This window comes from Rhodoferax potami (genome assembly GCF_032193805.1).
Taxonomy (GTDB): domain Bacteria; phylum Pseudomonadota; class Gammaproteobacteria; order Burkholderiales; family Burkholderiaceae_C; genus Allorhodoferax; species Allorhodoferax potami_A.
In genome coordinates, this window is sequence record NZ_JAVBIK010000001.1 from 2,962,435 (window position 1) to 3,190,410 (window position 227,976).

General features: G+C 59.1%; 214 protein-coding genes, 1 other RNA gene, 6 pseudogenes and 1 riboswitch (1 of these 222 only partly in view). Of the genes and pseudogenes, 128 read left to right on the forward strand and 93 right to left on the reverse strand.

From position 1 onward, the window contains the following. The first annotated feature begins 16 nt into the window (after window positions 1-16). Window positions 17-1,159 (forward strand): adenine-specific methyltransferase EcoRI family protein, encoded by a 1,143-nt coding sequence (locus tag RAE19_RS14275; RefSeq protein ID WP_313875515.1) that lies wholly within the window; start codon window positions 17-19, stop codon window positions 1,157-1,159. A 15-nt stretch (window positions 1,160-1,174) separates the two neighbouring features. Then, entirely contained in the window at window positions 1,175-2,341 is a 1,167-nt protein-coding gene (locus RAE19_RS14280) for a DUF262 domain-containing protein (protein WP_313875516.1), read from the forward strand. 128 nt (window positions 2,342-2,469) lie between these two features. Here RAE19_RS14280 and RAE19_RS14285 read toward each other — a convergent pair whose 3' ends face one another. The 3 genes and pseudogenes from RAE19_RS14285 to RAE19_RS14290 all read right to left on the reverse strand — a co-directional run bounded on the left by RAE19_RS14285 (window position 2,470) and on the right by RAE19_RS14290 (window position 3,593). Beyond that, the gene (locus RAE19_RS14285) at window positions 2,470-2,652 is read right to left on the reverse strand and encodes a hypothetical protein (RefSeq protein ID WP_313875517.1); all 183 of its coding nucleotides are present in this window, start codon (window positions 2,650-2,652) and stop codon (window positions 2,470-2,472) included. 66 nt (window positions 2,653-2,718) lie between these two features. Further along, window positions 2,719-2,892, reverse strand: a pseudogene (locus RAE19_RS19465) (HGGxSTG domain-containing protein); the annotation flags it as partial. A gap of 251 nt (window positions 2,893-3,143) precedes the next feature. Then, window positions 3,144-3,593, reverse strand: a complete 450-nt coding sequence (locus RAE19_RS14290) for a hypothetical protein (protein ID WP_313875518.1) — start codon at window positions 3,591-3,593, stop codon at window positions 3,144-3,146. Window positions 3,594-3,770: 177 nt separating this feature from the next. Here RAE19_RS14290 and RAE19_RS14295 point away from each other — a divergent pair, with 177 nt between their 5' ends. The 4 genes from RAE19_RS14295 (at window position 3,771) to tnpC (ending at window position 6,307) form a co-directional block, all read left to right on the forward strand. Further along, the gene (locus tag RAE19_RS14295; protein ID WP_313875519.1) at window positions 3,771-3,899 is read left to right on the forward strand and encodes a hypothetical protein; all 129 of its coding nucleotides are present in this window, start codon (window positions 3,771-3,773) and stop codon (window positions 3,897-3,899) included. Window positions 3,900-3,950: 51 nt separating this feature from the next. Beyond that, the gene (locus tag RAE19_RS14300) at window positions 3,951-4,289 is read left to right on the forward strand and encodes a hypothetical protein (RefSeq protein WP_313873005.1); all 339 of its coding nucleotides are present in this window, start codon (window positions 3,951-3,953) and stop codon (window positions 4,287-4,289) included. Continuing rightward, window positions 4,289-4,636 (forward strand): IS66 family insertion sequence element accessory protein TnpB, encoded by a 348-nt coding sequence (tnpB, locus tag RAE19_RS14305; RefSeq protein ID WP_313873004.1) that lies wholly within the window; start codon window positions 4,289-4,291, stop codon window positions 4,634-4,636. Before RAE19_RS14300 ends, tnpB begins: the two co-directional genes overlap by 1 nt. Window positions 4,637-4,705: 69 nt before the next feature. Then, on the forward strand, window positions 4,706-6,307 hold the full coding sequence (tnpC, locus tag RAE19_RS14310) for an IS66 family transposase (RefSeq protein WP_313872998.1): 1,602 nt from the start codon (window positions 4,706-4,708) through the stop codon (window positions 6,305-6,307). On the opposite strand, the gene RAE19_RS14315 is transcribed toward tnpC, so the two are convergent. After that, the gene (locus RAE19_RS14315; RefSeq protein WP_313875520.1) at window positions 6,244-7,743 is read right to left on the reverse strand and encodes a PriCT-2 domain-containing protein; all 1,500 of its coding nucleotides are present in this window, start codon (window positions 7,741-7,743) and stop codon (window positions 6,244-6,246) included. The genes tnpC and RAE19_RS14315 overlap by 64 nt on opposite strands. 309 nt (window positions 7,744-8,052) lie before the next feature. Between RAE19_RS14315 and istA the strand changes: the two genes are divergently transcribed. Both istA and istB read left to right on the forward strand, forming a co-directional pair. After that, window positions 8,053-9,597 (forward strand): IS21 family transposase, encoded by a 1,545-nt coding sequence (gene istA / locus RAE19_RS14320; protein ID WP_313876140.1) that lies wholly within the window; start codon window positions 8,053-8,055, stop codon window positions 9,595-9,597. Between the two features lie 21 nt (window positions 9,598-9,618). Beyond that, window positions 9,619-10,410: an IS21-like element helper ATPase IstB gene (gene istB, locus RAE19_RS14325; RefSeq protein WP_313873002.1), complete on the forward strand. Its 792-nt coding sequence runs from the start codon at window positions 9,619-9,621 to the stop codon at window positions 10,408-10,410. 216 nt (window positions 10,411-10,626) lie between these two features. Here istB and RAE19_RS14330 read toward each other — a convergent pair whose 3' ends face one another. The 4 genes from RAE19_RS14330 to RAE19_RS14345 all read right to left on the reverse strand — a co-directional run bounded on the left by RAE19_RS14330 (window position 10,627) and on the right by RAE19_RS14345 (window position 14,660). Beyond that, window positions 10,627-11,610, reverse strand: coding sequence for a tyrosine-type recombinase/integrase (locus RAE19_RS14330; RefSeq protein ID WP_313875521.1), 984 nt, complete (start codon window positions 11,608-11,610; stop codon window positions 10,627-10,629). A 74-nt stretch (window positions 11,611-11,684) separates the two neighbouring features. Then, entirely contained in the window at window positions 11,685-12,197 is a 513-nt protein-coding gene (gene moaC, locus RAE19_RS14335) for a cyclic pyranopterin monophosphate synthase MoaC (RefSeq protein WP_313875522.1), read from the reverse strand. 69 nt (window positions 12,198-12,266) lie between these two features. Beyond that, window positions 12,267-13,136: a MaoC family dehydratase gene (locus RAE19_RS14340; RefSeq protein ID WP_313875523.1), complete on the reverse strand. Its 870-nt coding sequence runs from the start codon at window positions 13,134-13,136 to the stop codon at window positions 12,267-12,269. A 147-nt stretch (window positions 13,137-13,283) separates the two neighbouring features. Beyond that, the gene (locus RAE19_RS14345; RefSeq protein WP_313875524.1) at window positions 13,284-14,660 is read right to left on the reverse strand and encodes an esterase-like activity of phytase family protein; all 1,377 of its coding nucleotides are present in this window, start codon (window positions 14,658-14,660) and stop codon (window positions 13,284-13,286) included. Between the two features lie 153 nt (window positions 14,661-14,813). Here RAE19_RS14345 and yaaA point away from each other — a divergent pair, with 153 nt between their 5' ends. From yaaA to queF, 3 genes are read left to right on the forward strand one after another with little or no spacing between them, the layout of a single operon-like run. Continuing rightward, entirely contained in the window at window positions 14,814-15,587 is a 774-nt protein-coding gene (gene yaaA, locus RAE19_RS14350; protein WP_313875525.1) for a peroxide stress protein YaaA, read from the forward strand. Window positions 15,588-15,614: 27 nt separating this feature from the next. Further along, window positions 15,615-16,514, forward strand: a complete 900-nt coding sequence (locus RAE19_RS14355) for an alpha/beta fold hydrolase (protein ID WP_313875526.1) — start codon at window positions 15,615-15,617, stop codon at window positions 16,512-16,514. Next, the gene (gene queF, locus RAE19_RS14360) at window positions 16,515-17,360 is read left to right on the forward strand and encodes an NADPH-dependent 7-cyano-7-deazaguanine reductase QueF (RefSeq protein WP_313875527.1); all 846 of its coding nucleotides are present in this window, start codon (window positions 16,515-16,517) and stop codon (window positions 17,358-17,360) included. Between the two features lie 44 nt (window positions 17,361-17,404). Here queF and RAE19_RS14365 read toward each other — a convergent pair whose 3' ends face one another. The 5 genes from RAE19_RS14365 to dinB form a co-directional block, all read right to left on the reverse strand. After that, complete coding sequence (locus RAE19_RS14365; RefSeq protein WP_313875528.1) at window positions 17,405-20,056, reverse strand: bifunctional diguanylate cyclase/phosphodiesterase; 2,652 nt, start codon at window positions 20,054-20,056, stop codon at window positions 17,405-17,407. Further along, window positions 20,056-21,150 carry a TRAP transporter substrate-binding protein gene (locus tag RAE19_RS14370; protein ID WP_313875529.1) on the reverse strand — a complete coding sequence of 365 codons (1,095 nt, stop codon included), beginning with the start codon at window positions 21,148-21,150 and terminating at the stop codon, window positions 20,056-20,058. Before RAE19_RS14370 ends, RAE19_RS14365 begins: the two co-directional genes overlap by 1 nt. Window positions 21,151-21,213: 63 nt before the next feature. Beyond that, window positions 21,214-23,820 (reverse strand): sensor domain-containing protein, encoded by a 2,607-nt coding sequence (locus tag RAE19_RS14375; protein ID WP_313875530.1) that lies wholly within the window; start codon window positions 23,818-23,820, stop codon window positions 21,214-21,216. Between the two features lie 28 nt (window positions 23,821-23,848). Continuing rightward, window positions 23,849-25,408 (reverse strand): methyl-accepting chemotaxis protein, encoded by a 1,560-nt coding sequence (locus RAE19_RS14380; RefSeq protein ID WP_313875531.1) that lies wholly within the window; start codon window positions 25,406-25,408, stop codon window positions 23,849-23,851. A 233-nt stretch (window positions 25,409-25,641) separates the two neighbouring features. Then, on the reverse strand, window positions 25,642-26,892 hold the full coding sequence (gene dinB / locus RAE19_RS14385) for a DNA polymerase IV (protein WP_313875532.1): 1,251 nt from the start codon (window positions 26,890-26,892) through the stop codon (window positions 25,642-25,644). A 105-nt stretch (window positions 26,893-26,997) separates the two neighbouring features. Between dinB and RAE19_RS14390 the strand changes: the two genes are divergently transcribed. Then, complete coding sequence (locus tag RAE19_RS14390; RefSeq protein ID WP_313875533.1) at window positions 26,998-28,350, forward strand: ABC transporter substrate-binding protein; 1,353 nt, start codon at window positions 26,998-27,000, stop codon at window positions 28,348-28,350. A gap of 16 nt (window positions 28,351-28,366) precedes the next feature. On the opposite strand, the gene RAE19_RS14395 is transcribed toward RAE19_RS14390, so the two are convergent. After that, window positions 28,367-29,512, reverse strand: a complete 1,146-nt coding sequence (locus RAE19_RS14395; protein WP_313875534.1) for an alpha-hydroxy acid oxidase — start codon at window positions 29,510-29,512, stop codon at window positions 28,367-28,369. On the opposite strand from RAE19_RS14395, the gene RAE19_RS14400 reads away from it, so the two are divergent. Then, a complete protein-coding gene (locus tag RAE19_RS14400; RefSeq protein WP_313875535.1) occupies window positions 29,511-30,890 on the forward strand; it encodes a DUF3999 family protein in 1,380 nt (459 codons plus the stop codon). The two genes, RAE19_RS14395 and RAE19_RS14400, sit on opposite strands and share 2 nt — an antisense overlap. Here RAE19_RS14400 and pbpC read toward each other — a convergent pair. Continuing rightward, a complete protein-coding gene (gene pbpC / locus RAE19_RS14405) occupies window positions 30,844-33,117 on the reverse strand; it encodes a penicillin-binding protein 1C (RefSeq protein ID WP_430962575.1) in 2,274 nt (757 codons plus the stop codon). The genes RAE19_RS14400 and pbpC overlap by 47 nt on opposite strands. Window positions 33,118-33,209: 92 nt before the next feature. Here pbpC and RAE19_RS14410 point away from each other — a divergent pair, with 92 nt between their 5' ends. Next, entirely contained in the window at window positions 33,210-34,310 is a 1,101-nt protein-coding gene (locus tag RAE19_RS14410; protein WP_313875536.1) for an NADH:flavin oxidoreductase, read from the forward strand. A gap of 35 nt (window positions 34,311-34,345) precedes the next feature. Here the strand turns inward: RAE19_RS14410 and RAE19_RS14415 are convergent, their stop codons facing one another. The 9 genes and pseudogenes from RAE19_RS14415 to RAE19_RS14455 all read right to left on the reverse strand — a co-directional run bounded on the left by RAE19_RS14415 (window position 34,346) and on the right by RAE19_RS14455 (window position 47,702). Next, window positions 34,346-34,705 (reverse strand): hypothetical protein, encoded by a 360-nt coding sequence (locus RAE19_RS14415; protein WP_313875537.1) that lies wholly within the window; start codon window positions 34,703-34,705, stop codon window positions 34,346-34,348. Window positions 34,706-34,806: 101 nt separating this feature from the next. Next, on the reverse strand, window positions 34,807-35,172 hold the full coding sequence (locus RAE19_RS14420; RefSeq protein WP_313875538.1) for a hypothetical protein: 366 nt from the start codon (window positions 35,170-35,172) through the stop codon (window positions 34,807-34,809). Then, entirely contained in the window at window positions 35,169-35,564 is a 396-nt protein-coding gene (locus RAE19_RS14425) for a roadblock/LC7 domain-containing protein (RefSeq protein ID WP_313875539.1), read from the reverse strand. Before RAE19_RS14425 ends, RAE19_RS14420 begins: the two co-directional genes overlap by 4 nt. Window positions 35,565-35,599: 35 nt before the next feature. Next, entirely contained in the window at window positions 35,600-36,127 is a 528-nt protein-coding gene (locus RAE19_RS14430) for a GTP-binding protein (protein WP_313875540.1), read from the reverse strand. Window positions 36,128-36,140: 13 nt separating this feature from the next. Continuing rightward, window positions 36,141-36,914 carry a hypothetical protein gene (locus RAE19_RS14435; protein WP_313875541.1) on the reverse strand — a complete coding sequence of 258 codons (774 nt, stop codon included), beginning with the start codon at window positions 36,912-36,914 and terminating at the stop codon, window positions 36,141-36,143. Between the two features lie 185 nt (window positions 36,915-37,099). After that, window positions 37,100-40,099, reverse strand: a complete 3,000-nt coding sequence (locus RAE19_RS14440) for an EAL domain-containing protein (protein WP_313875542.1) — start codon at window positions 40,097-40,099, stop codon at window positions 37,100-37,102. A 171-nt stretch (window positions 40,100-40,270) separates the two neighbouring features. Next, window positions 40,271-40,654 carry a DUF1304 domain-containing protein gene (locus RAE19_RS14445; RefSeq protein ID WP_430962542.1) on the reverse strand — a complete coding sequence of 128 codons (384 nt, stop codon included), beginning with the start codon at window positions 40,652-40,654 and terminating at the stop codon, window positions 40,271-40,273. 275 nt (window positions 40,655-40,929) lie between these two features. Then, on the reverse strand, window positions 40,930-41,520 hold the full coding sequence (locus tag RAE19_RS14450; RefSeq protein ID WP_313875544.1) for a PEP-CTERM sorting domain-containing protein: 591 nt from the start codon (window positions 41,518-41,520) through the stop codon (window positions 40,930-40,932). 129 nt (window positions 41,521-41,649) lie between these two features. After that, window positions 41,650-47,702, reverse strand: a pseudogene (locus RAE19_RS14455) (MG2 domain-containing protein). 209 nt (window positions 47,703-47,911) lie between these two features. Here RAE19_RS14455 and RAE19_RS14460 point away from each other — a divergent pair. Further along, a complete protein-coding gene (locus RAE19_RS14460; protein ID WP_313875545.1) occupies window positions 47,912-48,838 on the forward strand; it encodes a DUF3034 family protein in 927 nt (308 codons plus the stop codon). Between the two features lie 37 nt (window positions 48,839-48,875). After that, a complete protein-coding gene (locus tag RAE19_RS14465; RefSeq protein WP_313875546.1) occupies window positions 48,876-49,313 on the forward strand; it encodes a group I truncated hemoglobin in 438 nt (145 codons plus the stop codon). A gap of 68 nt (window positions 49,314-49,381) precedes the next feature. Here the strand turns inward: RAE19_RS14465 and RAE19_RS14470 are convergent, their stop codons facing one another. From RAE19_RS14470 to RAE19_RS14485, 4 genes are all read right to left on the reverse strand, one after another. Further along, complete coding sequence (locus RAE19_RS14470; RefSeq protein WP_313875547.1) at window positions 49,382-50,377, reverse strand: GGDEF domain-containing protein; 996 nt, start codon at window positions 50,375-50,377, stop codon at window positions 49,382-49,384. Window positions 50,378-50,551: 174 nt separating this feature from the next. Continuing rightward, a complete protein-coding gene (locus RAE19_RS14475; RefSeq protein WP_313875548.1) occupies window positions 50,552-51,604 on the reverse strand; it encodes a sensor domain-containing diguanylate cyclase in 1,053 nt (350 codons plus the stop codon). Between the two features lie 41 nt (window positions 51,605-51,645). Further along, window positions 51,646-52,446, reverse strand: coding sequence for an anti-sigma factor (locus RAE19_RS14480; protein WP_313875549.1), 801 nt, complete (start codon window positions 52,444-52,446; stop codon window positions 51,646-51,648). 9 nt (window positions 52,447-52,455) lie between these two features. After that, complete coding sequence (locus RAE19_RS14485) at window positions 52,456-53,031, reverse strand: RNA polymerase sigma factor (RefSeq protein WP_313875550.1); 576 nt, start codon at window positions 53,029-53,031, stop codon at window positions 52,456-52,458. A gap of 209 nt (window positions 53,032-53,240) precedes the next feature. On the opposite strand from RAE19_RS14485, the gene RAE19_RS14490 reads away from it, so the two are divergent. The 6 genes from RAE19_RS14490 to RAE19_RS14515 all read left to right on the forward strand — a co-directional run bounded on the left by RAE19_RS14490 (window position 53,241) and on the right by RAE19_RS14515 (window position 58,241). Continuing rightward, window positions 53,241-53,834: a ferritin-like domain-containing protein gene (locus tag RAE19_RS14490; RefSeq protein WP_313875551.1), complete on the forward strand. Its 594-nt coding sequence runs from the start codon at window positions 53,241-53,243 to the stop codon at window positions 53,832-53,834. A 130-nt stretch (window positions 53,835-53,964) separates the two neighbouring features. Continuing rightward, a complete protein-coding gene (locus RAE19_RS14495) occupies window positions 53,965-54,543 on the forward strand; it encodes a ferritin-like domain-containing protein (RefSeq protein WP_313875552.1) in 579 nt (192 codons plus the stop codon). Further along, window positions 54,544-54,939 (forward strand): c-type cytochrome, encoded by a 396-nt coding sequence (locus tag RAE19_RS14500; RefSeq protein ID WP_313875553.1) that lies wholly within the window; start codon window positions 54,544-54,546, stop codon window positions 54,937-54,939. It abuts the gene before it with no gap. A 35-nt stretch (window positions 54,940-54,974) separates the two neighbouring features. Further along, the gene (locus RAE19_RS14505) at window positions 54,975-55,517 is read left to right on the forward strand and encodes a DUF3455 domain-containing protein (protein ID WP_313875554.1); all 543 of its coding nucleotides are present in this window, start codon (window positions 54,975-54,977) and stop codon (window positions 55,515-55,517) included. Window positions 55,518-55,657: 140 nt separating this feature from the next. Further along, the gene (locus tag RAE19_RS14510) at window positions 55,658-57,529 is read left to right on the forward strand and encodes a PAS domain-containing sensor histidine kinase (RefSeq protein ID WP_313875555.1); all 1,872 of its coding nucleotides are present in this window, start codon (window positions 55,658-55,660) and stop codon (window positions 57,527-57,529) included. 52 nt (window positions 57,530-57,581) lie between these two features. Then, window positions 57,582-58,241: a DNA-3-methyladenine glycosylase I gene (locus tag RAE19_RS14515; RefSeq protein ID WP_313875556.1), complete on the forward strand. Its 660-nt coding sequence runs from the start codon at window positions 57,582-57,584 to the stop codon at window positions 58,239-58,241. Window positions 58,242-58,308: 67 nt separating this feature from the next. Here RAE19_RS14515 and RAE19_RS14520 read toward each other — a convergent pair whose 3' ends face one another. Then, window positions 58,309-58,905: a helix-turn-helix domain-containing protein gene (locus RAE19_RS14520; protein ID WP_313875557.1), complete on the reverse strand. Its 597-nt coding sequence runs from the start codon at window positions 58,903-58,905 to the stop codon at window positions 58,309-58,311. Window positions 58,906-58,978: 73 nt separating this feature from the next. On the opposite strand from RAE19_RS14520, the gene RAE19_RS14525 reads away from it, so the two are divergent. Both RAE19_RS14525 and nudK read left to right on the forward strand, forming a co-directional pair. After that, window positions 58,979-60,049 carry a threonine aldolase family protein gene (locus RAE19_RS14525; RefSeq protein WP_313875558.1) on the forward strand — a complete coding sequence of 357 codons (1,071 nt, stop codon included), beginning with the start codon at window positions 58,979-58,981 and terminating at the stop codon, window positions 60,047-60,049. 43 nt (window positions 60,050-60,092) lie between these two features. Continuing rightward, window positions 60,093-60,677 carry a GDP-mannose pyrophosphatase NudK gene (gene nudK, locus RAE19_RS14530; protein WP_313875559.1) on the forward strand — a complete coding sequence of 195 codons (585 nt, stop codon included), beginning with the start codon at window positions 60,093-60,095 and terminating at the stop codon, window positions 60,675-60,677. 111 nt (window positions 60,678-60,788) lie between these two features. On the opposite strand, the gene argH is transcribed toward nudK, so the two are convergent. Continuing rightward, window positions 60,789-62,222, reverse strand: coding sequence for an argininosuccinate lyase (gene argH, locus RAE19_RS14535; protein WP_313875560.1), 1,434 nt, complete (start codon window positions 62,220-62,222; stop codon window positions 60,789-60,791). 40 nt (window positions 62,223-62,262) lie between these two features. Between argH and RAE19_RS14540 the strand changes: the two genes are divergently transcribed. From RAE19_RS14540 to RAE19_RS14550, 3 genes are read left to right on the forward strand one after another with little or no spacing between them, the layout of a single operon-like run. Beyond that, window positions 62,263-63,300 (forward strand): sensor histidine kinase, encoded by a 1,038-nt coding sequence (locus tag RAE19_RS14540; RefSeq protein WP_430962576.1) that lies wholly within the window; start codon window positions 62,263-62,265, stop codon window positions 63,298-63,300. Beyond that, window positions 63,297-64,061: a LytR/AlgR family response regulator transcription factor gene (locus tag RAE19_RS14545; protein ID WP_313875562.1), complete on the forward strand. Its 765-nt coding sequence runs from the start codon at window positions 63,297-63,299 to the stop codon at window positions 64,059-64,061. Before RAE19_RS14540 ends, RAE19_RS14545 begins: the two co-directional genes overlap by 4 nt. Beyond that, window positions 64,058-64,807: a substrate-binding periplasmic protein gene (locus RAE19_RS14550; RefSeq protein ID WP_313875563.1), complete on the forward strand. Its 750-nt coding sequence runs from the start codon at window positions 64,058-64,060 to the stop codon at window positions 64,805-64,807. Before RAE19_RS14545 ends, RAE19_RS14550 begins: the two co-directional genes overlap by 4 nt. 62 nt (window positions 64,808-64,869) lie before the next feature. Here RAE19_RS14550 and ppc read toward each other — a convergent pair whose 3' ends face one another. Next, window positions 64,870-67,692, reverse strand: a complete 2,823-nt coding sequence (gene ppc, locus RAE19_RS14555; RefSeq protein WP_313875564.1) for a phosphoenolpyruvate carboxylase — start codon at window positions 67,690-67,692, stop codon at window positions 64,870-64,872. 97 nt (window positions 67,693-67,789) lie between these two features. Between ppc and hemC the strand changes: the two genes are divergently transcribed. The 6 genes from hemC to RAE19_RS14585 are packed head-to-tail and all read left to right on the forward strand — an operon-like array spanning window position 67,790 to window position 72,941. After that, the gene (hemC, locus tag RAE19_RS14560) at window positions 67,790-68,701 is read left to right on the forward strand and encodes a hydroxymethylbilane synthase (RefSeq protein WP_313875565.1); all 912 of its coding nucleotides are present in this window, start codon (window positions 67,790-67,792) and stop codon (window positions 68,699-68,701) included. 7 nt (window positions 68,702-68,708) lie between these two features. After that, the gene (locus tag RAE19_RS14565) at window positions 68,709-69,503 is read left to right on the forward strand and encodes a uroporphyrinogen-III synthase (RefSeq protein WP_313875566.1); all 795 of its coding nucleotides are present in this window, start codon (window positions 68,709-68,711) and stop codon (window positions 69,501-69,503) included. Further along, window positions 69,500-70,552 (forward strand): uroporphyrinogen-III C-methyltransferase, encoded by a 1,053-nt coding sequence (locus RAE19_RS14570; protein WP_313875567.1) that lies wholly within the window; start codon window positions 69,500-69,502, stop codon window positions 70,550-70,552. The genes RAE19_RS14565 and RAE19_RS14570 overlap by 4 nt, the downstream gene beginning before the upstream one ends. 2 nt (window positions 70,553-70,554) lie before the next feature. Then, a complete protein-coding gene (locus RAE19_RS14575) occupies window positions 70,555-71,823 on the forward strand; it encodes a heme biosynthesis HemY N-terminal domain-containing protein (protein ID WP_313875568.1) in 1,269 nt (422 codons plus the stop codon). 42 nt (window positions 71,824-71,865) lie between these two features. Further along, window positions 71,866-72,663, forward strand: a complete 798-nt coding sequence (locus RAE19_RS14580; protein WP_313875569.1) for a GGDEF domain-containing protein — start codon at window positions 71,866-71,868, stop codon at window positions 72,661-72,663. Continuing rightward, the gene (locus RAE19_RS14585; protein ID WP_313875570.1) at window positions 72,657-72,941 is read left to right on the forward strand and encodes a hypothetical protein; all 285 of its coding nucleotides are present in this window, start codon (window positions 72,657-72,659) and stop codon (window positions 72,939-72,941) included. The genes RAE19_RS14580 and RAE19_RS14585 overlap by 7 nt, the downstream gene beginning before the upstream one ends. A 94-nt stretch (window positions 72,942-73,035) precedes the next feature. On the opposite strand, the gene RAE19_RS14590 is transcribed toward RAE19_RS14585, so the two are convergent. After that, complete coding sequence (locus RAE19_RS14590) at window positions 73,036-76,008, reverse strand: Rne/Rng family ribonuclease (protein ID WP_313875571.1); 2,973 nt, start codon at window positions 76,006-76,008, stop codon at window positions 73,036-73,038. A gap of 495 nt (window positions 76,009-76,503) precedes the next feature. Between RAE19_RS14590 and RAE19_RS14595 the strand changes: the two are divergent. From RAE19_RS14595 to RAE19_RS14610, 4 genes and pseudogenes are all read left to right on the forward strand, one after another. Then, window positions 76,504-77,590 (forward strand): annotated as a pseudogene (locus RAE19_RS14595) (RluA family pseudouridine synthase). 8 nt (window positions 77,591-77,598) lie between these two features. Continuing rightward, on the forward strand, window positions 77,599-78,273 hold the full coding sequence (locus tag RAE19_RS14600) for an HAD family hydrolase (protein ID WP_313875572.1): 675 nt from the start codon (window positions 77,599-77,601) through the stop codon (window positions 78,271-78,273). 27 nt (window positions 78,274-78,300) lie between these two features. Then, complete coding sequence (locus RAE19_RS14605) at window positions 78,301-78,684, forward strand: Rieske (2Fe-2S) protein (protein ID WP_313875573.1); 384 nt, start codon at window positions 78,301-78,303, stop codon at window positions 78,682-78,684. Then, on the forward strand, window positions 78,685-79,725 hold the full coding sequence (locus RAE19_RS14610) for a S49 family peptidase (RefSeq protein ID WP_313875574.1): 1,041 nt from the start codon (window positions 78,685-78,687) through the stop codon (window positions 79,723-79,725). Between the two features lie 9 nt (window positions 79,726-79,734). Here RAE19_RS14610 and RAE19_RS14615 read toward each other — a convergent pair whose 3' ends face one another. Continuing rightward, window positions 79,735-80,490, reverse strand: coding sequence for an SAM-dependent methyltransferase (locus tag RAE19_RS14615; RefSeq protein ID WP_313875575.1), 756 nt, complete (start codon window positions 80,488-80,490; stop codon window positions 79,735-79,737). Then, on the reverse strand, window positions 80,487-81,092 hold the full coding sequence (locus RAE19_RS14620; RefSeq protein WP_313875576.1) for a Maf family nucleotide pyrophosphatase: 606 nt from the start codon (window positions 81,090-81,092) through the stop codon (window positions 80,487-80,489). Before RAE19_RS14620 ends, RAE19_RS14615 begins: the two co-directional genes overlap by 4 nt. A 25-nt stretch (window positions 81,093-81,117) precedes the next feature. Between RAE19_RS14620 and RAE19_RS14625 the strand changes: the two genes are divergently transcribed. The 23 genes from RAE19_RS14625 to RAE19_RS14735 all read left to right on the forward strand — a co-directional run bounded on the left by RAE19_RS14625 (window position 81,118) and on the right by RAE19_RS14735 (window position 100,956). Next, a complete protein-coding gene (locus RAE19_RS14625) occupies window positions 81,118-81,654 on the forward strand; it encodes a YceD family protein (protein WP_313875577.1) in 537 nt (178 codons plus the stop codon). A gap of 119 nt (window positions 81,655-81,773) precedes the next feature. Further along, on the forward strand, window positions 81,774-81,956 hold the full coding sequence (rpmF, locus tag RAE19_RS14630; RefSeq protein WP_293662562.1) for a 50S ribosomal protein L32: 183 nt from the start codon (window positions 81,774-81,776) through the stop codon (window positions 81,954-81,956). Window positions 81,957-82,064: 108 nt separating this feature from the next. Next, window positions 82,065-83,090 carry a phosphate acyltransferase PlsX gene (gene plsX / locus RAE19_RS14635; protein ID WP_313875578.1) on the forward strand — a complete coding sequence of 342 codons (1,026 nt, stop codon included), beginning with the start codon at window positions 82,065-82,067 and terminating at the stop codon, window positions 83,088-83,090. A gap of 27 nt (window positions 83,091-83,117) precedes the next feature. Next, window positions 83,118-84,095 (forward strand): beta-ketoacyl-ACP synthase III, encoded by a 978-nt coding sequence (locus RAE19_RS14640; protein WP_313875579.1) that lies wholly within the window; start codon window positions 83,118-83,120, stop codon window positions 84,093-84,095. 53 nt (window positions 84,096-84,148) lie between these two features. Then, window positions 84,149-85,099, forward strand: coding sequence for an ACP S-malonyltransferase (gene fabD, locus RAE19_RS14645; RefSeq protein ID WP_313875580.1), 951 nt, complete (start codon window positions 84,149-84,151; stop codon window positions 85,097-85,099). Further along, on the forward strand, window positions 85,096-85,842 hold the full coding sequence (gene fabG, locus RAE19_RS14650) for a 3-oxoacyl-ACP reductase FabG (RefSeq protein WP_313875581.1): 747 nt from the start codon (window positions 85,096-85,098) through the stop codon (window positions 85,840-85,842). Before fabD ends, fabG begins: the two co-directional genes overlap by 4 nt. 99 nt (window positions 85,843-85,941) lie before the next feature. Then, window positions 85,942-86,181, forward strand: a complete 240-nt coding sequence (acpP, locus tag RAE19_RS14655) for an acyl carrier protein (protein WP_296508934.1) — start codon at window positions 85,942-85,944, stop codon at window positions 86,179-86,181. A 148-nt stretch (window positions 86,182-86,329) separates the two neighbouring features. Next, a complete protein-coding gene (gene fabF, locus RAE19_RS14660; protein WP_313875582.1) occupies window positions 86,330-87,574 on the forward strand; it encodes a beta-ketoacyl-ACP synthase II in 1,245 nt (414 codons plus the stop codon). A gap of 223 nt (window positions 87,575-87,797) precedes the next feature. Then, on the forward strand, window positions 87,798-88,070 hold the full coding sequence (locus tag RAE19_RS14665; protein WP_313875583.1) for a hypothetical protein: 273 nt from the start codon (window positions 87,798-87,800) through the stop codon (window positions 88,068-88,070). Beyond that, on the forward strand, window positions 88,067-88,687 hold the full coding sequence (rpoE, locus tag RAE19_RS14670; protein WP_313875584.1) for an RNA polymerase sigma factor RpoE: 621 nt from the start codon (window positions 88,067-88,069) through the stop codon (window positions 88,685-88,687). The genes RAE19_RS14665 and rpoE overlap by 4 nt, the downstream gene beginning before the upstream one ends. A gap of 29 nt (window positions 88,688-88,716) precedes the next feature. Next, entirely contained in the window at window positions 88,717-89,292 is a 576-nt protein-coding gene (locus RAE19_RS14675) for a sigma-E factor negative regulatory protein (RefSeq protein WP_313875585.1), read from the forward strand. After that, entirely contained in the window at window positions 89,289-90,299 is a 1,011-nt protein-coding gene (locus tag RAE19_RS14680; RefSeq protein ID WP_313875586.1) for a MucB/RseB C-terminal domain-containing protein, read from the forward strand. Before RAE19_RS14675 ends, RAE19_RS14680 begins: the two co-directional genes overlap by 4 nt. Window positions 90,300-90,387: 88 nt before the next feature. Next, a complete protein-coding gene (locus RAE19_RS14685; RefSeq protein ID WP_313876246.1) occupies window positions 90,388-91,803 on the forward strand; it encodes a Do family serine endopeptidase in 1,416 nt (471 codons plus the stop codon). 474 nt (window positions 91,804-92,277) lie between these two features. After that, window positions 92,278-94,089, forward strand: coding sequence for a translation elongation factor 4 (gene lepA / locus RAE19_RS14690; protein WP_313875587.1), 1,812 nt, complete (start codon window positions 92,278-92,280; stop codon window positions 94,087-94,089). Next, on the forward strand, window positions 94,089-95,054 hold the full coding sequence (lepB, locus tag RAE19_RS14695) for a signal peptidase I (protein ID WP_313875588.1): 966 nt from the start codon (window positions 94,089-94,091) through the stop codon (window positions 95,052-95,054). Before lepA ends, lepB begins: the two co-directional genes overlap by 1 nt. Window positions 95,055-95,087: 33 nt before the next feature. Then, a complete protein-coding gene (locus RAE19_RS14700; RefSeq protein WP_313875589.1) occupies window positions 95,088-95,435 on the forward strand; it encodes a DUF4845 domain-containing protein in 348 nt (115 codons plus the stop codon). After that, entirely contained in the window at window positions 95,436-96,122 is a 687-nt protein-coding gene (gene rnc / locus RAE19_RS14705) for a ribonuclease III (RefSeq protein WP_313875590.1), read from the forward strand. 107 nt (window positions 96,123-96,229) lie between these two features. Next, window positions 96,230-97,189, forward strand: a complete 960-nt coding sequence (era, locus tag RAE19_RS14710) for a GTPase Era (protein ID WP_430962577.1) — start codon at window positions 96,230-96,232, stop codon at window positions 97,187-97,189. 127 nt (window positions 97,190-97,316) lie between these two features. Then, window positions 97,317-98,066, forward strand: a complete 750-nt coding sequence (gene recO / locus RAE19_RS14715) for a DNA repair protein RecO (protein ID WP_313875592.1) — start codon at window positions 97,317-97,319, stop codon at window positions 98,064-98,066. Beyond that, complete coding sequence (locus RAE19_RS14720; protein ID WP_313875593.1) at window positions 98,063-98,812, forward strand: pyridoxine 5'-phosphate synthase; 750 nt, start codon at window positions 98,063-98,065, stop codon at window positions 98,810-98,812. Before recO ends, RAE19_RS14720 begins: the two co-directional genes overlap by 4 nt. A gap of 9 nt (window positions 98,813-98,821) precedes the next feature. Next, complete coding sequence (gene acpS, locus RAE19_RS14725) at window positions 98,822-99,214, forward strand: holo-ACP synthase (RefSeq protein WP_313875594.1); 393 nt, start codon at window positions 98,822-98,824, stop codon at window positions 99,212-99,214. A gap of 75 nt (window positions 99,215-99,289) precedes the next feature. After that, complete coding sequence (nagZ, locus tag RAE19_RS14730) at window positions 99,290-100,393, forward strand: beta-N-acetylhexosaminidase (RefSeq protein ID WP_313875595.1); 1,104 nt, start codon at window positions 99,290-99,292, stop codon at window positions 100,391-100,393. A gap of 20 nt (window positions 100,394-100,413) precedes the next feature. Next, window positions 100,414-100,956, forward strand: coding sequence for a rhomboid family intramembrane serine protease (locus RAE19_RS14735; protein ID WP_313875596.1), 543 nt, complete (start codon window positions 100,414-100,416; stop codon window positions 100,954-100,956). Here the strand turns inward: RAE19_RS14735 and RAE19_RS14740 are convergent. From RAE19_RS14740 to RAE19_RS14750, 3 genes are all read right to left on the reverse strand, one after another. Further along, window positions 100,843-102,783, reverse strand: a complete 1,941-nt coding sequence (locus RAE19_RS14740; protein WP_313875597.1) for a S8 family serine peptidase — start codon at window positions 102,781-102,783, stop codon at window positions 100,843-100,845. The genes RAE19_RS14735 and RAE19_RS14740 overlap by 114 nt on opposite strands. Before the next feature lie 11 nt (window positions 102,784-102,794). Continuing rightward, the gene (locus RAE19_RS14745; protein WP_313875598.1) at window positions 102,795-103,082 is read right to left on the reverse strand and encodes a hypothetical protein; all 288 of its coding nucleotides are present in this window, start codon (window positions 103,080-103,082) and stop codon (window positions 102,795-102,797) included. 205 nt (window positions 103,083-103,287) lie between these two features. After that, a complete protein-coding gene (locus RAE19_RS14750; protein WP_296508917.1) occupies window positions 103,288-103,515 on the reverse strand; it encodes a hypothetical protein in 228 nt (75 codons plus the stop codon). A 165-nt stretch (window positions 103,516-103,680) separates the two neighbouring features. On the opposite strand from RAE19_RS14750, the gene RAE19_RS14755 reads away from it, so the two are divergent. From RAE19_RS14755 to RAE19_RS14770, 4 genes are read left to right on the forward strand one after another with little or no spacing between them, the layout of a single operon-like run. Continuing rightward, window positions 103,681-104,154, forward strand: a complete 474-nt coding sequence (locus RAE19_RS14755; RefSeq protein ID WP_313875599.1) for a FecR family protein — start codon at window positions 103,681-103,683, stop codon at window positions 104,152-104,154. Further along, window positions 104,151-104,738, forward strand: coding sequence for an OmpA family protein (locus RAE19_RS14760; protein WP_313875600.1), 588 nt, complete (start codon window positions 104,151-104,153; stop codon window positions 104,736-104,738). The genes RAE19_RS14755 and RAE19_RS14760 overlap by 4 nt, the downstream gene beginning before the upstream one ends. 20 nt (window positions 104,739-104,758) lie before the next feature. Beyond that, window positions 104,759-105,121, forward strand: a complete 363-nt coding sequence (locus tag RAE19_RS14765) for a translation initiation factor Sui1 (RefSeq protein ID WP_430962543.1) — start codon at window positions 104,759-104,761, stop codon at window positions 105,119-105,121. Continuing rightward, complete coding sequence (locus RAE19_RS14770) at window positions 105,121-105,333, forward strand: DUF3820 family protein (protein ID WP_313875602.1); 213 nt, start codon at window positions 105,121-105,123, stop codon at window positions 105,331-105,333. The genes RAE19_RS14765 and RAE19_RS14770 overlap by 1 nt, the downstream gene beginning before the upstream one ends. Before the next feature lie 3 nt (window positions 105,334-105,336). Here RAE19_RS14770 and RAE19_RS14775 read toward each other — a convergent pair whose 3' ends face one another. The 4 genes from RAE19_RS14775 to lysS all read right to left on the reverse strand — a co-directional run bounded on the left by RAE19_RS14775 (window position 105,337) and on the right by lysS (window position 108,724). Next, the gene (locus RAE19_RS14775; RefSeq protein ID WP_313875603.1) at window positions 105,337-105,939 is read right to left on the reverse strand and encodes a chalcone isomerase family protein; all 603 of its coding nucleotides are present in this window, start codon (window positions 105,937-105,939) and stop codon (window positions 105,337-105,339) included. 84 nt (window positions 105,940-106,023) lie between these two features. Beyond that, window positions 106,024-106,584, reverse strand: a complete 561-nt coding sequence (locus RAE19_RS14780) for an rRNA large subunit pseudouridine synthase E (RefSeq protein WP_313875604.1) — start codon at window positions 106,582-106,584, stop codon at window positions 106,024-106,026. A gap of 3 nt (window positions 106,585-106,587) precedes the next feature. Then, window positions 106,588-107,121, reverse strand: a complete 534-nt coding sequence (locus RAE19_RS14785; RefSeq protein ID WP_313875605.1) for a YgjP-like metallopeptidase domain-containing protein — start codon at window positions 107,119-107,121, stop codon at window positions 106,588-106,590. 55 nt (window positions 107,122-107,176) lie between these two features. Next, a complete protein-coding gene (gene lysS, locus RAE19_RS14790; protein WP_313875606.1) occupies window positions 107,177-108,724 on the reverse strand; it encodes a lysine--tRNA ligase in 1,548 nt (515 codons plus the stop codon). Window positions 108,725-108,844: 120 nt separating this feature from the next. On the opposite strand from lysS, the gene RAE19_RS14795 reads away from it, so the two are divergent. Continuing rightward, window positions 108,845-109,417: a YggT family protein gene (locus RAE19_RS14795; RefSeq protein WP_313875607.1), complete on the forward strand. Its 573-nt coding sequence runs from the start codon at window positions 108,845-108,847 to the stop codon at window positions 109,415-109,417. 46 nt (window positions 109,418-109,463) lie between these two features. On the opposite strand, the gene accD is transcribed toward RAE19_RS14795, so the two are convergent. The 19 genes from accD to RAE19_RS14890 all read right to left on the reverse strand — a co-directional run bounded on the left by accD (window position 109,464) and on the right by RAE19_RS14890 (window position 128,692). After that, on the reverse strand, window positions 109,464-110,336 hold the full coding sequence (accD, locus tag RAE19_RS14800; RefSeq protein ID WP_313875608.1) for an acetyl-CoA carboxylase, carboxyltransferase subunit beta: 873 nt from the start codon (window positions 110,334-110,336) through the stop codon (window positions 109,464-109,466). Window positions 110,337-110,421: 85 nt separating this feature from the next. Next, on the reverse strand, window positions 110,422-111,246 hold the full coding sequence (gene trpA, locus RAE19_RS14805) for a tryptophan synthase subunit alpha (RefSeq protein ID WP_313875609.1): 825 nt from the start codon (window positions 111,244-111,246) through the stop codon (window positions 110,422-110,424). Beyond that, entirely contained in the window at window positions 111,243-112,541 is a 1,299-nt protein-coding gene (gene trpB, locus RAE19_RS14810; RefSeq protein WP_313875610.1) for a tryptophan synthase subunit beta, read from the reverse strand. The genes trpA and trpB overlap by 4 nt, the downstream gene beginning before the upstream one ends. A 5-nt stretch (window positions 112,542-112,546) precedes the next feature. Further along, window positions 112,547-113,275, reverse strand: a complete 729-nt coding sequence (locus RAE19_RS14815) for a phosphoribosylanthranilate isomerase (protein ID WP_313875611.1) — start codon at window positions 113,273-113,275, stop codon at window positions 112,547-112,549. After that, window positions 113,272-114,054, reverse strand: a complete 783-nt coding sequence (truA, locus tag RAE19_RS14820) for a tRNA pseudouridine(38-40) synthase TruA (RefSeq protein WP_313875612.1) — start codon at window positions 114,052-114,054, stop codon at window positions 113,272-113,274. Before truA ends, RAE19_RS14815 begins: the two co-directional genes overlap by 4 nt. 43 nt (window positions 114,055-114,097) lie before the next feature. Further along, entirely contained in the window at window positions 114,098-116,572 is a 2,475-nt protein-coding gene (locus RAE19_RS14825) for a FimV/HubP family polar landmark protein (protein ID WP_313875613.1), read from the reverse strand. Between the two features lie 315 nt (window positions 116,573-116,887). Beyond that, window positions 116,888-118,018: an aspartate-semialdehyde dehydrogenase gene (gene asd / locus RAE19_RS14830; RefSeq protein ID WP_313875614.1), complete on the reverse strand. Its 1,131-nt coding sequence runs from the start codon at window positions 118,016-118,018 to the stop codon at window positions 116,888-116,890. 298 nt (window positions 118,019-118,316) lie between these two features. After that, window positions 118,317-119,387 (reverse strand): 3-isopropylmalate dehydrogenase, encoded by a 1,071-nt coding sequence (gene leuB, locus RAE19_RS14835; protein ID WP_313875615.1) that lies wholly within the window; start codon window positions 119,385-119,387, stop codon window positions 118,317-118,319. A 34-nt stretch (window positions 119,388-119,421) separates the two neighbouring features. After that, window positions 119,422-120,072, reverse strand: a complete 651-nt coding sequence (gene leuD / locus RAE19_RS14840) for a 3-isopropylmalate dehydratase small subunit (protein WP_313875616.1) — start codon at window positions 120,070-120,072, stop codon at window positions 119,422-119,424. After that, window positions 120,069-120,197: an entericidin A/B family lipoprotein gene (locus tag RAE19_RS14845; RefSeq protein WP_313875617.1), complete on the reverse strand. Its 129-nt coding sequence runs from the start codon at window positions 120,195-120,197 to the stop codon at window positions 120,069-120,071. The genes leuD and RAE19_RS14845 overlap by 4 nt, the downstream gene beginning before the upstream one ends. A 19-nt stretch (window positions 120,198-120,216) precedes the next feature. Further along, entirely contained in the window at window positions 120,217-121,665 is a 1,449-nt protein-coding gene (gene leuC, locus RAE19_RS14850) for a 3-isopropylmalate dehydratase large subunit (RefSeq protein ID WP_313875618.1), read from the reverse strand. A gap of 13 nt (window positions 121,666-121,678) precedes the next feature. Next, a complete protein-coding gene (locus RAE19_RS14855; RefSeq protein ID WP_313875619.1) occupies window positions 121,679-122,593 on the reverse strand; it encodes a LysR substrate-binding domain-containing protein in 915 nt (304 codons plus the stop codon). 258 nt (window positions 122,594-122,851) lie between these two features. Beyond that, window positions 122,852-124,162 carry a citrate synthase gene (locus tag RAE19_RS14860; RefSeq protein WP_313875620.1) on the reverse strand — a complete coding sequence of 437 codons (1,311 nt, stop codon included), beginning with the start codon at window positions 124,160-124,162 and terminating at the stop codon, window positions 122,852-122,854. 10 nt (window positions 124,163-124,172) lie between these two features. Continuing rightward, the gene (locus tag RAE19_RS14865; RefSeq protein ID WP_313875621.1) at window positions 124,173-124,451 is read right to left on the reverse strand and encodes a succinate dehydrogenase assembly factor 2; all 279 of its coding nucleotides are present in this window, start codon (window positions 124,449-124,451) and stop codon (window positions 124,173-124,175) included. Between the two features lie 21 nt (window positions 124,452-124,472). Next, a complete protein-coding gene (locus RAE19_RS14870; RefSeq protein WP_296508893.1) occupies window positions 124,473-125,177 on the reverse strand; it encodes a succinate dehydrogenase iron-sulfur subunit in 705 nt (234 codons plus the stop codon). A gap of 15 nt (window positions 125,178-125,192) precedes the next feature. Continuing rightward, entirely contained in the window at window positions 125,193-126,983 is a 1,791-nt protein-coding gene (gene sdhA, locus RAE19_RS14875; protein WP_313875622.1) for a succinate dehydrogenase flavoprotein subunit, read from the reverse strand. Window positions 126,984-127,006: 23 nt separating this feature from the next. Beyond that, entirely contained in the window at window positions 127,007-127,372 is a 366-nt protein-coding gene (gene sdhD / locus RAE19_RS14880) for a succinate dehydrogenase, hydrophobic membrane anchor protein (RefSeq protein ID WP_313875623.1), read from the reverse strand. 25 nt (window positions 127,373-127,397) lie between these two features. Beyond that, window positions 127,398-127,841 carry a succinate dehydrogenase, cytochrome b556 subunit gene (gene sdhC / locus RAE19_RS14885; RefSeq protein WP_313875624.1) on the reverse strand — a complete coding sequence of 148 codons (444 nt, stop codon included), beginning with the start codon at window positions 127,839-127,841 and terminating at the stop codon, window positions 127,398-127,400. Between the two features lie 104 nt (window positions 127,842-127,945). Then, window positions 127,946-128,692 (reverse strand): GntR family transcriptional regulator, encoded by a 747-nt coding sequence (locus tag RAE19_RS14890; protein WP_313876247.1) that lies wholly within the window; start codon window positions 128,690-128,692, stop codon window positions 127,946-127,948. A gap of 248 nt (window positions 128,693-128,940) precedes the next feature. Here RAE19_RS14890 and RAE19_RS14895 point away from each other — a divergent pair, with 248 nt between their 5' ends. From RAE19_RS14895 to RAE19_RS14920, 6 genes are all read left to right on the forward strand, one after another. Further along, window positions 128,941-129,927, forward strand: a complete 987-nt coding sequence (locus RAE19_RS14895) for a malate dehydrogenase (RefSeq protein WP_313875625.1) — start codon at window positions 128,941-128,943, stop codon at window positions 129,925-129,927. Between the two features lie 75 nt (window positions 129,928-130,002). Further along, window positions 130,003-131,013, forward strand: coding sequence for an HpcH/HpaI aldolase/citrate lyase family protein (locus RAE19_RS14900; protein WP_313876248.1), 1,011 nt, complete (start codon window positions 130,003-130,005; stop codon window positions 131,011-131,013). Further along, window positions 131,013-131,546: a hypothetical protein gene (locus RAE19_RS14905; RefSeq protein ID WP_313875626.1), complete on the forward strand. Its 534-nt coding sequence runs from the start codon at window positions 131,013-131,015 to the stop codon at window positions 131,544-131,546. The genes RAE19_RS14900 and RAE19_RS14905 overlap by 1 nt, the downstream gene beginning before the upstream one ends. Before the next feature lie 68 nt (window positions 131,547-131,614). Beyond that, window positions 131,615-134,197 (forward strand): bifunctional aconitate hydratase 2/2-methylisocitrate dehydratase, encoded by a 2,583-nt coding sequence (acnB, locus tag RAE19_RS14910; RefSeq protein ID WP_313875627.1) that lies wholly within the window; start codon window positions 131,615-131,617, stop codon window positions 134,195-134,197. A gap of 199 nt (window positions 134,198-134,396) precedes the next feature. Next, the gene (locus tag RAE19_RS14915) at window positions 134,397-135,044 is read left to right on the forward strand and encodes a DUF47 domain-containing protein (protein ID WP_313875628.1); all 648 of its coding nucleotides are present in this window, start codon (window positions 134,397-134,399) and stop codon (window positions 135,042-135,044) included. 22 nt (window positions 135,045-135,066) lie between these two features. After that, window positions 135,067-136,077, forward strand: a complete 1,011-nt coding sequence (locus RAE19_RS14920; protein ID WP_313875629.1) for an inorganic phosphate transporter — start codon at window positions 135,067-135,069, stop codon at window positions 136,075-136,077. Here the strand turns inward: RAE19_RS14920 and RAE19_RS14925 are convergent. Together RAE19_RS14925 and RAE19_RS14930 are read right to left on the reverse strand one after the other, a co-directional pair. Then, window positions 136,058-136,525, reverse strand: coding sequence for a hypothetical protein (locus RAE19_RS14925; protein ID WP_313875630.1), 468 nt, complete (start codon window positions 136,523-136,525; stop codon window positions 136,058-136,060). The genes RAE19_RS14920 and RAE19_RS14925 overlap by 20 nt on opposite strands. After that, window positions 136,522-137,055 carry a GNAT family N-acetyltransferase gene (locus RAE19_RS14930; protein WP_313875631.1) on the reverse strand — a complete coding sequence of 178 codons (534 nt, stop codon included), beginning with the start codon at window positions 137,053-137,055 and terminating at the stop codon, window positions 136,522-136,524. Before RAE19_RS14930 ends, RAE19_RS14925 begins: the two co-directional genes overlap by 4 nt. Before the next feature lie 117 nt (window positions 137,056-137,172). On the opposite strand from RAE19_RS14930, the gene rpsP reads away from it, so the two are divergent. From rpsP to RAE19_RS14960, 6 genes are all read left to right on the forward strand, one after another. Further along, window positions 137,173-137,424, forward strand: a complete 252-nt coding sequence (gene rpsP, locus RAE19_RS14935; protein WP_313875632.1) for a 30S ribosomal protein S16 — start codon at window positions 137,173-137,175, stop codon at window positions 137,422-137,424. A gap of 50 nt (window positions 137,425-137,474) precedes the next feature. Then, window positions 137,475-138,044 carry a ribosome maturation factor RimM gene (rimM, locus tag RAE19_RS14940; protein ID WP_313875633.1) on the forward strand — a complete coding sequence of 190 codons (570 nt, stop codon included), beginning with the start codon at window positions 137,475-137,477 and terminating at the stop codon, window positions 138,042-138,044. Window positions 138,045-138,054: 10 nt separating this feature from the next. Beyond that, window positions 138,055-138,801, forward strand: coding sequence for a tRNA (guanosine(37)-N1)-methyltransferase TrmD (gene trmD, locus RAE19_RS14945; RefSeq protein ID WP_313875634.1), 747 nt, complete (start codon window positions 138,055-138,057; stop codon window positions 138,799-138,801). 113 nt (window positions 138,802-138,914) lie between these two features. Further along, on the forward strand, window positions 138,915-139,289 hold the full coding sequence (rplS, locus tag RAE19_RS14950) for a 50S ribosomal protein L19 (RefSeq protein ID WP_296508876.1): 375 nt from the start codon (window positions 138,915-138,917) through the stop codon (window positions 139,287-139,289). A gap of 68 nt (window positions 139,290-139,357) precedes the next feature. Continuing rightward, window positions 139,358-140,044, forward strand: a complete 687-nt coding sequence (locus tag RAE19_RS14955) for a CoA pyrophosphatase (protein ID WP_313875635.1) — start codon at window positions 139,358-139,360, stop codon at window positions 140,042-140,044. 29 nt (window positions 140,045-140,073) lie between these two features. After that, window positions 140,074-140,991 (forward strand): CobD/CbiB family protein, encoded by a 918-nt coding sequence (locus RAE19_RS14960; protein ID WP_313875636.1) that lies wholly within the window; start codon window positions 140,074-140,076, stop codon window positions 140,989-140,991. 37 nt (window positions 140,992-141,028) lie between these two features. Here the strand turns inward: RAE19_RS14960 and rsgA are convergent, their stop codons facing one another. Genes rsgA through RAE19_RS14975 form a run of 3 tightly spaced genes read right to left on the reverse strand, consistent with a single transcriptional unit; the run spans window position 141,029 to window position 143,621 of the window. Beyond that, window positions 141,029-142,003, reverse strand: a complete 975-nt coding sequence (rsgA, locus tag RAE19_RS14965) for a ribosome small subunit-dependent GTPase A (protein WP_430962544.1) — start codon at window positions 142,001-142,003, stop codon at window positions 141,029-141,031. Then, on the reverse strand, window positions 141,969-142,298 hold the full coding sequence (locus tag RAE19_RS14970; protein WP_313875638.1) for a 4a-hydroxytetrahydrobiopterin dehydratase: 330 nt from the start codon (window positions 142,296-142,298) through the stop codon (window positions 141,969-141,971). The genes rsgA and RAE19_RS14970 overlap by 35 nt, the downstream gene beginning before the upstream one ends. Window positions 142,299-142,307: 9 nt before the next feature. Then, window positions 142,308-143,621, reverse strand: coding sequence for a M48 family metallopeptidase (locus RAE19_RS14975; protein ID WP_313875639.1), 1,314 nt, complete (start codon window positions 143,619-143,621; stop codon window positions 142,308-142,310). Between the two features lie 36 nt (window positions 143,622-143,657). On the opposite strand from RAE19_RS14975, the gene orn reads away from it, so the two are divergent. Continuing rightward, a complete protein-coding gene (orn, locus tag RAE19_RS14980) occupies window positions 143,658-144,239 on the forward strand; it encodes an oligoribonuclease (RefSeq protein WP_313875640.1) in 582 nt (193 codons plus the stop codon). Window positions 144,240-144,473: 234 nt separating this feature from the next. After that, window positions 144,474-146,342: a DEAD/DEAH box helicase gene (locus RAE19_RS14985; protein WP_313875641.1), complete on the forward strand. Its 1,869-nt coding sequence runs from the start codon at window positions 144,474-144,476 to the stop codon at window positions 146,340-146,342. Window positions 146,343-146,439: 97 nt separating this feature from the next. Here RAE19_RS14985 and RAE19_RS14990 read toward each other — a convergent pair whose 3' ends face one another. Both RAE19_RS14990 and RAE19_RS14995 read right to left on the reverse strand, forming a co-directional pair. After that, the gene (locus RAE19_RS14990) at window positions 146,440-147,309 is read right to left on the reverse strand and encodes an NAD(P)-dependent oxidoreductase (RefSeq protein ID WP_313875642.1); all 870 of its coding nucleotides are present in this window, start codon (window positions 147,307-147,309) and stop codon (window positions 146,440-146,442) included. A gap of 104 nt (window positions 147,310-147,413) precedes the next feature. Next, a complete protein-coding gene (locus RAE19_RS14995) occupies window positions 147,414-148,391 on the reverse strand; it encodes a GMP reductase (protein ID WP_087496927.1) in 978 nt (325 codons plus the stop codon). 220 nt (window positions 148,392-148,611) lie between these two features. Between RAE19_RS14995 and RAE19_RS15000 the strand changes: the two genes are divergently transcribed. Together RAE19_RS15000 and RAE19_RS15005 are read left to right on the forward strand one after the other, a co-directional pair. Beyond that, the gene (locus tag RAE19_RS15000) at window positions 148,612-151,059 is read left to right on the forward strand and encodes a UvrD-helicase domain-containing protein (protein WP_313875643.1); all 2,448 of its coding nucleotides are present in this window, start codon (window positions 148,612-148,614) and stop codon (window positions 151,057-151,059) included. A 22-nt stretch (window positions 151,060-151,081) separates the two neighbouring features. Then, a complete protein-coding gene (locus RAE19_RS15005; RefSeq protein ID WP_430962578.1) occupies window positions 151,082-151,396 on the forward strand; it encodes an antibiotic biosynthesis monooxygenase family protein in 315 nt (104 codons plus the stop codon). A 131-nt stretch (window positions 151,397-151,527) separates the two neighbouring features. On the opposite strand, the gene RAE19_RS15010 is transcribed toward RAE19_RS15005, so the two are convergent. After that, on the reverse strand, window positions 151,528-153,744 hold the full coding sequence (locus tag RAE19_RS15010; RefSeq protein ID WP_313875644.1) for a PhoX family protein: 2,217 nt from the start codon (window positions 153,742-153,744) through the stop codon (window positions 151,528-151,530). A 129-nt stretch (window positions 153,745-153,873) separates the two neighbouring features. Between RAE19_RS15010 and RAE19_RS15015 the strand changes: the two genes are divergently transcribed. Continuing rightward, window positions 153,874-154,329: a tetratricopeptide repeat protein gene (locus tag RAE19_RS15015; RefSeq protein ID WP_313875645.1), complete on the forward strand. Its 456-nt coding sequence runs from the start codon at window positions 153,874-153,876 to the stop codon at window positions 154,327-154,329. A gap of 77 nt (window positions 154,330-154,406) precedes the next feature. On the opposite strand, the gene RAE19_RS15020 is transcribed toward RAE19_RS15015, so the two are convergent. Together RAE19_RS15020 and RAE19_RS15025 are read right to left on the reverse strand one after the other, a co-directional pair. Next, window positions 154,407-155,198, reverse strand: a complete 792-nt coding sequence (locus tag RAE19_RS15020; RefSeq protein ID WP_313875646.1) for a BPSS1780 family membrane protein — start codon at window positions 155,196-155,198, stop codon at window positions 154,407-154,409. Further along, window positions 155,195-156,190, reverse strand: a complete 996-nt coding sequence (locus tag RAE19_RS15025) for a homoserine kinase (protein WP_313875647.1) — start codon at window positions 156,188-156,190, stop codon at window positions 155,195-155,197. The genes RAE19_RS15020 and RAE19_RS15025 overlap by 4 nt, the downstream gene beginning before the upstream one ends. 154 nt (window positions 156,191-156,344) lie before the next feature. Here RAE19_RS15025 and polA point away from each other — a divergent pair, with 154 nt between their 5' ends. The 10 genes from polA (at window position 156,345) to RAE19_RS15075 (ending at window position 170,691) form a co-directional block, all read left to right on the forward strand. Then, complete coding sequence (gene polA / locus RAE19_RS15030) at window positions 156,345-159,140, forward strand: DNA polymerase I (protein ID WP_313875648.1); 2,796 nt, start codon at window positions 156,345-156,347, stop codon at window positions 159,138-159,140. Window positions 159,141-159,235: 95 nt separating this feature from the next. Next, complete coding sequence (locus tag RAE19_RS15035; protein ID WP_313875649.1) at window positions 159,236-161,041, forward strand: methyl-accepting chemotaxis protein; 1,806 nt, start codon at window positions 159,236-159,238, stop codon at window positions 161,039-161,041. A gap of 99 nt (window positions 161,042-161,140) precedes the next feature. Then, window positions 161,141-162,049: a dienelactone hydrolase family protein gene (locus tag RAE19_RS15040; RefSeq protein ID WP_313875650.1), complete on the forward strand. Its 909-nt coding sequence runs from the start codon at window positions 161,141-161,143 to the stop codon at window positions 162,047-162,049. Beyond that, complete coding sequence (locus RAE19_RS15045) at window positions 162,046-162,870, forward strand: ZIP family metal transporter (protein ID WP_313875651.1); 825 nt, start codon at window positions 162,046-162,048, stop codon at window positions 162,868-162,870. The genes RAE19_RS15040 and RAE19_RS15045 overlap by 4 nt, the downstream gene beginning before the upstream one ends. Window positions 162,871-162,884: 14 nt before the next feature. Then, on the forward strand, window positions 162,885-163,283 hold the full coding sequence (locus RAE19_RS15050; protein WP_313875652.1) for a hypothetical protein: 399 nt from the start codon (window positions 162,885-162,887) through the stop codon (window positions 163,281-163,283). A gap of 67 nt (window positions 163,284-163,350) precedes the next feature. Beyond that, the gene (locus RAE19_RS15055; RefSeq protein WP_313875653.1) at window positions 163,351-164,076 is read left to right on the forward strand and encodes a CerR family C-terminal domain-containing protein; all 726 of its coding nucleotides are present in this window, start codon (window positions 163,351-163,353) and stop codon (window positions 164,074-164,076) included. A 5-nt stretch (window positions 164,077-164,081) separates the two neighbouring features. Then, window positions 164,082-165,512, forward strand: coding sequence for an efflux transporter outer membrane subunit (locus RAE19_RS15060; protein ID WP_313875654.1), 1,431 nt, complete (start codon window positions 164,082-164,084; stop codon window positions 165,510-165,512). 82 nt (window positions 165,513-165,594) lie between these two features. Continuing rightward, a complete protein-coding gene (locus RAE19_RS15065) occupies window positions 165,595-166,788 on the forward strand; it encodes an efflux RND transporter periplasmic adaptor subunit (RefSeq protein WP_313875655.1) in 1,194 nt (397 codons plus the stop codon). 12 nt (window positions 166,789-166,800) lie between these two features. Further along, window positions 166,801-169,932, forward strand: a complete 3,132-nt coding sequence (locus RAE19_RS15070; protein WP_313875656.1) for an efflux RND transporter permease subunit — start codon at window positions 166,801-166,803, stop codon at window positions 169,930-169,932. Between the two features lies 1 nt (window position 169,933). Beyond that, window positions 169,934-170,106: riboswitch (yybP-ykoY riboswitch) on the forward strand. 6 nt (window positions 170,107-170,112) lie between these two features. Next, window positions 170,113-170,691, forward strand: coding sequence for a TMEM165/GDT1 family protein (locus tag RAE19_RS15075; RefSeq protein WP_313875657.1), 579 nt, complete (start codon window positions 170,113-170,115; stop codon window positions 170,689-170,691). 17 nt (window positions 170,692-170,708) lie between these two features. Here RAE19_RS15075 and RAE19_RS15080 read toward each other — a convergent pair whose 3' ends face one another. Genes RAE19_RS15080 through RAE19_RS15090 form a run of 3 tightly spaced genes read right to left on the reverse strand, consistent with a single transcriptional unit; the run spans window position 170,709 to window position 173,774 of the window. After that, the gene (locus RAE19_RS15080; RefSeq protein ID WP_313875658.1) at window positions 170,709-172,208 is read right to left on the reverse strand and encodes a sensor histidine kinase; all 1,500 of its coding nucleotides are present in this window, start codon (window positions 172,206-172,208) and stop codon (window positions 170,709-170,711) included. After that, a complete protein-coding gene (locus tag RAE19_RS15085; RefSeq protein ID WP_313875659.1) occupies window positions 172,189-172,881 on the reverse strand; it encodes a hypothetical protein in 693 nt (230 codons plus the stop codon). The genes RAE19_RS15080 and RAE19_RS15085 overlap by 20 nt, the downstream gene beginning before the upstream one ends. Window positions 172,882-172,904: 23 nt before the next feature. Continuing rightward, window positions 172,905-173,774 (reverse strand): sulfurtransferase, encoded by an 870-nt coding sequence (locus RAE19_RS15090; protein ID WP_313875660.1) that lies wholly within the window; start codon window positions 173,772-173,774, stop codon window positions 172,905-172,907. A gap of 288 nt (window positions 173,775-174,062) precedes the next feature. Here RAE19_RS15090 and RAE19_RS19470 point away from each other — a divergent pair, with 288 nt between their 5' ends. Beyond that, the gene (locus tag RAE19_RS19470) at window positions 174,063-174,314 is read left to right on the forward strand and encodes an energy transducer TonB (protein ID WP_430962579.1); all 252 of its coding nucleotides are present in this window, start codon (window positions 174,063-174,065) and stop codon (window positions 174,312-174,314) included. Window positions 174,315-174,337: 23 nt separating this feature from the next. Here RAE19_RS19470 and RAE19_RS15095 read toward each other — a convergent pair whose 3' ends face one another. Both RAE19_RS15095 and RAE19_RS15100 read right to left on the reverse strand, forming a co-directional pair. Further along, window positions 174,338-175,225 carry a DMT family transporter gene (locus RAE19_RS15095; RefSeq protein WP_313875661.1) on the reverse strand — a complete coding sequence of 296 codons (888 nt, stop codon included), beginning with the start codon at window positions 175,223-175,225 and terminating at the stop codon, window positions 174,338-174,340. Between the two features lie 78 nt (window positions 175,226-175,303). Further along, window positions 175,304-176,476: an aromatic ring-hydroxylating oxygenase subunit alpha gene (locus RAE19_RS15100; protein ID WP_313875662.1), complete on the reverse strand. Its 1,173-nt coding sequence runs from the start codon at window positions 176,474-176,476 to the stop codon at window positions 175,304-175,306. A 198-nt stretch (window positions 176,477-176,674) separates the two neighbouring features. Here RAE19_RS15100 and xseB point away from each other — a divergent pair, with 198 nt between their 5' ends. The 5 genes and pseudogenes from xseB to RAE19_RS15125 all read left to right on the forward strand — a co-directional run bounded on the left by xseB (window position 176,675) and on the right by RAE19_RS15125 (window position 182,676). After that, entirely contained in the window at window positions 176,675-176,926 is a 252-nt protein-coding gene (xseB, locus tag RAE19_RS15105) for an exodeoxyribonuclease VII small subunit (protein ID WP_313876249.1), read from the forward strand. Then, window positions 176,923-177,870: a polyprenyl synthetase family protein gene (locus RAE19_RS15110; RefSeq protein WP_313875663.1), complete on the forward strand. Its 948-nt coding sequence runs from the start codon at window positions 176,923-176,925 to the stop codon at window positions 177,868-177,870. The genes xseB and RAE19_RS15110 overlap by 4 nt, the downstream gene beginning before the upstream one ends. Before the next feature lie 63 nt (window positions 177,871-177,933). Continuing rightward, window positions 177,934-179,828, forward strand: a pseudogene (dxs, locus tag RAE19_RS15115) (1-deoxy-D-xylulose-5-phosphate synthase). Between the two features lie 204 nt (window positions 179,829-180,032). Then, entirely contained in the window at window positions 180,033-181,112 is a 1,080-nt protein-coding gene (locus RAE19_RS15120) for a TRAP transporter substrate-binding protein (protein WP_313875664.1), read from the forward strand. Between the two features lie 304 nt (window positions 181,113-181,416). After that, entirely contained in the window at window positions 181,417-182,676 is a 1,260-nt protein-coding gene (locus tag RAE19_RS15125; RefSeq protein ID WP_313875665.1) for a putative Na+/H+ antiporter, read from the forward strand. Between the two features lie 46 nt (window positions 182,677-182,722). On the opposite strand, the gene RAE19_RS15130 is transcribed toward RAE19_RS15125, so the two are convergent. Together RAE19_RS15130 and RAE19_RS15135 are read right to left on the reverse strand one after the other, a co-directional pair. After that, complete coding sequence (locus tag RAE19_RS15130) at window positions 182,723-183,211, reverse strand: MarR family winged helix-turn-helix transcriptional regulator (protein ID WP_313875666.1); 489 nt, start codon at window positions 183,209-183,211, stop codon at window positions 182,723-182,725. A 57-nt stretch (window positions 183,212-183,268) separates the two neighbouring features. Continuing rightward, window positions 183,269-184,021, reverse strand: a complete 753-nt coding sequence (locus tag RAE19_RS15135) for a 4-hydroxy-tetrahydrodipicolinate reductase (protein ID WP_313875667.1) — start codon at window positions 184,019-184,021, stop codon at window positions 183,269-183,271. Between the two features lie 90 nt (window positions 184,022-184,111). Here RAE19_RS15135 and RAE19_RS15140 point away from each other — a divergent pair, with 90 nt between their 5' ends. The 3 genes from RAE19_RS15140 to RAE19_RS15150 are packed head-to-tail and all read left to right on the forward strand — an operon-like array spanning window position 184,112 to window position 185,998. Next, a complete protein-coding gene (locus tag RAE19_RS15140) occupies window positions 184,112-184,951 on the forward strand; it encodes a chloride channel protein (protein WP_313875668.1) in 840 nt (279 codons plus the stop codon). Further along, the gene (locus RAE19_RS15145) at window positions 184,941-185,444 is read left to right on the forward strand and encodes a chloride channel protein (protein ID WP_313875669.1); all 504 of its coding nucleotides are present in this window, start codon (window positions 184,941-184,943) and stop codon (window positions 185,442-185,444) included. Before RAE19_RS15140 ends, RAE19_RS15145 begins: the two co-directional genes overlap by 11 nt. Window positions 185,445-185,452: 8 nt before the next feature. Next, entirely contained in the window at window positions 185,453-185,998 is a 546-nt protein-coding gene (locus tag RAE19_RS15150; protein ID WP_313875670.1) for a universal stress protein, read from the forward strand. Between the two features lie 220 nt (window positions 185,999-186,218). Here the strand turns inward: RAE19_RS15150 and RAE19_RS15155 are convergent, their stop codons facing one another. The 15 genes and pseudogenes from RAE19_RS15155 to gyrA form a co-directional block, all read right to left on the reverse strand. Continuing rightward, a complete protein-coding gene (locus RAE19_RS15155) occupies window positions 186,219-188,039 on the reverse strand; it encodes a TRAP transporter large permease (protein ID WP_313875671.1) in 1,821 nt (606 codons plus the stop codon). Further along, on the reverse strand, window positions 188,040-188,642 hold the full coding sequence (locus RAE19_RS15160) for a TRAP transporter small permease subunit (protein ID WP_313875672.1): 603 nt from the start codon (window positions 188,640-188,642) through the stop codon (window positions 188,040-188,042). 230 nt (window positions 188,643-188,872) lie between these two features. Continuing rightward, window positions 188,873-189,268 carry a fluoride efflux transporter CrcB gene (gene crcB / locus RAE19_RS15165; protein WP_313875673.1) on the reverse strand — a complete coding sequence of 132 codons (396 nt, stop codon included), beginning with the start codon at window positions 189,266-189,268 and terminating at the stop codon, window positions 188,873-188,875. Then, on the reverse strand, window positions 189,268-189,576 hold the full coding sequence (locus tag RAE19_RS15170; RefSeq protein ID WP_313875674.1) for a ComEA family DNA-binding protein: 309 nt from the start codon (window positions 189,574-189,576) through the stop codon (window positions 189,268-189,270). Before RAE19_RS15170 ends, crcB begins: the two co-directional genes overlap by 1 nt. 20 nt (window positions 189,577-189,596) lie before the next feature. Beyond that, complete coding sequence (gene rfaD / locus RAE19_RS15175) at window positions 189,597-190,619, reverse strand: ADP-glyceromanno-heptose 6-epimerase (protein WP_313875675.1); 1,023 nt, start codon at window positions 190,617-190,619, stop codon at window positions 189,597-189,599. Next, complete coding sequence (gene rfaE1, locus RAE19_RS15180) at window positions 190,616-191,539, reverse strand: D-glycero-beta-D-manno-heptose-7-phosphate kinase (RefSeq protein WP_428984008.1); 924 nt, start codon at window positions 191,537-191,539, stop codon at window positions 190,616-190,618. Before rfaE1 ends, rfaD begins: the two co-directional genes overlap by 4 nt. Window positions 191,540-191,549: 10 nt before the next feature. Beyond that, window positions 191,550-192,707, reverse strand: a complete 1,158-nt coding sequence (lapB, locus tag RAE19_RS15185; protein ID WP_313875677.1) for a lipopolysaccharide assembly protein LapB — start codon at window positions 192,705-192,707, stop codon at window positions 191,550-191,552. After that, entirely contained in the window at window positions 192,697-193,011 is a 315-nt protein-coding gene (locus RAE19_RS15190) for a LapA family protein (RefSeq protein ID WP_313875678.1), read from the reverse strand. The genes lapB and RAE19_RS15190 overlap by 11 nt, the downstream gene beginning before the upstream one ends. 28 nt (window positions 193,012-193,039) lie before the next feature. Beyond that, on the reverse strand, window positions 193,040-193,351 hold the full coding sequence (locus tag RAE19_RS15195) for an integration host factor subunit beta (RefSeq protein ID WP_313875679.1): 312 nt from the start codon (window positions 193,349-193,351) through the stop codon (window positions 193,040-193,042). Window positions 193,352-193,433: 82 nt separating this feature from the next. Beyond that, window positions 193,434-195,134: pseudogene (rpsA, locus tag RAE19_RS15200) on the reverse strand (30S ribosomal protein S1); the annotation flags it as partial. A gap of 92 nt (window positions 195,135-195,226) precedes the next feature. Then, window positions 195,227-197,224: a bifunctional 3-phosphoshikimate 1-carboxyvinyltransferase/cytidylate kinase gene (locus tag RAE19_RS15205; protein ID WP_313875680.1), complete on the reverse strand. Its 1,998-nt coding sequence runs from the start codon at window positions 197,222-197,224 to the stop codon at window positions 195,227-195,229. After that, window positions 197,224-198,100: pseudogene (locus RAE19_RS15210) on the reverse strand (prephenate dehydrogenase). Before RAE19_RS15210 ends, RAE19_RS15205 begins: the two are co-directional and overlap by 1 nt. Window positions 198,101-198,121: 21 nt before the next feature. After that, a complete protein-coding gene (gene pheA, locus RAE19_RS15215; RefSeq protein ID WP_313875681.1) occupies window positions 198,122-199,204 on the reverse strand; it encodes a prephenate dehydratase in 1,083 nt (360 codons plus the stop codon). Window positions 199,205-199,212: 8 nt separating this feature from the next. Further along, on the reverse strand, window positions 199,213-200,337 hold the full coding sequence (serC, locus tag RAE19_RS15220) for a 3-phosphoserine/phosphohydroxythreonine transaminase (RefSeq protein ID WP_313875682.1): 1,125 nt from the start codon (window positions 200,335-200,337) through the stop codon (window positions 199,213-199,215). Between the two features lie 69 nt (window positions 200,338-200,406). Then, complete coding sequence (gene gyrA / locus RAE19_RS15225) at window positions 200,407-203,073, reverse strand: DNA gyrase subunit A (protein ID WP_313875683.1); 2,667 nt, start codon at window positions 203,071-203,073, stop codon at window positions 200,407-200,409. A gap of 237 nt (window positions 203,074-203,310) precedes the next feature. Here gyrA and ompA point away from each other — a divergent pair, with 237 nt between their 5' ends. The 5 genes from ompA (at window position 203,311) to RAE19_RS15250 (ending at window position 206,468) form a co-directional block, all read left to right on the forward strand. Further along, complete coding sequence (ompA, locus tag RAE19_RS15230) at window positions 203,311-203,961, forward strand: outer membrane protein OmpA (protein ID WP_313875684.1); 651 nt, start codon at window positions 203,311-203,313, stop codon at window positions 203,959-203,961. Window positions 203,962-204,030: 69 nt separating this feature from the next. After that, window positions 204,031-204,744 carry a bifunctional 2-polyprenyl-6-hydroxyphenol methylase/3-demethylubiquinol 3-O-methyltransferase UbiG gene (gene ubiG, locus RAE19_RS15235; protein ID WP_313875685.1) on the forward strand — a complete coding sequence of 238 codons (714 nt, stop codon included), beginning with the start codon at window positions 204,031-204,033 and terminating at the stop codon, window positions 204,742-204,744. Beyond that, window positions 204,741-205,421: a phosphoglycolate phosphatase gene (gene gph, locus RAE19_RS15240; RefSeq protein ID WP_313875686.1), complete on the forward strand. Its 681-nt coding sequence runs from the start codon at window positions 204,741-204,743 to the stop codon at window positions 205,419-205,421. The genes ubiG and gph overlap by 4 nt, the downstream gene beginning before the upstream one ends. A 12-nt stretch (window positions 205,422-205,433) precedes the next feature. Then, window positions 205,434-205,810: a transfer-messenger RNA gene (gene ssrA, locus RAE19_RS15245) on the forward strand. A gap of 283 nt (window positions 205,811-206,093) precedes the next feature. Then, window positions 206,094-206,468 (forward strand): MarR family EPS-associated transcriptional regulator, encoded by a 375-nt coding sequence (locus tag RAE19_RS15250; RefSeq protein WP_313875687.1) that lies wholly within the window; start codon window positions 206,094-206,096, stop codon window positions 206,466-206,468. Between the two features lie 25 nt (window positions 206,469-206,493). On the opposite strand, the gene RAE19_RS15255 is transcribed toward RAE19_RS15250, so the two are convergent. Continuing rightward, the gene (locus tag RAE19_RS15255) at window positions 206,494-206,700 is read right to left on the reverse strand and encodes a hypothetical protein (RefSeq protein WP_313875688.1); all 207 of its coding nucleotides are present in this window, start codon (window positions 206,698-206,700) and stop codon (window positions 206,494-206,496) included. 8 nt (window positions 206,701-206,708) lie between these two features. On the opposite strand from RAE19_RS15255, the gene RAE19_RS15260 reads away from it, so the two are divergent. The 22 genes from RAE19_RS15260 to RAE19_RS15365 all read left to right on the forward strand — a co-directional run. Continuing rightward, window positions 206,709-207,713 carry an FAD-binding oxidoreductase gene (locus RAE19_RS15260; RefSeq protein WP_313875689.1) on the forward strand — a complete coding sequence of 335 codons (1,005 nt, stop codon included), beginning with the start codon at window positions 206,709-206,711 and terminating at the stop codon, window positions 207,711-207,713. Between the two features lie 16 nt (window positions 207,714-207,729). Further along, entirely contained in the window at window positions 207,730-208,503 is a 774-nt protein-coding gene (gene rfbF / locus RAE19_RS15265; RefSeq protein ID WP_313875690.1) for a glucose-1-phosphate cytidylyltransferase, read from the forward strand. Beyond that, on the forward strand, window positions 208,485-209,570 hold the full coding sequence (gene rfbG, locus RAE19_RS15270) for a CDP-glucose 4,6-dehydratase (RefSeq protein ID WP_313875691.1): 1,086 nt from the start codon (window positions 208,485-208,487) through the stop codon (window positions 209,568-209,570). The genes rfbF and rfbG overlap by 19 nt, the downstream gene beginning before the upstream one ends. A gap of 2 nt (window positions 209,571-209,572) precedes the next feature. Then, a complete protein-coding gene (gene rfbH / locus RAE19_RS15275; protein WP_313875692.1) occupies window positions 209,573-210,925 on the forward strand; it encodes a lipopolysaccharide biosynthesis protein RfbH in 1,353 nt (450 codons plus the stop codon). After that, window positions 210,925-211,773 (forward strand): transketolase, encoded by an 849-nt coding sequence (locus RAE19_RS15280; protein WP_313875693.1) that lies wholly within the window; start codon window positions 210,925-210,927, stop codon window positions 211,771-211,773. Before rfbH ends, RAE19_RS15280 begins: the two co-directional genes overlap by 1 nt. A 1-nt stretch (window position 211,774) precedes the next feature. Continuing rightward, window positions 211,775-212,689, forward strand: a complete 915-nt coding sequence (locus RAE19_RS15285; protein WP_313875694.1) for a transketolase family protein — start codon at window positions 211,775-211,777, stop codon at window positions 212,687-212,689. Beyond that, window positions 212,637-213,677, forward strand: a complete 1,041-nt coding sequence (locus tag RAE19_RS15290) for an NAD-dependent epimerase/dehydratase family protein (protein ID WP_313875695.1) — start codon at window positions 212,637-212,639, stop codon at window positions 213,675-213,677. Before RAE19_RS15285 ends, RAE19_RS15290 begins: the two co-directional genes overlap by 53 nt. Before the next feature lie 31 nt (window positions 213,678-213,708). After that, complete coding sequence (locus RAE19_RS15295; protein WP_313875696.1) at window positions 213,709-214,701, forward strand: glycosyltransferase family 2 protein; 993 nt, start codon at window positions 213,709-213,711, stop codon at window positions 214,699-214,701. Then, window positions 214,698-215,909, forward strand: a complete 1,212-nt coding sequence (locus tag RAE19_RS15300) for a hypothetical protein (RefSeq protein ID WP_313875697.1) — start codon at window positions 214,698-214,700, stop codon at window positions 215,907-215,909. Before RAE19_RS15295 ends, RAE19_RS15300 begins: the two co-directional genes overlap by 4 nt. Window positions 215,910-215,972: 63 nt before the next feature. Further along, a complete protein-coding gene (locus tag RAE19_RS15305; protein WP_313875698.1) occupies window positions 215,973-217,190 on the forward strand; it encodes a hypothetical protein in 1,218 nt (405 codons plus the stop codon). 36 nt (window positions 217,191-217,226) lie between these two features. After that, window positions 217,227-218,213: an NAD-dependent 4,6-dehydratase LegB gene (locus RAE19_RS15310; protein WP_313875699.1), complete on the forward strand. Its 987-nt coding sequence runs from the start codon at window positions 217,227-217,229 to the stop codon at window positions 218,211-218,213. Between the two features lie 9 nt (window positions 218,214-218,222). Continuing rightward, window positions 218,223-219,377 carry a LegC family aminotransferase gene (locus tag RAE19_RS15315; protein WP_313875700.1) on the forward strand — a complete coding sequence of 385 codons (1,155 nt, stop codon included), beginning with the start codon at window positions 218,223-218,225 and terminating at the stop codon, window positions 219,375-219,377. A gap of 47 nt (window positions 219,378-219,424) precedes the next feature. Further along, a complete protein-coding gene (locus RAE19_RS15320; protein ID WP_313875701.1) occupies window positions 219,425-220,222 on the forward strand; it encodes a GNAT family N-acetyltransferase in 798 nt (265 codons plus the stop codon). Between the two features lie 8 nt (window positions 220,223-220,230). Then, a complete protein-coding gene (gene neuC, locus RAE19_RS15325; protein ID WP_313875702.1) occupies window positions 220,231-221,403 on the forward strand; it encodes a UDP-N-acetylglucosamine 2-epimerase in 1,173 nt (390 codons plus the stop codon). Next, a complete protein-coding gene (locus RAE19_RS15330) occupies window positions 221,390-222,073 on the forward strand; it encodes a PIG-L deacetylase family protein (protein ID WP_313875703.1) in 684 nt (227 codons plus the stop codon). The genes neuC and RAE19_RS15330 overlap by 14 nt, the downstream gene beginning before the upstream one ends. After that, on the forward strand, window positions 222,070-223,146 hold the full coding sequence (gene neuB / locus RAE19_RS15335) for an N-acetylneuraminate synthase (protein ID WP_313875704.1): 1,077 nt from the start codon (window positions 222,070-222,072) through the stop codon (window positions 223,144-223,146). Before RAE19_RS15330 ends, neuB begins: the two co-directional genes overlap by 4 nt. A gap of 9 nt (window positions 223,147-223,155) precedes the next feature. Further along, window positions 223,156-223,860 carry an acetyltransferase gene (locus RAE19_RS15340; protein WP_313875705.1) on the forward strand — a complete coding sequence of 235 codons (705 nt, stop codon included), beginning with the start codon at window positions 223,156-223,158 and terminating at the stop codon, window positions 223,858-223,860. Between the two features lie 21 nt (window positions 223,861-223,881). Next, a complete protein-coding gene (locus tag RAE19_RS15345; RefSeq protein ID WP_313875706.1) occupies window positions 223,882-224,925 on the forward strand; it encodes a nucleotidyltransferase family protein in 1,044 nt (347 codons plus the stop codon). Further along, window positions 224,922-225,935 (forward strand): Gfo/Idh/MocA family protein, encoded by a 1,014-nt coding sequence (locus RAE19_RS15350; protein ID WP_313875707.1) that lies wholly within the window; start codon window positions 224,922-224,924, stop codon window positions 225,933-225,935. The genes RAE19_RS15345 and RAE19_RS15350 overlap by 4 nt, the downstream gene beginning before the upstream one ends. After that, entirely contained in the window at window positions 225,932-226,612 is a 681-nt protein-coding gene (locus RAE19_RS15355; protein ID WP_313875708.1) for an acylneuraminate cytidylyltransferase family protein, read from the forward strand. The genes RAE19_RS15350 and RAE19_RS15355 overlap by 4 nt, the downstream gene beginning before the upstream one ends. Further along, window positions 226,609-227,391, forward strand: coding sequence for an oxidoreductase (locus RAE19_RS15360; protein ID WP_313875709.1), 783 nt, complete (start codon window positions 226,609-226,611; stop codon window positions 227,389-227,391). Before RAE19_RS15355 ends, RAE19_RS15360 begins: the two co-directional genes overlap by 4 nt. 437 nt (window positions 227,392-227,828) lie before the next feature. Continuing rightward, a protein-coding gene (locus RAE19_RS15365) for a hypothetical protein (protein ID WP_313875710.1) crosses the window boundary here: on the forward strand, window positions 227,829-227,976 show its beginning. 680 nt of this gene lie beyond the right edge of the window; the window shows 148 of its 828 coding nt (coding positions 1-148); the start codon lies at window positions 227,829-227,831; the stop codon falls past the right edge of the window.

A 227,976-nucleotide genomic window follows, 5' to 3' on the forward strand; every position in this document is an offset into this window, starting at 1 on the left:
AATTTAAGGTTAAATCATGAGTCGTACTTTAGATAGTGCAAGAGCCGGTAAAAAAGATGAGTTTTACACTCAATACGTTGATATTCAGAAAGAAGTCGAGGCTTATCTCGAGTTCGACGAAAACACTTTTCGCAATAAAGTTGTTTATTGCAACTGCGATGACCCTTTCGAAAGTAATTTCTTTAAATATTTCGCCGTGAACTTTAACAAGCTTGGTCTTAAAAAACTTATAAGTACAAGTTATGACGGCTCACCAATCGCCGGACAAGGTACGTTATTTCCTGAGTATGACGAAGGTAATGACAAACAGCAAAAACCAAAGGCGCTTGCAATCATCCTTACTCAAGTGAAGGACGAAGATGGTGATGGTGCAGCCAATCTTAGTGATGTGGAACTGTTTCTAAAACGTAACAAGGCGGCAAGAGTTAAATTAAAAAATAGTGGTGAGTATCGAGGGGGGGATTTTCGCAGTCAAAGTTGCATTGAATTTCTAAAAGAGGCGGATATTATTGTCACCAATCCTCCCTTCTCACTCTTTCGTGAATTTATTGCCCAACTCATAGAGAATGAAAAGAAATTTCTGGTAATTGGCAATACCAATGCTACAACTTACAAGGAAATTTTTCCTCTCATCAAAGATAATGAAATTTGGCTGGGATGCACAAACTTTAACGTTGGTATGTTTTTTGAAGTCCCTGACCATTGGGAACGGTATCATCATATAGACAAAGAGACTGGTAAAAAAATCGCACGCGTCTCATCTTCGTGCTGGTATACGAACTTAGACCACGGACGCCGTCATCAGCCATTGAGTCTTATGACAATGGCAGAAAATCTGAAGTTCAGCAAAAATCTGAAAGGCAAATCCTCTTACGATCGCTATGTAAATTATGATGCTATAGAAGTTGCAACTTATAAAGAGATACCTAGCGATTACACTGGTGCTATGGGGGTGCCTATTACTTTCCTCGACAAATACAACCCCGATCAATTCGAAATCCTTGGTTCCAACTTAACGGTTGGTATACCTATTTCTGAAGTGGCACCAAAAGGTAGTTATCCTCCAGGTGGCCCAAGTTTCTACATCAGTGATGGGAGCGGTAATTACGAACGAGTGTATACACGTATCGTTATCCGCCATCGTAAATCCAAGCCCTGAAGCAAGAAGAACAAAATGAAGACAACGCTTAAAACAGAAATCACCGTTGCTGAAATGTGCAACGGATTTGTATATAACCAATCAGAAGGAAAAGGCTTATTCGGCCTAAGCGGCACTCTTACTATTCAACCAGAGTATCAGCGCAACTACGTTTATGCTGACAAGGGGGGCAGCCGAGAGACGGCGGTAATCGAATCATTACTTAGTGGTTATCCTCTTGGGTTGATCTATTTCAACAAACTAGCTGATGATAAATTCGAGGTCTTAGATGGACAGCAGCGCATCACAAGCATCGGAAGATTTGTAACCAACAAATTTGCCATTACAGATAATGGCAATCCAAAATATTTTGACAGCTTACCAATCGATCAACAAGAAAAGATCAAAAAATCAAAATTACTTATATATGAATGCGAAGGTACCGAGACTGAAATAAAACAATGGTTTCAAACCATCAATATTGCAGGCGTCCCACTCAAGCCACAAGAACTATTGAATGCTATTTATTCTGGCCCATTTGTAACGGCAGCTAAAGCTGAGTTCAGCAATAGCCAGAACTCGAACAATCTTAAATGGAGCGCCTATATATCAGGCAGTGCAAACCGCCAAGAATATCTGGAGCGTGCCCTGGACTGGGTTAGCAAGGGAGACATCGGTGGCTACATGAGTAAACACCGGACAAAGAGCGACATTACAGAATTGAAGAACTATTTCAATTCCGTTATTGATTGGGTATCGACTACGTTCATTGACGTCGAAAAGGAAATGCAAGGATTAGAGTGGGGGCGTTTGTACGAAGAATATCACAAAGAGTCTTTCGATCCAGCCAAGGTTTCTCTAAAGGTTAAAGCTCTTTATGGAGATCCGTATGTTAAGAATCGAAGAGGTGTCTTTGAATATATTCTTGGAGGTTGCTCCGATTCAAAACTTCTTGATGTAAGAGTCTTTGACGAGGCAACCAGAAAAGCCGTCTACACGCGCCAAACTGCTGAGTCCGAGAGCAAGGGCGTATCAAACTGTTCACTTTGCGCAGTCGGCCACTCTGCCAACAAGAGCAAACTCTGGAAATTTTCTGAAATGGATGCAGACCATGTTTCTGCTTGGAGCAAAGGCGGTGATAGTTCAATCGGGAATTGCCAAATGCTTTGCATTACTCACAATCGCGCCAAAGGTAATAGGTAATAACGGAAAGCACTCGAGATTGTTTTCAGCTTACAAATGGCTGCTGCTACCGCTAGTTGGATGATTTTGGTTTGAACAGACGTTGCCGATAGGGCCACCCTCCCAATTTCCAATAAAGAGTCCCAGATTTAGGGTGAACCATGTTTTGCACGTTTGATGACCTGTTTCTGAAACAGGGCCTGAAGTTCGGGGTAAGCCTCTGCAATGCGATCCGGTCGGCGACCGGGGGTACGGGTGCCTGTCATCAATCCGAGGCCAAAGCCGACCGACTCCAGCACTGCCAGCCGGGCACTGGCTAGGCTACGCTCCATGCGTATGGCGGTCGTTTCTTGGCCGTGAACGGTCCGGGCTTGGGCGCAACGCTGTCGGCCTTCAGGGGTCTTAGGGCCAGTGGACTTGCCGCCATGCTGGGCACACTTGTACCGACCTTGTATTACAGGGGCACCGCATGCTTGGCCAGTACGGGCAATGACGGCGTTGCATGTGTCGTTTAACAAGTCATTGGACACGGTCTTACACCTTGATAAAGGCTCGTTCGAGCCAACAGACACAATTTCCCAAGGACTGTTTGTCGACCGGGGGGTCGTCTGTTCGAGTTAGTCCCGTCCGTGCGGGGACGTGTAACTCGTCCCGCTAGGGACGTTGATTGCTTCATCCCACGTAAGTTATTGATTTTATTGAAGAAAGTGTGGGGTTTTGTCTTTTGCAAATCACCCCACAGAAAAACTCTCGTAAGTCCTTGATTTACTTGAAGAAACTGTGGGGTGGTCAGAAAACCACCCCAGTTAACCCCACCAGTCGGTTAATCCCGCACGGCTGGCAAATCCAGTACCTCACGGCTATTGGCTGACAGTCGGTATTTGTCGCGCTCAGCCTTGGTGGGTGGGCGCAAGATCAAGGAGCCGTCCATAACCAGCCGGTGCAGGGCGTCCCTCACTTTTTGCTCAGAGACACCAAGGGGCCCATTGGTCCCAGAGTAACGGTCACGCAGTACCCTGCTGGTTAGCTGCCCCGGGCTGGCTTTCACAATGTCAATGATCTTGCGATTCAAAGCGGACTGCGTATTGGCCAGCCCTTTTGGTAGCAATAGCACGGGCATCAGTTCAATTGCATGCCAGCCGGGAATTACCTGCTTTTTAAACCACCAACTGCCCCCGGTGGGGCCGTAATTCGCTTTGACCACCTGCATGCAGACATGCTCCGTGCGTTCAGCGTCAGACAGCCCAAAATGCTTGGCTTCTTTTTCACGCATGGTGTGCAGAACAATCGCTGCCCGGGTATGGTCAACAAACGCGCCAGAGCCAAAGACTTCTGAAGGGTCGGCCCCCCCGTCTTTGCTGTAGGTGGATTTGGGACTGTGAGCCAAGAGCAAAACCGCTGCCCCGGTCTTGGTAGCAATCCAAGTCAGCGCCCGGAGAAGAGCAGTGACATGATCGGAAGCGATGGGGTCTCCAGCCATGACCAAGCGGGCATGGTCAATGACGATCAGTCCGACCCGGGTTCCACACGCCTGCTGGTGGTTCGTAACCGGTCACTGTCCGGCGTTCTTGCGAACTGATTGCAGGTACCAAAGAATGCGCCCTGATCAACAAACAGGACGGGGTCGGATATGGAAGAGACGCAGAGCGTGCTCAGGCGTGCAGTGTTGAGTGAACAGACTTGGGCTGAGGTACTGGATCGTTTTGACCGCGCTGGATTGACGATAGATGAATTTTGCAGCCGCGAAGGCATCAGTCGCAGCAGCCTTGCTCGCCGACGCACGCTTAGGAATAAACAGAGGGGAATCGCGTCCCCGCTGCGAACGAACAAGGTAGCCCCCACCACCGTGCCGAAGGCGGCGTTCGTTGATCTGGGCGACCTTGCTGGAGTGCACGGCAGCGGCAATGGAGCCATGGAGTTACGCATCGAACTCGGCTCGGGCATGAGTTTGCATCTGGTACGCCGGTAATGTTCTTTCCCGAGGGCCGCATTCGCGTGTTCCTGTATGGCCAAGCTGCCGATATGCGCCAGTCCTACGACGGCTTGTACGCTCTGGCACGCCAGGGGTTTGAAGTGGATGTGCTGGCCGGACACATGTTTGTTTTCATCAACCGGCGGCAAACACAGATGAAGGTGCTGTACTTTGACCGCAGCGGCTGGTGCCTGTGGTGCAAGCGTTTGGAGAGCGGCAAGTTCTCCCGTAAAGGCGTTCAAGGCGGCAGTGGCGAGATCGACTGCACGGCGCTCAAACTGATGCTCGAAGGCATCGAAGTGCGCCGACGCCACAAACGCTACCAACACCCTGCGCGGAGGTGACGATGTGCCCATTTTCAATCCGGAGAAGCACTCTTTTGCTTTGTCCCTAAAGGCCGCAAGATAAGGCCCATGTCGATGCCCAATACCAGCACTCCCACATTTACCGTCGAAACGGTCATGGGGCTGTCGCCGCAGAGCATCGCGCAGACACTGCAAGCACAGGCCGCCAGCATCAGCGCGCTGGAGCAGCAGCTCGAATGGTTCAAACGCCAACTCTTTGGCAAGAAGAGCGAGCGCTTTGCACCCTTGCCCGATGCGCAGCAAATGCACCTGGGGCAACTCCTGGGCGACCTCCCTGCCACTGATGCGCCCGAAGCCGACTCCGACTCCAACACCATCCCTGCACACCAGCGACGCAAACCCCGCAGCAACTTTGCCGACGAGGGCACGCCCGCATCGTTCTTTGACGAAACCAAGGTGCCCGTGCACACCATCGAGCTGGCCAACCCCGAGACCAAAGACCTCTCGCCCGATCAGTACGAGGTTGTCAGCCAGAAGGTCAGCCACCGCTTGGCACAGCGCCCCGGTGCCTATGTGGTGCTGAAGTATGTGCGCTCTGTCATCAAGCGCCACGACACGCAAACCCTGCACTGTGCGGGCGCGCCAACAGGCATCATTGAGGGCAGCCGCGCTGACGTGAGCTTGCTCGCAGGCGTTGTTGTTGACAAGTTTGCCTGGCACATTCCGCTGTACCGGCAGCACCAGCGCCTGAGCCAAGCGGGCTTCAAACTCAGCCGGGCGTGGCTGACGCAACTGGCGCAAAAGACCATTTCCCTGCTGGAGCCGATTTACGACACGCAGCTCGAGTCGATCCGCAACAGCCGGGTCAAGGCAATGGACGAGACCCCCATCAAGGCCGGGCGCAGTGGGCCCGGCAAGATGAAGGCGGCCTACTTCTGGCCTGTGTACGGCGAACTCGATGAGGTGTGCTTTGCCTATTTCGAGTCGCGCCGCCACGAGCACGTACAGCAGGCATTGGGGCTGCCAGGGGCCACAGATGCCGTGTTGCTCACTGACGGCTATGAGGCCTATGCACGTTACGCTGCCAAGACCGGCATTACGCATGCCCAATGCTGGGCGCACTGCAGGCGTGGCTTCTTTGAAGCTCTAGGGGCCGAGCCACAGGCCGCTGGCCAGGCGCTGCAGCAAATTGGCGAGATTTACGCCCAGGAAGAAGCCATTCGTGAACGTGACCTCTACGGGGATGCCAAACGAGAGCACCGTCTAAGCCACAGCAAACCGCTGGTGCAGAACTTCTTTGAATGGGTGGATTTGCAGTTCGAGCGGCAAGGCTTCCTGCCCAGCAATCCGTTGACCAAGGCATTGGCCTATGCACGCGAGCGCCGCGCGCAACTGCAGGTGTTTCTGGGCGATGCGGATGTGGCCATGGATACGAACCATCTGGAACGCGCCTTGCGCGCGATACCAATGGGCAGGCGCAATTGGTTATTCTGCTGGACGGAGGTGGGCGCCAAGCGCGCGGGCATCATGCAGAGCCTGATCGTGACATGCCGTTTACATGACATTGACCCCTACACCTACCTGGTTGATGTCTTGCAACGCGTAGGCCACCACCCCGCCTCCAGAGTTTCAGAACTGACGCCTCGTCAATGGAAGCAGCACTTCGCCGAGAATCCATTGCGTTCACCATTACACGGTTTGGTAACGTAGGCAATAACGCCGGACAGTGACCGGTTACGGTGGTTCAACACCGACTGGATGATCCGATCAACTTGCGCGGTCTCGTTGACATTACCGTCGTGCAGAACTGTCAGACGCAAGTCCTGTCCAGCCGCAGCCTCGCAGTAGACCAGTTTCTCTACCTCTGCACGTTCGCTGGCGGTGAGTTGGGAGCAAAGAGCGCCGAACCGTCGGTCACGTTCGTCATTGGACTCTTCGGCCAAAAACAACGCAGCGGCATAGTGACCAATCTCAAGGTTTCCCAGATTTTTACCCAACGCCCCGTTGATTGCGAACTGGATTACAGCGGTCGTCTTTGCTCCGCCGCCAACACTAGCCATAACGCCGACGGTACCGGCAACAAGGATTTTGCCGAGTATGTAATCACGGGGTGGAGGTGGAACAGTCGGGATGCACAGTTTTCCCGCCGACGCAATTGCAGTGGCAGATGCTGTTGAACTGGTTGATGCCGCAGGTGCACCAGCCTTTGTGGCCTGTTTGGCGTAGTGATACAGAGTCCCAATACTGATACCGCCGAATGGCTTGGCATGTTGCCAGACCTTGTCAAACGCAGTTTGGCTGTACCGTTGGGGAGCAGTCATGCTCCAGTTGCGACCCAATGTCTCGGCACACGTCCACCCAGTCGAGCGCAACGCGAACAGAATCGTGATCCACACGGGATAAGGACAGTCCGCTGACACTTGGGCCAAAGCTGCTTGCACCTTAGCTATTTCTGTTGGTGTTTCAGGCGGAGCAATCAACGCCAACACCAGTGGCGATAACCCTCCGGTCGGGAAATTCGCCCCACCAATACCAAGGCCAACGAGGCTCGTTGATGATGCAGGTGCAGGCCATGCCGACAAGATAGCACCAACATCCAGAGCAGGACCCACATACCGGAAGGATTGCGATCCGACTAGGGGCGTGAAGACTGGTTGCGTTGCACGGTATACGCTGGGATCAAGGGTGATGTTGGCAGCCCCCAACTTGGCTTCGAGCATGCGCTGTACGGCATCGCCAAGAGCAAACCCTTCGGCGTAGTTGACCTCTCGACTCAACTCAATGAGGGCGCGTGCGCGTGGTGACTGTGGCGTATGGCTGGCAGTTGTATAGACCAGAGAATTCCATTGTGAAACTTCTCTCTGGAAATCAGAGAACACCGTCGGCGATGTAAACGCATCGGCATCCAAAGCAAGGAACCGACGCGGCAGTGCCAAATTCCGAATTCGCCAGTGTGCAGTACCCGGGTACTTGACAGTATCAGGATGTTGGCCTGCTGCTAGAGGTGCACAAATGTAGGCCTGCCCCTTGCGGGTGCTGCCCGTATGGCTTATGCAGGTGACGAAATCGTCGAAGTCGGCAGCATCAAGCTGCGCAGGCTGGTTGTCGTAAGTGTCACGACCTTGGGAGAATTTCAGGTTGGCCATGTGGCGCTCCAAGTTTCTTGAAAAACGTTGGAGACTTCGTACAAAAAGCGCAGCCTCCAACTCAGTTGGAGACCATCTTTTTGTAATGGCCAGTCGGCTTAGAGCACCAGGTGTCACTTTTCACCACATACAGGCCAATTGGTTTTCGGCACATAGGAGCCAGAGCGTTTTCGGCACATATAGGCCATTTGGTTTTCGTCATATAGGAGCCAGCCGGGGGATTGGACGGGCATCTCGAACGCGACGTAACTGTCGTTACCTTCTGAATTTTTTGTTCAGGAGTAACGGATGGGTCGCAGAAAGATCGAGATGCATGAATACAGAAACGTTTTAATCAGACTACGCGCCGGTGACGGCGATCGCGAGATCGCGCGTCTGGGCCTTATGGGCCGGGTCAAGGTGGCGAGCTTTCGCGAACACGCCCGCAGCTTGGGCTGGTTGGAGGCTGAGCTGCCGCTGCCCGAACCCGAAGTTATTGCCCTGAGTCTGTGCGCAGCGGCCAAGCGCCCATCCAGCACGGTCTCCAAAGCCCACCCATGGCGCGAACAAGTGGCGCGCTGGATGGCTGCCGGGGTTGAGGGCGTAGCCATTCATGCCGCGTTGGTGCGCGAGCACCAGTTCTGCGGCAGCTACTCCTCTGTCTATCGCATCATGCGTGACATTGCCAAGGCACAGCCGCGTACCGATCTCACTGTGAGACTGAGCTTCAAGCCCGGCGAAGCCGCTCAGGTTGACTTTGGCGCGGGGCCATTTTTGGTGCATCCGGATGGACAGCGTAGGCGCACCTGGGCCTTTGTTATGACCTTGTGTCACAGCCGCCATCAGTATGTGGAATTCGTCTGGGACCAAACGGTGGCCACATGGCTGGGCTGCCACCGCCGTGCCTTTGAGTGGTTTGGCGGTGTGCCCGAGCGCGTGATCATCGACAACGCCAAGTGCGCCATCATCAAGGCTTGCCGATTTGACCCGCAGGTGCAGCGCTCCTATGCCGAGTGCGCTGAAGGTTATGAATTCAAGATTGACCCGTGCCCGCCGCACGATCCGCAGAAGAAGGGTATCGTGGAGTCGGGCGTCAAATACGTCAAGCGTAACTTCCTGTCTACCCGCGAATTCCGTGATCTGGCGGACCTTAATGCACAGGCGCAGGCGTGGGTATTGCAGGAAGCCGGTGTGCGCATTCACGGCACCACCCGCCAGCAGCCCATGGATTTGTTTGCGCTGGAGCGGGCCTTGCTCAAGCCGCTTCCACCGCAGGCGCCGGACTTGGGCGTTTGGCAGTGCGTGACGCTGCACCGCGACTGCCACGTCAAGTTTGACTACAAGCTGTATTCCGCCCCCTTTGCGCTGGTGGGCAAAGAGCTGTGGCTACGTGCCACCGATAACTGCGTGACTTTGTTTGATGACTACCGATTGGTGGCAACCCATGCGCGGGGACAGCGTCCCGGTGAACGCCTCACGACCAAAGACCACTTGCCACCCGAGGCACAACTCTTCTTTGCCCGTGACCGCGAGTGGCTGGGTACCCAAGCGCTGCAAATCGGACCGTACTGTCAGCAGGTTATTGACTGGCTACTGAGTGACCGGATTCTGGAGCGATTGCGCGCAGCTCAGGGTGTGATTGGTCTGGCAAAGACCTACAGCGCCCAGCGTGTTGAGCTCGCCTGCCGACGTGCCATGGCCCACAACAGTCCGTATTACCGCACTGTCAAGACCATCCTGAGCAGTAATTCCGACCGGCTACCGATGCCTGATCACAGCATCGTGCCTACCTATGCAAAGGCCCGGTTTGTCCGCGACGCCGCAAGCCTCTTCACCCCCGATACCCACAACCCGCAGCAGGATTTGCTGCATTAACTATCCAGGAGACCATCCCAAATGACACCCATCCCCGAACTCGTTCCACATCTCAAGCAGTTGCGCTTGTCCGGTATTCTGGATTCGCTGGACGCCAGAAACCGCCAGGCGATTGAATCGAAGTTGGCCTATACGGAGTTCCTGGCCATCCTGATGGGCGATGAAGTGGCCCGCCGGGAGCAGAACAGTTTCAGTACCCGCCTGCGCCGGGCCCAGTTCCGCTCCACCAAAACGCTGGAGCAGTTTGACTTCGAGCGGCTACCCCAACTCAACCGCGCGCTGGTGCATGACCTGGCCACCGGGCGCTACGTGCGGGAGTGTTCTCCGGTATTGATTGTTGGCCCTAGTGGAACCGGCAAGAGTCATCTTGCGCAGGCCTTGGGCCATTGTGCGATCCGTCAGGGCGTGGATGTGCTGTTTACCAACTGCTCGGCACTCACGCAGTCACTGCACGCCGCGCGCGCCACCAACGCCTACGAGCGCAAGCTGCAGACCTTGAGTCGCATTCCGGTACTCATCATTGATGACTTCGGACTCAAGCCTCTGCGTGCGCCGGCCGACGAAGACCTGCATGAACTCATTGCCGAGCGCTACGAGCGCACTGCCACCATCGTCACCAGCAATCTGGACTTTACTGAATGGGATCAGGCATTCCCAGTCAACCCGCTCTTGGCATCCGCAACCTTGGACCGCTTACGTCACAACGCATACTGCCTGGTGCTTGATGGCCAGTCGTATCGGGCGCCACGCCAGATGCCGACCACCATGCCGACAAAAACAAAGAATTCAACGCAACAAAAAGACGTCAAATAAAGGCAAAATCCATACCCGAGTGATGTCCGTCAGACACCCTCCGGCTGGTCTCTATATGCCGAAAATCACTGGCTCCTATATGCCGCAAAGTGACACCAGGCGAATACGGGCTTGTTCTATGCTAAGCATGTCGGGACAGCCACCCCTCACGACGGTCATGAGCAGTCACCTACCCATGGAGCGTATCTTAAAGAGCAGAAAAGAAATTCACAAGCCTTACCCCAGCTTTTGGGCCAGTTCCGACGCAGTTGGCCTGTAGTACCGTTTCAAGACCATCAGGCTTTTGTGTCCACTTACCATAGCCAACTCGATCACGTTGGGCAACTTTTCCGCCATACGGGTGATGGCCGTGCGCCTCAGGTCATGGAATCGAACTCGGTCCAGACCCGCTCGGCGAACCCCTCTTTTGAACGCCGCATCCAGCGTAAAAAATTTCACGGGCAACACCACCCCACTAATGTGTCGGGGGATCCCAGCTAACACTTTTACTGCCACCGTTGAAAGCGGCACGGTCCGAGCATCGCCGTTCTTGGTATCGGGTAAGAAAGCTGTCCTGCCCTGCAAGTCAATGTGCTCCCATCTCAACGAGAGCAACTCACCCCGTCGCATCGCAGTTGCAAGCGCAAGCTGCACCGCTGGCTTGATCCAATGACTTCTGCGTCCAGTCGGCTCCAACGCTTGTAGCAATTTGGAGACCTCTTCATCGGTCAGCACCCGTGATCGTGCTTGTGGACTTTGTGGCTTACGCACCATCTGGACAGGGTTGGGCACGTTGATCCCCCATTCCCGTCGAGCGTGATTGATGATGGCAGACAGGTATGCCAGTTCCCGGATGACAGTTCCCGCGCTGACTTCCTTTAGTCGCTCATCCCGGTAAGTTGCAATTCGGGCTGCACTCAGGTTCGTCATGCTCCACCGTGCGATTGATTTGCGCATGATGGCTTTGAGTCGGATCGTGTCTTCCGCCGCCCCCTTCATTGAAGGAGTCACCTCAGTCAGATACCGGGCGATCAGATCGCCCAAGGTAGTCCGCTGGGCCTCGTTGACGTTGACGAACTGCCCTTTGTCAATTTCGGACTCAAGCGACCGTGCCCATCTCTCGGCATCGGCCTTAGTTTCAAAAGTCTTGGTGATATCGGGGTAGCCTCGGCGTCGAATGCGGCCCTGCCAACCATTTCCGTGTTGTCTGAACGATGCCATCTCTGCTCCTGGGTGGGACAGAAATGGGACAAAGCCTCAATCTGAGTGCGGTTGCATCGTTGATTTGTTAGCACTTACTCTTGCGCCACCCAATGCCCGCTCTTGCCGCCTTTCTTCTCCAGCAGGCGCACATCTGAAATGGTCATGCCCCGGTCCACGGCTTTGCACATGTCGTAAATGGTGAGCAGGGTGACTTGCACGGCGGTCAGCGCTTCCATTTCCACGCCGGTACCGCCGGTGGTTTCGGCAATCGCCAGGCACTGGATGGCGGGCAGGGTGGTAGCAGTGGCGTGCACCACTTCAAATTCGATAGCCACGCGGGTCAGCATGATGGGGTGGCACAGGGGGATCAGGTCGCTGGTTTTCTTGGCGGCCATGATGCCGGCCACACGCGCCACGCCCAGCACATCGCCTTTGGCGGCTTGCGCGTTCTGGATCAGGTCCAGGGTGTGCTGCTGCATCTGGATGCGCCCGCCCGCTACTGCCTTGCGGTGCGTGAGCGCTTTGCCGGCGATATTGACCATGTGGGCATCGCCCTTGGTGTCAAAGTGGGTCAGGGCGGAGCCTGCGTCTGCGGGGTTGCTCATGGTGGTGTCCTCGTTCGCGATCAATCGTTCGGGTGGCGGGCAGCTGCCGGGTATTGCGCAAACCGTGCCTTACAGCCTGCGCAGCGCGCCTTCGATATGCGGCTCGCCGTGTGGCAGCACGTTCAGCACAAACCGTGTGCTGTCCGCCTCTTGCCGGGTATGTAAGGCCACTTCGCCGGGAATCAACAGGGGGCGCTTGAAGCGCAGGTCGATATGCAGCGGTGCGCAGGCCGGCAGGTCGCGGCAGAGCAGGTCCACACAGCGGGCTGCGCTGAACATGCCGTGCCCGATCGCCCGCGGGTAGCCGAAGAGGCGCGCAGTGATGGCACTCACGTGGATGGGGTTCCAGTCGCCCGAAGGGCCTGCAAAGCGGCGCCCGGCATTGCCCGCCACCGCCCAGCGGGCTACTGGGGCGCCCCAGTCGGGCTGCGCGTCGGGTGGCGCGCGTTTGCCACTGCGGGGCAAGGGGGCCATGAAGGTGCTGGTCTCGGTCCAGACGGTTTCACTACCCGTGTGCAGGCGGGTGTGCAGGGTGAAGGTCTGGCCGCGTTCAGTCGCCTCCATGCCGTGCAGCTGGCAGTCCATGTCCAGGGTCTCGAAGTCGCCGATGGGACGCAGGCACTGCATGCTGTTGGCCAGATGCACCAGGCCCAGCAGGCGCAGGGGAAACTGCGGGTGGCTCATGATCGCCATGTGCAAGGGCATGGCCATGGCGTGCAGGTACAGCGGGGGCAGAAAGCCGGCGTTTGTGAGGCCGCAGACCTCGCGGTACTGTCTGAGGCGTTTGGCGTCGGCCCGGGCACCATGCCAAGTGGCCTGGATGGCAATGCCGTGCTGTTCCGGCGCAGCCTGTGCAGGGCGGGCTGCCAACAGGCTGCGGAACAAGGCCCCGGCATTGCGGGGCCGGGAAGAAAACGCCAGAGAAATGGGGGGCGACACAGTCAGAGGCATGGTGCCGCCATTGTGCATGGCGGCACCCGCCTCAGCCCTCTGACGAGGGACAATTTTGCGCAGGGCCGACCCAAGCAAAATGCGCCCCCGTGGGGGGGCAGCGACCCGCGCAGCGGCGGAGCGTGGGGGCCTTGTTTACTTTGCGTCAATGAGCGCTTGGATGTTGAGCAGGGTCAGCTCGTTGTCATCCGGCTTGCCCAGTGTGCGGCCGCTGGAGTAGGGGAAATTGTTGTCGTTCACCACCACGATGTGCTTGGCGTCCACCACGGTCAGGCCTTCAGGTCCGAGGTGGGGTAGCACAAAGGTTTCTTCGTTCGGCCCAAGCTTGGCCAGGCGCTGAGGGTTGGCGATTTTGGTGAGGTCAATGAAGGCCACCTTCTTCACAAAGCCATCTGCGTCCGCTTGGGCGAAGTCGATCTTGTAGACGCGCTTGAACTTGGCCGGGCGGGTGAAGCAGTCGGTGCGCGGCTCGTCCCTGCACACGTTGCCGGAGCCTTCGGTCATGTCATCACGCTCAATAACAAGGCCGGTGGTAGCGCTCAGCATCTGGAAGTCGGCAGCCACATGGCCCGCTTCTTCAAACGCGTATTTCCACTGGCGGGTGCTGTAGGTTTTGCTGGCGGCATCCAGTTCCAGAATGCGGGTGTAGGGCTTGCCGTTGCGGCTTTCCTGGGCCTTGGTGGCAGCGTCCCACAAGGGCCACTCCAACATGGGGTACAGGGTTTTGCCGTCCAGGGACTTGGCCATGGGCTCAAAGCCACCGCTGCGGCGGGCTTCAAACGTAGCATCGCCCGGGTAGTTGGGCAGGCGGCCATTCATGTAGTGGTCGGGGCTGCGGTAGGCCTTTCCGCCCACCACGGTATCCACCACGCCCAGCACCTTGCCTTGTGGGGTGACGCGCAGCACATAGGGGCCGAATTCGTCGCCGATCCACCATTCATCGCCCACGACTTGGATGGACTCGGGGTCGAAATCGATGCCGGTCAAAAAGCGCTCAGCGGTGGCTTCGTTCTGGATGGCGAAGGGCACTTTACGGTCGGGGTCGTGCAAAAAGGTGGTTTTGAGGCGGGTGACTTCGCCCTTGGCCCAATCTGCCTTGACGTTGTGCACCATCAGCAGTGCGTCCTGCGAGTTGAGTTTGCTGCCGAAGCCGTTGTCGGTGAGGGCCAGAAACTCGGTATTGCCCAAAGAGACGATGCCCGAGAAGCCTTGCACTGATTGGCCCTTGATAGGCAGGGTACCGCCGGATTTGCGGGGGTACTTGGCATCACCCACGAAAGTAACGCCTTCGATGCTGTTCAGCACTTCGGTGCGCTGGCGGTTGGCGGCGTTGAACTTGCCAGCGGTCTCAAAGAAGGAGCCTGCAGCTTTGGGGGCTTCCACGGTGGTGAAGGTAGACAAGGCCGCGTGGCCGGCCAACACGGCGGTCACTTCAGTTTGCGCAGATGCGCTCATGGCAGTCGCTGCCATGGCGAGTGCAGCAGCGAGACGGGTGGGGGAAAAAGCGATCATGGTGGTCAAGACTCCCTGTTGAAGAAGGCGCCGAGACTAAGCCGCTCATATGAAGAAGCTGTGACGCTTCGGCAGGGCTTGCCACCCGTGCCCAGTGGGTAACCGGCCTTCGCGATAAACTGGCCGGCCCGCCTCGCGCAGCCCTGAATAGCCATGTTGTTTTTGATTTCTCCTGCCAAGTCCCTGGACTACGACACCCCCCTGAATGGCCAGCCACACACTGCGCCGATGTTCGTGAAGCAGTCGGCGGAGCTCATTGGCCTGCTGCGCGCGTACTCGCCGCAACAAATTGCCGAACTGATGGATCTGAGTGACAAACTCTCCACCCTCAACGTAGCGCGCTATGAAGCCTGGTCCCCTAAAGCCACCCAGAAGAACGCCCGCCAAGCCGTGCTGGCATTCAACGGCGATGTGTATGACGGGCTGGACGCCAAGACTTTGGGCACCGAAGACCTGGCCTGGGCGCAAGACCATTTGTGTATCTTGAGTGGCCTCTACGGCGTGTTGCGCCCGCTGGACCTGATGCAGCCTTACCGGCTCGAGATGGGCACTGGCCTCAAGGGTCCGCACGGCAACAACCTCTACCACTACTGGGGAAGCCAGCTCTCGGATTACCTGAACACCCGCCTGAAAGCCGACACCACCCCGGTGGTGGTGAACTTGGCGTCGAACGAGTACTTCAAGTCGGTGGACCTCAAAGCCCTGAAGGGCCGGGTGGTGGAGTGCGTGTTCCAGGAATACAAAGACGGCAAATACAAAATCATCAGCTTCTTTGCCAAAAAAGCGCGAGGCCTGATGGCCCGCTATGCCATCGAGAACCGCCTGAGCACGCCTGAACAGCTCAAAGGGTTTGATCTGGAGGGCTATGCATTTGCCGCCGAAGAGTCCACGCAGGAGCGGTTGGTTTTCAGAAGGAAACAGGGCTGAGCGCCCGTTAATATTGCGCGAGGAGCTATGAAAATAAGAGCAAACGGTATCAATATCGAAGTCGAAGACAGCGCCCAGCGCGACCCCGCTTTTGCCGGCAAACCGGCGGTGCTGCTCATCATGGGGCTGGGTCTGCAGTTGATTGCATGGCCCGCCGATCTGGTGCAGGGTTTGGAGGCCGCAGGCTACCGCGTGATCCGCTTCGACAATCGCGACGTAGGGCTGAGCAGCCGCATCGAAGAGGCGGGCAAGCCCAATATTTTTTGGGCCAGCTTGCAACACAAGTTCGGCTTTACCCCTGCGGCGCCCTACAGCTTGAGCGATATGGCGGCGGATGCGCTGGGTGTCCTCGATGCCTTGGGCGTACAAAAGGCCCATGTCGTGGGCATGAGCATGGGCGGAATGATTGCCCAACGCGTGACCCTTGCAGCGCCCGAACGCGTATTGAGCCTTACCAGCATCATGAGCAGCAGCAGTGCAAAAGGCCTGCCCGGCCCGGCACCTGAGGTCTTGCGCGCCATGCTGCGCCGCCCTTCGGGCACCAGCAAAGCCGAAATGGTGGAGCACTCTTTGCGCCTGTTTCAGGCGATCGGCAGCCCCGCTTTCCCCACGCCGGAAGACGATTTGCGGGCGCGGATTGCCCGGGGCGTGGACCGCGCCATGTACCCGGTGGGCACCTTGCGGCAAATGCTGGCCGTGGTGGCCGATGGTGCGCGCACTGCGCTATTGCCCCGGATCACGGCGCCCACCCTGGTTATCCACGGCACCGCCGACCCGCTGATACCTTTTGCCTGCGGTGAAGACACAGCCCGTCGCATCCCGGGCGCGACCCTCTTGCCCATTGAAGGCATGGGCCATGACCTGCCCACCGAGCCTGTGCGCCGCATTCTGGCCGCGCTGCTGGCCCACTTTGACCGGAAACATTGAATGAACACCCCTGAGCAATCCCAACTTGGCAAATCTTCGGCGTATGTCGATCAGTACGACGCTTCGCTGTTGTTTCCTATTCCCCGTGCGGGCAAACGCGCGGAGATCGGCATTTCCGGTGCCGCCCCGTTTTTCGGCGCTGACATGTGGACGGCGTTTGAGCTGAGCTGGCTCAACCTGCGCGGCAAGCCTCAGGTCGCGTTGGCGCACTTCACCATCCCCGCTGAAACGCCCAACATCATCGAAAGCAAGTCTTTCAAGCTGTATCTCAACAGCTTCAACAACACCCGTTTTGCCGATGCCTCCGAAGTGCTGGCCCGTTTGCGGACGGATATTGCGGAGGCGGCGTGGCGGGGAGGCCCGGTGCAATCGGTCGGGGTGCGCTTGATTGCGGCCGAGCAGTTCGACCGTGAGCCGGTGTACGAGCTGGATGGCCTGAGCCTAGATCGCCTGGATGTGGAGTGCACCCACTACCAGCCCGCGCCTGAACTGCTGGTCACGGTGCCGGCGGCAGAAGGCATGGTGACCGAGGTGCTGGTAAGCAACCTGCTCAAAAGCAACTGCCTGGTGACCGGCCAGCCCGATTGGGGCAGTGTGCAGATCAGCTACACCGGGTTGCAGATCCAGCAGGAAGGCTTGTTGCAGTATCTGGTGAGTTTTCGCAACCACAACGAGTTCCACGAACAATGCGTGGAGCGCATCTTTATGGACATCTGGGCCCGCTGCAAACCCGCCAAGTTGACCGTGTATGCGCGCTACACCCGCCGTGGCGGGCTGGATATCAACCCCCTGCGCACCAGCCACCCGCAAGCTTTGCCGGGCAATACCCGCACCGCCCGACAATAAATTTGCTATAAAAAATATAACTACCTGCGCAGTATTTACGAAGGTTAGAGGCTGATTTCTTCAGCATGTAGCGCTTTGATGAATTCAGGAGCTGGCAGCGGAGGTCCGAACAAAAAGCCCTGTTTCAGGTGGCAGCCATGAGCGGAGAGGAAGTCGCGCTGGGCTTCGGTTTCCACCCCCTCGGCCAGCACTTCGAGCCCGAGGTTGTTGCCCATGCCGATGATGGTCTGGATGATGATCGAGTCAGTCGACTGTGAGCCGATATTCCGCACAAAAGACTGGTCGATCTTGAGCTGGTCCAGCGGCAGGCGTGTCAGGTAAGAAAGCGAGGAGTGGCCGGTCCCGAAGTCATCCATCGAGAACCGCACCCCTAAGGTTTTGAGCGCGTTCATTTTCTGGATCGTGTCTTCCACGTTGTCCAGCACCAGGCTTTCTGTCAGCTCCAGCTTCAAAAGGTCGGCCCGTGCGCCGGTCGAGCGCAAGATCCTGGCCACCCGGTCTACAAAATCCGCTTGCCGGAACTGGCGGGCGCTGACGTTGACCGAGAGCTGCAGGTCACGGCTCCGGGGCTGGCGCTGCCACATGGCCAGTTGTGTACAGGCTTGCTCCAGCACCCATTGACCCATGGGCAGGATGAGGCCGGTTTCTTCCGCGAGCCCGATAAACTGCCCGGGCAGCACCAAGCCGTTATCCAGATGGTGCCAGCGGACGAGGGCCTCGGCACCCACGACCTGGCCCTCTTCATTCACCTGCTGCTGGTAATACAGCTCGAAATGTTGATCGTCCAGGCTCTTGCGCAGATCGACTTCCAGGCGGGCACGGGCCTCGATGGCGGTCAGCATGCCGGGGTCAAAGAAACAGAACGCGTTGCGCCCGTTGTTTTTGACCTGGTACATCGCAATATCCGCCTGTTTGAGCAGCTCTGCAGCGTCTTGCTCGGTGTCCCCGAACAATGTGGCCCCCAAGCTGCAGGAGCTCCGGTGTTGCTTGTCCCCCAGCTCAAAAGGCTCGGCCATCGCCCGCAAAATATTGTCACCCACTAGGCGGGCTTGGCGCGCGGCTTCCAGGGTTTCAGGGCTCAAGTCCAGCAGCATGACAACAAACTCGTCGCCGCCCAGCCGGGCGACGGTGTCTCCCTCCCGCACACAGGCTTTGATGCGCGCGGCAACCTGTTGCAAGAGCATGTCACCCACGTCGTGCCCGGAGGTGTCGTTCAGGGTTTTGAAGTGGTCCAGGTCCATGAACAACAAGGCGCCACGCCGGCCGCTGCGCACGCTGGTCGTCAGCGCTTGCTGCAACCGGTCAGACAGCAAGCGGCGGTTGGGCAGACTCGTGAGAGGATCAAAAAACGCGAGTTGCTCAATTTCCGCGCTCGCGCGGCGCAAGCGGGTCACATCCTGGTAAGTGATGACAACGCCGCCACCGGGGGTCGGCCGTTCGGTGATTTCAATGATCCGGCCGTTGGGGAACTCCCGTTCATGGTTATGCACCCCGTGTTGCAGCAACTCCATGCGCGTGGTGACCCATTGCTGCAAGGTCTCGCGGGGCACATCGCCCAGGGTTTCGACGGCGGTGACCATCAGCAGCGCTTCAAAAGAGTGCCCCACCCGGATGTGCGGCGCTTGCCAAGGGTAGATTTCCAGGTAGCGCCGGTTCCAGGTGATGACCTTGCGCTCGGCATCCAGCAGCAAAAAGCCACTTTCCATCGATTCCAGCGCCTGGTCTGTGGTGGCTTTGGCATGGCTGATTGAGCGCTGGGCGCGACCCATGCTCTGCACATAACGCAGGCCCGCATAGCCGGCCGCTGCAATCATCAGGCTGAAAAGCAGGCTCAGCATGCCGATCAGCCTTGCCTGAAAGGTCCACTCTTCCAGTGCCGTGTCCATCGGGATGCTGGCCGTGATCAGCAGGTCGTTGTAGAGCATGGGTCGTGAAGCGACCAGGGCGGGCCGGTTCTGGATGCGGGATGGCATGGTCTGCACTGCAAACTGCGACTGAGGGCTCATCACCGGGCTCAAGGCAAGGCCGCTCAAGGACTCCTGAGGCGGCACACTGGCGAGCAGGTAGCCGTTGCTGCGTTCGATTGTGGCTTCGAGCTGGCTGATGTCCGCCCCTTGCACCAGCACCGTCGTTAACAAGTTGACTGGAACCTCGGCAATCGCCAACAGCTTGCTGCCATCGGCCAAGGACAGATGGCGGGCAAACAGCAACACCATTTCTGCACTGCTGGGGCTCAAGAATGGTCGGCTGATCGCCAACATAGATACGGGGGGGCTGAGTGCTTCGTTGAGAAAGCCCTCCGGTATCTCCAGTGGCGCATCCGGCGCCGGGCTGCTGGAGCTCGCCAGAACCGTGCCTTGTGCATCGACGAGCCACACATGGCGCACCAGCAGATTCTGGCGGGTCGCACCTTGAATCAATTTACCCGCCAACGGGCCTTCCAGCCAATCGGCCTGCATGTTCTCCAGACCCAGCAAACTGCCCATGCTCGCCAGCAGTACATCAATGCCCAGCAGGCTCCGGTTCACCGCAGCTTGGGCACCGGTCACAAAGCGGGTCGCCTGGGCTTGGGCTTCGGTGACCGCATTCTTGTGCAAATCACGGATCAGGACTGTGCTGGCCGCCAGAATCGCAAATATCAGCAGAGCGGTGACGGCCACCAAGGCATGGTGGACCTTGAACGTGAATTTGGCCATCAGCGGCTGTTCGGTAAAGGTATGTCGCTGGGGACCGACCCGATGGTGCTCTCCCACATTTCGCGGCAGTGCTGATTGCAGCGTTGTTGCCAACGCGGCAAGACCGTGGTTTTGACGAGCTCCCTGACAAGTTTGATGTCGTCAGAGCTGGGCTCGATCTGGATCATTTTCCCGGGGCGGCCACGCTCGCAGCTGGGGTCGCCGCGGTTGCAGGCGAGGCCGTCTGCTGTCTCGCGTTCACTGGCATTCCAGATGTTGGTTTCCACCCTTGTGAGCTCTTTTCTCAGCAGTGCTTTCAGGTCAGAGGGCAGCGCATTCCAGGCCGTGGTATTCGCACCGAAAACAGCCAGTCCCCAAGTAAACGGCAGGTTGTACATGTGGCTGGTGATGTCAGGCAGGCCGATGGTGTTGCCCGACATCGTGCCGGTGATGGCGCATTCGGTGTTGCCGGATTGCAGGTGCGTCAGCATTTGCCCGAAGCCCACCAAAACCGGCACGCCCCCCAAGCCTTGAATCAGATCTGCTTGGCTGGGCGATGAGACGCGGATACGCCGTTTTTCCAACTCTCGAAGGCTGGCCAATGGCTTTTTGCAGAACAAGATTTGGGCCGGATAGGTGTAAACCGCCAGGACTTCGATACCGTGTTTTTCGCGCAATGTTTTTTGCAGCAAGGGGCGGAAACTTGCTACATGCCGTTTCAGACTGGTCATGTCCGGATTCAAGCCCGACAGATCCATGGCGCCCAGCATGGGATGCTGTGCGGAGGCGGCACTGAGCAGCGCGGTGCCGAAGGGAATGACACCTAGCGACATCAAACGTAACATTTCCTCTGCCGGAATGCCTGAGCGGTCGAAGGGTGCTATTTCCGCGCTGTACTTGCCGCCGCTCAGGCGCGCCAGCTCTTGCGACCAAAACGGCTCTTCATGTTGAACGTATTGGTTCACACCAGCCAGCCCGCCGACGATCCTGAGCTTGAGCGGGGCAGATGCGTGACCAGTCACTGGCAACCAGGCCAATGCCAGCCCGAGGCAGATCAAGACCGCTTGACTCAGCATCCGTGCGGCGCGGCGGCACAACTCAGCGTGTAGTGTCAAGGGTGTACTCCTTCAATCCAGCCGAGCCAAGGTGACATCGAAGCGGCTTTGCATAGGTTTTCATTATGGGCTAGGGAGTTGTATCGCCCTGTCTGCCATGAGTGCCTCTGGTGGTACCGGCCTGCCGAAAAAATACCCCTGAAAGGCATCGCACTGCATGGCCGCCAATGCGTCTCTTTGTTCCGGGGTTTCCACGCCCTCGGCAATGACGGTCAGGCCCAGGCTATGACCGAGTGCCACCACGGTGCGGGCGATCACCGCGTCGCTCGGGTCGGTGAGCACATCCCGCACAAACGATTTGTCGATCTTGAGTTGGGACAGCGGTAAGCGCTTCAGGTAAGAGAGTGACGAGTAGCCGGTGCCGAAATCATCCAGCGAAAAGTTCACACCCAGTGCCTTGATATCCATCATCTTGGTAATGATGCTCTCCATATCATTGGCCAGCATACTTTCTGTCAACTCCAGTTTCAGTTGGGTGGCGGGCGCTTGGCTGTGCAGCAAAGCCTTCTTCACGCTGTCTACAAAACCCGATTGGGCCAGTTGCGCGGCACTGACGTTGACCGCCAACGTCCAGTGGGCGGTGGCGGGGTTGCGGCTCCATGCCGCCAACTGCTGGCACGCAGAGTCCAACACCCAGTAACCCAGGGGCAAGATCGTGCCGGTTTCTTCGGCCAGGGGAATGAATTGTTCCGGCGACACCAACCCCCTGACCCTGTGGTTCCAGCGCACCAAGGCCTCTGCCCCGGTGCAGTGGCCGCGGGCGTCGATTTGGACCTGGTAATGCAGCACAAATTCATTCCGTTCGATACCCGCCTTGATTTCTTGCGCCATCGCCGCATGGGTCGCGGCGGCGGCTTGCATCACCGGGTCGAAAAAGCGGGCCGTATTTCGTCCGGCCGACTTCGCCTGGTACATGGCAACGTCAGCTTTTTTGAGCAGCTCATCAATCGTTTCATGGTCTTCGAAAAACACCACGATCCCGATGCTCGGCGTGCTGTTGTGCAGGTGTCCGCGCATGCGGTAGGGTTGCGCCAGCATATCCAGGATCTTGTGGGCCACAAACTCGGCATGGCTCGCCGCTTCGTTGGGGTTGGGGCTCAGGTCTTCCAGCAACACCACAAATTCATCGCCGCCCAAGCGTGCCACGCTGTCGCCCTCGCGGACACACATGCGCAAACGGGTCGCCACCTGTTGCAAGAGCTCATCGCCCACATCATGGCCCAAGGTGTCGTTGAGCAGCTTGAAATGGTCGAGGTCCAGAAACATCAGCGCGCCATGGCGCCCGTGGCGTGCACTGTTGATCATCGCTTGCCGAACCCGGTCCATCAGCAAGCGGCGGTTGGGCAGGTTGGTCAAAGGGTCATAAAAAGCCAGTCGCCGGATTTCTTCCTCGTCGTGGCGTTGTTGGGTAATGTCCCGCAGCGTCACCACAAAGGTTTCGGGTTCTGAAAACGGTATTTTGGAGGCCGACAGGCTGATAGGCCGCAACTCGCCCTCCTTGTCGAGCCCGCCCACCTCAAAGTTGCCGCCTTGCGCGCTTTCTGCCGCATGCAGCAGTTCGAGGTGCCCTTGCCCATCTGCCGGCAGCGTTGTGCCCAAAAGATCGTTCAGGTGCTGCGGTTGCTCGGTCACCGCATCCAACCCCATCATGCGGCACGCAGCGTTGTTAAAGGTGTGAACCTTTCCCGTGCGGTCCACGGTGACCAGTCCGTCCACCATGCTGTCCAGAATGGCTTGCCGGTACAGGCCTGCAGCCACCAGCGCACGCTGATCCCGCTGGATTTTTCGTTCGTTTTTATCGCTCTCAATCGCCAGGCTCAACAAATAAGCACTGCGTCGCGTCGCTTGCAGCTCACTGACCGTCGGAACGCGGGGCTCCCGGTAATAGTTCGCAAAAGTGCCGAGCACTCGGCCCTTGGTCGAGCGAATCGGCATGGACCAGCAGGCCCTCAGCTGATGCTTTGTGGCCAGTTCCCGGTAGTCGGTCCAGAGCGGGTCACTGGTGATGTCCGAGACCACCACTTCTTCACCCAAAAACGCGGCAGTGCCACAAGAGCCCGCCCGTGGGCCGATGGGCGCGCCATGGATAGCTTGGTTGTATTCGGCCGGCAGGCTGGGCGCTGCGCCATGCAGCAGATGCCGCTCTTCCTCATCCATCAGCAACACTGAGCCGATAGCGCCCGGGAAAATGTGCTCGAACCGCGCAATAAATTCCGACATGATGTCCACCAGCGGCACGCTGGAGGCCAGCATCTCCAGCAGGCTTCTCTCGGCCGCGTTTTGCTGCTGCAACTGGTGCTGCTCGGTGACGTCGATGCTGGTGCCCACCACAAAGGCGGGCTTGCCGGAGGGGTCAAATACCGGCGTCAGCGTTGTTTGAATGTGCCGCGCAGAGAGCTCGCTTTCCAGCTTGAACAAGTCCTCTTGGGTGATGGTTCGCCCTTGTTGAAAGGCCTGCTGGTCTTGCTCGGTAAAGAACCGGATTTGCTCCGCGTTAAACCCGGTTTGCGGATTCCCGTTACCCGCCGGGGCGCCCAGCTGGGTCTGCCACGCCTTGTTGACGTAAATCAGTTCTCCAACGGCGTTCTTGATGAACACCGGCTGTGGGATGGCATGCAGCAGAGCTAACAGCGCATCGTGATCCAGCGTCGCGAGTTTGGAGAAGGGCATATCTTCCAAATCATGGTGGTTTGCATCCCTATGGTAGCTGGAATACCTGGATGGCCCGGGCAACCGAGGCGGTGCTGTCTGTGAGTCCGTCCGCGGAGGCGGCAGACTCTTCGGCCAAGGCGGCATTTTGTTGGGTCACGGTGTCCAGCTGGGTCACCGCCTCGTTGACTTGGGCGATCCCGATAGCCTGCTCCTTGGCGGCATTGGTGATCATGTTGATGAGGTTGCCCACTTCCTGGACCTGGGCCACCACATGGTCGATGGTTTCGCCGGCACTGCGCATTTGGTTGGAGCCTTCAGAAATCTGCTCGGACGACTGGGCAATCAGCTCCCGGATTTCTTTGGCGGCTGTCGCGCTGCGCTGGGCCAATGCCCGCACTTCGCCGGCCACCACCGCAAAGCCCCGGCCTTGCTCACCCGCACGGGCCGCTTCAACCGCAGCGTTCAGCGCAAGGATGTTGGTCTGGAAGGCAATCCCCTCGATCACGCCGATGATGTCGCGCATTTTGCTGGAGGAGCGGTCTATCTCTTCCATGGACTGAATCACCTTGTGGACTACCTCGCCGCCATTGGATGCTGCTTGGGTGCTGCGCGCGCTTTGCTCGGCGACTCGGCTGGCGGTGTCTGCGGTTTGTTTGACGGTGCTGGAGAGCTCTTCCATCGAGGCTGCTGTTTCTTCCAAGCTGCTGGCCTGGGATTCGGTGCGGCCTGACAAATCCATGCTGCCCGATGCAATTTCATTGGCGGATTTGGTCAGGATGTCCACCTCTTCGCGCACATCCCCCACCACCGCGCGCAGGTTGATCTGGATCTGGCGCAGCGCACCAATCATGTCGCCCAAGGGCGGCGGATAGTCGCTGTTAACGGAGCTGCGCAGGTTGCAACCGGCAAGGTCATAAGCGAACTGTTGAGCCGCTCCCATTCCTGCGGATAAGCGGACCCTGAACCATGTGATGACCCCTGCAGCCCCAACAATCAAAGAGGCCAACTGCGCCCAGAACAGCGTGCTGCCCTGCAAACCTAAAATATCTGGAACCATGCCGAGGCACACCATCCCGACAAGCGCCAGACCCAGGCGGGTGGTCAGATTCATGCGGCCCAAGGCACCGGCCCAGCCCCTGATTCCGCGGTAGCGCACATGTCCGCCCCGCAAATAGACGGTGGACTTTCCTGACTTTTCTTCATCCCGCAACTGCGCGTAAAGAGCCTCGGCCGCAGCGATTTCCTGGCGGCTTGGTTTGACCCGCACCGACATATAGCCCTTGGGTTTGCCGTTTTCCAGAACCGGTGTGACGTTGGCTTGCACCCAATAGTGGTCACCGTCTTTGCGTCGGTTTTTCACCAGGGCGGTCCATGGGTGGCCGTGGCCAATGGTGTTCCACATATCCCGGTAGGCAGCGGGCGGCATATCCGGATGGCGCACCAGATTGTGGTTCTGGCCAATGAGCTCCTCGTAGGTGAATCCGCTGGTCTCCACAAAAGCGTGGTTGCAATGGGTGATGACGCCTTTGCTGTCGGTCATCGACACCAGCATTCGATCGGCGGGATAGTCGTACTCGCGCTGAGTCACCGGTAAGTTCACACGCATTGATCATTCCTCCTGGAGCTAGTGGTTTGGCTTCTGTCAATACGGCTTTATTTAGCCTCGGTTGACCCTTTGAAGTCAATGCCGATAAACGTGCGATTCACTCGGTTTATGCGTTGACTTGATCTTGGTCAATTTCAAAGGCGAGGCACACAAAATCCATGCAGCCAAAAACCAAAATGTGTGCTACTCGCAGCAGACCTCGTTCATGAGGTCGGCCGAAGAGTGCTGCGCACTCAGTCGAAAAGCCAACCAGTCTCTGGGGTAGCTTCACGCTTCTTTGAAGCAGCGTGCAACGGGTCTAATGCAGCCAGCGCGCCCACTTTCACTCCAAGCAACCTGAGCCGACGTTGCAGCGGAGCGCGTTTGAGGCATTGGCCGGCAATACGGCGAATTTCTGCCGCGTCGGCGGTGTAGTGAGCGATGGTCATGTCGCGGGTGACGCTCTTGAAGTCGTCAAAGCGCAATTTGATGCCGATGGTTTTACCCACGTAGCCTTTGCGTTGCAGGTCCTCGGCAACCTGCTCGCACAAGCGGGTGAAGATGGCTCCCAGTTCGGCCTTGTCGCGCACCGCATGCAAATCACGGTCAAAGGTCGTCTCGCGGCTCATGCTGACCGGCTCGCTCTCGGTTTCTACCGGCCGGTCGTCTTGCCCGTGGGCAGCAGCGTGCAGCCAGGCGCCGGTGCGGGGGCCAAAGGTGTCCATCAGCCATTGCAAATCTTTGGCGGCCAGTTGGCCAATGGTTTCCACGCCGTGTTTTTTGAGCTTTTCGTCGGCTTTGGGGCCTATGCCATTGATCTTGCGGCAGGCCAAGGGCCAGATCATGGTCTCCAGGTCGCTCTCCTGGACGATGGCAATGCCATTGGGCTTGTTGAATTCGCTGGCCATTTTGGCCAGTAGCTTGTTGGGTGCCACGCCTACCGAGCAGGTGAGGCCGGTGTCATCAAAGATTGCCTTTTGGATCAGCTTTGCCAAGCTCCTGCCCCCTTGGCGCTGGCCGCCGGGCACCCCGGTAAAGTCGATATACACCTCATCGACCCCGCGGTTTTCCATCACCGGGGCTATTTCGGTGATGATGGCCTTGAATCGTTGTGAGTAGTGCCGGTACTGTGCAAAGTCCACCGGCAACAAAATGGCCTGCGGGCATAGCTTGGCGGCCTTCATCAGGCCCATGGCCGAGCCTACGCCGAACTGGCGCGCGGCATAGGTGGCGGTGGTAATGACGCCGCGCCCGGTATAGCCCTCTAGAAGGGGGAACTCTGCGACCGGAATTTCGTGCAGCGGCGTGTCGGCGTGCTTGACCAACAGCGCGTCATCCGCATGCCGCCGCCCGCCGCCAATCACCACGGGCAGCCCTTTGAGTTGCGGGTAGCGCAGCAACTCGACCGAGGCATAAAACGCATCCATGTCCAGGTGCGCAACACGCCGCACAGCTGCTGCAGGCGGGGCAGGGGGGGGCAGATCGTTCGGCATTTCGGCGAGCATAGCAAGCGATTGCGGGGTGCAAACCGCTCAGTGGTCTAATAGAGGGCAGGGTGATCCGGGGCCACTAAAACACAAAAACGCCCCAAGCACTGAAAAAGCGGTGTCGTGATTTCACAGTCTTTTTTGAGTACGCGACGCAGGCGTTTGATCGGCAGCGGTGCGCTTGCCGTGTTCGGCAGCGCTTTTGCCCGGGCCAGCAACGCAGCAGACGACCGCTTTGCCCGGTTCAGCGGGCAAACCGTGTCATTTTGTGTGCCTGATCACCCGCATTACGACGCCATGCTGCGTTTGTTGCCCCAGTTCACAGCAGAGACTGGCATCAAGGTGAACGTGGCCCGCGAAAACATCTTGCGCATGAAGCATGTGCAATTGGCGGGAATGGCCAAGCCTCAGTCAGAGTTCGACTTGGTGACCTACATCGTCACCTGGAAGAGCGAGTTCGTGAAAAAGAACCTGCTGTTGCCGCTGGAGTCCTTCTTCAAAGACAAGCAGCTGGCAGACCCCGACTACGCTTTTGGCGACCTGGTGCCGCGCTATGTGCAAAACATCGGTCTGGTGGGTGGCCCCAAGGGTTATTTGCCGGGTCCGGGGGCCCGCCTCTACGGCTTGCCGTATGGCGCCGAAACCTCGGTGCTGGCCTACCGCCGGGATGTCTTTGAAAAGCATGGCTTTGCGCCCCCACGCACCTATGCCGAGCTCTCAGCGCTGCTTGCCCCTTTGCGTGAGCGGACCGGCATGGCGGCACTCACCTCACGCGGGCAGTCCGGCCACAACTGTGTGCACGCGTGGTTGCTGCACCTCAATGCACTGGGTGGCCAGGTGTTCGATGAGCGCTGGATGCCCCTGTTTCACAAAGCGCCGGGTGTGCAAGCGCTGCAATTGCTCAAACACATTGCAGACACCGGCCCCAAGGGCATGGCTAACTTTTCGTACAACGACATGCTGTCGAGTTTTCTGCAGGGCGAGAGCGCGATGTACCTCGACTCGACGGCCGTGTTCGGCGCGGTGCGCAACTCTCCGGTGTCCAAAATTGAAGGCAAAGTCAGCTATGTCTTGCACCCCAAGGGGGTGCAATACGCCTCGCAATCCGGCGGGCTGGGCCTGGCGATTCCCCGCACCTCCGCCCGAGCGGAGGCCTCGTTTTTGCTGATGCAGTGGCTGACCTCCAAGGCCCAGGACAAGGCAGTGGTCCGGCTCGGCGGCGGGCCCACCCGGGTGTCGACGATGGAAGACGTGTCGCTGGTGCGCATGTTCCCTGAGTTCGTGACCCTGAAAGAGCAGCTCCGCTACGCAAGCCCTGATTGGCGCCCCATCATCCCCGAGTGGGACGAGATCAACACCGGCCCCTTGGGCGCTGCGGTGCACCAAGGCCTGACCGGCGCCAAGCCAGCCATCCTTGCGCTGGGTGACATTGTGCGGCGCGTCAACGAAATCATGACCGCAGCGGGCTACCGCTGAGCCGCACGCACCAGTTTCAGTAGGTGCCCGGCACCAGAATGTTGCGGTCCACGTTCTGGATGTTGGTGTGGCCGCAGAAAGCCATGGTCACATCCAGCTCTTTGTGGATGATTTGCAGCGCCTTGGTCACTCCGGCTTCGCCCATGGCCCCCAGGCCATACACCATGGCGCGGCCGATCATGGTGCCCTTGGCGCCTAGGGCCCAGGCTTTGAGCACGTCTTGGCCGCTGCGAATGCCGCCATCCATCCAGACTTCCAGTTGGTCGCCCACCGCCGCCACGATGGCCGGCAGTGCGCTGATGCTGCTGGGTGCACCATCGAGCTGGCGGCCGCCGTGGTTGCTCACCACAATCGCGTCGGCACCGCTCTGGGCGGCCAATACGGCGTCTTCCACGTCCTGAATGCCTTTGAGGATGAGCTTGCCACCCCATTTCTCTTTGACCCATTTCACGTCGTCCCACGAGAGGCGGGGGTCGAACTGCTCGTTGGTCCAGGCGGCCAGGGACTTCATGTCGCTCACCGACTCCACATGCCCCACCAGGTTGCGGAAGGTGTGGCGCTTGGTGCCCAACATGCCCAGGCACCAGCGCGGCTTGGTGGCCAGGTTGATGATGTTGCCAATGGAGGGGCGGGGTGGCGCGCTGAGGCCGTTTTTCAGGTCTTTGTGGCGCTGGCCGATGACTTGCAGGTCCAGCGTCAGCACCAGGGCGCTGCAGCGCGCAGCACGGGCTCGCTCGATCATCTTGGCCATGGCGTTGCGGTCCCGCATCATGTAGAGCTGGAACCAGAAGGGTGCCGTGGTGTTTTCAGCAATGTCCTCAATGGAGCAAATGCTCATGGTGGACAGCGTGAAGGGAATACCGAACTTCTCGGCAGCCCGCGCCGCGTGGATCTCGCCATCGGCGTGTTGCATGCCTGTCAGGCCCACGGGCGCAATCGCCACTGGCATTTTGGCCACGGTGCCCACCATGGTGGTGGCAGTGGTGCGGTTTTCCATGTTCACGGCGACCCGCTGGCGCAGCTTGATCTTCTGGAAATCTTCTTCATTGGCACGGTATGTGCCTTCGGTCCAGGAGCCGGAGTCGGCGTAGTCGTAAAACATGCGGGGCACCCGCTTTTGGGCCAGAACGCGCAAGTCTTCAATATTCGTGATCACAGGCATGCAAAGTCTCCTTCATCGTTGCGGCATCGTAGTCCGCAGGCGGTGGTTTGCCCGTGAAATCCGCCCCGCGGCGCGTGAAATTATTGAAATCACCCGCTTCGCACTAGTCTCGGGTCTGCTGTGGGGCGCCGTGGCGGCGGATGCTGAGCCGCCTGCCGCGGCACCCCCACCTTCAACTTCACCCGGCGTGTCTGAGTTCGCCTGGGTCGGCACCGTGGCCGGGGTGTCGCCCGGCAGCCTGGTGCGTATCGCCCTGCCGGCTGATGCGCTGACCCGCTTGCAAAGCCGCGCCGGCCACGATGTGCGGGTGCTCAATGCCGCGGGCGAGGTAATTCCTTATACCGTCACCGGCAGCGACGCGCCCCAGCGCCCCTGCTACGCGGTGCAGACCCGGGCCTTCCCCCTGTCGTCCACGAGCACCCAAGCGATTGCCGACCTGCGCACCGAGGTGCAGCTATTGGCGGCGCTGGACCTGAAGGGCGTGTGGCCCCGCAACGCGCTGGTGCATCTGCAGCTAGCGGTCAGCCACAACCTGCAGGACTGGACCCCGGTGCCGGTGAAGGGGCCCGTGTACCGGTTTGATGGTGCCGACCCGCCGGTGAGCACCGTCCTCGAGTTGGAAGAGCCATTGGCTGCAGAGGGGCGCTACTTGCGGATTACCTGGCCGGGGCACACCGGCGTCAAGCTTGCGAGCCTGTCCGGGCGGGTGGCGGGCTTGCGCACAACAGCCAGCCTGGTGCGCGCCGAGTTAGGGGCTGGTGTTGCCGATGGCACCTCGGGGCTGGTGTGGACTTTCCCATTTGCCACGCCGGTGAGCGCGGTGCACCTGCACATGCCCCCGGGCGGCGAGCCGGTACCCCTGCGCATCTCGGCGCGCGTCGACCCCGCGCAGCCGTGGAAGCTGCTGGCCTCCACGGCGGTGTACCGCGATGCGCTGCCGGGCGGGCAGGGCATGAACCCACCGCAGCCTTTGCCGCAGACGCCGATCGCACAGCTGCGCATAGAGGCGGGTAACGGCGTGTCTTTCCCGGCAGGTGGCCTGCGGCTGACAGCCGAGCTGGCGCCCTTGCAGGTGCTGTTTCTGGCCAAAGGCCAAGGGCCTTACACCGTGGTGGCGGGCAGAGCCGGCACCGCGCAGGCTGCGGTGGAGCTGGCGAGTCTGATTCCCGGGCCGGCCATGGTGCCTGACATCGTGCCGCTGCGGCCCGTCAAGCAGCTGCGGGCGGTGCTGCCGGGTGCCCCCCAGTTGTGGGCCGCATCGCTCATGCCTGCGCAGTGGGTGTTGCGCGGGCCGGTGCTGTGGGCGGCACTTTTGGCGGCATTGGCAGCAGTTATGGCCGCCGTGGTGGGGCTGTTGCGGCTGGTGCGCCGCCCTTGACGCCAGCGCCCCGCACCTCCAGGCGCACCTGGTCGAGCACCTTGCCTTTGGCGTCCACGATCTGAATCACATGCCGCCCCGGCCAGGGCAGCCAGAGGGCGGTGTTGCCTTTTGCGACTTGTTTACCGTCGATCAGCCAGCGCAGATTGCTGCCATCGGCCTCCAGGCTCAGGCGCTGGGCCTGGGGCGGAATGTCGGGGTCCAGCGCGAGGATGGTGCCGCTGGTGGGCGCGGTGATGCGGGCGGTGTTTGTAGTGTTGTTGCCGGGATTTTTTGAATCATTTTGGCCTATGGCCCTCGTGGAATATGCGCGAGTAGCTTCTTTTTCCATATCGAAACTACTTTGCTCGGTGCCGCTGATGAACCACTCGGTTCGCGGTGCTTCGCCCTCTACGGTCACCGTTTTTTGCACCAGACCTGCGGGTGGCTGGGGCGCGCGGCCGTTGCGTTGGCGGTGGAGCTGGTTCATCACCGCGGCCCAAATGGGCGCCGCGCCGGTGGTGCCGCTCACGTCCCACATGGGGGCGCCGCTGGCGTTGCCTACCCACACCCCCACGGTGTAGTGCTGGCTGTAGCCCACCGCCCAGTTGTCGCGCATGTCTTTGCTGGTGCCTGTTTTGACTGCCGCCCAAAAGCGGGTGGCTAACACGCTGTCGGTGCCGAAGGTGCGGGCACGCGCCATGGGGTCGCTGAGGATGTCGCCCACGATGAACGCGGCCCGCGCATCCAGCGCCGGGCTGAAGGGCGGGGGCGTGCGGCCCACCGTCAGGCGGATGGGGCTGGCGCGGCCGCCATTGGCCAGTGTGCGGTAGCTGTTGGTCAGGTCGAGCAGCGTGGTTTCTGCGCTGCCCAGGGCCAGGCTGTAGCCATAAAAGTCGCCGCTCTCTTTGAGCGGCATGCCCATGCGGGTCAGCTGTTTCTGAAAAGCGTCGGGCGACACCATGACCAGCGTGCGCACTGCCGGCACATTGAGCGAGGCGCCCAGTGCGGTGCGGGCCGATACCCAGCCTTTGAACTGGCGGTCGTAGTTCTGCGGGATGTACAGGCCACCACTCGTCTGGATCTGGGCAGCAGAGTCCTCGAGCAAGGAGGCGGCGGTGATGCGCCGCTCGGCCAGCGCCTGCCCATACAAAAACGGCTTGAGCGTGGATCCGGGCTGGCGCTGCGAGGTCACAAAGTCCACCTCAGGCGCAGCGCTCAGGGGGCCGCTGCTGTTGACCCAGGCCAGCACCTCGCCACTGGCGTTGTCCAGCACCAGGGCGGCCGCATCTTCCACATGGCGACCGGCCAGCTCGCGCAGCTGCGTTTGCAGGGTGAGTTGGGTAAAGCGCTGCAGGGGCGCGCTCAAGCTGCTGCGCACCGTGGGCGGGGCAGAAGCGCCCTCGGGGCCTGCTGCACTCGGAGGGCGAAGCAGTAGCCGCGCCACATGGGGGGCCAAGCCCTCGCTGGGGGCAAACTCACGGCGGCTCAGGGTGCCAGACACCATCAGCGCGATGGCGTCGCAGCCGCTGGCCGCTCTGGTTGTTGCTGCTGTCTTTGATGTGGGTGTTGATGTTTTGGCAGGGGCCTCCAGGCTGCTGAGCACACTGCAGGCGCGTTGTGCCACTTGGGCCTCTTTGGCATTGGGGGCGCGAATCAGGGCGGCCGTGATCGCCGCTTCACGGTTGTCCAGGCCATGTGGCGCTTTGCCAAACAGGCTGCGGCTCAGCGCATCAATGCCCACCATCTCACCGCGGAAGGGCACCAGGTTCAGGTAGGCCTCCAGAATCTGGTCTTTGCGACAGCTGCGCTCCAGGCTTTGGGCCGAGAGGGTTTGCCCCACTTTTTGCACCACGCTGCGGCCGCCGCCACCGCGCCGCAAGTCCTCATCCAGCAAACCCGCCAGCTGCATGGTCAGTGTGGATGCTCCGCGGGTGCGGGTGTTCCACAGATTGCCCCAGGCAGCGGCGGACACGGCCCGCCAGTCCACCCCGCTGTGCTCGTAAAAGCGCTTGTCCTCGCTAAGCACCAGCGCCGTGCGCAGGGCGGGCGACACATCGGCCAGCGCCACCCACTGCCCGCGGCGCACCGTGGCATCGGTGCGCAGGCGGTGCAGCACTTTGCCTTGGCGGTCGAGCAGCAAGGTGTCAGAGGGCCTGTAGCTGGTCTTTACTTGCTCAAAAGTGGCATTGGCCCAAGCGGATGCTGCGCTGGTAGCTATCAAAATAGTAGCAATAACCAGGCGCAGCTTGTCTGTAGCCTTGGTGACCTTGGGCACGCTGTGCCGGGGCCGGTCTGCGTAAACTGTGTTGATCTGCAACCCACCCACCTTTTGCTCTTATGTCTAACGCCGCACCCTTGTTCCAGCCCTTTGCCTTCAAAGGCTTGAAGCTGGCCAACCGCATTGTCATGGCACCCATGACCCGTTCTTTCTCGCCCGGCGGTGTGCCTACTCCGGCCGTCACCGAGTATTACCGCAAGCGCGCCGCTGCCGCGGTGGGCCTGATTGTTTCTGAGGGCACGGTGGTGCAGCGGCCGTCTGCCTCTAATGACCCGGATGTGCCGCACTTCTGGGGCGATGCCGCTTTGGGCGCTTGGCAAGACGTTATCAACTCAGTGCACCAGGCCGGTGGCGTGATGGCGCCGCAGCTCTGGCACGTGGGCGCTGCCCGCAACCCCCGCACCACCTGGACAGCGCCACCGCCCGTGGACTCGCCCTCCGGCCTGTCGCGTCCCGGCAAAGCCTTTGGCGAGCCGATGACCGACGAGGCCATTGCCGACACCATCGCTGCATTCGCCAAAGCCGCCGGTGCGGCCAAGCGCCTGGGCTTTGACACGATCGAGTTGCATGGAGCCCACGGCTATTTGATCGACCAGTTCTTTTGGGAAGGCACAAATGCGCGCACCGACAAATACGGTGGCGATTTGGTAGCCCGTGGCCGCTTTGCGGCTGAAATTTTGAAGGCCGTGCGCGCCGAAGTAGGGCCTGACTACCCGGTCATCATCCGCCTGTCGCAGTGGAAGCAGCAGGACTACAACGCCCGTATCGCTCAGACGCCTGACGAGATGGCCGCTTGGCTGCAGCCACTGGCGGATGCGGGTGCCGACATCTTCCATTGCTCGCAACGCCGCTTCTGGGAGCCGGAATTTGAAGGCTCCGACCTGAACTTTGCCGGCTGGGCCAAAAAGCTCACCGGCCGCCCCACCATCACTGTGGGCTCAGTGGGCCTGAGCGGCGAGTTCATCGCATCTTTTGGCGGCGAAAGCTCCAAGCCTGCGTCTTTGGATGAGTTGATGCGCCGTTTCGACCGTGGCGACTTTGATTTGGTGGCCGTGGGCCGCGCACTCATCAGCGACCCGGATTGGGCGCTGAAAGTGCGCGATGGCCGCATGTCCGAGCTGTCGGACTTTTCGCCCGCAGCGCTGGGGACCTTGGTCTAGGTTCTGCCGGCAGCGCTGTCGCTGAGCGTGGGCGATCAGAAGTTCAATTCTTTGTCCACGTCGGCGGTCTTGCGGCGGGCCATGGCCAAGTTGGACTTGTTTTTGTCCAGCACAAAATAAATGAACACGCCTTCTTTGCGGGAAGAGGGGCGAATGATGTGGTACTGCTTGCCCAAGGTGATCAAGATGTCATCGATCACGTCATTCAGGCCCAGAGCGCGCATGACCTTCATTTTGGAGCGCACCACTTCTGTGTTACCTGCAGCAGCCACTTCGAGGTCCACACCGGAGCCTGCGCTGCCGAGGATCATGCCGCTGGTGGAGTCCACAATTGCTGCGCACATCGCGCCGTCAGTGGTCAACAGCTCTTCTAGGGTTTGGTTGATAGTTGCCATGTCAAAAGTCTTTCAGTTGTTCAAACATCAAACGCTGCGGTATCTTTTATTTTGACGAGTGCCCCGCAGCTACGCACAAGCTGGTGTGCCCGGTGGAGTTCCTATTGCGCCTCAAGAATGAGGCGTAATTGGTGAATCCTGTTTCTCCACTCCGGCAAATTCATTAGTTGATGGGTTTCGCAGACGGTGACAAACACCATGTCTGCGCCGCAATCGGTCAACATCACGCTGTCAGATTCGTGGGTCAGCGTGCAACTGTCCAAAGCTCCGAAGCCCTCAAACAACGGTTTCATGCGGAGGTGAAGCCGCCAGTAGTCGCTCGCGGCTTCTGCCATTGCAACAAAGTTGTCCAACGCTCCGGCGGCATGCCACACCATGCCCGCCGAAATCTCTACAACAGCGCACCCTTTGACTCCGGGGGTTTTGGCCATGCTGTCAATTTTTGCCCGGATGTATTTGGCATTCATGCCGTCAGCAGGGTTTGGGCCATGGTCCGCCCGCGATAGGCTACCTGGGCCAAAACTCCGGTGGAGTCGGAGACCACATTCACAATCAATTGCACGTCCTTGCGGTTCACAGTGAACACTTGCACAAAGCCCTGATCCGAATTGATGACCACGCTGTTGGCCGCACCTAATGAGGTTTCTTGGGCCACCACGGCGCCGATTGCTGATATTGAGCTCGCCATGGCGGCAATCCGGGAAGCGTCAATAGTTCCGGTGGTCGCAGAAGCAATGTCAAATCCATCGATCGTTGCAATCACCACCGCTTTAATGCCGGTGAGTTCGTTTAAAAAGGCTTGTGCTTCTCGCACCGCTAGGTTTTTGAGCAGGGGGCTCACAGCGTGGGATTGGGTCATGGGCGGGTTGCGGTGTATGCGGCGATGGTGTTTATTCAATCCATAGCCTCTACTTGCATCAGCAAGGAGTCGATCAGAAGTAGCACGTCGGAACGTCGGCGCACATCTACCGGGATGATCGGAATCAAGTGGTTGTGTTCAAACAGGAAATCGGCGTAGTCGTCGATTGACGGGGACAGATGGGTTTCAGTTCGGCCTACGCCAATCACGCAAGGGCTGTTCTGCAGCTCTTTATGAAAACCTTCGAGGTATTTGTTCAGGTCTTGCAGGGGGGTAGGACGTGAGTTGTCCACCAGAATAATGATTCCCAGCGCATTGGTGGCCAGTACGCCCCACAAGAAATCAAAGCGCTCTTGTCCGGGGGTGCCGAATATCCGCAGCCTTTCCCCGCTGTCGAGCTGCACCGTACCAAAATCCAGCCCTACCGTGGTTTTGGCTTTCGTATGCGTGGTGTCAGTATTAACCACATCCGTGGTGATAGGCGGGGTATCACTGATAGCCGCTATGGCGGTGGTTTTACCGGCGCCCATAGTGCCTGTGATCAGGATTTTGTGTTCTCTCATGGGTGGAGACCTCTCAGATCCCGAGCTTGCGCCGGATGGCAGAGAGAAAGCTGCGCTTTTGCTTCTGGCGCGGCGCTGCGCAAGTGGCGGTGCTCAGACGCGGCACACTGACAGACGGGGTAGCTAACGCCACGTTAACGATTCCAAAGCTTTGCAGCACTGTAATGAAGGCCTGCACTTCTGCCACGGCGATGCCTGAGCTTTGTGACAGCTGCTCTATTGAAAAGGGCTTGCGGCTGATCAGGTTGGCCAGCCGGATGCGATCTTTGCTGTCACGCAGAACCGCTTGCGGTGGCCAGCGCTTGAGTTTGTATTCTTCAGTGTTTTGCGTGCCCGCCAGAGGACCATAGATAGTGCTGGACGACAGCGCTGCTGCCGTGATCGGGCTTTGCAGGTGAGTCGGAGTCCGCTCTTCAACTGGTGCTAAAGGCGCAGCATGGGTCTCAGCGAAGGAGCCGAACACATCGAACGGTTCGGGCAACAGCTCTCCGAACACCGTCGGCTGCAATTGGTTTTGCAAGCCGAGCAGCAGCGCTTCGAGTTGGTCGGCTTCTATCGGGCGACTCAAAGCTCCGGCTGAAGCAGCTACGCCCTCCGGTAGCACATCGACGACCACCGCGCAGCGTGCTTTTGCAACTGCGTTCGCGCAGAGCAGGGCATCGAAAGGGCCCTCTACCGCATATTCCCACGCGAACTGGGCGTTGCCTTTGAGCAAGCGCAGCAAAATACGGACGCGGCTGACCTCGGCGCTTTCCAAGCCTTCAATTCCGAGTTTTAGCGCAGTCATGTCCTAGGGTCCTGTGGGGTGATTGGGGTGTGAGGGAAGTGTAGGCAGCTTGGCCCGACTTACAAAGTCTTGCTTATTTAGTAATGTGACTTTGTTCCGCTTGATTGCGGACTAATTGCGCGATTTTGCTGGTTATCGCAAAGCGGAGTGAGTTTGGGGGTAATTTCGCCCCCAAATCCACACATTTAACGGATCGGATTGGGCGCCAAGGCCAAAACGTCTGCAATGGGTTCGGGTTGATGTAGGTAGTAACCCTGTACGAAATCGATGCCAATAGCGCGAACCCGTTCAAGAACCTCCGCCCGGTCCACGAATTCGGCAACAGTTTTAACACCTACGACTTGGGCTACCGCTGCAAAACAGCGGACTGCTGCGTCGTCCAAGGGGTCGTCAATGACGTCGCGGACGAACTGTCCGTCAATCTTCAAAAAGTCAACGCTGAGGTTCTTCAGGTAGCCAAAGGATGACGCGCCGGCGCCGAAGTCGTCCAGCGCAATGCGCAAGCCGAGCTTTTTGGCCTGCTCGATAAATACGCTGGCATCGGCCATATTGGTGACCGCTGCGGTCTCAGTAATCTCTAGGCAAATTCTCTGGCAGATGGCCGGACCTGCGTTTTGCAGCTTCTCAAACGCCAGGCGGTGGAATGCCCTGTCGCCGATAGATTGCCCGGAGAGGTTGACGCACAAGGTGTCGATGCCTGACAGATGTGGCGTATCCCGCAGGCACTGGATGGCGTGCTTAAGCACCCAACGGTCGACGCGCGATGCCAGGTGAAACCGTTCTGCCGCGGGCAGGAATGCGCCGGGTTGCACCAGGCTTCCGTCGGTCTCGCGCAAGCGCACCAGCACCTCTGCATGGAGACCATGCACGCCATCGTCCAAGGCGGTGATCCGCTGTGCGTACAAGACAAACCGGTTTTCGTCCAAGGCTTGTTCAAGGCGGGCGGCCCACTGCATTTCGCCGTGGCGGGCGTGCATCGCAAGATCGGTGTCAAACCAGGCGTGCACCCGGTTGCGGCCTGCGTCTTTGGCGGCGTAGCAAGAGATGTCTGCAGCCTGCATTGCGGCGGCGACATTGGCCCACCGGTTGTCCACCGGCACCAGGCCAATGCTGGTTCCGATGCGGAATCGTTTGCCGTCATGGATGAAGCGGAAGTCGTCCATGCGCTCACAAATTTGCTGAGCCACGCGTTGCGCATGCTCGGCAGAGCAATGCTCCAAGATCACCCCAAACTCATCACCGCCCAAGCGTGCCAATGTGTCACGGGCGCGGACCACCTCGCTCAGCAGTTTGCTCACTTGCTGCAACAGCTGGTCGCCTACGGAGTGGCCGCAGGCATCGTTGACGAGCTTGAATTGGTCCAGGTCAATGAACAAAAGCGCGTGATTGCTTCGATCTTCGTGGGCGCGGTTGAGCACATTGCGCAGTCGCGTCTCAAACTCGGTCCGGTTGACCAGGCCGGTGAGTGCATCGTGGGTCGCACGGAAGCTCATTTCGCCGCTAAGACGGCGCTGTTCGGTGACATCGTGAAACACCAATACGACGCCCAGAATCTCGCCGCTATCGCTGCGGATGGGGGCGGCCGAGTCTTCGATGCCGTACTCCTGGCCTTCACGGGAGATCAAAACGGTTTGGTGTGCCAAGCCGGTGGTTTTTCCTTGGGCTAGGCAGGTGGTCACCGGGTTTTCTGTGGGGGCGCGGGTCTCTTCATTGACGATGTGGAACACATACCCGATGGGCTTGCCCTTGGCTTCCGTGTTCAGCCAGCCCGTCATGCGCTCAGCCACCGGGTTGAGCCAGGTGATCTCGCCCGCTGCGTCGGTGGTGATGACGGCGTCGCCAATGGACTGCAGCGTGACGCGCAACAGCTCGTGCTGGCGGGCAAGGTCTGCTCTGATGTTGTGCAGTCTGGTGATGTCTTGAAACGTGCCGACCAGGCGCACCGGAGCGCCGTTATCGAACTCAGCGGCGCCGACGGCGCGCACCCATATTTCAGTGCCATCTGCTTGGATGAAGGGGAGCTCCAAGTCCCAGCCCTCGCCAGTTGCCATCGCCGTCTCTACGGCGGCTTGTATTACGGGCCTGGCTTCTGGCGCGTAGAAGTTGATCGCTGTGGCAATTTCCGGCACAAAGTCAGGTGGGACCCCATGAATTTCATGGGTCTGGCCTGACCAGACCAGTGCGCCTGTGGCCAGGTCCAGCTCCCAGCCACCCACGCGCGCCACTTGACCTGTGCGCTGCAAGCGCTGCTCGCTTTGGCGCAGCGCGTCGTCCTGGCGTTTGCGTTCAGTAATGTCTTCCACCGAGCCCACATAGCCGGTGACATGGCCTGACTCGTCTTGGTTGGCTCTCGCTCGCGCCCGCACTGTGCGGACTTCTCCGTCGCCGCGCGAGATGCGGAATTCCGCGTCAAACTCGAGCCGCTGCAGGGCGGTTTGTTGCCACTCAGTGAACACTGCCATCCGGTCGTCAGGGTGCAGGGCCTGCATCCATCCGTCGCCCAGGCTCTGGTAGTAGTCCAAGCCGTAAATCTCTTGCCAGCGTGAGTTGGTATAGGTGCACGCGCCTTGCGCATCGGTTGCAAAAACACCGAGGGGGGACACCTCACTCAATGCCCGGAAGCGCAATTCGTTCTCGGCCAAGATTTGTGCCGTTCTTTGAGCTTCCAGATGCAGCTGCCGCTCATGTTCAATGGCACGGCGCCCTTCGAGTGCATGCACGGCGGCGGCAGCCAGGTGGGTCAGAATTTCGCGCTGTTGCTCCGTGAGTTGGCGGGGTACGCGGTCAATCACACAAAAGGTGCCCGCATGGGTGCCGTCACCCAGCCGCAGGGGGACGCCTGCATAAAACCGTATATCCGGGTTGCCAGTGACCAAGGCGTTGTCGGCAAAGCGCACATCTGCGGTGGCGTCAGGAACCTCCAAAATCTCATCGCCCAAAATGGCGTGCGCGCAAAACGCGAGTGCGCGCGGCGTCTCCGTGACACCGGGGAGCCCGACATTGGCTTTGAACCACTGGCGCTCTGTATCGACCAGGCTGATCAACGAGATCGGCACATTGCAGACCACCGCTGCTGCTTGCACCAAGGCGTCGAATGCCCGCTCGGGCGCAGTGTCAAGAATGCCGAGGTCGTGAAGGGCCGCGAGTCGTCGGGATTCGTTGTCCGGAAGGGAGGCTTGTGGCATGTCTGCAGTACTCCGAAAGCGACAACGCGAGGGGCTCGCGTTCGACTAAGTTTGCGAATTTAACAATTTTTCAGAGGCTTAGGGGGATTGAATACTGACATTACCCTGCAGTTTGCTCTTTTTGCTTTTCGGCAGAACCGCCGCTCCGCTGAAACACAGCAGCCAAACTGCTCACAGCCAATAGATGGCGGCTAAGCCCAGTACCGCGGGCACGGTCTGGATGTACAAAATCCGAACCATCACCGTCACAGCACCCCACACGCCTGCCACCGCCACACAGGCCAAACCAAATAGGGCAAAAGCCTTGGCAATCGCCGGGTCAGGGTAGACCAGGCCCAGCAACAGGGCAGCGGCCAAAAATCCGTTGTAGCAGCCCTGGTTGGACATGGCCACCTTGCGCGACTCCACCTCAGAGGGCGGAATGGCAAAGACCTTCACCCCCCGGCTCTTGTAGAGCACGGTTTCCAGCAGAAAGATGTACACGTGGATCAGGCAGACCAGCGCGATGAGAGCTTGGGCGACTATGGGCAAAGTAGTTTTCCTTTCATTGAACATTTACAACAGAGTAACTTCCTTTTCTCGCTCCTTGCTGTACCGGACACGGGTATTTCAAAGCTAGATGCTGTAGCGGCGTCAGTAAGGCTGCACACAGCGCAAAACGCGTAGCAGTAGTTGGTATGTTTATCCATCAATAGAAATCCTCGCAAGGCACTGTAAGTGAGCTTGTTTTGGATACATGAGCTCCAGAGAGCAAAGCCAAAGTAGTGCCGTCAATTTTCGCTGGGCGAAAAAAAAGGAACCTAGGTTCCTTTTTTGCTACGGACGGTGAATTAGACCGCGTTCTGCTTGCGTCGCTTAACAATCGACCCAATCAGTCCTATACCAGCCAACAGCATGGCGTAGGTCTCGGGCTCTGGTACGGCGGTTGTGAATGTGAAGTTGTCCATCACCCAATCGCTCCGACCACCGTAGGTTTTAACGTGGACACGATCCACCAGCCCAGAATATCCGCTACCAATCCATTGGGCAGCGTTGCCACTGGTGCCCATTGAACCTACCGGGCTGGACGCTACTAACTGGTTGTTCAGATAAAGGTCGAAGCTGGCAGTTGTATGGCCTCCGAAAAATGCGCCGTTGAACACCGATGCATTGGCAAAAGATACCCCTATTTCATTGGAGTGGGCGAAAGCTACGTTGTCGCCGCTTGCTGCTGGGTAGCTGTATTGAGCGGTATCCCAAACTTGCCAACCGATACTCCAGTTTGAACTGAAATCCCATGTCAGACCGCCATAGTGCTGGGGCATTTGCACTACGCCACCATTCGTTTGTAGATCATCGAAAGTAAGCACAGTTGTGTTAGCACTGGCCAAAGTTGCCGCAAACACCGATGCAGCAACCAAGATTTTTTTGACGTTTAACAAGAGCAGCCTCCTTGATTAATAAGTTGCGAATTTATCTCAGATGGGTGTCAATCCGAATAGTCTATTTAGACTATTCGGATTGGATAAATCGGGGAATTGCTGCATCGACTTGGGGCTGGAACAACCAACTCAGTATTTCACCCCCACCACCTTCACCCGCGCATTCGGCGCCTCCCCAAACATCTCCGGCGCGTACATCGCTTCCACGCGTGAGGGCGGCAGCGAAAACTCCCCTACGTTGTTCAGGCGGATGGTGTATTCCATCTTCACCACACCCTTGGGCAGGTACTCGTAGTAGCTGCGGAAGGATTCGAAGCTGCGTTCCTCAAATGCCGGCCAACCGTCGCCCTCGCGTTTCTCGCCCTGAGTGGCGATCTCGCTATCGCGGCCCAGGCCGCTGCCCAGAATCGTGGCGCCGCCGGGCACGGGGTCGGTGATGGCGACCCAAGTCATATCGGCGCTGGCGTTCACCTCGATGCTGATGCGCAGCACGTCTCCGCGCGTGTAGCTGCCAGCGGGCAGACTCTTGTTGGCTTGTTCCACGGGGGTGATGGTTTTCTTGATCTGATAGCCCGCAAAGAACGGTGCCTTCAACTGCACCGCCGCTACCGACTGCAACGTGAGCCACGGCTTGCCCGCACCCTGGTGGGTCACGTTCAAGGTGTCCTTGACCGCACCTTTCTCGGCAGTTTTGCTCCAGGGCAGGAACATGGTGTTGTTCTTCAGGTTACCCGGAGATGCGGGCGCGCCAAACATCGTGGTCTGGTGTGCAGCGCCGGATGCATCGGTGGTCTTGATGCGTTCCACCTTGCTCCAATCCACGCTCGCAGTGCCCACGCCGCCTGGGGCGTTTTCCAAGCTCTTCATGCTGGCCTTGGTGCTGCCTGCCACCGGCACCGCTTCAAACTTGGCGCTGAATTTTTCCAGGGCCGAGCCGCCCCACAGGTTGGCGGTGGTGGTGTGCCACGCTCCGTTTTGCTGGCGGCTGATGAAGCCGTTGGCCAGGCGGCCCATGTCGTCTTTCCAGGCCGGGTCGTCCAGCACGCTCAAGATCAGGCGCGCGGTGTTCACGTCGCCGTTTTGCATCAGCCACCACCAGTAATCGTCCTTCTCGGTGCTGAAGATCATCTTGGTGCCTTGGTAGCTAATGCGGCTACGCAGAATCTGGTTGGCCTCGGCCAGGCGCTTGTCGCGCTCGGGCACATCGGTCACTCGCTTCAAGATGTTGAGCCAGTCGATCACCGCATGCGTGGGCCACTGGTTGGGCGCAATGGTGATGCTGTTCACCATACGGCCTTGGGCTTTGCCGTAGCGCGACAGGGCTTCGATGGCGGCCAGCTTGCGCATGTCCAGGTCTTTGCGGGGGCTCCAGAACTCGCGCTGGATACGGCCTTCCACAAAGGCGATCAGGCCACGCTCCATGGGCGCGCGGATCTCGTCGCTGAGGGCAAACGCCGGGTCAATGCTTGCAGCCTCATGGGTTGCAGCCAGCAGGTAGGCGGTCAGCGTGTCACTGCCGCGATTGGCCTCTCCATCGCGCGGCGGGAAGTAGTTGGCCAAGCCATCGCTGTCCAGGTAGCTCGGTATTTGCGCGGCCACGCTTTGCCACAGCTTGCCATCGCGCAGGCCCACGCTCTTGCTGGTCTTTTGCTCCAGGCAGGCAAAGGGGTAAAGCGCAAACCAGTCTTTCACGCCGGGCAAACCTTCGGCCAGCTTGGGTTGCAGCGCCATCTTCAGGCCGCCACGGCCGGGCAGAGCATCGGCAGGCGCATTCACGTCCATGGTGAGCGGACCGTCAATCTGTACCAGCGTGGCCTGTTGCACCGTGAGCGGTACGGCAGGCACGATGCGTTGGCGGGCCTTCAGCGCGTCTTTGGCGCCGCTGATGGTGTCCTTGGCCTCTATCTCCCACAGGATGGCCTCGTTGCGGCTCAAGGCGAGCTGTGCGGGAGCAGTCACGTTCCATGCAACCTCACGGGCATCTCCCGCAGGTATATCAATGGTTTGTTGCTCTAAATTTAATAGCGTGGCGCGCGGGGTTACCAGCACCTTCATGGCCTGCTTGGTGGTGTTGCGCAGGGTCAGTTGGGCACGGTACTGGTCGTCCTCACGCACCAGGGGCGGCAGGCCGCTGATGATCTGCAAATCTTGCGTGGCGCGGATGCTGGTGCTGCCGGTGCCAAACAAGCCGGTGGAGGCATCGGCCACCGCAACAATCTTGAAGGTGGTGAGCGCATCGTTGAGCGGCACGGTCACTTGGGCTTGGCCGTTGGCGTCCAGCTTGAGCGCTGGCTTCCAAAGCAGCAGGGTCTCCAACAGTTCACGCGCGCCGCTGTGGCCGCCACCGCCACCGGGCGCCACGGCCTTGCGGCCATAGTGGCGCCGGCCGATGATTTCCATTTGCGCGGTGGATGTTTCCACGCCCCAGCTGCGCCGCTGCAACATGGCATCGAGCAGGTTCCAGCTGCGGTTGGGCATCAGCTCCAGCAGGGCCTGGTCTACCGCGGCCACAGCCACTTCGGCGTTGGCAGCCGGTTGGCCGTTGGGCAGCTTGACGGTGATGGTGACCTGCGCCTTGCCGCGCACGGCGTAGCTTTCCTTGTCGGCCTTGACGCTCACATTCAGTTCATGCGCCTGCGTGCCCACGCGGATTTCGGCAACACCCAAGCGGAAGGCGGGCTTGCTCAAGTCCACCAGTGCAGTGGGCGCCACGTACTCGCGCCCCTCGTACCAGAAGCTGGTCCACCACTCGCGCGGAGCCTTGTAGCCCCAGGTGAAGAAGCTGTACCACGGCACCTCGCGCAGGCGGCCGCGCAACACCAGCGCGCTCACATACACGTTGGGCCCCCAGCCTTCCTGAATCTTCAGGTGGATGGTCGGGTCCTGGCCGTTGAGCTCCACCACCTCGGTGTGAACAATGCCTTCGCGCTCCACGGCTACCAGTGCCGTGGCAAAGCGGAAGGGCAAGCGCACTTGGAAGTTGGCCGTCTCCCCGGCTTGGTAGCTCTTTTTCTCAGGCAGCAGGTCGATGCGGTCGTTGTTGTCGCCACCGAACCAGAGCTCGCCTTGCTTGGTCACATACACGCTGCTGGCGGCCTGGATGCTGTTACCCGAGCCGTCTTTGGCGGTCACCACCAGCTCCACCTGGCCGGCTTCGTTGACCTCGGTTTCGCACAGCAGCAGGCCGCGGGCATCGCTCTTGCCGGAGCAGACGCTGCCCAGTTCTTTGGTGCTGGTTTTGTTGTCGTAGGTGTAGAAGCCACCCACCATGCGCTTGCGGGTGGTGGTGGTGATGCGGGCGGTGGCTTTCACCTCCAGCGCCACCCCGGCTTGCGGTTTGCCGGACAAGTCCAAGGCGAGCGCGCGGAACTTGATCTTTTGTCCGCTGGAGACCCAGCCCTCGGTCTTGATACCGGCAATCACGCTGGCAGGCCATAGAGTCTGGGTGCTGCGGATGGTTTGCACTTCGCCGTTGGGGTCGGAGTAGGTGGCTTCCAGCAGCAGGTCTTGCGGCTGGCGGCTCTTGGGCACATCGGCAATAGTCAGCTTGCCGCCGCCGTTCTTGTCGAGGGTGAGCGGCATTTTGTCGGCGATGACGCGCGCATCCGCGCTAGCGGTGTTTTCTTCTTCGCCGACGTCCGAGCGGGCTTGCTGCCCCACTTGCGGTGGCGAGAAGCTGAATTCGCTGAAGTCCGCAAAGCTCAGGCCTTTGGCCCGCACCAAGGCCGACACGCGCACCGGCAGGTTGACGGCGCCGCCGCCAGACACGTAGTTGATCTGCACATCCACCGGCACTTGGGGGGCGTTGACCAAGGGCTTTTTCTCGGTAGGGGTGACACGGCCTTCGAGCACCGGCAGCCGGAACTCTTCGACCCGGAACTCGCCGGTGTAAAAGTCTTGCCTTTCATTCCCACCGTTGCCACCCGTGAGCTGCACCTGGTAGGCGCCCAGCTTGGCGCCCTGGGGGATAGAGAAGCTGTTTTCTGCACTCAAGCCTCCGGTGGCGGTTTTGCGCCATTCCAGTGGCAGCGCGTATTGCTGGCCGCTGCCCATGTGGGTGATGAGTAGGGTGTGGGGCTTGGCATCCGGCAATCCGAAGCCTTTGCTGGTCTGGGTGCGCAGCACGTGCTTCATGGACACGGTTTCGCCTGCGCGCAGCAAGGTTCGGTCGAAGATGGTGTGGGCGACTTCGTCGGGCAGGGCCTGGCGGCTGGTGGGCACGTTGAAACGCCAAGGCTCAATGCCGCGGTTCCAGTCGCTCCAGGTGAAGGCCAGGTCTTGCACCGTGCCTTTGCCATCGGCTGCAGGCTGGGCGGCGCGGGCGCTCACAAAGTAGGCGCTGCTGTAGTAGCCGTCTTCCCCGTTGCAGCGGGGCGCTTGGGGCGACACGCCATTGAGGGTGGCAATGCCTTGGGCATCGGTCTGGCCACGGGCCACTTCTTGGCCCCGGCAATCGGACACCACCACTTGGGCACCGGACACGGGCTTGCCCTTGTCGAGCGAGGTCACCCAGGCGAGCGCATTCTCGCGGCCCAGCTTGAAATGCACGCCCAGGTTGGTCACTAGTGCGGCGGTGCGGACATACATGGTGCGCCCTTCGCCATAGCGCTCGTCCAGTAGGCTGGTGCCCAGCTTTTGGGAGGCGATCTCCACCACATGGAAGCCGGGGGGAGGGGAATGCCCACCACCTCGAAGGGGCGCGGGTCTTGGCTTTGGGGCTGGGGCAAGTCCAGCGTTTTGGCGCCGGGGCGGCCGTCTAAGAGCGAGAGCATGCGCGTTTGCACATAGTCGCGGTCGTAAGGGGTAGACGGCTTGGGCAGCTTGGCGCCCAGTTCGCGGGCGGCCTGGTTGCGGGAGATATTGGTTTCGTCGTAGCGCAACACCTTGCGGTACCAGGCAATGATGTCGGCGTCCGTCCCCGGCTGGAAGGTGCGCACCGTGCCGGCAGGCGCCTTGGCCCTGGATTTGTCCTGCTCAGCGTTCAGACCCTTGACCTTGAGCGCAGCTTCGACGTTGCGCAAAGTCACCGGCAGCATGGCCACGCCATCGGGCTCGGCAAAGCGCTCCACGATGCCGAAGGGCGAGGCCGCAAACTTGGCCAGCGGCGGCATGGCGGCGGTGGCGGTTTTGAGCGGGAAGCTGTCCGCATTGCGCAGGGTGCGGCCGGACGCGTCTTTGAAATCTTTGGGCAGCGTCAAGGTCAACTGGGCCTGCTCGGGCAGGCCGCCTTCAAAGCGCACGCTGTTGACCACGTTGTCTTCGTCACCGCTGTCTTCCGCGAGTACGGGCTTGAACGTGTTCTTGCCGTCACTCAGGCGAATGGCTTGCAGCAGCTTGGCCGACACCGGCGCATTGAAGCTGAGCTGCAGCGGGCGAATCGGCAGGCAGGCAGCCTGGGCGTTCTCGCGTTCGCAGCTGAAGTTGGCCGCAAAAGGCTCGCGCACCTGGTAGGCAAACTGCCGCTCCACCGTGTTGGGCACGCCGGGGGTGGTGCCGGTGGCCGGCGTGGCCACACCCTTGCCGAACACCACACTCACTTTGGCCGATGACGACAGGCGGCGCGCGCAAGTCATGGTCACATACGACAGCGGGTCAGCTTTGGCGTAGGCAGCCAGCCCTTGGGATTCCAGCAGGGCAGCCCGCTCTTTGCCCTCGAGCAGGCGGATGCTGATCTTTTCGCCCAGGTCGGATGCCTTGCACCACACATTGGCTTTTACGCTCTCCAGCGTGGCGGGGCCATTGAGCTCCAGAATAAAGAATTGTTCTTCATCGATGCGGTTGCCCTGGTAGGGCTGGATGCTGCGCACAAACGGGCCACTGCTATTAAATTTATAGCTGCTCGCGCCCGTAATATCTGCGCCCTTGGGCGATTTGAACCCTGTTTTGACTTGCACCGTGCAGCGCACACCGGGGGGCAGGTCGCGGTCGAAGTCGTAGGCCCACACGCGGTCGTTTACCCAGCGGCCTGTGCCTTTGGTCACTTGGGCGTCACTGCAGCTCAGGGTGAGCGGGGCTTCGGCCTTGGGGTCGCCGAAGTTAACCGCACTCTCGTCAAACTTGGCCACCAGCTGGCGCACCTGCGCCACTTCGCCCTGGGGCGAAAGGCTGACGATTTGCAGTGCCTGGGCGCTCCAGGCAGAGGCCAGCCAGCTGCAGGCCAGCGTCAATTTTTTTATTTTCACGGTGATTCCCTTAATGTGTTGCCAGCGTAGCCGATAACTTTGCTGTCTCGTTGACCACGGTTCCGCTCTCTTGACTTCTCCCTTGTGGGCGTCGCATATTGAAGGCAAATTTTTTTGTAATTAATTGAATCCGGCCGTGCGCCAAGTACGTATCTACATCGAGCAATCTGTTTTGTTTTCACTCCATCACTTTTGAACGGGAGCTGCCCATGAAAATCCGGCTGACCATCATCGCCCTGAGTGCCGCTGCTGCTTGCAGCATGGCTGTTGCAGATACCGGGAAACTGTTACTGACCGGAGGCGTGAGCTCCATTGATGGAGCGGCCGGCGGTGGCTTGACTCCATGGGCCACCATTGGCACCAATGCCACTGCGGGCGAAATGGGGGTATCTGCTCACCTGAGCCGTGCAGTAGTAACCGACTACCAGCTCAACACCATGGGTATCGCGTTCGCGTTCGACGAACGCTTTGAAGTCTCTTTTGCGCAGCAAGAGTTCAATGCCTCTCCAGTTACCGCTTTGAACGGTTTGGGCTTTTCGGTTCAAAACGGCCAACGTATCAAAATGGATGTTCTAGGCCTGAAGGTGAAGGTGGCGGGCGACGCCGTGCTCGACAGTGACACCCTGATGCCCCAGATTGCCTTGGGTGTTGAACAAAAGTCGGTCAATGCCGGCTCCATCACACCGGTCTTGGACTTTTTAGGCGCCAAAACCAGCGGTACGGATTTTTATGTCAGCGCTACCAAGTTGTTTTTAGCCAATAGCTTGCTGGTAAACGGCACTTTGCGTTACACCAATGCCAACCAAAACGGCCTCGTCGGTTTTGGCTCCAAGGCACCAGGAACGAACAGTGCTAGTTGGGTCCCGGAGTTTTCATTGGCTTACTTGGTCAACAAAAAAATTGCGATAGGCGCGGAGTACCGTGCCAAACCCAATAACCTCCGTTCGCTGGGGCAGGCGGCGAATCTGGGCGAAGGATTGCAAGAGGACGCTTGGAAGGACGTGTTTATCGCCTGGGCGCCCAATAAAAACACATCATTGACGTTGGCCTATCTGGACTTGGGACGCATTCTCCCCGGCGTCACCTCCAGCCGCAATCAAAGTGGCTACTACCTCTCGGGCCAATTTGCGTTCTAAGCGGCGACCCTCCATTTCATTCTAGGAAGCTCTCACCATGAAAACACTTGTGATCTCAATCGCATTGGTAGCCGCTAGTTTCAATGCAAGTGCCCAAACCGTTGCTCCCGTCAAAAATGACGCGCTTTATCAAGCCTTGGGCGGCACCGCTGGCTTGAAGTCACTGATGGATGTGTTTGTGGCAGGTTTGAAGGCAGATGCGCGCATTGGCGACCAGTTCAAAGACACCAAATCCTCCTACCTTTCAGAACAGTTGACCAACCAAGTTTGTGTCCTTAGCGGTGGCCCATGCACTTACGACGGCGAAACCATGAAAAACGCACACGCGGGGCTCAAAATTAACAAAGGTCATTTCAATGCCTTGGTCGAAGTGCTGCAGGTTTCCATGGATGCGCGCAACATTCCATTCAGCACACAAAACCAGTTATTGGCCTTACTGGCGCCCATGCATCGGGACGTGATTACCGTGAAGTAAGCCAATTTGCTCCCCGTTAAAAAAGCCGCAATAGCGGCTTTTTTAACGGGTGCACCTGCAGTCCACGGTCAGCGTAGTAATGCTTGATTGCGGCCTTGGTGTTTGGCTGCATAAAGTGCAGCATCGGCACGTGCGATGGTTTCATCACGTTCTTCTCTTGGAATCTGAGCGGTTACTCCGGCGGAGAAAGTCGCTTGAATCGTTGGATTGGACGACCAGTTGACCGGCGTGTTGCACGCGAGGCGCATGCGTTCCAAGATCTTGAGCGCTTCGTCGGGCGTGGTGTCCGGGAGCAGTAGCATGAACTCTTCGCCCCCCCAGCGGGCCAAAACATCGCCTGCCCGCAAGCAGGTACTCAAAATATTAGCAAACAGGCGTAAGGCCTCATCACCCACCTGGTGCCCGTAGCGGTCGTTGATGTGTTTGAAATGATCGATGTCCAGCAGGCAAATACACAGCGTTGTATGACCATCATGCCGGCGCTGTAGCTCATAGTCCCACAGTTCGTAAAAATGCCTGCGGTTGGGTAAGCCAGTGAGTTCGTCCCGGGTGGCCAGTTCGTGCACTTTGCCCAAAGCCAGCCCGAGAGCATCTTTTTGGTGTCTCAGTTTGATGCGAAGCGCACTCAATTGGGCCGCTAGCTTGGCAATAGCCGGCAGCACCAAGGCAGGCAGCAGAAAGTGGAATAACTCTATCCTGGGCTCAAAAATATGCGGCGCTTGCCAGGTGCATAAGCCGATGCCGATTCCCAGACTAAATACCGATAACCAGCCAAGTTGCCAGCAACGGGCCGGCGGTAGTATGAAGGCACCAAAAACCAGTACTAAGGCCATGATCATGGGCATCAAGCCCCGCGCGGAAGGGTTGATCGCATAAGCCAAGGTTAGGACCACAATGGCAAACACCATTTGCATCAGTGTGAGTGCCGGGTCTTTGAAGCCTTTGGTGCGTCCGGTGCGAATGGCTAAATAAATGCCGCACTGCCCGACAATGATGAGCACTGCCAGCATAGACGCCTGCACCCAGGAGGCGAGCCCCATCCACACTGCCAAGGCTTCCAGCAACAGGCACACCATAAACACTGCCGCAGCTCCCAGCGTACGCGCGAGACGGATACGGAGCTTCGGGTCTGTGCCCAACAAAAGGCAGCTCAGAGAGCTCTGTGACGGAATGCCGTCTGTACTTGGTGGGATCTGGCTCTGCGTTGGCATGGCTGGGCCCCGGTGGTTAGGCAGTGTTTAGTCCTGCTTTGGCACTTGTTGAGTGTCTAAATCGTTGCGTATGCAATTCCGGCCGGAGTGTTTGGCCAGGTACACCGCGCGGTCTGCTTCCATGATGGACTCTGTCAGTGGCCGATGAGGCATTACGGCCGCCACTCCGACCGAAATGGTGACTGACAGGGGCTCACGGTTCGCTTCCACGGCGACGCGCAATTTTTCAGCCACGATCATGGCTTTTTCGCGGCTGGTGTGCGCCAGACACACCACGAACTCCTCCCCGCCCCAACGGATCAGGTCATCGTCTTTGCGCAGCGTGTTACGCATCAATTGGGCAGTTTTTTGAAGGACAACATCACCGACCGCATGGCCGTAGGTATCGTTGACGTGTTTGAAATGGTCAATATCAATCAGCATCACAAACGAGGTAGGGTCGTTGTCGGATTGACGCTCCATTCGCCGCTCAATGCCCGGCATGGCATGCCGGTTCATGGCCCCGGTCAATGAGTCTGTGAACACGGTGGTCTTGAGTGTCTTTACCTCTGCCGAGGAGCTCATTACCGAAGAAAACAATTTGCCAAGGGCTTTGAACAGCCCAACGTCCATGTCTTCAAAGTAGTGAGGTGTCCCGGTGTACACCACGAATAAGCCCACTTCCTTGCCATCAGGAGATGACAGGGGAACTGCCAGAGAGTTGACGATTCCGTATACGGTGGCTGCCTCTCGCCACGGGGGGAACGGGGAATCCGCCTCAATCACAAACGATTTGATTTGCTGGCCGCGTAGCACAGAGAAGGCTGGCCCCTGTTCGGTCAAAGGGGTGCGCACGACCTTCAGGTCTTTGGCGAAGTTGTGAGCCACCCCGGCGTAAACCTGCGGAAAAACGAGCAATGAGTCCGGATGACCGAACCATGTCCATGCCAACAAAATGTGCTCGCTGGCTTGGCACAGGGTTTCACAAAACGCGGCAACCACAGACAACTCGCCACCGGATTGGATCAAATCTGCCGCACTGGAAATGATGGCTTCCGCGATGGCGGAGCGTTCTGCAGATACATCTAAAGTCCGGCTCATGGAAAGAAATCCTGTTCGCAGTTGCCTCGTTTTGAATGACCTTACAGCATTTTTTGAATCAATGCACCTTTAAAAAGCACCGGACCGGTCGGGCCGCCTTCACCCGGGACGCCACCTTTGGGCTCCAAGCTGATGGCCAGGGTGGGCACGTCCCGCACATCGTTCTCGCCGGCAGTCAAGCGCAGCAATTTTTCTCCGCCCAACACACCCAGCGATTTCGGTCCACTGCCGGGCGGCAAGGCCCAGAGTTGCAGAGACTTGTCTCCCGCCTCTTGGAAGCCACCAACCCGTTGCAGGGTCAATTTTTTGCTTTTCGGGTCAAAAGTTACCAGCATCGACGCGGCAGCTTGGTTGTCCGCGAGCACCGCCACGTATTCGATCTGCGGAGTCGCTTGCAGCTGGGTTTGCAGTTTGGCAATCTCGCTGCCCATGTCCTGGCGCAGGTTGACGCCCACTGCAATGGCCGCCACCGTGGCAAACGCGCTGGCCGCACTGATGCCACGCCAGACGGTAAGACTGCGCAGCCAGCCTGTGAACGGCACCGGCTTATCGTTGGCTTCGGCAGTTGCCGCCGCGGTGCGACGGGCATAGAGCTGGGCTTGCTCGCGGTCAGCCTTGACGAGGTTGTCAATGCGCGTCCAGACGGCAGAGTCGGGTTGCACGCTGGGTTGCAATTCGTTGATGCTGGCAAAACGGCTTTGCCAGATCAGGGCAGCAGCGCGCACCGGCGCTTGTTCGCGGGCCATGGCCTCAAAGCGGCGGCGTGCACCGCCACGCAGAGTGCCTAAGGCGTAGCTGGAGGCCAGTCGCTCCAGCAGTTCAGGGTGTTGATGAATTTTCATGGGGTGCCTTCAGGCAAAACGGGCCATGCACGCGCGGAGCTGGTCGAGCCCGCGGCGTATCCATGTTTTAACGGTTCCCAGCGGCAGCTGCAGCTGGGTGGCAAGCTCGGAGTGACTCATGTCGCGGATGTAAGCGAGGTTGACCACTTCCCGTTGCTTGTTGTCGAGGCGACTCAGGCACTGATTCAATGCCCACGCCTGCTCACTGGCGAGTGCGGTGTCCATGGGGGTGGGGCCTTCACCGTCGAGGGTGTCGGCCAGCACATCGTCAATTTCCTGGGTGAGGTGAGAGCGCTCCGCAGCGCGCCGGCGCAAAAAGTCCAGCGCACGGCTGCGGACGATCAGTCCCATCCAGGCCATGGGCGGGCTCAGGCTGGCTGAATACCCGGGGGCAGATTTCCAGATATTCAAGAAAGCCTCCTGCAGCACGTCTTCGGCGAATTCGCGCTGGGTGACCACGCGCAGTGCCAAGCCGTAGAGCTTGCCGGCGCATTCGTCATACAGGGCCTTGAGGGCTTGGGCGTCCTGCTGGGCGATGCGTTCCAGCAGACCGATGAGCATGGTGTCGTGGTTATCAGCATTCATTCCTCCATTGTCAGCTAGAACTCGTTGCGGTTTGTGGCACCCATGCAGATGAGCACCTGTAACCAGTACGCACTAACCCTGAATCCGGATTCACGAAAGTTTTTTTAAAAAAGTTGAATCCGATCCATCAGGGCGGCGCGTATTCGACTCGAGAGCTAGAAATTCTGGTCTCACTGGATTGCACAACCATCAACCGAAAGGAATCCGACATGACTTCCATTATTCAAACTGTGAACGCGACTTCTATTGCATCCCGCCGTGGTTTCCTGGGCCGCACCGGCACCCTGTCCGCAGTAGCGGTGGCTATGTTGGCCGGCAAAGAATCTTTGGCGCAAGGTATGGGCGGCGACACCTCCAAGGACGTGAGCATCCTGAACGTGGCCTTGGGTCTGGAGCACGAAGCCATCAACGCTTACCAACTGGGCGCTGGCAGCGGCTTGCTGCAAAAGCCGGTGTTGGACGTGGCGGTGCGTTTCCAAGCGGACCACAAAGCCCACCGTGACGCACTGATTGCCACCATCCAAAAGCTGGGCGGCACACCGGTGATGGAAAAGAAACTCGACGAATATGCCAAAGCCCTGAAGGCAGACACCCTGCGCAACCAAGGCGACGTGCTCGACCTGGCAGCCCGCTTGGAGCTGGGCGCGATCAACGCGTACCTTGGCGTGATCCCCGCGTTTGGTAACAAGGATCTGGCCAAAGTGGCAGGCCGCTTGGCTGCTGACGAGACCATGCACTACATCTTGTTGAACAACGCCATGGGCCGTCCGCTACCTGCCGGTGCTTTGTCCTTCGGTGCCTGATTTGTCCCCAGTAATTTGCAATTTCGATAAATAAGTATCAATTTGCAAAGTTATTGATTTGTTGTTTAAAACGGTTAAGGTTCTGGTGGGGGCAATGATTGCACCCCACCTTCATTCAAGGAGTTCTCCAATGACAAACGTGATTCAATCTTCCGCATCCCGCCGTGGTTTCCTGGGCCGCACCGGCACACTGTCCGCAGTAGCGGTGGCTATGTTGGCCGGCAAAGAATCTTTGGCGCAAGGTATGGGTGGCGACACCTCCAAGGACGTGAGCATCCTGAACGTGGCTCTGGGTCTGGAGCACGAAGCCATCAACGCCTATCAACTCGGCGCTGGCAGCGGCTTGCTGCAAAAGCCGGTGCTGGACGTGGCAGTGCGTTTCCAAGCGGACCACAAAGCCCATCGTGACGCACTGATTGCCACCATCCAAAAGCTGGGCGGCACACCGGTGATGGAAAAGAAGCTCGACGAATACGCCAAAGCCCTGAAGGCAGACACCCTGCGCAACCAAGGCGACGTGCTCGACCTGGCAGCCCGCTTGGAGCTGGGCGCGATCAACGCTTACCTGGGCGTGATCCCCGCGTTTGGCAACAAGGATCTGGCCAAAGTGGCAGGCCGCTTGGCTGCTGACGAGACCATGCACTACATCTTGCTGAACAACGCCATGGGCCGTCCGCTGCCTGCCGGTGCTTTGTCCTTCGGTGCCTAAATGAAAGCGCGCACCCTCTCGATGTGGTGCGCCTTGGCGTGGGCCTTTGCTGGGCCTGCGCTGGCGCAGTCCCAAGCAATGGTCCCGTCGGTAAGCCGTGGGCAACAGTTGGTTGAGAGCCGTTGCTTCGGTTGCCATAGTGTGGATTCCAATCGCATTGGTCCCGCATTGGGTGGTGTGGTGGGCCGAAAAGCCGGCAAGGCCGAAGGCCACGACTATTCAAAAGCCCTTGCTGCAGCCACCCATACCTGGACGGTTGCGGGCCTCAAAGCATGGTTAACGGACCCCGAAAAGGTCGTTCCCGGTCAAGAGATGAACTATCGCTTAGACCTTGCGCAGGACAGGGAGGATGTGGTCGCCTACCTCGCCACATTGTCCAAACCCACCCGTCCCTGATTTTTTAAAACGTTTCATCTGTCACAGGAGTTTTTATGCAAACACGTACCGCTCTCTCCCTGATTGCCTTGGCTGCACTCACCGCTTGCGCCACCCAGCCAATGCGCGCACCCTTTAACCAGGCAGACCTGCCTGCTGCGGTGCAAGTGCCCGCCGGCAACAAAGTGGCCCTGGAGCACGCTGCTGCTGGCGACGTGAAATACCAGTGCAGTGCCAAAAAAGACATGGCCGGCCAGTATGAGTGGGTGTTTGTGGGGCCTGATGCCGGTCTGAAAGATCGCAGCGGCAAAATTGTCGGCAAGTACTACGGCCCACCCGCCACCTGGGAAGCCAACGACGGCTCCAAAGTGACAGCTACTCAAGTGGCGGTGTCACCGAATGGCACAGGCAACCTGCCATTGCAACTGACCAAAGCCAACCCAGCCACCGGCATGGGAATGATGCAAGGCGTGACCTTCATCCAGCGCGTAGCCACTGTGGGCGGCGCCGCCCCAAGCGCTGCATGCTCCAAGGCCAACGAAGGAGCAAGCCAGCTGGTGCGCTACACCGCTGACTACATCTACTACAAGGCAATGTAAGTAAGTTGCTATCAAAATAAGAGCTGCTAGCGCATATATGTAGTGCGCTAGCGGCTCTTTTTATGCCTGAAAAGAAGGGGCTTGTGTATGTGGAGTTGCCGGGTTTAAGCTGAGGTTTGGCGAACCTAGACATGCACATCATGCGTTTACCCACCTCACTTCTCAAGCCGAATGTGACGCTGGCCGGCAGCGAGCTGAGCATGTTGTTCAGCCGGCTCTTGCGCACAACGACGGCTGCCAGTGTCTTGTACCTGCTGGTGAGCCCTTTGCTCGGCAGCCACATCAACACATTGATTGCGCCGGCGCTGATCTCTATCGCTGGTCTGGTGTGCATGGGTTTGCAGTCCCGGGGCCGGTTCAAGACAGCCATCGCCATGTATGCGTGGATGCTCTGGAGCGTCGTGGCCCTGCAGTCCGCCATTCGCGGCGGGGCACTCAACCCGATACTCAATGTTGATTTGATCGTGATCCTGGTGGCCGGCTGGTTACTTGGCTTGCGCCACGCGCTCCAGTTGGCAATAGCCACGGTGCTGTGGCTCATTGCGCTCCCGGTGCTGCAAGAGGCCGGCTGGATTCACCCGGAGCCTGCGACCAATCCTTGGGGCATTTTGTTGGCGCAGGTGGTCATATTGACCGGCGGCTTTTTGGCTTTCCGGTTGGTGTTGGGCGCATACCAACAGCATGTTCAGAATGCGCAGACGCTCAATGCATCGCTCGCGGAGAAGCTGGACGATCTGTCCCGCAAGGAGGCCGCATTGCGCGAAAGCGAGCAGCGGGTCAGCCAAATCTTGCAGGCCAGTCCGCTGCCCATGTTGGTGAGCGAGTTTGAGCGAGGCACCTGCCTCGAGATCAACCCGGCGTGGGAGCGCTCGTTCGAGCGGTCCCGCAAGGATGTGATCGGCCGCACCGCAGTAGAACTCGGGATGTGGCGAGACGAATCTTTACGGCGCGTGTTCAAACAACAGTTTGCTGATACGGGCCGGGTGGAGGGGTTCGAGGTTCGCCACGACTTGCCCGGTGGTGGGGTGCGGACTTTGCTACTTTCGTCCGAGCGTTTTTCGTACGGTGGGCAGTCGTGTGTGCTCACCATTTCTGTAGACGTTACCGAGCGCAAGCGGCTCGAGCAAGCGCTGATGGATCTGAATGCCAACCTCGAGCAACGTGTGTCAGAGCGCACCCGTGCTCTGGACGAGGCGAATCAGCATCTCACCCAGACCATGGCGAATTTGCAACGCGCCCAGGACGAGCTCATCAGTATCGAGAAGCTGGCTTCTCTGGGGAGTTTGGTGGCCGGCGTTGCGCATGAGCTCAACACACCCATCGGTAACGCGCTGATGACCATTAGTACGCTGCAAGAAAAGAGTGAACGTGCCAGCCGCGAGGTGATGGCCGGCAGTTTGAAAAAATCTGCGTTTCAAGAATTTATGCACAGTTTGGTGGAGGGCACCACACTCTCGCGCCGCTCTTTGGAGCGCGCGGTGAATCTCATTGGCAGCTTCAAGCAGGTCGCGGTGGACCAGGAGTCTGAGCGCCGGCGCACCTTTGATGTCCGCGAGACGGTAAACGAGGTGGTCGACATGCTCAGACCCAGTATGAAATTTCAGCGGCATCAGCTTTCCGTGGAGATACCGGAAGGTTTGCTGGTGGAGAGCTTTCCTGGTCCCTTGGGGCAAGTTGTCATGAATCTGGTCAGCAATGCCATGGTCCACGGTCTGGCAGATCGCGACGATGGTGCAGTGCAGGTGAGTGCCGCAAGCGCGCCAGATCACAAGTTTTTTGTGTTGACGGTGCAAGACAACGGGTGCGGCATACCGCCAGAGAATTTAGACCGTGTGTTTGATCCGTTTTTCACCACACGCTTGGGGCAGGGCGGATCAGGCCTGGGCTTGTCCGTCAGCCACCGCATCGTGACCCGCATTTTGGGTGGCCGCATCAAAGTGAGCTCGACGCTGGGTGGAGGATGTGCCTTCGAAATGACCCTGCCCAAGGTGGCTCCGCAGGTGGTGTATTAAGCCGCTATACTGGTCAAAAAAACAGTATCTCAGCGCACCTAGCGGAGGCCCTATGCTCAACGACACTGCCGCGCCCAACGGGCTTTTTACCGACGATGGCCACACCGCACGTTGCGTCTGGTGCCGTAGCACGGCCGAATACCAGCGCTACCACGACCAGGAGTGGGGCTTTCCGGTCCACAGCGACACGCGCTTGTTTGAGAAGATTTGCCTGGAAGGTTTTCAGGCGGGCCTGAGCTGGCTCACCATCCTGAACAAGCGCGAGTCCTTTCGCACCGCCTTTGCAGGTTTTGACATGGACAAGGTCGCCTTGTTCGATGAGGCCGATGAAAAGCGCCTGTTGCTGGACGCCGGCATCGTGCGCCACCGCGGCAAGATTGCTTCCACCATCAACAACGCCAAAAAGGCCCAGGAGCTGCGAGCCGAGTTCGGCAGCTTGGCAGCCTACTTCTGGAGCTATGAGCCGGCCAGTGGCAGTCGCCCGGCCACCATTACCCAGCAAACGCTCAGCGGCATGACGACCTCGCCGGAGTCGATTGCGCTGTCCAAAGACTTGCGCAAGCGCGGCTGGAGCTTTGTGGGGCCCACCACCATGTATGCCTTTATGCAGGCCATGGGCTTGGTGAACGACCACCTGGAAGGCTGCCACGCTCGCGAAAGTGCTTTGAAGGCACGGGCGGCATTTGTGCGGCCCACCCGAAAGATGGGTTGAATTGCTATATTTTTGATAGCTGCTTGCGCATATTCAACGGGGGCCAGAGCCCATATTTATATAGAAATCAGCCCAAGTGCTCCACCACCAGCACCGCTTTGGCCATGCCTTTGCCGGTGTTGCTAATGGCGTGCTGCACGTCGACCGCGTAGCGCGCGCTGTCGCCGGCCTTGAGCACCTTGCTGCTGTCGGCGGCCTGCACCGTGAGGCTGCCGCTGAGCACCGAGAGGTGTTCTTTCGCGCCCGCCTCGTGCGGCTCGGAGGCCAGCACGCCGCCGGGCTCCACGGCCAGCTCGTACCACTCCACCCGACCCGCCAAGGCGATCGGCCCCAGGATGCGCAGGGTGCACTTGCCGTCCGGGCTGGTGGTGACAGGGATGGTGTGGGCCGGTACCAGCTCCACCGTGGGCGTGGCCTTGTCGGCAGTGGTGTTGCCCAGCAGGTCAGTGAGGCTGATGCCCAGCGCCGTGGCCAGGCGCCACAGTACGCCCACCGTCGGGTTGGCCTGGTTGCGCTCCACCTCGGAGAGCATGGACTTGGACACCCCCGCACGTTTGGAGAGCTCGTCCAGCGACAGCTGTTGCGCCTTGCGGGCATCTTGCAGTTTGGAGCCTACGGCCGGGGGGCCGTCGATCAAGGGAGTAGGGTGGGGGACTTGCGCCATGTTGGTGTTGGTCGGTAAAATGGATTTTTGTTCGATATACCGGAAATATCCGCTAAAATGATATTACACCGCCATGACCACTTTGCCTACCTCCGTGACCACCGTTTCCCCTGGCCACTATTTACAGTTCGCCAGCGACAACACCTCCGGCATCTGCCCCGAGGCCATGCAGGCGTTCATGGCGGCCAACTCGGGCTTTGCAGCGTCTTATGGCAATGACGACGCCACACGCTTGGCCTGCGACCGCATCCGCGAAGTCTTTGAGGCGGACGCTGAAGTATTTTTTGTGTTCAATGGCACAGCGGCCAACTCAATCGCGCTGGCGTCTTTGTGCCAGTCCTACCAGGCCGTCATTTGCAGCGACACCGCCCACGTGGAGACCGATGAGTGCGGCGCGCCCGAGTTTTTCTCCAATGGTTCCAAGCTGCTCTCCGCCCCGCACCGCCACGGCAAGCTCACCTCGGCCGGCGTGCTGGAAGTCATCACCCGCCGCACCGATGTGCACTACCCGCGGCCCAAGGTGCTCACGCTCACCCAGTCCACCGAGATGGGATCGGTCTACCAGAAGGGCGAAATCAGCGGTATCAGCCGCATCGCGCAAGAGCACGGCCTGAAGGTGCACATGGACGGTGCCCGTTTTGCCAACGCAGTGGCCGCACTCAAGGTGGCGCCGGCCGACATCACCTGGCGCGCCGGTGTGGATGTGCTGTGCTTTGGCGGCACCAAAATGGGCCTGCCGATTGGCGAGGCGATTGTGTTTTTTGACCGCAAGTTGGGCGAAGAGTTTTCTTACCGCTGCAAGCAGGCCGGGCAGCTGGCCTCCAAGATGCGTTACCTGTCCGCCCCCTGGCTGGCCATGCTGACCGATGGCACCTGGCTGCGCCACGCCGCCCACGCCAACGCCATGGCGCACCGCCTCTCAGAGCGCATAGCCGGCATCGCCGGTGCCGAGTTGCTACTGCCCACCGAGGTGAACGGCGTGTTCGTTAACCTGCCCGAACCCGCGATTGCCCGCCTCAAGGCCCTGGGCTGGACCTTCTACACCTTCATCGGAGGTGGTGCCCGCTTTATGTGCTCTTGGGCTACCACTGAGGAAGCTGTCGATCATCTGGCGGACGATTTGGAGCGGGTGTTGGCGGGCTGACACCGGTGATATGGTGTTGCACTAACACTATGGGAGCCTCGCTATGCAAAACAACGTGCGCGTGATTGAAGAAAAGGTGCTATCCAACAACTGGTACCTGTTGAAGACCACGACTTTTGACCTCTTGCGCCGAGACGGCACTTGGCAGCGCCAGCAGCGCGAGACCTATGACCGGGGCAATGGCGCCACCATCCTGCTCTACAACCGAGCGAAGCAAACCATCATCCTGACCCGGCAGTTCCGGTTTCCCACGTTTGTGAATGGTTCGCCGGATGGCATGTTGGTGGAGGCATGTGCGGGCCTGCTGGACCAGGATGATCCGGTCACCTGCATCCGCCGCGAGGCCGAGGAGGAAACCGGCTACCAGATCAACGATGTTCGCAAGGTGTTTGAGGCCTACATGAGCCCCGGCTCGGTGACCGAGCGTCTGTACTTCTTTGTGGGTGAGTATGCGGACAGCGACAAGGTGTCTGAGGGCGGCGGGCATCACCACGAAGGTGAAGACATTGAGGTGCTGGAGCTCGGGCTGGACGAGGCCTTGGCGCAGGTGGCCGCGGGCACGATCTGCGATGGCAAGACCATCATGCTCCTGCAATACGCCAAGCTGCATGGCCTGCTGGCGTCCTGAATATCAGACGCAGCGCTGACTGCTAAATTCCCCCTGACGGCCAGAGCAGGGGGAACTCGTTACCCACGTACAGCGTGAGTCGCTGGCAACTTGCGCTAATCGTTAGCGGACTTAGTCCAAACGGCTACGATGCCGCGCCACTTGCGCCCGGACCTGCGCCGGTGCGGTACCGCCCAGGATGTTGCGGGCGTTGAGCGAGCCACGCAGGCTCAGGCACTCGTACACATCTTTCTCAATGCTGGCGTGGAAGCCTTGCAGCACTTCGAGTGGCAGCTCCGACAGATCACAGGCGTGCGACTGGGCCGCCTTCACGGCGTGGGCCACCGTCTCGTGCGCATCGCGGAAAGGCAGGCCCTTCTTCACCAAATAGTCAGCCAAGTCAGTGGCGGTGGCATAGCCCTTGAGGGCGGCGCGCTCCATGGCTTCTGCGTTCACGCTGATGCCACCTTCTTTTTTGCCGGTCGCTGCGTTCACCTGTCCGCCAATCATCTCAGAGAAGATACGCAGCGTGTCCTTCAGGGTGTCTACCGTGTCGAACAGCGGCTCTTTGTCTTCCTGGTTGTCCTTGTTGTAGGCCAGGGGTTGGCCCTTCATCAGGGTGATCAGGCCCATGAGGTGGCCGACCACGCGGCCGGTTTTGCCGCGTGCCAGCTCGGGCACGTCGGGGTTTTTCTTCTGCGGCATGATCGACGAGCCGGTGGTGAAGCGGTCGGCAATTTTGATGAAGCCAAAGTTCTGGCTCATCCAGATGATGAGCTCTTCGCTCATGCGGCTGATGTGCACCATGGTCAGGCTGGCGGCGCTGGTGAATTCGATGGCGAAGTCGCGGTCACTCACAGCGTCCAGGCTGTTCTGGCACACGCCGTCCATAGCCAGTGTCTTGGCCACACGCTCGCGGTCCAGCGGGTAGCTGGTGCCGGCCAAAGCAGCGGAGCCCAAAGGCAGGCGGTTGGTGCGGCGGCGCACTTCGCTAAAGCGCTCAGCATCGCGGCTGAACATTTCCACATAGGCCAGCATGTGGTGGCCAAAGCTCACCGGCTGGGCCACTTGCAGGTGGGTGAAGCCGGGCAAGATGACTTCGGCATTGGCTTCGGCCACATCCACCAGCGACTTTTGCAGGTCTACCAGCAGCTCGCCGATCAGGTCAATTTCGCTGCGCAGCCAAAGGCGCACGTCGGTGGCGACCTGGTCGTTGCGGCTGCGGCCGGTGTGCAGGCGTTTGCCGGCGTCGCCCACCAGTTGGGTCAGGCGCGCTTCGATGTTGAGGTGCACGTCTTCCAGGTCCAGCTTCCATTCAAAGGCGCCGGATTCGATTTCGCCCCAGATTTGCGCCATGCCTTTTTGGATAGAGGCATGGTCGTCGGCGCTGATGATGCCTTGCGCGGCCAGCATTTCGGCGTGCGCCAGGCTACCGGTGATGTCGGCCTGCCAGAGGCGCTTGTCGAAAAACACGCTGGAGGTGTAGCGCTTGACCAGGTCGCTCATGGGCTCGGAAAACAGCGCGGACCACGCTTGGGACTTTTTATCGAATTGGTTTTGTGACATGGAAAGCGCTTTTCAGGAATGGAGTCAAAATCCGGTGGACATGAACGACAACCAAATATTATCGACGTTCCACGAACTCACCCCAGCGGTGCCGGCTGCGCAGCCTGCGCCGGTGTTGGTGTTTGACGCCTGCCACATCGGTGTGGTGCTGCGTGCGGTGTTGTTTGTGGAAGTGTCGCTCGCGGTGGTCTGTATGTATGGCGCGACCAGCCTGTGGGATTGGGTGGCTCGCGTAGCGCTGGTCACCGGCGCCGCACTGCCGGGCACCTTGGCATGGTTGCTATCAGCCTGTATTGCCAAGCGCTGGTTGGGTGCCATGCCCCGGGCAGCGCAGTACGCATTGGCCATTACGCTAGGTGGTGTGGCCGGTTTGTATGGCTGCGGGCTGCTGGCCTTGACGGGCCTGCTGGAGAGTCCGCCTTGGGTGTCCAGCCTGTTCTCCGGGGCCGTGTTGTCCAGCTTGCTAGTGGCGGCACTGGTGATGCGCGCCAAAGGCCGCACCCCGGCCGATACCGCAGCTCGCTTGGCGGAGCTGCAGTCGCGCATCCGCCCGCATTTTTTGTTTAACACCCTCAATAGCGCGATCGCGCTGGTGCGCGCCGAGCCTGCCAAGGCCGAAGCCTTGTTGGAAGACCTGAGTGACCTGTTCCGACATGCGCTCAAAGACCCGAGCAGCTCGGTCACTTTGGGCGAAGAGTTGGCGCTGGCACAGCGCTACCTTGCCATTGAGCAAGTCCGGTTTGGGGAGCGCCTGCGGGTGCAATGGGAGTTGGACCCGCGGGCAGATCGCGCCCAATTGCCGCCGCTGATTTTGCAACCGCTGGTGGAAAATGCGGTCTGCCACGGCGTGGAGCCGAGCCCTGTGGGCGCGGATATCAAAATATCGACCCGTTGCAAGGGGTCGGTGGTGGTGATCAAGGTCACCAATTCGGTGCCCGCCGGGCAGGGCGCGCGCGGCCATGGCCTGGCACTGAACAATGTGCAGGAGCGCCTGGCTTTGTTGCATGATGTGCAGGGCCAGTTTAAAAGCGGCCTGATAAACGGGGTGTACCAAGTGCGTATGGAGGTGCCTTTATGACTGCAATGCAGCCTGACAACCCTCTGAGGATCATGCTGGTGGATGACGAGCCTTTGGCGCGGGCGCGTTTGCGAACGCTGCTGGGCGACTGCAACGATCCGGCGGTTCACGTGGCAGCAGAGGCACCCAATGCAGAAGTTGCAGCACCCTTGCTGCGCGAACACCCAGTGGATGTGGTGCTGCTGGACATCCGCATGCCGGGTGACAGTGGCTTGAAACTGGCCAGCACCTTGCGCAGCTTGCAAAGCCCCCCGGCGATCGTGTTTGTGACCGCCCATGCCGAACACGCGGTAGCCGCCTTTGACCTTGAAGCGGTGGATTACCTGACCAAGCCGGTTCGCCTGGAGCGCCTGCAGCTGGCGCTACAAAAAGCAGAGCGATACGTGCAGGCGAATAGAGGGCTGCAGGCCAATTTGGCTACTGAAGAGGTACTGGTGATTCAGGAGCGCAACCGCACTGAGCGGGTGCCTCTGTCGCGGGTGCTGTATTTCAAGGCTGAGCTCAAGTACATCACGGTGCGCACCGCTAACCGAAGCTACATCCTGGACGGGGCGCTCAACGACCTTGAAGAGAAGTTTGGTCAACAATTTATCCGCATCCACCGCAATGCCTTGGTCGCCCGCAAAATGGTGCGGTCCTTGGAGAAGCACTTTGATGCCGAAGAGGGCGAAGGTTGGGCGGTGCGGTTGCAGGGGCTAGATGAGCTGCTGTCCGTATCGCGCCGGCAATTGTCGACCGTCAGAGGGGTGCTTTCTCAATGAGTCTTCGTCGTGCTTTGGTGTTGGGATCGTTGGGCAGTGCTCTGCTGCCGCTTGCCTATGCGAAACAAGGAGCGATCAAAGTACAGATTGGGGCTGAAGACGATTGGCGCCCCTACGCCTACACCTTGTCGGGCAAGCCAATGGGCTTTTCAGTGGAGCTGGTGCAGGCGGCGTGGGCGGCGGCCGGCGTCGAGGTGGAGTTGGTGGCCCTGCCGTATGCCCGCTGTATGCGCGAGGTCGAGGCGGGCAAGCTCCCCGCGTGTTTCAACACCCTGCGTGATTCGCGCACCGAAGACAAATACCTCTGGCACCGCCACCCCTTGTTTCGCGCCCGGATCGGGATTTACGGTCGCGCAGACGGCCCATCAGAGCCGGTGAACCTGCAAAGCCTTAAGGGAAAGCGCATCGGTGTCACCAATGGCTATGACTACGGCAGCGCCTTTGATGATGACCCTGCCATGGTGCGCGATGTGGCCAACTCGGACCTCACCTCGTTGCGCAAGCTGGTTGCCGGGCGGGTGGACTATGCCTTGGTATATGACCGGGTGGCCAACGAAATCGCGGTGAATAACCAAGCGCTGGGCCAGCAGTTCCGCTTGCGCGGAACGCTGCTGGAAACGGGGCTGTACCTGTCTTTCTCCAAGCGTTTCGATGGCGCTGCGGCGCTGGTGCAAAAGTTCGATGCCGGTCTGGAGACGATTCGCAAAAACGGGGAATACGCGCGCATTGAAGCCCGCTGGCGTTAGTCGATGCGCCACCCCATAAAAAAAGGGCCCGAGGGCCCTTTTTGCTTTTTGGAAAACACCGGTCAGCCGGTGTTGCGCAGTCCGGCGGCGATGCCGTTGATCGAGATATGGATCCCGCGCTGCACCCGTTCGTCGGCCTTGCCCTCGCGGTAGCGGCGCACCAGTTCCACCTGCAGGTGGTGCAAGGGGTCGATGTACGGGAAGCGGTGACGGATCGAACGCTGCAACGCCGCGTTGTTGGCCAAGCGGTTTTTCTCGCCGGTGATGGTGGCGAGCGCCTGCGCGGTGCTGTGCCATTCGGCTTCGATGGCGCTGAAGATTTTCTTGCGCAGTCGGGCATCGCTGACCAACTCGGAGTAGCGGGAGGCCAGTGCCAAATCGCTCTTGGCCATGACCATGTCCATGTTGGACAGCAGGGTGCCGAAAAACGGCCACTGCTTGTACATTTTTTGCAGGAGCGCCACGCGTTCTTTTTGCTCTGCAGCCGTGCCGGAACCGACGAATTTTTGCACTGCCGAGCCAAACCCGAACCAACCGGGCAGAGTCAAGCGGCATTGGCCCCAGCTGAAGCCCCAGGGAATCGCGCGCAGGTCTTCAATCCGCTGTGAGGCCTTGCGAGACGCAGGGCGCGAGCCGATGTTGAGTTCGGCAATTTCGCGCAAAGGCGTTGAGCTGAAGAAGTACTCGGTGAAACCGGGGGTTTCATACACCAGGGCGCGGTAGGCCGCCATGCTGTTGCCGGAGAGCTCTGCCGCTGCTTCCAGGAAGGCCTTGGTGGCCGACTTGGTGGGTTGCAGCAAAGTTGCTTCCAGCGTGGCTGCGACCAGGGTTTCGAGGTTGCGTCGGCCGATTTCAGGGTTGGCGTATTTGGAGCCGATCACTTCGCCTTGCTCGGTCAAGCGGATCTGGCCACGCACGGTGCCGGGGGGCTGGGCCAAGATGGCCTGGTAGCTCGGGCCGCCGCCGCGACCCACGGTGCCGCCGCGGCCGTGGAACATGCGCAGCTGGATTTTGTGCTGGGCAGCCAGCACGTCAAACAATTCGACCAAGGCGATCTCGGCCCGGTACAGCTCCCAGTTGCTGGTGAAGATGCCACCGTCCTTGTTGGAGTCGGAGTAGCCCAGCATGATGTCTTGCTCGCCACCGCTGCGCTTGACCAAATCGGCCACACCCGTCAGTGCATAGAACTCCCGCATGATGGGCGCGGCATTGCGCAGGTCTTCAATCGTTTCGAACAGGGGCACCACGATCAGGTCGGAAATACCCGCCGCATCCAGGGTGCCGCGCATCAGGCCGACTTCTTTCTGCAGCAGCAGCACCTCGAGCAAGTCGCTCACGGTTTCGGTGTGGCTGATGATGTAGTGGCGGATCGCCTCGACGCCAAAGCGCTCGCGCATAACCTTGGCCATGGCAAAAATGGCGAGCTCGCCTTGGGCATGTGCCGAGTATTCCGCGCCGTGGACCCGCAGCGGGCGTGCGTCGTTGAGCAGGCCCATCAGCAGGGCACGCTTGGCATCTTCTGACAGGCTGCTGTAGTTGGCGTGCACACGGGCAGTGGCCAGCAGTTCTGCCACCACTTCTTCGTGCTTGTCAGAGCTCTGGCGCAAATCAACCGTGGCCAGGTGGAAGCCAAACACTTCCACCGCGCGGATCAGGGGGTGCAGCCGCTGTGCTGTCAGTGCGCCACCGTGGTTGGCCTTGAGGGAGGTCTCAATCACCCGCAAGTCGGCCACAAAGTCCTCGGCCAGCAGGTAGGGGTTTTGCGGTGCTACCGCATGGCGGGCAGCTTCGGTGCCGGTCAGGTCGGACAAGGTGGCGGCCAGGCGTGCATACATGCCGGTCAGGGCGCGGCGGTAGGGCTCGTCTTTGCGGTGGGCGTTCTGGTCCGGGGAGCGCTCAGCCAGCGCTTGCATTTCGGGGGTGCAGTCGGCCAGCATGGCGGAGATGGAGAGCTCACCGCCCAGGTAGTGCACCTCGGTCAGGTAGTGGCGCAGTGCCACTTCCGCCTGGCGGCGCAGGGCGTATTCCAGGGTCTGGGCGCTGACGTTGGGGTTACCGTCGCGGTCGCCACCAATCCACTGGCCCATGCGCAAAAAGCTGTGCACCGGTTGGTTGCCCAGCATGCTTTCGAGCTCGGCATACAGCTTGGGAATCTCGCGCAAAAACGTGGATTCGTAATAGCTCAAGGCGTTCTCGATCTCGTCGGCCACGGTGAGCTTGGAGAAGCGCAGCAAGCGGGTTTGCCAGAGCTGCATCACGCGGGCGCGCATCTGAGCTTCGTTGGCGGCCAGCTCTTTGGGGGTGAGTGCGTCTTTCTTGCTGTCGACGGTGCCGGCGCGCTGCTTGATCTCGTCGCGCTGGGTCAGCAGCTGGGCGATGTCGCGCTCGGCATCCAGAATGCTTTTACGCTGCACTTCGGTGGGGTGGGCGGTGAGCACCGGAGACACAAAGCTCTGGGCTAGGGTGTTCGAAATCGCTTTGGGCGCAATGCCGGCCCAGCGCAGGCGGGACATGGCGACTTCAATGCTGCCCTCTTGGGTATCACCCGCACGCTCGTGCACTGCACGGCGACGGATGTGGTGGCGGTCTTCGGCTAGGTTGGCCAGGTGCGAGAAATACGTAAAAGCGCGAATCACGCTCACGGTCTGGTCGCCAGAGAGGCTCTTGAGCAGCTTCTTGAGGGCCTTGTCGGCTTCCTGGTCGGCATCGCGACGGAAGGCGACAGACAGCGTACGGATTTTCTCAATCAGCTCGTAGGCATCCACACCTTCTTGCTCTCTGATTACATCCCCCAAAATGCGCCCAAGGAGGCGGATGTCTTCTACCAAGGGACGCTCGTTGTCTTTTGTGCGCTTGGCCGTTTCTGCGGCAGGTGCTTTATTCATAGGTCTGGGAGTGGGGTGGGGGAGGCTTCAGGTGAAGCAAGGAACGCGCCCATGCTAGCATCGAAGCCATATTTTGGATTACAGCCGAGTTACGATTTTGCCCACCTTTACGATCGCCACCCGAGAGAGCCGATTGGCGCTTTGGCAGGCTGAACATGTTCAGTCTTTATTAGAAAAAAACGGGTCAACGGTGGCCCTCTTGGGGATGACCACCAAAGGCGATCAGATCCTCGATCGCTCGCTCAGCAAAGTCGGTGGCAAAGGCCTGTTCGTCAAAGAGCTGGAGGTCGCCCTCGAAGAGGGCCGTGCCGACCTTGCAGTCCATTCCCTCAAAGATGTGCCGATGGAGCTGCCCGAAGGCTTTGTGCTGGCCTGCGTGATGGAGCGGGAAGACCCCCGCGATGCGTGGGTGTCCAGCACCTACGCCAGTGTGTTGGATCTGCCAACCGGCGCCATCGTCGGGACCTCGAGTTTGCGACGTGTGGCCCTTTTGCGCGCCATGCGCCCCGATCTGAAGATTGAGCCTTTGCGTGGCAACCTCGACACCCGATTGCGCAAGCTCGACGAAGGCCTGTACGACGGCATCGTTCTGGCGGCAGCCGGCCTGAAGCGCTTGGGTTTGGAGGCGCGTATTCGCGCGGTTTTTGAGCCTGAGCAGATGCTGCCCGCGGCCGGGCAAGGTGCCTTGGGCATCGAGATCAGGAGCGACCGTGCAGATGTGGCAGGCGCCTTGCAGCACCTGGTGCACACACCCACTTGGCTGGCGGTGTCCGCCGAGCGGGCGGTGAGCCGCATGATGGGCGGGAGTTGCTCGATGCCGTTGGCGGCTTATGCCCAGTTTGACGGTGAGCAATTGCGTATCCGGGCGGCTTGGGGCGATGCCGATGGCGTCCAGCCTGTGGTGTACGCGCACGCCAGTGGCCGTGTGGTCGACACCGCGTCGGCCATTGCGCTGGGTGAACAGGTCGCGCTTGCGTTGCAAGAAGGCGTGCGGGCGCAAACCGCCTAAGGCCGCGATGCGCGTCGTCATTACCCGGCCTCAATCGGAAGCTGCACCGTGGCTCAAGGCACTTGCGGACGCCGGCTATCAGGCCGAATCCTTGCCCTTGATTGATATCCAAGCTGCGGCAGCAGTCGCGCCGCTCAGCGCGGCATGGGAGCGCTTGGGCAGCTTCGATGCCGCCATGTTTGTCAGCCGTAACGCGGTGCACTATTTTTTCGAACAAAAAACAATGGTGGCGACCGTGTTTACTGCGGGATCAGCTATCAAAACAAGAGCATTTGTGACGGGGCCCGGAAGCTATTCAGCGCTGCTGAAAGTCGGCGCCCAAGCGGCATGCATTGATGCGCCGGACCATGAAGGCGGCCAATTCGATTCCGAAGCCTTGTGGGACGTGGTGTCCGCTCGAGTGGTGCCCGGTTACCGCGTGCTGGTGGTTCGCGGCACCACGGTGGATGCAGGCGCCAGCGATGAAGGGTTCGGTCGGGATTGGTTTGCCCGCCAGGTGAAAAGCGCCGGCGGCGAGGTGGAGTTCGTCGTTGCCTACCAGCGACAACGCCCGGTGTGGGGTGCGGACGCACTGGCCTTCGCCAAGCGCGCTGCCGCAGACGGCACAGTGTGGGTGTTCAGCAGCTCGGAAGCAGTGCGCAATTTGCAGGCCTGCTGCCCGGACGGAGACTGGAGCCGGGCCAAAGCCGTGGTGACCCATGCCCGCATTGAAACTGCCGCATTGGAAGCGGGCTTTGGGCAGGTTTTGCAGGCGAAACCTGTGCTGGGCGCGCTGTTGGCCTCGATAGAATCCCTGCAATGAACTCTGAAGCCCCCGAGCCTATTGCCAAGGATGCCGCACCTGCGGTTGGAGTGACTCCCATTGCGAAGCTGGCGGAGCCCCATCGTTGGTTGGGGGTTGTTGCCTTGGTGGCAGCCGCCGGCGCAATCGGCAGCGGGATGTTGTGGCAGAAGCTCGGCCAGGTCCAGGAGCAGTTGGCCCGCCAGACGGCGGATTCCGACGCGCAAGCCGGCGAAGCGCGGAGCACCGCCAAGCAGGCGCAAGAGCTCGCGATTGAAACCGCCGCCAAAATTGCCGTGCTGGATGCGCGCTTGAGCGAGGTGACACTGCAGCGCACGCAACTCGAAGAGCTGATCCAAAGTCTCTCGCGCTCACGCGACGAAAACCTGGTAGTCGACATGGAGTCGGGCTTGCGCCTGGCTCAGCAACAAGCGCAGCTCACCGGAAGTGTCGAGCCTTTGTTGACGGCGCTGAAGTCCGCGGAACAGCGGGTCAACCGCGCCGCGCAGCCGCGCCTGGCGCCGATCCAGCGCGCTATTGCCAAAGACATTGCACGTATTAAAAACACCGCGCTCTCAGACACCCCGGCCATGCTGCTCAAGCTGGACGAGTTGGTGTCTTTGGCGGATGAAATTCCGGTCAGCAATGCGCTGCCCTCGGCTAAAACTCCGCCGGTTTTGGAACGTCAGGCCCAAGAGTCTCTGCCAGGTTGGTGGGGGCGTGTCGGTGTCGTGATCCGTGACGAAGTGCGAGGCCTGGTGCGGGTGAGCAAGATCGACAGCCCGGATGCCGCCTTGTTGTCCCCGGAGCAGGCGTTCTTCGTGCGCGAAAACTTCAAGCTGAAGGTGCTGAACGCGCGCTTGGGTTTGCTGGCTCGCCAAACCGAAGCTGCCCGTGCAGATTTGTCTGCGGCCTCTGGCTCGCTGACCCGGTTTTTTGATGGCTCGTCCCGCAAAACACAGGCGGCCCAGGCTGCCTTGCAGGTGCTGCAGTCTCAAATGCGCACCCTCGAGGTGCCGCGGGTGGACGATACCTTGGCCGCCTTGGCTACGGCAGCGGCGGGGCGCTGATCATGCGGTTTGCGCTTTGGTTGATCGCCCTGTTTTGCGTGGCTGTGGTGTCTGCACTTTTCGCAGGAAATAACCATGGCACGGTCACCTTGTTCTGGCCGCCTCACCGTATCGACTTGTCGCTGAACCTCGTGTTGCTCGGCTTGGCACTGCTTTTTGTGACCTTGCATCTGGCCTTGCGTGCTTTGTCGGGACTGTTCAGCATTCCGCAGCAGGCACGTCGCTGGCGGCTCTCCTACAAAGAGCGGAGCATTTACTCCGGCCTGTTGGACACCATTTCCCATTTGGTGGCGGGCCGGTTTGTGCGGGCCCGCAAAGCCGCGGAGGTGGTGGTGGCGATTGAAGACGCGATGTTGGCCAGTGGCGATGCCTTGCCGGATGCCGCGCGCTTGCGCACATTGGCGCACCTGCTGGCTGCCGAGAGTGCCCATGCCCTGCAAGACCGAAGCCTCCGTGAGGCGCACTTTGAAAACGCACTTGCAGAGGCCAGCAGCAAAGAGGCTGGTGACTTACGGGATGGGGTTCAGTTGCGTGCAGCGCGTTGGGCTCTGGAGGATCGCGATTCAGCCGGTGCCGTGCGCTGGCTGGAGCAATTGCCCGTCGGCACGGCTCGGCGCACCATTGCACTGCGCTTACGCTTTAAAGCAGCGCGCCAGGCCCGAAATACCCGCGTGGCGCTGGATGCAGCCCGAGTGCTGACCAAACACCGGGCATTCTCGGAAGTGGCGGGAGCCGGCATTGTGCGTGGGCTGGCCCTTGAGATGCTGCGCAACGCGCACGATGCTGCGCAGCTGTCGCAGGCGTGGGCGTCTTTGGAATTGTCCGAGCGACAGCAACCGGATGTGGCGCTGGAGGCTGCGCAACGCTTGCTCGGCGTGCAAGGTGATCCTGCGGTGGCACGTCTCTGGGTGTTGCCCCTGTGGGAGTCGCAAGGCCATAGCCTGACCACCGATCAACGGGTGCGGCTGACCGGTATTTTGGAAACCAGTTTCGGTGCCAGCGAGGCCTTGCCTGACGCGGCTTGGCTTGCCCGCATCGAGCAGGCGCAAATGGCGCTGCCCGGTGATCCCTTGCTGCAGTACCTGGCCGGCGTGATGTGTGTTCGCTTGTCGCTGTGGGGCAAAGCGCAGGCTTTGTTGAAACAGTCCATCCCGCTGCTCAAGGATGCCGGTTTGAAGCGTCGGGCCTTGTTGGCCTTGGCCGATCTGGCCGAACACCGCATGGACACCAAGGCGGCAGCAGAGGCTTACAAAGCGGCTGCAAGGGCGTAAACCCATGGTGACGCCGCAAGGCGTTGGGGCTATTATGGTTTCATGGCCTCACTTATTGAACACCTCATCAAGCTCACGGATCACCGCGACCGCGATCTGCTGGAGCTCACCCTCTCCAAAGCCCTGATTGACTTGGTGCCTATCCAGCGGGTGCTGGTATCCAAGGTTGTCAGCGAAGAGGGCGTCAAACGCTGGATGGATGTCACCGTGCTCGATGCACGCGGTGGTGGCAAAGTGGTAGATCCCTTGCGCGTGGACTTTCAAACCCTGCCTATGCTGGAGGACAACCGGGACCGCTTGCATTGCATCCAACGTCGTGAACGCGTCGAAATTGCCTGGGCGGGCGAGGACGGACCACGAATTACCTATTTGCCGCTATTTGCTGACCCGGTGGCCGACGTGGAGGGCGTGCTGGAAATCCATTCGGCCAGTGCGCTGCTCGACGAGCAGCTCATGGTGATTGCGGATGTGTCGCGTGTTTTTCGCAATATGTACCGGTTGCTGGCCTACAGCGATCGGGATGCCTTGACGGGTCTGCTCAACCGCAAGTCTCTGGATGACACGTTTTACAGCGCCGTCCTTGAAGAGTTGGGCGAGATGCAGGATGCGGCAGCCGAAGCCCGCCAGATCGTGTTGGCAGCGGGGCAGGAGCGCCGGCACCGGGTGCCTCCCAACTATTGGCTGGGCACCATCTGTGTAGATAACTTCGGCACGATCAACGACCATCATGGGCACCTGATCGCAGAGGAGGTGCTGCTCTTGGTCGCGCGCATCATGAACAACACCTTCCGCACCTACGATCGTTTGTACCGATTCGGGGGGAGCAGTTCGCGGTGTTGATGCATTGCCCCGATGAGGCCTTGGTGCTTGCGGCATTTGAGCGGTTCCGGGCCAATATCGAGAAATTCAATTTCCCACAGGTGGGTCATTTGACGATTTGCGGCGGCTTCACCCGGGTGACGCCTGATGATTCGCCAAACACTGCCCTGGAGCGCGCAGAGCGCGCGGTTGACTATGGGCAGCACCACGGCCGGAACAAGGTCTTCAGCCATGCGGAACTCGTGCGTAAAGGCTTTTTTGCCGAGGCCCTGAAAATCGGTGCGGTGGATATTTTTTAGTGAGATATTGCCGGTAATCCGGCATAAAAAAGGGCACCTCGGTGCCCTTTTTTTATGAACAGTCACCGCGCATGGCGGTGACTGGACTGGCAGCTTAAGCCGTTTGATCGTTCTCAAACGGAAGCTTCATGTCACGCAGATCGCGACGGGTCTCGACCAACACCAAGGGGCGGTCGTCAAGCTCCACAGGAGCAGGACGCTCGCGGGGGACGTGCACTGGCTTGGGTTCGGCGGCAATCGCAGCTTGCACGGCTGCGATTTTGTCTGCATCCGAGTTCACCCATTGCAGGCCAGAGCTGCTGGCCACTTCCACCAAGGCAGCGGTCGGCAGGCTGTAGCCTGCCACTTTGGGCATGCGTCCGGCAGGTGCCGCTTCCGCTACCTGGGCGGGCGCTGGCGCTACGGGTGCTGCGACAGGCGCTGCAGCTACCGGTGCGGGTGCGCTTACCTCAGCGGCCACTGGTGCGGCGGCTTGCGGTGCCACAGTCACGGCCACGGCTTCCGGAGCAGCACTCGCCTCGGGCGCCACTGCTGCGGCTTCTGCACCGTCGATCGCGTTGCGCTGACCATTTTCACCACGGGGGCCGCGGTTGCCACGGTCACGACCGTAGCGGTCACGCGAGCGGCGTTCACGCGGTTCCTGCGCAGCACCGTTGTCGGCGGCAGCTTCGCCAGTAGCGACGGCTTCAGCGACTTCGTTGCCGGTAGCGTCAGTCACGGCTGCTTGTGGCGCTTGACCTTCGTCCTGGCGTGGCGCCCGGTCGTTGCGGCGTCCACGGCCACGGCCATTGCGGCCTTCGCGTGGTTCGCGTCCTTCAGCGCTTGGGTCTGCTGCGGGCACTGCACCCTCTGTCAGCGCTTGGGGCGCTACTACTTCGCTGGTGGGCTCCGTAGCGCGTACGTCTGTGCGCTCGCCGTTGCGCGGTCCGCGGTTGCCGCGTTCGTTGCGGTTGCCGCGCTCCTGGCGGCCTTCGCGGGGCTGCTGAGTGCCACCTTGGTCGGCCTGAACGCTGACCTCAGGGTTGACCGCTTTGGCTTGTTCGGCGTCCATGCGATCTTGGCGGGGGGCTTGGTTGCGTTCGTCGCGCTCATTACGGGCACCCCGTTCGCCACGCTCGGGGCGTGCATTGCGGTCACCGCGCTCATTGCGGTTGCCACGGTCATTGCGCTCGCCGCGGCTGTCTGGGCGGGCATCGGTACGTGCTTCGCCACGGCCTTCCGTATTGCGTTCGCCACGCTGGTTGCGGCCGCCGTTACGGCCACCATCGCGGCCTGGACGAGCTTCGCGCTTCTCTTCTGTCTTGACCGGAGCCGGGGCCACAGGGGCTGGAGCGGCAGCGGGAGCTGCAAACAAAGACTTGAGCCAAGCAAAGAAGCCTGTAGGTGCCGGGGCCGCTGCAACCGGAGCTGCGGGCGCTGCTATCACCTTGACGGGTTCTGGCTTAGGAGGCGCGATCGGTGCGGGGGCATCAGGCAACACGCCCTTGATGACGGGCGTTTGCTTGTTGGTCGGCTCTTGGGAGCGACGGGTCACACCTGTGCCTTCTTCCATGTCGTCAGCCATCTTGTAGCTGGCTTCGATGTGGTCGAGGCGTGGGTCGTCGTGCTTCAAGCGCTCAAGCTTGTAGTTGGGCGTTTCCAGGGTCTTGTTGGGCACCATCAACACATTGATGCGTTGCTTCAACTCGATCTTGGCAATTTCGGTGCGCTTTTCATTCAATAGGAACGAAGCCACTTCCACGGGAACCTGACACAGCACCGAGGCGGTGTTGTCTTTGAGAGACTCTTCCTGGATGATGCGCAAAATTTGCAAGGCGCTGGACTCAGTGTCACGGATGTGGCCGGAACCACCGCAACGCGGGCAGGGGATGGACGCACCTTCGGACAAGGCCGGGCGCAGGCGCTGGCGGCTCATTTCCATCAAACCGAACTTGGAGATGGTGCCGAACTGCACGCGGGCACGGTCCTGGCGCAGGGCGTCGCGCAAGCGGTTTTCCACTTCGCGGCGGTTGCGGGACTCTTCCATGTCGATAAAGTCGATCACGATCAAGCCACCCAAGTCGCGCAGGCGCATCTGGCGGGCCACTTCGTCAGCGGCTTCTAGGTTGGTTCGGGTCGCGGTTTCTTCGATGTCGCCGCCCTTGATGGCGCGGGCCGAGTTCACGTCCACCGACACCAAAGCTTCGGTGTGGTCGATCACGATGGCGCCGCCCGAAGGCAATGTCACGGTGCGGGCGTAAGCTGACTCGATTTGGTGTTCGATCTGGAAGCGGCTGAACAGCGGCGCGTCGTCGCGGTAGCGCTTCACGCGGGCTGCGTGCTCAGGCATCACGTGGGCCATGAACTGCTGGGCCTGCTCGTACACGTCGTCGGTGTCGATCAGGATGTCGCCGATGTCGTTGTTGAAGTAGTCGCGGATCGCGCGGATCACGAGGCTGGATTCCTGGTAAATCAGGAAAGCACCCTTGGCACCCTTGGCAGCGCCGTCGATGGCACCCCAGAGTTTCAACAGGTAGTTCAAATCCCACTGCAGTTCGGGCGCGCTGCGGCCGATGCCGGCTGTGCGGGCGATGATGGACATGCCGTTGGGGTATTCCAACTGGTCCATGTTTTCTTTGAGTTCAGCACGGTCGTCGCCCTCGATACGGCGGCTGACGCCACCGCCACGGGGGTTATTGGGCATCAGCACGACGTAGCGGCCGGCCAGAGAGATGAAGGTGGTCAGGGCTGCGCCCTTGTTGCCACGCTCTTCTTTTTCGACCTGAACCAGCAGTTCCTGGCCCTCGCGGATCGCGTCCTGGATGCGGGCATTGCTCGCAGACACGCCTTGCTGGAAATACTGCTTCGAGATTTCCTTGAAAGGCAGGAAGCCGTGGCGGTCTTCACCGTAGTCCACAAAACAGGCTTCTAGGGACGGCTCTACGCGGGTAACGACCGCTTTGTAGATGTTGCCTTTGCGTTGTTCGCGGCCTTCAATTTCGATTTCGTAGTCGAGGAGTTTTTGTCCGTCGACGATAGCCAAGCGGCGTTCTTCAGCCTGCGTGGCGTTGATCAGCATCCGTTTCATGGATTGCATCCTTCTTCAATTAGTACATGCCCGGTGGGGGCTCACGAAGTCGGACTGACGAATTGAAGTGAGGAGGAATTGCCGGAGAACTTCAGGTTACACGAGGTGTCGAAGCGTAGGCGCGTGGATGGGGACGAGGGAATGCGTTTGTGAACTCGCTACAAAAATGCTAGCTGGTTGCGCAGGTATTACCGGGGCTGCAGGCCGATTTGTGCCACCAAACGGGGCGTAAACGCTCCGCAGGCACAAGGTGATCAGGCTTAGCAACACAAACATCTCGTTTCATTCCGCCCGCCAACCGTGGGTTGGCAGACTTGGGGTATTCCGTATCAGGGTTTCAATTCGTCGGCTTGACCGTGTGGTGTCGCTGCCATCACAGGCAGGTGGCGTGTGATTTACAGCTGGCGCCAAACGGGGACTTCGACCTTCCAGCGCTGCGTTCAGTGGGGTGTGGACTAAACTCCAGACAAATCAACCACTTACGGCGCGTCGCTAGTGAAACACATTATAGGGGGCAAAGAGCCCTCAACGGCCCCCCTGGCCAACACCCAAGTCAAATCCGTGACGGTGGATGAAGACAGCGCTGGCCAGCGCCTCGACAACTTCCTGATGCGGGAGCTCAAGGGCGTCCCCAAGACCCACGTTTACCGCATCATCCGCAGCGGCGAAGTCCGCGTAAACAAAGGCCGCGCCAGCGCCGACACCCGCATTGCCGCGGGCGACCTTATCCGCCTGCCACCGGTGCGCACGTCCGAGCGTGCAGACCAGAAAACAGCTGCGATGGCCGAGCAGGCTCACCGCTTTGTGCCCGCCAAGGACTTCCCGGTGCTATTTGAAGATGACCATTTTCTGGCGGTGAACAAACCGGCAGGCGTGGCGGTGCATGGCGGTTCAGGGGTGAGTTTTGGGGTGATTGAGCAATTGCGCATGGCACGCCCCAAGGCGACGTTTCTGGAGCTGGTGCACCGGCTGGACCGGGAAACCAGCGGCATTCTGCTGGTCGCCAAGAAACGCAGCGCCTTGAAGAACTTGCAAGACCAGTTCCGCGAACGCGAGACTGGCAAAACCTATCTGGCTCTGGTGGCAGGGCAGTGGCCGGCTGAATAAGAAGGTCTTGGACAAGTCTTTGCAGAAATACCTGCTGCCGGATGGTGAGCGCCGTGTCCGCGTGGTGGCCAAAGACCATGCGGACGCCATGCCGTCCTTGAGTTTGGTCAAGGTGCATTCGGTCACGCCCGCGGCTTGCGTTGCGCAAACGCCGCAGCAAAAGGCTTATTCCTTGTTGGAGGTGACGATCAAGACCGGTCGCACCCACCAGATCCGGGTGCACTTGGCCTCGGAAGGCATGGGCATTGTGGGCGATGACAAATATGGCGATTTCGAGCTGAACAAGGCGCTGGCCCGTGACGAAGGGCTCGTGCCGCTCAAGCGCATGTTTTTGCACGCCTGGCGATTCCAGTGCAACCACCCGGCGACCGGTGAGCGCGTGGCCCTGCAGACCGACCTGCCGCCCGAGCTTGCCCGTTTTCTGCTGCAGGCCATTCCTGAAGAACCGGGCGCGATGGCACCGGTTCAGGGTTAAATCGAGGCATGAATTCCACCGCTTTCCGCCCCCGCCGTTTTGATCTGATCGCATTCGATTGGGATGGCACCTTGTTTGACTCCACCGCCCTCATTACCCGCTGCATCCAGCTGGCGGTGCAGGATGTAGGGGGCACCGTTCCCAGCGACAAGGATGCGTCCTATGTCATTGGTATGGGCCTGATGCAAGCATTGGCCCATGCCGCGCCGGATGTGCCGGCTGACAAATACCCGCTGTTAGGTGCACGCTACAAGCACCACTACAGCGTGCACCAGAACGACATCACCCTGTTTACAGGTGTGCTGGAGATGCTGGATCGCCTCAAAGCCCGCCAGCACCTGCTGACAGTTGCCACCGGCAAAAGCCGAGGCGGCCTGAATGAAGCGCTGCGCGATGTGAACCTGCAAGGCATTTTTGATGGCTCCCGCACGGCGGACGAAACCGCCGGCAAGCCCCACCCCCTGATGCTGCAAGAGCTGATGATGGAATTCGGGGTGGAGGCTGACCGGGTACTGATGATCGGCGACACCACGCATGACTTGCAAATGGCGGTGAACGCCGGATGCGCCAGCGTGGCCGTGAGCTACGGCGCGCATGAGCCGGACAGCTTCGAGGTGCTGGGGCCCTTGGCGATTGCCCACTCCGTGGCGGAGTTGGACGCCTGGTTGCAGGCCAACGCCTGACTTTGACACGCCAGATCAGGAGCCACCATGCCAGACGCCCTTCCCGACACGCCCGGAATTGCCTTGTGCAACTCCGCTGATTTGGTGGATAGCGGGCTGGCGGTGCCTTTTGATGTGATCTATTGCGGGCAGACTTGTTATGCCTTTGCGATTCGCTATGCGGGCAAGGTGTATGCCTATTTGAATCGTTGCTCGCACGTTCCCATGGAAATGGACTACCAGCCCAACCGGTTCTTTGATTTGACCGGTCATTGGTTGATATGTGCCACCCATGGCGCCATGTACAGCCCCCAAACCGGCATGTGCCGCACGGGCCCGTGCCGAGGTGGGCTGGTCTCGATCGCCTTGTCCGAGGTGGATGGCGTCGTCCACTGGCATACTTCCTCCCATCTCCAACCGGTAGTGTTTTAAATGACGGAACCCCAAATGCCGACAGGTATGCCTGAAGATCCAAATATGCCTGTAGCCGGCAATGAGTCTGCGCAAGCAGCTCCTGAGAAGATAGCAAGTACCGCCAAGAATTCTGACGCGGGCTGGGAGCGTGCCACGCTGGAAAAGCTCGCAACTGCAACCTTGGTCGAGCAACGCAGCGCGCGCCGGTGGCGCAATGGCATCCGGATTGCATGGCTGGTGTTTCTGTCGGTGGTGGTGTGGATGGGCTTGCAACAAAGCGGCGCGCCCGCCGATATCGCCACACCCCACACGGCGGTCGTGAGCATCCGGGGCGAAATTGCGTCAGGCAATGAGGCCAGTGCCGATGTGGTCGTAGCATCCATGCGCTCAGCCTTTGAAGATCAGGGGGCGAAGGCCGTGGTCTTGTTGATCAACTCCCCCGGCGGCAGCCCGGTGCAAGCCGGCATCATCAACGATGAGATCCGGCGTCTGAAAGCGCTGCACAACAAACCGGTCTATGCAGTGGTCGAAGAGACCTGTGCTTCCGCCGCTTACTACATCGCTGTAGCAGCTGATGAAATCTATGTCGACAAGGCCAGCATCGTCGGCAGCATCGGAGTGCTGATGGACGGTTTTGGTTTCACGGGCTTGATGGATAAGCTCGGTGTGGAGCGCCGTTTGATGACGGCAGGGGAGAACAAGGGTTTGCTTGACCCGTTCAGCCCCCAGACCGAGAAGCAGCGTGCCTTCGCCCAGTCCATGTTGGACCAGATTCACCAGCAATTCATTGCCGTGGTGAAAGAGGGCCGCGGCAAGCGGCTCACCGAGACCCCGGAGGTATTCAGCGGCCTATTCTGGACCGGTCAGCAGGCGATCGACCTCGGCTTGGCCGACAAGTTGGGCAATATTGATTACGTGGCCCGCGAAGTCGTGAAGGCCGAAGAGATCGTGGATTACACCCGCAAGGAAAACGTGGCCGAGCGGCTGGTCAAGCGTTTTGGTGCCTCGATCGGTGATGGTGCAGTGAAGGCGCTGCGTTCGTTGCCAGCGCTTCACTGAACGCGGGGCCTAGCGGCCGAGGGCGAACACGGTTGGCGTGGCGTTGTCCAAGGTCCAGCCGCTGTGTTTCCAGTGCTTGACCGTCTGGCTATGGGTGCAGGCAGTTGCCAGTGTCAGGCCGCTGGAGGTGGCCAGCCGTGTGTTGGTTTGCAGCGTTTGCAGCAGGCTCTGCAGCAGGGCGGTGTTGCGGTAGGGTGTCTCGATAAAAATTTGTGTCTGCCCGGATTTAAGCGCCAAGGATTCCAGCTCCTTGATGCGCTTGATCCGTTCTGAGGGTTCGGACGGCACATAGCCGACAAACGCAAAGTTCTGGCCGTTCAACCCACTGGCAGCCAAAGCCAATAAAAGCGATACCGGTCCCACCAAGGACACTACCGGAATCCCCAATTCATGGGCAGCACGCACCACCGACGAGCCCGGGTCGGCAATGGCAGGCATACCCGCTTCGCTCACCAGCCCAACGTCATGGCCTTGCAAAGCAGCGGCGAGCAGGGGTTTGGCGTCGAAGCCGCCAAGGTGGTCGCCTTTTTTGTGCACCTCCCGGGGGAGCTCTTGGAGCTGCATGTCTTGAATCGTTGTATTCAAAGGGTGCGATTCACCCACGCGCTTGAGGTAGGCCCGGGTGCTTTTGGCATTCTCGCAAATCCAGTAGCGCAAGGCGGCCGCACGCTGCAGGGTTTGCTGCGGCATGCTGTCTGAGAGGGGGCTTTGGCTTGTGCAGCCGAAATCCAGCGGCGCCGGCACCAAATACAGGGTGCCGGTCATGTTGCTTGCTCCCACAGGTTCAAGCCGGCTGCACGCAGCATGCGGCAGGTGCGAATCAGCGGAAGTCCGACCAGCGCCGTGGGGTCATCGTTGTCAATCGCCTCCAGCAGGCTGATGCCCAAGCCCTCGCTCTTGGCGCTGCCTGCGCAGTCATAGGGCGTTTCCGCGCGCAGGTATTGTTCTATTTCCGCATCGCCCAAGTCCCTGAATTGCACCCTCACAGGTGCCAAGTCCTCTTGCATAAAGCTGCTGGCTTTGCATACCACGGCCACGGCAGTTTGAAAAATCACCGTTTGGCCGCGCATGGCCTGCAATTGAGCCACGGCACGGTCATGCGTGCGCGGCTTGCCCAAAGGCTGGCCGTGCAAGTCAGCGACTTGGTCTGAGCCGATCACAATGCAATCGGGGTGTATGTCTGCGACCGCGCGGGCCTTGGCCAGGGCGAGTCGGCGGGCAAGTGCCGCAGGCGCTTCGCCGGGAAGTGGTGTCTCATCTACATCAGGTGCCGCAACGATAAAAGGCAGGCGCAATCGCGCCAGGAGTTCGCGCCGGTATACCGAGGTGGAGCCCAGGACGAGTTTTCTGGAAGGGGAGCTTTGCATGTAGCGATTCTCTTACACTGCGCGGATGAAACATGAATACGTACCCCGTAGCCTTCCTGTCAAAGCCTTCGCACAAGCTTCAGGCGCATTGGAGGGCAGCGTCCCGTTGACGGACATGGAGCGCTTGCGCGAGGAATCCCTGGGCCCGATCGAGGGAACATTGGTGAGCTTCTCCGCGGATGGAGAAATGCAAGAAGATGCAGCCGGTCAACCTGAACCATGGCTTCATCTCGAGGGATCCACTACCTTGGTGATGACGTGTCAGCGTTGTTTGGGGCCGGTTGCGACGGAGGTGGCTTTCGAGCGCTCTTTCCGTTTTGTTGCCAGCGAGGCACTTGCTGAGGTGGAGGACGAAGAGTCGGAGGAGGACGTCTTGGTGCTCAGCCGTGAATTCAATCTGCTAGAGCTGGTCGAAGACGAGCTGTTGATGTCTGTTCCACCGGTTCCCAAGCATGAGGAGTGCCCCGCGCCGGTCAAGCTTCAGGCGGCAGACGCTGATTTCGTTGATGCGCCCGCGGAAAAGCCGAATCCTTTTGCGGTGTTGCAGCAGCTCAAAAAGTAGGGGTTGGAGGCTGCGCGAAGTTTGGGCTATAATCTGAGGCTCCGCGTGCCAGACCTGCCGCGTTTTACTAACCCCAACCGTGTTGCCGCCTGCGCAGCACCTTTGCCCAGGAGCCGATCATGGCAGTTCAACAAAACAAAAAATCTCCTTCCAAGCGCGGTATGCACCGTTCGCACAATGCACTGAACGTGCCCGGTATCGCAGTGGAACCCACCACCGGCGAAATTCACTTGCGTCACCATATCAGCCCCACCGGTTTCTACCGTGGTCGCAAGGTGTTGAAGACAAAATCTGAAGCCTGATTCACCTGAATCCCGCAAAGCCCGAAGCTACAGTTTCTGTAGCGACGGGCTTTTGTCATTTTGGGGTCGGATAATTGCCCGCTTTATTGTTGTTGGATTGAATTGCGCATGATTACGATTGCCGTTGATTGCATGGGCGGAGACCATGGCCCAGAGGTAACGCTACCTGCTTGTCGTGAGTTTCTGGATCGTCATCCGGATGCTGCGTTGGTCTTGGTGGGCTTGGCCGATGCGCTGAAGGGCTTCTCCCACCCGCGTGCAAACGTGGTAGTCACCACAGAAGTGGTCACCATGGACGATGCCCTTGAGGTCGCCTTGCGCAAGAAGAAAGACTCTTCCATGCGGGTGGCGATTCAGCAAGTGAAAGACGGGGCAGCGCAAGCGGCTGTGTCTGCGGGCAACACCGGCGCGTTGATGGCCATCTCCCGCTACATTTTGAAAACGCTGGATGGTATCGAGCGCCCGGCAATTGCCGGACAAATCCCCAATGCGAAAGGTGGCGCAACCACGGTGCTGGATCTGGGGGCCAATGTGGATTGCTCGGCCGAACACCTGCTGCAGTTTGCGGTCATGGGCTCGGCGCTTGTGTCGGTGCTCAGCGGCGATGAGTCGCCGTCGGTGGGCTTGCTCAACATTGGTGAAGAGGTCATCAAAGGCAATGAAGTCATCAAAAAAGCAGGTGAACTTCTGCGAACTGCCGCGAAAACTGGCGATTTGAACTTTGTGGGTAATGTGGAAGGCAACGACATCTTCAAAGGCACTGCTGCGATCGTTGTGTGCGACGGCTTTGTGGGCAATGTGGCGCTCAAAACCAGCGAAGGCTTGGCCTCGATGTTTGGCACGTTTTTGAAGGCTGAGTTTTCACGCAATATCTTGACAAAAATGGCGGCTATTGCTGCTTATTCGGTTCTAAATGCGTTTAAAAACCGCTTTGATCATCGGCGTTACAACGGTGCAGCCCTTTTGGGCTTGCGCGGTCTGGTGTTCAAGAGCCATGGTTCTGCCGACAGTCTGTCGTTCGGCAATGCCTTGAACCGCGCGTATGATGCAGCCCGAAACAACTTGCTGGACCGCGTTCAGGTTCGCATTGCCAAGGCGGCACCACTTTTAGCGGTCGCGGAAGCAGAGGCTTAGTCTGAACGGGTGCACGCTACAACACCCATGACACGTTATTCCCGAATTACAGGCACCGGTAGCTATGTGCCTCCCCGCCGGTTGACCAACGCGGACCTGGCGGCGCAGCTTGCAGCCCAAGGGGTTGAGACCTCAGATGAATGGATCGTGGAGCGCACCGGTATTCGCGCTCGCCACTTTGTGGAAGCTGGTGTTTACAGCAGCGACTTGGCGCTGGAGGCCTGCAAAAGCGCCTTGAGCGCAGCGGGCTTGCAGGCGCAAGACATTGACTTGATCATCGTCGCCACCTCCACGCCGGACATGGTGTTCCCCTCCACTGCATGTATCTTGCAAAACAAGCTTGGTGCCAACGGATGTGCCGCTTTTGATGTTCAGGCAGTCTGCAGCGGCTTCGTTTACGCGCTGACAGTGGCTGACGCGATGATTCGCACCGGCGGTGCGAGCAAAGCGCTTGTCGTGGGTGCCGAAGTGTTTTCCCGTTTGCTGGATTTCACCGACCGTACGACGTGTGTGCTGTTTGGCGATGGCGCGGGTGCCGTGGTCTTGGAAGCATCGGAAACCCCGGGCATCCTGGCCAGTGACCTGCATGCGGATGGCAAGCATGTCGGTATTCTTTGTGTACCCGGTCATGTATCAAACGGCCACATTCTGGGCGACCCCTTGCTCAAGATGGATGGGCAAGCGGTATTCAAGTTGGCGGTTGGCGTGCTGGAAGATGCGGCGCGGGCGACGCTGGCGAAAGCCGGCAAGACCGAAGCGGATATCGATTGGTTGATTCCTCACCAAGCCAATATCCGCATCATGCAAAGCACCGCCAAGAAGCTGAAGCTGCCCATGGACAAAGTGGTGGTGACGGTGGATCAACATGGCAATACCTCGGCAGCCTCTATTCCGCTGGCATTGGACTCTGCGGTACGTGCCGGTCGGGTCAAGCCGGGCCAGAACCTGATGCTGGAAGGCGTTGGTGGTGGCTTCACCTGGGGTGCAGTGCTCCTGACTTTGTAGCAGGTCGTGCAAGCAGAATCACGGCTAGAGCTCAATTTGACGAAGAATTTTCTATGAAACCATTTGCTTTTGTTTTTCCCGGTCAAGGCTCCCAATCGGTGGGCATGCTGGATGCATGGGGTGTACACCCCATCGTGTTGGAAACCTTGAAAGAGGCGTCTGACGCCTTGGGCGAAGATGTTGCCAAGCTGATTCACGAAGGACCCAAAGAGGCATTGGCCCTGACGACCAACACCCAGCCGGTGATGTTGGTGGCTGCCGTGGCGGCATATCGGGTTTGGATGTCTGAAACCGGAGTAGCGCCTCAAGTGGTAGCAGGCCATTCGCTGGGTGAGTACTCGGCATTGGTTGCTGCAGGTGCCTTGACCTTGGCGCAGGCAGCGCCGTTGGTGCGCTTGCGTGCCCAGGCGATGCAAGAGGCGGTACCGGTAGGTGTAGGCGCGATGGCAGCCATTTTGGGTATGGATGCTGCGAAAGTGATAGCGGGGTGTGCAGAAGCTACGGCGGCTATGGCCGGTTCTGACTCTGAAGTCGTCGAAGCTGTGAACTTCAACGACGCAGGTCAAACCGTTATCGCGGGTAGCAAGGCGGCGGTGGATAAGGCGTGTGAAATTTTGAAAGCAGCAGGTGCCAAGCGCGCTTTGCTCTTGCCGGTGTCTGCACCTTTCCACTCCAGCCTGATGAGGCCAGCGGCAGAAAAGCTCAAGGCGCGCCTGGAAGAGATAGAGATTGCCACACCGCAGATTGCGCTGGTGAACAACATTGACGTCGCTGTTGAAATGGATGCAGACCGCATTCGCGATGCGCTGTACCGTCAGGCTTTCGGGCCGGTGCGCTGGGTGGAATGTGTCCAGGCCATCAAGGCGCGTGGCTTGACCACGGTGGTCGAGTGTGGCCCCGGCAAGGTGCTGGCCGGTATGGTCAAGCGGATTGATGCAGAAATGACAGGGGCTGCCCTGTTTGATCCTGCGACACTGGAAGAAGTGAAAGGATTGTTGGCATGAGCGAGATCAAGTTTGAGGGCCAAGTGGCGCTGGTGACCGGAGCCTCGCGAGGCATCGGCGCATCCATCGCCTTGGAATTGGCGCGCAAAGGCGTCAAGGTGATCGGTACTGCCACCTCGGACGCTGGTGCGGCAAAAATCCGTGAGGCTTTGTCAGGCTTTGCAGGCTGTGATGGTCGCACTTTGGATGTGAATGATGGCGCTGCGGCGGAGGCGTTGGTGGACGCGATCGCCAAAGAGTTCGGCGGCTTGCATGTTCTGGTGAACAACGCCGGCATTACCCGCGACACACTGGCCATGCGCATGAAAGATGACGACTGGGATGCGGTGGTGGACACCAACCTCAAGGGTGTGTTCCGCATGAGTCGCTCTGTTTTGCGCACCATGATGAAGCAACGGTACGGCCGCATCATCAGCATCACCTCGGTAGTCGGAGCGTCCGGCAACCCCGGTCAGGCCAACTACGCAGCCGCCAAAGCGGGCGTGGCGGGCATGACCCGTGCGCTGGCCCGGGAGCTTGGCTCGCGCAACATCACCGTTAACTGCGTGGCGCCCGGATTTATTGAAACCGACATGACGGCCGGCCTGCCGGAGGAGCAACAAAAAGCCTTGCTGGGCCAGATTCCCCTCGGGCATTTGGGCAAACCCTCGGATATTGCGCACGCGGTGTGCTACCTTGCATCCCCTCAGGCGGGCTATGTCACGGGGCAGGAAATGCACGTGAATGGCGGCATGTACATGTAAGAAAAAAACCGCCGATGTGTCCGAACGGCGACCTGGTTAGAGACTTGTCTCTAGGGCGGGTAAAATCTCGGATTCTTTTACAACCCTTAGAGGGAACCCATGAGCGATATCGAAGTCCGTGTCAAAAAAATCATTGCTGAACAACTCGGCGTGGAAGAGTCTCAAGTTACCAGCGAAAAGTCCTTTGTGGCAGACCTGGGTGCTGACTCCTTGGACACAGTGGAACTGGTGATGGCTTTGGAAGATGAGTTCGGAATTGAAATCCCGGACGAAGACGCAGAAAAGATCACTACCGTGCAAAACGCGATCGATTACGCGAACACCCACAAAAAGGCCTGATAGCCTTGGGCAATGCGTTAGTGCGCATTGCCAACCCGGCCGGCAACCGCAGGATCATCGCCTGCAGGTGTCCGGCCGGTTCCTCCCCCATTCTCTGTATCGCCGCTATGGCGGTACTTCTTTGACGAACTATTGAATCCAGGTTTCTATGTCCCGTCGTCGTGTTGTTGTCACTGGTTTAGGTTGTGTCAGTCCCGTAGGTAATACGGTGACAGAGGCTTGGTCCAATTTGCTGGCAGGTAAGTCCGGTATTGATGTCATTTCCAAGTTCGACGCATCTGCTTTTGCCTGCAAGATCGCCGGGGAAGTGCGTAACTTCGAGTTGGAGGCTTACATCAACTCCAAAGAAGCCCGCACCATGGATACCTTTATCCACTACGGTATCGCGGCTGCCATGCAGGCAGTGGTCGACTCCGGTATCAAGACCGGCGATGCCTTGAGTGACGAAGAGTCCACGCGCATTGGATGCGTGATCGGCTCTGGCATTGGCGGCCTGCCAATGATTGAAAACACCCACGCAGAGTACACCAACCGCGGTCCGCGCCGGATTTCTCCATTTTTTGTGCCGGCCTCCATCATCAACATGACTGCTGGCCATGTGTCCATGCGCTACGGCTTCAAGGGCCCAAACATCGCCATCGTCACCGCTTGCACGACCGGTTTGCATTGCATTGGTGAAGCGGGCCGCATGATTGAGTACGGTGATGCGGACGTGATGGTTGCTGGTGGTTCTGAGGCGACCGTATCCCCCTTGGGTATTGGTGGTTTCGCTGCCATGCGCGCCCTGAGTACCCGCAATGACGACCCGACAACTGCCTCCCGCCCTTGGGACAAAGACCGCGATGGCTTTGTCTTGGGTGAAGGCGGCGGCGTGATGGTGCTCGAAGAGTACGAACACGCCAAGGCACGCGGCGCCAAGATCTACGCTGAATTGGCGGGTTTTGGTATGAGTGCAGATGCCGGCCACATGACAGCCCCCAATATGGATGGCCCCCGTCGTGCCATGTTGAGCGCCATGCGCAACGCAGGTGTCAATGCTGACCAAGTGGATTACCTCAATGCCCACGGCACCTCCACGCCGCTGGGCGATGTAAATGAATCCAATGCCATCAAGGCCGCTTTGGGTGATCACGCCAAACGCGTGGTGGTGAACTCCACCAAGTCCATGACCGGGCACCTTTTGGGTGGCGCAGGTGGCTTGGAGTCGGTGTTTACCGTATTGGCTTTGCATCACCAAAAGAGCCCTCCGACCATCAATATCTTTAATCAAGATCCGGAATGCGATCTTGATTACTGCGCTAACACGGCCCGCGATATGAAGATCGATGTCGCTGTCAAAAACAACTTCGGGTTTGGTGGCACTAACGGCACGCTGGTGTTCAAACGCATTTAATACACACGGCCAGTCACACTGACCCTCCATGCAACGTCCACCGGCGACAAGTCTGCAGGTCTCGCGGTCAAAAAGGTTGGGCTGGCTTTTTGCCGGCCTGATTTTTTTGTTCTTGTGTGCGCCGCTCTACACCGTTTGGAGTGGCCAAGCATGGGATCGAACGCTGGCTGTGTGGGTCGCTTGGGGCGTCCTCAGTGCAAATTTAGTGCTTTCGTGGCGTCGTATGCCTGAAGGCCGGTTGCGTTGGGATGGTGAGACTTGGTATTGGGGGAGCCTGTCCCAACCCATCAAGGCTGTGCGCATTCAGTACGACTTTCAGCGCACCTTGTGGGTGCTGCTGCAACCGGAGCAAGGTCAGCAATTCGGTGTGTGGTTGGAGGCCGATGCTCTGCAACCCGAGCGTTGGCGCTCTGTCCGGCGTGCCTTGGTCTGGTGTGAAGAAACAGCGTGGGGCGCGGAGGTGTCAGTTGCGCCCGCCGCGGGGATGCACCCATGACCGATGTGTTGGAACCCGCGCCCGATGCTGATTGGCCCTTGGTCGAACGCACGATCGCTGGAGATCAACGTGCGTATGGCCTGCTGGTCCTGAAATACCAGCGACGTATCCAGCGGCTGGTTGGGCGCATGGTTCGGGATGTGGATTTGGTCGAAGATATCACCCAGGAAACCTTTATCCGTGCCTACCGGGCGCTCCATCAATTCCGCGGCGATGCGCAGTTCTACACCTGGCTGTACAGAATTGCCGTCAACACGGCCAAAAAGTCGTTGTTGGAGCTGAAGAGAGATCGCACTATTTCGGAGTCTTTCTTTGCCCGTGATGAAGAAGATGAAACTTCTTTCCGCCAAAACGAACCAAGTAGCGAAGAAACACCCGAAACCGTGCTGGCTGCTAAGGAAATTGCCGGTGTGGTGAACGCTGCGATGGAGGCTTTGCCGGATGAGCTCCGGCAGGCTGTCGTACTCCGGGAAATCGAAGGTTTGAGTTATGAAGAAATTTCACTCTCTATGGCATGCCCGATCGGTACCGTCCGATCACGGATTTTCCGTGCTCGTGAAGCGATTTCTGCAAAGTTGAAACCTCTTTTGGATAAACAAACCGGCAAGCGTTGGTAAGTACTATGGATCGCTTTTCCCAAAATCAAATGTCTGTTCAGGAGCAACTGTCTGCGCTAGCAGACGGTGAACTCGACTCCACGGAGTTGGGGGCTTTGCTGGATGCCTTGGAGCGTGATCCGGCGCACTATGCCGCATGGACAGGCCTGCACGCTGGCGCAGCAGCCGCGCGCGGTGAACCAGTATCCGGAACCTCGGGCGATCTGGCTTTCTGGCAATCTATCCAGGGAAAAATCGCCTCCGAATCAATCTTGCAAGTTCAGCCGATGCCACCTGTCGGCGTGCAAGGCGCAGCGATGCGCAGCGCGCCACCTGCAAACGCCACTTTTTGGAAGGCACGTCGTTTTGCGTCGATCGCCTTGGTATTGGCGGTGGGCGGTGTCGCCTCTTTGCTTTGGCCTAGTGCCGGTACAGGCCCTTCCGACATGAGTGCGGCGCCCGCAGGGCCGGCACTGGCCGCAGCGACTACCGACGCGGGTGTCATGTTGCGCGATCCCCAGCTTGACGCCTTGATGGAAGCCCACCAGCAGATGGGCGGACATTCTGCCTGGCAGGGGCCTTCGGGCTTTTTGCGTAATGCTACCTACGAAAGGCCTTCTCGGTGAACTGGCTGCGTAGCTGCCGGCTGTTGTCGCGTGGGTTCGTGCTGGCCTGCGTGTTGGGCGTGCAGGCTTGGGTGCCTGCGATAGCCCAAGAGAATTCTGTGAGTGCCTGGCTGACCCGTCTTCACGAGGCTTCCAAACATCGCACCTATACTGGCACTTTTGTGGTGTCTGCCGGTACGCAAATGGCGAGTGCCAAAATCTGGCATGTGTGTGAAGGCGAGCAGCAGTTAGAGCGCATTGAGCCATTAAGCGGCACGCCCCGCACCACCTTCCGGCGTAACTCCGAGGTGTTGACGCTCTTCCCGACGGCAAAAGTCGGTATTGCCGAGACGCGTGAGGCGACCAGCTTGTTCCCGGGGCTGTTGAAGTCCAAGGGGGCAGATCTTGATGAGTTCTACTCTCTCAAGACGATGGCATCGGAGCGCTTGGCCGGAGTGGATGCAGACGTGGTGCATATTCAGGCCAAAGATGGCCTCCGTTACGGATACCGGGTGTGGAGTGAGAAGAAATCCGGTCTGGTGATCCAGCTGCAAACACTGGATGTCGACGGAAAAACGCTGGAACAGTCCGCATTCTCGGAGCTCAACATGGATGCCCAAGTGAGCTCTGCCAAGCTCAACCAATTGATGGGGCAAACAGAGGGTTATCGCATCGAGCGGCGCACCACGGAGAAAACGAGTGCCGCCGCCCAAGGATGGGCCATGAATGGGGGCGTCCCCGGATTCAAGCCCGGCGGTTGTTACATACGCCCGGTGGCCTTGTTGGCAGGTGCCTCCGGCAAAACAGATACCTCCATGCAATGGATGTTTTCCGACGGTTTGGCGACGGTGTCTCTGTTTGTTGAGCGATTTGATCCCAGCCGCCATATACAAGTTGGCGCAGCAGATTTGGGCGGCGCTACCCGGACGCAAACACGCAAGCTCGGCAATTGGTGGATCACCGCAGTAGGCGAGGTGCCCGCTGGTACCTTGGCCGTGTTCACTCAAGCGCTTGAACGCAAAAAATAAGACCCTATCTCTGTCTCATCGGTTTTTTCAGGAAACGTTCCACATGACACATCACATCTTTTCAATCCGGCGTTGGGGCCTCGCGGTCATGTTGGGTGCATGTGCCGCATCCTTTTTGCCTTTGTCGGCAGCCTATGCGCAAGTCCGCGGATTGCCGGATTTCACCGAACTCGTGGATCAGGTGGGCCCTTCGGTTGTGAATATCCGCACCTTGGAAAAGGTTAGCGCTCGCGCACAACAGGGCGGACCGAATGAAGAGGAAATGCTGGAGTTCTTCCGTCGTTTCGGCTTGCCGATTCCCAACATGCCGAAACAGAACCCTCGCCAAAACCGCCCACAGCAGCAGGAAGAGGAACAGCCACGTGGGGTCGGCTCAGGTTTTATCTTGACCAGCGATGGCGTGATCATGACCAATGCGCACGTGGTGGACGGGGCAGACGAAGTCATTGTGACGCTCACCGACAAGCGGGAATTCAAAGCCAAGATTCTGGGGGCGGACAAACGCTCCGATGTTGCGGTGGTCAAAATTGACGCGACTGGTTTACCCGCAGTGAAGGTGGGTGATGTGAACCGCCTTCGGGTCGGCGAATGGGTCATGGCGATCGGTTCTCCGTTCGGACTGGAAAACACCGTCACCGCTGGTATCGTGAGTGCCAAACAGCGTGACACCGGTGATTTCTTGCCCTTCATACAGACAGACGTGGCCATCAACCCAGGAAACTCTGGTGGTCCTTTGATCAATATGCGCGGCGAGGTGGTCGGGATTAACAGCCAGATCTATTCACGCTCCGGCGGCTTTATGGGAATTTCTTTTTCCATTCCGATGGACGAAGCGGTCCGGGTGAGTGACCAATTGCGTGCGTCGGGTCGCGTGTCTCGCGGGCGCATCGGCGTGCAGATCGACCAAGTGAGCAAAGAGGTTGCGGAATCTATTGGCTTGGGCAAACCCACCGGTGCGTTGGTTCGCGGCGTAGAGTCTGGATCCCCGGCTGAAAAAGCAGGTGTGGAAGCGGGTGACATCATCACCCGCTTTGACGGAAAGGTCATCGAAAAATCCAGCGACTTGCCGCGCATTGTGGGTGGCACCAAGCCTGGAACCAAAAGCACTCTGACCGTATTCCGCCGCGGTGGCAGCAAAGAACTGCAAGTGGTGATCGCTGAAATTGAAGCGGACAAACCCGTAGCAAAAGCCCCCGCGAAAGAGGAACGTCCGGCGGCATCGATTGCCACACAGGTCTATGGCTTGGCAGTGACCGCACTCACAGACGCCCAGAAAAAGGAAGCGGGTGTCCGTGGAGGCGTGCGCATAGAGGCTGCCACGGAAGCAGCGGCTCGCGCGGGTTTGCGTGAGGGGGATGTGATTTTGCAAGTAGCCAACGTCGAAGTGTTAACCGTGAAGGAATTCGAGGCAGTGCTGGGCAAACACGACAAAACCAAGGCTTTGAATGTGTTGTTCCGGCGCGGTGATTGGACGCAGTTCGCTGTGATCCGGGCTGGCCGATAAGCCAAGCAACCCTAAAGCACAGCAGGCTATGGGGTTGTTTGCAACATAAAAAAGCCATGATTCATGGCTTTTGGCGCCTAGCTTTGATGGGGGCGGGGGTCTAAATCCATAGGCTTTTTTTAAGCGGTGGTTAGAATACGGGCGGTCGATTGATTGAAGCAGGTATATGGAACTTGCGATAATCCATCATGTGGGAATCGATAGATTGCCCCACAGGCCTTCCACAGCTCTCCCACAAGTTGTTCAGTGGCGCCAAACACATTCTGTGGATAACTTGTGAATATTTGTGCTGTTGCCGTGTAGCAACGACCCCCGATCCGGATTTTTGGGCTGTGCTTTTTGGACTTTTTGCCTACAATGAACGTCCAACTATCGCAGTTGCCAAAAGATTGTTGGTTCGGGGCGCGTCTCACCATGACGCGCCCTTTTTTCATGGCTGATCCTTTTAATTCAATTACTTGAAGCGCGTCGTTGATGAATCACATCCGAAATTTTTCCATCATTGCCCACATTGACCATGGCAAATCAACGTTGGCCGACCGCTTGATTCAGTACTGCGGCGGACTCGAAGCCCGCGAGATGGAGGCCCAAGTTCTCGACTCGATGGACATCGAAAAAGAGCGTGGGATAACCATCAAGGCCCAGACCGCTGCCTTGCAATACAAGGCCAAAGACGGTCAGGTTTACAACCTCAATTTGATCGATACACCCGGGCACGTAGACTTCTCTTATGAAGTGTCGCGATCGCTGTCCGCGTGCGAAGGTGCATTGCTGGTGGTGGACGCCTCTCAGGGTGTTGAAGCGCAGACGGTGGCGAACTGCTACACCGCGCTGGACCTGGATGTAGAAGTTCTGCCTGTCCTCAACAAGATTGACTTGCCGAATGCTGACCCGGATAACGCGAAAAGCGAAATCGAAGATGTGATCGGTATTGATGCGAGCGATGCGATCGCTTGCTCAGCCAAGACCGGGCTAGGTATTGAAGATATCTTGGAAACCATCGTGGCGAAGATTCCTTCGCCAAAGGGCAATCCGGATGGTCCTCTGCGCGCGATGATCATCGACAGCTGGTTTGACCCGTATGTCGGTGTAGTGATGTTGGTCCGTGTGGTGGATGGCCGTTTGGGCAAAGGCGAGCGCATCAAAATGATGGCGTCCGGAGCCACTTACAACGCAGACAACCTTGGCGTCTTTACCCCTGCCAACCAGCCTCGCACGTCGCTGGAAGCGGGCGAAGTGGGTTATATCATCGCGGGCATCAAAGAGCTGCAAGCGGCGAAGGTGGGCGATACCGTGACTTTGGTGAAAGCCGGAAGCGGCGGCGCTGCTTTTACTGCGACTGAACCCTTGCCAGGCTTCAAGGAAATCCAGCCCCAAGTGTTTGCGGGCTTGTACCCTACCGAAGCCAGCGAATACGACTCTCTGCGCGACGCTCTGGAAAAGCTCAAGTTGAACGACGCGTCTCTGCACTACGAGCCCGAAGTTTCACAAGCACTGGGCTTCGGATTCCGCTGTGGCTTCCTTGGTTTGTTGCATATGGAAATTGTGCAAGAGCGTTTGGAGCGCGAGTTTGACCAGGACTTGATCACCACGGCACCGAGCGTGGTGTACGAAGTGATGAAAAGCGATGGTGAAGTCATCATGGTCGAGAACCCATCCAAGATGCCTGAAGTGGGCAAGACCGCCGAAATTCGCGAGCCTATCGTAACCGTCCACCTTTACATGCCCCAAGAGTATGTGGGTGTGGTGATGACGTTGGCCAATCAAAAGCGTGGCGTTCAGATGAACATGGCCTACAAGGGCCGCCAGGTCGTCTTGACCTATGAAATGCCATTGGGCGAAATCGTGCTGGACTTCTTTGACAAGCTCAAGAGTGTGAGCCGCGGTTACGCGTCCATGGACTACGAGTTCAAAGAATTCCGTGTGTCGGATGTGGTCAAAGTGGACATTCTGCTCAACGGCGAAAAGGTGGATGCGCTCTCCATCATTGTTCACCGCACCCAGTCGGCGTACCGGGGGCGTGCTGTCGTCGGAAAAATGCGCGAAATTATTTCCCGCCAAATGTACGACGTGGCGATCCAGGCGGCCATCGGCGCCAACATTATTGCGCGTGAGACAATCAAAGCGCTGCGCAAAAACGTGTTGGCCAAGTGCTATGGCGGCGACATTTCCCGTAAGCGCAAGCTGCTGGAAAAGCAAAAAGCCGGTAAAAAGCGTATGAAACAAATCGGTTCTGTGGAGGTGCCGCAAGAAGCCTTCCTCGCCATTCTCCAAGTGGAAGATTAATGCAAGCATTCACAGCAGCGGTATTGGGCGCCTTTGTTGCCTATGGAGCCTCTTGGTATTTCGGTTTGGTCGATGGCAACTTTGCGCTGCTGCTGTTCCTGGCCAGCGTAGTAACCGGTGCGTATTGGTTGGCTGAGCGCTTTTACTTTCTGCCCCAGCGCCAGCGTGCAGTCGCGGAACTGGAAGCACAAGACGCCAAGCGCCGCGAAGGCTTGGCCCGAATGGGGATCACCCAGATCGACGGCGATATTCAGGAGGCCAAAGTCAAGTTGCTGATGCAGCCTTGGTGGCTGGATTGGACCGCGGGCTTGTTTCCCGTCATCATCGTTGTGTTTTTGTTGCGCTCATTCTTGTTTGAGCCTTTCAAAATACCTTCCGGCTCCATGATTCCGACGTTGCTGGTCGGTGACTTGATTTTGGTGAACAAATTCACCTATGGCGTCCGCTTGCCGGTCATCAACCTCAAGATCACGGAAGGCAACAAACCTCAGCGCGGTGACGTGATGGTGTTTCGCTACCCGCCCAAGCCCAGTCTCGATTACATCAAGCGGGTCGTGGGTGTGCCCGGGGATACCGTGGCCTACTTGAACAAGCGACTCACGATCAATGGCAAGCCGGTGGAAACCAATGCACTGCCGGATTTTCTGGATGAAGACGCAAGCCAATACTTCAAGCAATTTGAAGAGAGCTTGGGCGAGAAGCCACATCGTTTGTTGAACGACGCTCGCCGCCCTGCCTTTATTGCCGGCATCGAGAAGTTTGATGGCATGGAGAATTGCAGCTACACCGTCGAAGGTGTCACCTGCACGGTCCCCGAAGGTCAGTACTTCATGATGGGTGACAATCGCGATAACTCGCTGGACTCCCGTTACTGGGGTTTCGTGCCGGATAAAAATATTGTCGGCAAAGCGTTTTTTGTGTGGATGAACTTTACCAATCTGAAGCGGATTGGCGCATTCCACTGAGTGTTTCACCAACCAGCGTCCGGAAAATTCACTATGCCTAGCAAAGCTCAACAGCGCGGAATTTCTTTTATTGGCCTCTTGTTTGTGGGCGCCGTGCTCGCGATGACGGGCGTAGTTGCCGCACAAGCCTTTCCAACCGTGATCGAGTATTTCGCGGTTGAAAAGGCGGTGCAGCGTGCCTCCACAGGGCAGTCGGTCGTGGAAGTGCGTGCGCTGTTCGACAAGCAGGCCGAAGTGGACACTATCAAGTCCATCACCGGCAAGGACCTCGAAGTCACCAAGGTAGGCGACAAAGTGGTAGTCGGTTTCGCGTACGAGCGCGAAATCCATTTGGCCGGCCCGGCCTACCTCACCCTTAAATACGCAGGACGATCCAAATAAGTGACAGATGGTTTGACCGCGCTGCAGCAGCGACTGCAGCACCAGTTCTCGAATATTTCATTGCTGTCGAGGGCTCTGACCCATCGCAGCTTCTCTGCTGACCACTACGAGCGCTTGGAGTTTCTGGGCGACTCGGTACTGGGGTTAGCGATTTCCGATTTGCTCTACACCCGCTTGGGCAGTTTGCCTGAGGGCGATCTGTCGCGGGTACGTGCCAATCTCGTCCGCCAGGAAACCCTGCATGAGTTGGCCCTGAAACTCGGGCTCCCTGACGTGCTCAAGCTCGGGGAGGGCGAGATGCGCTCCGGCGGCCCCAAGCGGGCGTCCATCTTGGCGGACGCGCTCGAAGCCATCATTGGCGCGGTGTATCTGGATGCCGGGTTTAACACCGCGCAGGCACTGGTCCACCGCTTGTTTGAGGCGGTAGAAATCAATCCGCACATGCAGGCTATCGGCAAGGATGCCAAGACCGAGTTGCAGGAGTGGCTCCAGGGTCGCAAAATGAAGGTGCCGGTCTACACCGTGGTGGGCACCACCGGTGCCGCACACAAACAAAGTTTTGACGTGGAGTGCGAAGTCCCTGAGCTGCGCCTGTCGGAACGTGGTATCGGCGGATCCCGCCGCGCCGGAGAACAAGCAGCAGCTGCGGCCATGCTGCAAACCATTAAAGCAAAGGTCAAATCATGAATGCTCCTAAAAAAGTAGCTGCTCGCGCAGAATCCACGGGCGCTAAGGGGCAAAAAGACTCTCAAACTCCAGTAGAGGCCGTCGAGGTGCAATCAGACCTGGACGCGATGCTCGAAGGCTTGCTCAAGAGCACCCCCAAGTTGGCCACCCCCGGTACCGATGGTGCCGGTCAGCGGTGTGGCTTGGTCGCGATCGTGGGCAAGCCCAACGTGGGCAAGTCCACCCTGCTCAACGCCCTGGTGGGGCAAAAGATCAGCATCACCTCGCGCAAGGCGCAAACCACACGCCACCGGATCACCGGCATGCGCACCGAAGGGCAGACCCAGTTTGTGTTTGTGGACACTCCCGGTTTCCAGACCATTCACGGCAACGCACTGAACAAGTCTTTGAACAAAGCGGTGCAGGGCGCAGTGTCCGATGTGGACTTGGTGCTGTTTGTGGTGGAGGCCGGCAGCTTCACGTCAGCGGACGAAAAAGTGTTGAAGCTGCTGGGAACAGGTATTCCGGTCGTGTTGGTCGCCAACAAGCTGGACAACGTGAAAGAGCGTGCCAGCCTGGCCCCCTGGTTGCAAGCCATGCAGGCCCGCGCCAAATTCACCGAAATGATTCCGCTGTCGGCCAAGAACGCCAAGGATATTGAGCGCTTGCTGGGTATCTGCGAGAAGTTCTTGCCCGAGCAAGCCTGGTGGTACTCGGAAGACGAGTTGACCGACCGCAGCGAGAAATTCATGGCCAGCGAGTTGGTCCGCGAAAAGCTGTTCCGCCTGACCGGTGACGAGCTGCCCTACACCTCCACGGTGGTGATCGACAAGTTCGAAGAAGAACCACCGCAGAAAAAGGGCCAAAAGCGCCTGTTGCGCATTGCCGCCACCATCGTGGTGGAGCGCGATGGCCACAAGGCCATGGTGATCGGCGACAAGGGCGAGCGCATCAAGCGCATCGGCATGGAAACCCGTGTGGAACTCGAAAAGCTGGCGGATGCCAAGGTTTTTTTGGAGCTGTGGGTCAAAGTGCGCTCCGGCTGGGCCGATGACGAAGCGCGCGTGCGCAGCTTCGGGTATGAGTAAATTCACCCCCAGGCTTCGCGCACTGCGTGTCGCTTTGCCACCCCCCTTGCAGGGGGCAACGCCTGCAGGCTGGCACAGCCAGGCCTGCGGCGTTCGCTGGGTTTAGGCCCTCTCACTCCTACGATTCATGGCGACCAAACGGATTGCGGACGAGCCGGCATTTGTGTTGCATCGCTACGACTGGAGCGAGAGCAGCTTGATTTTGGAGGTGTTCACCCGCCACTACGGTCGGGTGGCATTGGTCGCCAAAGGGGCGAAAAAGCCCACTTCGAGTTTCCGCCCCATTCTGCTGCCTCTGCAGCCTTTGCACGTAGCCTTTGGAGGCGATGCCGAGATCCGCACTTTGCGCAGCGCAGAGTGGCAGGGCGGGCATGTGATGCCGACCGGGGATGCTCTTCTGTCTGGCTACTACCTCAACGAGTTGCTCATTACTTTGTTGGCGCGGGACGACCCGCATGCCGCGCTGTTTGATATCTATGCCCAAGTCGTCCGCGTCATTGCCAGCGAGCACGACGAAGTGCTCCAGGCGGCCCTGCGGACCTTCGAGTTGCTGTTGCTGCGCGAAGTGGGTTTTCTGCCCCAGCTAGATGCACAAACCATGACGCTGGCGCCTTTGCATGCCGATGTGCGTTATGTGCTGGTGCCTGAGGGCGGACTGCGGCAAGCAGGCCCTGACGACCGGGTCGGCCTACTCGGAGCCCAGTGGGTGGCGCTGCAAGATGCGATCGCAGACGACGCCCCCTTCACCACCACGCTGCGGGCTTGCGCGGAGGTGATGTCAGAACTCAAACCCCAGCTACGGGCGCTGCTGCACTACCATTGCGGCGTCAAGACGCTGCGCACGCGGCAGATGATGATTGATATTCAAAACCTATGAAAACCCATCTCTCCGTCAACCTGAACAAAGTAGCGCTGGTGCGCAACACCCGCCACCTCGGCATTCCCAGCGTCACCCGCGCAGCGACTTTGTGCCTGGAGGCGGGCGCCGCGGGTATCACGGTGCACCCGCGCCCTGATGCCCGCCACATCCGCGCGCAGGATGTGCTGGACTTGGCGGAGCTGCTCAAAGCCTGGCCGGACCGCGAATTCAACGTCGAAGGCAACCCGTTTCACAACCTGATGGATTGTGTGCGCGACCTGCGTGAGCGCGGACTGCCCGTACATCAGGTGACGTTCGTGCCCGACTCGGAAGGGCAGTTCACCAGCGACCACGGCTGGAGCTTCCCCGCGGATGCCGCACGCTTGCAACCCTTGATCGACGAGGCCCATGCCCTGAACCTGCGCGTGAGCCTGTTCATGGACGCAGACCCTGCCGCCATGGCGGCTGCCAAGGCGGTGGGCGCTGACCGCATTGAGCTCTACACCGAGCCGTTTGCCGCTGCGTGGGGCACCGCGGATCAGCAAGCGCAATTGGATCGTTTCGCCGCTGCCGCCCAAGCCGCGTTGGATGCAGGCCTTGGCGTCAATGCCGGCCATGATTTGAACCGCGACAACTTAACCGCGTTTGCGCAGCAGGTTCCCGGTTTGCAAGAGGTCTCTATCGGCCATGCCCTGATTGCCGACTCGCTGGAGCTGGGCTACACCGCCACCATCAAGGCCTATCTGGCTTGCCTCGGGCAATAAGGGCGAGTCTTGATTTACGGCATTGGCACTGATATCTGCGATGTGCGCCGCATACGCGCCAGCGTGGAGCGCCACGGCGAGCGCTTTGCAGCCAAGGTGCTGTCCGACGCCGAGCTGGCCACCTGGAAGGCCCGTAGCGCCCGCTGGCCCGAGCGTGGTTTGCGTTATCTGGCCACCCGTTTTAGTGCCAAGGAGTCGTTCAGCAAGGCGATTGGCTTGGGCATGCGCATGCCCATGAGCTGGAAGCTGTGCGAAATTGCCAACGAGCGCAATGGCAAGCCGGTCATCGTGTTGCATGGTGAGCTGAAGACCTGGTTTGAAGCCCAAGGGCTGCAGGCCCACATCACTGTGACGGACGAAACTGACTATGCCGCCAGCTTCTGTGTAGTGGAAACCCGCTGAGAATATGAGTAAAAATAGCCGCTAGCGCTCATAGAATAAGCGCAAGCAGCTCCTGAATTGATAGCAAACAACACCATGATATTCCACGCCCCTCTGATCATCGATATCGCCGGTACCAGCCTCACCGCCGTGGACCGCAAGCGCCTCAAGCACCCGCTGGTGGGGGGCATGATTTTGTTTGCCCGCAACTGGCAAGACCGTGAGCAGCTCACCGCGCTGTGCCGCGACATCAAAAAAGTGCGCGCGGATTTGCTGATCTGCGTGGACCATGAAGGCGGCCGTGTGCAGCGTTTCAAGACCGATGGTTTCACCCACCTGCCGCCCATGCGCGCCTTGGGGGATATGTGGATGCGTGACGTGGTGCCTACCACCTCCACCAAGAAGGCGGGCGCCTTGGACGCTACCAACGCGGCCACAGCCACCGGCTACGTGCTGGGCGCCGAGTTGCGCGCCTGTGGCGTGGATATGAGCTTCACGCCGGTGCTGGACCTCGACTACGGCGAGAGCAGCGTCATTGGTGATCGCGCGTTTGCACGCGACCCGCGTGTGGTGAGCATGCTGGCCAAGAGCCTGATGCACGGTTTGCAAAAGAGCGGCATGGCCAATTGCGGCAAGCACTTCCCCGGCCATGGCTTTGTGAAAGCCGACTCGCACATCGACATACCGGTAGACAAACGCGGCCTCAAAGCCATTTTGGCGGACGACGCCGCACCCTACCGCTGGCTCAACACCGTGACTAGCAGCGTGATGCCGGCACACGTGATTTATCCCAAGGTCGACAGCCGCCCTGCGGGCTTCTCGAGCGTGTGGCTGAACGACATCTTGCGCGGCCAATTGGGCTTTACCGGTGCCATCTTCAGTGACGACCTGTCTATGGCCGGTGCCCGCTTGATCGATGGCAAAACCGTGAGCTACACCGAAGCGGCTGTGGTGGCGCTGAATGCAGGCTGCGACTTGGTGCTCTTGTGCAACCAGTCCATGGCCAATGCCGAGGGGGGTGGCAAGGCGGTGGACGAGCTGATCGACGGCCTGACCGAAGCCCAGCTCAAGGGCCAGTGGCAGGCGCTGGAGGCGAGCGAAGCCCGCCGCCGCGCATTGCTGCCCACCAGCCCTGCCATGGCGTGGGACGACCTCATGGTGCACCCCGACTACATGCAGGCACTGGACTGGATCGCCTGAAAGCCTGAGCCGCGCCGGCCATGGACTTCGCCGCGCTGATCTATCACCGCCAAGAGTTTCTGGACGGGCAGTGGTGGTTGCCTTTTACGGCGCAGCTGGTGCACTTCAATCTTGCGCACGGCATGTCCAATGCGATGGTCGCGCTGGTGTTGGGCGCATTATTCCGGCCGATGCTGGTTTGGGCACACCAGTGCGCCTTGATTTTGGGAAGTGCATTCGCCGTTGCCGTGGTCGTGGTGTCAGATACGAACTGCGCCTACTACGCGGGTGCTTCTGGCGCGCTGTACGGGTGGGCTGCAGGCGGCTGCCTGATGACGATTTTTTCCGAGAGCGTCAGCTCCCAACCCCACCGGCGGATCGCACTTTTCGTGTTGTGCCTGTTGCTGGTGCGCTTGGTGACGATGCAGTGGGCCGGGGTCGGAGCTACAGCGTGGGGCTTTCCGGTCTATTTACCCGCCCATTGGGCAGGGCTTGTTGGCGGACTTGCAGTGGCTAGTTTCTTCATGCGCAGGAAGACGACGCTTGCGCAGACCACGCATCGCCAGCAGAGCGACGAGCGCTAGCTCCCATCCCGACATCGTGCCGCCACCGCCCCCGCTGCTACTTGCGGTGGCAAGGGTCGCGGAGTTGATGGTGAGCGTGACCGTTTGCGGCATGCCCGAGCGGCTGGTATCGCTGGGGGTGACGGTGAAGCTATAGGTTCCGAGCACGGGGATACTCCAACGGAAGCGGCCTGTGCTGCTGAGTGTCGCCCCTGCAGGTAACCCGGAGCTGGAGAACGTGACCGTATCCGCCGAGTCTGCATCAACGGCGGTGACATCAAATTGGAGGTCGATGCCTTCGGTACCCGTTTGCGTGGGCGCCGACGTCATGGAAGGTGGAGTGTTTGACGCAGAGCCCTCGCTCACCTGCAAGGCCTTGACCGCTGCAAAGGCATCCAACATGCCGGTGCCGCAGGTGGTCAATGATGCGCAAACAGTTCCCGACCGGAAGGGGCGGGTGTTGTTCTTTAACAGCGCCGCAATTTGTGCAGGTGTCAGGGTTGGCTTGATTTGCAGCAGGAGTGCGGCGGCCGCGGCAACATGCGGCGCAGCCATGCTGGTACCGCTTTTGAGCAAGATCGCATCGCTCTGAGGCGTGGTCCGGCCCGTGTTGTCGGTGGAAAAAATGCTGGAGCCGGGTGCACTGAGGGCGACTTGCGCTCCAATGTTGGCGAAGCTCGATTTTTCCCCCGTGATGGTGTGGGCGGTCACCGCAATCACGCCATCGCAATTTGCCGGCGAGGAGACGGGGCCCCCGTCGTCATTCCCGGCCGACACCACCACAGTGGTGCCTGCCGCTACAACTGCGTTGACGGCATCCCTATACGAGTTGGAGCAGCTTCCCGTGCTACCCAGGCTCATGTTGATGACTTTGGCGATATTCGGGTTGGTGACGCCATTCACTTGGCGAAGGCCTGCAGCCCAATACATTCCTTCCTGGATATCCGATGAGTAACCACCGCATACCCCCAACACCCGAACCGGCAGTATCTTGGCGCCGAAAGCACCACCGATAACGCCGCTGCTGTTATTGGCAACTGCGGCAATGGTGCCTGCGACATGGGTACCGTGCCAGCTGGAGTCCTCCACCGCGCAATCGCTCGCGTTGGAATTCCAGTCTCCGGGGTCTGTGGGGTTATCGTCACGCCCATCTCCATCATTCGCCGTTGTAAATGTGGTGTTGATGGGCGGGTTATCGGCTGAAATGAAATCGTAGCCCTGCAACACGTTGGCCGCCAAGTCCGGATGGGGGCGATACCCCGAGTCCAACACCGCCACGATCACCCCCGCACCCGTCACCGGGGTGCTGGATCCAATCATCCGATCCCATGCGAGCTGGAAATTGGCCCCGCCGACCGCACCAGCAGGTGATTTGAGGTTCCATAAGCTGCTGAAAAACGTGTCGTTCGGCGACAGGTGCGCTTGCACGCGCTCATCAATCTCGACGTACTCCACCGCAGGGTCTTTGGCCAGCTTGGCTATGACCGACTGCATTTCCAGCCGGGTCAAGGGGGCGCCGGTGCTCGCCACCTGGATGCCGTTGTAAATGGTTTTCAGGTGGCGCAGATTCAATTCGTGCCCAGCCACAGTGCTGGCCGCGCGCTCTTTCAAACCTTGAACACGTTCCCTGTCGCTGGTCTCTGCGAAGAGGTGAGCGGCTTTGGACTCTTTGGGGGTCTTGAATTTGATGATCAACCGGCTGTACGTCGCCCCCTCCAGGGAGGCGGCGGAGCGGGCGACTTTGGCTGGTGGGCCCTCAGTGAAAGGCAGAGCAGCAAGCGCGGGTATCGCTCCGAGGGCAAGGGCGCTAAGGGTGGCATTTCTGAGTAAACGCAAATAAGGTGTCATCGCAAGTGCCCCTAATTTCGCATCGCTTTGGCATCCAGTTCGGCATATCGCACTCCGGGGGCCTTTGCGAGTTTTGCCACAAGGTCTTGGGTCGTCTGCCCGGGTTGTGGAGTGATGGCGAGCAAACAGCTGGTCGCTGACATCTTTGCCACAAATACGATGGATGCGGCACCGGTGGATGCAGAGAGGCTCCGCACCAGTGCTGTGGGATCTTCAGGGATGGGTTCGTGAGTGCCCACCATTAGGCGTACCGCTTGGGTGGAGACAGGTGTCGTTGCTGAGGCGACGCTTGGACTCATGGACGGGCCCAATCCGCAGCCGGAGAGAGTCGTTAAAAGCGCCAAAAAAATGCCAAAAGTGAACAGTTTCACAATGCTCCCTCGCATGTGTCGAAACAGAGTGGGGTGCGTGAGTCTGCGGGCAGACATCACTTTTTCACATTGTAGGCACGAGCCGAAAGGGCTACCAAAGACTAAGGAAAGCGGCCCGGTTGTTCGCCGAGTATCAGGGTGAGCGGTGCAGCCGGGGAGCCGAAAGGGCGACGATCTGGTCGCGGGTCGCTTCGTCGATCAGGCGGTGCTTGAGCAGGCTGCCGTCTGCGGTCATGAGCGCCCGCAGTTGTTGCAGATCTTTGACGGTCGGGGCGACCTTGATCTGTGCAAGCGCAGCCTGGCTGTTGTTGCCTTTGATGAGTGCTGCCACTTTGGTGGCCCAAACGCTGGGACGAGACATGTGATGGAGTGGCCAACTTTGATAAAGAAGGTTATTTTCGCACACCACCGCCAGAAACGCTTCATGGATTGCTACGAAAACAATAGCGCCAATGCGACCGTTGATCGCAATCCCTACATTTCTCCTGCTGGAATAGACCACGCCGATCCGGTACCATCGCCGGCTATGACTCAAGCACATACCGGTTTTAGAGCGTTGACGCGCAGCACCATGTTGGCCTGCACCCTTGGGCTGGCCCTTTGGAGTCCATCTGTGATGGCGCAAGAGGCCCGCAGTGGGACGTTTAAAACAGTGCAGGGCGGTGTCAGGGTGCTCCAAGGCGATGCCCAGCGCGCAGTCATTCCCGGTGCCGGTGTGCAAGAGGCAGAAAGAGTCCAAACCGATGCAAGCGGTTCTGCCGTGCTGATGCTGCGCGACGGTACATCGATTGCCATTGGCCCGAACACCACCGTCGATATCAGCCGCTTTCAGTTTGACGGCACCACCCAGCAAGGCAGCCTCGCAGTCCGGGTGCTGCAGGGCACGATCCGGATGGTGACCGGCCTGTTAGGCAAGGTGCAACCAGACAACGTCAAAGTGACAACGCCCGCCACAACCGTTAGTGTGCGCGGCACGGATTTCATTGTGGAGGTGCTATGAGCGTGCGTTACCTCGTTGTTGTTGCATTGCTCGGCCTGCAAGCATGTGCCCCTGTAAGCCGTGTTATTTTGTTGCCGGATAGTGAGGGCCGGTCTACCGCAGTCCAGGTGAGCAATGCCGGCGGTGTAGTGGATTTGACCCAGCCCTTTCAAACTGCAGCGTTGCAGCAGGACGGCCGCTTGGAAGCAGGCGTACTCAGTGCTGATGAAGTTCAAGAGAAATACAAGGGGCTGCTGGCGTTGCCGATGCCCACAGCGTCTCAATTGACATTGCGGTTTGAGCCTGGCACATCCAATTTGACGGCGGAGTCTCAGGGCCAGCTCCCGGAGATCATTGCGTTGGCTTCACAGCGGGCAGGCGGTGAAATCCTGGTGGTGGGTCATACCGACCGCACAGGGAGCCCGCAGGCCAACGACACTTTGTCATTGCAGCGAGCGCAAGCGGTGCGTGAGCTGCTGGTACAGCGCGGCTTTGCGCCTGAACGGATTGAGGCAATTGGCCGTGGCGAGCGTGAGCCGGTGGTCCCGACCGAAGCCAATGTGAATGAACCCCGTAACCGCCGCGCAGAAATCATCATTCGCTGAGCGCGTTTGGGTCTTTGATGGTGAAAAAAACGCTCTCTGATCTTGGTGGTTTGGTGTATTCGACCGAGGTGGGGCGCACCTGCCCGGTGTGCCGTCAAGCCATTGCTGAATGCGTGTGCCACACGCCCAAGCGACCTGCTGGCGATGGCATTGTGCGCGTGTCCCGCGAGACCAAAGGTCGCGCAGGCAAAGGTGTAACGCTGGTGAAGGGTGTCCCGCTGGACGATGAAGCGTTGATGGCTTTGGGCAAAAAACTCAAGGCGGCCTGTGGCTCCGGCGGTACCGTCAAAGACGGCGTGATTGAAGTGCAGGGCGACCATGTCGAGAAAGTCATGGTGGCTCTCGTCGCGCACGGTTTCACCGTCAAGCGCGCGGGTGGCTGATGCAGGCAGAAGACCTGCAAAAGCTGGTTGAGCGCACCATGCCCTTCGGTAAATACCGAGGGCGCTTGATTGCAGATTTACCCGGCGACTACCTGAACTGGTTTGCGCGCACCGGTTTTCCCAAAGGGGAGATGGGTCGCTTATTGCAGCTGATGCATGAGATTGACCACAACGGCTTGAGCGATCTGCTCACGCCACTGCGCCAGCGCTAACGGCTAGAGCCCCAGCAAAGCCGAGCGCAGCTCCGGTTTTCGCGCTTTGGGGTCCAGCCAGATTTTGAAAAATGCTTCGCTGAAGGTGGCGTCCGCGGTTTCACCCAGCAGTTTGCCGTTCAGGAAAAAGCGGGCGCCCGCACCGGGCACATGCACGCCCAGCAAACGGTCGCCGGATTTCACATCGATAAACAAGCCCGTCATGAAGTTGGACCAGGTTTGCACCTGCTCTGGCGTTGCGGCGCTGATGCGGGATATCTCAATCAGCGAGGTGTTGTTGATGTCGCTGGCTTTGACCGAGGTGTTGTACACAATCTCCAGGGCAAAAGTCCGGCTGAAGCTGAAGTCTCCTCCGCTTGCCGCGGGCAACCACAGCGTAGCGTCATACGCCTTGAATCCAAAGAACTTCAAGGGGCCGCTGCCCTTGGGTAGCCAGTTTGCACCATAGGCGCTTAGCGCGGCGGGGGCGCGGCTGGCAGGGGGCTGCTCTTGCGCCCTGCCGGGAGCGCTGAGCGCCCCTAGCAAAGCAGCCATTACCAGCGGTCGTCGTCGCACTGCGGTAGTGTTGAAGGTGGTGGGGGCCATGGGGTTCAGTGCATCGGACATGACCCAATTTTGGCTGAAACGCGCAAGAAAGCAACCCACTCGGATAAAAAAAGACTGAGTAGTATTTTTTTGTGCGCTAACGGGCTATCCGGCTGATGCCGATGCTTCTCGCCAAACCCCGGGTTGCAAGTTGTCCAAATGGTGGGGGCCAATGGCTGCACGTATCAGCCTTAGGGTGGGGTAGCCCACGGCGGCCGTCATACGCCGCACCTGCCGGTTGCGCCCCTCGCGGATCACCAATTCCACCCAACTGGTCGGAATGGATTGGCGAAAGCGCACCGGTGGGTTGCGCTCCCACAAGCCTTCGGGGGGGTGGATGCGCTGCGCGCGCGCCGGCAGGGTAATGCCGTCGTTGAGCTTCACGCCTTGGCGTAGCGCTGCCAAGGCGGCCTCGTCAGGTTCACCCTCCACTTGCACCCAATAGGTCTTTTCCATCTTGAAGCGCGGGTCGCTGATGCGCGCCTGTAGCTTGCCGTCGTTGGTGAGTAGCAGCAGGCCTTCGCTGTCGGCGTCTAGCCGTCCTGCGACATAGACGCCGGGCAAATCAATAAAGTCTTTGAGCCCGCGCCAGCGCCCCTCGGGCGTGAACTGGCTCAGCACTCCGTAGGGTTTGTTAAAGCAAATCAGGCTGGAGGGGGGCAGCATGGCTTATTCCGCTTCGGCCCAGAGCCGTTGGCCCGTGGCCTCCAAGTGGGTAAGGTAAATGCGCACCTCAAACTCCAGTTGGTGGTAGGCGGGCTCCATGTGGGTACAGAGCTTGTAGAAGGCCTTGTCATGCTCGCGCTCGCGCAGATGGGCCAGCTCATGCACCACAATCATTTTCAGAAAGGGCTCCGGCGTGTCTTTAAACAGGCTGGCGACCCGGATCTCACGTTTGCTTTTGAGCTTGCTGCCCTGCACGCGCGAGACAGTGGTGTGCGTGCCCAGCGCGTTCTTGACGACATGGAGCTTGCTGTCGAACGCCACCTTGGAGAGCGGTTCCGTGCTGCGCAGGTAGTCGGCCTTGAGGTCTTGCACATAGTCGTACAGCACCTTGTCGGTCCGCACCCCGTGCGCTTGCGGGTGGCGCTGGGTCAGCCAGCTGCCCACCCGGCCCTCGTCGAGCATGCGCTGTACTTGGGCAAGCGTGTCTGCGGGGTAGCCATTGAGGTAGCGCAGCGCAGGCGTTGCTACCATTTTCATAGCTACTTGCGCAGATTCCGCCCGAGCTAAGGGCCGGTTTTGCTTCAAATCTGAATCAGACTTCGCGGCGCAGCGCGGGGAACAAAATCACGTCGCGGATGCTGGCGCTGTCGGTCAGCAACATCATCAGGCGGTCGATACCGATACCACAGCCGCCGGTGGGGGGCATGCCGTATTCCAGGGCGCGCACAAAGTCGTGGTCGAAGTGCATGGCCTCGTCGTCACCGCTGTCTTTGGCGGCTACTTGGGCGTGGAAGCGGGCGGCCTGGTCTTCAGCGTCGTTCAGCTCAGAAAAGCCGTTGCCGAACTCACGGCCGGTGATGTAGAGCTCAAAGCGCTCGGTCACTTCAGGGCGGTCGTCATTGGCTCGGGCCAGTGGCGAAATTTCGGTGGGGTGCTCCATGATGAAGGTGGGGTTCCACAACTTCTCTTCCACGGTCTCTTCAAAGTACAGCACCTGCAGGCTGGCGAGGCTGCGGCCCTCCAAGCGGTTTTTTGCTTCGGTCAAGCCCAGCTTCTTCACCGCGTTGGTCAGCCAAGTAGCGTCAAACACGTTGTCGCCAGCGTCGGTGTACTTCTGGATGGCTTCAACGATGGTCAGGCGCTCAAACGGCTGCTCCAGGTCCACCGGCTTGCCGGCGTAGCTCAGTTGCAAGCCACCGGTGGCCTTCTGGGCGGCGTCGCGGATCAGCTTCTCGGTGTAGTCCATCAGGTCCTGGTAGTTCCAGTAGGCCGCGTAGAACTCCATCATGGTGAACTCGGGGTTGTGGCGCACCGAGATACCTTCGTTGCGGTAGCTGCGGTTGATTTCGAACACGCGGTCGAAGCCGCCAACGATCAGGCGCTTGAGGTACAGCTCAGGCGCAATGCGCAAGAACATTTCCTGGTCCAGCGCATTGTGGTGGGTCTTGAAGGGTTTGGCATTCGCACCACCGGGGATCGGGTGCAACATGGGTGTTTCCACTTCCAGGAAGTTGTGGCCCACCATGAACTCGCGCAGGGCGCTCACGGCCTTGCTGCGTGCCACGAAACGCTTGCGCGAGTCCACATCGGTCATCAGGTCCACATAGCGCTGTCGGTATTTGGTTTCCAGGTCCGCCATGCCGTGGAACTTATCGGGCATGGGGCGCAGACTCTTGGTGAGCAGGCGGATGCTGGTGGCATGGATGGACAGCTCACCGGTCTTGGTTTTGAACAAGGTGCCTTCAGCTGCCACGATGTCGCCCAAATCCCAGTGCTTGAAAGCGGCGTACAGGTCCACACCCACGTCTTCACCGCGCACATAGAGCTGGATGCGGCCGCCGCTGGGTCCGAAAGAAGAGTCTTGCAAGGTGCAGAAGCTGGCTTTGCCCATGACGCGTTTGAGCATCATGCGGCCGGCTACCTTGGCGGTGGCGCCCAAGGCCACCAACTCTTCTGCGGTCTTGTCGTTGTGGGCCGCGAACAAGGCTTCTGCTTTGTCTTCGGGTTGGAAGTCGTTGGGGAAGGCAACGCCTTGACCAGCGGCCTGCTGCTCGCGCAGTGCCTTGAGCTTTTCACGGCGCTCTTGGATCAACTGGTTTTCGTCTTGCGGTGCGGGAGCGGCTTGGTTTTGGTCAGACATGGAGTGACTTGTGGGTTCGGTAGGAGAAATCGGCAAACCTCAAGGGGTTTTGGCCGCAACCCTCCATTGTAAGAGGGCAGGCTGCCGCTATGATGCGCTCGCACTTTACTTGGATCGCCCATGCTCTACAAAATCGTTGTTCTCTTGTTGGAAGTGGTGACCGGCTTGTTGACCACCACCTGTTTGTTGCGCCTTTACATGCAGCAACAGCGCATACCTTTGTCCGCCCGCTCGGGGAACCCGCTGGGGCGTTTTGTGTTTGCTTTGACGGATTGGATCGTGCTGCCCCTGCGCCGCGTCGTACCGGCATTGGGCCCTTGGGACATGGCGAGCTTAGTTGCCGCATTTTTGATCCAGCTGGCGCATTTCGGGGTGCTCTGGGCCCTCAATGGGTTTGGCGTGACACCGCTGTCGATCGTGGTGCTGGCCTTGCTGGGCCTGGTGCGCCTGAGCTTGTCGGGCCTGACCGCGCTGGTATTGGTCTACGCCGTGTTGAGTTGGGTGCAGGCGCAGTCGTTTTTCTCAGAGCTCATCGGTCGGCTGGTAACGCCGGTGCTGGCACCCATCCGCAAAGTTGTGCCTCTGGTGGGTGGGGTGGATTTGTCGCCCCTGGTGCTATTGGTCTTGCTGCAGATTTTGACGATTGTGCTGGGTGACCTGCAATACACCATGCTGTCAGCAGTAGCCGGATAAAAAAAGAGGCCCGATGGGCCTCTTTTTTTGGGGCGGAGCCGGATTCTCAAATCACGGCATCTGCAGGCTGGCGCTGCAGCATCGCCAAGGTCTCCGCAATGGTTTTGCGCAGCTCGCGGCGGTCAGAGATGAAGTCAATCGCGCCCTTGGTCTGCAAGAATTCCGAGCGCTGAAAGCCTTCCGGCAGAGTCACTCGCACGGTGGATTCAATGACCCGGGGGCCTGCGAAGCCGATCAGGGCTTTGGGCTCTGCAATCACCACATCGCCCAGGAAAGCAAAGCCCGCGCTCACCCCACCCATGGTGGGGTCGGTCAGCACGCTGATATAGGGCAAGCCTTTTTTGGCCAGGCGGGTGAGCGCTGCATTGGTTTTGGCCATTTGCATCAGGCTCAGCAAGCCTTCTTGCATGCGGGCTCCACCGGTCGCGGTAAAGCAGACAAACGGCACTTTTTGTTCGATGGCAGTCTCCACGCCACGGACAAAGCGCTCGCCCACCACAGAGCCCATGGAGCCGCCCATGAATTCAAATTCAAAGCAGGCTGCCACCAAGCTGACGCCGTGCACTGCGCCACCCATGACGATCAGTGCATCGGTCTCGCCGGTGTTTTCAAGGGCTTCTTTCAGCCGCTCAGGGTATTTGCGGCTGTCTTTGAATTTCAAGGCGTCAACCGGCAGCACTTCCTGACCGATCTCGAAGCGACCTTCGTTGTCCAGAAAGGCATTCAGGCGTGCACGGGCGCCGATACGGTGATGGTGGCCACAGCTGGGGCACACATTCTGGTTTTGCTCCAGGTCGGTTTTGTAGAGCACCGATTCGCAGCTGGGGCACTTGATCCACAGGCCTTCGGGCACGCTGCGGCGCTCCGTGGGGTCGGTGTGTTGAATCTTGGGGGGTAGCAGTTTTTCCAACCAACTCATGGGATTTCTCCAGTGCAGTGCCCGAATGGGCGTCCAACAGACAGGGGGCGATTATCCGTCAAACCGCCCCCGCCGATTTTCAGCATCAGCCGAGGTCCATCGCCGTGCGAATTTCCTGCAGGAAGGTCTGCGCCACCGGGCCCACTTGCTCGCGTGGCGCGTTTTCCAGCAATTGGATGATCTTGCTGCCAATCACTACTGCATCTGCCACCTTGGAGATGGTCTTGGCGGTCGCGGCGTCGCGGATGCCGAAGCCCACGCCTACCGGGGTGCTGATGTGCTGGCGGATGCGGGGCAGCATGGCTTCTACGGCATTGGTGTCCAAAGCGCCGGAGCCCGTTACGCCCTTGAGCGACACGTAATACACATAGCCGCTGGCTACGCGGGCCACTTGCTGCATGCGCTCATCGGTGCTGGTGGGTGCCAACAGGAAAATCAAGTCCATGTGGTGGGCCCGCAGGTCGGCGGCAAAGGCCTCGCATTCCTCGGGCGGGTAGTCCACGATCAGCACGCCGTCAACGCCGGCTTCCGAGGCGTCTTTCACAAACGCGCTGGCGACGCCAGGGCGGGCTTGTTTTTGGTCGTAGCGCTCGACCGGGTTGGCATAGCCCATCAAAACCACCGGCGTGGTGGTGTTGGTTTTGCGGAACTCGCGCACCATGGCAATCACCTGCACCAGGCCGATACCGAAGGCCAAGGCTTTGTCGCCGGCCTTTTGGATCACGGGGCCGTCCGCGCTGGGGTCCGAGAAGGGCACGCCCAGCTCAATCACATCCGCACCGCCCGCGACCATGGCGTGCATCAGCTCGGGCGTAACGTCGGCATAAGGGTAGCCCGCGGTCACAAAGGGAATGAGCGCTTTGCGGCCTTGCGCCTTCAGCGCGGCAAAGGTGGCGTCAATACGGCTCATGCTCCACCTCCTTGTTTGACGATCTGCACGGGCTGTTCGCCCCCTTTGACCGATTGACCGCGGCAGCTGGGTCGGCAGTAAAAGTCGGCATTGCTCAGGTCGGCCACGGTGCCGATGTCTTTATCACCACGGCCGGACAAATTGACCAGAATGCTCTGGTCGGGGCGCATGGTTTTGGCCATCTTCATCGCGTAGGCCACTGCATGGCTCGATTCCAGCGCGGGGATGATGCCTTCGGTGCGGCACAGGTAGTGGAAAGCGTCCAGCGCTTCCTTGTCGGTAATGCCCACGTATTCCGCGCGGCCGATGTCACTCAGGAACGCATGCTCCGGGCCCACGCCGGGGTAGTCCAAGCCGGCGCTCACACTGTGGGTCTCAGTGACTTGGCCGTTGTCGTCTTGCAGCACATAAGTGCGGTTGCCGTGCAGCACGCCGGGGCTGCCCTTCTGGATGGAGGCGGAGTGCTTGCCGCTCTCCAAGCCTTCACCGGCCGCTTCCACGCCGATCAGGCGGGTTTGGTCGTGCTGGATGTAGGGGTAGAAGATGCCCATGGCATTCGAGCCACCGCCCACACAGGCAATCACTGCGTCGGGTTGCTCGGTTTTGCAGCCGGCGGTTGCCAGCATCTCGGGCATTTGCACCAGACACTCGTTGCCGATGACGCTCTGGAAGTCTCGGACCATCATGGGGTAAGGGTGCGGGCCTGCCACGGTACCGATGATGTAGAAGGTGTTGTCCACATTGGCAACCCAGTCGCGCATGGCTTCGTTCAAGGCATCTTTCAGCGTCTTGCTGCCACTTTCCACAGGCACCACGGTGGCACCCAGCAGCTTCATGCGGTAGACGTTGGGGCTTTGGCGTTTGACGTCTTCGCTACCCATGTAGACCACGCATTCCAGCCCGTAGCGCGCACAGATAGTTGCTGTGGCTACGCCGTGTTGGCCGGCGCCGGTTTCGGCAATCACGCGGGGCTTGCCCATGCGCTTGGCGAGCATCGCTTGGCCGATGGTGTTGTTGACCTTGTGGGCGCCGGTGTGATTCAGGTCTTCGCGCTTTAGGAAGATTTGTGCACCACCCATTTCGCGGCTCATGCGGGCTGCGTGGTACACGGGGGAAGGGCGGCCTACAAAGTGAGCCAGTTCTGACTTGAACTCCGCCAAGAACTCGGGGTCGTGCTGGTACTTGGCGTAGGCGTCTTTGAGCTCGTTGATGGCGTGGGTCAGCGTCTCGGATACGAAGCTGCCGCCGTACTGGCCAAAGTGACCTTTGGCATCGGGTTGTTGGTAATCGAACATGGTGTTTACATTCCTGCAAGATGCCGGTCCGCCGCGCGCACGGCGGCAACGAACTGGCGGATTTTTTCGGGATCTTTGATGCCCCTGAGGGGCTTGCCGTGAGCGTCTTCGGCTTCGACGCCGGAGCTCACGTCCACAGCCAGCGACTTACAGCGCGGCCGTACCGACGTGATGCCATCGCCCACGTTTGCACTGGTGAGTCCACCACTCAAGACGAGGTGAGCGTTGACGCTTGGAGGAAGAAGTGACCAATTGAATGTTTTGCCACCGCCACCGTAGCCGTCCACATGGGCGTCTAACAGAATGGCTTGGGCGTTCGAATAATCGTTCGCAAATTGTACGAGGTCAAACGCTTGTGCGTCGTCGCCCAGCGGAATCCGTGCGGCGCGCAGGTAGGGGCGGGCAGCGTCTGCGGTGGCCGTCTGGCATTCGTGCGCCGTTTCATCTCCATGAAATTGCACGGTAGCGCCCGCCACTATTGCGCAAGCAGCTCCTATTTCTGTAGCGTCTGCGTTCACAAACAACAAAACAGGGGTCACGAAAGGGGGGAGTCTTTTGGCCAGTTCGGCTGCCCGCTCAGGCGTGACTGCGCGGGGGCTTTTGGCATACAGCACAAATCCAATCGCGTCGGCGCCGGCAGAGACGGCGGCGTCAACGTCCTGCTCGCGGGTCAGGCCGCAGATTTTGATTCGGGTGCGGGGGTAGGTGTCGGTGTGCGTGGTGCGTGCGTTCATGGCAACGCATCATACGCAGGCGTGCGGTCCGGTATGCCCCACTGGGGGTCATAGCGGGGGCCCAGAAAATACAAGCCGTCCGGCGAGAAGGTGGGTGCCGCCACCTTGCGGTTGCGGGCCGCCAGTACCTCGGCCATCCACTCCGGCGGTTTTTTGCCTTGCCCGATCTGCACCAGACAACCCATGATGTTACGAATCATGTGATGCAAAAACGCGTTGGCTTCAAATTCAATGCGCCAGTAGGCCCCGCGTTTGTGCAGCTCAATGCGCATCAGGTTTTTGACCGGACTCAGTGCCTGGCACTGGGCCGCCCGGAAGGAGCTGAAATCATGTTCGCCCTCAAGAAAGTCGGCGGCCTGCCGCATAGCGGCTTCGTTGAGTGTGTTGAATGTCCAGCCCACGCGCCCCGATTCCACGCTGGGCCGTATTTGAGACTCCAGCAGCACATAGGCGTAACGACGGGACAAGGCAGATGCCCGGCAATGAAAATCTGTCGTGGTTTGCACCGCCCATTGCACTGCGATGTCTTTGGGGAGATTGGCGTTCGTGCCGCGAATCCAAGAGTAGGTGTCGCGTTCGAGGAGGGTGTCGAAGTGCACGACCTGCATCAAGCCGTGTACCCCAGCGTCGGTGCGCCCTGCGCAGAGGGTGGATACGCGTTGGGCCGTAAACGTGCCCAAGGCGTGTTCCAACTTGTCCTGGATCGTCAGGCCGGACGATTGGCTTTGCCAGCCTTGGTATCCCTGCCCGTTGTAACTAACGCCTAAAACTATCCGCACGATATCCCGAACCTCGATGTCTCATTGCACAAAGCGCAGCCGCTTAGCTCAGCTGCGCCAGTGCTTTCTGTGCTTTGGCCCGCATATCTCCGGTCGCTTCCGCCACCACTTCTTCGATCAAGGCGCGTGCACCGTCTTCATCTCCGATAGAGATGAACTCTTCCGCCAGCGCAAGCTTGGTGCCCAGAGGATCGTCGCTCAGGTTGTCAGGAGCCGAGGTGGGGGCTTCTGCAGGTGTGCCCAAATCCATGGACAGAGACTCGAGGTCAAACTCCATCAAGCCACCATGTGCGGTCGTTTCAGCAGCAGGCTCCTCCACAGGTGCAGGGCTGGTCGCCTCAAAGCGCATCGGCGTGGAGTTGCCCGTGTCCAACGGGACTTCCAGATCGTCGAGCGAGAGCGAAATTTCCGGCATTTGGCTGACAGGCTCAAAACTCGGTGGCACCGTGGCTGGCATGTCGTCCGAAAGATCAAAATCCATGTCCAGTGAGTTACTGGCAGTCGACTTGGGTTCGGGCTGGCTCGCAATGGCCGTGCCGGTCACGTCGCTAATCGCGCTTGCTGCCGGCTCGTCGTCCAACGAAAAGTCGAGGTCCAGGTCCAAGTCGAGGTCCACGCCGCCTGCTGTCGTGTCGAGTTCTGCGTGTGCAGACTGTGGCACTGTGTTGTCGCCAAACGTCGAAGCCACGGCAGCGGCTGCAACCGCGCCGGCAACCGGCATAGCGGGGATTCCACCCGGCTGGTAGAGCGGATTGCTAGGGTCAATGCTGAGGCCCATTTCGCAAATGCGCGCCCAGTCGTTGCTTTCAGAGCCGGTGAGTTTGAAGGCTTGGGTCGCAGTGCTTTCAAAGCTGCGCGTATCGCGGCGTTTAGCAAAAATTTCCAAGAGCTTGGTGTGGATGGCCAGTCGACCGGGGTTGGAGCGTACGGCTTCCTTCAAGATCTCTTCAGCTTGCAGATCGCGACCATAGGCCAGATAAACGTCTGCCTCGGCTACAGGATCCACGTCATCGGCTGCATCCAGTTGGCTGGCGGAGTACACCATCGAAGACGCGCTGGCCGAGCCGTTTTGGTTGGTATCCACACGTTGACCGCCGCTTGCACCAAAAAAGGAATCCGGTTGCAGGCGGCTTTCCAGGAACGAGCTATCAATTTGAGCCGCATTCCTTTTGCGCTGACGCAAGCGGTACAAGCCAAAGCCACCCAGCAACGCAAGCAGGCCTGCTGCTCCGACGGGAACGGCAGGGTCCTCCATCAGGGTGTCCAGCAGCGTTGGCTCGTCGACGGTTGGAATTGGCGCAGGGGCCGCCATTTTTGGCGGTGCAGCAACAGTTGCTTCAGACGCGACAGGTGCCGGAACAGAGGCGGCCGCCACTGGAGCAGAAGCTGCTGGGGTGGGGGCTGCACTTGCCGCTGGTTCTGGCGGAGTGACCGCGGCCACTGGCACGGCTGGTGCAATGGCAGCAGTCGGGGTGCTGGCCGCAACAGCTGGCGCTGCAGCGGGAGGTGGTGTTGCTTTGTCTTTCAGCTGGTTGAGCTGGCTGATGGTTTTATTCAGTTCGGCTGCGCGCGCTGCGGCATCTTTTGCCTCGCGCTCCAAGGCAATCTTGGCTTCATCCGGTTTGGTGTTGATGGCGCCTTTTGACAGTGTCAGCTTGTCTGGTGCAGCTGCTGCCGGCTTCTTTTCATCCACCGTGGTGTCGATGCTGCCGCTGGCTTTGCGGTCGGCAGCGCTGACATTGGCTTGCGGAACGCTACCTGCCAAATTACGCCGGAAATCGTTGAAATCCTTGCTTTGAGCCAACACCGTTTTGCTAGCCTCCGCCCTAGAGATGCTGGTGGCCTCTTGCGCTCCGGGTAGTGCCATGACCGCACCGGCCCGCACACGGTTCAGGTTCCCGTTTACAAAGGCATCCGGGTTCGAGCGCAGCAGGGCTACCAGCATCTGGTCCAGCGAGACGCCTGCAGGCTTGTTGGCGATGGCAATCTTGCTGGCGGTGTCGCCAGACTTCACGGTTATGCGACCATTCTCAGCATCAGGGGCTTTGGCTGCTGGAGGCGTTGCCGCAACTGGCGGCAGTGCCCGGGGAGCAGGCGCCGGGCGCACTGGCGCCTCATTGCTTGGTCTGGGGGCTGGCTGTGGGGTGGTTGCAGGCACCGAGGGGGCTGGTGCTATTTGCGCCAGTGTTGGTGCAGGAGCCGTCTTCTTGAGGCTTGGTGGGTCCAAGAGCAAGGTGTAGTCGCGCACAATGCGACCGGACGACCAAGTGGCCTCCAGAATCAGGTCGACAAAGGGGTCATTGACTGCACGGTCGCTGGTAAGTCGCAAGTAGGCTTTACCGTCTGCCCGGCGCGCCAATCTGGCTTGTAAGCTGGTAAGGGCTGGGCTGTACTCCAGCCCGGCAGCGGTGAACGCCTCTGGCTGGGCCACTGCCGCTCTCAATGAGGAGGCCTCTTCGGCGGTGATTTCCGGGATTTCCACTTCGGCGCGCAGGGGCTCACCGAGTGCGGACTGCACAGTCAAGCGCCCGAGTGAAAGCGCATACGCACCGGATCCCGACAAGCTGAGCAGCGCGAAAGATGCAGCTGCGACAGCCGTCCTCTGCCAACGATGTGACTTAACGATCAATTTAAAGGCCTCCGGTGCTCAGGGGGAGCTGCAATGTACTTCTCATTTCCCAGGCCAACGCCTGAGCTAGAAAACAAAAAAGTACCTTAACATCAATATCTTAGGCAGACAAGCTAAGGAAGCGCTTAACTTCCAAAGCCCGTCTAGAGGCCCTATTGTCGCTGTGACGCTTGTTGCCTTACGACAACGAAGCGTAACTCTCTGTTACGCGTCGAGCAGGATGCGCAGCATGCGGCGAAGTGGCTCGGCCGCGCCCCACAACAGCTGATCACCGATGGTAAAGGCGCCCACGTACTCAGGCCCCATCGCCAGCTTGCGGATACGGCCCACAGGAATCGTCATAGTACCGGTCACTGCCACGGGTGTCAGATCCTGGATGGTGGCTTCCCGGGTGTTGGGCACCACTTTTACCCACTGGTTGTCTGCCGCGATCATGGCTTCGATGTCTGCCACGGGCACGTCTTTCTTCAGCTTGAAGGTGAGAGCTTGGCTGTGGCAGCGCATCGCGCCCACGCGCACGCAGAAACCATCCACGGGAATCGCGGAGCTGCCGAAGCCTTCGCCCATGCCCAAAATCTTGTTGGTTTCGGCCATGCCTTTCCACTCTTCCTTAGACATACCGTTGCCCAGGTCTTTGTCGATCCAAGGAATCAGGGAGCCGCCCAGTGGAACGCCGAAGTTGGCGGTCTCCGCGCCGGTCAGTGCGCGTTGCTTGGCGATGACTTTGCGGTCAATTTCCAGAATCGCGCTCTTGGGGTCGTCGAGCAAAGCTTTGACTTCCGCGTTCAGCGTGCCATATTGGGTCAGCAGCTCGCGCATGTGCTGGGCACCGCCGCCAGACGCAGCTTGGTAGGTCTGGGTGCTCATCCATTCGACCAAGCCAGCCTTGTACAGTGCGCCCACGCCCATCAGCATGCAGCTTACGGTGCAATTGCCGCCCACCCAGTTCTTGCCGCCTTTGGCCAGCGCGTCCTTGATGACAGGCATGTTGACCGGGTCGAGAATGATGACCGCGTCTTTTTCCATGCGCAGTGTGGAGGCTGCGTCAATCCAGTGGCCGTTCCAGCCCGCAGCGCGCAGCTTGGGAAACACTTCCGTGGTGTAGTCGCCACCTTGTGCGGAAATGATGATTTCGCAACGCTTCAGGGCGTCGATGTTGAAAGCGTCTTGCAGCGTGGTTTCGTTTTTGGCCCAAGCCGGTGCTTTGCCACCCGAGTTTGATGTGGAGAAGAACAGAGGTTCGATCAAGTCGAAATCCTTTTCCTGCTCCATGCGATCCATCAACACTGAGCCGACCATGCCGCGCCAGCCGACCAAACCTACCAACTTGCTCATATCAACGCCCTTTCAATGTAAACAAACGATGCCCGACCTGGGCTGTTTGCTCCGGCTCGTCTGGCCGGGGGGCGCACGACGATACCGGAGCTGGATCAGCCCTTAATGGTCGTGGTTTTGGAAATGATTGCGCGCGCGGCTATGTCTGCCATGGAGGCAGTCAACAAGCTCAAAGAGAAGAGGCGGGCGGCAAACATGGATTTATTGTAGCGCAAAACAAGAATTTTTTGCTCCGCGCGGACTGAAATGATTTTGAAGTGCGAGGCGATATTGCGTGATATCGCCCCGCATTCCGGTCTTATGCCAGAGCCTTCAGCACGGCATCGCCCATCTCTTTGGTGCTGACCCGTTGTGTGCCTTCGCTGTAGATGTCAGCCGTGCGATAGCCTTGCGCCAGCACCTTTTGTACAGCCGCTTCAATGCGCTGTGCGGCAGCTTCTTGGTTCAGGCTGAAGCGCAGCATCATGGCAGCACTCAGGATCGTGGCCAGCGGGTTGGCAATGCCTTTGCCGGCGATGTCCGGTGCGCTGCCATGGCTGGGCTCGTACAGACCCTGGTTGCTGCTGTTCAAGCTGGCAGAAGGCAGCATGCCGATAGAGCCTGTCAGCATGGAGGCTTCGTCGGACAAGATGTCGCCAAACATGTTGCCGGTGACCAGCACGTCAAACTTCTTGGGCGCTTTGACCAGTTGCATGGCGGCGTTGTCCACCAGCATGTGGTCGAGTTCTACGTCGGGGTACTGCTGGCCCACTTCAACCATCACGTCTTTCCACAGCTGCGAGGTTTCCAGCACGTTGTTTTTGTCGACACTGGTGACGCGCTTGTTGCGCTTTTGGGCGGCCTGGAACGCGACGTGCGCAATGCGCTCAATCTCGGGGCGGCTGTAGCGCATGGTATCGAACGCTTCTTCGGCTCCGGGGAAGTGACCATCGGTGGCGATGCGGCGTCCGCGGGGCTGGCCGAAGTAAATGTCGCCAGTCAGTTCGCGGATGATGAGGATGTCCAGGCCGGCAATCAGCTCGGGCTTGAGGCTGGAGGCGCCCACCAGCTGCTCGTAGCAAATGGCAGGGCGGAAGTTGGCAAACAGGCCGAGGTTTTTGCGCAAGCCCAGAATGGCCTGCTCGGGGCGGAACTGGCGCTCCAGTTTGTCGTACTTCCAGTCGCCTACGGCGCCGAACAACACCGCGTCGGCTTCCTTGGCCAGCTTCAGGGTAGCTTCGGGCAGGGGGTGGCCGTGGGCATCGTAGGCGACGCCACCCACCAAGGCGGTTTCCATTTCCAAGGGGAGTGCCAAAGCGTTCAATACCTTGACGGCTTCTGCCACAATTTCGGTGCCAATGCCGTCACCCGGCAACACTGCAATTTTCATGATGTCCTTTGAATACTATGAATTTGATAGCTGCTCACGCAGACATCGTGTGGGCTAGCCACGGTTTTGTTGCCAAACGCTGGGCTTCGAAGGCCTTTATTTTGTCGGCATGGCGCAGGGTCAGGCCAATGTCGTCAAAGCCGTTGAGCAAGCAGTACTTGCGGAAGGCTTGCACCTCAAACGGGATTTCTTCGCCCTGCGGCTTCACGATGACCTGGCGTTCAAGATCAATCGTGAGCTGGTAGCCGGGGAAGGCCAATGCTTCGTTGAACAGCTGGTCCACCTGCGCCTCGCTCAGCTGGATTGGCAGCAGACCGTTTTTGAAGCAGTTGTTGAAGAAGATGTCTGCGTAACTGGGCGCGATGATGGCGCGAAAGCCATATTGGTCAATCGCCCAGGGTGCGTGCTCACGGCTGGAGCCGCAACCAAAGTTCTTGCGGGCCAGCAGGACCGAGGCGCCCGCATAGCGAGGCTGGTTCAACACAAAGTCCGGGTTGGGCTTGCGGCTGGCGGGGTCCTGGCCGGGGTAGCCCGCGTCCAGGTAGCGCCATTCGTCAAACAGGTTTTGGCCGAAGCCGGTTTTGCGGATGGATTTGAGGAATTGCTTGGGGATGATCGCGTCGGTGTCCACGTTTTCGCGGTCCATGGGCGCAACCAGCCCTTGGTAAACGGTAAATTTTTTCATTTCTTGGCAGCGCCTTCAATTTTTTCGCCTGCTTTTTGCAGGTCCTGACCCATGCCTTTGACCGTGTTGCAGGCAGACAGCAACAGCAGGGTCGCGGCGCATACGGCGATAAGTGCGGTTTTCATATTCAGTCCTTTCAATGGGTCAGGCGAACTTGCGGATGTCGACAAAGTGGCCGTGGATGGCTGCAGCAGCTGCCATGGCAGGACTCACCAGGTGGGTGCGGCCACCGGCACCTTGACGGCCTTCAAAGTTGCGGTTGCTGGTGGAGGCGCAACGCTCACCGGGCTCGAGGCGGTCGGCGTTCATTGCCAGGCACATCGAGCAGCCAGGCTCGCGCCACTCAAAGCCGGCAGCCTTGAAGATTTCGTGCAGGCCTTCGCGCTCGGCCTGCTCTTTCACCAAGCCGGAACCGGGCACGACCATGGCCAGCTTGATGTTCTTGGCGACTTTTTGGCCCAGTTTTTTCACTACGGCCGCGGCTTCACGCATGTCTTCGATACGGCTGTTGGTGCAAGAGCCGATAAACACTTTGTCCACGAACAAATCGTTCAGGGCCTTGCCGGGCTCCAAGCCCATGTAGGTGAGTGCCCGCTCAATGGCGCCACGCTTGTTGGCGTCTTTTTCCTTGTCGGGGTCCGGCACGATGGCGTCTACGCCCAGCACCATTTCGGGCGAGGTACCCCAGGTAACTTGCGGCACGATTTGGGTGGCGTCCAGCTCGACCACAGTGTCGAAATGGGCGCCGGCGTCGGAGTGCAGGGTCTTCCAGAAGGCGACTGCCTGGTCCCATTCCACCGCCGCGGCCTCTGGGGAGGCTGCGTTGGCGCCGGGCGCCAAGGGGCGGCCCTTGACGTAGTCGATGGTTTTTTCATCGACGGCCACCAGACCGGCGCGGGCGCCGGCTTCAATGGCCATGTTGCACACGGTCATGCGGCCTTCCATGCTCAGCGCACGGATGGCGGAACCGCCAAATTCGATGGTGTAGCCGGTACCGCCTGCGGTGCCGATTTTGCCGATGATGGCCAGCACGATGTCTTTGCCGGTGATGCCGGGGGCGACTGTGCCCTCGACCTTGACCAGCATGTTTTTGGCCTTTTTGGCCAGCAAGGTTTGCGTAGCCATGACGTGCTCGACCTCGCTAGTACCGATGCCGTGCGCCAGTGCGCCAAATGCGCCGTGGGTAGAGGTGTGGCTGTCACCACAGACCACCGTCATTCCCGGCAGGGTGGCGCCGTTCTCAGGCCCCATGACATGTACGATGCCTTGGCGCTTGGACAGAAAGGGGAAGAAGGCCGCAGCACCGAATTCCTTGATGTTGCTGTCTAGCGTAGTGACCTGTTCTTTGCTGGTCGGGTCGGTGATGCCGTCGTAGCCCAGTTCCCAACCGGTGGTCGGGGTGTTGTGGTCGGCGGTGGCCACGATGGAGCTGATGCGCCATACCTTGCGACCTGCTTCACGCAGCCCTTCAAACGCCTGGGGGCTGGTCACTTCATGGACCAGATGGCGGTCGATGTAGAGGATGGAGGTGCCATCGTCTTCGGTGTGGACGACGTGGTCGTCCCAGAGTTTGTCGTAGAGCGTGCGTGCCATGAGGTTGCTTCCTTTAGAGGTTTGATTTTAGGTGGTCGACCAGCAACCGCGCGCTGCGCGGCAGGGTCGAGAAGTCGCGGGCCACCAGCTCAATGTGTCGGTGCGCCCATGGGTCGGTAAGGGGGACCGCGGTCAACGTGCCGGTGCTGTGCATCAGCGCAAAAGCCCGTTGGGGCATGACCCCCACGCCCAAGCCGTTGTGGATCATGCGGCACATGGCGTCCAGGCCGGTGACCTGAATGCGCAGCTTGATGTTTTGACCCAGCGCCGCCGCTGCTTGCCGCATCGCCGTATAAATAGAGCTGTTGGAGTGCAGACCCACGTGGTCCAGCGCCAGTGTGTCGGCGAATGCCACTGACGATTCACGCGCCAGCGCGTGGGTGCTGGGCACGATCAGGACCAATTGGTCCTGGCGGTAGGGCAGCGTCTGCAATTCACCCGCGCCATCTGCAGTGTTGCACACGCCGAAATCGGCGGCGCCCTCCTGCACGGCGCGGATGACTTCGCTGCTCAGGTGTTCTTCAAGGTCAATGCGGATGCCTTGGTGTGCGCGGATAAATGCGCCCAGGTCTTCCGGAAGAAACTGCACGGTAGCCGAGATGCTGGCATGTACCCGCACTTGGCCGCGTGCTCCATCGGCGTATTCATGCAGCTCCGTGTGCATGCGATCCAAGGTGAACAACACGCTGCGGGCATGGTGCAGCAAGCTTTGTCCGGCAGGGGTCGGGTGCACGCCGCGGGAGTGGCGTTGCAGTAGCGGACTGCCCAGGGTTGCCTCCAGATCGCTCAAGCGCTTGCTCAGGGCCGAAGCTGCTATGAACTCCCGCTCCGCCGCCTTGCCAATACTTCCGCACTCGCACACGGCCACGAACATCTGTAGCGATGCGAGGTCTATGCGGCGGGAAAAGTGGCGGTCCTGAAGGAGCATGGTGTTGAGGCATCGCGTTAATCGATGTCTGTTCATATTTTCACACTGCTTTGAGTGTTTGTCATCGCAATTGACGATGGCACGGGTCTTGGGAGGGCAAGTGGACAGGCTGCTGAGCATCACCCAGTTCGGGGGGGGGGAATGGTTGCTATTATTTTTATAGCGTCATGCGCACGCTCTGAGTGGGCTAGCACCCCAAAAGCCATAAAAAAACCCCGCGACCCTTTCGGGTGGCGGGGTTGATGCGCAGGCTAGGGCTTAGCGCTGGTCGAGGGGCTTAACGTCGCGCTTGACGGAACCGGTGAACAGCTGGCGTGGGCGGCCGATTTTGTACTCAGGGTCGCCGATCATCTCGTTCAACTGGGCAATCCAGCCGACGGTACGGGCCAAAGCGAAGATACCGGTGAACAGGTTCACAGGGATGCCGATGGCGCGCTGCACGATGCCGGAGTAGAAGTCCACGTTGGGGTAGAGCTTGCGCTGGACGAAGTAGTCGTCTTCCAGGGCGATCTTTTCCAACTGCTTGGCCAGCTTGAACAGCGGGTCGTTTTCCAGGCCCAGAGCTTCCAGCACTTCATTGCAAGTCTCTTGCATGAGCTTGGCACGGGGGTCGTAGTTTTTGTAGACGCGGTGACCGAAGCCCATGAGCTTGACGCCGGAGTTCTTGTCTTTGACCTGTTCCATGAATTGGCCGACCTTGGACACGCCGCCTTGGCGCTGGATGTCTTCCAGCATGTTCAGGCAGGCTTCGTTCGCACCGCCGTGGGCAGGGCCCCACAAGCAAGCCACACCGGCTGCAATCGCAGCAAACGGGTTGGTGCCAGAGGAACCGCACAGACGCACGGTGGAGGTGGACGCGTTTTGCTCGTGGTCTGCGTGCAGGATGAAGATGCGGTCCATCGCACGTTCGATCACGGAGTTGACCTTGTACTCTTCGCAAGGAGTGCCGAACATCATGCGCAGGAAATTACCGGAGTAGCTCAGGTCGTTCTGCGGGTACATGAAAGGCTGGCCCACGCCGTACTTGTAGGCCATGGCCACGAGCGTAGGCATCTTGGCGATCAAACGGATCGCTGCGATTTCGCGGTGCTCGGGGTTATTGATGTCGGTGCTGTCGTGGTAGAACGCAGACAGTGCGCCCACCAAGCCGGTCAATACGGCCATAGGGTGCGCGTCACGGCGGAAGCCACGCAAGAAGAACTGCATTTGCTCGTTGACCATGGTGTGGTTGGTCACGAGTTTGTGGAAATCCACGCGCTCGGTGGCGTTGGGCAGTTCACCCTTCAGCAACAAGTGGCAGGTGTCCAGGTAGTCGACGTTGGTGGCCAACTGCTCGATGGGGTAGCCGCGGTACAGCAATTCGCCCTTGTCGCCGTCGATATAGGTGATGCCGGACTGGCAAGAAGCGGTTGAGAGAAAACCGGGGTCATAAGTGAACATGCCGGTCTGGGCGTAAAGCTTGCGGATGTCGATCACATCCGGTCCGATGTTGCCCTGGTACACGGGCATTTCCACGCTGGGGCTGCCGTTACTGAACGACAGGGTGGCTTTGTTATCAGCTAGTTTCATCTTTCGCCTTTCAGAGAGGTTCTCTCAACATTTTCAAAACTTCATGGACGTCTGCGCGATCGAGGGCAGCGTCCACCTGCAACAGCGTTTTCCGTGCCAAGTGCACGTCGAGCAAGTCGTTGTCGCTCAGGTCCATGAGCGCAGACAGGGCGTCGGCATGGCGAACCGTCAAAGTGTCGCTGTACCGGCGGAAAAAGCGCTCGATGAACAAGTCGTTTTCCAGCAGACCGCGACGGCAGCGCCATTGCAGTTTGCTCAAGCCTCGTTCATCGATTTTTTCGTCTGTCATGCGCGTGTACCGTAACTTGCGTTAAACCGCACGCAGAACCATCATTTCCTTGATCTTGCCGATGGCCTTGGTGGGGTTCAATCCCTTGGGGCAGACGTCGACGCAGTTCATGATGGTGTGGCAACGGAACAAACGGTACGGATCCTCCAGATTGTCCAGGCGCTCACCGGTAGCTTGGTCGCGGCTGTCCGCAATAAAGCGGTAGGCCTGCAGCAAACCTGCTGGGCCGACAAACTTGTCAGGGTTCCACCAGAAGCTGGGGCAGCTGGTGGAGCAGCTGGCGCACAAGATGCACTCGTACAGGCCGTTGAGCTCTTCGCGCTCTTCGGGCGACTGCAGGCGTTCTTTTTCAGGCGGTACGGTGTCGTTGATCAAGTAGGGCTTGATCGAGTTGTACTGCTTGAAGAACTGGGTCATGTCCACGATCAAGTCGCGGATCACGGGCAGGCCGGGCAGGGGTTTCAACACAATCTTGCCAGGCAAGGTCAGCATGTTGGTCAGGCAGGCCAGACCGTTCTTGCCGTTGATGTTCATCGCGTCCGATCCGCACACGCCTTCGCGGCAGGAGCGGCGGAAGGAAATGGTCGGATCAATGGCTTTGAGCTTCATCAGGGCGTCCAGCAGCATGCGTTCGGAGCCATCGAGTTCGACCTCGATGTCCTGCATGTAGGGCTTGGCGTCCTTGTCCGGATCGTAGCGATAAATGGAGAAAGTGCGTTTGGTCATGATCTTGATCTCGCTTTAGAACGTACGAACCTTGAGTGGCACCGAGTCCACGGTCAAAGGCTTCATTTGAACCGGCTTGTAAGACAGGCGATTGCCTTCGCTGTACCACAGCGTGTGCTTGTGCCAGTCTTGGTCGTTACGGCCATTCGGGTGCTCAGGGGTGTCGCCGTAGTCGTCCACAGTGTGGGCGCCGCGGCTCTCGTGGCGCGCAGCGGCGGACACGATAGTGGCTTCTGCTGCCTCAATCAGGTTTTCCACCTCGAGGGCTTCGATACGTGCAGTATTGAAGACCTTGGATTTGTCCTTGAGGTTGAGCGCCTTGACCCGTTCGCGCAGTTCGGCGATTTTGACCACGCCTTCGTCCATGCTCTTCTGGGTGCGGAACACGCCAGCGTGTTGCTGCATCGAGGCGCGCAGGTCGTTGGCAACGTCTTGCGCGTATTCGCCGCTCTTGGCGTTATCCAAGCGGGACACACGCTCGAGGGTGCGGTCAGCTGCGTCTTTGGGCAGAGGCTTGTGCTCTTTGCTGCCTTTGATGTAGTTGACGATATGGTTACCGGCTGCACGGCCGAAGACCAACAAGTCCAACAGAGAGTTGGTACCCAGGCGGTTGGCACCGTGCACCGAGACACAGGAGCATTCGCCCACCGCGTACAAGCCGTTGACGACCTGGTTGTGCACGTCGCCGTTTTGTACCACGACCTGGCCATTGACGTTGGTGGGGATGCCACCCATCTGGTAGTGGATGGTGGGCACCACAGGGATCGGCTCTTTGGTGATATCGACGTTGGCGAAGTTCACGCCGATTTCGTACACCGATGGCAGGCGCTTGTGGATGGTTTCAGCACCCAAGTGGTCCAGCTTCAAGAGCACGTAGTCCTTGTTCGGGCCGCAGCCACGGCCTTCCTTGATTTCCTGGTCCATGGAGCGGGACACGAAGTCACGCGGGGCCAAGTCTTTCAAGGTGGGCGCATAGCGCTCCATGAAGCGTTCGCCGTTGCTGTTCAGCAAAATAGCGCCTTCGCCACGGCAACCTTCGGTCAGCAACACGCCTGCACCGGCCACGCCGGTGGGGTGGAATTGCCAGAACTCCATGTCTTCCAAGGGGATGCCAGCGCGTGCTGCCATACCCAAGCCGTCGCCGGTGTTGATGAAGGCGTTGGTGGATGCAGCAAAAATGCGGCCTGCGCCACCGGTGGCCAACAAAGTGGTTTTAGCTTCCAGAATGTGGATATCGCCAGTTTCCATCTCCAGCGCCGTGACACCGACCACGTCGCCTTCGGCGTCGCGGATCAGGTCGAGGGCCATCCACTCCACGAAGAAGCTGGTTTTGGCTGCCACGTTTTGCTGGTACAGCGTGTGCAACATGGCGTGGCCGGTACGGTCAGCCGCTGCGCAAGCGCGCTCCACAGCCTTCTCGCCGTAGTTCGCGGTGTGGCCGCCGAAGGGGCGCTGGTAAATGGTGCCGTCAGGGTTGCGGTCGAAGGGCATGCCCATATGTTCTAGGTCATACACGACCTTGGGGGCTTCACGGCACATGAATTCGATAGCGTCTTGGTCGCCGAGCCAGTCGGAGCCCTTGACGGTATCGTAGAAGTGATAGTGCCAGTTGTCGTCGTTCATGTTGCCCAGGGAGGCACCGATGCCGCCTTGCGCTGCCACAGTGTGGGAGCGCGTGGGGAACACTTTGGACAGCACTGCCACGTTCAAACCGGCGCGAGCCAGTTGCAGGGATGCGCGCATGCCGGAGCCGCCGGCTCCCACGATGACGACGTCGAATTTGCGTTTAGAAACGGAGTAAGACATGAATTAGTGCCTGTTGGAAGGGATCAGAGACGCCACAGAACTTGGATAGCCCAGCCGGCGCAGCCAACTAGCCAAACGATAGAGAACACCTGCAAGGACAAGCGGATAGAGACCGGTTTGACATAATCCATCCAGATGTCACGCACGCCTACCCACACGTGGTAGAGCATGGCGATGATGACCGCGAAGGTCAAAAACTTCATCCACTGCGTGGAAAAGATGCCAGCCCATTTGTCGTAGCCGATAGGGCCTTTGGACAAGAGCACTTGCGCCAGCAAGACCACGGTAAAAAGTGCCATCAGCACCGCGGTGACGCGCTGAGCCAACCAGTCGCGCAGGCCGTAGTGAGCGCCAACAACGACGCGTTTGGATCCGTAATTAACTGCCATGAAGTGGTTCCTTTTTAGTTGTTGCTTAGTAAACGCCGAAGAGCTTGAGTCCTAGGGCCAGCGTCAGCAAGCTGCCCAGGCTCAGGGTCACGATGGCGGAGCTGCGACCGAACTCTTTGCTCACTGCGTGGTTGATATCCATCCACAGGTGGCGCACGCCAGCGATGAAGTGGTGCAAATAAGCCCAGATGAGGGCCAGAGCAACCAGTTTCATGAACCAGCCGGGGATAAAGCCCACGCCGAGGCTAAACACACTGGTGAACTTTGCAAATGAGATTTCCGAGGATACGGAGGTGTCGAACATCCAGATAATGAGTGGCATCAGGATAAACATGATGGCGCCGCTGATCCGGTGGAGGATCGATACCCAACCCGCCGGAGGCAGGCGATAGGTTGGGAGGTCGCTGAGCGCATTGATGTTGCGGAATTCAGGCCGCGCGCGCTTGGAGGAGGAGTTGAGCTCAGTCATGGATGGGCTTTCTTGGATGTAACGTGTTTGTAATTCTGGGAGTCGCAGGCCAAAATTCTATTGCACCGCACCAATCTGACATTGGTCTTTCATGGTGCAACGCATCAATTTAGCGCATTTCGATAGTAGTGTGTGTCGGTCAGGTACAAGCCCCGACGGAGCTCCATGGGTAAATCGTTGTAGGTGAACGCAGTTCGCTCCACGCTCAATAATGGCGTCTGCGCACCGGTTTGGAGCAGCCCGCGCTGTTCCGCATCGGGGAGGACTGCTTTGATTTTTTCTTCCGCCCGCACCATGCGGACGCCGAATTCTGTTTCAAAAAGCGCATACATCGCGCCGTTGTAGCTGTTCAGTCGCTCTGCCGTCAGCCCTTTGAAAGGACCGCCGGGGAGCCACAAATCCTCCAGAATGGTGGGTGTGCCGGCAAATGACAACACCCGTCGCACTTGAAGTACCGCGTCCCCCGCACGGAGCGATAGTGCGCGCGCGACATCTGCCGTTGCACGGGTGCGTTTGCAGTCAATGATGCGGCGCTCGGCGGGACCCTCACTGGCTTGCTCGCCGCCCTCGGGTACCAGTCGCAGAAACCGGTACTGGGTGTGGCGTTCGGCATGGGTGGCCACAAACGTGCCTTTTCCCTGGCGGCGAACCACCAGGTTCTCTGCGGCCAGTTCGTCGATGGCTTTGCGCACTGTGCCTTGGCTCACCCGGTAGCGACCGGCCAGTTCTTGCTCGCTGGGGATGGCAGTGCTGGGCTTCCATTCGCCGCTCTGCAAACTTTGGAGAATGAGCGCTTTGATTTGCTGGTACAGCGGGCTGAAAGCCGGTGTGACAGCCGGGCCCGGCACCATGCCCTGATCGGCAGTCGCGCCAATGGCGCTGTCGTTCGATGGAAGGGTGTTTGCGGGCATGTAGAGGGCGTGAATGTCAGCTGCGAGTCAGACTCAAAATTGTCCCTAATCATATCTTATATAAGACATAAGACAAATTGACCGGGCGTCAAATTCGAGGGTAAACTCGGAGGCAATCTGCAGCGCAGCATGGCTTGTTGCGGGCGCTGCTTAGTCGCCGTTTTCTCAACACTTCCTGGAGTTTTACCATGAGCAAGAAACCCGTCCGCGTTGCCGTTACAGGCGCAGCAGGTCAAATCGGTTACGCCCTTCTGTTTCGCATCGCCTCCGGCGAAATGCTGGGCAAAGACCAGCCCGTCATCTTGCAATTGCTGGAAATTCCAGACGAAAAAGCCCAAAACGCGCTGAAGGGCGTGATCATGGAGTTGGAAGATTGCGCATTCCCCCTGTTGGTGGGCATTGAGGCGCACTCTGACCCGATGAAAGCATTCAAAGACACCGACTACGCCTTGTTGGTCGGTTCCCGTCCACGCGGCCCCGGTATGGAGCGTGCTGAACTGCTGGCCATCAATGGCGCCATCTTCACTACCCAAGGCAAGGCATTGAATGCCGTAGCTTCCCGCGACGTGCGCGTGCTGGTGGTCGGTAACCCCGCCAACACCAACGCCTACATCGCCATGAAGGCAGCCCCTGATCTGCCAGCCAAGAACTTCACCGCCATGCTGCGTCTGGACCACAACCGCGCTGCCAGCCAGTTGGCTGCCAAGACTGGTAAGGCCGTGGCGGACATCGAAAACTTGGCAGTGTGGGGCAACCACTCTCCCACCATGTACGCCGACTACCGTTTCGCCACGATCGCCGGTCAGTCTGTGAAAGACATGATCAACGACGAAACTTGGAACCGCGAAACTTTCTTGCCCACCGTGGGCAAGCGTGGCGCTGCCATCATCGCCGCACGTGGCTTGTCGTCGGCAGCGTCTGCTGCCAACGCAGCCATTGACCACATGCGTGACTGGGCTCTGGGCACCAACGGCAAGTGGGTCACCATGGGCATTCCTTCGAACGGCGAATACGGCATTCCCAAGGAAGTCATGTTCGGTTACCCCGTGACATGCGCCAACGGTGAATACAAGATCGTTGAAGGCCTGGAAATCGATGCGTTCTCCCAAGAGTGCATCAACAAGACCTTGGCTGAACTCCAAGGCGAACAAGACGGCGTGAAGCACTTGCTGTAATCCTTGGCCCACGCACCGGCGCCCACCGTGAAGCACCCTCGCGACATCCTTTTAGGTGCGCAGGGCGCTGCCGGCATGTTGCCGGTGTGTGACCATTACAGCGGTGTAGAAGCCCGCATGGTCAAGAGCCTGCAGCTGCAGGTGGACATGACCTTGGAGTTCGGCGCTTGCGTCTTTGACGTGACGCTGGACTGCGAAGACGGTGCGCCCGTCGGCGGCGAGCTGGACCATGCCAATATGGTTGCAGCTCTCGCCAAGTCTGCGCAAGATACTCCTGATTTGATAGCAAATGGCTTGCGCCGCCGTGTAGGCGTGCGCTTGCATGCTGTCGACCATCCCGCGTTTTTGCAGGATGTGGAATGTGTGGTGGGCGGTGCTGCCCACGCTTTAAGTTACATCATGCTGCCCAAGGTGGAGTCCGCAGCGGATGTTGATGTCGCGGTGCGAGCCATGGATGCCCTTGGCGCTAATGCCGCTGCAATTCCCTTGCATGTATTGATTGAATCGCCGGCAGCCGTGCATCGCGCTTTTGAGATTGCCGGCCACCCGCGCGTCCAATCTATAAGTTTCGGTTTGATGGATTTTGTGTCCAGCCACGGTGGCGCCATTCCCGCCTCTGCGATGGGTGTGCGCGGCGCAGCTGATGCGGCCACCTTGGACCAATTTCACCACCCCTTGGTGGTACGCGCCAAAACAGAGATCGCCAGCGCCTGCCATGCATTCGGCAAAGTGCCATCGCACTGTGTGGTGACGGAATTCAAAGACGTTTCGGCCTTGGCCCGCTCTGCGCGCTTTGCGTCTCAAGCCCTGGGCTACACCCGGATGTGGAGCATTCACCCCGATCAAATCCGCCCCATCGTGCAGGCTTTTTCTCCTGACCGTCGGGCAGTGGACGAGGCGGCCCGTATTCTGGAAGCGGCAGCCGCTGCGCAATGGGGCCCCGTGTCAGTGGGCGGTGTGCTCCATGACCGGGCGAGTTACCGGTTTTTCTGGCAGCAGTTGGAGCGGGCGCACGCCACAGGCGTCGCGCTGCCGGACACGGTTTCCGCCTACTTTGTGTCTTCTTCCGTTCTGGAGGTGATGTGATGTTCCTGCGTTGTGCGTTGCTTGCTTTTTGGGGTCTAGGGCTGGTTACCGGAACGGGCATGGCTTGGGCCAACCCGGTGGTCCGGGATGTTGCCGCCAAGCCCCCAGCGGGAGTGTCGCCCGGAAAAATGCAATCCAAAGCAGTGCCCCTCACAGACGAGCAAATGGCGCTGGTTGGCGGTGTTACCACCGGGCAGTTGCCTTGCGAGTTGGCCCAGCGGGTTTCGGTCCGTCCCCATCCGGCGTGGCCGGGGCATTTTGATGTGCAAGCCGGCGCCCATAAATTTGTCATGGTGCCCGTGGCTACCACTACCGGTGCCATTCGTTTGGAAGATGCAGCCCGGGGTGCGGTGTGGCTGCAACTGGCCAACAAGTCCATGTTGATGGATCAGCGCAAAGGCCGCAGGCTCGCAGATGCCTGCATGAGTCCGGCGCAAGAAGCTGTTGCATTGGCGATGCAGCAGAACCCGGCCCCCCACTTGTTGGACCCTGCGGTCGCGCCTGGCAGTCCGGAGTTGAGTGCTACTAAATAAATAGCAGCCTGCGCATATTTGGCGAGGGCTAGAGTCGGTTTTTATTGTTTTTGTGAAGGAGAGTGAAGATGTTGCAAGCTTACCGTGACCATGTGGCTGAACGCGCTGCGTTGGGCATTCCCCCCCTGCCTTTGTCTGCCAAGCAGACGGGCGAATTGATCGAGTTGCTCAAGGCGCCCCCCGCTGGCGAAGAGGCAACTCTCGTCGAACTGATTACCCACCGCGTGCCTGCTGGTGTGGACGATGCCGCCAAGGTCAAAGCCAGCTACCTGGCTGCTGTGGCCCACGGCACTGAAAAGTGCGCCTTGATCTCCCGCGCCCGCGCGACCGAACTGTTGGGCACCATGCTGGGCGGCTACAACATCAGCCCTATGGTCGATTTGTTGGACGACGCGGCAGTGGCTGCAGAAGCCGCTGAAGGCCTGAAGAAAACTTTGCTGATGTTCGACCAGTTCCATGACGTCAAGGAAAAGGCTGACAAGGGCAATACCTTTGCCAAGGCTGTGCTGCAAAGCTGGGCCGATGCCGAGTGGTTTACCAGCCGCCCTGAAGTGCCCAAGTCCATCACCGTCAGCATTTTCAAAGTCGCCGGTGAGATCAACACCGACGACCTGTCTCCTGCACCCGACGCCTGGAGCCGCCCTGACATTCCTTTGCACGCGCTGGCAATGCACAAGAATGCCCGCCCCGGCATTACCCCTGAAGAAGATGGCAAGCGTGGCCCGGTCAAGTTCCTCGAAGACTTGCGCGCGAAGGGTAATCTCGTAGCCTACGTGGGCGATGTGGTGGGCACTGGTTCGTCGCGCAAGTCTGCGACCAACTCCGTGTTGTGGTTTACCGGCGAGGACATTCCGTTTGTCCCCAACAAGCGTTTCGGTGGAGTCTGCTTGGGCGGCAAAATCGCGCCGATTTTCTACAACACCATGGAAGACTCCGGCGCGCTGCCGATTGAGTTGGATGTGAGCCAAATGGCCATGGGCGATGTGGTGGAACTGCGTCCCTATGACGGTAAAGCTTTCAAGGACGGCAAAGAAATCGCATCTTTCGAAGTCAAGAGCGAAGTGCTGTTTGACGAAGTGCGCGCTGGTGGCCGTATCCCCTTGATCATCGGCCGTGGCTTGACTGCCAAAGCCCGTGAAGCGTTGGGTCTGAAGCCTTCCACATTGTTCCGCCTGCCCCAGAACCCTGCGGATACCAAGAAGGGTTTCAGCTTGGCCCAGAAGATGGTCGGTCGTGCCTGCGGTTTGCCCGAAGGCCAAGGCGTTCGCCCCGGTACTTATTGCGAGCCCAAGATGACCTCCGTCGGCTCGCAAGATACTACCGGCCCGATGACCCGCGACGAGCTGAAGGACTTGGCTTGCCTGGGCTTCTCTGCCGACTTGGTGATGCAGTCTTTCTGCCACACCGCGGCTTACCCCAAGCCCGTGGATGTGAAGATGCACCACGAGCTGCCTGACTTCATCAGCACCCGTGGCGGCATCAGCTTGCGCCCCGGTGACGGTGTGATCCACTCCTGGCTCAACCGCCTATTGTTGCCTGACACCGTGGGCACTGGTGGCGACAGCCACACCCGTTTCCCTATCGGTATCAGCTTCCCCGCAGGTTCTGGTCTGGTGGCGTTTGCTGCAGCAACTGGCGTGATGCCTTTGGATATGCCTGAGTCGGTGTTGGTGCGCTTCAAGGGCAAGATGCAGCCTGGCGTGACCCTGCGCGATTTGGTGAACGCGATTCCCTTGTACGCGATCAAGGCCGGCCTGCTGACCGTCGAGAAGAAGGGCAAGAAGAACATCTTCTCCGGCCGCATCCTCGAAATCGAAGGTTTGCCAGACCTGAAGGTTGAGCAGGCGTTTGAGTTGTCCGATGCGTCTGCCGAACGCTCTGCCGCAGGCTGCACTGTGCATCTGAACAAAGAGCCGATCATTGAGTACGTCAACAGCAACATCACCATGATGAAGTGGATGATTGCCAATGGTTACTCTGATGCACGTACCTTGGCCCGCCGTATCGCAGCTCAGGAAGCCTGGCTCAAGAACCCCGAGTTGCTCAAGGGCGACGCGGATGCGGAGTACGCAGCTGTTATCGAGATCGACTTGGCCGACATCCACGAACCAATCGTGGCATGCCCCAACGATCCGGACGATGTGAAGACATTGGCTGAAGTTGCTGGTGCCAAGATCGATGAAGTGTTCATCGGCTCTTGCATGACCAACATCGGCCACTTCCGTGCAGCGTCCAAGCTGATGGAAGGCAAGCGCGATATTCCGGTCAAGCTGTGGATTGCACCGCCCACCAAGATGGATGCCAAGCAACTGAGCGACGAAGGCCACTATGGTGTTCTGGGTGGCGCAGGTGCCCGTATGGAAATGCCGGGCTGCAGCTTGTGTATGGGTAACCAAGCACAGGTGAAAGAGGGCGCGACCGTGTTCTCTACCTCCACCCGCAACTTCCCGAACCGCTTGGGCAAGAACAGCAATGTTTACCTCGGTTCTGCCGAACTGGCCGCCATCGCTTCCAAGCTAGGCCGCATTCCTACCAAGGAAGAGTATCTGGCGGACATGGGTGTACTGACTGCGGCCAGCGACAAGGTGTACCAGTACCTGAACTTTGACAAGATCAGCGACTACACCGAGTCCGCTGCAACTGTGAAGTAATCAGACAACCAGGTGCTTCGGCGCCATGGGCTACAAAAGCCTCGCAACTCCGGTTGCGGGGCTTTTTTTATGGGGTGTTTTGGTGGTGTTGAGGGTAGGTCTAACGCCCTGCAAACTGTAGGGCTGTAGCCGGTTAAACTCGCGGGCATTCTTCGATTAGTCACAAGACTGTCATATTTAACCGTTAGGAGCCCCCCGCATGTTCTTTGGAAAGCTGTTGCCTCGCGAAGGCAATTTTTTTGAGATGTTCAATCAGCATGCTGATCGCATCGTGGAGGCGGCCCAGGCGTTTTCCAGGTTGGTAGCCAATTACAGCGACGCGGATCTGCGTGCCAAATACAACCAGGAAGTCGACGACGCAGAGCGTGCGGCAGACCGTGTGACGCACGAAGTCAACAAAGCGATCCACATCACGTTCATCACGCCCATCGATCGCGAGCAGATCCACTCCCTCATCAACACCATGGATGACGTGGCAGACCTGATTCAGGACTCTGCGGAGACGATGGCGCTATACGACGTGCGCGTCATGACCGAAGAAATTGTTCGACTCACCGATTTGAGCGTCAAATGCTGTGAGCGCTTGCGGGATGCGGTGCGATTGCTGTCGGATATTGCGGACCATGCCACTGCAGAGGCTGCGCTGAAGACCTGCGAAGAAATCGATCGTCTGGAGTCAGATGCCGATCGCGTGATGCGCACCGCCATGAGCAAGTTGTTCCGTGAGCAAGAGGATGTGCGTGAACTCATCAAGCTCAAGGCCATTTACGAGCTGCTGGAAACCATCACCGACAAGTGTGAAGACGTGGCCAATGTGATCGAGGGCATCATCCTCGAGAACTCCTGATCGACAGCGCGGGTTCATAACGATGGAACAAGTCCAGACAGCCTTATGGGTGGTAGCTCTGTTGGTGGCGCTCGCATTGGCGTTCGACTTCATGAATGGTTTTCATGATGCAGCGAACTCGATTGCCACAGTGGTCTCCACCGGCGTGCTCAAGCCGGGCCAAGCGGTCATTTTTGCCGCATTTTTTAACTTTATTGCGATCTTTATCTTCCACCTAAGCGTCGCCGCGACCGTGGGCAAGGGTATCGTGCAGCCAGGTGTGGTGGACACCCATGTGGTGTTTGGTGCCCTGGTCGGTGCGATCACATGGAACGTCATTACCTGGTACTACGGCATTCCCAGCAGCTCTTCGCACGCCTTGATTGGCGGCATCGTCGGCGCGGTCATTGCCAAGGCCGGTGTCAGTGCATTGATCTCAGCGGGCATTATGAAAACGGTGGCATTCATTTTTGTCTCGCCGCTGCTGGGCTTTACGCTGGGGTCCGTCATGATGGTGGTGGTCGCTTGGACCTTCAGGCGTATGCGTCCGTCAAGGATCGATAAGTGGTTCCGTCGCTTGCAGCTGGTGAGCGCGGGCGCATATAGCTTGGGTCATGGCGGCAACGATGCCCAAAAAACGATTGGCATTATCTGGATGATGTTGATCGCCACAGGCTATGTGCTTCCGACGGAGAGTGCGCCGCCTACATGGACCATCGTGTCCTGCTATGCAGCCATTGGGGCTGGCACCATGTTTGGTGGCTGGCGCATTGTGCGAACCATGGGGCAGAAAATTACCAAGCTCAAGCCGGTAGGGGGCTTTTGCGCGGAGACCGGCGGCGCTTTGACACTGTTTCTCGCAACCGCATTGGGCGTGCCGGTTTCCACGACGCACACCATTACAGGGGCGATTGTGGGTGTGGGTTCAACGCAGCGCGCGAGCGCGGTGCGTTGGGGTGTGGCAGGAAACATCGTGTGGGCGTGGGTGCTGACGATTCCTGCCGCTGCGTTTGTCGCAGCTATTGCCTACTGGGTCAGTCTGCAGATTTTTTGACCTCAGCGGTGGGTGGCGTACTCTGGCTAGGCTGCATTTGGTACTCAAAAGAGCGCTGAATGCCGAATGCCAGAGTCGCCATCAACACCGTGGTCCCCAGGCCCAAAGCCGCTACAAGGCCTACCACCGTCATCCAATGGGTCTCACCTTGGGGTGCGTCAGGTGCCTGTGGGTTGAATTGTTGATTCCATTTTTCAGCACTCATCAGCCCGTACACAATGGCATTGAGCGCGCAGGCCGCGAGGGTGAGACCTAGCAGTGGCATCAATAACCAACTCCCCTGGTCGTCTACCCCAAAGCTGCGTGCCCGCCACACTCCGTAACTACCCAGCAAGGTGGGCAGGGGCAGTAACTTGGCCCAAACGTCATATCGGCCGAGGTAAAGCCTGTGCAGGCCCAACGCACCGACGGTCAGGGTCAGCCAAACGGCCCAGGTTTTGCTTTTCATACGCGGACGTCTACCGGTGCAGTAGAGTTCCCAGCGCCGATGCTTTTTTCCATGAGCACAATGTCCAGCCAACGTTCGAACTTCCAACCGCAAGCCCCGATCACACCCGCATGCCGGTAGCCGCAACTGGCGTGCACGCCAATGGAGCCGCGGTTCTCAGAGTCGCCGATAACGGCGATTAACTTGCGAACGCCACAGCGCTCCGCCTGAGCCATAAGTTCGGTGAGCAATAACTTGCCCAGCCCTTTGCCGTGGGCCTCAGGCGCGAGGTAAATCGAGTCCTCCGCGGAGAAGCGATAAGCGGGCCGTGGTTTGAACCAGTTGCAATAGGCAAACCCGATGACGTTGCCATCGACTTCTGCCACCAGATAGGGGAGTGCTTTGGACAGCACATCTGCGCGACGCCCTTTCATGTCTTCCTCGGTGGGTGGAGTGGTTTCGAAAGTCCCTGTTCCCGTCAGCACGTGGTGCGCATAAATGGAGGTAATTGCGGAGATATCGGCTTCAGTGCTGGGGCGGATTTTGGTCATGAGTAGGAAAACGTTATAATGGAGGGCTATTCAGAGTGTCACTGGCCGGGTGGTCAGTTGCGTGTCTCAAGCTCTGAGTTCAAGGCTGAATTCTCTCAGCTACCCAAAGGATAAATCATGGTCGTCATTCGACTCGCTCGTGGTGGTGCAAAAGCTCGCCCGTTTTTCAATATTGTGATTGCTGACAAGCGTAGCCGCCGTGACGGCCGCTTCATCGAGCGCATCGGGTTCTACAACCCTATCGCCAAGGCAAATGAAGAAAGCATTCGTATTGCGCAAGACCGCTTGACCTACTGGCAAGGCGTCGGCGCACAAGCTTCTCCTACCGTGGAGCGTTTGATCAGCCAAGCTGCTAAAAAAGCCGCTTAATGATCACACCGGTGCGCCGCTGTGAAGCGGAGCACCGGTAGATACCTCTCATGACTATGCTCCCTGGACTCGAAGCCGCTAGCCTGCCGGCAGACGCTATTGAAGTCGGGCGGATTGCAGATGCGTGGGGTATCAAAGGCTGGTTCAAGGTCTTGCCCTACAGCGCAAACCCTGAGGCGTTGTTCGCCGCCCGCCAATGGTTTTTATTGCCGACTGAAAAAGGCCCGCAGCCTTTTACCGGTGCTGCAAGCATCTCAGTCAAAGAATCTAAAGTGCACTCTGATTCCGTGGTCGCTTGCGTCCAAGGCATTGGCGATCGCACCGATGCCGAAGCCCTGAAAGGTTCGCGCATCTTTATTTCCCGTGCCGCATTTCCTGCCGCCGCTATCGATGAGTTTTACTGGGTCGATTTGATGGGCTTGGAAGTCATCAACCGCGAGCAAGAAAACTTGGGCACGGTCAAAGAGTTGCTGTCCACGGGGCCACAAACGGTGCTGGTCATTGAGTCGGTTCAAGACGGTAAACCCGTTGAACGCATGATCCCCTTTGTGTCAGCCTACATCGACGATGTGAGTCTGCCGACCAAGACCATTCGCGTGGACTGGCAACTGGACTATTGAGGCGCCCGACGTGCGCTTCGATGTCATCACTCTTTTTCCCGAGCTGTTCGCCCCGTTGTTGACGGCGGGTATCACCCGCCGGGCCTATGAAAGCGGCCTCGTCGAGGTATGCTTGCACAACCCCCGGGACTTCGCGCAAGGCAACTACCGCCGCGTAGACGACAGGCCTTTTGGTGGCGGTCCGGGCATGGTCATGATGGCGGAGCCCTTGGAGGCCACACTCTTGCATATCCGGGCCCAGCGCTCGGATCAGGCGCCTGTGGTGCTGTTTTCTCCGATTGGCTCCACGCTGAAGCACGAGGGTGTGGAGGCATGGTCGCAGAGTTCTGGCGCTATTCTTCTGTGCGGGCGCTACGAGGGCATAGACCAGCGCTTTATTGACCGCTATGTCGACCAGCAAATCAGTTTGGGAGACTTCATATTGTCCGGTGGCGAGATTGCTGCCATGGCCTTGCTGGATGCGGTGGCACGTTTGCAGCCCGGTGTGCTCACGGATGCCCAAAGTCATCACCAAGACAGTTTTAACTCTGCTCTGGACGGTCTGCTGGATTGTCCGCACTACACACGCCCGGAAGTATGGTCAGGTGCCCCGGTGCCAGACGTGTTGTTATCAGGGCATCACGCCCGTATTGAAGCGTGGCGCCGTCAGCAGCGGCTGGAGCTTACGGCGAATCACAGGCCCGACATTCTGGAACAAGCCCGCAGCAAGGGTCTGATTACCAAGGCCGATGAGCGGCTTTTGCAGGCCAAAAACTGAACTTGCTATAATAGCGGGCTAACCGATCCTCTGCCCGGCCAGATAGCTAGCCTTTAGGCTTTGATATTGGCACCAATTCCGGTGCCGGCGCGAGCAAGATCACGAAGGAAACCATGAGCAACATCATTCAAGCGCTCGAGCAGGAAGAAATCGCCCGTCTCGGAAAAACAATCCCCGAATTCGCCCCTGGTGACACCGTCATCGTGAGCGTGAACGTGGTTGAAGGTACACGCAAGCGCGTGCAGGCTTACGAAGGCGTGGTTATCGCCAAGCGTAACCGTGGCCTGAACAGCGGCTTTATCGTGCGCAAGATCTCCAGCGGCGAAGGTGTGGAACGTACGTTCCAAACCTACTCCCCTCTGATCGCCAGCATCGAAGTCAAGCGCCGCGGTGACGTGCGCCGTGCCAAGCTGTACTACCTCCGTGACCGTAGCGGCAAGTCTGCACGTATCAAGGAAAAACTGCCAGCGAAGAAGACAGCAGCGTAATCTGCCGTCCGTCTTCATGAGAGCCGCCCCGGTGACAAGCTGTGGCGGCTTTTTTCTTGCCTGCGTGTATGAGTTTAAAAGCCAAAACCTTGCCATTATTTGATCCGCAGCTGGTGCCTGTGGTGGGTGTCGACAGTCACCTGCAGGCGGTAGACGCAGCGGCGCTGGCACCGCAAGCGCTGCGCCAGCGTTTTCTAAGTCAGCCCGAGTGGTCGCCAGAGCTGCGCGCTGAGCATCAGTTTTCAGAGCGGGTTCCATCGCATGCATCGGTACTGATTCCGGTGATGATGAGGGCAGAGCCCACTGTGTTATTAACGCAGCGTACGGCACATTTGTCGAGTCATTCCGGGCAAATTGCTTTTCCGGGCGGCAAGGCGGATGCCTCCGACGCGGATGCGATCGCTACCGCTTTGCGCGAGGCGCATGAAGAAGTGGGGTTGGAACCCCAGTTTGCTGAAGTGCTGGGCACCCTGCCGCACTACACCACGGGCAGTGCCTTTGTCGTGACGCCGGTCGTCGCCTTGATTTCACCGGAGGTTCGACTTTGCGCGAATCCGGACGAGGTGGCGCATGTGTTCGAGGTGCCCTTGGCGTTCCTGATGGATCCGGCCAACCACCGTCGTCATCAGGTGGAGTGGGATGGTGCCACCCGCGAATGGTTTTCGATGCCATTCCAAGACTCACAAGCCGAGTGGTTTATTTGGGGGGCAACAGCGGGCATGTTGCGCAACTTCTACCGCTTCCTCCGTGCTTGAAACCGCTTCGCGCTGGGTATGATTGCTCCATGAGTTTTATCTCCATATTGTTGGCACTCTTGCTGGAGCAAGCGAAGCCCTTACCCCAAGTGAACCCGGTGCACAACGCAGTGCGCAATTGGGTGCGCTGGGTGATCAAGAACTTCGATGCCGGTGCCTCCAAACATGCGTGGCTGGCTTGGATTTTGGCGGCAGCCGGGCCTACGCTCATCGTCTTGGCGGTTCACTGGGCCTTGGTGTTGCAGTTGGGTTGGGCGGCCGCTGCCGTTTGGAATGTGCTGGTGTTGTATGCGACCCTGGGTTTCAGGCAATTCAGCCACCATTTCACCCAAATCCGCGACGCCCTGTTGGCCGGCGACGAAGATGCGGCACGTGCTGCGTTGGCGCAATGGAAACGCATTGACGCCAGTGAGTTGCCTCGCAGTGAGATCGTGCGCCACGTCATCGAACACTCGGTATTGAGCGCGCACCGCCATGTCTTCGGTGTGTTCGTCTGGTACTCGATATTGGCTGCTTTGGGGTTGGGGCCTGCAGGCGCGGTGTTTTACCGGGTGAGCGAGTATCTGGCCTTGTTTGCCAAAAGAGCGCCCCGGCCGGAGCTGCCGCCGGTGAGCGACGCCGTTCGCGCCCAGGCTTTGCGTTGCTGGGAATTGGTGGATTGGCTGCCCGCACGCGTGACCGCACTGAGTTTTGCCTTTGTCGGCAGCTTTGAAGATGCGGTCGACAGTTGGCGCCGCCATGCCGCAGCACACCCCTTGGACAACGACGGAGTGGTCCTTGCCGCGACGGCCGGCGCTGTGAATGTGCGCTTGGGGGAGGAGGGCATCACCGAAGGCCTGACGCCGGAGCCCGCCCACCTGCGCGCGGTGGTCGGCCTGGTATGGCGCACCGTCGTGATGTGGATGGTGTTCCTGGCACTGTTGTCGCTGGCGCGGTTGATCGGCTAGGCCGCTGTTGCCTGGTCGGCCATGCTGGCCGCCAGATTCAATAGCGGGTTTGCGACAGCTCTTCAAACAAATCACTATAAATTTTGTAGCGATTTGCGGTGATCCCGCCTAAGCTGAAGGCCTCTTTGGTTTGTAAAAGCACGCCACAGCCCGGTTCGTGGAGGTGGCTGCAGTTGTAGAACTTGCAGTTACCTGCGTGGGCCTTGATGTCGGGCATCAGACCTGCCAAGTGCATCGGGTCAATGTGGTTCAGGCCGAACTCTTGAAATCCTGGCGAATCAATCACGGCAGTGGTTTTTGCCGCATCCACCCAATACAAGCTGGTGCTTGTGGTGGTGTGCTTGCCCGAGTTCAAGGCGGTTGAAATCTCGTTGGTGAGCACGTCCGCGTCCGGCAGCAAGCGATTGATGAGCGTGCTTTTTCCGGATCCAGAGGGGCCGAGCACCAGTGTCGTTTTTCCCTCCATGAGCTCCAGCAATACGCTGAGCTCGGTGGCGTCTAATCCCTCTGCTTTGGGCTTGAGCGCCAGGGGGACCAGGGTGTAGCCCATGTCACGGTAAATGGTGAGCCGATCCCACGCCCGCCCGAAAGGCCCTGCCAGATCACTTTTGTTCAGGGCAATGATGGGCTTGATGCGCTCCGCCTCCGCTGCAATCAGGGCACGTGAGAGCTGGCTCTCAGAAAACTCGGGTTCTGCCGCGATCAGGATCAGCACCTGGTCCAGATTTGCCGCAAAGGACTTGGTGCGAATCTCGTCCTGCCGGTAAAAAAGGTTGCGTCGTGGCAGCACTTTTTCAATCGTGCCCTCGTCTTGGGTGGCTTGCCAGAGTACCTGGTCTCCCACCACCGTCACGCTTTTTTTGCCACGCGGGTGGCAGATCAGTCGGCGTCCATCCGGTGTTTCTACCCAGACATGACGCCCATGTCCGGCCACTACGAGGCCGGGCTCCAAGCCGGGGCGGCTCAAGGGGCAACTTTCATGCGGAACGGCCTGCAGGCGCGTAAAGCGCATCTACGAGAGCCGCGCATTCAAAGTCAGAGCGCGAGACGCCCTGCACATCATGGGTATTGAAGCGGACGCTGCACGTGCTGTAGGTCAGCAAGAGTTCGGGGTGATGGTCTTGCTGTTCTGCAAGGTAAGCGATGGCGTTGACAAAGGCCATGGTTTTGAGGAAGTTCTCAAACTTATAGGTCTTTTCAATGGCGAGATCTGCGCCATCACCGTGCAGCTTCCAACCTTCGGTTTTGGCGAGGCTTGCTATGATTTGTGTAGCGCTTAGCGCAGTTCTGACGGTGGCTGATTGCATTTTTTAGGTCTAAGCAGTGGTGGCTATTGGGTGAGCCTGTGGCATTCGGGCCAAACGCTCGGGCGCCGGTGGATGCGAATAATAGAACTTTACGTACACAGGGTCCGGGGTGAGTGTCGACGCATTGTCCTTGTAGAGTTTGAGCAGCGCTGACGACAGTGCCGCGCCATTGGCGTGGGCTACGGCGAACGCGTCGGCTTCAAACTCGTGTTTACGGGATAACTGTGCGAACAGGGGCCCGGTAAAGCTGCCTGCCAAGGGCAATACCATCATGAACAGCAACAGTGACAAAGCCTCGTTGCCGCCTGCCATATTCGGGCCTACCCCGAGGCCGGTGTAAAACCAGGCCTGCTGGCTCACCCAGCCCAGCAGCGCGAACGCGGCCAAGCTCAAAGCGAACAAGGACGCCATGCGCTTGCGGATGTGCCCGTGCTTGAAATGCCCCAGTTCGTGTGCCAATACGGCGTCTACTTCGTCCGGGCTAAGTTGAGCGAGCAGGGTGTCATAAAAAACGACCCGCTTAGAGGCACCGAAGCCGGTGAAATAGGCATTGGCGTGGGCGCTTCGCTTGCTACCGTCCATCACGTAAAACCCCTTGGAGGTGAACCCGCAGCGCGTCATCAGCGCGGCGACGCGGTCCTTGAGCGCGGCATCTTCGAGAGGCTTGAACTGGTTGAACAAAGGTGCGATCCACGTGGGGTAGACCCACATCATCAGCAGGCTGAACCCCATCCACAGGCTCCAGGTCCACAGCCACCAGAGCGTCCCGGTCGTCGCCATGACCCACAACGCGCCAGCTGCCAGCGGCAAGCCAATCAGGGCGCTGAATGCCAGACCCTTCAGACCATCGATCAGCCACAGGCGCGGTGTCATGCGGTTAAAGCCAAAGCGCTGCTCCAAAACAAACGTGCGGTAGAGCGAGAAGGGCAGGTCCACGACCGAGCCAATCACTGAAAAGCACACGAGCAATGCTAGTTGCTGCAGAAGGCTGCTTTCCATCGGGGCGCCAAACCACCCCAACAGGGTCTGATTCAAGGCATGCAGCCCTCCCAGCAATGTCCAGCCCAAGATCACCACGGTGCCCCACGCCAATTCGAGCAGCCCCAATCGCGCTTGCGCCATGGTGTATTCCGCGGCTTTTTGATGGTCTGCCAAGGCAATATGGCTCGCGAATGCCAGCGGCACGGTATCCCGGTGTTGTGCGACGTGGCGCACTTGCCGGGTAGCGAGCCAGAATTTGAGCACTACGCTAGCTACCAGCGTGAGGGCGAATAGGGTCGTCATCCAAAGGGACGGTGTGAATTCAAACGCGGTGTCTTGCATGGCGGGAGAGTTTAGGTCATCGGCGACAATCTCCCCATGGACGAATCAAACACCCCCATCCCCGCCACGCTCATCAAATCCGACAAAAACTTGGTCTGGTTGGACTGTGAAATGACGGGTCTTGAGCCTGAACGCGACCGACTGTTGGAAATTGCAGTGATCGTCACGGACCCCCATCTCGGCCAGCGGGTAGAGGGGCCCGTGTTTGTGATTCATCAATCGGACGCGTTGCTCAATGGCATGGATGCCTGGAACAAGGGTACCCACGGCAAAAGCGGCTTGATCGACAAAGTCAAAGCATCTACCGTTACCGAGGCAGAGGCAGAAGCGGCATTGATTGCTTTCTTGAGCCCTTATGTGCCTGCGGGCGCATCACCCATGTGCGGCAACTCGATCGGCCAGGACCGCCGCTTTCTGGTGAAGTACATGCCCAAACTGGAAGCGTTCTTCCACTACCGCAATGTAGACGTGAGCACGCTCAAAGAACTGGCCAAACGCTGGAAGCCCGGGGTTGCCGAGACCTTCAAAAAGCAGCAAAAGCACACCGCTTTGGCCGACGTCACCGAGTCCATCGAAGAGCTAGCACACTACCGTGAGCACTTTCTCAAACTAAATTAGGTATAAACCCGAATTCGTGCCATAATCGAGGGCTTCGCAGGTAACGCCATGATGGCGGCTTGCGAGATTTGTACATCTCCCTTCATTCACCGGGCACGCTTTTTCAAGCGATATACGCCCCCAGCACTGAGAAACCCCTTGGCGGGTCAGAGCAGGTTCCGTTTGATGGTTGATGTTTTTTAACCATTGACGGAGCAGCCGCACAACCTGCGGCGCTTTCGTGTGAGAAAAAATATGACTGACGCTTTTGAAGTGACAGGCGAATTCGCGCCTGCTGAAAACCTTTCCGTTTCCGCAACATCCGTGGAAACTTCCATCGAGTCCGAGGCTGTAGAAGCTGCGGCACCTGAGGCCCCTAACGGTTTCGTCGAGCTCGGATTGGCGCCCGCTTTGGTGCAGGCGTGTAAAGACCTGGGCTACACCCAGCCTACGACCGTGCAACAAAAAGCCATCCCTATGGCCATGGCAGGCGTGGGTTCCGACAAGGCCGGCAAATTTGTCGACCTGATGGTGTCCAGCCAGACCGGTTCCGGTAAGACTGCCGCATTCCTGTTGCCCGTGTTGCACACCTTGTTGACTCAGCAGGCTGAAGCCGAAGAGGCTGAGCGCGCTGAGTATGAACAAGCGTGCGCCGATGCTGCTGCCAAGGGCGAACCCGCTCCCAAGCGTGCCAAGCGCAAAGACCCGACCAACCCCCGCAACTTCAAGGCTCCTACTCCTGGCGCTTTGATCGTTTGCCCTACCCGTGAACTGGCCCAGCAAGTGGCACATGACGCAATTGACCTGGTGCAACACTGCCGTGGTCTGCGCGTCGCCAACATCGTGGGTGGCATGCCCTACCAGCTGCAAATTGCCAAGCTGCAAAACGCCAACTTGGTGGTGGCGACCCCCGGCCGTCTGCTGGATCTGCAACGCTCCATGCAAATCAAGCTGGACCAAGTCCAGTTCCTGGTGGTGGACGAAGCCGACCGTATGTTGGACCTCGGCTTCTCCGATGACTTGGCTGAAATCAACCAGCTCACCATCGACCGCAAGCAGACCATGATGTTCAGCGCCACCTTCGCACCCCGCATCCAGCAATTGGCTGCCCGTGTGATGCGCGAACCCCAGCGCGTGACGATCGATAGCCCCCAGGAAAAGCACGCCAACATCAAGCAAGTGCTGTTCTGGGCTGACAACGCCCAGCACAAGCGCAAGCTGCTGGACCACTGGCTGCGTGACACCACAATTAACCAAGCAGTTGTGTTTGCCAGCACCCAGATCGAGTGCGATGGCTTGGCCAACGACCTGCAGCAAGACGGCTTCTCCGCTGTGGCCCTGCACGGCGCCCTGAGCCAAGGCCTGCGTAACCGCCGCCTGATGGCTTTGCGCCAAGGTCAGGTGCAGATTCTGGTGGCTACCGATGTGGCTGCTCGCGGTATCGACGTGCCCACCATCACCCACGTGTTTAACTTCGGTCTGCCGATGAAGGCTGAGGACTACACCCATCGTATCGGTCGTACCGGTCGTGCCGGTCGTGATGGTTTGGCTGTGACATTCGCTGAGTTCCGCGACCGTCGCAAGATTTTCGACATCGAGGCTTACAGCCGTCAGCCTATTAAGCCAGAAACTATCCCCGGCTTGGAACCCCAGCAGCGCGCTCCTGAGTCGCGCCCCAGCTTCGGTGGCCGTGGCCGCGGTGGTGACTTCCAGCCTCGCGAACGCAAGTTCGGTGGCCCACGTGAAGGCGGCTTTGGTGGTGGACAGCGCGATGGCGCTCCCCGTGACGGTGGCTACGGTGCGGTGCGCGGTTTCGGCGGACGCCCTGAGGGCGGCGGCAACCGTGGTTTCGGTGAAAACTCCCGTGATTTCGGTGGCGCTTCCCGTGAAGGCTTCAGCTACGAGCGTAAGGGTGGTTTCAACGACCGCTTTGCCGGCCAAGGCGCGCCCCGCGGTGATGCACGTCCTCCCCGTGGCGATTTCGGCGCACCTCGCGGTGACTTTGGTGCCCCACGTGGCGACTTTGCAGCCCGCAAGCCTGCTGGTTTTGCCAAGCCTGGTAACGGCGGCAAGGTTTTCGTGCCCCGCGATGCCAAGAAGCGTCCGGCACGCAACTTCGACTAATCTGCCAAGCGGCAGATAACCAAAAGCCCCGCGGCGCGAGCCGGCGGGGCTTTTTTACTTGGCACTTGGCGTTGTGCAGACCGGTGCTGGTGGTGTGTCAGGCCATGCCGTTGCGGCTCGCCAGTTCCACAAACAAGCCGGCGTGGTCCAGGTCGGACAGGCCGTGCTCGATGCCTTCGGCATATAGCTTTTCAAACAACGTAGTAATTGGCGCATCAAAGCCGACCTCAGAGGCCGTGGCCAAGGCGTTACGCAGGTCCTTGATCTGCACGGTCATGCGGGCGCGGGGTGCAAAGTCGCGGTCGACCATGCGCTGGCCGTGGACTTGCAGGATGCGGCTGTCCGCAAAACCGCCGGTGATGGCTTCTTTCACCTTGCCCATATTGGCACCGCCGCGTTCACAGAGCAGCAGGGCTTCTGCCACGATGCCGATGGTGGCGCCTACGATCATCTGGTTGGCCAGCTTGGTGAGTTGGCCGGAGCCGATGGGCCCCACGTGGGTGGGGCGCCCGAAGATTTTGAGCACCGGCATGGCGCGCTCGAAATTGGTGGCCTTGCCACCGGCCATGATGGCCAGCGTGCCTTGCTCGGCCCCCAGCGTGCCGCCGGAGACAGGTGCATCCAGGTAGTCCACACCGCGCTCGCTCAGGCGGGCGGCATGGTCGCGGGCTTCTACGGGTTTGATGGACGACATGTCCACCAGCAGCGTGCCCTGCGGAATAGCGTCTGCCGCGCCCAATTCAAACAACACGTGGCTGACGATGCCGCCGTGGTCCAGCATGGTGATGACCATGTCTGCTTCGGCAACGGCATGGGCGGCTGTGGGATGGACAGTGGCGCCGAATGCGATGAGACGTTCCGCTTTGGCGGGGGTACGGTTCCAGACGTGGACCGTGTGGCCGGCTTCACAAAGGCGGCGCCCCATGGGGAACCCCATGAGACCGATGCCGAGAAGTGCTATTTTCATGGTGTCAGTGTGCTCCTGCACCTGAGAATAGCGCCGCCCCGTGAGGGGGAGAGGGTTTGTACCGTGAAGGCTGTCGAGGTGCTGACAGCCTTCACGGCAGGGGCTTACATCAGCAGGTGTTCGCCCGCGTTGTCGCCGCCCAGGGTCACGTAGTTCACCTTGCGGATGTCCATGAGCTTCTTGCCACCGGCATAGCTGATGGAGCTTTGCACGTCCTGCTCCATTTCAATCAGCGTATCGGCTAGCTTGCCCTTGATCGGCTCCAGGATGCGCTTGCCTTCGACGTGTTTGTATTCGCCCTTGTTGAAGTCGCTGGCCGAGCCGTAGTACTCCTTGAACATGGCGCCATCGACTTCCACCGTTTTGCCGGGGGACTCTTCATGGCCTGCAAACAGGGAGCCGATCATGACCATGCTCGCGCCGAAGCGGATGCTCTTGGCAATGTCGCCGTGGCTGCGGATGCCGCCGTCGGCAATGATGGGCTTGGTGGCTACACGGGCACACCACTTGAGCGCGCTGAGCTGCCAGCCGCCGGTACCGAAACCGGTCTTGAGCTTGGTGATACACACCTTGCCCGGGCCCACGCCGACCTTGGTGGCGTCCGCACCCCAGTTTTCCAGGTCGATCACCGCCTCGGGCGTGGCCACGTTGCCGGCGATCACAAAGCTGCCTGGCAGGTGTTTCTTGAGGTAGATGATCATGTCGCGCACGCTGTCGGCATGGCCGTGGGCGATGTCGATAGTGATGTACTCGGGCGTCAGGCCCAGTGCTACCAGCTGGTCCACCGTGGCGTAGTCCGGCTTCTTCACGCCCAGCGAGATGGAGGCAAACAGGTCCTTGGCGTGCATCTCCTGGACGAACTTCACGTTGTCCAGATCAAAGCGGTGCATCACGTAGAAGTAGCCATTGCGCGCCAGCCATTCACAGATGGACTCGTCCACTACGGTTTTCATGTTGGCGGGGACGACCGGCAGACGGAATTTGCGGCTGCCCAGCTCGACGCCGGCATCGCATTCAGAACGGCTCTCCACCCGGCATTTGCGGGGCAGCAAGAGGATGTTGTCGTAGTCAAAAATTTCCATGGTCCAAGCTCCTATCCAAAGTTTCAATACAAAACACTGAGCACTTGGACTGGCACCGGCCATAAAAAAACCGGGTGCCAATTGCTTGGGCCCGGTGCTTGATTGTAGAAAGGTTGCGGCCGGCCCGGTATATGAATTTGCTTATGGCGGTCAAAACGTAGTGCGCAGGGGAATCGTCTGCCGTGCAGTTGAGGAGCCGCGGCCTTTCTACAATCGGTGCATGCATTCTTTCGCCGCCGCTGGCTCCACACCCCCCCCCTTGTTACACAACCTGAACCCTGAGCAGCTGGCCGCTGTCACGCTGCCCGCCGAGCACGCGCTCATTCTGGCGGGGGCGGGGTCCGGCAAAACGCGGGTGCTGACCACGCGCATCGCTTGGCTATTGCAGAACGGCTACGTCTCGCCTGGCGGCATTTTGGCGGTCACTTTTACCAACAAGGCGGCCAAGGAGATGAAGACACGTCTTTCCGCCATATTGCCAGTGAATGTGAGCAGCATGTGGATTGGTACCTTCCACGGCCTGTGCAACCGGTTTTTGCGCGCGCATTACAAAAACGCTGGCCTTCCCCAGGCCTTCCAGATACTGGATACGCAGGACCAGCTCAGCGCCCTCAAGCGGCTGTGCAAGCAGTACAACATGGACACCGAGCGCTTTCCGCCCAAGCAGTTGGGCTGGTTTATCGGTAACTGCAAGGAAGAGGGCCTGCGCCCCAAGGACGTGGTGGCCAGCGACCCGGACACCCGCAAGAAAATTGAGGTCTACCAGCTCTACGAAGACCAGTGCCAGCGTGAAGGCGTGGTGGACTTCGGCGAGCTGATGCTGCGCTCCTATGAGCTACTGCGCGACAACGCACCCATCCGCGAGCACTACCAGCGGCGCTTCCGCCACATCCTGATCGACGAGTTTCAGGACACCAACAAGCTGCAATACGCCTGGATCAAGATGATCGCCGGCGTGGGGCAGGGCGGCAGTGACGGTGGCTCGGTGCTGGCGGTAGGCGATGACGACCAGAGCATTTACGCCTTCCGCGGCGCGCGAGTAGGCAACATGACCGACTTTGTGCGCGAGTTTGCGGTGCGCCAGCAGATCAAGCTGGAGCAGAACTACCGCAGCTACAGCAACATTCTGGACAGCGCCAACGCGCTCATCAGCCACAATAGCCGCCGTCTGGGCAAAAACCTTCGCACTGAGCAGGGCGCCGGCGAGCCGGTACGGGTGTATGAAGCGCCCAGCGACTTTGCCGAGGCGCAGTGGATGGTGGACGAGATGAAGCAGCTCATCCGCGACGATGTGCCGCGCTCCGAAATTGCTGTGCTCTACCGCAGCAACGCGCAAAGCCGGGTGATTGAAACCGGGTTGTTTAACGCCGGTATCCCTTACCGCGTGTATGGCGGCCTGCGCTTCTTCGAGCGGGCGGAAATCAAGCACGCGCTGGCGTACCTGCGCCTACTAGAGAATCCCAACGACGACACCAGCTTTCTGCGGGTGGTGAACTTCCCGGCGCGCGGCATCGGAGCGCGCAGCATCGAGCAGTTGCAAGACCTGGCCCGCGCCACCGGCTGCTCACTGCACGACGCGGTCAGCACACTCACAGGCCGCCCCGGCGCCGTGATTGCCGGCTTTGTGGCCAAGCTCGACGTTATGCGCGAGCAGACCGCCGACCTGAACCTCAAAGACATCATCAAGCTCATGCTTGAGCACAGCGGCCTGCTGGAGCACTACCGCAATGAGCGTGAAGGCGAAGACCGCGTCGAGAACTTGGACGAACTGGTCAACGCCGCTGAAAGTTTTGTCATGCAAGAAGGCTTCGGCCGCGAAGCCCCCGGCATGGCGCCGCTGGTCAGCAGCCCCGAAGCTTTGTTGAGCCAGAGCCCGGCCAGCCAGGGCTTGAGTGGTGATGCGCTGGAAACTGCACCCGATGAATTTGGCGACACCGGCGAAACCCTCTCACCCCTGCAAGCTTTCTTGACCCACGCCGCGCTCGAAGCGGGAGACAACATGGCCGCTGCAGGGCAGGACGCCATCCAACTTATGACCGTGCACTCCAGCAAGGGCTTGGAGTTCGACTGCGTTTTCATCACCGGCATGGAAGAGGGCTTGTTCCCCCACGAGAACTCCATGAGCGACCACGACGGTCTGGAGGAGGAGCGCCGCCTGGCCTACGTTGCCATCACCCGCGCGCGCAAGCGGCTGTACCTTAGCCATTCGCAAACCCGGATGCTGCACGGGCAGACGCGCTTCAACCTCAAGAGCCGCTTTTTTGACGAGCTGCCCGAGGAATGCCTGAAGTACCTCACACCCAAGCAGCAGGCGATGCCCGCAGGTGGTGGTTTGGGCGGAGGCTTCGGCGGTGGAAGCTATGGCGGCGGCTCCGGCAACAGCTGGGGTGGCGGAGGCTATGCTACAAATTCAGGAGCTGCTCGCGCATACCCCACAGGCGCTGGAAGCACATTTGGCTCGTATTCGGCCCCGCAGAAGGAAGTGGTGCGCAAAGAAGAGCCCACCGGCCTGCGCAAGGGGCAAAAGGTGTTCCATGCCAAGTTCGGCGAGGGCACCGTGCTCACTCTGGAGGGTGCTGGCGACGACGCGCGTGCGCAGATCAATTTCCCCCGCCACGGCACCAAGTGGCTGGCCCTGAGCGTGGCCAAACTCACACCGGTACCTTGACTTTCTGGAGACCCCGATGAGCCTGGACATTGCCAACACCCCACCGGCGCCGTACTACGCCGTCATCTTCACCAGCCTGCGCACCGCTGTCGATGAGGGCTATGGCGACATGGCCGAAAAGATGGTGGCGCTCGCCGCGCAACAGCCCGGTTTTCTGGGCGTGGAATCTGCGCGCGACGGGCTAGGCATTACCGTGTCGTACTGGAAAGATCTCGAGTCCATCCGCGCCTGGAAGGCCCATGCCGAGCACCAGGTTGCCCAGCAACTGGGCCACGAAAAGTGGTACGCGGCCTTCAAGACCCGTATTGCCAAAGTGGAGCGGGACTACGCTCTCTAATTTGTACCAAATAGGGCTTTAGCCCTCGCAAATATTACGCTAGTAGCTATCAAAAAAATAGCGACCTGCATCACTGCAGGCCGCTATTTGGTGTTTGTGCGGCTTTATGCCGCACGGGACGCCGGTGCTGCTTAGCTACCGATCACGCCGCCATCTTTTTTGGTGATGACGATGGTGGCGGAGCGAGGGCGCTTGCCAGCTCCGTAGCCTGCGTTGGCAGGCCACTGGCTGGTGTACTTGGCGGGGTTGCCAACTTCAGCCATCGGTGTGTTTTCACCGGGGTGCTGGATGTTGATGAACAAGGCCTTGCCGTCCGGTGTTTCGCACAGTCCAGTGATTTCGCAGTCCACGGGGCCGACCAGGAAACGCTTGAGGATGTCAGGGGACTGGGATTTGCCCATGTAGGTATCCACACGCTTTTCGCTGCCGTCCGGGCGCTTGTAGCTCAGAGACTTCTTGCCGCCATCGCCCACCTTGCCGGGGATGCCGGCCAGCAACATGCAGTTGGTTTTGTCGGTGTAGGCGCTGTCGTCGGTCTGGATCCAGCACAAGCCGGTGGCGGGGCTGAAAGCCAAGCCATCGGGGGCAGACATGTCGTTCTCGTCGGTCAGGTTGGACAGGTTGACCTTGGTCTTATCGGCATCAGCCTCCGAGGCAAACAAGTAGATGTCCCACTTGAAGGCGGTGTCAGCCGGGTTGGCTTGAGCCACGCGGATGATGTGGCCGTTCACGTTGCCCTTGCTTTCCTTGCCGTTCTTCATGTCGCTGTAGACGCGCGGGTTGGCAGCGTCTGCACCCATGTCGCCGTCGACGGTGCGGTTGCTGTTGTTGGTCAGCGTCATGTAGAAGTCGCCGGTGCGTGGGTTGATGCCACCCCACTCAGGGCGGTCCATCTTGGTTGCGCTGACCGCATCGGCAGCCAAGCGGGTGAAGATGGCCACGTCGGCGTCGGACTTGAACTCGAAGTCGGGGTTGGCTGCAACGATGGGGTTATTCATCGACAACTCAATCCAGGTGCCAGTGCCGTCGTCCTTGAAGCTTGCGACAAACAAAGTGCCCTTGTCGAGGTACTTGTCGCCCACAGCGATGCGGTTGCTGGCGTTGGCGTCAGCAGCGTCCCACTTGGCTGCGGACACAAACTTGTACATGTATTCGCCGCGGGAATCGTCACCCATGTAGGCCACGATAGGTTGACCGGCCACGGCCTTGGCAAAGCTCACGCTTTCGTGGGCGAATCGGCCCAAGCCAGTGCGCTTGCGCACCAATTGCTGGCCATCGTAGGCGTCCATTTCCACCACGAAACCGAAAGTGTTCATTTCGTTGCGGTAGTCGGCTCTGGCGTTGGCGGCCAACGCGCCGTTGTTCCAGCGCACAAACTTGTCGTCAGCGCCTGCGCTCTCCCAGCCATGGCGGCTGGCAGCACCGGCAGGGCGGCCGTAGCGCACCAAGCCAGTGACTGACTTGTCCTTTTTGCCGCGGCGGTCATCGTCCTTGGCATCGCGGTGGAAGTAGCCGAACCAGTTTTCTTCGCCGGACACAAAGGTGCCCCAAGGTGTCTTACCGGTACCGCAGTTGTTCAGGGTGCCACGAGCGCGGGTAGCGTCGGGGCTGAATTTGGTCACCAGGTGCTCGCTGCCTTTGGCGGGGCCGCTGATGATGACTTCGGTGGTGGGGGTGATGCGGCGGTTGTAGTTGGAAGCTTGCTTGTAGCTCCACTGGCCGGCTTTGGCTTCAACTTCCACGACCGACAGGCCATGGATGGACAGTTCTTTTTCCACTTCCGCGGCGGGGCGGGGCAGGGTGCTTGCGCCGCCGTTGGCGTGAATGAAGAAGGAGCTTAGTTTCTGGTCCGTGGTGGCTTCGTGGTTCACCGCCAACAGGCCGCGGCTGATGCCGTTGGCAGAAGGCTTGCCGTTAGCATCCAAACCAAAGTACTCCATGCCGTCGTGGTGGTCGCCAGCGCGGTTGTCCCAGTCGGTGTCGGTGCCGTCGTTCTTGAAGGCAGGAGTGCTGGCCTTGAGTGGGTCACCCAGTGCATAAATGACCTGCACGTCGTAGCCTGCAGGCACCACCACCTTGTCAGCCAAGCTCTTGCCAACAGCCGTGAAACCCAACGAGGAGAGCGGTGCCGCCATGCCGGTCGCAGCGCCAGCACTGGTGGATGCGGTTGCGCATCCGGTGAGCGCGCCAGCACCAAAGAGCGAGGTGGCTGCTGCGCCCATGCCGCCCAGCAGCAGGCCGCGGCGGTTCAGGCGGGCCGACATGATCTGGTCGATATGCGGGTTTGCGGTGGTGTTGGAGTCTTCGTTGTTGAAAATGTCGCTGGAGGAGCGGGTGTTGTCGGTCATGCTAGGTGCCTCAAGTTAAATTAGCTCCGTTAATGTGCGACGTTGATGTTTCAGCTTTGTGACACATGCACCTGTGCTCGGGTATTCCAAAATGGCTACATTGGTACTCCCCTTTCTGTTGGAGCACTCATGAAAAAGTTGTTGTTGGCAATGCTGTTGGTTAGTGGCTTCGCACATGCCGCAGATACCCCTGTGATGAACGTACCCACAGTCAATCAGCGCATGAAAGCGGCGCGGGATGCGATTGCCAAATCGGATTGGCGAACCGCCAAGTTCGAAACCCAAAAGGTGGTGTCAGAAGAGCCCGGTAACGCGGATGCCCACAACTTGCTGGCGTTTTCGTACCGCAAGCAGGACAAGCCAGACCTTGCCAAGGCCTTTGAGCATTACAAGATCGCGCTCAGGCTCAACCCACAGCACAAGGGCGCCCATGAGTACATCGGCGAGGCCTACCTGATGGACCGCAAACCCGCGCAGGCTGAACAGCATTTGGCCGATCTTGAAAAGATTTGTGGCAATCGCTCGTGCGAGGAGTACCAAGACTTGGAAAAAGCCATCGCGGCTTACCGCAAGGCCAACCCTTGAGCCTCAGGTCCGGCAGGGGGGCGTGGCCCCCTTGCAGTGTTGCCCCCTCATAGGTGAGAGGGCGCTACAAGTACGACTCAGGCCCCGGGTTCCGGCTTAGTCGTAGTGGGCGCTTCAAAGCAATCCCGGAAGGTAAAGTAAAACGAGGTGAAAAACATGGTCGCCAAGGCGAGGCCCGCCGGGAACATGATGGCGTTAATCAGGGCGGGGCTACCTAGCAAACTCACCAAAATCGCCACACTCATGGCGACCCCGAGAAACGCGGCCATCCAAACCAAGCCGAATACCGTAAAAGCCCAGAAGTTTCGCAAGCAAGCAACGGCACTGAAAAACAGGCTCTTCATGGGGGTGATGCCATGCCAATGCACCAGCGCCGGCGCATGCCAAAACAGCAAGGACAAGGGCAAATACAGCACCATGGCCACCAAGGCGGCAGACTGAAAATCGCCTTGCAGCACAACCTCGGGAGACAGCTCACCGCCCAGCAGATACACGCGGGCAAACTGCCCGCCGTCCACCGTGGCAGAAATGCCCATGACCAATATAAAACCCACGGCATAGAGCACGCCCAGTACCACCATGGAGCGCAGCCGGTCTTTGCCGGCGCGGAAGCCGGCGATCAGCACTTGGGGCATCGGGAATTGCCCTTGCTCAGCGATCTGCGTGGCTGCCATGAGCCCCAGGGTAGCTGCCGGTAACAAGGCCAGCGCCAAAGGTGTTCCGATCACCGGCAAAAGGCTCAAGAGCGATACCGCCGCCATGAACATAAAAAACAGGCCGGTGAACGCCAGGGGCTGGCGCAAAAAGGTGCGCACCCCTTGCTTGAACCAAAGGACACCTTGGCGGGGAGGGACGATCTGGAGTTTCATGCGGTGTGCGGCTCTGGATTCATGAAGGTGGACAGCGTGAGGGGCGACGCAATACGTTGCTTCAGCACCCGCTCAAAGTGGGTCGGGTCGTGGGGTTTGAGCATCGAGGCTTCGCGCGGCAGGTACCAATCCCACAGGCGCGAGAGCCAGAAGCGCAGTGCGCCGGCCCGCAACATCGCGGGGAACAGTTCGCGCTCTTGGGGTGTCAAGGGGCGCACGCTTTCGTAGGCTTGGACAAAAGCGCGGCTGCGCTCCAGATCGGCGACTCCGGTGGGCAGGTCTATGCACCAGTCGTTGAGGCACACCGCCAGATCGAACAGCCAGGCATCGGTGCCGGCAAAGTAAAAGTCAAAGAAACCGCTGAGGCGGGGTTCGCCATTCACCTTGTCAAACATCACGTTGTCGCGGAACAAGTCTGCGTGGATAGCGCCGCGCGGCAGGGCGGTGTAGGCGCTCTGTGCGGCGACATGGTTCTGGTAAGCCAGCTCACTCTGGATCAGCGCAGCGAGGGGCGCTTCAAGGTGTGGCAGCACCACTGGTACTGTCTCATTCCACCAAGCAAGCGCCCGCAGGTTGGGCTGTTGCATGCCGAAGTCGCGGCCGGCCAGGTGCATGCGTGCGAGCATGGCGCCCACTTGCTGGCAGTGTTCCACGTTGGGGCTCAATTCGCTCTTGCCTTTGAGGCGGTTCACCACGGCGGCAGGTTTGCCGTTCAGGCTGTGCAACACATCGCCATCGCGGTTGGCTGCAGGGTCCGGCACGGGGATGCCATGGAACGCCAGGTGCTTCATCAGCCGCAGGTAAAACGGCAACTGCTGCGCCGTCAGCCGTTCGAACAGGGTCAGCACATAGGGCGCCTGATCGGTAGTGACAAAGTAGTTGGTGTTCTCAATGCCGCCGGAGCAGCCCTCCATGGTTTGGAGAGTGCCCAATTGCAGGGAGGAAAGAAAAGTGCTGGCCTCGTCAAGCGAGACCTCTGTGTAAACCGCCATGGCGCAATTGTAGGGTGGCGGGGCACTCCGACGTGAGCGAGACCTTGCCCTGCGCGGGGCACAACATCCGCCGCCGGGCCGCCCCAAGGCGGATGCGCCCCCTTGGGGGGCAGCGACCCGCGAAGCGGCGGAGCGTGGGGGCACAATACTATTTATGACCGAACCCAAGAAAACCCTGCTGCTGGTGGATGGCTCCAGCTATTTGTATCGCGCCTTTTTTGCCGGCGGGGACAGCATGAGCGTGACGCTGCCGGACGGCACTGTCCAGAAAACCGGTGCGGTGCGCATCATGATCAACATGATGAACAGCCTGCGCAAGGAGTACCCGGCCGACTACGTGGCTTGCGTGTTCGACGCCAAAGGCCCGACCTTCCGCGATGAGATTTACCCCGAGTACAAAGCCCACCGCGATCCGATGCCCGACGATTTGCGCAGTCAGATCGCACCCATCCACGAAATCGTGCGCCTGCTGGGTTGGACGGTGCTGGACGTGCCAGGTGTGGAAGCTGATGACGTGATCGGCACGCTAGCGGCCACCGCTGCTTCGCAAGGCATTGAGGTGATTGTGAGCAGCGGCGACAAGGATTTGGCGCAGCTGGTGAATGAGCACATCACCATCATCGACACCATGAACGGCAAGCGCCGCGACTTGGCCGGAGTGGAGGCCGAGTTCGGCGTGCCTGCCCGCCTGATGCTGGATTACCAGACCCTGGTGGGCGACACGGTGGACAACGTACCCGGCGTGGCCAAGGTCGGCCCCAAGACGGCGGTGAAATGGCTGCAGCAGTACGGCTCGCTACAAGGCGTAATGGACAACGCCACCAACATCGGCGGTGTGGTGGGCGAGAACCTGCGCAAAGCGCTGGACTGGTTGCCCACCGGCCGCACGCTGCTGACTATCAAGACCGACTGCGACCTCACGGGTTGGGTTGATGGCTTGCCTGCTATGGATTCGATAGCTGCGGGCGCAAAGGATACGGGCGCTCTGCGTGCTTTTTATGAGAAATACGGCTTCAAGGGGCTGGCCAAGTCCGTAGGTGGCGCTGAAGCTTCGTCTGCCGCTCCTGCGCCCTCTGCGCGCACCTCGGAGCCGGGCTTGTTTGACGAGCCTGCCGTTGAAGCGGCTACGCCTGCATCGCGCGTGAGTACGGTGGAATACGAAACCATCTTTTCACTGGCGGCTTTGGATGCCCTCATCGCGCGCATTCACGCGGCCCCGTTGACGGCCTTGGATACCGAGACCACCTCGCTGGATGAAATGCGCGCCGAGATCGTGGGCATCAGCTTCAGCACCGAGCCGGGCAAAGGCGCTTACATCCCGGTGGCGCACCGCTACCCCGGAGCGCCTGAGCAGTTGGACCGTGATGCGGTGCTTGCCAAGCTCAAGCCCTGGCTGGAGAACCCGCAAGCCTTGAAGCTGGGCCAGCACATCAAATACGACCGCCATGTGTTTGCCAACCATGGCATTGAAGTGCAGGGCTATGCGCATGACACCATGTTGCAGAGCTATGTGCTCGAAGCCGACAAGCCGCACGGGCTTGCGAGCCTGGCCGAGCGCCACCTGGGGCGCAGCGGCATCAGCTTTGAAGACCTGTGCGGAAAAGGCGTGAACCAGATCAGTTTTGACCAGGTGGACATTGACAAGGCGGCCGAATACGCCTGTGAAGACTCCGACCAGACGCTGGATGTGCACCTGGCCCTCTGGCCACAGATCGAGGCTAACGACAAGCTGAAGTTCATTTACGAGCTGGAGATCGCCAGCAGCGAAGCGTTGTACCGCATTGAGCGCAATGGCGTGCTGATCGACGCGCCCACGCTGGCAGCTCAAAGCCACGAACTGGGCCAGCGCATCCTGCAACTGGAAACCGAGGCCTACGAGATTGCCGGCCAACCCTTCAACCTGAGCAGCCCCAAGCAGCTGGGTGAAATCTTCTTTGACAAGTTGGGCATGCCGGTAGTGAAGAAAACCGCCACCGGTGCGCGCAGTACCGATGAAGAAGTGCTGGAGAAACTGGCAGAAGACTATCCGCTACCCGCCAAACTGCTGGAGCACCGCAGCCTGGCCAAGCTCAAAGGCACCTACACGGACAAGCTGGCGCAGCTGGCCTTGCCACGCACCGGCCGTGTGCACACGCACTACGCGCAAGCCGTGGCGGTGACCGGGCGCTTGAGCAGCAACGACCCCAACCTGCAAAACATTCCGATCCGCACCGCGGAGGGGCGCCGAGTGCGCGAAGCCTTTGTGGCACCCGCAGGGAGCGTGATTGCCAGTGCCGATTACAGCCAGATCGAGCTGCGCATCATGGCGCACATCAGCGGTGATGAGGCACTTTTGGGCGCCTTTCATCAGGGGCTGGATGTGCACCGCGCTACGGCGGCCGAGGTGTTCGGCGTGCCGGTGGACCAGGTGAGCAGCGAGCAGCGCCGGTACGCCAAGGTCATCAACTTCGGGTTGATCTACGGCATGAGCGCCTTCGGGCTGGCGCGCAACTTGGGCATCGACAACACGGCGGCCAAAAACTACATCCAGCGCTACTTTGAGCGTTACCCCGGCGTGAAAACCTACATGGAGTCCACTCGCGAGCTGGCCAAGCGCCAAGGCTATGTGGAAACGGTGTTCGGCCGCCGGCTGCAGCTTGCCGGCATCAAAAACGCCAAGGGCGCGCAGCTGGCGGGGCTGGAGCGTGCGGCTATCAACGCACCGATGCAGGGCACCGCGGCAGATTTGATCAAGTTGAGCATGGTCAAAGTACAGCAGGTGCTGGATGCGCACAATAAGTCCACCAAGATGATCATGCAGGTGCATGATGAATTGGTATTCGAGGTGCCCGAAGCAGAGGTGGAATGGGTCCGCACTGAAATCCCCGCGCTGATGGCCGGGGTGGCTGCACTCAAAGTGCCTTTGTTGGCGGAAGTAGGGGTTGGCCCCAATTGGGACAAGGCACATTAGTGCCGAGGATACAGATAGCGGGTATTTGCTAATTTATTGTTGCAAATGTTAAATTTGCCGCGATAATTGAATTGTTTAATAAATTAGGGCGTCGTATGGGACTCAGTGGACTGAAGATTGCAACCAAGTTGTGGTCATTTATCGTGTTGATCATTGTGGCCATTTGCATGGTGGCGGTGATCGGCTTGATGCGCAGCAACTCCATCTTGAATGACGGGCGGCAAAAGCAAGCGCTTGCTCAGGAATTGGTGCAGCTTGCTACTGAGTGGAATGGGCTGACCAGCACGAATTCCGCGCGCAACACCGCTATTTTGATCAGCAGCGGCACGGCGGTCGCTGACACGTTCAAGGACGTGGTGACATCGACATCGGCCGAAATCACCGAGCTGCAGAAAAAAATTGAAAGCATGGCCCAAACCGACGAGGACAAGGCCCAGCTCAAAAAAGTAGCTGATGCCCGCAAGTTGGTTCTTTCCAGCCGGGAAAAGGCACGCGACCTCAAGAAGGCTGGCCAGGATGCAGAAGCGCTGCAGGCGATGACCAGCGAATACGAGCCGGCGCTCAAGGTGTACCTTGCCGAACAACGCCGTTTTGTCGAGCTACAAAAGCAGGAAATGGCCATGCACCAAGCCGAGATCGTGGCCAAGCGGGCCACGAACACCACCGGCATTCTGGTGAGCCTGGCAGTGATTGTGGCGATCATTTTTGCGGGCACCACCTGGCTAGTTCGCTCCATTCGCGAACCCCTGACTATGGCCAACGAGTTGGCGGCCCGTATTGCGCAGGGTGACCTGACGCACTCGGTCCATTCCGAGCGGACCGATGAATTCGGCCAGTTGCTGCATTCGCTGGAAGCCATGAATGTATCCCTCGGCCGGATGGTGTCCGAGATTCGCGGTGGTACCGATAGCATCGCGATTGCGAGTGCCGAAATCGCCACTGGCAACAACGACCTGGCCCAGCGCACCGAGCACACCTCCAGCAACTTGCAGGCTACGGCCTCTAGCATGGACGGTTTGACCCAAATCGTGCAGCAGAGCACCGACAACGCCCGCCAAGCGAGTGCCCTGGCAGCCAGCGCATCGACCGTGGCGCAGCGCGGCAGCGAAGTGGTGACCCAAGTGGTCAGCACCATGCAGGAAATTGACGCCAGCAGCAAGAAGATCGCCGACATCATCAGCGTGATTGACGGCATTGCCTTCCAGACCAACATCCTGGCGCTGAACGCAGCGGTGGAGGCCGCCCGCGCTGGTGAACAGGGTCGCGGCTTTGCGGTGGTGGCGTCTGAAGTGCGTTCGCTGGCCGGTCGCAGTGCAGAGGCTGCGAAAGAGATCAAGGCCCTGATCGGAACCTCGGTGGACAAAGTCGAGTCGGGTACCCAATTGGTGACCGATGCAGGCTCCACGATGGAGGAAATCATGCAATCAGTGCGCCGCGTGGCGGATGTGATTGGTGAAATTACGTCGGCCGCCAACGAGCAAAGCACCGGCATTGCAGGCGTTAACTCTGCCATCGGCAATCTCGACCAGATGACGCAGCAAAACGCGGCATTGGTCGAGGAAAGTGCGGCCGCCGCCGAAAGCCTGCGCGAACAAGCAGACCGCATGAAACAGGCTGTGGCCGTATTTAAGGTTACAGGCAGCATGTCGGGCCCTTCGTTGGCACCGGTACCGGTGCGCTCCGGAAAACCCAGCACCGCTTTCAAAGGGCCTGAGCGCCGCACCGGCGATGCTGCCGGCCCTCAAGCCCGCTCCACAGCATCAGCAAACACCAGCCCGCGCAAGCCCGCACCTGCACCGAAACCGGCTGCTGCCCCGATGCCAAGCTTGCAAAAACCTGTCGTGACTGCCTCAAACCGCCCCACACCCGCAGGTGGAGACGACGATTGGGAAACGTTCTAATAGTGGGCTGCCCTGATTTCCTGTAGTCTGCTTGTTGCGTCGCAAGGGTAGGTAATTGCCTACACTTGCACTTGCGCTTCAAAAACTATGGAGACACCCATGCTGGAAAATTTAAAGAACGAATTGGACTCTTTGCGCCCCGGTCGCACCACCGAAGCGGGCGCCACACGCCGCACCGCCATCATGGCGGCTCTCGGTGTCGGTTACGCGGCCACGGCGATGCCCATCATGGCGCAAACCGCAATCAGCACACCTGCCGACGGACTTGTTACCGGTTCCGAGATTTACGACGTGGCGGGAGAGAGCGTTCCTTTCTACTACGCCGCACCGGCCGACAAGACCGACTTGCCCATCGTGTTGGTGGTGCAGGAAATCTTTGGTGTGCATGAATACATTGCCGATACTTGCCGCCGTTTTGCCAAAGCGGGCTACTTGGCCATCGCTCCAGATTTGTATGCCCGCCAAGGCGATGCGTCGCAATACACCGACATCGGCAAATTGCTGGCCGAAGTAGTTTCCAAAGTGCCGGACGAGCAAGTCATGGCTGATTTGGATGGCGCGCTAGCATGGGCTGCTGACAACGGTGGCAACACCAAAAAAGTGGCGGTTACCGGTTTCTGCTGGGGCGGTCGCATCACTTGGTTGTACGCAGCGCACAACAAGGACGTCAAGGCCGGTGTGGCCTGGTACGGTCGCTTGGTGGGTACTCCTTCCGAGTTGACTCCCAAGAATCCGATTGACCTCGCCGAGAGCCTGAATGCACCTGTTTTGGGCCTGTATGGCGCCAAAGACACGGGCATTCCTGTCACGACAGTCAATGACATGAAAAAGGCTTTGGCTGCTGCGGGCAAAAAGGGCAACATAGCTGCCAAGGGTTCGCAGTTTGTGGTGTATCCCGAAGCCGGGCACGCCTTCCACGCGGACTACCGTCCGAGCTACCGTGCCAAAGAAGCTGCTGATGGCTTCAAGCGCACATTGGCCTGGTTCAAGGCAAAGGGCGTTGTTTGATTCTTCTGGCAATAGTGGCCGGCACATTGGTGGCCGGCATAGGGAGTGTGTGGTTGGCAGCGGCACTGAGCTTCGGTGCACTGGCCCGTTATACCCAGCATATGTTGAGTCTGGCGGCAGGGGCCTTGTTGGCCACTGCCTTCATGCATTTGCTCCCTGAAGCGTTCGAGAGCCAGGCCGGTGCCCATGACCTGTTCATGGTGCTTCTCATCGGTCTGGTTTTTTTCTTTCTCCTGGACAAAGCGGAGCTCTGGCACCACGGCCACGAGCATCACCATGGTCCTGCGGCGCATAGCCATGAGGCCCATCACGACCACGATCATGGTCACCACGCACACCACCACGGCCACAGCCATGGGGCGGACAAACCGGTCGGCAGTTGGGCCATTCTCACCGGCGACAGCGTGCATTGTTTTGGGGATGGGGTGCTGATCGCGTCTGCCTTTGTGGCGGATTTGCGCTTGGGTGCCATCGCTGCCTTGGCGGTGCTGGCCCATGAGGTGCCCCACCACATGGGGGACCTGATGGTGCTGCGCAATGGCTCTACCAACAAGCAGGCTGCGCTGATCAAGGTCACTTTGGCGGGTGCGGTGACCGCGTTGGGCGGCATCGTCGGCTATTGGCTGGTCGACCAGCTGCAGGACTATTTGCCTTACTTTTTGGCGGTGGCGTCCAGCAGCTTCATTTATGTGGCGCTGGCGGACCTGATTCCCCAGTTGCAAAAGCGCTTAAGCGCACGCGAAACGGCTGCGCAAATTGCCTGGCTGGGTGTGGGTATCGGTCTGGTGGCTTTGGTCAGCAGCCTAGGGCACGGGCACTGAGCGCGTCGGCCTGTATGGAGCCGCAAACCACCTTCGAGATGGAGTTTGCGGACTCCGAGATCCGTCAAACCATCTGGCAGGGTGATGATCTACATGTAGTGTTTTCCGCGGTGGCAGCGACCCGCCATGCGCCCGGTGACGCTTCGATCAGCGGCTTTTTGCAGGGCGTAGAGTTGGTGTTGCGCCAGTGCACGCCTGTGCCCACCGCAGCCTTGTTCGGTCGCGTGCGGAGTGGGGCGTTGCGCCTGGAAGGGCAGCCTTCCATCCTCAGAATTCCCGTCCCATCCACGTGGGATCAGCCACTCGCTTTGGAACTGGAGCCCGCACAGAATGGCTTTCTGGTGCTACAGGCGCAGGGCATGGAGTGCCGCTTGCAGGCGGGTGGCGTTTTCCGTGAATCCTTGTTTTGCTGAGCCTCAAACCCTCTCTGTCATCATAGTTTAATCAAACGTTTGATTTATATGCTTAGAATCGGCACCTATGTCGATTCCTTTGCCTGAGACTATTTTTCCCAAGCCCACCCGCAGCGACGGGGTCGAGGCGCGCAACCGCCTGTTGGATGCTGCGTTGCAACTGTTTGCGGAGCAGGGTTTTGCCAAGACCTCCATCCGCGAAATTGCCCTGGCTGCGCAGGCCAATGTGGCGTCCATCAGCTACTACTTCGGTGACAAGGCGGGTCTGTACCGTGCCGTGTTTTCCGACCCACGCACCAATCCGCCTTTGCCTCCCGAAGCCTTAGAGGGCACCGATGTGTCGCTGGAGCAAGCGATCCGCGGCTTGTTGTCCAGCTTTTTGGAGCCGCTCAAGCAGGGCCATGTCACCCAGCAGCAGTACATGAAGCTCTGCTTTCGCGAAATGCTGGAGCCCACGGGCGCATGGCAGCAAGAGATTGACACCAATATTGCCCCCGCCCATATGGCCCTGACCCGCGGGCTCTGCCGCCATGTCGGGCTCGCTGAAGCGGATGACGATATCCATAGGCTTGCCTTCACCATCAGTGGCCTGGGCGTCATGCTCCATGTAGGCAATGACCTGTACACCCAGATCCGCCCCGGCCTGGTCAATACGCCGCTGGCGCTGGATGCCTATCTGGACCGTCTGGTGTCCTATGCCCTGGTGCTGGTGGACGCAGAAGCGCTGCGACGCCGCGCCAAAGCTCCGGCTCCCGCCCATTCCCCTGAATTCATCTCACTTCAAGCCCCATGAACCCCATGCATTTACGAACCTTCACTGCCGTATCAGTGGCATTGGCACTCAGCGGATGTGCCATCGTCATGCCGCCCGCCAAAGTCGATGCTGCTCCTGCCTTGCAATGGCAGGCTCCTTTGCCCCACCAAGGGACCGTAGGCTCGCTGGCCCAGTGGTGGCAGAAGCAGGGCGACCCGCTGTTGGTGGAACTGATCGATGCCGCACAAGCCGTCAGCCCCAATGTGGCCCAGGCACTGGCGAGGGTGGAGTCCGCCCGCGCGCAGCGCACCACCGCCAACGCCGCTTTGCTGCCCAAGCTGGATGCGAGCGTCAGCGCCAGCCGTGGCGTGAGCCAGCCCGATGTGCCGGTGGCCACCACCCAATCGGTAGGTCTGCAAGCCAGCTGGGAGCTCGACCTGGTGGGCGCCAACCGCGCCGTCAGCAATGCGGCAGACGCGCAGTTTCAGGGTACGCAGGCCCAGTGGCACGACGCCCGTGTGTCAGTAGCAGCCGAAGTGGCTACCACTTATTACAGCTACGCCACGTGCACCCAATTGCTGGGTGTGGCGCGCAAAGACGCAGCCTCCCGCCAGGAAACCGCGCGCCTGACCGAGCTCAATGCCAAAGCTGGGTTTGCCGCGCTCTCGGTGGCCGCACTGGCCCGCGCCAGCGCAGCCGATGGCAGCAGCCGCGTGACGCAACAACAGGCTGCATGCGACCTGGATGTCAAAGCTTTGGTAGCCCTGACCGGCCTGCCTGAGCAGGAGTTGCGAAAAAAACTGGCTGCAGCTCCCTTGAATAGTGCGCAAGCTGCTCCTGTTTCCATAGCAAGTGTGCCCGCGCAAACCCTGACCCAACGCCCTGATGTGTTTGCCGCCGAGCGTGATGTCATCGTCGCCAGCGCTCAGGTCGGCAGTGCCAAAGCCCAGCGCTACCCGCGCCTGACCCTGAGCGGTTCGGTGGGTGCGCTGCGTGTCAGCAGCATGGGGCGCGAGACGAATCTGGATACCTGGTCCTTCGGCCCCTTGGCGGTGACGCTGCCACTGTTTGACGGCGGCCAGCGCAAGGCTAATGTGGTGTCTGCCGAAGCGGCCTATGCGCAAAGCGTGTCAGCCTACCGCGGCAAGGTGCGCCAGGCCGTGCGCGAGGTGGAAGAGGCACTGGTCAACCTGCAAAGCACCGATGCCCGCAAGCAGGATGCCGCTGTGGCCACTGCCGGCTACGCCGAGTCGCTCGCAGCCACCCAGGCCCGCTACGGCCAGGGCTTGGCCAGCTTGGTGGAGCTGGAAGATGCACGCCGCAATGCTCTGGCCGCCGAGTCTGCCCAGCTCTCGCTGGGACTGGAACGTAACCGCGCATGGGTGTCGCTCTACCGCGCTTTGGGCGGCGGCTTCGAGCCGGACCGCTTGAACGCGGACGCCACCTCAAGCGCCGCCGATCAGCCACGCCTCTAACTCCCTCACAAGTCGCGCACAACTCCCGCATACCTCCCGCTTACCCCCGATTTTTTGTTGTCACCTCTTTGAGAGCAAAGCCATGAACCAATTTCACTTCAAACCCCTAACCCTGGGTCTCTTGACCGCCAGTGTGCTAACTCTTGCCGGCCTCGGCCTGTTTGCCAGCCGCACCCAGGCGGCCGATGCTCCCAAGGCCGCTGCTGCGCCCAAAGCTGCGCTGACCGTGTCTACCGTGCAGGCCAAGAGCAGCCAGCTGCCCGTCAAGCTGTCGGCCAACGGCGGTGTCGCCGCCTGGCAGGAAGCCAGTGTGGGCTCAGAGGCCAGCGGCCTGCGTGTGGCTGAGCTGCATGCGGGTGTGGGCGACAGCGTGAAGCGCGGCCAGGTGCTGGCGACCTTTGCCTCTGAAAGCGTGCAGGCCGATGTAGCGCTGGCGCGTGCCAGCCTCAACGAAGCGCAAGCCAACGCCGCCGAAGCGCTGGCCAATGGTGACCGCGCGCGTGCCGTGCAGGGCACCGGCGCCGTCAGCGCCCAGCAGATCAACCAATACCTCACGCAAGAGGCCACCGCCAAAGCGCGTGTGGCGTCTGCCCAGGCGCAGCTGGACGCACAGCTGCTGCGCCTGAAGCAAACCCAATTGCTCGCGCCCGACAGCGGCATCATCTCTGCCCGCAGCGCCAGTGTGGGGTCAGTAGTGGGTGCTGGCACCGAGATGTTCAAACTCATCCGCCAAGGGCGGCTGGAGTGGCGGGGTGAAGTGACCTCGGCGGAGTTTGCCCGCATCAAGCCCGGCATGACGGTGCTGGTCACCTCGCCGGGTGGTGTGCAGGCCAAGGGCAAGGTGCGCATGCTGGCGCCCACCGTGGATGCTGCCACCCGCAACGGTCTGGTGTACGTGGACTTGTTGGCTGCGTCGACGGCCGGCCAGTCGCTGGGTGGTGCATTCAAGCCCGGCATGTATGCCCGTGGCGAGTTCGAGCTGGGCAGTACCGGCGCATTGACGGTGCCGCAAGCCGCAGTCGTCGTGCGCGACGGTTTCAGCTACGTCTACCGCGTGGGCAGCGACAACCGGGTGAGCCAACTCAAGGTGCAGACCGGCCGCGTGGTGGGTGAGCAGATCGAAATCCAAAGTGGCGTGAAGCCGGAAGACAAGCTGGTAGCGAGCGGTGGCAGTTTCCTGAGTGAAGGAGACACCGTGAAGGTGGTGGACGCTGCAGATTCCAAGCCAAAATCGGCTGTAGCCCCGGTAGCACCTGCGCAAGCAGCTACGAAATAAGGAGCAAAACCGATGAATGTCTCCTCGTGGTCGATCAAAAACCCCATACCGGCGGTCATGCTCTTTGTGATGCTGACCTTCGCCGGCATGCTGGCGTTCAACAGCATGAAGGTGCAGCAGTTCCCTGACTTGGAGCTGCCCAACATCACCATCTCGGCCAGTCTGCCCGGTGCAGCGCCGGCCCAGTTGGAAACCGAAGTGGCCCGCAAGCTGGAGAACGCGATTGCGTCTATCCAGGGCCTGAAAAACATCTACACCAAGGTGCAGGACGGTGGCGTGTCCATCACCGCCGAGTTCCGCCTAGAGAAGCCCACCCAAGAGGCGCTGGACGAAGTCCGCAGCGCCGTGCAGGGCGTGCGCAGCGAGTTGCCCAGTGACGTGCGCGACCCGGTGATCAACAAGGTGAACCTCTCGGGCGCGCCGATTCTGGCGCTCACCATCCGCTCTGAAAAGATGGATGACGAAGCCTTGAGCTGGTTTGTGGACAACACGGTTTCGCGCCGCCTGCTGGGGGTGAAGGGTGTGGGCTCGGTGGTACGCGTGGGCGGGGTAACCCGTGAAGTCGAAGTGGCCCTCGACCCCATGAAACTGCAAAGCCTAGGCGCTACCGCTGCCGACATTTCGCGTCAGCTCAAACAGGTGCAAACCGAGAGCGCAGGTGGCCGCGCCGACCTGGGTGGCAGCGAGCAGCCGATGCGCACACTGGCCACTGTCAAGACCGCCGAAGAGCTGGCCAATCTGGAGCTGACACTGTCCAATGGCCAACGTGTGCGCCTCGACCAAGTAGCCACTGTCAAAGACACGATTGCCGAGCCCCGCGCAGCCGCGCTGCTTAACGGTGTGCCAGTGGTGGGCTTTGAGATCACCCGCAGCAAAGGTGCCAGCGAGGTGGAAGTCGGCGCTGCAGTGAATGCCGCGCTCGAAGAGCTCAAAGCCCAGCACCCTGATATTGAACTCACCTACGCGTTTGACTTTGTGAAGCCGGTGGCCGAAGAGTTTGATGCCTCCATGACCATGCTGTACGAAGGCGCGGTGTTGGCAGTGATTGTGGTGTGGCTGTTCCTGCGCAACTGGCGCGCGACCTTTGTGTCGGCCGTGGCTTTGCCCTTGTCGGTAATTCCGGCCTTTATCGGCATGGCTTACTTAGGCTTCTCCATCAACACCGTGACGCTGCTGGCGCTGTCGCTGGTGATTGGTGTGCTGGTGGACGATGCGATTGTGGAAGTCGAAAACATTGAGCGTCACCTGCACATGGGCAAGACGCCCTACCAGGCGGCCATGGAAGCGGCCGACGAAATCGGCCTGGCCGTGGTGGCTACGACCTTCACCCTGATTGCGGTGTTTCTGCCGACCGCGTTCATGAGCGGTATTCCCGGCAAGTTCTTCAAGCAGTTCGGCTGGACGGCCGCACTCGCGGTGTTTGCCTCGCTCGTGGTTGCCCGGGTGCTCACCCCCATGATGGCTGCCTACATCATGAAGCGTAGCCCACGCGAACACAAAGACCCGTTCTGGATGGGCGCCTATATGCGCGCCAGCCGTTGGGCCCTGAACCATCGCTGGATCACCATGGGTGCAGCCGCAGCCTTTTTTGTGGGCTCCATCATGCTGATCCCGCTGCTTCCCACCGGCTTTATTCCGCCGGATGACAACTCGCAGACGCAGGTCTACATCGAACTGCCCCCGGGCTCGACCTTGAAGCAAACCCGCGATGCGGCGGAGCATGCCCGCCAGTTGCTGGGCAAGGTCGACCACATCCAGAGCATCTACACCACCATCGGTGGCGGTGCGGCGGGCTCTGATCCGTTTGCGCCCGCAGGTACTACTGAAGTTCGCAAGGCCACCCTCACGGTGTTGTTGACCGAGCGCGGCCAGCGCCCGCGCAAGCAGGGCATTGAAAACGCCATCCGCGCGGCGATGTCCGAAGTGCCCGGCATCCGCAGCAAGGTGGGCTTGGGCGGCAGTGGCGAGAAATACCAGCTGGTGCTGACCGGCGAAGACCCTCTGGCCCTGGCCAGTGCCGCCGCCGCGGTGGAGCGTGACCTGCGCACCATCCCCGGCTTGGGCAGCATCACCTCCAGCGCGAGTTTGATCCGCTCCGAAATTGCGGTGCGCCCGGACTTTGCCAAAGCGGCTGACCTGGGTGTGACCAGTGCCGCCATTGGAGAGACCCTGCGCATTGCGACGGTGGGTGACTACGACACGTCGCTGGCCAAGCTCAACCTAAGCCAGCGGCAGGTGCCGATTGTGGTGAAGCTCGACGACTCCGCGCGCCAGGACCTGGAGTTGCTGGGCCGCCTATCGGTGCCCGGCGTCAAAGGCCCTGTCATGCTCAGCCAAGTGGCGACGCTCGAAGTGGCCGGCGGTCCGGCCGTGATCGACCGCCTGAACCGCTCGCGCAACATCACCTTTGAAGTGGAGCTCTCTGGCGCGCCACTGGGCGATGTGACCGATGCTGTGCAAAAACTGCCCTCAATCACCAACCTGCCGCCGGGTGTGAAGCAACTCGCGCTGGGCGATGCCGAAGTCATGGGCGAGCTGTTTGCCAGCTTCGGCCTAGCCATGCTGACCGGGGTGCTGTGCATTTACATCGTGTTGGTGCTGTTGTTCAAGGACTTCTTGCAGCCTTTCACCATTCTGGCGGCGCTACCGCTGTCCTTGGGTGGCGCGTTTGTGGGCTTGCTGGTGGTGAACCAGAGTTTCTCCATGCCGTCCCTTATCGGGCTCATCATGCTGATGGGGATTGCGACCAAAAACTCGATTCTGTTGGTGGAGTACGCGATCCTGGCGCGCCGTGGCAGCGATGGCAGCGATGGCAGTGATGGTCACCCCGTGGCCGCACCCATGAGCCGGTTTGACGCGCTCATTGATGCTTGCCACAAGCGCGCTCGTCCGATTGTGATGACCACTATTGCGATGGGTGCGGGCATGGTGCCACTGGCCGTGGGCTGGGGCGCTGCAGACAGCAGCTTCCGCAGCCCGATGGCGGTGGCCGTGATCGGCGGGCTGATCACCTCCACGGTGCTCAGCTTGTTGGTGATTCCCTCGGTGTTCACGGTGGTGGACGATCTGGAGCACCTGTTGGGCCGCTTGAAGCGCTGGGTGTTTCGCGAGAAGCCGGCTGCGGAGGTCTTGCCCTTACAATAGACGCTCTGTCATTGGGGAGTAGCCTCTCTTGCACCGCAAGAGGCTTGCGTCAACACACTGGGTCCGCAGACCCTGGCGCCAGCAGTTCAGTCTTGGCAAGACCTTTGACCACCGCACATCCGCCTTGGCCGGTGATGTGCCGTGGTCATTTGTCTTTTACCGGCCTTGGAATTTGCGCTCATGGAATCCCTTCTCGTCTCTACCGGTGTGGTCGCTCTGGCCGAAATCGGTGACAAAACCCAACTCCTTGCTTTCATCCTCGCGGCCCGCTTCAAAAAGCCATTGCCCATCGTGCTGGGCATTCTGGCCGCCACTATCGTCAACCACGGACTTGCTGGCGCCTTGGGCGCCTGGATCACTTCCGCCATCAGCCCAGAGGTGCTTCGCTGGGTGCTTGGTGCATCCTTCCTGGGCATGGCGATCTGGACGCTGATTCCCGACAAGATTGAAGACGAAGAAACCCATGTTGCAGGCCGCTTCGGGGTGTTCGGCGCGACGCTGATCACTTTCTTTTTGGCAGAGATGGGCGACAAGACCCAGATTGCGACTGTGGCCATGGCCGCCCACTACGCGGCGCCGGTGATGGTGGTGATCGGAACCACTCTGGGCATGTTGATTGCTGATGTGCCGGCGGTGTTTGCCGGCGACAAGCTCGCCAACAAGATCCCGATGAAGCTGGTGCACTCGATTGCTGCGGCCATCTTCGCGGTGCTGGGCGTGGCGACTTTACTGGGCGCGGGTTCCAGCTTCGGGTTTTAAAGCCCGAGGGCGCCGGGTTACCCGGCGTCTTCTTCTGGATTGGGTTGGGGCGCGGTCAAGGGCAAGGTGATGGTGACGGTCGTACCTTGCCCGACCGTCGACTGCACCTCGAGGCTGCCGCCCAGGGTGGCTTTCACCAAGTTCTCCACGATTGACATACCCAGTCCCGTGCCCCCTTGGCCAATGCGGGTGCTGAAAAACGGCTGGAACATTTTTTCCAACGTCTCCGGCGGAATGCCGCGACCGTTGTCGCTGATTTGCAGGGTCACCGTGGTGCCGCCCGGCGTTGCCTTGATGTGCACTTCGCCATGTTCCATGCCATCAAAGGCGTGCAAATAGGCGTTGTTGATCAGGTTGATGATGACCTGCCCGATGGGGCCGGGGTAGCTCTCCATCTCGATGCCGTCCGGGGCATCCAGATGCACCTCGTGGCTATGGCGCTTCAGGCTGGGCGCCAAAGTGGCCAGCACTTCTTGCAGGCCCTGGCGCAAATCGAAGCTGCGGCGTTGCTCGCTGGCTTGGTCGGCGGCCACTTGGCGGAAGTTTTTCAACAAGGCCACGGCGCGCTCCAGGTTGCGCAACAGCAAAGTATTGCCGTCCTTGACGCCCGCCACGAAGGCGGTGAGCTCCGAGCGCCGCAAATTGCCAGCAGTCAGTTGCGCATCAAACTGCACCGCCTGCGCCATGAGCGTGCTGGCTGTCATCATGCTGTTACCCATGGGGGTGGCCATCTCGTGCGACACGCTGGCGATCAAGGTGCCCAGGGTGGCACGCGCCTCGCTGCGGGCCAGCGCCTCTTGCATCTGGGCCTCGAGTGAGGCGTTCAGGGCATGGATCCGGATTTCGGCTTCTTTCTGCTGGGTGACTTCCAGGTTGATGCCTGCCACTTTGGTGACCACTCCGTCGGCATTTCGCTCGACCACGTGCGCCAGCGCTTGCACCCACATCCATTGCCCGTTTTTCTGCCGCATCCGGTACTCATACTCGAAGCGATCGCCCTGCACCGCGTTCAACGTTGCAAACCGGGTAGCTATCAACGGCCTGTCGTCCGGATGGACCATCGTGTGCCAAGTGTCCAATACGTTGTCGCCCAACTCTTCGCGGCTGTAGCCGCTCACCACATGCCAGCGATCACTCACGCTCAGGTAGCGGCGGGCTAAGTCGTATTCCCAGATCGCCACACCGGTGCTCTCCACCACCTCTTTGAGGCGGGATTGTTCGGCCAGCAACTCATCGCGCAGCAGCTTTTCTTGCTCGGTGGCTTCCTCGGTTTGTCGCCGGCTTTGTTGGCTGCGGGCAAGCAAGAAGGTAAGCAGCGCGGTCAGCACCAACCCCACCACCAAGGCCAGTGTTTCGCGGTGCAGCGGGCCGGCGGCTTTTTCATCCACGGGGTGGATCAACACCTGCCAGTTTCTGCCGCCAAAGTTCAGCTCCAGCAGGTGATCGGCCCTCTCGGGGCGTAGGCCGTCTTCATCATGCCCTGCGCGATGTTCAGGGTCACTCAGGCCGGAGTACACCTGAAGGTTGCGGTCTTCCTCGCTGCGTTCGGTGATCAGCAGTTCGGAGGCTGCGGACTTGGCTTGGAAGGTGGCGTGCCAGGCTGAGCTCAGTGGTGTCGATCAATGCATTGATAAAGCCGATGTGGCGGTTGGTACCCGCCACACCCGGTACCCGCTCGTACACAGGGACCGTCAGTGCAACGCCAGTCCGGGCGGTTTCCGGTAAAGCAAAAGGGCCGGTCGCGATCGGCGTGCCCACAATACGGGCGTCTTTTTGTGCCTCTTCCAGTTGCCCAGCAGCCCGCCCGGTCCAGCCCGAGCGATTGGGCGGAAAAATGTAGCCCCCATTGCTGGTGAACCGCTCCCACTGCAGTGAAGCAATTGACGAGTGAATCCCCTGCAGCCTTCGGGCGTAGGCTTCAAACTGGAGGCCGGTCATGCCGGGCATCATTTCTGCGAGCAGCGCTGTACCGCGCACCGCCTCCAAGGTTGCCGTGGCGTCCCGGTCCAGGGCCGCCACCACGGTTTCGGCGAGAGCATTGCGCCGCTCGAAGCTTCGCAGCAGATCCGCCTCGCGGAGGTAGTCATACACCGTAGCGGTCATCAACAGGCCTGCCGATGCCAAGGCCACACACATGACCACATCGGTGGCCATGCGCTGTGCGGGAAGGCTGAGTTTGAGCAGGCTCATGGCGGCTCAGTGTAAGCCGTGGTTCAGCCTTGCGCTACCGGGAAGTCCGGCCGGTTGCACCACTCGCTCCAGCTGCCAGCAAACAAGGCACTGCCCGGCAGACCGGCAATTTCCATGGCGAGGATGTTGGGCACTGCACTCACACCGCTACCGCAATGGTGCACCACATGCTCCGGCTGGCGCTGGCCCAGCAGAGCCTCGAACTCGGCTCGGAGCACGGCTGCCGGCTTGAAGAAACCATCGGCGCCCAGGTTATTGCTGAACACCCGATTCAAGGCGCCCGGAATGTGGCCGGCCACCGGATCAATCGGCTCCACTTCACCGCGGAAGCGGGGCGCTCCGCGGGCATCCAGCACCTGTTGGGTGGGCTTGCCCAGGTTGGCCAGCACGTGGTCGCTGCTGCGCAAAGCCACCAGCGCATCGGCGACCGCAAAGGTGCTTGGTGCGCGCGCCGGCTCTTCACCGCTGGCCACTGCACCGCCTGCGGCCTGCCATGCCTGAAAACCCCCGTCCAACACCGCCACATTGGCGTGGCCCAGCCACTTGAGCATCCACCACAGGCGGCCACAGTAGTTGGCACCTTGGCGGTCGTACACCACCACTTGGTCGGTGTTATTCAGCCCCACGCTACCCAGCCACTGGGCAAACGTTTCGCGTGCAGGCAGCGGGTGCCGCCCGCCCGACTGGGCGCCGGTAACCGCCGGGTCTCCCTTGGCGCTCAAGTTGTTGTCCAGATGGGCGTAGAGCGCGCCTGCAATATGACTCTCGGCATATTGAGCCGGGCCTTGTGCAGGCTGCATAAGGTCGCAGCTGCAGTCAAACACGACCGCAGGCGTGGCGCTGGCTTGAAGGGCTTGGAGTTGGGCGACGGAAATCAGGGTGGTGTAGGGCATGGTGTGGGGATTATCTATTTGCAGGTGTTGCACAGTAAGGGCTAGCAACTGGTTGCGCAAGTGAATCTCGCATGTCGCCTGACAGCGAAAACTTCGGCATAAAGTCAGCGATTCAACCTATTCACTTTTACCGCTATGCGCGCACTTCGGCAACTACTCGTCAGCTGCATGACTGGGCTCTCCATCATGGCATTTGCAAACCATGTGCTCGCGGACGAATCAGCGAAGTCAGTATGGCCCTCCACCGTTGTAAGGCTTGAGGACTTACGCCCACTCACGGATTTGAAAATGCGGGTTCCCGGAGTGGTGACAAAAGGCAGTGTGACGGGGCCGGCCATTCTCCGCGTGCACATAAGCGCGGAAGGGACCGTGCTCAGAACCGTACTAATGGAGTCTTGTGGCAACACTGATTTGGATGAGGCGTCATTGCACGCCATGCGTGTTATGCGATTCAGCCCTTACACCGTTGATGGTGTGCCGGTTGATGTAACGCTCGCTGTTCCGATGCACATTCCGAAACGGTTGGGCAGGTCGCATTAATCAAATGGCGTAGCCGCCCACAGTCAGTGCTCCTCAGCCGGCGTATGCGGCAGCAAGCGGGTGCGCAGCACGGTCGCCAGCACGCCGCTGGCAACGATGATGGTAATGCCTATCCAGCCGATCATCGGGATCTGGTCGCCGAACAAGGCCAGGCTGAACACCGCGCCGAAGACGATGCCCGAATACTGCATGCTGGCTACCACTAGGGTGGCGCCTTTGCGGTAGGCGCGGGTCATGCACCATTGGCCCATAGACGCCAGCACGCCAATGGGAATGACCCACGCGGCGTCCCGCCAATCCACCTCGCTCCACGGGGTGAAACCCGTGAAGGCGATGCCCACAGCGCCTACTATTGCGCTGCCCACTGAAAAATAAAACACGGTGCGCTCTTCCGGTTCGCCGGCCTTGCCCAGAGCTGTTACTTGCATATAGGCCAAGGCCGCGCCCAGGCCGGAGAGCAGCCCGATCAGCCCGGCAAACAGCTGGTTCTGGTCGATGGTGGGGCGCAGGGTCATGACCACGCCCACAAAGCCCATGAGCACCGTGCCTAGAAGCGCGCCTTGGGGTTGCTCTTTGCCGTAGAGCAGGGCGCCGCCCACTACAAAGGCTGCCACCCAGACACCGCTCATATAGTTCAGCGTCATGGCAGTAGCCAGCGGCAGGTGGGCAATGGCGTAGAACCAGCTGCCCAGCGAAACCACGCCGATGGTGCTGCGCCACACGTGCATCATGGGCACCGGGGTGCGCAGGGTGGAGCCGCTGGCCCGCACCACAATGCCCATGAACACTATGCTCACCAGACCGCGGTAGAACACAAGCTCAAAAGTGCCAAAGCTGTTGGACGCGTACTTGATGCCCACCGCCATCAGCGCGAACCAGAACGAGGCCAAGACCATCCAGAGAGCTTGCATAGAAATTAGCAATAAAAAGCCATCAGCCCCCGTATTTATTGGGCTGATGGCTATGGTTTTGATAGTGATTTAAACCGGTCAGGCGCCGATCGCGCTACCTAGCTTGCGCCGGTACCACTCGTGGAAGTGTTGCATGCCGTCTTCCATGGGGCTTTGGTAGGGGCCGACTTCGTTGTCGCCACGGTCAAACAAGGCGCGGCGGCCGGCGTCCATGCGTTCACCTATCTCGTCGTCTTCGATGCAGGTTTCCATGTAAGCGGCCTGCTGAGCCTCCACGAATTCGCGCTCAAAGGCGGCAATCTCTTCGGGGTAGTAGAACTCCACCATGTTCATGGTCTTGTTCACGCCCATCGGGAACAGGGTGGACACGGTCAGCACATGTGGGTACCACTCCACCATGATGTGGGGGTAGTAGGTGAGCCAGATGGCGCCGTATTGCGGGGGCACATTGTTGCGGTAGCCCAGCAGGGCCTTGTGCCAGCGCTCGTAGGTGGGGCTGCCGGCCTTGCCAAGGCGGTTGGCCACGCCCACGGTTTGCACCGAGTAGTTGTCCTTGAATTCCCAGCGCAGGTCGTCGCAGGTCACAAACTGGCCCAGCCCGGGGTGGAAGGGACCTACGTGGTAGTCCTCCAGGTACACCTCGATAAAGGTCTTCCAGTTGTAGTTGCACTCGTGCATTTCCACCTTGTCGAGCACATAGCCCTCAAAGCTCAGGTCGGCACGCGGGCCCATGTTCGCGAGTTGGGCGGCCACATCCACACCGCCTTGGGCGCGGTGGTCTTCAAACAGCAGGCCGTTCCACTCTTGCAACGGGTAGTTGTTGAGGTTCAAGCAGGGGTCGTGGGCGAAGTGGGGCGCACCGATCAGCGTACCGCTTTGGCTGCCGTTCTGGCCAGCGTGGGCGCCGCTGTAGGTCCAGCGATGCAGCGGGCACACAATGTTGCCGCTTTGCACTTGGTTGCCGCTATGGGTGAGCGAGCCACGGCCCTTGAGCATGATGGCCTGGCGGTGGCGGCAGACGTTGGAGATGAGTTCAATGCCACCGGCATTGCGCACGAGTGCCCGGCCTTCTTTTTCTTGGGGCAGGGCGTAGTAGTCCCCGACGTTGGGGACGCTCAAAGAGTGCCCCACATAACGGGGCCCTTGCTGAAAGATACTTTGCATTTCAAGCGCATAAAGCGCCGGGTCAAAGTAGCTTGAAACTGGTAGTTGGCTGTTCGCCTGCTGCAGTTGAAGACTTAAATCAGACATGGGTGACCTGACCTAAAGACTCCCCACAGGGGGATGCACCATAGTGCGCGGTGAATGGGAGCCGGCCAGCCCAGATGCGGGTGGCCGGAAGCGGGAGGGGCGATTGTACCCATCCTGCGCGCTAGGCGGCTGTCTCTAGTTCCGTTGGTGGCAGTCTGATGCGCCTAAAATTGCACTTTGATTACAAGTACCTCTTTCATGCCCAAGGCCAGTACCCCCTCTCACGAAGCCCTGAAGCTGCCCCTCCCGGATACCTACGAAGCGTCCATGTTGGAGCTCGAAGCCTTGGTCGGCCGGCTCGAGTCCGGCGACCTGCCTTTGGACCAATTGCTCACCAGCTACCAGCGCGGTGCCGCGCTGCTACAGCACTGCCGTGACAAGTTGCAAGCCGTTGAGGAGCAAATCAAGGTGCTCGACGACGGGGTCTTGAAGCCCTGGAAGCCGCAATGAGCGCAGAGGCCAAACCTTTGAACGCTTTTGACCTAGACCTGTGGATGCGCGAGCGTCTGGACCGCGTGGAGCGCGCGCTGGACACCTGGATCACCGCAGAAGTGCCCCAAGGCGAAGACCACGGCGCGCCGGCCGCGCTGGTCGACGCCATGCGCTACGCGGTACTCGATGGTGGCAAGCGCTTGCGCCCGCTGCTGGTTCTGGCCGCCCACGAAGCTGTAGCGCCACTGGGGCACGAGTGTGATGCGGGTGCCTTGCGGGCTGCCTGCGCGGTCGAGCTGATCCACGCTTATTCGTTAGTACACGACGACATGCCCTGCATGGACAACGACGTGTTGCGCCGCGGCAAGCCCACGGTACATATCCAGTTTGGTGAAGCCAGTGCCCTTTTGGCCGGCGACGCCTTGCAGGCCTTGGCCTTTGAGTTTTTGACTCCGCAAGACGGATCGGTGCCCTGTGTGGTGCAGGCCCGTTTGTGCGGTTTGCTGGCCCGCGCGGCTGGCAGTGCAGGTATGGCAGGCGGGCAGGCGATCGATCTGGCGAGTGTGGGTTTGCCCCTCACCGAAAGCCAGCTGCGAGAAATGCATCAGCTCAAAACCGGTGCCTTGCTGCAAGGCAGTGTGGTGATGGGTGCGCAATGCGCGCAACCCCCGGCGAATGTGCTGGCCGCACTGGAGGCCTATGGTGCCGCCATCGGCTTGGCGTTCCAGGTGGTCGATGACATTCTGGACGTAACGGCTGACTCGGCCACCCTGGGTAAAACTGCGGGCAAAGACGCAGACAACGACAAGCCCACCTATGTCTCCCTGATGGGGCTGGAAGCCAGCCGTAACTACGCCCGCTCCCTCCACGAGCAAGCGCTGCAGGCGCTGCAAACCAGTGGTTTGCACAACACCGCAGCGTTGCAGGCCTTGGCCGGCATGGTGGTGGACCGGGCTTATTAAATATGTAAAAAATGCCTCTGGCGCTCATGGAGTGTGCGCAAGTAGCTACTAAAAGAATAGCAAATGTCACCTGATAATCTCTCTGCAGCGCCCCTGTTGGCTACGATCAACGACCCCGCTGCCATGCGCCGTTTGCAGCGCCCGCAGCTGCAAGCCCTGGCCGACGAGCTGCGCCAGTTTCTGCTGCACAGCGTGGCCGGTACCGGTGGGCACTTGAGCTCTAACCTCGGCACTGTGGAGCTCACCGTCGCCTTGCACTATGTGTTCAACACGCCGAATGACCGGATCGTGTGGGATGTGGGCCACCAGACCTATCCGCACAAAATCTTGACCGGCCGGCGCGACCGGATGCAGAGCCTGCGCCAGTTCGGCGGGCTCTCGGGTTTCCCGCGCCGGGAAGAGAGTGAATACGACACCTTCGGTACCGCCCACTCCAGCACCTCGATTTCTGCGGCGCTGGGCATGGCACTTGCCTCCCGCATCAAGGGCGAAGACCGCTACTCGGTCGCGGTGATCGGCGATGGCGCCATGACGGCTGGCATGGCGTTTGAGGCCATGAACAATGCAGGCGTTGAAGACTGCCGCCTGCTCGTGATCTTGAACGACAACGACATGAGCATCAGCCCGCCGGTGGGCGCGCTCAATCGCTACCTGGCCCAGCTGATGAGCGGCCAGTTTTATGCAGCCGCCAAAAATGTGGGCAAGAGCGTGCTCAAGGGCGCGCCCCCCTTGTTTGAACTGGCCAAACGGCTGGAAGAACACGCCAAGGGCATGGTGGTGCCGGCGACCTTGTTTGAGAAATTCGGGTTCAACTACATCGGCCCGATCGATGGGCACGACCTCGACTCCCTGATCCCGACGCTGGAAAACATCAAGCACCTCAAGGGGCCCCAATTCCTGCACGTGGTGACCAAAAAGGGCCAGGGCTACAAGTTGGCCGAGGCCGATCCGGTCGCCTATCACGGCCCTGGCAAGTTTGATCCTGCGGTGGGGCTGGTCAAGCCCGCCACACCGGGCAAAACCACCTTCACACAGGTTTTCGGCCAGTGGCTGTGCGATACCGCGGCGGCCGACGAGCGTTTGGTCGGCATTACCCCCGCCATGCGCGAAGGCTCTGGCATGGTCGAGTTTGAAAAGCGCTTTCCTGCGCGCTATTTCGATGTCGGCATTGCGGAGCAGCACGCGGTGACCTTTGCCGGCGGGCTGGCAACCGAAGGGCTCAAGCCGGTGGTGGCGATTTACTCCACCTTTTTGCAGCGCGCTTATGACCAGCTGATCCACGACGTGGCCCTGCAAAATCTGCCGGTGGTGTTTGCACTGGACCGCGCTGGCCTGGTGGGTGCCGATGGGGCAACCCACGCCGGCGCGTATGACATTCCGTTTTGCGCTGCGTTCCCAACATGAGCATTGCCTGCCCGGCCGACGAAAACGAGTGCCGGCAGCTGCTCAGCACCGCGTTTGCCCAAAATCACCCGGTAGCCGTGCGCTACCCGCGCGGCAGTGGTGCCGGTGTGCAGGTGTCGCCGTCTTTGGAAGGCTTGCCTTTCGGCAAAGGTGAAATCCGCAAGCAGGGCAGCGAGATCGCGATTCTGGCCTTCGGCACCTTGCTCCACCCGGCCCTGGCGGCCGCAGAGGCGCTGGGCTTGACGGTGGTCAACATGCGCTGGGCCAAGCCCCTGGATGTTGATTTGTTGCTGCAAATCGCAGCCACCCACAGTGCGCTGGTCACGGTGGAAGAGGGCGCCACTATGGGGGGCGCAGGCTCTGCCGTGATGGAAGCTCTGCACGCCGCCGGTGTGACCCTGCCAGTGCTGCAACTGGGCTTGGCCGATGAGTTCATTGAGCACGGCGACCCCGCGCATTTGTTGCGTTTGCAGGGCTTGGATGCGGCTGGTATTCAGGCGTCTATCCGCCAGCGTTTTGGTCCTTTGCTGACCCATTTGGTGGGTATCGTGTAAGTTGGCTGTCATCTCCGCGCACGAAGGTCTTCGCCAGGCTTGCAAGAAGCTGAAGACCCCGTGTGCCGAGGGCACTTGCCGAGGGAAAACCCCCACGATTGACGGCACCCGCCTTCCTACAATCGCGCTTGACTATCAGAGTCCTTGAGGGGCGACTCTATTGCCCCCCAAGCTGGTTACAACACAATTACCGGAGTAAAGCGAATGGATCGTCGTTCAATTATCAAAAACGCAGGCATCGCCGGCGTCTTGGCTGCAGGTGCAGCCCCCGCAGTGCATGCGCAGGCCGCCATCCGTTGGCGCCTCGCTTCCAGCTTCCCCAAGGCGCTGGACACTATTTTTGGCGCAGCAGATGTGTTCGCCAAGAAAGTGGGCGAAATGTCGGGCGGCAAGTTCACCATCACCACCCACGCTGGCGGCGAGTTGATGCCCGCATTCGGCGTGGTAGACGGTGTGCAGAACGGCACCGTGGAAATGGCCCACACCGCTCCTTACTACTTCTTCGGCAAGGACGAGACCTTTGCCTTGGGTTGCGCGATTCCTTTCGGCCTGAACAGCCGTCAAATGACCGCTTGGATGTACGAAGGCAACGGCGGCAAGCTGATGCGCGAGTTCTACGCCAAGTACAACATCGTCAACTTCCCTGGCGGCAACACCGGCGCGCAAATGGGCGGCTGGTACCGCAAAGAAATCAAGTCTGCGGCAGACATCAAAGGCTTGAAGTTCCGCGTGGGCGGCTTCGCCGGTAAAGTGATTGAACGCATGGGCGGTGTGCCACAAAACATCCCTGGCGGCGAAATCTACACCGCGCTGGAAAAAGGCACGATTGACGCGGCAGAGTGGGTCGGTCCTTACGATGACCAGAAGCTGGGCTTCGGTAAAGTGGCTCCGTTCTACTACTACCCCGGCTGGTGGGAAGGCGGTCCCCAGTTGGACTTCTTCATTAACGACAAAGCCTTTGCCGCTCTGTCGCCTGAAAACAAGGCCATCGTTGAAGCAGCTGCATCCTACGCGCACGTGGAAATGCAAGCCAAGTACGACGCCCGCAACCCCAAGGCTCTGAAAGAGCTGGTGGGTGCCAAAGTCAAGGTCATGCCTTTCCCGAAAGATGTGTTGGACTTGGCGTTCAAAGAGTCCATGGCTCTGTACGCTGAAATCAGCGCCAAGAACCCCAACTGGAAAAAGGTCTACGACGACTACGCAGCCTTCCGCAAGGACCAGAACCTGTGGTTCCGCTTCACTGAAGCGCGTTTCGACAGCTTCATGCAGGCACAAAAGCTGTAATCCAGCTCGCGTTTAACCCGCTCCAAAAGCCCCGCTCTGCGGGGCTTTTTTTATAGTTCCACCAAATACGTTAATGGGCAGGAGACGGAGTGACGAAAGTCACAACCGTCGGACCAAGAAGCGTCTATCTGCGACTTTCTGTTTGGTCGGTCAGATGTGATGAACTGTCACGGGCATCAGCTGCTGTTGAGCCCAGTGTCGGCAAAGGGGCGCCTCAACGTAGAATGCCTGTCGGGTGTCACAGCGTCATGCTGGAGGGCAGGTACAGCGAAGGTCGGGCCGCCTCGCGATTCAATCACGCCCCATGAATTCGCCTACTACTATTCAAATCATTGGCGCCACCCTGTTTGGTCTGGCTGTCCTCCACACTTTTTCTACCAAGTTTTTTGAGCATCTGGCGCATACGCAGCCACGTCATGCAGGAATCTGGCATTTGCTGGGAGAGGTGGAGGTCGTATTCGGTTTCTGGGCTTTGGTGCTGGTCCTGTTTATGTTCAGCATCAACGGCAAGTTGGAGGCTACGGCTTACCTCGAGTCCAGAAACTTCACTGAACCGATGTTTGTATTCGCCATTATGGTGATCGCAGGTACCAAACCCATCCTCCAGTTTGCAGATGGTTTGGTGCGAACCGTTGCTCGTTTTATGCCGCTTCAACGAGGCATGGCACTGTACTTCCTAGTCCTTGCCCTGGTCCCCGTGCTAGGATCATTCATCACAGAGCCTGCAGCGATGACTTTGGCGGCGCTCATTTTGCGGGATACGCTGTTCTCGCGGGAGACTTCTAATACGCTTAAGTACGGCACTATCGGCGTTCTTTTCGTGAACATTTCCATCGGGGGCACATTAACCCCGTTTGCGGCTCCCCCCGTTTTGATGGTGGCGGCCAAGTGGAACTGGGACATGTGGTTCATGATCTCCACATTTGGTTGGAAGGCCGCAATAGCTGTGGTCTTCAATGCAGGCGTCGCCATGCTGATATTCCGCGAACAATTGGGTCATATGGCAGCCAAGCCATCCGTTAAGCCTGTTGCTGTCCCATTTTCTGTGGTGATGGTTCACCTGTGCTTTTTGGTACTGGTTGTTGTGTTTGCACACCATCCCGTGCTGTTTATGGGTCTATTCTTATTTTTCATGGGATTTACCACGGCCTATCAGCGCCACCAGAACCCTCTGATCTTGCGTGAGGCTTTGTTGGTTGCATTCTTTCTTGCCGGGTTGGTCGTGTTGGGCGGCCTGCAGCAATGGTGGCTGGAGCCTGTATTGATGCGCATGGACGCAAACGCGGTATTCTTCGGCGCCACCGCACTCACAGCAATTACAGACAATGCGGCGCTGACGTATTTGGGTTCGCTGGTAGAGGGATTGAGTCTGGAGTTCAAAACGGCACTGGTGGCAGGTGCTGTCACTGGTGGTGGACTGACATTGATTGCCAATGCCCCCAACCCGGCTGGTGCTGCAATTCTCAAGGAAAAGTTTGCTGACAATGCCATTCACCCACTTGGACTACTGGTAGGTGCGCTACCCCCTACTTTGGTTGCAGTAATGGCATTTAAATTTCTGTGAATGAGGCCAGCTCGGAGGACGTCGAAGCAGTTTCGGCGTCTTGCCGCTATAGGTGAGCTAGCGGGATGTTACCGGCCCCTTCATCCGCTGCCAGCACCTCCACCAGTTTCTCTAAGTCCCGGTTGAGGCTCTCCAGGGTTGCCTCATCTAACTGTCGCAGTGCATCAGGCAATACACCCTCAAAGGGTCCAGGCATTTTTTTAAGTGCCTTTTTTCCCTCTGGTGTTACGCGTAATTCAACGACACGTTTGTCTTCCGCTGACTTCGTTAGCGTGATCAGCTCTTTTTTGAGCAAGACCTTTATCAAGTTACTTGCGGTGGATTGGTGAATGTCCATCTGGGTGGCAATTTCACCAACGCCCAGTCCGGGGCTCCTCTGCACAAGGCTCAGTGCCCAAATTTGGGCACCGCCTAGGCCAGTGTCTTTTTCCACTTGCCTAAAGTGGGCTCTGACAGCATTGAACACCACTCGGAACTGCCTTAACGCACGCGCGGCGTCGTCTGAGTGCTCCATGGAGGGTTGAGATTTTTTCATCAGCACACACAAAACGAAGGGCCCCCAATGATACGGTGGCACGTTCCGACGTGGCAGCTAACGGGCGTATCCCTCCAGGATTTGGGCTCTCACTCGCTTCATTAACAAATCTTCAAATGTGTAGAAACCGTTGGAGCAACCTCTAAGCTCATTAAGAGCAAAAGCAGCGCCGGTACCAAATGCCTCGCGCTTAATGGAGTCGTGAATCAGTCGCACAGTCTGATAGGGGAATCCAAAAATCACCTCGTGGTGCCCCACGATACCGCCCAAGCGCATGGAAGTGATTTTTTCCCCACCAACGTCAAGACTTTCAGCGATTTTTTTTGCAGTACCTGAGACTTCTGGCTTTTCTCGAAAGTGTTGCTCCAAGATCTCTACGTCAGCAAACGGTGCTATCTCTCTTAACAGGCGTGCTGCCATGATCAAGAAGTTGATACCAACAGTGATGTTGGGCGAACACAGCACCTTGGCATGTTGTCCTAGAGTTCGAATATCGGCAAGTTGAGCATCGTCGTACGAGGAAATCGCCGTCACTAAAGTCAGCCCTCTGCGCCGTATCTCGTCAGCGTAGACTGCTGCCGAAGTAGCATTTGAGAAATCCACCAGCGCATCCACCGGATGCAGATCCAGCCATGTGGAAAGATGATCTTTTGACAGCGCGGTCACTGGAACACTGCGGTCGCCCAACGCCACTGTAGTCGGGTTCCCACTGCGCGTGGCAATCCATTGCAATTCATAGCGAGTGTCTTCGCTTAGCACTTGAGCCACTGCGCTGCCAGCCTTGCCGTATCCAATTAAGCCAACTCTCATACAGGTCTCCTTCCTGGTTGTTGCATTAAATACATTTGTGCAAATATAACAAATACATTTGTACCAATGTATAATTGCCCCAGTGATCACATGGATGACCCCCCAATGCGGCAGCACCCTCACATTTACTCTTCTTTCAAAAATGAACTGTACGATGCCCACCTGTGGAGAGGACGTGCGCTTTTTATCTCATTCGCAGCGTTAGCTGGACTCACCGTAGTCTGCTTTACGTGGCTCACTGAACACGCGCTTGCAATATTCTTCAAAGCGCAGAGTGGCTTCTGGTGGGCGCCGCTGGTTTGGACCCCACTGTGCGCCGCAGCTATCGTTTGGATCACAAGGCGCTATTTCCCGGGTGCAGCTGGCTCGGGTATTCCGCAGGTTATGGCTGCCCAAGACCCGGAAGTCTCCGGCAGCACTCGCGGCCTTTTTGTTTCATTGAGACTCGCCTTAGCCAAAATGGTGCTTACCGCGTGGGGCCTCCTGGCGGGTTTGTCTCTTGGCCGCGAAGGCCCCTCAGTACAAATAGCCGCGGGCGTCATGCATAGCGTTCGTCGTTGGCTGCCAAAGCGTTCGCAGATCAGCGAACATAGCCTTCTTGTTGCGGGAGGAGCAGCTGGCATTGCCGCCGCATTCAACACTCCTTTGGGTGGAGTGATGTTTGCCATTGAAGAGTTGACACGTAAACCTGAGCATCGCAACCACGGACTGACCATTGCAGCGATCGTGCTAGCCGGGTTGATGGGGATATCGGCCTACGGTAACGGCAGTTACTTTGGTGTCATCAGAATCGATGGGTTCGGCTGGAGCGCGTTGCTGCCAGGCGTTATGGTGTCGCTGGCATGTGGTCTTCTTGGGGGCTTGTTTGCGCGCTTGCTCGTAGTGTCCTTCAGCCGGCAATTCCCTGGACTGGTTCACCATGCAGCGTAAGGCGCGGCCAGTGGCTTTTGCAGCGGCGTGTGGGTTTAGTGTTGCCGTGATTGGTGTGGTGACGGCAGGGGATACCTTTGGCAGTGGATACGCGCATACCAAAGCTGCTTTAGAAAATAGTGGCGACACAAACGCTCTATATGTGCTTCTGAAGTTTGTCACGACTTGGCTCACCGCATGGGCGGGTGTTCCCGGTGGTATTTTTGCGCCATCGTTGGCCATTGGAGGTGCCCTTGGAGGTGACTTCGCGCAATGGACTTCGTATGCCAACCCACCCACCCTCATTGCCTTGGGAATGGCTGCTTTTTTGGCTGCTGTGACCCAAGCGCCTCTCACTGCGTTCATCATCGTTATGGAAATGGTGGATGGTCATGCGCTGGTGCTGAGCCTGATGGCCAGTGCCCTTTTTGCCAGTGCTGTGTCGCGCTTGATTAGTGCCCCTTTGTATGCATCGTTGGCAGAGCTACAACTCACACGCCTGCCTAAAGCCTGAGGTTCTCCATGGTCCGAAAAATCCTTGCTGTCGTGGACGCCAGACCGGTTTCCCAATCCGCCATTGACCAAGCCATTGAAATGGCTCAAGCCCATCGTGCCGACATTTTTTTCTTCGGGGTGCTACCCCACTACGACTACCCAGCCGTGGACTTGCTTCCGGTGGCCAACTTTCCGGAAGAAACCCTGCAAGCGAAGTCCGCCATAGAAACCTCACGCTTATTAGCCGCGGCAAGTGCATGGGCCGAGAGATGTGGCGTCCATAGCCACCGTGCGACTTCAGTGGCGGGCGATATTGCTCATGCAGTAGCAGATGCAGCTGAGAAACGGCATTGCGACTTAATTGTGGTGGGCAATGAGGACAACAATGCCGTGCTGCGCTTGCTTAATGGCAACATAGTCCCCGGACTCATTTCGAAGTCCACTGTGCCAGTGCTGGTTTGTAAGGATCGCCCTTTGCGCACGACACATGCCAGCTCTCTGCGCCGCTTTTCCAATGGTCGCCCACCCGCTCGTGAGACGGGTACGCGCGACTATGACGAGCCCAATGATTGAACGCGACAGCCCCTGAAGACAGGTGTGCCCAAGTCGTTTTGTCTGTGCCGCTATGGGTCCCATTGCGTGGGTTGAGCCGGAGCCAAGCAGCTTCTAACTGCGAGGTTTCTTGGTAGGGGAAACTCCACGGGTGCGACTTAGTAATACTGGCTTCGCGCCCATAAAAAAGGCCGGAGCAGCGTGCGCTGCTCCGGCCTTGGAGTCTGTGTTTCAGGGCGCGTTACGGCTTCTTCGCAGCGTCCTTGGCAGCATCCTCGAGTGCTTTCATCGGATCTTCTTCCGCAGCCGCATCAGCAGCAGGTGCTGCCGGTGCATCCTTGGCACCGGTGTCCATGCCGGCCAATGGGTCTGCTGCCTCTTCCGCTTTCGGGGCATCGAGCTGTTCCATGATCTGGTCAGCGCTCAGTGACTCGGCTTTCTCGATACCACCGGTAACCAAGGTCGGGAATGCAATCACTGCCACCACCATGATCAACTGCAAGATGATGAAGGCGATCGAGCCTTTGTAGATCTCGATGGTTTTGACCGAGGGAATCAGCTTGCCGGTGACCCGGTCTTTGTAGTCGAACTTGGCGGCGACGCTGCGCAAGTAGAACAACGCAAAGCCGAACGGTGGCGTGAGGAACGAGGTCTGCAGGTTCATCGCGATGATCACACCAAACCAGATCATGGCCTGGTCAGGTGTCATGCCGGGCACCAAGCCGGGCAAGATCTTCTCGGCCACAGGTGCCAGCAAGGGGATCACGATGAAGGCGATTTCAAAGAAGTCGATGAAACAGCCCAAGATGAACACCAGAATGTTCACCACCACCAGGAAGCCCCAAGCGCCGCCTGGAATCTTGTCAAACAAGTGCTCGACCCAGATGTGACCGTCGGCTGCGTTGAAGGTGAAGCTGAAAACGGTCGAGCCGATCAAAATGAACAACACGAACGATGCGAGCTTGGCGGTGTTTTCCAGCGCTTGCTTCAACAGCGGGGTGTCGAGGCGCTTCTTGCCGAAAGCCAGAATCAATGCGCCCAACGCACCCATCGCGCCACCCTCTGTCGGAGTAGCAACGCCCAAGAAGATCGTGCCCAGCACCAAGAAGATCAGGATCAGCGGTGGCATCAACACAAAGGTGACCTGCTCTGCCAGTTTGGACAACAGGCCCAACTTGCTAACACGGTTGATGATGGCCAATGCCAAGCCGGTCAAAGAAGCCAAGGTCAACGACAGGATGACGATTTCATCGCCGGCAGAAGGGGTTGCACGCTCGAGCCACTTGGTCAGCAGGCCGTCATGCACTTGCGCCCATGCGTAACCCACACCCGCACACACCAGCACCAGGGCCAGCAAAGACTTGTGGCCGGAGGCGCCGTTGTCTTCTTTGTACAGCAGGGCCTCAGGAGGCAATGCGGGTACCATGGCCGGCTTGAAGATCGCCACGGCAACAATGAAGGAAATGTACAAGCCCACCAGCAGCAAACCGGGAATCAAAGCGCCGGAGTACATGTCGCCCACCGAGCGGCCCAACTGGTCGGCCAGCACGATCAACACCAGTGACGGTGGAATCGCTTGGGCCAAAGTGCCCGAGGCGGTGATGGTACCGGTCGCAATCGTGCGGCTGTAGCCGTAGCGCAGCATCACGGGCAAAGAAATCAAGCCCATGGAAATCACAGCAGCAGCCACCACACCGGTGGTAGCAGCCAACAAGGCGCCCACCAGAATCACGGCAATCGCCACGCCACCGCGCACGGGGCCGAACACCTGGCCTACGGTTTCCAGCAGGTCTTCTGCCATGCCGGAGCGTTCCAGAATAATCCCCATGAAGGTGAAAAACGGAATCGCCAGCAAGGTGTCGTTCTGCATGATGCCGAAGATACGCAGCGGCAAGGCCTGGAACAAGGCGGCCGGGAAAATGCCGGCCTCAATACCCACAAAGCCCAGTGCCAAGCCGGTAGCGGCCAGGCCGAAGGCCACAGGAAAGCCGGTCAACAGAACGATGAACAGCGTGATAAACATCAGGGGCACAAACTGTTGTGCCAAGAGCGTGGTTTGCATTTATTTGTCTCCAGCCAACAGCTTGGCGGTTTGGGCTTCGAGCTCTTCGAGCTTCTTCTGGTCGTCAGATTTGGAGTCTTCGCTGCTCAAGACATCGGGGCCGTTGCCGGTGAGGAAGGCGAGACGCTTGATCAGTTCCGACACACCCTGCAGCATCAGCAGCGCAAAGCCCAGCGGAATCAACACATAGGCGGGCCAGCGGATCAGACCACCGGCGTTTTGCGACATTTCACCGCTCGCCAAGGCTTGCATAAAAAACGGCCAGCCGAGCGAGATGCTGATGGCGCAGAAGGGGAACAGAACCAACAGGATGCCGCCCACATCGACCCAGTTGCGGGTGCGGTCACTCAGTTTGGTGGAGATGAAGTCGATACGGACATGCGAGTTCTTCAACAAGCCATAGCCTGCGCCCAACATGAACACAGCAGCAAACAGGTACCACTGGATTTCCAGCAAACCGTTGGAGCTGACGTTGAAGAACTTGCGGACCAGCGCATTGCCAGCGCTGATCAAGGTTGTGGCCAGAATCAGCCACATGGTGAGTTTGCCGACCCAGGTGCTGACCATATCGATCAGCCTGGACAGTGAGAGCAGGGGTGCCATGGTGTCTCCGTTTGTAGTTATCCCAATGCCGTGCGCGGGCAAGCACAGGCGCGTATCAAGAACCTACGGAGTCTAAGCCTTACCCCCCCTTTTGCGGCTGAACAAACCCTGACAGACAGGCTAGGGGTAAACGATGGGGTCGCAGTGCTGGCCAGGCACTGGATGGGGCTGGCGGAGCGCTTGTGCCAGCGCCGTCTTTTTTAATCAAAAGCAGCTGTAGCTCCCGAAAATCATGCGCGGGTAGCTATAAAAAATGTAGCGGTACGGAGGCCGGCCAGTGTCAAGGCCAAAGAGCCCAGCAGGTGAATCGCAGCTGTGCCCAAGGCGAGCAGGTAGCGCTGTTGGCCGAGCATGGCCACCACCTCTGCAGAGAAGCTGGAGAAGGTGGTGAGTGCCCCCAAAAAACCGGTGACGAGCGCCAGGCGCCAGGCCGGGTCCAGCTGTGGCATGGCTTGAAAGACGGCCACACAGATGCCGATCAAATACCCGCCGATCAGGTTGGCAGCCAGGGTGCCCCAAGGCAGCACTGTGCCCGCCGTGGCAACCGGGTTCAGCCAAAGGCCCAGTTGCCAGCGCGCCAGCGCACCGGTGCATGCACCCAGACAGATAGCGACTACCGACAACATCATTTCTCTGGCGCAGTAAAAGCGGCGCCGTTGACCGTCAGCCCTTGGCTGGACAGTTTGGTCGCAGTTGGCGGCTTGATACCTTTGACCCGTGCCATGAAGTCGCCCCAGTCTTGAAAGGCGCCGCTCTCACGGGCTTTCAAAATGCGGGCGGTGCTGCTGGGGCCGAGGCCGCGCAGGCCATCGAGTTGGGCCTCGGTGGCTTGGTTCAGTTCCAGTGCGTGGGCTGCGGTCATCCCCATCAGCAACACGGCCAAAAAGCTGAGCGCTCCGCGCTGGAAGCGGGAGCGTGTGGGCAAGTGGCTCATCGGCAGCTCCAGTGCGGGTATCAGGCTTTGCGGCTGGCGAGCCAGTCCACATACCGGCTCACGCCGGTTTGCACATCGGCGAAGGTGTGGTCGCAGCCGGTCGCGCGCAGGGCGGTCAGGTCGGCCTGGGTGTAGCACTGGTATTTGCCGCGTAGCGCATCCGGGAAGGGCACGTATTCCACCAGCCCTTGCTGGGCGATGTCATCCAAAGGCAATGCGGATTCGCCGCGCAGGCGTCGCATGGCGTTGACCACCGAGCTGGCTACGTCGTTGAACGGTTGTGCGCGGCCGGAGCCGAGGTTGAAGATACCGCTTTGGGCCGGATGGTCGAAGAACCAGAGGTTGACCGCCACCACATCGTCAATGAACACAAAGTCGCGCATCTGGCCGCCTTGCGGGTAGCCACCGTATTCGCCGAAGAGCTTGACCTTGCCTTCCGCGTTGAACTGGTTGAATTGGTGGAAGGCCACACTGGCCATGCGGCCCTTGTGCTGCTCGCGTGGGCCGTAGACGTTGAAATAACGGAAACCCACGACTTGGTGGGTGCGGCCGGCTTTGGTGCGCTCAAAATTCGCGCCACACTCGCGGCGCATGCGCTGGTCGAACAGCAGCTTGGAGTAGCCATACACATTGAGCGGCGCCTCAAAGGCGGGGTCTTCGCGGAAGGTGTCGGAGCCGCCATAAGTGGCGGCACTTGATGCATACAACAGCCGGGCGCCACGCTTCTGGCAGGCTTGGAACAGGTGCCAAGACAGCGTGTAGTTGTTGGCCATCATGTACTTGCCGTCTTGTTCCATGGTGTCGCTGCAGGCGCCTTCATGGAACACCGCTTCGACCTGGCCGTAGTGACCGGAAGCGAACTCGTCGTAGAAGGTGTCCATATCGACATAGTCAGCGATCTTGAGGTCGACTAGATTGCGGAATTTGTCGCCTTGCTTGAGGTCGTCGACCGCAATGATGTCGGTCATGCCGCGGGCATTGAGACCGGCAATGATGTTGCTGCCAATGAAACCGGCCGCGCCGGTGACCACGATGCGTGTCATACAAAAAGCTCCTCATAAGACACCGTTGCGGTGCCGAATTTACCCACCACAATGCCGCCCGCCCGGTTGGCAAGGGGCACGGCGTCCCGCAAGCGCATGCCTGCGCCCACCAAGGTGGCCATGGTGGCGATCACGGTATCGCCTGCGCCGGTGACATCAAACACTTCCCGCGCTTGGGCGCTGACATGCAGATGGCCGTCGGCATCAAACAGGGTCATGCCTTCTTCGCTGCGGGTGAGTAACACGGCATCGAGTTGCAGTTGCTGGCGCAAGGCGTGCACTTTGGTGTGCAGCTCGTCTTCGGTGGCCCACGCGCCGATCACTTGTTGCAACTCCGCGCGGTTGGGAGTTATCACCGTTGCCTGCTGGTAGCGCGAATAGTCGCTGCCCTTGGGGTCGATAAAAATCGGCTTGCCTGCCGCACGGGCACCGGCAATCATGTCGCTCACGTGGGCGAGGCCGCCCTTGCCGTAGTCGGAGAACAAAATCGCATCGTGTTCTGCCAACAGCCGGGTGAAGGTCGCGGTCTGGGTCGCAAGGACTTCGTTTTTCGGGGTGTTTTCAAAATCGAGCCGGATCAGTTGTTGCTGGCGCCCGATGACCCGCAGCTTGACCGTGGTCTTGAGGTCGGAGTCCCGCCCGAAGTGGGTGCGGATACCGGTTTTGGCGACCAAGGCCTCCAACTTGTGGCTGGCTTCGTCATTGCCCACAACGGTCAACAGCGAGGCCTGTGCGCCTAGGGTGGCGGCATTGAAAGCCACGTTGGCGGCACCGCCACAGCGCTCTTCTTCATGGGTGATGCGCACCACGGGTACCGGAGCCTCGGGGGAAATACGATCCACGGCGCCGTACCAATAGCGGTCCAGCATCACATCGCCAACGACCAGCACGCGGGAGGCGGAGAGTTTGTTTTTTGTCATGCTCATAGGGTTAAAGCTCTTCGACCCGCCGTGCCGGGTAGCTGTCCCAAGCTTGGCAGCCCGGGCATTGCCAGAAGTGCACCTTGGCTTCGAAGCCGCAGGCGGCACAGCGGTAGCGGGTCAGGGGTTTGACGGCGTGGTCTAGCGCCCGTTGCACCTGGGGGTGAAAGGCTTCGCGCTCCAGTTTTTCACCAGCAATCCATTTGGTGGCGGCGACCAGTGAGGGCTCTTTTTCGAGGTGGCGTGCATACCAGTCGCGTGCGGTGGGGGTGAGTTCGCTGCTGCTAGCTTCCAGGGTCACGATGGCGTCCAGCACATCGAGCGATGGCACGTCTAAGTAAGTGTTTTTGAGCAGTGCCAACGTGGCTTCGCCTTCGCCGGCTGCCAAAGCGCTTTGCGCCAGCAGTGGTGCAATCAAAGGGATGGCCGAGGGAGCTGCGTACAAAGCTTCTGTGAGCGTTTTGCAAGCCTTGGTAGCTTGGCCTGCGCGTGTCCACAGCGCTGCCAAATCCATCCGCGGGCGGGGAACCTGCGGGGCACTCGCAATGGCTTGCTCGAGCAGTGCGCGGGCGGATGACTCGTCGCCTTGGGCGAGCAGTGTGGCCGCCTGTTCGCACAGGTAGTGCGCCAAGCGACCGGTGAAGCTGCCTTGGCCGGACGCTTCGAGCTTGCGTGCAATGCCGGCGGCGTGTTCCCAGTCGCGCGAGCGTTCGTAATTGGCCAAGAGCGCCAAGCGGGCTTGCGCCTCAAAACGGGTGCCTTCGAGTTTGAGCAGGGCTTCTTCCGCGCGATCCAGCAGGCCGGCTTTCAGGTAGTCCAGCGCCAGGGCGTGTTGGGCGCGATGCTGGTCGTCCTGGCTCAAGTCGCCACGGGACAGCAGGTGCTGGTGCACACGCACCGCACGCTCATACTCTCCCCGCCGGCGAAATAAGTTGCCCAGCGCGAAGTGCAGTTCCGAGGTGTCGGGGTCGCTTTGGACCGCCTCAATGAAGGCGTCAATCGCCTGGTCTTGCTGCTCGTTGAGCAGGAAGTTCAAGCCCTTGAAATAGGCTTTGGGGGCTTGCCGGTTTTCGATGCGCAATTGGCGCAAGTCCAAACGGGAAGCGAGCCAGCCCAGCACGAAGGCAATAAGCAGGCCGATCAGCAGTAGCGAAATATCAAAGTCCATGCGGGGGCACTAAAGGCAGTGCATTGGATTCGGCGGCAAGCGTGGCGCGTGCGGAGTCTGCATCAGAGCGGGCCCGGCGGGCCGCTTTGCGGTGCCGCCACCAGCGGGGCACCATGCCCAAGACACCGATCAACAAACCGGCTGCAAAGGCACACAGCACGACTAACACCATGGGCGCTGTCCATCGCGTACCGAAGAAAAAATACACGGTCACATCGCCTTGGTTATTCAGGGCGAAAGCGAACAGGGTAAAAAAAATGGCCGCTTTAAGTAGCCACTTAAAGAGCCATGCGATCTGTTTCATTGATCTCCTCGTTGTCGAGGGATTCTACTCAGGGTTTTGCCTTGGATTCCAGCTCTGCAGTACGGGTATCCACCGCTTCGCGAAGCGCCTTGCCCGGCTTGAAGTGAGGGACTCGTTTTTCAGGAATGGCAACGCTCTCGCCACTGCGCGGATTGCGGCCCATGCGGGGCGGGCGGCGGTTGATGGAGAAGCTGCCAAATCCGCGGATTTCGATGCGGTGACCTCGAACCAATGCGTCGTTCATCGCATCCAGAATAGCCTTGACGGCGAATTCAGCATCGCGGTGCGTCAATTGCCGGAAGCGGTCGGCCAGTTCTTCAACAAGGTCGGAGCGGGTCATAGCGGTTTACACAGAATATACGAAGAAAAAACGACCGGTGCAGTGAAGCAACCGGTCGTTCAATCAGGTCAGCAACAACAGATTAGTTGTTGTTGTCCAGCTTGGCACGCAACAAAGCGCCCAGGCTGGTGGTACCAGCGGAGCCGGTGTTCTGGTTCAGGGATTGCATGGCTTCGTTCTGGTCAGCCATGTCCTTGGCCTTGATGGACAACTGGATGTTGCGGGTCTTGCGATCCACGTTCACCACCACAGCAGTCACTTCGTCGCCTTCTTTCAGCACGTTGCGAGCGTCTTCAACGCGGTCGCGGCTGATTTCGGAAGCGCGCAGGTAGCCCAGGATGTCGTCGCCCAGATCGATTTCAGCGCCCTTGGCGTCCACGGTCTTGACCTTACCGGTAACGGTCTGGCCCTTGTCGTTCACGGACACGAAAGTGGTGAAAGGATCGGAATCCAACTGCTTGATACCCAAGGAGATGCGCTCGCGGTCCACGTCCACGGCCAACACGATGGCTTCAACTTCTTGGCCCTTCTTGAATTCGCGCACGGCGGTTTCGCCGGATTCGTTCCAAGACAGGTCAGACAGGTGCACCAGGCCGTCGATACCGGCAGCCAGACCCACGAACACGCCGAAGTCGGTGATGGACTTGATCGGGCCCTTCACGCGGTCGCCGCGCTTGGTGTTCTGAGCAAATTCTTGCCATGGGTTGGCCTTGCACTGCTTCATGCCCAAGGAGATGCGACGCTTGTCTTCGTCGATTTCCAGAACCATGACTTCGACTTCGTCACCCAGGGCAACGATCTTCGAAGGAGCAACGTTCTTGTTGGTCCAGTCCATTTCGGACACGTGCACCAAACCTTCGATACCGGGTTCGAGTTCCACAAACGCGCCGTAGTCGGCGATGTTGGTGATCTTGCCGAACATGCGGGTACCTTGGGGGTAGCGGCGGTTGACACCCATCCATGGGTCGTCGCCCATTTGCTTCAGACCCAGAGACACGCGGTTCTTTTCGGTGTCGAACTTCAGGATCTTGGCAGTGATTTCCTGACCGGCTGTCACCACTTCGGATGGGTGACGGACGCGGCGCCATGCCATGTCAGTGATGTGCAACAGGCCGTCGATACCGCCCAGGTCCACGAACGCACCGTATTCGGTGATGTTCTTGACCACGCCTTGCACCACAGAACCTTCTTTGAGGGTGTGCATCAGCTTGGCGCGCTCTTCGCCCATGGAAGCTTCCACCACAGCGCGGCGGCTTAGCACCACGTTGTTGCGCTTGCGGTCCAGCTTGATAACCTTGAATTCCAAAGTCTTGTTTTCGTACGGAGACAGGTCCTTGGTAGGACGTGTGTCGACCAAGGAACCGGGCAAGAATGCGCGGATGCCGTTGACCAGAACGGTCAGGCCGCCCTTGACCTTGCCGGAAGTGGTACCGGTCACGAATTCGCCGGATTCCAGGGCCTTTTCCAGGCTCATCCAGGAAGCCAGGCGCTTGGCCTTGTCACGGGACAGGATGGTGTCGCCGTAGCCGTTTTCGACGGAGTCGATAGCCACAGACACGAAGTCGCCCACTTGGACTTCGATTTCGCCCTTGTCGCTCTTGAATTCTTCGATTGGCACGTAGGCTTCAGACTTGAGGCCGGCGTTGACAACGACGAAGCTGTGCTCGATGCGGACGACTTCAGCGGTGATCACTTCACCGGTGCGCATTTCCGAGCGTTGTAGCGATTCTTCAAATAGGGCTGCGAAAGATTCAGACATGTGTTTTGCGGTTTGCACCGCGGGGTTAAGTTGTTGAACCCCGTCGCTCTTGGTGTGAACCGGTGCGCTGGCGCGCGATGAAAGCGATGGGGGCCAGTTTGCTTTTCAGGCCGGGGCTAGAAAGGCTGTTTGCTCTGCCACCAGTCCAGCACGGTTTGAACAGACGTATCGACTGTCAATTCCGAGTTATCAAGCAACAAGGCATCTTGTGCCGGCTTCAAAGGGGCGACGGTGCGGGAGGAGTCCCGTGCGTCGCGAGCCTCTAGGTCGGCGCGAAGACTGTCGAGTGTAGCGGGAATCCCCTTTGAAATCAACTGTTTAAGCCTGCGCTCCGCACGGCATGCGGCGCTGGCGGTGAGGTAGACCTTCAAAGCGGCTTCCGGGAAAATCACGGTGCCCATGTCACGGCCATCTGCCACCAAGCCAGGTAGCTGCCGGAAATTGCGCTGCAAGTCAATGAGTGCCGACCGTACCGCTGGGAACGCGGAGACCTTGGAGGCGTTCATGCCGGCTTCTTCGGTGCGGATCAGCTCGCTGACGTCTTCGTTGCCGAGCCAGATATGGCTGCCTTCGAAATGAATGGGTAATGTGTTGAGCAGAGCCACAATGGCGGCTTCGTTGGCGATGTCCAGGGGGATACCCGCGCGGGTGGCGGCCAACCCAGTGATTCGGTAGAGGGAGCCGGAGTCCAAAAAGTGGTAACCCAGCTTCTCAGCCAGTACCGCAGCTAAGGTGCCTTTGCCGGATGCGGTGGGGCCGTCGACACAAATCACCGGAATGGAGGATGTGGCGGACGACGCGACCGAGAACAGGGTTTCAAAATAATCAGGGAAGGTCTTGGCGACGCATTTCGGGTCTTCAATGCGCAGCTGCACACGGGCTGGATTGAATGCTGCCAGTGAAAAACACATGGCGACGCGGTGGTCGTCATAGGTGTGGATGCTGGCGGGTTTCCAGCCTTGCAAGCTCGCAGGTGGGGTGACTTGAATAAAGTCGGCACCTTCGACGACGCTGGCGCCGAGCTTGCGTAGCTCGGTAGCCATGGCGGCGATGCGGTCGGTCTCTTTGACACGCCAGCTGGCAATGTTGCGCAGGGTGGTGGTGCCGTCGGCATAGAGCGCCATTACCGCGAGGGTCATGGCCGCATCGGGAATGTGGTTGCAGTCCAGGTCGATGGCTTTCAGGGGCCAGGCGCCGCGTTGGATATGCAGCCAATTCGGGCCGCTGTCGATTTTTGCGCCCATGGCTTGGGCGGCTTCCATGAAGCGGATATCGCCCTGGATGGAGTCCGCTCCGACGCCTTGCACCTTGATGCCATTTTGGCCGTCAGCCGCCGTGGATATTGCGCCTAGTGCTATGAAATAGCTAGCGCTAGAGGCGTCTGCTTCGACATGGATGTCTCCGGGCGAGCGCAGCTTGGCGCCTGCAGGAATGGTGAAGCGCTGCCATTCGTCAGGTTGGACCTGCACGCCAAAGCGCGCCAGCAGGTTCAAGGTGATCTCGATATAGGGGCGGGAAATCAGCTCGCCCACCACCTCAATCACGATGTCTTTGGTGGCCACCAAGGGGAGGGCCATCAAGAGGGCGGTCAAAAACTGGCTGGACACATCACCGCGCACCTTGATAGGTGCATCAAGCTTCAGTGCAGGCTTACCCAGCTTGAGCGGTGGGAAACCATCATTGCCCAGATAGTCAATAGCGCAGCCCAGTTGGCGCAGTGCATCCACCAGATCGCCAATGGGCCGCTCGTGCATGCGCGGCACACCGCTGAGTTCAAAGTCGCCGGCGACCACTGCCAGAGCAGCGGTCAATGGCCGCATGGCGGTACCGGCATTGCCCAAAAACAGTTTGGCGGAGCCATTGGGCAGCTTACCTGCCAGTCCGGTGATGCGCACTGTGGTGCCCGACTCTTCCACTAGGCACCCGAGGGTGCGCAAGGCGATCAGCATCACGCGGGTGTCGTCCGAGTCCAGCAGGTCGTGAATCGTGGTGGTGCCCTCGCTCATGGCGGCGAGCAGCAGCACGCGATTGGAGATACTTTTCGAGCCGGGGAGGGTGACCGCGCCGGCGGCATGGACCAAGGGGGGCAGGTCGAGGAAAACGGTAGAGAACATTATTTGTTGAGCTTGGTGGCCATGGTCCAGTTGGCGCGTGTGTGGCTGGCTTGTTCAATCAGCCCCTCGAGTGCATCGGCATTACCGCTGGAAATCATCAGCTCCATGGCCTGGAGTGTGCGTTGGAAGATTTTGCTTTGTTCGAGCAACTCTTCGCGGTTGGAGATCATGATGTCGCGCCAGATTTTGGGATCGCTGGCCGCAATGCGGGTGAAGTCGCGAAAGCCGGGTCCGGCCAAGGATAAATAGTCTTTGCCCTGCGGCTGTCCTTGGATGCCGTTCATCAAGGCAAACGCAATCAGGTGGGGCAGGTGGCTCACGGCGGCGAACGCGGCGTCGTGCTGTTCGGGGGACATCTTCAAAACCCTGCACCCCAGTGCAGACCAGACATCGACCGCCTTTTGTAGTTGCGTGGTCAATGTGCGTTCGATGGGGGTCAGAATGATTTGCTTGCCGGCGTACAGGTCGGGGTCGGCATGCTCCACACCGGAGAGCTCTTTGCCGGCAATCGGGTGGGCCTGGCACAAACGAGCCGATGTGCTCGCGCAAGCCTCGGCGGCCGGCATCGATCACATCTCGTTTTGTGGAACCCACATCCATGATCAGCATGTTGGGGGTGACTAGGTGCTTGATGGCCTTGAAGGTCGACTCAGTCGCCGATACGGGGACCGCAATCAGCACAATGTCGGCACCGGACACGGCCAGCAGAGCCGAGGGCGCTTCGATGTCGATCACGCCCAACTGGCGCGCACGTTCGGTGGTGGAGGGGGATTTGCTGTAGCCCACCACGCGTTTGACGAGTCCGGCCCGCTTCAACGCCAGGGCGAACGAGCCGCCCATCAAACCGCAACCAATCAGACCGAGTTGTTCAAACATAAATGGTGTCCTGCAGTCGACTCAGTCTGCCAAGGGGTAGGTGCCCAGCACCTTGTAAAAAGCGCAAAGTCCGGCAAGGTCTTTCAGCGCAGCCGTCACATGCGGCTGCGATGGGTGACCCTGCAAATCAATGTAGAAGTAATACTCCCACTGGCCGCTGCGGGCCGGACGAGACTCGAACCGGGTCATGGACACACCATGCTGCTTGAGCGGCACCAACATGTCGTGCACTGCGCCCGGCTTGTTGGGTACCGAAACTACCAAGCTGGTGCAGTCTTTGCCGGAGGCCTGCGGCGCGGGCAACACGCTGGGCAGGCACACCACCACAAAGCGCGTGCGGTTGAATGCTTCGTCTTGGATAGCGTGTGCTGCGGTGTGCAGGCCGAATTCGGAGCCTGCCCGTTCACTCGCGATGCCCGCCCAAGCGGGGTTGGTGGCAGCCAGGCGTGCGCCCTCGGCATTGCTCGACACCGCGCGGCGTTCCGCATGGGGCAAGTGGGTGCTGAGCCACTGCTGGCATTGGGCTAAGGCTTGCGGGTGCGCGAGCACCACTTCAATACCCTCCAGCGAGGCAGTGGTACGCAGCAGGTGGTGGCGCACTAGCAGGCTGATTTCGCCTACGATGTGCAGCGGCGAGTTCAGCAGCAGATCCAGCGAGCGGGTCACGACGCCTTCGGTGCTGTTTTCCACCGGCACCACGCCAAACTCGGCAGAACCTGCGGTGGCGGCGTGAAACACCTCGTCAAAATTAGCGCAGGGTACGTGGGTAATGCTGGAGCCAAAAAAGCGCAAGGCGGCTTCTTCACTGAACGTGCCTTTGGGGCCCAAGTAGGCCACGCGCTGCGGTGCTTCCAGCGCCCGGCAGGCCGACATGATTTCACGCCAGATCACCGCGACGCTGCTGTTCTTGAGCGCGCCGTCGTTGGCGGATTGCAGGGTCTGAATGACCTGGGCTTCGCGCTCAGGGCGGAACACCGCAGAGCCTTCCACCTTTTTGACTTCGCCCACCTCGTTGGCCAAGGCCGCACGGCGGTTCAGCAGGGTGAGGAGTTCGATGTCCAGGGCGTCGATCAAGACGCGGAGTTCGGGGAGTGTTCGTGCCATGGTGCGCCTCAGCCGTGGGTGCGTTCAAACTCTTGCATGTACTGGACGAGTGCCTGCACACCCTCGAGCGGAATCGCGTTGTAAATGCTGGCACGCATGCCACCGACCGACTTGTGCCCCTTGAGTTGCAAAAGGCCGGCCTCTTTGGCGCCTGCCAGGAAGGCATCGTTCAGGCTCTCGTTGCGCAAAAAGAAGGGCACGTTCATGCGGGACCGCGCATTACGCGCCACGCCGTTCATGTAGAAGCCGGTCGCGTCAATCGCGCCGTACAGCAATTCGGCTTTGGCGATGTTGCGGGCTTCCATGGCGGCCACGCCCCCTTGGCGCTTGAGCCATTTAAATACCAATCCGGCGATGTAGATCGAATAGGTGGGCGGGGTGTTGTACATCGAGCCGTTGTCCGCCACGGTTTTGTAGTCAAACGCGCTGGGGCAGATCGACAAGGCATGGCCCAGCAGGTCTTCGCGCACCACCACCAGGGTGAGGCCGGCGGGACCGAGGTTCTTTTGGGCTCCCCCAAACGCCAGACCCACGCGGCTCCAGTCCACCGGACGCGATGCGACATGGGAAGAGAAGTCAATCACCAGTTCGGCTTGGGAGCCGAGTGCCTTCAGATCGGGCAGGCTCTGGAATTCGATGCCGTGGATGGTTTCGTTGCTGCAGATGTGCACATAGCTGGCGTTATCCCGCAACTCCCAGCTTGCGGCAGGAGGGATGGCGGTAAAACCATCTGCCTTGCTGCTGGCCGCGATGTGGTTGCTGCAGTACTTGCCGGATTCCTTGAATGATTTTTCGCTCCAACTGCCGGTTAACACAAAGTCGGCAGCGCCTTGGCCATTGCCGGCGCGCAGCCCGCTCAAATTCAGCGGCACGATCGCGTTTTCGGCCAATCCACCACCTTGCATGAACAGGATCTTGAAGTTGGCCGGCACCGCCAACAACTCGCGCAGATCCGCTTCAGCAGCTTCGTAAATGCTCTGGAACTCTTTGCCGCGGTGGCTCATTTCCATGACGCCCATGCCGCTCAAACGGCCTTGGCTATCGGGCCAATTCAGCATTTCGGCGGCGGCTTGTTCCAGCACTTCAGCCGGCATGGCGGCCGGTCCGGCCGAAAAGTTGTAAGGGCGTTGCATCAGTGGCTTATCAATCAAATCGTGCTCTAGCGCTTATAGAACGTGCGTAGGTAGCTATCAAAATGATAGTTACTCGGCGGCGGGTGCGTCTCCGTCTGTACCGTCAGCTGCATCTTCCGCGCCCTCTGCTACGTCAGGAGCATCCGATGGGTTGGCGTCGTTTTCCACGATGCGTTGCAGGCCGCTCAGTTTGGAGCCTTCGTCCAGTCCAATCAGGGTCACGCCCTGGGTCGCACGACCCATTTCGCGGATCTCGCTGACCCGGGTGCGCACCAGCACGCCCTTGTCCGTAATCAGCATGATTTCGTCGTCGGCGTGTACCAACGTTGCCGCTACGACCTTACCGTTGCGCTCGGACTGCTGAATCGCAATCATGCCCTTGGTGCCGCGGCCGTGACGGGTGTATTCGGTGATGTTGGTGCGCTTGCCGTAGCCGTTTTCGGTGGCAGTCAACACACTTTGCTGCTCGTCTTCAGCGACGAGCATGGCGATCACGCTTTGGCCGTCGTCGAGCATCATGCCGCGCACACCGCGGGCGTTACGACCCATGGGGCGCACATCGTTTTCGTCAAAGCGCACGGCCTTGCCGCCGTCGCTGAACAACATCACATCGTGCTTGCCGTCGGTCAGCGCGGCGCCGATCAGGAAGTCGCCTTCATCCAGGTCCACGGCGATGATGCCGGCCTTGCGCGGGTTGCTGAATTCGTCCAGCGCCGTCTTCTTGACTGTGCCCATGCGGGTGGACATGAACACATATTGGTCGGCCGGGAAGGTGCGTTTCTCGCCGGTGAGTGCCAGCACAACTGTGATTTTTTCGCCTTCTTGCAAGGGGAACATGTTCACGATAGGGCGGCCGCGCGAACCGCGCGAGCCCTGTGGCACTTCCCAGACTTTGAGCCAATACAAGCGGCCGCGGTTCGAGAAGCACAGGATGTAGTCGTGCGTGTTAGCCACGAAGAGCTGGTCCACCCAGTCGTCTTCTTTGGTGGCGGTGGCCTGCTTGCCGCGGCCGCCACGCTTCTGGGCGCGGTATTCGTGCAGGGGCTGGCTCTTGATGTAGCCGCTGTGGCTCATCGTGACCACCATGTCGGTGGGCGTGATCAGATCTTCGGTAGACAGGTCGAACGAAGAGTGCTCGACCAGGCTGCGGCGCGCGCCGATCTTTGTCTGGCCGAATTCCTGTTTCACATGACCCAGCTCTTCACCGATGATCACTGCCACACGGGCTGGCTTGGCCAGGATGTCCAGCAGGTCTTCGATCTCTGCCATCACGTCTTTGTACTCTGCGACGATCTTGTCTTGCTCCAGCCCGGTCAGGCGTTGCAGGCGCATTTGCAGAATTTCTTGCGCTTGCGTTTCAGATAGGCGGTATAGGCCGTCGTTGCCCATGCCAAATTCTTTTTCCAGGCCTTCGGGGCGGTAGTCATCCGCATTCACCACGCCACCGTCGGCACGGGTGCGCGTCAACATTTCGCGCACCAGCTTGCTGTCCCATGGACGGTTCATCAGCTCCAGTTTCGCCACCGGTGGGGTGGGCGATTCACGGATGATGCGGATGAAGTCGTCGATGTTGGCCAGCGCCACCGCCAAGCCTTCTAGCACGTGGCCACGCTCGCGGGCCTTGCGCAGATTGAAGACAGTGCGGCGGGTCACCACTTCACGGCGGTGATCCAGGAAGACTTCAATCAAGTCTTTGAGGTTGCACAGCTTTGGCTGGCCATTGACTAGCGCGACCATGTTGATGCCGAAGGTGTCTTGCAGCTGGGTTTGCTTGTACAGATTGTTGAGCACCACTTCAGGCACTTCGCCGCGCTTGAGTTCGATGACCAAGCGCATGCCGGACTTGTCGGACTCGTCTTGGATGTGGCTGATGCCCTCGATCTTCTTCTCGTGCACCAGTTCTGCCATGCGCTCTTGCAAGGTCTTTTTGTTGACCTGGTAGGGCAGCTCGTCCACGATGATGGCTTGACGCTGGCCTTTGTCGATGTCTTCGAAGTGGCAACGTGCGCGCATAACCACACGGCCGCGGCCCGTGCGATAACCGTCTTTCACACCTTGAATGCCGTAAATGATGCCGGCGGTCGGGAAGTCAGGTGCCGGAATGATGTCCATCAGCTCGTCAATGGAGGCTTCCGGGTTCTTCAGCAGGTGCAGGCACGCGTCCACCACCTCGTTCAGGTTGTGCGGAGGGATGTTGGTGGCCATACCCACCGCAATACCGCCCGAGCCGTTGACTAGCAGGTTGGGGATGCGGGTGGGCATCACCAGTGGTTCTGATTCGGAGCCGTCGTAGTTAGGGCCGAAGTCGACTGTTTCTTTATCCAGATCGGCCAGCAACTCGTGGGCGATTTTCGCCAAACGGATTTCGGTGTATCGCATGGCCGCCGCACTGTCGCCGTCCACGGAGCCGAAGTTACCTTGGCCATCCACCAGCATGTGGCGCATCGAAAAGTCTTGCGCCATGCGAACGATGGTGTCGTACACCGATTGGTCGCCGTGCGGGTGGTACTTACCGATGACGTCGCCCACAATACGTGCCGACTTCTTGTAGGCACGGTTCCAATCGTTGTTGAGCTCATGCATCGCATAGAGCACACGGCGGTGCACGGGCTTTAAGCCGTCCCGTGCATCGGGCAGTGCCCGACCCACGATCACGCTCATGGCGTAGTCGAGGTAGCTGCGGCGCATTTCCTCTTCAAGACTGATGGGCAGTGTTTCTTTGGCGAACTGGGTCATGGTTGGTATCTGTCTATCAATGTCGAGGACAACCTTGGATTCTACGGCCGCACGGGTGTAGCACGATTGCAACAGCTTCCGTCAACGTTTGTGAATACCGGAACTAGTTGGCAAGAGCATTTATCTGGTTCCCCACGGTATGGCACAATCAGACCAACGTCTTCGGCGCTAAAGGCCTTGGGGCGTCACCAATCAATCGCAGCTCGCTGCAGTTACTGCCTATATAAGGAAGGTTCTATGAAACAATTGAATAAAGTTGCAGCCCTGATCGCTACCGCTGTGTTGGCTTCCGCCGCTGGCGCACAAGAAATTCACAACTGGCGTAGCGCCGCTGGCGACGTTTGGAAGAACGTTGACGGCCAGTGCTGGCGAGATGCCAGCTGGACTCCAGCAACCGCTGCAGCTGGTTGCGACGGTGCAATCGTTGCTCCAGCTCCTGTTGCAGCACCTGCACCCGCAGCAGCTCCCGCTCCCGTTGCCGCTCCTGCACCCGCAGCAGCTCCTGCACCCGCAGCAGCTCCAGTCGCCGCTGCAAGCAAAGTTACCTACGCTGCAGACGCATTCTTTGACTTCGACAAATCTGTGTTGAAGGCTGAAGGCAAGGCTAAGCTGGACGACCTCGTGTCTAAAGTCAAGGCTATCAACTTGGAAGTCATCATTGCTGTGGGTCACACTGACGCTACCGGCGCTGACGGCTACAACCAAAAGTTGTCTGTTGCGCGTTCTGAAGCTGTGAAGGCTTACTTGGTGTCCAAGGGCATCGAAAAGAACCGTGTTTACACAGAAGGCAAGGGCGAGAAGCAACCTGTTGCTGACAACAAGACCAAAGAAGGCCGTTCCAAGAACCGCCGCGTGGAAATCGAAGTGGTTGGCACTCGCGCACAATAATCAGTTCTTCTGAACGATTAGAAAAAACCCGCTCCGGCGGGTTTTTTCTTGCCCCTACATAATCACGCCATGACATCCACTATCAACGCCGACCCCGCCGAACTGGCTAAATTTTCAGAGCTCGCCCATCGTTGGTGGGATTTGGAGAGCGAGTTCAAGCCGCTCCATCAAATCAATCCCCTGCGTTTGGGGTGGATCCAGAGTTTTGTGCCCTTGGCGAACAATCGCCTGGTAGACATTGGTTGTGGCGGTGGAATACTGGCTGATGCTGCTGCCCGTCAAGGTGCTGAAGTGTTGGGCATCGACCTGTCGACCAAAGCCCTGCGTGTCGCTCAGCTCCATGCGATGGAAGCTGAAACTACCGGGGTGACTTACCGCGAGGTCAGCGCAGAAACGCTCGCCATCGAAGCTCCTGCGGCATTTGATGTTGTGACCTGTATGGAAATGTTGGAGCACGTGCCTGACCCGGCCTCGGTAGTGATGTCGTGCGCACAGATGGTCAAACCGGGTGGGTGGGTATTCTTCTCGACCTTGAACCGTAATCCTATGTCGTTCATTCAGGCGATTGTGGGGGCTGAGTATGTACTCAAGCTTCTGCCAAAAGGAACCCACGAGTACGCCAAAATGATTCGCCCTAGCGAGCTGGCGCACTTTTGCCAGGCAGCCGGTTTGGACCTAAAAGCCACCAAGGGTCTTGGGTATAACCCCATCACCGGCAAATATTCATTGAATAACAGCACGCAGGTCAACTATTTGTTCGCTACTCAAAGGCCCTTCGAATGATCTTGAGTACATCGCGCGGCAACATCAAGGCAGTTCTCTTTGACTTGGATGGGACGCTCATCGACAGCGCTCCGGATTTGGGTGCCGCAGCTGACAAGATGCGCACGGATCGTGGCCTTGCATCGTTGCCTGATGAGGCCTATCGCCCCATGGCGGGTGCCGGTGCCCGTGGCATGCTGCAAGTAGCATTTGGCATGACGCCGGAAGCGCCTGATTTTGCGGAAATGCGTGAGGAGTTTTTCCAAAACTACGAGAAAAGCATGACTGCGCGCACCTATGTGTTCGCCGAGGTTCAGGCATTGCTTGAGCAAATCAGTGCTGCTGGGTGCTTGTGGGGTGTGGTGACCAACAAGTCCAAGCGATTTACCGAGCCACTCGTCGCCCAGTTGCCTTTGTTCTCCGCCGCTTCAGTGGTGATCAGTGGGGACACTACACCGCATGCCAAACCGCACCCTGAGCCATTGTTAGAAGCTGCCCGGCGCCTTGGGCTAACTCCTGCTGATTGCATTTATGTAGGCGATGATGAGCGCGACATCCAAGCTGCCCGCGCGGCTGGAATGTTCTCTGTTGCTGCATGCTATGGCTATTTGGGAGCTCAGGCCGACACAGGCAAATGGGGCGCAGACTTTGAAATTAAATCACCCCTAGAGCTCTTGAAATCTCTCACAACCGCCTAAAATAGATGTTGAGGGGCTGCACTGGTTTCGACACGGGTTCGGACGCGCAGCAGGGCATGTCGAGCTGAGTGCGCTCGTAAAACAGACTCAAACAAACTAACTGCAAACGACGAACGTTTCGCACTCGCCGCTTAATTGCGCGTGAGGCTCACAACAGCAAGCCGATAGGCTGGGCAAGGGTGGCGCAAGCTGTCCAGGCTGTGGGCTAATTTCATTCGGCTGGACTCGCCTTGGGTAACTTAGGGCAGGTCAAGACAATAGGTTACTGGCGTCTTGCATAGCGTGCCACTGCGCGATGTAAGGTGCGAGATTCAAATCAGATGGCTACACATGTAGAACTGTTCGAAGAAGGCTTGTGGACGGGGGTTCAAATCCCCCCAGCTCCACCATCACCTCTGACAAAGGCCGCTAGCTAGAGATAGTTAGTGGCCTTTTTCTTTGGGAAATCAAGCACTTACAGTGCAGCGTAGTACAAAGCGCTCTATTTGCGGAGCCCTGCCAAGATATTTTTATGGCGAGTCGAATTGAGTAGACTAGTTTTGACTAGAATGTTCAACTTAGAACAAAGATTTATTCGATGGCGCGAGTGTTGTCAGCGCGCATTGTGTTGGTAAATATTTTCGCGCGTAAAATTTATCAGAACCTCAGAGCGTTGTACAGTTCGTCAGTTTCATGATTAGCCGCCAAGCCAAACTGCAGGAAGACACCTATTTTAGAGTGTTACATTTGCTTCAAGATAATCCTGACATCACGCAGCGCGAACTAGCGAAGACTGTGGGAATAAGTGTTGGTGGGCTTAATTACTGTCTAAAAGCGCTCGTCGAGAAAGGCTTGGTGAAAATGAAAAGTTTCACCAATTCAAAGAATAAGTTTGGATATATTTATGTGCTCACTCCAAATGGTATAGCAGAAAAAGCTGCCATAACTCAGCGGTTCTTGCTGCGAAAGATGGATGAACATGAAGCGTTGAAGGCTGAAATTGAAGCTTTGAAATCTGAGTTTGAGAAATTAGATGGGTTGGGGGCAAAGAGCAATGAAATCAAATAACTTGGCATTAACAGTATCTTTAATTTCATTTGGTGGTTTGCACTTTTGTTTTTCGTCGCTTTCTTTTGTCGGCCTCTGGAGATTTTTTTTGTGCTTGGTCGAAAAAAGAAGATTTCTTCAAAAATATACTTTGCTGCTTGTAGGTTTCGACATCATCCGCCTCAAAATTGTCCAGTGGCAGCCGAGCTACTTTTGTGATGAGGGGAATATAACTGCGTTTGAGGATGCTCACTGCAGTAAATGAACATGGCAATTGTAAAGCTAAGCTCAGGTAGAAGCTTCCAAACATCCGGTGAATCGAGCATTCTTGATTCGGCCTTCCTAAGCCAAATTGCTCTCCCATACAGCTGTAAAACAGGTCGATGCAGTGCTTGCAAATGCAGGGTGGTAGCTGGGCAGACAAAAGCATTGATCGCAGAGATCGGTTTGTCTGAGATAGAGAAGTCTAAGGGTTGGATTCTGAGTTGTGTCCGGATTGCCACAACAGATATAGACCTTGAGGTAGAAGACTTTGGGGATGCTATCGTCCCTGAAGCTAGAACGCTGGCATGTCGTATTAATAGTTTGGACAAGCTCGCGCCCGATGTGATCAAAGTGGTTCTTCGTCTACCCCCAAAGGGGGGTGTTGATTTTCTTCCTGGTCAATATATAAATATTATTGGTCCTGGCGGCATACGTCGCAGCTACTCTATAGCCAACGCACCAAGGGTTGACAATTTGTTGGAAATACATATTCGAGCAGTGGCTGGCGGGGTCATGAGTCAGTATTGGTTCAATCAAGCTGCAGTAAACGATTTGCTACGCCTCCATGGTCCGCAGGGTACTTTCTTTCTCCGAAACATCGCGAAGCGTGATTTAATTTTTTTGGCTACTGGAACTGGAATAGCTCCAGTCAAGGCAATGCTTGAAGCCTTGCCAAGCTTTAAAGTGGATCAACACCCTCAATCGATTACGGTAATATGGGGTGCTCGTCATGAGCATGATTTGTACTTTGATGTTGAAGCTTTGCCAAACATTAAAAAGTACATACCGGTTTTGTCTCGGGCTGCAGCCGCATGGCAAGGTGAACGGGGATATGTACAGGACGCGCTACTACGTCACATGTCCGATTTGCGCAATGGCATCGTCTATGCGTGCGGGTCTGACGCCATGATTGATTGCGCAAAATCCACCTTAACGGCAGCGGGTTTACCTAGCCAGTATTTTTACTCTGACGCATTTGTGTGTTCAAGCACTCTTGCCTAATGAAAAAGGAGAGCACGTGAAAGCAGTCATTTTTGCAGGCGGTCTTGGCACACGTCTTAGTGAAGAGACATCAACTCGTCCAAAGCCGATGGTTGAAATTGGTGGTAGACCCATCCTATGGCACATTATGAAGATGTATTCATATTATGGGGTGAATGAATTCATCATTTGTTGTGGCTATAAGGGGTATTTGATTAAAGAATACTTTGCAAATTATTTCCTTCATATGTCGGATATCACATTCGATATGAGGGCAAACCAAATGGAAGTTCATCAAAAGCGCGCGGAGCATTGGAAGGTCACCTTAGTCGACACGGGCGACAACACAATGACCGGTGGACGACTCCGCCGGGTCTCGGAATACGTGAAAGATGAAGAAGCATTCTGCCTTACCTATGGCGATGGAGTGGGGGACAACGACATCGGTGCTGCCATCGCCTTTCATCTAAGCCACGGCAAGGCAGCCACACTCACTGCGACCTACCCACCGGGGCGTTTTGGCGCACTTGATATCCAAAATGGGCAAGTAAAAAGCTTTAAAGAAAAGCCCCGCGGCGATGGGGCGTTCATCAATGGCGGATTTTTTGTTTTGAGTCCCAAAGTGCTTTCTTATCTCAAAGACGACGACACCATTTGGGAGCAGGAGCCATTGATGCAACTAGCCCAAAACGGGGAGCTTATGGCGCATCCACACTACGGCTTTTGGCAACCCATGGATACCTTGCACGACAAGAACACGCTTGAGAAACTTTGGGCAGGTGGAGTGGCTCCATGGAAAAAATGGGAGTGAGCTACATGATCGACAAATCCAACCAAGACTTTTGGCGTGGCAAGCGTGTGCTCTTGACCGGTCATACCGGCTTCAAAGGTAGCTGGTTGAGTTTGTGGCTGCAATCTTTAGGCGCCACGCTGCGTGGAATCGCTCTGCAGCCGCCCACTGAGCCTGCCTTATTTACAGTCGCCCGTGTCGCAGAGGGCATGGAGCATCGGATCACAGACATCCGAGACTTTGCCGCTGTGAAGGCTCAAATGGACGAGTTTCAACCACAAATCGTTATTCACATGGCGGCGCAACCACTGGTGAGGTTGTCTTACAGTGAACCTGTCGAAACATATTCAACTAACGTTATGGGCACGGTTCATGTTCTTGAGGCAGCTCGTCATGTAGGTTCGGTAAAGGCAATAGTCAACATTACCACCGACAAGTGCTATGAAAACCGCGAGTGGGTTTGGGGCTATCGTGAAGATGAGTCCATGGGAGGTCACGATCCGTACTCCAGTAGCAAGGGCTGCGTTGAGTTGGTTAGTTCGGCCTACCGCAAATCTTTTCTGCAAGATGCTGGCATTGCGATGGCCACTGCCCGCGCGGGGAATGTGATCGGTGGCGGCGATTGGGCGCTCGATCGACTTGTTCCCGACATACTGCGTGCTCTGGAAAAACGTGTGCCGGTGCACATCCGAAATCCGCATGCTATTCGACCATGGCAGCATGTGCTGGAGCCATTGTCGGGCTACCTTCTATTGGCAGAGCGTTTGTTTTTGCATGGTCAACTTGATGCAGAAGGCTGGAACTTTGGCCCGCGTGACGAGGATGCACGCCCGGTACAATGGATCGTTGATAACTTTTGCGAACACTGGGGCGATGGTGCATCTTGGACCTTGCAGCCTGGCGAGCATCCTCATGAGGCCAGCTTTTTGAAGCTGGATATTTCTAAGGCACGACAGCGTCTTCAGTGGTCACCCCGCTGGTCGTTGGATGTAGCTTTAAAACACATTACGGAATGGCATAGAGCCTGGATAAAAGGCGATGACATGCGCGCCATTTGCCTGAATCAAATCAACCAATATGGATCTTGACCATGAATTCAACAACAATCAACTTTCAACCGCAACTTGATAAGCTCCGGAGCCAGATTGGTGATCTGGTTCAGCAATACGCCGACATTGCGTATGCTCCAAAGCCATTCATTCCCGGTCAGACTACTGTGCCTGTTTCTGGCAAAGTGGTTGGTGCAAAAGAGCTTCAACTGATGGTAGACGCATCGCTCGACGGCTGGCTAACCACTGGCCGATTCAACGCGATGTTCGAACAGCGCTTAGCCCAATTTTTGGGTGTCAAGTACTTGATTACCGTGAATTCAGGTTCGTCGGCCAACTTGGTTGCCTTCTCTGCGCTCACAAGCCCGAAGCTGGGTGATCGTGCTATCAAGCAAGGGGACGAAATAATCGGCGTTGCCGCTGGTTTCCCAACAACTGTTAACCCGATTCTGCAGTTTGGCGCCGTTCCGGTATTCGTGGATGTGGATCTGGCTACGCACAATATCGATGCGTCAAAGATCGAGGCCGCCATTACTCCGAAGACAAAGGCGATCATGTTGGCCCACAGTTTGGGTAACCCGTTCAATTTGGATGTGGTCAAGGCACTCTGCGAGAAGCATAACTTGTGGCTGGTTGAGGATTGCTGTGACGCGCTGGGTGCGACATATAACGGGCAACTGGTGGGCACCTTTGGCGATATTGCGACCCTGAGTTTCTACCCTGCCCACCATATTACGATGGGCGAAGGGGGGGCGGTTTTTACCAACAACGCAGAACTCAAGCTCATTGCTGAATCGTTCCGCGACTGGGGGCGCGATTGCTACTGCCCCCCTGGGAAAGACAACACTTGCGACAAGCGTTTCTGTTGGACGAAAAAAGAGCTGGGCGGCGACCTGCCTGACGGTTACGACCACAAGTACACATACAGCCACCTAGGCTATAACCTCAAAATAACTGACATGCAGGCCGCTTGTGCATTGGCGCAGATGGATCGTCTGGAGGAATTCATTGCCAAGCGCCGCGCCAACTTCGCTTACCTGAAGGCCAAGCTGTCCAATGTTGAGCAGTTTTTGCACTTGCCAGAAGCCACGCCGAATAGCGAACCCTCGTGGTTTGGCTTCCCGCTAATCGTCAAGGACACGGCTGGCGTGAAGCGCGCCGACCTGATTAACTTCCTGGAAGAGAACAAGATCGGAACGCGCCTACTGTTTGCTGGTAACCTGACCAAGCAGCCTTATATGGTCGGCCGCAACTACCGTGTGAGCGGCGAGCTAACCAACACCGATGTCGTAATGAACCAGACCTTTTGGCTGGGCACTTTTCCAGCGCTTGGTCAAGAGCAGTTGGACTACATAGTGGGCAAACTGGAAGAGTTCTTTGGAGTCAATTTCTGATGACCACCCTCGCGACCGGACGTGCGAACACGGGAGCCCACCAGAGGTTTGCCCCGGCCCGAATGCGCCGCACCGTGCTTGAGATGGCTTACGCCGGCTCGACTGTGCACATCGGCTGTGCGTTCTCGATCATCGAGCTGATGACGGTCCTGTACCGAGGTCACCTCCGCTATCCGGGCAACAATCCGCGCGCCGACGGTCGTGATTTCTTGGTCCTCAGCAAGGGGCACGGCGTGATGGCGCAGTACGCATGCATGCGTGAGCTCGGATGGTTGAATGACTCTCACGTCCAAGGCTACTTCAAGGACGGCAGCGACCTCAAGGGACTATCTGACTCCCGGGTGCCGGGACTCGAGGTTACCTCTGGATCGTTGGGCCACGGTTTCTCTGTTGGTGTTGGCATCGCGATGGGCCTCCAGCTCAAAGGCACTGACCAGAAAGTCTATGCCATCGTCGGCGATGGCGAACTCAACGAGGGCCCGATCTGGGAAGGCGCGCTAGTGGCAGCGCACCACCGGATGGACAATCTCATGTTGATTGTCGACAAAAATGGCTTCCAGGCCATGGGCACGACGGATGACGTTCTAGCGCTCGGTGACCTTTCGGCGAAGTTTGCGAGCTTTGGCTTTGAGACGCTGGAGGTAGACGGTCACGACGAGGCGTCGGTGGATGCCGCGATTCGCCAGCTGTGGGCAACTGGCGCAGGTAAACCGAAAGCGCTTGTTGCTCGCACGGTCAAAGGCAAGGGTGTGCCCTTCATGGAATCGGACAACCGCTGGCACTACACGCGCTTGAACGCGCAGACCTTTGCTAAGGCGGTCGAAGCGCTCGGCCTTGAGGAGTATTGACGTGAGAGAGGCCTTTTCTAATGCGCTGGTGCGACTTGCGCTGGCGGACCCCAAGGTTCTTTTGCTTACAGGCGACCACGGCTACTCCCTCTTCGACGAATTTCGCAGGCGTTGCCCGGACCAGTACATCAACGCCGGTATCGCCGAACAAAATATGGTCGGCATGGCAGCCGGGCTGGCTCGTGTAGGTTTCCGTCCCTTTGTGTACGGACTGGCCGCCTTCGTGCCTATCCGCACTGTCGAGCAGATCAAACTTGACATCGCGCATGATGGCCTTCCTGTTGTGCTCCTAGGGGATGGTGCGGGGTTCGTTTATAGCCATCTGGGTACCAGCCACCAATCGACAGAAGACATTGCCTGCACACGTGCGATTCCCGGGCTGGAAGTGCTTTCGCCGGCCGACCGCTTCGAGATGACGGCGAGCATGGACTATGCCTATGCAACTAATGGCCCAGTTTACCTACGCATGGGCAAGTCCGACCGCGGTGATGTTCACGCCGGTCCGATCGACACGCTGACGTCGGGCCGTCTACTAAAGGTCCGCGCCGGCCGCGCTGACCGGCCTGGCCTGATCGCGACCGGTTCGATGGTGCGTACCGCCGCGGACGTTGCTGCGGCGCATGACCTTTCGGTCTGGAGCGCCCCGTCCCTGAAGCCGCTGTCTGCGGATGACGTCGTCGCTGCAGCACTTGCCGGCTCTGGCTTGGTAACGCTCGAGGAGCACTCAGTGTTGGGTGGACTCGGCGCCGCGGTGACCGAAATCACAAGTGAGCGTCAGCCCGTGCGTGTCCTGCGCATCGGCGTACCGGACCGGTTTTCGGAGCATTGCGGTACACACGCCTACCTGCTCCAGGAGCATGGTCTTGACCGGATCGCTGTCGAGAGGAGGATCGATGAGTTCGTCACGTCCCTCTGAGCCGATTAGCCTGCGCGGACGCCGAATTTTCGTGACGGGCGGGACCGGCTTCGTCGGACGGTGCCTGCTGGACTACTTTCAGGATTCGGCAACCCGTTGGGGTACCGACTTCGAGGTCGTCGTCCTGAGCCGCTCGCCGCAGGCCTTCCTCGACCGGCATCCGCTCTATGCAGGCCGAGCCTGGCTGCGGTTCGCGACAGGCAGCCTGGACCACCTGCCGGCGCCAGAAGCGGGCCGTTTCACCGACGTGCTGCACGCTGCGGCGGACACCCATTCCGCGCCCGCGCCGTTGGAGTGGCTAGATCAGCTGGTCCAAGGCACTCGCCGCGTATTGGACTTTGCGGTCGCGGCGGGCGCGGAGCGGTTCCTTCTGGTTAGTTCCGGAGCTGCCTACGGTCCGGTGCCCGACGGCGTAGCCCGGTTTCGGGAAGATGCGCAATTTGCGCCCGTCACGTCGGACTCGAGGTCCGTGTACGGGCAAGGAAAGCGTCTAGCTGAACATCTATGCGCGCTTTATATGCAGCAGCACGGATTGGCCTGCGTGGTCGCCCGCTGCTTCGCGCTAATTAGCGAACACATGCCGCTAGATGGTCCATACGCTGCGGGGAACTTCGTGCGGGACGCACTCGCGGGCCACGATATCGAGATACTGGGCGATGGCAGTAGCGTGCGCACTTACCTTTATGGCCGCGATGCAGCGCACTGGCTGGTTAGCCTCATGTGTCGAGGCGAGCCCGGCCAGATTTACAACGTCGGCGCCGATGCGGCGGTGAGCATCCTTGAACTGGCGCACGCAGTCGCAGCGCAGGCGTCGCCACCGCTAAAGGTGCGGGTGCTGAGGCAGGGCACACCTAGTCCCCGAGCGGTATATGTCCCCGACATCGAGAAGGCGGGGCGGCTCGGCTTGCGCGTCGACACTTCCCTAGCCGAGGCCATCGTCGCGACGATGCGCGCGCTGACAGACTTCGCTTCGCCTCCGGCTGCCTGAGTCCCCGTTCGATATTCCTCCGCGCCGCCAGATGCTGCTCACAATTGCTATTCCCACTTACAACCGCGCTGAGAGGCTGCGTTCCACGTTGCTTTCCTTCGTTTCTCAGATCGATCAAGAACTTCTGACGGAGGTAGAGATCGTAGTCTCCGACAACTGCAGCACTGACTCCACTCCACAGGTTTGCGCAGATGTCGCTGAGGCTGTACCTGCCCTGCGTTTGCGCTACTTCCGCAACGCCGCGAACCTCGGCTTTGACGGCAACGTAAACGCGCTGTTCGGTCATGCCCAGGGGCAATACGTCTGGACGTTCTCGGACGACGACCAGCCGTCGCCTAAGGCGCTCACCCATGTTCTGGACTTGTTGCGCCAGCGCGAGATCAGATTTGCCTATGTCAACTACCAGGTAAGCATCGAGGGGCAGAGTCTCCCGTCGCGCTTCGGTGCTGGCGAGGACCGCTGGCTATCTTCACGTGACCTACTCAAGACCATCCGCTTCTCCAACAGCCTTATCAGCGCCAGCCTCTTCTCGCGACAGGCCTGGCTGGACGCCGATCCGGGGCGTTACGTGGGGTCGCTGTGGATCCACTTCTTCATGGCTCGCGAAGTCCTGCAGGTTGGAGAAGCCCTGATCGTGGGCCAGCCGATGTTCACGATGGTGCAGAGCGGCCTTGAGCAGTCGCGCGCAGAGAAGCGACGCGAAGGTAGTGACCAGATCGAGTTCTACATGCAGGCGCACCTCAAGTTCGTCGAGTACGCCCATGAGCTGCCGCGCTTCAGCTTCGATCGCGAGACCAGCGTGCTGGCCCAGTCGCTCGGCGAGCGTGAGGACCTTCATCAGGTCGTCAATTTCAAGCTGACAGCTCAGGGGTATTCGCCGCGGCAGCTGGTGAAGATTTGGGGACGCCTGCACCAATACCGGCGGTTTACACTGCGCTTTTGGTGCGTGACGACTCCACTGCTGTTTGTTCCGAATGTGGCTATCCGTGCACTGCGGGCTGTATCGCGGGCGTTGCGCTCATGAAAGCTATCGGCGCGCTCGGTTTCATGCTGCGAGGCGGCTCGGCCGGTGCGAAGTTTCTATTTGTCCTATATCTGGCTGGCAAGGCCAGCAGCGAGCTACTGGGCCAGGTGGCTATTCTTATGACGGTCGCCACCGTTTTCGCGCAATTGGCCGGGCTCGAGATCAACCAAGTCGTCGGCCGGCAGCTGCACGCGCTCTCCGCCGACGCCCGCCTGCTGCTGCTACGTCGGCAGGCTCAGGCTGCATTGATTGCCTATGTGGTGCTAGCCCCCGCAACCATGCTGCTGTACACCGATCTACTAGCCACACACTGGTATAGCGCCTGCGGCATCCTGGTGCTGGAGCACTTCATCATCGAGGTCTATCGGTTCAATGTTCTGATGCTGCGCCCGTTGTATGCGTCTAGCATACTTTTCGTTAAGAACGTTGCTTGGGTGCTGCTCTTCGTCGCACTCGTCGAATCTAGCCTCGCCACGCCGTCTTTGTCACTGGTACTGCATTGCTGGTTAGGTGTACTGGCTGTTACTGCTGCGCCGTTGCTACTGACCCGTCATGCGTGGGTCACGCTCAAGGAACTGTTCACCGCATCGACTTGGCCTGCGCAATCGGGAGCCCTCGTTTGGCAGGCGCGCGTTTTCATCGTCTCCGCGGTCGCAGTGGCTGGAGTCGGCGCAATCGATAAGCTGCTAATTGGAAGCAAGTTCTTGGCGGCTGAGCTGGGTGTCTACTTCTTCTTCGCCACCTGCGCCTCAATCATCTCGCTTATCGTCTCCTTCAGTATTGGCGCCACCGTGGGGCCTCAGTGCATCAAGATCTATTCCACACAAGGGCGAGATGCATACCTCCCGCACTTGCGCCGCCTCAAGCGCTTGTACTGGATAACCGCTATCGGCACTATGGCGGTAATAGTGCTGCCGGCGGACTTTCTACTAACGCATTTCGGGAAAGCGGCCTATCTCCGTCACATCGAAATCCTGTATCTGCTGACTCCCAGCGCCGCGTTGGTGGTGCTGTGCGAGCCTTACAAGATAAATGCATACCTCGAACGCCAGGATCTAGTGCTCGTCAGCCGGCAATCTCTTTCACTTGCTGTGCGTCACTCTGTGCGTCGCGTTATTCGCGGTCAAGCGGGATATCGTTTGGATCTCGGCTGGTGTCCTGATGTCCTCAGTGCTGGTCTATTTGTATTTCGTGCTTGGTATCGGTAATCGTGTATTCGACCACTTCCGCTCGTCTTACTCTGATGCAAAAGCCTTCCACAATAGCCAGCCATGAATAAGCTATTGTCTTTTCGTTTTCAGAACACTGCACTAGCACTTCTTTTGCTTTGGCTAGTCGCGTCTGCTTTTTACTATACAGAGCAATTGTTCTCGCCTAATTTTTACATGGGATATGATGAAGGAACATTGCACAAGGTCATAAAGTACTTTGCTTGCTTGTCGCTAAGTGTTTATTTCTGCTTTGCCGCTCGTGCTTGGGGTGTACTTTTTTTCTGTACTTTACTGCTTCTCCTTGCTGCGTTCTTTGTGATCGACAGTGGGGGTTTAGAGGTTACTGCTGTGTCTTTTCTGGTCACTGGTACGATGGCCCCGTTTATTTTGATTCCCAAGCTTTTTGAAAATCGTCTGTTACTGATCGGACGAATAATCGTAATATGTGGTGCGGGAGTCGGAATATTTTCAGTGATCGAGATGACATTGCTAGCGCCAATTTTCGAATCGGTTTGGGCTTCAACTGGGTCTATTCGTTCAATTTCGACCTTGTTCAATCCCAATAACCTAGGACTTTATGTAGGGGTAGCCCTAGTGCTGCTCCCAAACATGAAGATGAAAGCTATTTGGGCCTCTCTGTGTGGTGCCTTGCTAATTTTTTCGTTGGTTGCTAGCGGTTCACGAACTGCGTGGGTGTCGCTGGTTGTCGTTCTGGTATACGCATTGATCATGAGTGCTAAGGCCCGCGCGCGTATTTTGAATTTTGTATTGCGGGGCTTGCCTCAGCTTATATTGATCAGCGTCATATTGTTTGGCGTTTACATGATATCTTTGATGTACAGCGCACCAGTCGAGGTTGAAACTGCAAACAGAGGTGCCGATCTTTACACCGCCAGTATCCGTTGGGATAATTTTCTAAAATTTCTTGGTTCGATGGATGTCAGTTTGGTTTTTCCTGATACGGCGGGTCTTCGCACTGAATATATACAAGATAATTTTTACTTGGTTGTGCTCAACTCATTCGGTGCCGTTGGCGTACTTTTTTTTATAGCTTTTTTTGTTGTATTTTTCTCGCCATGGCGAAATACGAATTCAGATGTGTTTCCTTGGAAGCTTGTTTTTATTTTTTATATGGTCTCTGGACTGAGTGGCTCACAGCTAAATTCTTTTCCAAACAATCAGATGTTTTTTATATCCATGGGGTCACTCTGGGCTTATCGGGTGACAATGAGGCGGTCACGAGAGCGTCACACTGCTGATGCGCCTCGCGCGGCTTAAGATTAAATTTTTATCAAAAATATCAAAAAACTGAACATGATTAATAAAAATGTCCTAGTCACTGGCGCCGACGGCTTCATCGGCTCACACCTTACTGAAATGCTGGTTGCGGAAGGCCACCAGGTGAAGGCGCTGTCCCAATATAACTCCTTCAACTACTGGGGCTGGCTGGAGCACGTGGGGTGCTTGAAGGAAATCGAGGTCCTGAGCGGTGATATCCGGGATCCGCACTACTGCAAGCACATCACCAAGGGCGTGGACGTCGTCTTCCATCTTGGCGCTTTGATTGCAATCCCTTATTCCTACGTTGCACCCGACAGTTATGTTGATACAAATATCAAAGGCACCCTTAATATCTGCCAAGCGGCAATGGAAAATGGCGTAAAGCGTGTAATCCACACCTCGACCAGTGAGGTTTACGGCACCGCTCAATACGTCCCGATCGACGAAAAGCACCCATTGCAGCCGCAGTCGCCTTACAGTGCCTCCAAGATCGGAGCGGATGCGATGGCTATGAGTTTCTTCAACGCATTCAATCTACCAGTAACGATCGCCCGCCCGTTTAACACTTACGGTCCTCGCCAGTCGGCTCGCGCAGTGATTCCGACCATCATCACGCAGATTGCCAACGGCAAGAAGCAAATCAAGCTAGGCGACGTCTCGCCGACGCGCGACTTTAACTATGTGCTCGACACCTGTCGCGGCTTTCTCGAGCTGGCCCGCTGCGACGCGGCTATTGGCGAGACCGTCAATATCGGCTCTAATTTCGAAATCTCCGTTGGCGACACTTTGGCGCTGATTCGTGAGTTAATGGGCAGCGACGTCGAATTCCTTATCGACGAGCAGCGCATCCGCCCGGAAAAGTCCGAAGTTTTCAGACTATGGTGTGACAACACCAAGATCCACGGTATGACCGGCTTCAGGCCGCACTTCGATATCCGCGCCGGGCTGCAGGCGACTATCGATTGGTTTACCAATCCGGACAATCTCCGGAAGTACAAGGCCGATATCTACAACGTCTGAGGTGCGGGCATGTTCGACTCTCTCATCCGATTCATTCGAGACCAGTACTGCACCAACGAGTTCATCCCGCTACATGTGCCTTTGTTCCGAGGCCGCGAGCGTGAGCTAGTGCTTGACACCATCGATTCCACCTTCGTTTCCAGCGTTGGCACCTATGTCGACCGTTTCGAGAAGGACATGGCCGCGTTTACAGCCAGCCCGCGCGCCGTAGCGGTGGTGAACGGTACTGCCGCGTTGCATATCGCCTTGAAGCTGGCGGGCGTGGTCCCCGGCGATCTCGTAATCAGTCAAGCGTTGACCTTCGTCGCCACCTGCAACGCCATCTCCTACTGCAGTGCAGAGCCGGTATTCATCGACGTGGATCGCCGCACTCTGGGCCTGTCCCCGGTCGCTCTGGAAACTTGGCTGACCGAGAACGCGCGCATCGATGCCGATGGCCTGTGTCGCACGAAGCTCGACGCGAAGGTCATTCGCGCCTGCGTGCCGATGCATACTTTCGGCCACCCTGCCGACCTTGACGGATTGGTCGACGTTTGCCGTCGATGGCATATATTGTTGGTCGAGGACGCCGCCGAGTCGTTAGGCAGCTACTACAAGGGCCAGCACACAGGCACCTTCGGCCTGATTGGCACCTTGAGCTTCAACGGCAACAAGGTAATCACGACCGGCGGCGGCGGCATGGTTCTGGCGGACGAGGTCATCGGCACTCGCGCCAAGTATCTGACCACGACCGCCAAGCGGCCGCATCCCTATGAATATGTACACGATGAGGTCGGCTACAACTATCGCCTGCCCAACCTGAATGCCGCCCTCGGCTGCGCGCAACTGGAGCAGCTGGAAGGTTTCATCGCCGCGAAGCGTATGCTGGCCGCGCATTACATTGAGTTCCTGCCCCAAGTCGGTCTGATGCCTATCGTCGAGCCCGACGACTGCCGGTCAAACTATTGGCTCAACGGCGTGATCTGCGAAGACGCCACCCAACGCGAGGCCCTAATCGGCGCGACAAACGTCGCCGGCGTGATGACGCGCCCGATCTGGCGCCTAATGCACACGCTGCCCGCCTACTCGCAGGCTCGCCGGGGATCGCTGGTCGAGTCTGAATGGCTCGAGGCTCGCGTCGTGAATCTGCCTAGCAGCGTCCCCGCGCTGGCGCCGATCGCCTGATTACGTCCACCCCTCCATCCCAGAACTAGAACGCAAAAAGCCCCGATATGAAGAACTTCACTGTCACCCGCAAGCAGGACCTGCTCGAGCACCGCCCGGCCATCGAGGAGCTCTTCTTTAATAGCTTCGGCCAGCGTGCGATTGGCGACATCTGGGATTGGGCTTATTTGGACAACCCGAACGGCGAGCCCGTCGTTTCGCTATCCTATGACGAGGGCCGTCTGGTGGGCCATTACGCCATCGTGCCGATGCCTTTGTCCCGTGGAGACGTTCGCAAGCAGTCGTACATCTCGATGACCACAATGGTGGCTGAATCCCATCGGAAGTTTGGGTTGTTCACGCAGCTCGCGCAGGAAAACTACCGCATCGCGGCCGAGGGGGGCGCTAACTTCGTGTTCGGCTTCCCTAATAGTCAGTCTATACCCGGCTTTCGCAAGCGCCTAGACTGGACTCTGCCGGAGTCAGACTATGTGGCGACCGTTGCCAAGGCCACGCTGCTGGCTGCAGCCAAGGCCGTCAATTTCGACAAGACCGGCCTGCTCGGACTGGATCTTAACGACCCCGTCATACGCGCCTGGCGCCTTTCGCGTCCCGGTGCGACCTACACCTTCGAGAAGGGTCTGGCCTTCAAGCGTCATCAGGACGCTGTCGACCTGCTTTGGTGGGAAGAGCCTGAGGCTCTCGCCTCGCTACCGGACGACGCGTCCATCAACGTGCTGGTCTCGGCGAGTTCGGGCTTGGAACCCAACCGCCAGTTTGACTATCAGTTCGGCGGCATCGGCTTGCGCTCCGCTTTCGACGCCAGCGCCATCAATCGCGAAATGGCGATCTCCGACCTGTTCTGAGCACCTGCATGATCCGCATCCTAGGCATGACTTCGATCAGGTCGGATTACGATCTGATGAGCGGCGTCTATCGACGCCTTGCTCGCGACCCCGACCTGGACTTCAAACTGCTCGTCTCCGGCGCCCATCTGTCGCCAGCGTTTGGCCGTTCGGTCGAACTCATCCGTTACGACGGTTTGGAGATCCTCGCCGAGGTCGAGACCTTAATCAGCGGCGACAGCAAGAGCGCGCGGTTGAAGACGGCCGCCGGGCTGTTGACCGGCGCGCTGGAAGTGGTGCGCGGCTATCGGCCGGACATTCTGGTCTATGCCGGCGACCGCGAGGACGTGCTGATCGGCGCCACCCTCGGCGCCTTCCTCGGCATCCCTACGGTACATTTCTTCGGCGGCGACCATGCAGCCGACGGACACGTGGACAATCCCGTGCGTCATGCCACCTCCAAGCTGTCTACGGTGCATTTCGTCAGCATCGACGAACACGCCCGGCGCCTAGCTCACCTCGGGGAGGATCCGCGGCGTGTTCACGTGATTGGTAGCGTCGCGCTCGACAAGTTCGTGGCGGAACCTCACCTCGACCGCGCGACCACCCTGTCTGGCATCGGTGCCAAGCAGCATGCCATGAGCGGCGCGCCGCTGGCTGTCCTGATCTTCCACCCGATTGATCAAGAGCGGGAGTTGGCGCCCGGCTACGTGCGCGGTGCAGTCGGCACCCTGATGGAGCGCGGCTATCACGTGCTTATCGGCGCCCCCAACGCCGATCCTGGTAATGCCACGCTGCTCGCCGCGATGCAAGACCTCGCCCTGGAGCCCGAAGTGACGCTATACGGCAACACGGCCCGGGCGTTCTTCGTGAACCTGATGCGCCACGCGGCGCTGATGGTCGGCAATTCGTCGGCCGGCCTGCTGGAGGCCGCCTCAGTCGGATTGCCCGTGATCAATCTTGGCGAACGCCAGCGCGGTCGCCTGTGTGGCCGCAACGTGGTGTTCAGCGATGGAGACACGCCGTCTTTCCGCACCGCGCTCGATCGAGTCGCGTCCGAGGAGTTCCTACTCGGGATGCAAACGCTCATAAATCCCTACGGCGATGGCCATAGCGAAGCCCGCGCTGTCGAGCTGCTGAAGCAGATCGACTTCGGCGCCTTGTTTAAGAAGACCGAGGACCCCCTGTATGTCAACCCTTGACGCTAAAATCGTCGCCGTCGTGGCACCGCATCCAGATGACGAGACGCTGGGTTGCGGCGGCACGCTGCTGAAGCATATCGCCCGCGGTGACGATGTACATTGGATCGTGTTCACCGGTATTTCGACCGAGCTAGGATTTACCGAGGAGCGCGTGCGCTCGCGTGACGAGGAGATCCTGCGTGTCGCTGAGTCCTACGGCTTCGCAGGCACGCACCGTCTCGGTTTTCCCACTATGCAGCTGGACCGCATCCCGAAGGCCGATCTAGTGGGTGCGCTGGGCGCGGTGGTGAAACGACTCGGCGTTCACACACTCTATGTGCCCTACCGTAACGACGCCCACAGCGACCACGCCGCGGTCTTCGACGCCTGCGCGGCCTGCACCAAAACCTTCCGATACCCCTCCGTTCGGTCAGTGCGTGCCTACGAGACGTTGTCGGAAACAGAATACGGTGTGAAGCCGGAGGACACGGGATTCCGTCCCAACCTGTTCGTGGACGTCGCCGCCTTTATTGACCGTAAGCTAGAGATCATGTCGATTTACGCCAACGAGATGGCGCCGTTTCCCTTCCCTCGCAGCGATGTAGCGCTGCGGGCCCAAGCCCAGTTGCGAGGAACTCAGTGCGGAGCGACCGCAGCTGAGGCCTTTATGCTGCTGAAAGAGATCGAATGAAGCCTAACCATGTCTACGTGATTGCCGAGGCCGGCGTGAACCACAACGGCGACTACGAACTTGCCTGTGCGCTCGTCGACCGCGCCGCCGATGCGGGCGCCGACGCGGTGAAGTTCCAGACCTTCGAGGCTAAGAAGCTAGCGACGCGTCATGTGCCCAAGGCAGGCTATCAGCGCGAGACCACGGACGCGGCTGAGTCGCAGCTCGACATGCTGCTCAAGTTAGAGCTGCCGCGCGCTTGGCATGCGGACCTCCAGGAGCGCGCGCGTTCCCGGGGTATCCAGTTCCTGTCCACGGCCTTCGACAGCGGGAGCCTCGATTTTCTCGAGGAACTCGACATGCCCTTCTACAAAGTGCCGTCGGGCGAGCTGACCAATGGGCCACTCCTGTGGCAGTTTGCCCGCCAGCGGAGACCGTTAGTGGTTTCCACTGGGATGGCGACGATGTCGGAGGTTGAGCAGGCCCTTGCGGTAATCGCGCACGCGTTCAACGCCGACAGCGAGCCTGTCGATGAAACAGCGATCTGGCGCGGCTGGAGCCAGCCGGAGTGGCGCGCATCACTGCGGGGACGCGTGACGCTCCTGCACTGCACGTCCCAGTACCCGACTCCTATGAGCGAGGTTAACCTCAATGCCATGGACACGCTGGCCGCGTATGGGTTGCCGGTCGGTTATTCCGACCATACTGAGGGCATCCTGATCCCGGTAGCGGCCGTCGCGCGCGGCGCGACGCTGATCGAAAAACACTTCACGCTGGATCGTGCGATGCCAGGGCCGGATCACCGCGCGTCACTGGAGCCAGACGAGCTGACCATGATGGTCCATCAGATCCGCGAACTGCAGCTGGCGATGGGCGACGGCGCCAAGTGTCCGCAGCCGAGCGAATGGAACACCCGTCAAGCCGCGCGCCAGCAGGTAGTCGCCGCCCGCCCGATCGTCGCCGGCAAGAAGCTCGTGCGCGAGGACCTGACCACCGCGCGCAGTGGCGCCGGCGTGCCAGCGATGTCCCTTTGGCGCTTGGTAGGCACGATCGCAAGAAAGGACGTTGCCGAAGGTGACTTGATCTCCCTCTGACCTCCGACAATGCCAACGCCTTCCGTTCCCGATCGTCCGCTGGTCCTTCTCGGTGCCGGTGGCCACGCCCGCGTGTTGCTGGCACTGCTGCGTGCAAGCGGTCGCGCGCCCTTGGGCGTCTGCGATCCCACCTTGCAGGCGGAATGTCGAGGGGACTGGGAAGGCTTGCCTGTGCTTGGCGGGGACGAAGCGTTGGTCCGGCTTGGACCAACTCAGGTGGATCTGGCACTGGGCATAGGCCAATTGGCGCGTAGCGGCTTGCGATCGCGCCTCTACGCTTTCTGGCGCGCGCGCGGGTATACTTTCCCCCCACTAGTGCATCCGACTGCCTGGGTGGCGCCCGACGTGGCGTTGTCTGACGGTGTCCAGATTATGGCCGGCGTCGTCGTCCAGCCTGGCTGCGTCCTAGGCACCAACGTCACCCTCAACACTCATTCCAGCGTAGATCACGACTGCCTGATCGGCGCCAACGTTCACATTGCGCCCGGAGCCGTGCTGTGCGGTGGGGTGCAGGTCGGCGACGGTGCCTTCATCGGCGCGGGCGCGGTGTTGATACAGGGCTTGCGCATCGGCAACGCCACCGTCGTTGGCGCCGGTGTCACTCTTGTGCGCGATCTGGTGTCCGGCGCGCTGATCGTGGGTCCTGCGAATCGCCCGCGTGACACGGATCCCGGTCCGACACGGGACGAGGCCGGTGCTGAGGATAATCGGTAATGGAAATCTAGAAGAACTCGCATGAATCAATGGAAACGCATCGCTGTCCCCAAAGACACCCCGCTGGAAACCGCCATCGCTACATTAGATGAGGGCGGTCAGCGCATCGTGCTGGTCGTCGACGATGACGAGCGTCTGCAAGGCACGCTGACCGACGGTGATGTCCGACGTGCGTTGCTGCGCCATCAGCCCCTGACGACGCCGGTCGGCGAGGTCATGTGCATTAGGCCCCAGGTGGCCCAGCTCCAGTGGTCCCGCGAGAAGATCCTGTCAGTGATGGAAAGCACACGGCTGCTGCATCTTCCGGTGGTGGATGCCGTCGGCCGCGTTGTCGGTCTGGAAACTCTGCATGAACTGCTCGACAAGAAACCTATCGACAACCCCGTCTTCCTGATGGCCGGTGGGTTCGGTAAGCGCCTCTATCCGCTTACCCAGGACTGCCCGAAGCCCATGCTTAAGGTCGGAGACAAGCCCATCCTCGAGCTGATTCTGCAGAGCTTGGCAGACGTCGGTTTTCATCGCTTCTACATCTCCACGCATTACCTTCCAGAAATGATCCGCGACTACTTCGGCGACGGGAGCAGGTGGGGCGTGAGCATTCAGTATGTCCATGAAGACGTGCCTCTGGGCACCGGCGGCGCGTTGGGTCTGCTTCCCCGGGGCGAGGTCGGGCTACCGATGATCCTTATGAATGGCGACCTGTTGACCCGCGTCGACTACCGCAGCCTGCTTGAGTTCCATCAACGGCATCAGGGCGCCGCGACCCTTTGCGTGCGCGAGTACGAGAGCCAGGTTCCCTACGGGGTCATACAGAGCGAGGGCCATCGCATCACGCAGATAGTCGAGAAGCCGGTGCAGCGCTTTTTCATCAGCGCCGGCATCTACGTCCTGTCGCCTGAACTGATCGGACGCGTCGTGCCCGGTGAGCGCATCGACATGCCCACGCTGTTAGAGCAGGAAATCGTTGCCGGGCGTGACGTCAATATGTTCCCCGTGCATGAATACTGGCTGGACATTGGGCGCATGGACGATTTCCATCGCGCGCAGGAAGAGGTCCGTTTGTGAGCACTACAGTGTCGCGTTGCCTTGTGGTCGGCAGCGGCAGCATCGCACGCCGCCACATAGCTAATCTGCGCCAACTGCTGCCGCGGGCCGAGGTCGCCTGCGTTTCGGCCTCGGGCCGCTCCATCCCGCTTGGCGAAACGGCGGCCACCATTTGCCTGACCTCGTTCGACGAGGCACTGGCATGGCAACCGGAACTCGCAGTGGTAGCGTCTCCCGCGCCGCTTCATCTGGACCACGCGGTCGCGTTGCTGGAGACCGGTATCGCAGTGCTGATCGAGAAGCCCCTGAGCGACTCCCTGTCCCGTTATGGGGCGCTGGCCACACGGCTGGAGCCTTGGCGCGACCGCATCGAGGTGGCCTACAACCTGCGCTTCCTGTCGTCGTGCCGCCGTATGCGCATGCTCCTCCATGAGAATGTCGTCGGTCGCCTCCACAGTGTCCACATCGACCTCGGCCAATACCTGCCGGATTGGCGTCCAGGCTCGGACTACCGACGCAACGTGTCCGCCAATCGTTCGCTTGGCGGTGGCGTGCTGCTGGAGCTCAGCCACGAGTTCGATTACCTGACCCATCTATTCGGCCGCTTCGATCGGGTCTTCTGCGTAATCGGGCAATCCGACCTGCTGGAAATCGATGTCGAAGACCGTGCAGACATCCTGCTCACCCGGGCCGACGGGCTGGTCGCTCAGCTACATATGGATTTCCTCCAGCGGAAGGCGACCCGTCGCTGTAAGGTGATTGGCGAGCACGGCAACCTGCTTTGGGATCTGGTGGCTAACAGCATCACACTGGAAACAAGTTTCCGAGAGGAAGTCCTTTTCTCCGAGCCCGACGTTGATCGAAATGCGATGTACTTGGAGCTGCTAAGCGGCTTCATCGATCTTGCTCAGGGCCGCGCTGCGCCGCGCATCACCTACGAGGACGGTCTGGCCGTGCTGGCGATGGTGGACGCCATGCGACAGTCGGCCAAGACCGGCCTGCCCGTGCAACTTTCCTCCGTATCACAATGAGCACTTTCGCTTTCATCTTCGCCCGCGGTGGTTCCAAGGGCCTGCCCGGCAAGAACATCCGACCGCTGGGTGGTTTGCCCCTGCTAGCCCACGGCATACGCCTCGCCCAGTCGATCGCGCGTATCGACCGTGTGTTCGTCTCGACCGACGACGAGGTCATCGCGGTGGTGGCCCGTGAATACGGCGCTGAGGTCATTGACCGTCCGGCGGAGCTCGCAACCGACACGGCCTCGGAGTGGATGGCTTGGCGTCACGCTATCGCCTACGTTCGCGGATCCTTGGGGCTGCACTTCGATACGATGCTGAGCCTGCCCGCGACGAGCCCTCTTCGCAATCAGGACGATGTGCTGGGGTGCTTGGACGCCTTACGAGGCGAGGTCGAGGCGGTCATTACCGTGACACCGTCCGCCCGCAGCCCCTACTTCAACATGGTGAGCGAGAACGCGCAGGGCTACTCCCGCGTCGTGCTGGGCAATACCAAGTTTCAGCGCCGGCAAGACGTTCCAGCGGTCTACGACGTGACGACGGTTGCGTACGTCACCCGCCCAGATTTCGTGCTCACGCACGCCAGTCTGTTTGATGGCCGTGTCAAGGCGGTGGTCGTTCCCAAGGAGCGCGCCGTTGACATCGATGACGAATTCGACTTCAAAGTGGCCCAAGCCCTTCTCGACACATGAACACTCATCTTCTCCTCCAAGGCAAGACCGTCCTTGTCGTTGGCGCGGCCGGTCGTATTGGCCGCGTCATCGTTGATGCCGTGCTGGCGGCCGGTGGCCGCGCGGTCGCCCTCGACACGGACGCCGTTGGCCTGAAGGCGTTGACCGACGCCCACAGCCCGGGCACCCTGTCCTGCGCGACGCTCGACATGGCCGACCGTGCCTCTATCGACCGCGCGCTGGCCGACGCCCACGACCGCTTCGGAAGCGTCGACGGCGCTGTCAACACGGCGTATCCGCGCAACGCTCGCTACGGCCGCCACTTTTTCGACGTCGAGTACGCTGACTTCTGCGAAAACACTAGTCTGCACATGGGTGGCTATTTCTTGTTCATGCAGGCCTGCTCCCGATATGCGTTGGAGAGTCAGCAGCCATTCTCGCTGGTAAATCTGTCCTCAATCTACGGCTCGGTGGCGCCGCGCTTCGATGTTTACGCCGGTACCGAGATGACGATGCCGGTCGAATACGCAGCCATCAAGGCCGGGCTCGAGCACATGACGCGCTACGTGAATGCCTACATGAAGGGCCGCGGTGCGGCCTTCCGTGCGAACTGCGTAAGCCCGGGTGGAATCCTTGCCGGGCAGGATGGGCAGTTTCTTGCCCGCTACGGCGAACAATGCCTGTCTAAGGGCATGTTGGATGCGCAAGACGTTACCGGCGCCATAGTGTTTCTGCTCTCTGACGCTGCGCGCCACGTCGTTGGGCAGAACATCATTGTGGACGATGGATTTTCGATCTAATGGTTATTCGAACTCGTTTGCGGATGCTCGCTGATTATCTTGCCGCAACTCGAAACGAAATCGCCGTAGATGAGATGTTCCTAGGGCTCTCGAGAGTGAGCGCGGAGGACGTCGGCCATTGGCCGCGAGTACCGTATTGGTTCAGCCTCGCCAAACGGCATCCTTATTTGACTAGTACGGCATGTCGCATAGCTAAAATAGTATGGCTAGGAGGTGGTGCGGCGATTTTCTTCCTATGCGAGTATCTAAGGTTTTTACATTTGCGTCGCTCGGTCCGTTCTGTGGGCTTGCCTAGCACTGAAGGTGTCATTCTTGGTTTCTCTACGCGTGTATGTGATGTTGTAAAGCCGAGTCAATTTCCTACGTTTCCACATGCTTGGCTCACTCTCCCGTGGGCTCCGCAGAAAGAACTTCCGAACGGTGCTCAAGAGTTGCCTGTGTTCTCGATTCTGGATGCTCTGGACTTTCGGTATGCCTTTGAAAATGCGATAACCATTGCGTATAGGATGCGTCGCAATCGACACCTATCTCCGTGGATCCTTCAGGGCTACACCGCATTTCGCTGGTTTCTTGTGCGGCGTGCGA

Coding starts and splice junctions, on each gene's coding strand:
- RAE19_RS14275 (WP_313875515.1), top strand. CDS start 17: ATGAGTCGTACTTTAGATAGTGCAAGAGCCGGTAAAAAAGATGAGTTT.
- RAE19_RS14280 (WP_313875516.1), top strand. CDS start 1,175: ATGAAGACAACGCTTAAAACAGAAATCACCGTTGCTGAAATGTGCAAC.
- RAE19_RS14285 (WP_313875517.1), bottom strand. CDS start 2,652: ATGGAGCGTAGCCTAGCCAGTGCCCGGCTGGCAGTGCTGGAGTCGGTC.
- RAE19_RS14290 (WP_313875518.1), bottom strand. CDS start 3,593: ATGCGTGAAAAAGAAGCCAAGCATTTTGGGCTGTCTGACGCTGAACGC.
- RAE19_RS14295 (WP_313875519.1), top strand. CDS start 3,771: ATGATCGGAAGCGATGGGGTCTCCAGCCATGACCAAGCGGGCATGGTC.
- RAE19_RS14300 (WP_313873005.1), top strand. CDS start 3,951: ATGGAAGAGACGCAGAGCGTGCTCAGGCGTGCAGTGTTGAGTGAACAG.
- tnpB (WP_313873004.1), top strand. CDS start 4,289: ATGTTCTTTCCCGAGGGCCGCATTCGCGTGTTCCTGTATGGCCAAGCT.
- tnpC (WP_313872998.1), top strand. CDS start 4,706: ATGTCGATGCCCAATACCAGCACTCCCACATTTACCGTCGAAACGGTC.
- RAE19_RS14315 (WP_313875520.1), bottom strand. CDS start 7,743: ATGGCCAACCTGAAATTCTCCCAAGGTCGTGACACTTACGACAACCAG.
- istA (WP_313876140.1), top strand. CDS start 8,053: ATGCATGAATACAGAAACGTTTTAATCAGACTACGCGCCGGTGACGGC.
- istB (WP_313873002.1), top strand. CDS start 9,619: ATGACACCCATCCCCGAACTCGTTCCACATCTCAAGCAGTTGCGCTTG.
- RAE19_RS14330 (WP_313875521.1), bottom strand. CDS start 11,610: ATGGCATCGTTCAGACAACACGGAAATGGTTGGCAGGGCCGCATTCGA.
- moaC (WP_313875522.1), bottom strand. CDS start 12,197: ATGAGCAACCCCGCAGACGCAGGCTCCGCCCTGACCCACTTTGACACC.
- RAE19_RS14345 (WP_313875524.1), bottom strand. CDS start 14,660: ATGATCGCTTTTTCCCCCACCCGTCTCGCTGCTGCACTCGCCATGGCA.
- yaaA (WP_313875525.1), top strand. CDS start 14,814: ATGTTGTTTTTGATTTCTCCTGCCAAGTCCCTGGACTACGACACCCCC.
- RAE19_RS14355 (WP_313875526.1), top strand. CDS start 15,615: ATGAAAATAAGAGCAAACGGTATCAATATCGAAGTCGAAGACAGCGCC.
- queF (WP_313875527.1), top strand. CDS start 16,515: ATGAACACCCCTGAGCAATCCCAACTTGGCAAATCTTCGGCGTATGTC.
- RAE19_RS14365 (WP_313875528.1), bottom strand. CDS start 20,056: ATGGCCAAATTCACGTTCAAGGTCCACCATGCCTTGGTGGCCGTCACC.
- RAE19_RS14375 (WP_313875530.1), bottom strand. CDS start 23,820: ATGCCCTTCTCCAAACTCGCGACGCTGGATCACGATGCGCTGTTAGCT.
- RAE19_RS14380 (WP_313875531.1), bottom strand. CDS start 25,408: ATGCGTGTGAACTTACCGGTGACTCAGCGCGAGTACGACTATCCCGCC.
- dinB (WP_313875532.1), bottom strand. CDS start 26,892: ATGCTCGCCGAAATGCCGAACGATCTGCCCCCCCCTGCCCCGCCTGCA.
- RAE19_RS14400 (WP_313875535.1), top strand. CDS start 29,511: ATGCAAAGTCTCCTTCATCGTTGCGGCATCGTAGTCCGCAGGCGGTGG.
- RAE19_RS14395 (WP_313875534.1), bottom strand. CDS start 29,512: ATGCCTGTGATCACGAATATTGAAGACTTGCGCGTTCTGGCCCAAAAG.
- RAE19_RS14410 (WP_313875536.1), top strand. CDS start 33,210: ATGTCTAACGCCGCACCCTTGTTCCAGCCCTTTGCCTTCAAAGGCTTG.
- RAE19_RS14415 (WP_313875537.1), bottom strand. CDS start 34,705: ATGGCAACTATCAACCAAACCCTAGAAGAGCTGTTGACCACTGACGGC.
- RAE19_RS14420 (WP_313875538.1), bottom strand. CDS start 35,172: ATGAATGCCAAATACATCCGGGCAAAAATTGACAGCATGGCCAAAACC.
- RAE19_RS14425 (WP_313875539.1), bottom strand. CDS start 35,564: ATGACCCAATCCCACGCTGTGAGCCCCCTGCTCAAAAACCTAGCGGTG.
- RAE19_RS14430 (WP_313875540.1), bottom strand. CDS start 36,127: ATGAGAGAACACAAAATCCTGATCACAGGCACTATGGGCGCCGGTAAA.
- RAE19_RS14435 (WP_313875541.1), bottom strand. CDS start 36,914: ATGACTGCGCTAAAACTCGGAATTGAAGGCTTGGAAAGCGCCGAGGTC.
- RAE19_RS14440 (WP_313875542.1), bottom strand. CDS start 40,099: ATGCCACAAGCCTCCCTTCCGGACAACGAATCCCGACGACTCGCGGCC.
- RAE19_RS14445 (WP_430962542.1), bottom strand. CDS start 40,654: ATGTTCAATGAAAGGAAAACTACTTTGCCCATAGTCGCCCAAGCTCTC.
- RAE19_RS14460 (WP_313875545.1), top strand. CDS start 47,912: ATGAAAATCCGGCTGACCATCATCGCCCTGAGTGCCGCTGCTGCTTGC.
- RAE19_RS14465 (WP_313875546.1), top strand. CDS start 48,876: ATGAAAACACTTGTGATCTCAATCGCATTGGTAGCCGCTAGTTTCAAT.
- RAE19_RS14475 (WP_313875548.1), bottom strand. CDS start 51,604: ATGAGCCGGACTTTAGATGTATCTGCAGAACGCTCCGCCATCGCGGAA.
- RAE19_RS14480 (WP_313875549.1), bottom strand. CDS start 52,446: ATGAAAATTCATCAACACCCTGAACTGCTGGAGCGACTGGCCTCCAGC.
- RAE19_RS14485 (WP_313875550.1), bottom strand. CDS start 53,031: ATGAATGCTGATAACCACGACACCATGCTCATCGGTCTGCTGGAACGC.
- RAE19_RS14490 (WP_313875551.1), top strand. CDS start 53,241: ATGACTTCCATTATTCAAACTGTGAACGCGACTTCTATTGCATCCCGC.
- RAE19_RS14495 (WP_313875552.1), top strand. CDS start 53,965: ATGACAAACGTGATTCAATCTTCCGCATCCCGCCGTGGTTTCCTGGGC.
- RAE19_RS14500 (WP_313875553.1), top strand. CDS start 54,544: ATGAAAGCGCGCACCCTCTCGATGTGGTGCGCCTTGGCGTGGGCCTTT.
- RAE19_RS14505 (WP_313875554.1), top strand. CDS start 54,975: ATGCAAACACGTACCGCTCTCTCCCTGATTGCCTTGGCTGCACTCACC.
- RAE19_RS14510 (WP_313875555.1), top strand. CDS start 55,658: ATGCGTTTACCCACCTCACTTCTCAAGCCGAATGTGACGCTGGCCGGC.
- RAE19_RS14515 (WP_313875556.1), top strand. CDS start 57,582: ATGCTCAACGACACTGCCGCGCCCAACGGGCTTTTTACCGACGATGGC.
- RAE19_RS14520 (WP_313875557.1), bottom strand. CDS start 58,905: ATGGCGCAAGTCCCCCACCCTACTCCCTTGATCGACGGCCCCCCGGCC.
- RAE19_RS14525 (WP_313875558.1), top strand. CDS start 58,979: ATGACCACTTTGCCTACCTCCGTGACCACCGTTTCCCCTGGCCACTAT.
- nudK (WP_313875559.1), top strand. CDS start 60,093: ATGCAAAACAACGTGCGCGTGATTGAAGAAAAGGTGCTATCCAACAAC.
- argH (WP_313875560.1), bottom strand. CDS start 62,222: ATGTCACAAAACCAATTCGATAAAAAGTCCCAAGCGTGGTCCGCGCTG.
- RAE19_RS14540 (WP_430962576.1), top strand. CDS start 62,263: ATGAACGACAACCAAATATTATCGACGTTCCACGAACTCACCCCAGCG.
- RAE19_RS14545 (WP_313875562.1), top strand. CDS start 63,297: ATGACTGCAATGCAGCCTGACAACCCTCTGAGGATCATGCTGGTGGAT.
- RAE19_RS14550 (WP_313875563.1), top strand. CDS start 64,058: ATGAGTCTTCGTCGTGCTTTGGTGTTGGGATCGTTGGGCAGTGCTCTG.
- ppc (WP_313875564.1), bottom strand. CDS start 67,692: ATGAATAAAGCACCTGCCGCAGAAACGGCCAAGCGCACAAAAGACAAC.
- RAE19_RS14565 (WP_313875566.1), top strand. CDS start 68,709: ATGCGCGTCGTCATTACCCGGCCTCAATCGGAAGCTGCACCGTGGCTC.
- RAE19_RS14570 (WP_313875567.1), top strand. CDS start 69,500: ATGAACTCTGAAGCCCCCGAGCCTATTGCCAAGGATGCCGCACCTGCG.
- RAE19_RS14575 (WP_313875568.1), top strand. CDS start 70,555: ATGCGGTTTGCGCTTTGGTTGATCGCCCTGTTTTGCGTGGCTGTGGTG.
- RAE19_RS14580 (WP_313875569.1), top strand. CDS start 71,866: ATGGCCTCACTTATTGAACACCTCATCAAGCTCACGGATCACCGCGAC.
- RAE19_RS14590 (WP_313875571.1), bottom strand. CDS start 76,008: ATGAAACGGATGCTGATCAACGCCACGCAGGCTGAAGAACGCCGCTTG.
- RAE19_RS14600 (WP_313875572.1), top strand. CDS start 77,599: ATGAATTCCACCGCTTTCCGCCCCCGCCGTTTTGATCTGATCGCATTC.
- RAE19_RS14605 (WP_313875573.1), top strand. CDS start 78,301: ATGCCAGACGCCCTTCCCGACACGCCCGGAATTGCCTTGTGCAACTCC.
- RAE19_RS14610 (WP_313875574.1), top strand. CDS start 78,685: ATGACGGAACCCCAAATGCCGACAGGTATGCCTGAAGATCCAAATATG.
- RAE19_RS14615 (WP_313875575.1), bottom strand. CDS start 80,490: ATGACCGGCACCCTGTATTTGGTGCCGGCGCCGCTGGATTTCGGCTGC.
- RAE19_RS14620 (WP_313875576.1), bottom strand. CDS start 81,092: ATGCAAAGCTCCCCTTCCAGAAAACTCGTCCTGGGCTCCACCTCGGTA.
- RAE19_RS14625 (WP_313875577.1), top strand. CDS start 81,118: ATGAAACATGAATACGTACCCCGTAGCCTTCCTGTCAAAGCCTTCGCA.
- rpmF (WP_293662562.1), top strand. CDS start 81,774: ATGGCAGTTCAACAAAACAAAAAATCTCCTTCCAAGCGCGGTATGCAC.
- plsX (WP_313875578.1), top strand. CDS start 82,065: ATGATTACGATTGCCGTTGATTGCATGGGCGGAGACCATGGCCCAGAG.
- RAE19_RS14640 (WP_313875579.1), top strand. CDS start 83,118: ATGACACGTTATTCCCGAATTACAGGCACCGGTAGCTATGTGCCTCCC.
- fabD (WP_313875580.1), top strand. CDS start 84,149: ATGAAACCATTTGCTTTTGTTTTTCCCGGTCAAGGCTCCCAATCGGTG.
- fabG (WP_313875581.1), top strand. CDS start 85,096: ATGAGCGAGATCAAGTTTGAGGGCCAAGTGGCGCTGGTGACCGGAGCC.
- acpP (WP_296508934.1), top strand. CDS start 85,942: ATGAGCGATATCGAAGTCCGTGTCAAAAAAATCATTGCTGAACAACTC.
- fabF (WP_313875582.1), top strand. CDS start 86,330: ATGTCCCGTCGTCGTGTTGTTGTCACTGGTTTAGGTTGTGTCAGTCCC.
- RAE19_RS14665 (WP_313875583.1), top strand. CDS start 87,798: ATGCCTGAAGGCCGGTTGCGTTGGGATGGTGAGACTTGGTATTGGGGG.
- rpoE (WP_313875584.1), top strand. CDS start 88,067: ATGACCGATGTGTTGGAACCCGCGCCCGATGCTGATTGGCCCTTGGTC.
- RAE19_RS14675 (WP_313875585.1), top strand. CDS start 88,717: ATGTCTGTTCAGGAGCAACTGTCTGCGCTAGCAGACGGTGAACTCGAC.
- RAE19_RS14685 (WP_313876246.1), top strand. CDS start 90,388: ATGTTGGGTGCATGTGCCGCATCCTTTTTGCCTTTGTCGGCAGCCTAT.
- lepA (WP_313875587.1), top strand. CDS start 92,278: ATGAATCACATCCGAAATTTTTCCATCATTGCCCACATTGACCATGGC.
- lepB (WP_313875588.1), top strand. CDS start 94,089: ATGCAAGCATTCACAGCAGCGGTATTGGGCGCCTTTGTTGCCTATGGA.
- RAE19_RS14700 (WP_313875589.1), top strand. CDS start 95,088: ATGCCTAGCAAAGCTCAACAGCGCGGAATTTCTTTTATTGGCCTCTTG.
- era (WP_430962577.1), top strand. CDS start 96,230: ATGCTCGAAGGCTTGCTCAAGAGCACCCCCAAGTTGGCCACCCCCGGT.
- recO (WP_313875592.1), top strand. CDS start 97,317: ATGGCGACCAAACGGATTGCGGACGAGCCGGCATTTGTGTTGCATCGC.
- RAE19_RS14720 (WP_313875593.1), top strand. CDS start 98,063: ATGAAAACCCATCTCTCCGTCAACCTGAACAAAGTAGCGCTGGTGCGC.
- nagZ (WP_313875595.1), top strand. CDS start 99,290: ATGATATTCCACGCCCCTCTGATCATCGATATCGCCGGTACCAGCCTC.
- RAE19_RS14735 (WP_313875596.1), top strand. CDS start 100,414: ATGGACTTCGCCGCGCTGATCTATCACCGCCAAGAGTTTCTGGACGGG.
- RAE19_RS14740 (WP_313875597.1), bottom strand. CDS start 102,783: ATGACACCTTATTTGCGTTTACTCAGAAATGCCACCCTTAGCGCCCTT.
- RAE19_RS14745 (WP_313875598.1), bottom strand. CDS start 103,082: ATGAGTCCAAGCGTCGCCTCAGCAACGACACCTGTCTCCACCCAAGCG.
- RAE19_RS14750 (WP_296508917.1), bottom strand. CDS start 103,515: ATGTCTCGTCCCAGCGTTTGGGCCACCAAAGTGGCAGCACTCATCAAA.
- RAE19_RS14755 (WP_313875599.1), top strand. CDS start 103,681: ATGACTCAAGCACATACCGGTTTTAGAGCGTTGACGCGCAGCACCATG.
- RAE19_RS14760 (WP_313875600.1), top strand. CDS start 104,151: ATGAGCGTGCGTTACCTCGTTGTTGTTGCATTGCTCGGCCTGCAAGCA.
- RAE19_RS14770 (WP_313875602.1), top strand. CDS start 105,121: ATGCAGGCAGAAGACCTGCAAAAGCTGGTTGAGCGCACCATGCCCTTC.
- RAE19_RS14775 (WP_313875603.1), bottom strand. CDS start 105,939: ATGTCCGATGCACTGAACCCCATGGCCCCCACCACCTTCAACACTACC.
- RAE19_RS14780 (WP_313875604.1), bottom strand. CDS start 106,584: ATGCTGCCCCCCTCCAGCCTGATTTGCTTTAACAAACCCTACGGAGTG.
- RAE19_RS14785 (WP_313875605.1), bottom strand. CDS start 107,121: ATGAAAATGGTAGCAACGCCTGCGCTGCGCTACCTCAATGGCTACCCC.
- lysS (WP_313875606.1), bottom strand. CDS start 108,724: ATGTCTGACCAAAACCAAGCCGCTCCCGCACCGCAAGACGAAAACCAG.
- RAE19_RS14795 (WP_313875607.1), top strand. CDS start 108,845: ATGCTCTACAAAATCGTTGTTCTCTTGTTGGAAGTGGTGACCGGCTTG.
- accD (WP_313875608.1), bottom strand. CDS start 110,336: ATGAGTTGGTTGGAAAAACTGCTACCCCCCAAGATTCAACACACCGAC.
- trpA (WP_313875609.1), bottom strand. CDS start 111,246: ATGAGCCGTATTGACGCCACCTTTGCCGCGCTGAAGGCGCAAGGCCGC.
- trpB (WP_313875610.1), bottom strand. CDS start 112,541: ATGTTCGATTACCAACAACCCGATGCCAAAGGTCACTTTGGCCAGTAC.
- RAE19_RS14815 (WP_313875611.1), bottom strand. CDS start 113,275: ATGAACGCACGCACCACGCACACCGACACCTACCCCCGCACCCGAATC.
- asd (WP_313875614.1), bottom strand. CDS start 118,018: ATGAGCAAGTTGGTAGGTTTGGTCGGCTGGCGCGGCATGGTCGGCTCA.
- leuB (WP_313875615.1), bottom strand. CDS start 119,387: ATGAAAATTGCAGTGTTGCCGGGTGACGGCATTGGCACCGAAATTGTG.
- leuD (WP_313875616.1), bottom strand. CDS start 120,072: ATGAAAAAATTTACCGTTTACCAAGGGCTGGTTGCGCCCATGGACCGC.
- RAE19_RS14845 (WP_313875617.1), bottom strand. CDS start 120,197: ATGAAAACCGCACTTATCGCCGTATGCGCCGCGACCCTGCTGTTGCTG.
- leuC (WP_313875618.1), bottom strand. CDS start 121,665: ATGGCACGCACGCTCTACGACAAACTCTGGGACGACCACGTCGTCCAC.
- RAE19_RS14855 (WP_313875619.1), bottom strand. CDS start 122,593: ATGCTCCTTCAGGACCGCCACTTTTCCCGCCGCATAGACCTCGCATCG.
- RAE19_RS14860 (WP_313875620.1), bottom strand. CDS start 124,162: ATGAAACTAGCTGATAACAAAGCCACCCTGTCGTTCAGTAACGGCAGC.
- RAE19_RS14865 (WP_313875621.1), bottom strand. CDS start 124,451: ATGACAGACGAAAAAATCGATGAACGAGGCTTGAGCAAACTGCAATGG.
- RAE19_RS14870 (WP_296508893.1), bottom strand. CDS start 125,177: ATGACCAAACGCACTTTCTCCATTTATCGCTACGATCCGGACAAGGAC.
- sdhA (WP_313875622.1), bottom strand. CDS start 126,983: ATGTCTTACTCCGTTTCTAAACGCAAATTCGACGTCGTCATCGTGGGA.
- sdhD (WP_313875623.1), bottom strand. CDS start 127,372: ATGGCAGTTAATTACGGATCCAAACGCGTCGTTGTTGGCGCTCACTAC.
- sdhC (WP_313875624.1), bottom strand. CDS start 127,841: ATGACTGAGCTCAACTCCTCCTCCAAGCGCGCGCGGCCTGAATTCCGC.
- RAE19_RS14890 (WP_313876247.1), bottom strand. CDS start 128,692: ATGGTGCCGGGCCCGGCTGTCACACCGGCTTTCAGCCCGCTGTACCAG.
- RAE19_RS14895 (WP_313875625.1), top strand. CDS start 128,941: ATGAGCAAGAAACCCGTCCGCGTTGCCGTTACAGGCGCAGCAGGTCAA.
- RAE19_RS14900 (WP_313876248.1), top strand. CDS start 130,003: ATGTTGCCGGTGTGTGACCATTACAGCGGTGTAGAAGCCCGCATGGTC.
- RAE19_RS14905 (WP_313875626.1), top strand. CDS start 131,013: ATGTTCCTGCGTTGTGCGTTGCTTGCTTTTTGGGGTCTAGGGCTGGTT.
- acnB (WP_313875627.1), top strand. CDS start 131,615: ATGTTGCAAGCTTACCGTGACCATGTGGCTGAACGCGCTGCGTTGGGC.
- RAE19_RS14915 (WP_313875628.1), top strand. CDS start 134,397: ATGTTCTTTGGAAAGCTGTTGCCTCGCGAAGGCAATTTTTTTGAGATG.
- RAE19_RS14920 (WP_313875629.1), top strand. CDS start 135,067: ATGGAACAAGTCCAGACAGCCTTATGGGTGGTAGCTCTGTTGGTGGCG.
- RAE19_RS14925 (WP_313875630.1), bottom strand. CDS start 136,525: ATGAAAAGCAAAACCTGGGCCGTTTGGCTGACCCTGACCGTCGGTGCG.
- RAE19_RS14930 (WP_313875631.1), bottom strand. CDS start 137,055: ATGACCAAAATCCGCCCCAGCACTGAAGCCGATATCTCCGCAATTACC.
- rpsP (WP_313875632.1), top strand. CDS start 137,173: ATGGTCGTCATTCGACTCGCTCGTGGTGGTGCAAAAGCTCGCCCGTTT.
- rimM (WP_313875633.1), top strand. CDS start 137,475: ATGACTATGCTCCCTGGACTCGAAGCCGCTAGCCTGCCGGCAGACGCT.
- rplS (WP_296508876.1), top strand. CDS start 138,915: ATGAGCAACATCATTCAAGCGCTCGAGCAGGAAGAAATCGCCCGTCTC.
- RAE19_RS14955 (WP_313875635.1), top strand. CDS start 139,358: ATGAGTTTAAAAGCCAAAACCTTGCCATTATTTGATCCGCAGCTGGTG.
- RAE19_RS14960 (WP_313875636.1), top strand. CDS start 140,074: ATGAGTTTTATCTCCATATTGTTGGCACTCTTGCTGGAGCAAGCGAAG.
- rsgA (WP_430962544.1), bottom strand. CDS start 142,003: ATGCGCTTTACGCGCCTGCAGGCCGTTCCGCATGAAAGTTGCCCCTTG.
- RAE19_RS14970 (WP_313875638.1), bottom strand. CDS start 142,298: ATGCAATCAGCCACCGTCAGAACTGCGCTAAGCGCTACACAAATCATA.
- RAE19_RS14975 (WP_313875639.1), bottom strand. CDS start 143,621: ATGCAAGACACCGCGTTTGAATTCACACCGTCCCTTTGGATGACGACC.
- orn (WP_313875640.1), top strand. CDS start 143,658: ATGGACGAATCAAACACCCCCATCCCCGCCACGCTCATCAAATCCGAC.
- RAE19_RS14985 (WP_313875641.1), top strand. CDS start 144,474: ATGACTGACGCTTTTGAAGTGACAGGCGAATTCGCGCCTGCTGAAAAC.
- RAE19_RS14990 (WP_313875642.1), bottom strand. CDS start 147,309: ATGAAAATAGCACTTCTCGGCATCGGTCTCATGGGGTTCCCCATGGGG.
- RAE19_RS14995 (WP_087496927.1), bottom strand. CDS start 148,391: ATGGAAATTTTTGACTACGACAACATCCTCTTGCTGCCCCGCAAATGC.
- RAE19_RS15000 (WP_313875643.1), top strand. CDS start 148,612: ATGCATTCTTTCGCCGCCGCTGGCTCCACACCCCCCCCCTTGTTACAC.
- RAE19_RS15010 (WP_313875644.1), bottom strand. CDS start 153,744: ATGACCGACAACACCCGCTCCTCCAGCGACATTTTCAACAACGAAGAC.
- RAE19_RS15015 (WP_313875645.1), top strand. CDS start 153,874: ATGAAAAAGTTGTTGTTGGCAATGCTGTTGGTTAGTGGCTTCGCACAT.
- RAE19_RS15020 (WP_313875646.1), bottom strand. CDS start 155,198: ATGAAACTCCAGATCGTCCCTCCCCGCCAAGGTGTCCTTTGGTTCAAG.
- RAE19_RS15025 (WP_313875647.1), bottom strand. CDS start 156,190: ATGGCGGTTTACACAGAGGTCTCGCTTGACGAGGCCAGCACTTTTCTT.
- polA (WP_313875648.1), top strand. CDS start 156,345: ATGACCGAACCCAAGAAAACCCTGCTGCTGGTGGATGGCTCCAGCTAT.
- RAE19_RS15035 (WP_313875649.1), top strand. CDS start 159,236: ATGGGACTCAGTGGACTGAAGATTGCAACCAAGTTGTGGTCATTTATC.
- RAE19_RS15040 (WP_313875650.1), top strand. CDS start 161,141: ATGCTGGAAAATTTAAAGAACGAATTGGACTCTTTGCGCCCCGGTCGC.
- RAE19_RS15050 (WP_313875652.1), top strand. CDS start 162,885: ATGGAGCCGCAAACCACCTTCGAGATGGAGTTTGCGGACTCCGAGATC.
- RAE19_RS15055 (WP_313875653.1), top strand. CDS start 163,351: ATGTCGATTCCTTTGCCTGAGACTATTTTTCCCAAGCCCACCCGCAGC.
- RAE19_RS15060 (WP_313875654.1), top strand. CDS start 164,082: ATGCATTTACGAACCTTCACTGCCGTATCAGTGGCATTGGCACTCAGC.
- RAE19_RS15065 (WP_313875655.1), top strand. CDS start 165,595: ATGAACCAATTTCACTTCAAACCCCTAACCCTGGGTCTCTTGACCGCC.
- RAE19_RS15070 (WP_313875656.1), top strand. CDS start 166,801: ATGAATGTCTCCTCGTGGTCGATCAAAAACCCCATACCGGCGGTCATG.
- RAE19_RS15075 (WP_313875657.1), top strand. CDS start 170,113: ATGGAATCCCTTCTCGTCTCTACCGGTGTGGTCGCTCTGGCCGAAATC.
- RAE19_RS15085 (WP_313875659.1), bottom strand. CDS start 172,881: ATGAGCCTGCTCAAACTCAGCCTTCCCGCACAGCGCATGGCCACCGAT.
- RAE19_RS15090 (WP_313875660.1), bottom strand. CDS start 173,774: ATGCCCTACACCACCCTGATTTCCGTCGCCCAACTCCAAGCCCTTCAA.
- RAE19_RS19470 (WP_430962579.1), top strand. CDS start 174,063: ATGCGGGTTCCCGGAGTGGTGACAAAAGGCAGTGTGACGGGGCCGGCC.
- RAE19_RS15095 (WP_313875661.1), bottom strand. CDS start 175,225: ATGCAAGCTCTCTGGATGGTCTTGGCCTCGTTCTGGTTCGCGCTGATG.
- RAE19_RS15100 (WP_313875662.1), bottom strand. CDS start 176,476: ATGTCTGATTTAAGTCTTCAACTGCAGCAGGCGAACAGCCAACTACCA.
- xseB (WP_313876249.1), top strand. CDS start 176,675: ATGCCCAAGGCCAGTACCCCCTCTCACGAAGCCCTGAAGCTGCCCCTC.
- RAE19_RS15110 (WP_313875663.1), top strand. CDS start 176,923: ATGAGCGCAGAGGCCAAACCTTTGAACGCTTTTGACCTAGACCTGTGG.
- RAE19_RS15120 (WP_313875664.1), top strand. CDS start 180,033: ATGGATCGTCGTTCAATTATCAAAAACGCAGGCATCGCCGGCGTCTTG.
- RAE19_RS15125 (WP_313875665.1), top strand. CDS start 181,417: ATGAATTCGCCTACTACTATTCAAATCATTGGCGCCACCCTGTTTGGT.
- RAE19_RS15130 (WP_313875666.1), bottom strand. CDS start 183,211: ATGAAAAAATCTCAACCCTCCATGGAGCACTCAGACGACGCCGCGCGT.
- RAE19_RS15135 (WP_313875667.1), bottom strand. CDS start 184,021: ATGAGAGTTGGCTTAATTGGATACGGCAAGGCTGGCAGCGCAGTGGCT.
- RAE19_RS15140 (WP_313875668.1), top strand. CDS start 184,112: ATGGATGACCCCCCAATGCGGCAGCACCCTCACATTTACTCTTCTTTC.
- RAE19_RS15145 (WP_313875669.1), top strand. CDS start 184,941: ATGCAGCGTAAGGCGCGGCCAGTGGCTTTTGCAGCGGCGTGTGGGTTT.
- RAE19_RS15150 (WP_313875670.1), top strand. CDS start 185,453: ATGGTCCGAAAAATCCTTGCTGTCGTGGACGCCAGACCGGTTTCCCAA.
- RAE19_RS15155 (WP_313875671.1), bottom strand. CDS start 188,039: ATGCAAACCACGCTCTTGGCACAACAGTTTGTGCCCCTGATGTTTATC.
- RAE19_RS15160 (WP_313875672.1), bottom strand. CDS start 188,642: ATGGCACCCCTGCTCTCACTGTCCAGGCTGATCGATATGGTCAGCACC.
- crcB (WP_313875673.1), bottom strand. CDS start 189,268: ATGTTGTCGGTAGTCGCTATCTGTCTGGGTGCATGCACCGGTGCGCTG.
- RAE19_RS15170 (WP_313875674.1), bottom strand. CDS start 189,576: ATGAGCCACTTGCCCACACGCTCCCGCTTCCAGCGCGGAGCGCTCAGC.
- rfaD (WP_313875675.1), bottom strand. CDS start 190,619: ATGACACGCATCGTGGTCACCGGCGCGGCCGGTTTCATTGGCAGCAAC.
- rfaE1 (WP_428984008.1), bottom strand. CDS start 191,539: ATGACAAAAAACAAACTCTCCGCCTCCCGCGTGCTGGTCGTTGGCGAT.
- lapB (WP_313875677.1), bottom strand. CDS start 192,707: ATGGACTTTGATATTTCGCTACTGCTGATCGGCCTGCTTATTGCCTTC.
- RAE19_RS15190 (WP_313875678.1), bottom strand. CDS start 193,011: ATGAAACAGATCGCATGGCTCTTTAAGTGGCTACTTAAAGCGGCCATT.
- RAE19_RS15195 (WP_313875679.1), bottom strand. CDS start 193,351: ATGACCCGCTCCGACCTTGTTGAAGAACTGGCCGACCGCTTCCGGCAA.
- RAE19_RS15205 (WP_313875680.1), bottom strand. CDS start 197,224: ATGTTCTCTACCGTTTTCCTCGACCTGCCCCCCTTGGTCCATGCCGCC.
- pheA (WP_313875681.1), bottom strand. CDS start 199,204: ATGGCACGAACACTCCCCGAACTCCGCGTCTTGATCGACGCCCTGGAC.
- serC (WP_313875682.1), bottom strand. CDS start 200,337: ATGCAACGCCCTTACAACTTTTCGGCCGGACCGGCCGCCATGCCGGCT.
- gyrA (WP_313875683.1), bottom strand. CDS start 203,073: ATGACCCAGTTCGCCAAAGAAACACTGCCCATCAGTCTTGAAGAGGAA.
- ompA (WP_313875684.1), top strand. CDS start 203,311: ATGAAACAATTGAATAAAGTTGCAGCCCTGATCGCTACCGCTGTGTTG.
- ubiG (WP_313875685.1), top strand. CDS start 204,031: ATGACATCCACTATCAACGCCGACCCCGCCGAACTGGCTAAATTTTCA.
- gph (WP_313875686.1), top strand. CDS start 204,741: ATGATCTTGAGTACATCGCGCGGCAACATCAAGGCAGTTCTCTTTGAC.
- RAE19_RS15250 (WP_313875687.1), top strand. CDS start 206,094: ATGATTAGCCGCCAAGCCAAACTGCAGGAAGACACCTATTTTAGAGTG.
- RAE19_RS15260 (WP_313875689.1), top strand. CDS start 206,709: ATGAACATGGCAATTGTAAAGCTAAGCTCAGGTAGAAGCTTCCAAACA.
- rfbG (WP_313875691.1), top strand. CDS start 208,485: ATGGAAAAAATGGGAGTGAGCTACATGATCGACAAATCCAACCAAGAC.
- rfbH (WP_313875692.1), top strand. CDS start 209,573: ATGAATTCAACAACAATCAACTTTCAACCGCAACTTGATAAGCTCCGG.
- RAE19_RS15280 (WP_313875693.1), top strand. CDS start 210,925: ATGACCACCCTCGCGACCGGACGTGCGAACACGGGAGCCCACCAGAGG.
- RAE19_RS15295 (WP_313875696.1), top strand. CDS start 213,709: ATGCTGCTCACAATTGCTATTCCCACTTACAACCGCGCTGAGAGGCTG.
- RAE19_RS15300 (WP_313875697.1), top strand. CDS start 214,698: ATGAAAGCTATCGGCGCGCTCGGTTTCATGCTGCGAGGCGGCTCGGCC.
- RAE19_RS15305 (WP_313875698.1), top strand. CDS start 215,973: ATGAATAAGCTATTGTCTTTTCGTTTTCAGAACACTGCACTAGCACTT.
- RAE19_RS15310 (WP_313875699.1), top strand. CDS start 217,227: ATGATTAATAAAAATGTCCTAGTCACTGGCGCCGACGGCTTCATCGGC.
- RAE19_RS15315 (WP_313875700.1), top strand. CDS start 218,223: ATGTTCGACTCTCTCATCCGATTCATTCGAGACCAGTACTGCACCAAC.
- RAE19_RS15320 (WP_313875701.1), top strand. CDS start 219,425: ATGAAGAACTTCACTGTCACCCGCAAGCAGGACCTGCTCGAGCACCGC.
- neuC (WP_313875702.1), top strand. CDS start 220,231: ATGATCCGCATCCTAGGCATGACTTCGATCAGGTCGGATTACGATCTG.
- RAE19_RS15330 (WP_313875703.1), top strand. CDS start 221,390: ATGTCAACCCTTGACGCTAAAATCGTCGCCGTCGTGGCACCGCATCCA.
- neuB (WP_313875704.1), top strand. CDS start 222,070: ATGAAGCCTAACCATGTCTACGTGATTGCCGAGGCCGGCGTGAACCAC.
- RAE19_RS15340 (WP_313875705.1), top strand. CDS start 223,156: ATGCCAACGCCTTCCGTTCCCGATCGTCCGCTGGTCCTTCTCGGTGCC.
- RAE19_RS15345 (WP_313875706.1), top strand. CDS start 223,882: ATGAATCAATGGAAACGCATCGCTGTCCCCAAAGACACCCCGCTGGAA.
- RAE19_RS15355 (WP_313875708.1), top strand. CDS start 225,932: ATGAGCACTTTCGCTTTCATCTTCGCCCGCGGTGGTTCCAAGGGCCTG.
- RAE19_RS15360 (WP_313875709.1), top strand. CDS start 226,609: ATGAACACTCATCTTCTCCTCCAAGGCAAGACCGTCCTTGTCGTTGGC.